This window comes from Streptomyces sp. NPDC001770, from assembly GCF_053596135.1.
In genome coordinates this window covers 57,672-220,407 of the sequence record NZ_JBSFFN010000008.1, presented here as the reverse complement: position 1 = coordinate 220,407, position 162,736 = coordinate 57,672, and the positions used below count along the sequence as shown (strand labels likewise).

The following is a 162,736-nucleotide window of genomic DNA, read 5'->3' as shown; positions in this document are numbered from 1 at the left end:
GAAACATCTCAGTACCCTCAGGAAGAGAAAACAACCGTGATTCCGGGAGTAGTGGCGAGCGAAACTGGATCAGGCCCCGCATCGTCGTCCGACGCCCCTCGGTGGTCTGCGGACGTCGTCTCGGGGAGCAGCCTCCGGAAGCCGCCCCGGGAACCGGCCCCTGACTCCGACGCTCCGGAACCGGCTTCTGAGTCCGGCGCTCCGAAAACGGGCCCCAGGGGTCCGTCGCTCTGAAATCCGCCTCCGGGACGCGCGGATGCGGGGCACCGGAGACCGTGATTCGCTGGCCAGGTGCCCTCCAGTCCCTCCCCACGCTCTTCACCGCCGGGGGCCGACCAGGTGCCCGCTCCCCACGGAAGCGGGCTCCTCCGGCGGCAGCCTTGGCTGGACCGGGCACTGCTGGTGATCCTCGGACGGCCCCGGCGCCGGCTCGGCTGGCTGTTGCCGCTCGTCCTGCTCGTGGTCGTCTGCTTCGCCGACTGGAACACCTCGGGCGATTTCCGGGTGCTGTCCTGGCTCGTGGTGGTCCCGGTCGTGGCCGCCGCCCTCTGCCCAGTCGGCACCACCGCCCTGTTCGCGGTCGCCGCCGTGGCCGCGTACGGCGTGATCGACCAGGCGTGGGAGCACGAGTTCCGCGCGGGGCTGCCCGACTTCATCCTGGTCTCCATGGGCGGCCTGCTCGCCGTCGCGGCCGCCTGGCTCCGCCGCCGGGGCGAGCGGCGCTCGCTCTCCGTCCGGAACGTCGCGGACACCACCCGGGCCACCGTGATCCGGCCGCTCCCGCCCAGCTGGGGCGGGCTGCTGCATGCGCACATCTACCTGCCCGCCGACGCGGAGGCACGGCTCGGCGGCGACTTCTACGACATCCAGCCCAGCCCCTGGGGTACCCGCGCGCTGCTCGGTGACGTCCAGGGCAAGGGCCTCGGAGCCGTGGCGGTGGCCGCCAACCTGCTGGGCACCTTCAGGGAGGCCGGGTTCCACCAGCCCGACCTCCGGGTGGTGGGCGAGCGCATGGAAGTCCGGATGGAGCGCAACCGGCTGTACGAGCAGGCCATGGGCTACAAGGACGGCGACCGGTTCGCCACCGCCGTACTGCTGGACTTCCCGCCGCCCGGTTCTCCCGGCGGGTACGTCGACGTCATCAACTTCGGGCACGATCCGCCCTTCGCCGTCAGCGCGCGCGGGGTACGCCGGCTGGAGGCCGGCAGCGGCAGGCTCCCGCTCGGCCTCAACGAGCTGGCCCCGGCGTCGGAGCGGTCCACCGGACCGCACCGGGTGCGCCTCGCGGAGGACGAGACCTTGCTGCTCACCACGGACGGGGTGACCGAGGCCCGTGACCGGGCGGGCGACTTCTTCCCGCTGGCCGAGGCGCTGGAAGCCGCCGTGGCACGGGACCCGCAGCTCGCCGAGTCGCCGTACCGCCTGGTCAGGGCCGTACGGGACCGGATGCTGGGGCACGTCTACGGACGGCTCCAGGACGACACCACGATCTTCGCCGTACGCATCGCGCCGCCGTCCGCGGGACCGGTCCAGCCGACGCTGTCCGTCACCCGGTGGACGGAGATCTCCCCGACCGCCACCGCCCTGCCCGGCCGCCAGGGCTCCGCCCAACCACCCCGCTGACGACGCCCCGGCACGGGAACCCGCTGGGGCGACCCGTGGGCGGCTCGGGCTCAGCGCGGGACGAGCGTCGTGGCGAGCCGCAGGGCGCCCAGCAGCTCGGCGCGGGTGCCGAGCCCGGCGGGCAGGACGCGCAGCCCTGTCGCGATGGCCGGCTGGGCGTGCCGGCGGATCGCGGTGGTGATGCCTTCGACAAGCGCCCCGGTGGAGGCGCCCAGCTCCCCGCCCACGATCAGCGCAGACGGGTTGAGCAGGTTGCAGAACGCGGCGAGGACGCCGCCGAGCGTCCGGCCCGCGCCGTCCAGGATGCGGTCGGTCACGGGGTCGTCGACCTGCGGAAGGAAGCGCGGCCCGGACACCACCCCGGGGTGGGTGTGGGCGATCTGCGCCGCGAGCGCGGAGACCGACACCACGGTCTCCAGGCAGCCCCGGTTGCCGCAGCGGCACATCTCGGTGTGCCCCGGCAGCTGCGTGTGCCCGATCTCGCCCGCGTACCCCTGCGACCCCCGGTACGGCAGCCCGCCGACGACGATCCCCGCCCCGATGCCGTGCGACACCTTGACGTAGAGAAAGTCGCTGTAGCAGCGGCCGGCTCCGAGGTGCAGTTCGCCGTACGCGCCGAGAAGGGCGTCGTTCTCGGCGTGCACGGGCACTCCGAGGCGTTGTTCGAGCTCCTTGCGGGGAGCGAGCCCCACCCAGCTCGACAGGATGGTGGGGGAGCGGACGAGCCCCGATCCGGTGTCGAGCGGGCCGGGTACACCCGCGACGACGGCACCGAGCCGGTCCGTACCGAACGCTCCGCACAGTCCGTCGAGCATCCCCGCCGCACGGTCGATCGCCTCGACGGCCCGCAGGTCGACGTCGAGCTCCACCCGGTCCTCTGCGACGGGACGGCCGAGGGAGTCGCCCAGGGCGACGTTGATGTGGTTGTGGCCGAAGTCGATGGCCGCCACGGGGGCATCCCCGTGGCGGGGTACGACGCGGAGCACCGCCGCGGGCCGGCCGCTGCCGGAGCCCGGTCCGCCGCCCTCGGCCTGCGTCTCGGTGACGCGTTCGTCGGCGAGCAGCCGGGTCACCGCGTGGTTGACGGTGCTCCGGGACAGTCCGCTGAGTTCGACGATCCGGGCGCGGGTCAGATGGCCCGCCGTCTGGATGTGCCGGAAGACGTCCTCGCGGGTCCGGTCCCGGGGCGAAGAGCCTGCTGGCGTCTGAGGCATGCGCAGATCCTAAGGTTGGGCCTCCCGTCCGAGGCGGGTGTGCGACGGCTTCCGTTCACCCTCAAGTACCGCTGCCCGTAACGGAACAGACCCGCACGGGCATCACCGGCGAGTGCGGTGCCGACAACCTGTGAACCGGGTTCGCGGTGCATGAAGTTTCGTGCGGAGCGGTTCGGCGCCCTCCTCAACGGGTGTCTCCGGAACCGGTTCCAGGTCCGGACAGCTCTCAACAACCCTTCTGACGTGCCCTTATAGCAGGCCGTTCGCCCCCTGTCACGGGGTCTGACAGCCGGCGACCCCCCTCCACCATTCAACCAATCACGAGTCAAAAAACTCACGAAACTCACGATGTTTCTGCCATTGACCACAGAAAAAGCCGCTCTTAGGGTCGGCTCAGCTCACGCCGAGCGGACGATCCTTCCGCAGACCTCCGGGGCTGGAGGTTTGCCCGTCCGGCATGAACCTCCTATCTGGACAATGCGGTTGAGAGAGGACTTACTGACATGTACACCACAGGTCTGCCCAGAGGTGTCCGCCGCGGCAGGGCCGTCGCGATCGCCGCCGCCACCGCGGTCGTCGCCGGCATCGTCTTCACCGGAGTGCCCGCGGCCACCGCGGCCACCTCCGACCCCAACCCCGCCGCCCTGGAGCTGAAGAACGCGGCGCTGTCGCGGGAAGCCGCCACCCAGGGCATGGTCCTCCTCGAAAACCACGACCACGCGCTCCCGATCGCCAAGAAGGGCAACGTCGCGCTCTTCGGCGTCGGCGCCTACAAGACCGTCAAGGGCGGTACGGGCTCGGGCAACGTCAACAACCGGTACACGATCTCCGCCCGCCAGGGTCTGACCGACGCCGGTTACCAGGTCACCACGAGCGACGCCTACTGGTCCGCGATGACCCAGGCGTACGACACCAAGTACCCGGCCGCCGCTACGGGCAGCACCTTCGGATCGACCGTCGACTACGCCTCCGTCGAGCAGCCGCTGACCGCCGCCAACGTGGCGCCCTCGGCCGCCACCGACACCGCGGTCTTCGTCGTGGCGCGCAACTCCGGCGAAGGCTCGGACCGCTCCTCCGGCAAGGGCGACTACCAGCTCACCGACATCGAGCGCGCCAACCTGAAGCTCCTCGGCCAGACGTACAAGCGCGTCGTCGTGGTACTCAACACCGGCGGCATCGTCGACACCTCGTTCTTCCAGGAGATCAACAGCGAGGTCAAGGGCGCTCCCGGCGGCCAGGCGCTCGACGCGCTGCTGCTGATGAGCCAGGCCGGCCAGGAGAGCGGAGCCGCCCTCACCGAGGTGCTGAACGGCACGGTCACCCCGTCGGGCAAGCTCACCGACACGTGGGCCTCGCAGTACGCGTACTACCCGGCGTCCGCCACGTTCGGGAAGAACGACAACGACCCGCTCACGGAGCAGTACACCGAGGGCATCTACGTCGGTTACCGCTACTTCGACTCGCTCTACAAGAAGATCGACCCCGCCGACCCGTCGAGCGTCGTCAACTACGCGTTCGGCTACGGCCAGTCGTACACCGACTTCGACATCGAGGCGCAGCAGGTCAAGGCCGACGCCAAGACCGTGAAGGTCACCGCGAAGGTCACCAACACCGGCCGCACCTACTCCGGCAAGGAGGTCGTCCAGGTCTACGTGTCGGCCCCGCAGACCGGGCTCGACAAGGCGTACCAGCAGCTCACCGGCTACGCGAAGACCGACAACCTCGCCCCTGGCCAGTCCCAGACGGTGACGATCAGCTTCGACACCACCTCGCTCGCCTCCTACGACGAGTCCCGCGCGGCCTACGTCCTGGGCGCCGGCGACTACGTCGTGCGCGTCGGCAACTCATCCCGGAACACGCACGTCGCGGCCCGCCTGAACCTCGCGAAGTCCGTGATCACCGAGCAGGACCACACCGAACTGAACGACCAGAAGCCCGCCACCGAGCTCACCAGCTCCACGGCTGACTTCTACACCTACCCGGGTGAGAAGTCGGAGATCGCGCGGTCCGGCCGGATCAAGCTGAATCCGTCCTCGTTCCGTACGGAGAACAAGGCGTCGCCGTACCAGCAGAACGTCCCGGTCGACTCCTCCTCCCCGTACTACGCGCTCGACGGCGACAAGATCTCCTCGACCACGGTCTACCTCGACCCGAAGCAGAAGAACTGGGAGGGCACCGGCTCGGCGTACGCCCCGAAGACCGGTGAGCAGGTCAAGCACGTGTCCACGAACACGGCGACCACCCTGTACGACGTCGCCAAGGGCAAGGCGACCATGGAGCAGTTCGTCGCCGGCCTGAGCGTGTCCCAGCTCGCCGACATAGTCGAGGGCTCCAGCGCCGCGGGCACCACGCTCACCGCCAAGGGCGCCGCCGGTTACACCACGCCGAACTACGAGAAGCTCGGCATCCCGGGCATGGCGCTCTCGGACGGCCCCGCCGGCCTCCGCCTCACGCAGCAGATCGGCACCGGCGACACCGCCACCTACCAGTTCGGCACCGCCTGGCCCGTCGGCACCCTGCTCGCCCAGAGCTGGGACCGCGGCCTGGTCGCCGAAGTCGGTACGGCCGTCGGTGAGGAGATGCAGGAGTACGGTGTCCAGCTCTGGCTCGCGCCGGGCATGAACATCCACCGCGACCCGCTCAACGGACGCAACTTCGAGTACTACTCGGAGGACCCGCTGGTCTCCGGCCTGACCGCCGCGGCCACCACCGAGGGCGTCCAGTCCATCCCCGGCGTGGGCGTGACGATCAAGCACTTCGCCGAGAACTCGCAGGAGACCAACCGCACCACCAGCAACTCGGTGATCGGTGAGCGCACGCTCCGCGAGATCGAGCTGAAGGGCTTCGAGATCGCGGTCAAGGCCGCCCAGCCGATGTCGGTGATGAGCTCCTACAACAAGATCAACGGCACCTGGACGGCGAGCAACTACGACCTCCTCACCGACCTGCTGCGCGGCGAGTGGGGCTACAAGGGCACGGTCATGTCGGACTGGGGCGGCAGCCACGGCTCGCTGACCTCGATGTACGCGGGCAACGACCTCATCGAGCCCGGCGGCAACCCGGCCGAGGTCATCAACGCCATCAAGCAGGTGGCGCCGACCACCGACATCACGGGCCTGCCCGTGTACAACCGGACCGTCACCACCACCCGCACCTCGTACACCTGGCAGTTCGGTGGCTTCACCCCGTCGGCCACCGGCGGCACGACCCTGAGCACCACCGTCGACGCCAGGACCGACCTGTCGAAGACCCCGCTCTCCGGCGAGACCGTCCGGGACGCGTACAACAACCAGGTGTTCACCGCGAACGCCAAGTACGCCTCGGTCGACGCCGCGTACAAGGCGGTCGCCGCCCTGCTCGACCCGAGCGCCGCCGGGCTGACCGCCGCCCAGAAGGCCGGCATCAGCCTGACCGGCGTCCAGCACGCCACCGCCGGTGACGACAGCAGCCCGGTGGTCGCCTACACCGTGGCGGTCAAGGGCGACTACCCCGCCCAGGGCTACCCGCTGCGCCTCGGCGACCTCCAGCGCAGCGCCATCCGCGTCCTCACCACCGCCGCGCAGAGCTCGGCGTTCGAGGAGCTCGCCGGTCTGAACGGCGTGAAGGGCATCAAGGTCGGCCCGTACACCTCGCAGTTCAAGAACCTGGAGCCCGCGGTCACCGTCGGCCTGGGCAAGGTCTCCAAGGCCTCTCCCTCCGGCAACGGCCACGGCTCGGACGGCAGCGGCCACGGCTCGGACGGCAAGGGCCACGACCACGGCCGCGGCAAGGGCCACTCGGGACACTGACCCCACCGGGGTTCTGGTCCGCGGGAGACACCTGACCCCCGGGCGGCGGCCCGCACCGCTGCCGCCGTCCGCACCCGGCCCCCCTTTCCACCCGGGCGCCCCCGGTCTGCTTCCCCGCAGGCCGGGGGCGCCCCTGCGTCCAGGACCGCCGGATCCGTCGGGCTCCCCCGCCTCGCGCGGGGGAGCCCCGGCCGTTCCAATCCCTCTGCCCGGCACGGCACGCCCGACTACGATGGGTCAGTCAGCTGGGCGCTCCGGGGGGAAGAGGTCTGCGATGGCGCACGACGACGCGGTGGCGACCGCATGGCGCTTACACGCCTCGCTCGCCGACTGGATCGGCAGGATCGATGCCAAGGCATCGTTCGCCCTGACCATCGAGTCGGCTGTCCTCGCGGGAGTGGGGGCCTCCGCCGGTACGCACCACGGTGTCGGCGACCTGTCCGGCTGGTGGGCTGTGACAGCACTCTGGATCGGAGTGGCCGCACTGGCGCTCGCCGCGCTCGCGGCCGTGTCGGCGGTCGTGCCGAGAGCGGGAACGCGGCGCATGGAGTCGCCGGGACCCGACGACTACCTCTTCTACGGCCACATACGCCGTTGGACCCCTCACGATCTGGCCGAACACCTGTCACGGGCCGATCCGCTGTCCGCGCTGACCAACCAGCTGGTGATCATGAGCGACATAGCCTGGGTCAAGCACCGCAGGGTGCAGCACTCGCTGGCTCTGGCCGTGTCCGGGGTGGTCTTCCTCGCTCTCGCCGTGATCACAGGCTGAGCATGACGCACGGTGCGGTTGTCTCGTCCCCGGAGGGCCGGCGGCCTGCCGGAGAGTCCTTCTGGTCGCGGTTGGACGACGCGGCCAGGGAACGCCTCATCGACGCCGGCCACACGCGCAGGTATCCGGTGAGCGCACACCTGCTGAGGCAGGACGCCCCCTCCGACCACGTCCTGGTGCTGCGCAGCGGCTGCGTGAAGGTGTACGCGGAGACCGACACGGGCTACCGGGTCGTCCTGGCGCTGCGCAACAGCGGCGACCTGCTCGGTGAGCAGGCCGCCCTGGACCGCCGGCCTCGCTCGGCGTCGATAAGCGCGCTGATGGACGCCGAGGCACTGATCATTCCCGCCAGCAGGTTCAGCACCCTCCTGCGCACCCTGCCCACGGTGGCCTACGGGGTGCAGCAGGTCCTGTCCGGGCGCCTGCGCGAAGCCGACCGCCAGCGAGCCGCGATCGGCTCCGTACCGGTCGAAGCGCGCCTGGCCGCCCTGGTGCTCGACCTGGCCGAGCGCTACGGCAGGCGCACTGCCGAGGGAAAGATCCGGATCGATCTGCCACTGTCCCAGGACGATCTGGCAGGGCTGGTGCTCAGCTCGCGGCGGACGATCAGCAGGATTCTGGAGGAATGGCGCCGCGAGAAGCTGCTCACCACCGGGCGCCAGGCGATGGAGCTGGCCGCGCTGTCGGCCCTGCGCCATCGTGCCGGAGCCCCGGCGGCCGCGAGGAGCCGGTCGGCCTGGCCGGAGGAGAACAGCCCGCGCCAGCCGGGCGACCGGGCCGCGCCCCACACCTCGTACCCGGAGTAGGGTCCGCGCATCACACCTCGTCCCACGCGTAGCTGGTCAGCCCGTACTCGGCGGCGATGTCGTTCCACACCCCGACGAACGCCTTCTTGGCCGAGGTGGCCCGCTCGCTCGCGACAGCGGCGTCCTGAAACTCCGAAGCCTCCGCCGTGCTGTCGGGCAGACAACCGCCGGACAGGTTCTCCGCCCAGAGCTGGTAGGCGTCGTCGGCCTCCGCCGACGCGGACCAGGCACTCCGCAGATCCGCCAAGGCCTCCTCACCGCCGGTCAGCCCGTCGGCATTCAGGGATTCCAGCCGGCCGAGCAGATCACGGCGCGCGTCCGCGGCCTGCTGGAAGACATCGGCGGCGGCCGAGAGCGACTCGCACCGCTGCACGGACGCGACCGCGTCGCCGACTCCACCGCGCGTGCCTGCGTTCGCCCGCAACAGCTCGTCGACCGCGGAGGCCTGTTCCTCCGCCTCGGATTCCGAGTCGCCCGCCGCGGACTCTCCGTCGTTCTCCGTCTCCGGCGCACGGTCGGAGGAGCTCGAACCCGAACCGCCGTCGTGGCCGGATCCCGCCTTCTCGACAAGGAAGGCCACGGCGATCAGGGCGAGCACGACGAGGACCACTGTCGTGATCGTCTTCCAGGCCGGATTCCCCCGCCGAGGTGCCGGCTGAGCAGTCCAGGGACCAGCACCGGGCTGCGGCATGTGCCCGGTGCCCGACGCGGTCGGCTGGGCAGGTGGCGGGTTCCGCGGCCGGCCCGGCGGCGGACTCTGCCCCGACGACGGTGAGCGGGGCGGCCGGTTCGGCTTTCGGACGGCCGGGGAGTCCTGCCGCGGCCGGGCGATCGCCCGCTCCAGCGCGCCTCCCCACTCCTTCATGGTCGGACGCACCGCGGCATCCGCCGAGGTGCCCCGGGCAGCCAGGTTCATCAACTCGGGTGCGACCAGGCCCACCTGCGTCGTGTCGGTTCCCTCCTGCTCCCCCAGGAACAGCCGGATCACCAGCAAGGTGAACTTGTAGCGGTCGCTCTGCACCGTCGCCAACGGCTCCCCGATTGGCACGTTCCATCCCGCGGTCTCCGCCTGCCCCAGCACACTGCGTCCCCGCAGCCGCATGGCGTCGCAGTCGATGAAGAAGCAGGCCGGACGCGGCGACAGACTGAACAGGAGGTTGTTGGCGGACAGGTCTCCCACCGCCACGTCCAGATCATGAAGGCGGTCGAGCAGATCCGCGAGGTCCTTGAGCAGCAGCAGACGCTGCCGGACGCCGATGGTGATGCCGATCCGTTCGATGTACTGCTGCTCGTTCAGCAGGAACTGGAAGCCTGCTACACGCCGTTCGCCCGGCGCTGTCGCCAGCTCCACCAGGAACGCGTCCGGCACCTGGCGCATCAAGAAGCCACGCGGCCGGCCCGAGTCCTCGACGATCGCAGCCGGCCACGCGCTGTGTTCGGCCAGCCAGCGGCCCGTCGAGCGATCGAGCGACGGCAGGAAGTCGACCATTTTCTGCAAGGCGGTGAAGTCGGCCTCCCGCAGCGAAGCGGGCGAATACTCCTTGTAGGCGATGGGCCACAAGTTGTTGATCTTCCGCTCCTTGATGGCCCACACCTCCCCCTGGCCGCCCTGGCCGAGGGGGTGGTCCTTCACCAGCGTGTGCAGATCCACCCGCGGAGCCCGCCCGGTCACCGGCCTGCCTCCCGCAGCAGGTGTTTCGGCCAGACGGCGAGCAGGGTGCGGTCGTCGTCGAAGGTCTCCCGGGAGAAATCCAGCAGATGGGCGAGTCCGCGGGCGGGAGGGGGAGTGCGCAGATGCCGGAGGAAGAGCGCCCCGACACTGCCCGTCCCGTCCCCCAGCGCGTCGCCGAAGCCGTCGGTCCCGACGAGAAGCACGGACGCGGGACCCAGCACGGCCTTCTGGACGAGCAGCGGCGTCGGGACCCGGGGCAGTGGGGTCACGGCGGAGGACAGCACTTCGGCCCCGTGCGAGTCCTTGGTCGTCAGCAGCCGCTCGTAGGATCCCCGGCCTCCGTCGAGCAACCACGCTCCGGAGTCGCCCACTTGGACGAGGGTGACCGCCGGGACACCGTATCCGTCCACCTGGACCATGCCGGTCACCAGGGTGGTCGCGTACTTCCGCTCGGCCTCCGCGCTGTAAGCCCCCTCGGGTTCCCTCCCGCCTGCCGCACGGGCGACGAGTTGCCAGGCGGCCGTCCGCACCACGTGCGGCCAGTCCAGCGCGGACGCACCGGAATCGAGCTGCTTCAGTATCTCGTTGACCGCACCCCGGCAGGCCAGGGCCGAGCCGATGGAGGACTGTTCGGCCGAGGAGACGCCGTCGGCAACGGCGAACACCACGTTCTGGGTGGGTCCGTGCACCGCGACTGCCACATCGTCCTCGCGCGGCCTGCCTTCGTAGCGGTGCGCGTACCCGCGCACGGACGCCAGCCGTACCGTCACCCCGTCCGTCGACCACCCGTCGTGGACGGTGTCCGGACGGTAGGACGGCGTCACGGGCGGCTTCGGCTCGAACGCGTAGCCGGGCTCTCCCACCGGGATCACGGCCCACTCCGGATCGGGGTACGACCCCGGCGGCGCCGCCCGAACGGGAGTGGGCGGCCTGGCGTCCGGTGACACCACCGGCGGACGTACCACCGCCGGAGGCAGGGCGGGAACCCTGGCGGGAGAGTCCGACGGCGCCGGGAGACGCGGCGTGGGCCGGACCGCAGAGCGGGAGGACAGGTGCTGCACGGCCGGTGGCCGTGCGGTCGGGGAACCAGGCTGTTCGAAGTCCCCGCGCCAGCCGTCCGAGCGCTCGTACTCGTCGATTCCGGCATCCCTGCCCGGCCGGCCGGGCGAGTCCGGGCCGGTCATGTCAGACCTCGTCAATCGCCATGTGGAAGCCCTCGGGCCTCGTGACGATCAGCTCGGCTTCGCCGTTCGCCACGCTTCGGCCGGTCTGCACCATGCTCTTCGTCAGCGCGATGAAGAAGGACGAGATCGCCTTGCCGAGGTCGGCACCCGGCACCGACACCAGGGCGAACTCCCTTTTGGTCGCCACTTCCAGCATCATTCCGGGGGCGGCCTGGCCTATCCCGCACGCGACGACGTTCGGCGCCGCGGGAGTGACGGCCCGGTCGGTCAGCCGGGCGTGCGGCGTCTTCCAGTCCTCCCCGGAGTTGGGCATCCCGTCGCTGAGGAAGAACACGGCCGGGCGGAGGACCTTGTACCCCTCCGACTTCAACCGGGACACGTCGTGGGGCAGCCGGTTCAGCAGGGCGTTGAACACCGCCTCGTAGCTGGTGGTTCCCCGCGTGGCCAGCTCCGGGAGCTGGTTCTCCCGGCGCAGATCGGCAAGTTCAACCCGGGTCACGACGTCGTCGGAGAAACCCAGCACGGTGAAGCGGACCTTGGCGGCGGCCATCGGTTCGCCGAGCAGGGTGTGGTGCAGCGACTGGAGCCCCTGGTTGAGTTCGCCAAGGTGCTTGGTCATCGAGCCGGACTCGTCGGCGAGTACGTAGACAGGCAGCAGAGAGCCACGGTTTTCGGACACTGCGGTGATTCCTTCTTGTCGGAGGGGGACGGACCGGACGCGGATCCCGGGCTGCGGGGGATCACCCCGCGGAGCGCGCCGGAATCAAGCCCGCCGGGCACTCGGTGACCAGGTCGGGACGGCCGGCGACGACCCCCCGGCCCAGGTGCAGCAGGGTGTTCTGCAGGAGGACGGAGAACTGCGCCGCCTGGTCCGGTACGGGCACGCCGGGCGCGGCGACGAAAGCGAGCTCCGGGCTGGAAGCGATCCTCAGCACGGTGCGCGCCTCGGCCGAACCCAGCCCACAGGCGACGACCGTGGGGGCGTAGCGGTGTGCCCCGAGGATCTGCTGCGCGTCCGGCCATCGGGCGTGGTCCTGCGGCGGGGCAGTGGTCACCAGGAAGACGACCGGCCGGTGCACGCGTCCACCGGCGCGCTTGAGCTGGTCGACATCGCCTGGCAGGAGGTCGACCAGCCCCTCGAAGGCGGCGGTCAGGTGCAGTTCGCCGCCGGCGGACAGGTGGGGTACGTCGGTGCCCCACTCGACCCGGGTCAGCGGCAGGCGCATGTCGGGCCGATCCGCGTACCCGATCACCGACAACCGCACCCCGGCGGCCACGTCGGGGCTCTGGGTCAACGCGGTGTGCAGCGACCGCAGCGCGTCGTTCAGCCCGGCGGTGAACGGCGCCGCCGACTGCGAAGCGTCGAGCACCACGTAGACCGGCATCGTCGCCCCGGTCGCGGCGGGCGCGGACGAGGGGCCCGCCGCCGTCCCCGCGGCCGGGCCGCCCCACATCACGGGGGCCGTCGGCGCGGGCCCCAGCGCGGGCGGCGGCGCCGCCTGCAGGCCGAGCGACTGGAGCGCACCGGACGCCTGACCGCCCAGCAGCGACATCAGGTCGGGGGCGCGGAACAGGTCCTTCTCGACCATGAACTTGAGCATCTCGTCGTGCCGCTGATTTCCCAGCGCCCATCGCGCGGCCTGGGTGGCCTCCCATTCGAGGCGCAGCCGCGCCGCGCCTTCGGTGTCATCGGGGTGTTTCGTCAGGTGCTGCATGATCAGGCCGTCGATGTCCCAGCCCGTACGGGACAGTGCCTCGGCACGCAGCTTGTCGCGTGCCAGTGAGGCGTTGAGTCCGGCGTCCTCCACCGCCTCGTCGGACGCGGCTTGCGCCATCCGCTTGTCGTGCTCCCGCTGCCCCAGCTCACTCTCCCGGCGGTACCGGGCCAGCGCCTCGATGTACTTTCTGGCCTCCTCGTCGGGCTCGATGTGCACCCGGCACAGGTAGATCGTCAGCCCCTCGGGGAGCCGGACCGGCTGCAGGAAGGCCCGGTTGATCTCCGCCTCGGCCCGGTCCGCCTCGTCGATGGCGAAACGGCGCACGGTGGTCCGGACGAGGTGGGTGATGTGTCCGTAGATGATGGGCAGCGCGTCGGGGATGTTCCTGCGGACCACCTCCTCCGGGTCGTGGACCCGGAAACCCACGTCCAGCCGGGCTTCGAAGCGGTGTGCCTGGTCGCTGCAGGGAAGCGGGGTACTGACCATCGCCGCCTGACGGCGGTGGTCGCCGACGTCCACCGCCAGCCGGGTCCCGCCCCAGTTGAGCACCTTCTCCCAGATCGTCGGGGTGGCTCGCGTGCTGACGGTGTAACTGCCGTCCGCGGCCACGTGCACGATCGCCACGTTGCGGTGGTCGTCCCACCACTGCCGGTGTTTGTTCTTCGGCACGGAGTCCACGCTGAAGGTCAGCGGCAGATTCGACGGCATGTCATTCCCTCTCTCGGTCGAGCACTCTGGTCACGGCCCACGCGGTGACCGGAAGCGGCGCGAGTTCGTCACGGTCGGTCCACTCGGCGGCGTACTGGCGGATGATGTGGCCGGAGCGCGCGTCCCCGCGAACGACGGCACCCAGCATGCTCATGAGGGTGTCCCGCAGCCGGCTGTCCGCCTCGGCGAGCGTCGCCCAGGTCCGCAGCGTCCGCTGTGCCTGCGTGTGGGAGTCCGGGTGCGCCAGCGCCTCGCGCCACAGCAGCACCATCGGCTCGCGCACCTCGGCCCGAACCTCTCTCAGGAAGAGCAGAGCGGGCCAGCCGTCGTAACCGTCGAACTCCGGTTCCTTGCTGTCCACGACCAAGGCGGTCGCGATCGTGAGGAAGGCCGGCAGGCAGGTGGGCCGGGACTGTGTCTGCGCCATGCCCGCGCACAGGGCGCCGAGCACCAGCGGCGCCGTGTGGTAGTCCTGCGCGACGAGATCGGTGTAGCCGTCGCCGATCGCCGTCGCGACCGACGCGACGTCCACCGTCGACAGCCGGGCCAGCCGGGCGATGTTCTCCCGTACTCCCGCCGTCGCCGACGTCAGCCCGTACATCCGCGCGGCCGTCGCCTGGCCGAGCGGTAGCTGCCGGTCGGAGAACCACCCCGCGGCCAGCGCTTCGATCTTCGGACGCAGCTCGGGGTCACGGATACCGGTGGCCAGCGCGTATCCGACCGCCTCACGCAACCGGGCGTCCGTGTGGAAGGCCCACTTCTCCAGGACCTTGCGGCTGAGGTAGGGGAAGGAGGGGGGCAGCAGCCCGCCCAGAGCCACCGCGGCGTACACCCGTACCTCGTCCGAGCCCTCCGTGATCAGCTCTCCGAGCCAGCCCAGGAGCACGTCCTGGATCGGATACCCGGACCACGCGTGGGCGATGACCTGGCGCGGGTACTCCGGGTCCTGGTACTCCAGGCAGCCGCGCGCTGTGGGTGTGTCGATCCGCCGGGCACGCAGCCGGGCCAGCAGTTTCCGCGTCGGCAGGGCCAGCGGGTCGAAGACGGTCAGCGGCGCGTAGCGGCCCGCTCCTTCCTTCGCGACGGCGGGCGAGCGAACGGAGTCGAGCCGGCGTACCAGCCTCCGGGCGGCCTCGTCGATCTCCTCCTGGGGCAGACCGTTGAGTACCGCCAGCGCGAGCGAGAAGCAGCGCACGAAGGGGTCGGTCAGGCCGTCTGCCCAGATCTCGAAGGTCTCGACGCCCCTACGTGCCATACGAGTCCGGATCCGGCCCAGCTCCGGATCGCCGGACCAGTACTCGTCGTGCAGGAAGGTGGCGAGGTCCGAGGCGCTCCGGCAGGTCGCGTTGGCGTCGAGGTGCTCGTCGATCAGCGCCGCCACCTCGGCGTCGGCGAGGATGCGCTCCGCCTCCGGCACTCCGAAGCGCCAGCGCAGATAGCGTCTGACGATCCCGAGGTGCGCGGGAGGCCGGACCAGATCCACCACCCCGGACAACAGTTCGCTGTCGGACACGTCGGTGTCGGTGAGGGTGACGACCATGACCGCACCCGCGTCCAGCAGCGCGGTCTGCAGCCGTTCGTAGATCTCGCCGCGCAGGTTCGCCGCGTCGACCGGCCGGTCCAGAAGGAAGCCCGCTCCCGGTTCGATTCCGATGCCGTTGCCGGCTCCGGCCGGTGCGTCGAGCCGGTCGACCAGCGAGGCGAAGTCCACACGGCTGTCGAGGTGGTAGACGGGTCCGCGACACGGCAGCAGCAACCGTACGGCGGTGGCGGTCTTGCCCAGGCCGTCGGCGCCGCGCAGCACGACGATGCTCTGCCTGGCCAGCTCCGAGCGGGCCTCCTCGTAGCCCGGCGCCTCCTCGTACGCGTGCCGGGCCCGGTCGCGCAGCACGGGGGACAAGGGCCGCAGACGCTCGCGGCCACCGCCCACCACCAGGACGTACTTGTCCCGGCCCACGACGTCGCCGTCCACGTTCGCGTAGGCGCCGCGCAGGTGCCCGTGGCGCTGCGACCCCTCACCGAGCCGACCGGAAGGTGCCGCGCCGTCGTCCCCCCTTCCGGTCCGGTCCTCGCTCTGCGTGCCGGTGCCGGTGATGCCCGCGGGGGGAGCCGTACCGCCCGCGGAGGAGCCGCCGGGTTCGCCGGCCGTACCGCCCGGAGCGGTGGGACCCGTGGACGGAGATGCGGCCGGGGCGGGTGCGGGAGCGGCCCCCACCGCTCCCGCACCCGCACCGGCGCCCCCCGTCGGTGTTGGCACTGTCACCAGCGGACCGTTCCCTGCTGGTGGATGACCTTGTCGCGGCCCACCACGTCGCCTCGGACGACGCCGACTTGGATGGCACTCGCGCCGACTGCCCCGTCCGGCCGCGCCCCGGCGTCGGCGGCCCCGTCGCCCCGCCCGGGGCTCGTCGGCGGCGAGGCGGGGGCCGGAGGGGGAGCCGGGCTCGGAAAGGTCAGCCCGGGAGGCGCGCTGAAGCCCGGCACCATGACCCAGCTCTCCACCGCCTCACCGTGCTTCGTGGTGAAGCGGAGGGGGAGGTAGGCGGCCGGGTCGATGCCGCGCGGCGCGTGCCGTACGACGCCCTCGTACACCTGGCCCGAGACCACGAAGGCCAGACAGGCCGTACCGGCGGCACGCAGGGTCTCCCTCAGCGGCTCCGCGTCCACCAGCCGGAACGTGGTATTCACCGCGTCACCGGACCACCCGCGTGCGTCGCGGGCGACCAGCCCCTGGTGCAGCGCGAGCCGCATCCGCAGGGAGTGCGCGGCACTGTAGATCCGGGCCTTCTCCCGCAGCCCGTCGTCGAGCGCGCGGACCAGCGGTCCCGCCAGCTTCACCGGCGGGACGGTGGGCGCCACCAGCATCAGGATTCCGTCCCCCCGGTCCTCGGTGACGACATCCCCCAGGTCGATGCCCGCCTGGGCGAAGGCACTTTCCAACACCTCGTACATGGCATTCCGCAGAGACCGCTGAATGGGGTCGGGCCTGGTGCTGAAACTCTCCAGGTCCAACACCAAGATCCAGTGATGCAGCGCTTCGGACGTCATGGAATCCCTCCCCGGCCACCGGTCGAATCCCGGTACCCATGTCCTATGGCACGGGTAGGCATCCGTCTACGCCATATGGCGCAGACCCGGTTCCGGATGGCGGGGCGGCGGATGACGGGGCGGACGCCCCGGGAACGTACGGGGGAGGGAACCACATGGTGGGCGTACGCAACCCGCGATGCCGCCCGCGCGCCCGCCCGCCCGCGCCGCGAGGACGGCCGGATTCCGGAAACCGATGGCGACATGGCCGCGACCGGCGCCACCCGGCGTCGCCGCACAGCGCGATGTGGCCGCCGCGGCGGACCGCGACCGCGTCGGGCCGGCGCATCGGCGTGGACGGGGACGGTGCGGTCCGGTGATGGGCTCACGCACCGCCGGCGGCGACGCTTCGTACCGGTGGAGCCCGACGGGACGGTGCGGCCATTCCTCGTCGGTGCGGCCGGGCTCCGGCTGTACGGCCCCGGCTCGCGGGCGCGGCCGCTGGAGAGGAGGGCCCGAAGGCCACCGACGAGGAGCTGATCGACACCGGAGAGCGCTGCGGGCAGGTCTTCGGGATGCCGGTCCGGATGCCGGCCACTGGGCAGCCCCCGGCCCCGGCCCCCGGGCAAACCGCACAAAAAAGCCCCTGGCCTGCGTTTCCACAGGTCAGGGGCCATTCGGGAAGGTGGAGCCTAGGAGATTCGAACTCCTGACATCTGCCTTGCAAAGGCAGCGCTCTACCAACTGAGCTAAGGCCCCGAACAACACACGCCACCACCCGCCATCCGCACGTGGAGCGCCCGTCGCAGACCAGAGTACCGGGTCCCGGCGGGATTCCCGCAAAGAGATGGGGACTCCCGGGGGACGACCACTCTCCGTAAGATGTCCGACTAGGTTCGCAGCAGCGAAGGGGAGGCGTGATGGACGCAGCGCAGCAAGAGGCAACCGCAAGAGCCAGGGAACTCCAGCGCAGTTGGTACGGGGAGCCGCTCGGCGCGCTCTTCCGCCGGCTGATCGATGATCTTGGCCTGAACCAGGCCCGGCTCGCGGCTGTACTCGGGCTGTCCGCGCCCATGCTGTCCCAGTTGATGAGCGGGCAGCGGGCCAAGATCGGCAACCCCGCGGTGGTCCAGCGCGTCCAGGCGCTCCAGGAACTCGCGGTCCAGGTCGCGGACGGCAGCGTCAGCGCGGGCGAGGCCGCCGACCGGATGGACGAGGTCAAGAAGTCCCAAGGAGGATCGGTTCTGTCCAGCACCGGCCAGGCCACTGCCAACGGCGGAGCACCCACCGTCCGCCGTGTCGTCCGCGAGATCCAGTCGCTGCTGCGCTCGGTATCGGCGGCCGGGGACATCATCGAAGCAGCCGACTCCCTCGCCCCGACCCACCCCGAACTGGCAGAGTTCCTCCGGGTGTACGGCGCGGGTCGCACCGCGGACGCCGTCGCGCACTACGAGGGGCACCAGAACTAGGGTCGCGACCGGCTCACCGGGAGCAGCACAGGCACCAGTACCGGCCACACGCCGCACAGCGGTGCCGGGGCGCGCTCGCCGCCCCGGCACCCGGGTGCGTCCGGCTGCACCCCGAGTTCCGGCACCCGGCACCATCCGGCACAGGACTGGAGCGGACAGAGCGCAATGGGTGAGGTATTCGCCGGCCGGTACGAACTGGTCGATCCGATCGGACGCGGCGGTGTGGGCGCCGTCTGGCGCGCCTGGGACCACCGGCGCCGCAGGTACGTCGCGGCCAAGGTGCTCCAGCAGAGCGACGCGCACACACTGCTCCGCTTCGTGCGCGAGCAGGCGCTGCGCATCGAGCATCCCCATGTCCTCGCACCGGCCAGCTGGGCCGCCGACGACGACAAGGTCCTGTTCACCATGGACCTGGTCAGCGGCGGTTCACTGGCCCATGTCATAGGCGACTACGGCCCGTTGCCGCCGCACTTCGTCTGCCTGCTGCTCGACCAGCTGCTCTCGGGGCTGTCGACCGTGCACACCGAAGGCGTGGTGCACCGCGACATCAAGCCCGCCAACATCCTGCTGGAGTCCACCGGTTCGGGGCGTCCGCACCTCAGGCTGTCGGACTTCGGCATCTCGATGCGCAAGGGCGAACCCCGGCTCACCGAGACCAACTACGTGGTGGGCACTCCGGGTTACTTCGCGCCGGAACAGATGATGGGCGCCGAGCCGGACTTCCCCGCCGACCTCTTCGCGGTGGGACTGGTCGCCCTGTACCTCCTCCAGGGCCGGAAACCCGACTCACGGGCGCTCATCGAGCACTTCGCCGCCCGCGGCACCCCCGGCGCCCCGCAGGGCATTCCCGAGCCCCTCTGGCAGGTGCTCGCCGGGCTGCTCCAGCCGGACCCGCAGGCCCGGTTCCGTACCGCGACCGGTGCGCGCAAGGCCCTCGCCGCGGCGGTGGAGATGCTGCCCGAGCCCCCGGCCGGCGAGGAACCGGTGGAGGTGTTCGACCAGATCGGCCCCCTGCCGGACGGATTCGGCCCGGACGGCCCGCTCAACAGCACGCTCGGCAACGCGTACGGCGGCCCCTCTCCCGCCGGCCAACTCCCGCGCCAGGAAACCCCGGTGTCCATGTCGGAGACCGGTAGCTTCCATCTGGCCCCGCCGCCCGTCCCGTCGTCGTGGCCCGCCGCCCCGGCGCCCTCCCCGGCCACCGCCGCCACGGCCGCCGGGCACCCCGGCCCCGCCCCGACACGCGGCTACACCGCGCCTCACGGGCACCCCGCGGGCCCGTCCCCCGCTCCGACGCCCACCGCGCACCCGCAGCCCGCACCGACGGCCCCCGCGGCCCGTACGCCCCGACCGGGGCCGTCCCCGAAGGTGGCGGTCCCGGTCCTGGTGGTCGCGCTGCTCTGTTTCGCCGTCGGCATCTGGGCGCTCACCCAGGCCTGAACGGAGCCGGGTTCACCGTCCGCGGCCCGTCCGCCGGGGCCCGGCCGCTCCCGCCGCCGGACCTGCGGCTACCAGGCCTGCGGCGGCCCTCCGTACGGCGCGGGCCGCCCGGCCGCCTCGGCCGCCGCCGTCCCCGCCCGGCGGCGGGCCAGCAGCGTCCAGACGCCGAGACCCAGCACCAGCACCGTCCCGGCGCCGATCCCGGTCACCCCGACCAGCCGCATGGTCGCGCTCCTCGCCGCCTGCGGCTCGCTCTGTCCGCTCCGCGCCATGTCCCGGTCGCTGTCGCTGACGCCGAAGATCCCCGCGTCACCGGCGTACGGAGAGGGCTGCGCCTCGTTCTCCACCTGGACCGTCAGCGTCAGTTTGATCGGGCCGGAGCCGTACTCCTCCGCCACCTTGGGGCTCAGCCCGACCGCCACGTAGTACCAGCCGGCGAACCGCATGCCGGAGACACCGGGCGCCGAGGCGTAGCGGTTGCTCCAGCCGACCGGGGGAAGCGGATCGAGGGAGACGGATGCGGGACGCCCCGAGTACGAGAGGACCTCGCCCTCCACATGACCGCGGGCGGGGTTCGCCAGCGAGAGCGAGAGGGCGTTGCCGAGGAAGGTGGTCGAGGCGTTGTTGTTGCTGAGCTCGGCCGTGACGTGGAGCTGCTGCCCCCAGTCGACCGGTATCCGGTAGAAGCGGGTCTGGCCGGGCGAGACGGAGTCCTTCCACTCACCCGGTTCCAGCCCGGTCGCGTCGTTGAAGCCGGTGCCGCCGGACCGGGCGGCGCGGGGCGCCGACGTGGGGAGCGGGGCGGGCGGCTCGGATGCGAACTCCGAGGGCGCGGTGGTGGGCTGGGAGCCGGCCGCCTTCAACGTGGGCTCGATGTCCTGGCGGATCTCCAGGTCCCACGCCCCGGGGGAGGAGGTCTCCTTGCTCTTCCGCTCGATCAGGACGTCGTACGCGCCCGCCTCCTGGCAGTACGAGCTCCCCTCCTCGACGGTCCGGACCGCGTACGCGGACAGCGGACGGGCGAACTCCGCCGATCCGACCAGGGCGTCGTCCGAACCGCACTGCGAGTCGTTGTGGTCGCGGAGGGACACGGTGATCCCGTCGCCGTAGGCGACTGCCTCGTCCGGCGACCTGGGCACCGCGACCGCCGAGACGTACGTGTCCGAGGCGGCGTCCAGATTCACCCGGTAGTAGAGCTTCTCACCGGGCTCGATCGAGCTCCGGTAGACCGAACCTGCCTCCAGGGACGGTGCGTCGGCGTTCTCCACCGTCCCGGTCACCCGCTTCGCGCCCGGATCGAAGGCGTACGGGACCGGGCCGGCCGCGTACGCCGGCCCGGACAGCGCCACCACCGCGCACATCGCGGCGAAGGCCGCCGACGCCACCCGGCCGCCCCTGCCGATCTGCCTGTTCACGCGCTCCCCCTCGTCGTCCCGGCGACCGCCCGCGCCCCGGCCCGTACCCCGCACAGAACCGCGCCCGGCGCCACCGGAGCTTCCGCCCCTGCGGCGGTCACGGTGCGCGTCCATCCTGCCCCGGGGGCCCCGCCGCTGTCTGCGGCCACAGCGGATCGGTGCGACCGGTGCTGTCTCCCGGGACGTACCGCGTGGTGGGGGCACTGGGCCCGGACAGCACGAAGCCCCGGCCGCTCGGGCGGCCGGGGCTTCTCAGGGACTGCGTCGTCTCACACGCCCGAACCTGCGGGCACGGAGTCGGTCGCCTCCGTCCACAGATCCTGCTCGGCGCGATCCGCCTGGATCTGGCGGTACACGAGGAGCCCGCCGATGGCGGCCAGTGCGACCAGGAGAAGCTTCTTCACCGCGCGACCTCGTCTTTCCTAGGTTCTAAGGGACTTCTGCCGCCCGACTATACACACCGGCCGATACCGATCGGTGACCTGCCCGGACCCCCACCGCAGGCCCCTCCCCGGGCGGTCGGCGGGTCCGTCGGACCCCTCGGGCCACCCCCCGGAGAACTTCCGGAAGACCCCCCGGAGAGGTCCCGGAGAGGTCCCGGAGCGTTCCACCAGCCCGGTTGCACCATACGAGTGGTGTTCATCAGAAGATCGGCGCACCGGTGGCGTCGGTCCCAGAAATACGCTTGCACATCCACATCATCAGAAAGGTAAGCAAACCGGACCACCTGAAAGTGAGGGGCCATGAGCGCCTTCAAGGTCAAGAACCTCTGGACAGCCTTCATCACCGCCTTCTTCGCCCTCCTCGCCTCCCTCGGCCTCGCCGCGGCGAACGCCTCGGCCACGGAGCAGCAGCCGACGCACACGACCCAGGAGCAGACGGGTGCGACCGCGGCAACCGCGACCACCCCGTCGGTGCGATGGACCCTTCCGCGTGACCGGGCACTGCCACCCACGATGAAGCAGCGCATCCGCGCCGAGGCGCACGGCTCCTCACCCGCCACCAGGCACCTGCCCGCCGACACCGCGAACGCCCCCGGAACCGAAGCCGCCCGCACCAACTACGCGGCCACGGAAGGCGAGTCCCCTCTCCCCCCGCCCTGATCGGCCCCGCACCACCCCAGACTTCAGGCCCCCGGCCCGGTACCCACCGGCCGGGGGCCTTCCCGTGCGCCCGGTGCCCCGGACACCCTGCGGGACCCGGCGCCGCAGCCACGAGGACGGCCGGAGCTGAGTAGCCGTGCTCATGCGCGTCCCCTGCCACCCGAGCACGCTGGAGGGCGTACGGCAGGCAGGCTCGGCAAGCGAAGGGGTGGAGTGCAGTGGGACAGGGTCGACCGTCGGCCGGCCAACAGGCCGGCGTCAGCGTGGTTCTCTTCGTCCTCGACCTGATGGTCATCGGCTGGCTGCTGTTCCGCTACGGAATGACCGGGTGGGCCGACTCCTACAACGACGGCAACCCGCCCGACGCCCCCCACGAGGCCGTGCGCGCGACGTGGATCCTGTTCGGCGCCGCCATCGTCACGGGTGGCGGCTTCCACCTCCTGCGCTGGCGTACGTGCGGCACCGTGCAGCTGCTCGTCCTCGGCGCCGGAGCGGCCCTGCTCGCCAGCCTGGCCGCCGGCGGGTAGCACCCGAACCCACACCACGTCCTGCCGTGCGCCAGGAAGCCCGTACGCGCGGCGGTCGAGGGTGCATGCGTCTGCGGCGGTACCGGCTGGTTCGACGTCCGCTCCGAGCCGGGCGGCCCGGCGTCAGTCGTCTCCCGGAACCGCCCTGCGCACAACCCCGAGGGGCGCACTCCTCACCCGCCGGGAGGCTCCGCATGACGGACGGCCCTCCCCGGCACCCGGCAGCGAGAAGCCCCGGCCGGCAGACCAGAAGCCGGGACATGTTCGCCGTACCCCCGGAAGAACCAATCCTCAGGCCCGATCCGGCCACATACGCCGAAGGCCCCCCACCGTTTCCGGTGGGGGGCCTTCGTACTGGTGGGGCTAACAGGATTTGAACCTGTGGCCTCATCCTTATCAGGTCGGTCATCAAGGGCTACCGACTCGGACGATCGGGTTGCAGCCCCCGGTAGTCCCCGCCTGAAGTGCAAGCGTGGCCGCTGTTGTACGTCCTTGTTGATGTCCAGCGCTGATGTCAACTCTCTTAGATCAGCTTGACACGGGTTCATTGTGGTCTCTATCAGCGAAATCTGCACGCCGCTACGTGGCAGCAGGCATCCTGATGAGGGCAGGCAGCAGAGCAGCAGGAGGCGGCCATGGAACCGTACGTAGTCGCCTTGATCGCGGTCGTGGGGACGCTATCCGGAGCCGTTGTCGGCTACCTCCTCCAGCGGCGACAGGCCCGAGAACAGCGAACATGGCAGAAGACAGACTTGGACCGCCAAGAAACCCTGGCCCTAGTCCAATCAACATCAGCTACGTTCGACCAGCGTGAAGCCCTCCTCTGGCAGGAACGCCGAGCCCTCTACATCCGCTTTCTCGCACACATTGATGACTGGGTCGAGGTTCTCCGCGACCTTAGAGACCTCGGTGGTTTTCCGGCTACGCCAGGCATCCAGACATCAGACGATGCACGTCAGGCTTCTCCGCTCGCCGCTGCCCAGCTGGATGCCGCCCGAGGCTTCAAGCGTTGTGATGTTGAGATGACGGTTCTGGCCGGTACACCCGTCCTCTCGATGATGGGCGAACTGCGAACCAAGGTCTATGAAGCAGCGCAAGAGGCGTTGACCGGAGGCGACAAGCTAGCCGAAGTAGCAGAGCAACGAGGGCATCTGGTTCGGGCCATGCGCTTCGAGCTCACCACTTCCTTCGTGGGTGATCGGCACTCGGCGCACAGGCCGACACGAGCCGAGTAGGACTCCCGCTTCCCGCTCCACCCACCACTCACCCCGGCTCCCATCCCGTCCGCCTTCGACCCACACACCGTGGAGCGGTCGTGGTTCAGGGCGTCAAGGTGGAGCGCGCCACTGTACGAACGACCTTGACGCCCTGGGCCGCGACTGCTCGGCTCTGCCTGGGTCGGAGGCGGTCGGGATGGGGGCCACCACGACGCTCACCACGCTCCGGCCGGCACCCGCGAACGGCGCCCCTCCCATCCCGGAGTCTGAGCGCCCCCGCCGGAGGCATGTCTTGAAGCCGCGGGCTCCGGTCTCGGCTCATCCCACCCGGCCTATCCACTGCGGGCGCGCGTCGGCGGCGGCGCGCCGAGCGGGCCGGAGGCAGGAGCGCGGGCGCGGCCAGAGCCGGGAGCGCGCCCGGCGGAGCGGAGCGCAGCCGGGGGCCTTGATGAGGTAGAGAAACCTGTTACAGCCCGGGGGCGTCAGGCGTCGAAGTCGTACTCCAGGACATAGGCGGCCGCGTCCAAGACCATCTCGTTGACCTCGACGGGGCTGCCGTCTTCCGCGAAGGCGGTTCGGCAGATGAGCACCACGGGAGTGCCGGCGGGAAGGCTCAACCGCGACGACTCTACGGGGAGGGGCATACGCGATCGGATCTCTTCGCGGAAGTGGACCGGCTTGTGCCCCAGTTCGGCTAGCCGGGCGTAGATCCCTCCTGGACCCGTGTCCACCTCGGTGATAGCTGAGCCCTCAACCAGGGAGTTCGGAAGATACGACGTAGCCAGCAGGACCGGCTTTCCGTCCAGGACGAACCTCCGACTCCTGATGCAGGCAGCCTCCCCATCCCCCAGGTCCAGCACCCTCGCCGCATTCTCTGAAGCCGCCCCGATGCTTACCTCAACCTGATCCACAACAAGGTTCCGGTCACCGAGATCGGCTTCCCAGATGGAGCGCCCTCCACCCCACTGCTCGCGTGCCAGCCGTTGAATTCCGCGACGCCTCAACGGCTGGAAGGCGCGAACAAAGACGCCAGCCCCTTTGCGGGCCTCGGCCAAGCCTTCGCTCTTGAGCACCCCCAAAGCCTGACGGGCCGTCATGCGCGCGACTCCGTGTTGCGCCATGAGGTCGTTCTCTCCGGGCAGACGGTCTCCCGGCCCGAACGCACCCGACTGGATCTGCGCCTTCAGTTCGTTGGCGATCCGCTGGTACTTGGGCTCGGGACGGCTACCTTCCGTGGGCATTCGTCGCTTCCTCTCCTCTCTAGACACCTTAGGACCGCAAGGCACTCGCGCGCGACCTCCAGGCAAGCTCCGCCAGTCGACTGGCGCTCCGCACCAGGGGTTTTCCGCAGCCGCGTAAGGCGACTCGCGCTACTCCTACCCGAGAGCTGCCCATCAATCTGAGCCAACCGAAGCAAGGACGTTGACATCTCTATACATCTCTAGTTCTCTAGAGATGTCACTTCGTGTGGTCGTGACAGGCAGAGAGCGGCGCTCCTACCGCCAAGCAGCGCGCCGCTCTCCATCCCCTGAGGGAGCTCTCATCATGCCTGCAACGCTCTTAGCTACGCGTCCCAGTCCGGATACCTCCGCTGAGCGTCTCTTGCCCACGGTCTTGCGGATGACGGGCGCTGAACGGGCGGTCGCGCTGTACGCCTCCGACATGCCCAAGGGTTTTTCCTGGTCGAGGGGCGTCACGCCTCAGGTGCTCGCCTGGGTTGCGCAGGGCGTCGGCCGGCTCGGCTTCGAAGACGTGTACCGCTCCGGCATGGAGTCGCAGTACTACCGGGTTCTGCGTCTGCACGGTCCGGTCCCGGCAGAGACACGGCGCTGGTTCCGGGGCCGTTTCCCCGACCGTGCGCGGCTGGACTGTGTCGAGCAGACCAACGCCATGCTCACTTTCCGCTTGGGCCAGCACGAACCGATGTCCGGGTACGTCGGGGACGACACCTTCCGGGTCTACCGCGCCTACGGCGACGACGTGGACGAGGTGGGCGTGTGACCGCCTTCCCCGATGACGCCCTGCACGCGGCTGAGTGGGCGGACGAGAGGCATACCGAGCAGATCGGCATGTACCTCGACGCTCACGACGTCCGCCCCTACACCCGGTTCTTCACCGTGGTCGATGACGCCCACTACGCCGAGGAAGACGCCAAGGTGCGGGGCCTCTACCCGCCCATCGGGCACGGCTACCCGGCGGAGGACACCCGGTGACCTCCTTCCCCGTCGCCCCGGAGGCCGTTGCCGGTTCTGCGGCCTCCCTGGGCACCGACCCCCTGACCCTCGCCGACCTCTTACGGGTTGCCAACGCCCCCGGCTTCGAGCGGTGGCAGGAACAGGTGCGCCGTACGGGTGGCTGCTCGGACCCGATCCACCTGGAAGGCATGACCACCACCCGCGACACCCGGACCGGGCAGGTGCTCTACTCCTACAGCACCCAAGGCGAACCCGGTGATCGCCTCCGCGTCGCCTGCGGGAACCGGCGGGCCTCCCGGTGCCCCTCGTGCGCCTGGACGTATGCGGGGGACACCTTCCACCTGATCCGCGCCGGGCTCTCCGGCGACATCGCCAAAGGCACCCCGCTCACGGTGCGGACGCACCCGAAGGTGTTCGCCACGCTGACGGCTCCGTCGTTCGGCCCGGTCCACAACCGGCCCACCCGCGGTGTCTGCCGGTGCGGCACCGACCACCCCGAAGACTCCCCGCTCCTGGGCACGGCCCTCAACCCCGCCACCTACGACTACGCGGGGGCGGTGCTGTGGAACAACCACGCCGGGGACCTGTGGCGGCGGTTCACGATCTACCTGCGCCGTGAGGTCGCCGCCCGCGCCGGCCTCTCCCAGAAAACCGCGGCAGAGGTGTGCCGGGTCTCGTTCGGGAAAGTCGCCGAGTTCCAGAAACGCGGCGCCGTCCACTTCCACGCGATCGTCCGCCTCGACGGCCCCGACGGAGCCGACACCACCCCACCCCCGTGGGCCAGCACCGTGCTCCTGGCGGACGCGATCCAGGCGGCTGCGGCCCGCGTGAGCGTCCCCGTCCCGCCCTCCGGCACCCAACCCGCCCGGACCCTCCGTTGGGGGGCTCAGGTGGACGTGAGGCCGATCGGCGCGGACAACGCGAACGACGACCTCACCGAACAGGCGGTCGCCGCGTACGTCGCGAAGTACGCCACCAAAGCGGCCGAGACGACCGGCACCGTGGACCGGCGCATCGGCGAACTCGCCGAACTCGACAAGCTCCCCGACCTCCCCGACCACGCCCGGCGCCTCATCGAAGCCTGCTTCGACCTCGACGCCTCGTACCCGGACCGCAAGCTCTGGCAGTGGGCCCACATGCTCGGCTTCCGCGGCCACTTCTCCACCAAGTCCCGCGCCTACTCCACCACCCTCGGCGCCCTGCGCCAGATCCGCGCCGACTACCGCGCACGCCAAGAACGCCACGCCCGGGGCATGCCCGACCCGGACGACGCCCCGGAGGGCTCCACACTCACCCTCGCCCACTGGGCCTACGCCGGACACGGCCACACCCCCGGCGAATCCTGGCTCGCCGCCACCATCCACCGCGACATCCACACCAACCGCACCACCGCCCGCGAAGCACTCAACGAACTCGAAGCAGACGACATGGGGGGATGGGATGTCTGACGAACTGCTGACGGTGCCTGAGGTCATGGCCCGGCTCAAGGTCGGCCGGACCACGGTCTACGACCTGATCCGTACGCGTCGTCTGCCTTCGCTGACGATCGGCAGCAGCCGTCGTATCCCGGCTGATGGCCTGCGTGCGTTCCTCGCATCCCGCCTTGAGGAGGCAGCCTGATGGCGAAGCGTCGGCCCAATGGTGGGGGCACCATCACCAAGCGGAAGGACGGGCGGTACCAGGGCGCTGCCTACGTCACCAACACGGACGGGCACCGGGTTCGGAAGTTCGTCTACGGCGTGAGCTACGACGAGGCGGCCGAGAAGCTGAGCAAGCTCCAGGAGCAGGAGCGCAACGGCGTCCCGGTGCCCTCGCGGACCTGGTCTCTCGGGGAGTGGCTGGCCTACTGGTTGGAACACATCGTGAAGCCGAACCGGGAGAACAACACCTACGTGAAGTACGAGTCCAAGGTGCGGCTCTACCTCGTCCCGCACCTCGGCAAGAAGCCTCTGGTCCGGCTGACCCCGGCGCAGCTTCGCTCGTTCATGGCCGAGCTGAAGCGCACCGAGGTTCCGCCGGCCGCGCGCTTCGAGGTGCTGCGGGTCCTCCGGAACGCCTTGAACCGCGCCGTACGGGAAGAGCTGCTGACGCGGAACGTTGCCGAGCTGGTGGACATGCCGAAGGTGACCAAGAAGGAGGCCAAGCCGTGGAACGCCCGCGAGGCCATCACCTTCCTGCGGTCGGCTCGGGCGCACCGGCTCTACGCGGCCTGCGTCCTGGTGCTCGTCCTCGGCCTGCGTCGCAGCGAAGTGCTGGGACTTCGCTGGCAGGACATCGATTTCGATCAGCGCCAGTTCACGCCGCTCAAACAGGTCCAGCGGGTCAAGGGCATCGGTCTGGTGCTCAAGGACCTCAAGACAGAGTCCTCGCACGCCGTGCTGCCGCTTCCAGAGTTCTGCGCTCGCGCGCTGGAGGAGCGCCGAGAGCTTCAGGAGCTGGAACGGAAGATCGTGGGCGACGGCTGGAGTCAGAAGCCGGACGAGGATCTGATCTTCTCGTCGGAGCGAGGCGGGCTGATCGACCCGGTGGGCTTCTCCAGGAGCTTCGACGCGCTCGTGAAGCGGTCCGGGGTCCGCCGGATCACGGTGCGGCTCGCCCGGCACACCTGCGGCACCCTGCTGGCGTTCCTGAAGGTGCATCCCAAGGTCGCCCAAGCGATCCTTCGGCACAGCCAGATCAGCATGACCATGGACGTGTACACCCATGTGGTGGGCGACGGGGAGCGGGAAGCCGTGACGATGCTCGCCGAACTTCTGGAAGACCCGTTGATCGGCTGATGTCAGCCGGAGATGTCAAAGGCCCCCCACCGTTTCCGGTGGGGGGCCTTCGTACTGGTGGGGCTAACAGGATTTGAACCTGTGGCCTCATCCTTATCAGGGATGCGCTCTAACCAACTGAGCTATAGCCCCGCCGCGCTGCTGCGCTGACTTCTGAAGATTAGCGCACGTCGGGGCCAGTCCCAAAATCGATAGCCCGCGGGCTACTCGTCCTCGGCCAGCGTGAGCTCCACGCCGCCCACGAAACCCGCCGACAGGTTGTAGATGAAGGCGCCCAGCGTCGCCAGCGCGGTGGCCAGCACCACGTCGATCACCGCGATGACCGACGTGAAGATGAGGACGCGCGGCAGCGAGAGGAACGACTGCAGATCGAAGCCGTTGCTCTCGTTGGAACCCGTCGCCTCACTGATCGTGCCGCCCACGGTGGAGAAGACGCCCATGGCGTCCATCACCATCCACAGGACCGCGGCCGCGACCACGGTGCAGATGCCGAGAGCGATGGAGAGCAGGAAGCTCACCTTCATCACCGACCAGGGGTCGGCCTTCGACACACGCAGCCGTGCCTTACGGGTACGCGGAGTGGTCCGCGCCCCCGTCCGCGGCAGACGTACGCCCTGCCCGCCGGTGGCCTGTCGGCCACCCGCCGGCGATTCGTACGCCTGCGGCGGGTGGTAGGGACCCGCCGTTCCTTGCGCGGGCTCCCGCTCCCCGGGCAGCGGCCCGTTCGCGTAGCCCTCGTACTGGGGCTGCGGGCCCCGAGTGTCCGTCACAGTGCCCCCTTGGGAGTCCGTGGCAGGGCCACGGGCACCGTTCGCTCCGTCTCCAGAAGCGGCCGAATCGGCGCCCGTGGCTCCACTCACGCTCTACTCCTCGTGCTCCCCGGTCGAGGGCTCCGTGCCCTCGACAGTGCCCTCGGTCAGAACCTCGACCGATGCCTCGTCCGAACCGTCCGCCTCGGAGGTCCCATCGACCTCTTCCGCCTCACGGCCGGCCTCGGCGTTGCGCGCGATGCCGACGACGGCATCACGCTTGCCCAGATTGATCAGTTGGACGCCCATGGTGTCACGGCCCGTCTCCCTGACTTCATTGACTCGCGTGCGAATCACACCACCGCCGAGGGTGATGGCGAGGATCTCGTCCGTCTCCTCCACCACCAGGGCCCCCACGAGCGACCCGCGGTCCTCGACGATCTTGGCGGCCTTGATGCCGAGGCCGCCACGACCCTGGACGCGGTACTCGTCGACGGGGGTGCGCTTCGCGTACCCGCCGTCGGTCGCGGTGAAGACGAACGTACCGGGCCTGACCACGTTCATCGAGAGGAGCTCGTCCCCTTCGCGGAAGCTCATCCCCTTCACGCCCGAAGTGGCGCGGCCCATCGGGCGCAGCGCGTCGTCCGTCGCGGTGAACCGGATCGACTGGGCCTTCTTGCTGATCAGCAGCAGGTCGTCCTCGGCCGACACCAGCTCGGCGCCGATCAGCTCGTCGTCGCTGCCGTCCCCGGTCTCCCGCAGGTTGATCGCGATGACACCGCCGGAACGCGGCGAGTCGTAGTCCTTGAGCGCCGTCTTCTTCACCAGGCCGCCCTTGGTGGCCAGGATCAGGTAGGGCGCCGCCTCGTAGTCGCGGATCGCGAGGATCTGGGCGATCCGCTCGTCCGGCTGGAAGGCCAGCAGGTTCGCCACGTGCTGGCCGCGCGCGTCCCGGCCGGCGTCCGGGAGCTCGTACGCCTTCGCGCGGTAGACCCGGCCCTTGTTCGTGAAGAACAGCAGCCAGTGGTGGGTCGTCGACACGAAGAAGTGGTCGACGATGTCGTCTTCCTTGAGCTTCGTGCCGCGCACGCCCTTGCCGCCGCGCTTCTGCGAGCGGTAGTCGTCCGTCTTCGTGCGCTTCACATAGCCGCCACGCGAGATCGTGACGACGATGTCCTCCTCCTGGATCAGGTCCTCGATGGACATGTCCCCGTCGAAGGGCACCAGCTTGGAACGCCGGTCGTCGCCGAACTTCTCGACGATCGCCGCCAGTTCCTCACTGACGATCTGCCGCTGCCGCTCGGGCGAGGCCAGAATCGCGTTGTACTCGTTGATCTTCGCCTGGAGCTCGTCGTGCTCGGCGGTGATCTTCTGGTGCTCCAGCGCGGCCAGCCGGCGCAGCTGCATCTCCAGGATCGCGTTCGCCTGGATCTCGTCGATCTCCAGGAGGCCCATCAGGCCCTCCCGCGCGATCTCCACGGTCTGACTGCGCCGGATGAGGGCGATGACCTCGTCGATGGCGTCCAGGGCCTTCAGGAGGCCACGCAGGATGTGCGCCCGCTCCTCCGCCTTGCGCAGCCGGAAGCGGGTGCGCCGGACGATGACCTCGATCTGGTGCGTCACCCAGTGGCGGATGAACGCGTCGATCGAGAGGGTGCGCGGCACGCCGTCGACGAGCGCCAGCATGTTGGCGCCGAAGTTCGTCTGGAGGTCGGTGTGCTTGTACAGGTTGTTCAGCACGACCTTGGCGACCGCGTCGCGCTTGAGCACGACGACCAGGCGCTGACCGGTCCGCGACGAGGTCTCGTCGCGGACGTCCGCGATCCCGCCGATCTTGCCGTCCTTGACCAGGTCGGCGATCTTCTGCGCGAGGTTGTCCGGGTTGGTCTGGTACGGAAGCTCCGTGACGACCAGGCACTGCCGGTTCTGGATCTCCTCGACCGCGACGACCGCGCGCATCGTGATGGAGCCGCGACCGGTGCGGTACGCCTCCTCGATGCCCTTGCGGCCCACGACCAGGGCGCCGGTCGGGAAGTCCGGGCCCTTGATGCGCTCGATCAGCGCGTCCAGGAGCTCCTCGTGCGAGGCCTCCGGGTGCTCCAGGTACCACTGGGCGCCCGCCGCGACCTCGCGGAGGTTGTGCGGCGGGATGTTGGTGGCCATGCCGACGGCGATGCCGGCGGAGCCGTTGACGAGCAGGTTCGGGAAGCGCGCCGGCAGGACCGTCGGCTCCTGGTTCCGTCCGTCGTAGTTGTCCTGGAAGTCGACGGTCTCCTCGTCGATGTCCCGGACCATCTCCATGGACAGCGGCATCATCTTGCACTCGGTGTACCGCATGGCGGCGGCCGGGTCGTTGCCCGGGGAACCGAAGTTGCCGTTGGAGTCCACCAGTGGCATGCGCATCGACCAGTGCTGCGCGAGGCGCACCAGGGCGTCGTAGATCGAGGAGTCGCCGTGCGGGTGGTACGTACCCATGACGTCACCGACGACGCGGGCGCACTTGTAGAAGCCCTTCTCGGGGCGGTACCCGCCGTCGTACATCGCGTACAGCACCCGGCGGTGGACGGGCTTGAGGCCGTCCCGTACGTCGGGGAGCGCACGCGAGACGATGACGGACATCGCGTAGTCGAGGTAGGAGCGCTGCATCTCCGTCTCGAGCCCCACGGGCTCGACACGCATGCCCACACCGGCCACGACGGGCTGTTCTTCCGGTGTCACAGGGGTGTTCTCGTCGGCCATTGCTGGTCAAAGTCCTTTCGAGCGGCGGCTTGCTTGTACGGCCGACTCAGATGTCGAGGAAGCGGACGTCCTTGGCATTGCGCTGGATGAACGAGCGCCGTGCCTCGACGTCCTCACCCATCAGCACCGAGAAGAGGTCGTCGGCCTGCGCCGCGTCGTCGAGGGTGACCTGGCCGAGCACCCGGTGGTCGATGTCCATCGTGGTGACGCGCAGCTCCTCGGCGTTCATCTCGCCGAGACCCTTGAAGCGCTGGATCGAGTCTTCCTTGATCCGCTTGCCGTTCTGCTTGCCGAGCGCCACCAGGGCGTCCCGCTCGCGGTCCGAGTACGCGTACTCGAAGTCGTCCCGGCCCCACTTGATCTTGTAGAGCGGCGGGCGCGAGAGGTAGACGTGACCGGCCTCGACCAGCGGGCGCATGAAGCGGAAGAGGAACGTCAGCAGCAGGGTGTTGATGTGCTGGCCGTCGACGTCGGCGTCCGCCATCAAAATGATCTTGTGATAGCGGAGCTTCTCGATGTCGAAGTCCTCGTGGACCCCGGTGCCGAACGCCGAGATCAGCGCCTGGACCTCGGTGTTCTGGAGGATCTTGTCGATCCGGGCCTTCTCGACGTTCAGGATCTTGCCCCGGATCGGCAGGATCGCCTGGTACATCGGGTTACGGCCCGACTTCGCCGAACCACCGGCGGAGTCACCCTCGACGATGAAGATCTCGCACTTGGTGGGATCGTTCGACTGGCAGTCGGAGAGCTTGCCCGGCAGCGACGCCGACTCCAGCAGACCCTTGCGGCGGGTCAGGTCACGCGCCTTGCGGGCCGCCACACGGGCGGTCGAGGCGGCGATGCCCTTGCGGATGATGTCGGCGGCTTCGTTCGGGTTCCGGTCGAACCAGTCGGTGAGCTGCTCGTGGACGACCTTCTGCACGAAGGTCTTCGCCTCCGTGTTGCCCAGCTTGGTCTTCGTCTGGCCCTCGAACTGCGGCTCGCCCAGCTTCACCGAGATGATCGCGGTGAGACCCTCGCGGACGTCCTCACCGGTGAGGTTGTCGTCCTTCTCGCGGAGCAGCTTCTTGTCGCGCGCGTACCGGTTGACCAGCGAGGTCAGCGCGGCGCGGAAGCCCTCTTCGTGGGTACCGCCCTCGTGCGTGTGGATCGTGTTCGCGAAGGAGTACACGCCCTCGGTGTACTGCGTGTTCCACTGCATCGCGATCTCGGCCGAGAGGAGTCGCTCCTTGTCCTCGGCCTCGATGTCGATCACCGACTGGTGGATCAGGTCGCCCTTGCGCGAGTTCAGGTACTTCACGAAGTCGACGATGCCGCCCTCGTAGTGGTACGTGACCGTGCGCGCCGGCGGCTCCTCCGCGGTCGCGGTGGCCTCGGCCTCGTCGGCACCCACGGTCGCCTTCGCCGACTCGCGCTCGTCGGTGAGCTTGAGCGTGAGGCCCTTGTTGAGGAACGCCATCTCCTGGAAGCGGCGCGCGAGGGTCTCGAAGGAGTACTCGGTGGTGTCGAAGATGTCACCGTCGGCCCAGAAGCTGACCGAGGTACCGGTCTCCTCGGTGGCCTCGTGCTTCGCCAGGGGCGCCGTCGGCACACCCAGCTTGTAGTCCTGCGTCCAGCGGTGGCCGTCGGTCTTCACCTCGACGGCGACACGGGTGGAGAGGGCGTTGACGACGGAGACGCCGACGCCGTGCAGACCGCCGGAGACGGCGTAACCGCCGCCGCCGAACTTGCCGCCCGCGTGCAGGACCGTCAGGACGACCTCGACGGCGGGCTTGCCCTCGGACGGCACGATGCCCACCGGGATGCCGCGGCCGTTGTCGACGACCCGGACGCCGCCGTCGGCGAGGATCGTGACGTCGATCGTGTCGGCGTGCCCGGCGAGAGCCTCGTCGACGGAGTTGTCGACGACTTCCTGCACCAGGTGGTGGAGTCCACGCTCACCGGTCGAACCGATGTACATGCCAGGTCGCTTGCGGACCGCGTCCAGTCCTTCGAGGACGGTGATCGCGCTGGCGTCGTACGAGGCGGTGACCTCGCCGTGTTCGCCGGCTGTGGACGGGTTGTTCTCGTTGGGGTTGCCGGAATCGGCCACGAAGCGCCCTTTCTGGCACAGCACAGGCCGTTCTCCGGCAGGCGGGAGCGGCTGCGTCGTTCGGCTGGTAATCGACGACACCCGCTCAGTAGCGGGATTGTTCATCAGTCTACCGCTAGCGCCGACCCGAATGGGGGTTTGGCGGTACCTGAGTCCGCATGTGCCGCCCTCAACCAGCGGCTGACGACTCCCCATATTCAGGACGGGGCTCTGAGAGGCTCACACGGGCATTGAGCGCTTCTGCCTGTCAACCCTCCGCTACGGTGAGGGACACCCGCTCGGCCCCCGGAGGTTTCAACCCCCGCACAACGGCACAAGCCGGAAGCCCCCGAGGTCACCGGGGCCGCGCGGACGGTACGGCCCCCGGGCAGCGCGAAAGGCCCGCCGACGGTGCGACGGGTGTGGCCGATTCTGGATGGCGGGCCGAGAAAGCGCAGCTCACAGGGGGCGGCGGCGGGGGTTCGTCCCGCTGGTTGACTGCGGCCGGTCAGCCGTACGTGTCGCCGGGACCGGTCGAACCGGGCGCGCGCAGCCGCCCGTACGAGCGCTGCGGGCCGCCGGGCCCCAGCACCTTGATCATGCGGACCGTGCCCTGCCCGAGATCGGCGTTGAGCCGTGCCACCAGCTGGGGCGCGAGCAGCCGCAGCTGCGTCGCCCAGGCGGTCGAACTGCACTGGACGGTCAGCACCCGGGCCTCGGGGGCCTCGTCGTACTTGAGGGGCACGCAGTGTTTGGCCAGATCCTCGCCCACGATCTGCGGCCAGCGGCCCATCACCCCGCCCACCGCGGCGGGCGTCTCCCAGCCGCGTTCCGTGATCAGCCGGTTGATCGCCGAACCGAGCGCCAGCGGGTCCCTGCCGTCCGACCGCGCCCCGGAGCGCAGACCGCCACCGCGCCTGGCCTGTTTACGCTGCTGGGCGGCGGCGCCCCGCGCCGCGGCCTGCTCCTTCGCGGCCCGCAGCGCCACCCGGGCCAGGTCCACCCCGGACGGCTCGGGCGCCTTGCCGGCCGACGGCTCCTTGGCCCCGGACACCTGGCCACCGGCCGGACGCTCCTCTGCCGCGGCGCCCTCGGAAGCACCCGGCGCGCGGTCCCCGGAGGCGCTCACAGCCGGGTCACCTCGCCGGCCGCGACCGCGTACCGGGTGCCCGTGAGCACTCCTGGCACATCGTCGTCGACCGCGGCCGTCACCAGCACCTGCTCGGCCGGGGCCACCAGCTCCGCGAGGCGCTCGCGGCGCCGCGCGTCCAGCTCGGCGAAGACGTCGTCGAGGACCAGCACCGGCTCGTTGCCCTCGGCCCGCAGCAGCTCGTACGAGGCCAGCCGCAGCGCCAGCGCGTACGACCAGGACTCCCCGTGGCTCGCGTACCCCTTCGCCGGCATCCCGCGCAGGCCCAGCAGCAGATCGTCCCGGTGCGGGCCGACGAGAGTCACCCCCCGCTCGATCTCCTGCTTCCGTACGCCAGCGAGCGCGGCCAGCAGCTGTTCGTACAGCTCCTCACGGGTCCGCCCCGGGTTCTCGCCCACCGACCCGCGGTACTCCAGGCCCACCGGACCGCCGCCCGGGGCGACGTCGCCGTACGCCTTGTCGGTGAGCGGCTGGAGCACGGCGACCAGATCCAGCCGGTGCGCGAGCAGCTCGGCACCGACCTGGGCCAGGTGCTGGTCCCAGATGTCGAGCGTGGACATGTCCGTGGAACGGCCACCGTGGCGGCGGGCCATCGCGGCGGACTTCAGCAGGGTGTTCCGCTGCTTCAGCACCCGGTCGTAGTCGGAGCGGACCCCTGCCATCCGGGGGGAGCGGGCGGTGACCAGCTCGTCCAGGAAGCGGCGGCGCTCACCCGGGTCTCCCTTGACCAGGGCCAGATCCTCGGGGGCGAACAGCACGGTCCGCAGGATGCCCACCACGTCCCGCGGCCTGACCTGCGAGGACCGGTTGATCCGGGCACGGTTGGCGCGTCCGGGGTTGAGCTCCAGCTCGATCAGCTGGGAGCGCTCGCCCTGGGTCACCGCGGCCCGGACGACGGCCCGCTCGGCGCCCATGCGCACCAGGGGGGCGTCCGAGGAGACCCGGTGGCTGCCGAGGGTGGCGAGATAGCCGACCGCCTCGACGAGGTTGGTCTTGCCCTGTCCGTTGGCCCCCACGAACACGGTGACGCCCGGGTCGAGAGGTACCTCGACCCGGGCGTACGAGCGGAAGTCGGCCAGCGAGAGATGCGTGACGTGCATGGTCGCGGGCCTTCCGTCCGTCCTGCTGTGCGTGCGTACTACTTCTTGTTCTCCACCGCGTGGCCACCGAACTGGTTGCGCAGCGCGGCGATCATCTTCATCTGCGGCGAGTCGTCCTGGCGCGAGGCGAAGCGCGCGAAGAGCGACGCGGTGATCGCGGGCAGCGGCACCGAGTTGTCGATCGCGGCCTCGACCGTCCAGCGGCCCTCGCCCGAGTCGGCGGCGTAGCCGCGCAGGCCGTCGAGGTGCTCGTCGTCGTCCAGGGCGTTGACCGCGAGGTCGAGCAGCCAGGAACGGATGACGGTGCCTTCCTGCCAGGAGCGGAAGACCTCGCGCACGTCGGTGACGGAGTCGACCTTCTCCAGGAGCTCCCAGCCCTCGGCGTAGGCCTGCATCATGGCGTACTCGATGCCGTTGTGGACCATCTTCGCGAAGTGGCCGGCGCCGACCTTGCCCGCGTGGACGGAGCCGAACTCGCCCTCCGGCTTCAGCGCGTCGAAGACGGGCTTCACCTTCTCGACGTCCTCGGGCTTGCCGCCGTACATCAGGGCGTAGCCGTTCTCCAGGCCCCAGACACCGCCGGAGACGCCGCAGTCGACGAAGCCGATGCCCTTGATACCCAGCTCGACGGCGTGCTTCTCGTCGTCGGTCCAGCGGCTGTTTCCACCGTCGACGACGATGTCGCCGGGCTGGAGCAGCTCCGCCAGCTCGTCGATGGTGGACTGCGTCGCGGCGCCGGCCGGGACCATGACCCAGACGACACGCGGGCCCTTCAGCTTGCCCACAAGCTCTTCGAGGCTGTGGACATCGGCGACGTCCGGGTTCCGGTCGTAACCGATGACGGTGTGGCCTGCGCGGCGGATGCGCTCGCGCATGTTGCCGCCCATCTTGCCGAGGCCGACGAGACCGAGCTCCATCAGAGATTCCTTAAGCGTTGTGCCGATACGTTCCCATGTCCGAGCCTACGCCCGGCACCGGAACACGGAGCGGCGGGCAAGCTCAGCGCCGAGCCTGCCCGCCGGATCCCTTGTCGTGGGTACGGGTACCGATCAGCGTCAGCCGGAGAGGCGGACCGGCATGATCAGGTACTTGTACGCGTCGTCCGCCTCGGCGTCGACGGCCGGACGGCCGCTGAGCAGGGCGGGCTTCGTGGACGTGGTGAACGAGAGCTGGGCGACCGGGGAGTCGATGGCGCTCAGCCCGTCCAGCAGGAAGGTCGGGTTGAAGGCGATCGAGATGTCGTCGCCCTCCAGCACCGCGTCGACGCGCTCCACAGCCTGTGCGTCGTCGGAGGAACCGGCCTCCAGGATGAGCACGCCCTGCTCGAAGCTGAGCCGCACCGGGGTGTTCCGCTCGGCGACGAGGGCCACACGCTTGACGGCCTCGACGAACGGAGCGGTCTCGATCACGGCGACGGAGTTGAACTCGGTCGGGAAGAGCGTGCGGTACTTCGGCAGGTCGCCTTCGAGCAGACGGGTGGTCGTACGGCGGCCGGCGCCCTCGAAACCGATCAGGCCCTCGCCCGCACCGGCGCCGGAGAGCGCCAGGGTGACCGTGTCGCCGCTGGTGAGCGCCTTGGCGGTGTCCAGGAGCGTCTTGGCAGGCACGAGGGCCACGGCGGACGCGTCCGGGTTCTCCGGCTTCCACTGGAACTCGCGGACGGCGAAGCGGTAGCGGTCGGTCGAGGCCAGCGTGACGGTCTCGCCCTCGATCTCGATACGCACACCGGTGAGCACCGGGAGGGTGTCGTCGCGGCCGGCGGCGATGGCTACCTGGGCGGCGGCGGAGGCGAAGACCTCGCCGGGCACCGTGCCGGTCGCGGTCGGCATCTGCGGCAGCGCCGGGTACTCCTCCACAGGCAGTGTGTGGAGGGTGAAGCGCGAGGAGCCGCAGACCACGGTGGCACGCACACCGTCGGTGGAGATCTCCACCGGGCGGTTGGGCAGCGCGCGGCAGATGTCGGCGAGCAGGCGGCCGGAGACCAGGACCGTGCCGTCCTCCTCGATCTCCGCGTCGACGGAGACCTTCGCCGAGACCTCGTAGTCGAAGCTGGAGAAGCTGAGGGCACCGTCCTCGGCCTTCAGCAGAAGGCCCGCGAGGACGGGCGCCGGCGGACGGGCCGGGAGGCTGCGGGCCACCCAGGCCACCGCCTCCGCGAGTACATCGCGCTCCACCCGGATCTTCACCGGAACCGCCTCCTGCTGTTGCTCGCTCGCCCTGCTGGCCTTCGTCGTCGATCGGGGTCCGCCGGCCGGGGGGCCGGTGAGGACGCCGGGGTCCAGTCTGACGTACGGCACCGACACTCGTCGCTGCTCGGGGTCAAGTCGCCCGAGGCGGTCCGAGAGCTCAGCGGGCCAAGTTGTGCACAGCCCCCACTTCGAAGCTGATTCCTGGCTAACTCTGGGAGGTAGTAGTAGTAGGCCCTGTGGAAACGGTGGATAACGTCGTTTGCGCAGGTCAGAGCCGATTTTTTGTCCACCGCACCTGTGGGCGCAGTCCGTGGATAACCAGGCACTTCTGTGGACACACGAAAGTTCTGCACACCCGATGCACAGGGCGGAGGTACTTCTCCCCAGGGCCGTCCCCAGCTTTACCCCGGTTCCCCACAGCCCAATCGACCACCTTGGTGTGACGCCTTTCACTCTCGGCAGTGAGGAGGGGTGTCGTGTTGCCGAACAGTGGACAGAGGTGTGGAGAAGAGGGTTCCTCCTGGGGACAAGAGAGCTGATCCTGTGAGTTGGTGGTGGACAACCCGGATGAGTCCCTGTGGACAGATTTTTTGTCCACAGGCTGTGGATCACGGTTGACCACAAATCCCCAGGCGGTTGACCTGGCCTGATGGAGTATCGACAGCCGACCCTGTGGACGCAATCTGGACAACTTCCCGGTCCCCAGGCTGTGGAGGGAAGATTTCCGGCACATCTGTGGAGAAGCACCGTGTCCGCTCTTCTGTGACCTTCTGTTCGAACAGCGACAAGCCCCGTGAGCGGCTGGAACGAGGGCTCCGCGGGCCGCCGAGAACCTGAATCGCCTCCGTGGACGCTTGCGACAGGACGCTTCCTGGAGCGTTCTCGCGAGCTCCGGCAGGAACGGGGAGAGGACATCTGCCTGTCGCCGGCGGCGTGTCGTGGAGGCCGCGGGTGCACCGCGGGCGGCTCGGAGGAGGTGCGGGGACCGCTCCGGAACCACTCCACAGACGCCCCGGAAACTGCTCCGCAGACGCCTCGGGACCCGCTCCGCAGACGTTCGTGGAGCGCTTCCACCGATCACGGAGCGATGGAAGCGCCCCCGGGAACGGCGGAAGTGCCCCCAGGAACGACGGAAGCGCCCCCAGGAACGACGGAAGGCGCCCCGCCGGCCCGTGAAAAGGCCTGGCGGGGCGCCTCGTTGTCCACTCCCTGTGGGCGGAGTACGCCGACGCGGGTGCCCGTGCGCCGCTCGCTCGCCGAACGGGACCGGCGGGGTGTCAGCCGTTCTTGATGCGGTTGGTGAGCTCGGTGACCTGGTTGTAGATGGAGCGGCGCTCCGCCATCAGCGCGCGGATCTTGCGGTCCGCGTGCATGACCGTGGTGTGGTCGCGGCCGCCGAACTGAGCGCCGATCTTCGGCAGCGAGAGATCCGTCAGTTCGCGGCAGAGGTACATGGCGATCTGCCGGGCGGTCACCAGCACGCGGCTGCGCGACGATCCGCAGAGGTCCTCGACCGTCAGCCCGAAGTAGTCGGCGGTGGCCGCCATGATCGCGGGAGCGGTGATCTCCGGCGCCGAGTCCTCCCCACCGGGGATCAGGTCCTTCAGCACGATCTCGGTCAGACCAAGGTCCACCGGCTGCCGGTTCAGGCTCGCGAACGCCGTCACCCGGATCAGCGCGCCCTCCAGTTCACGGATGTTCCGCGAGATCCGGGACGCGATGAACTCCAGCACCTCCGGCGGGGCGTTCAGCTGCTCCTGCACCGCCTTCTTGCGCAGGATCGCGATCCGCGTCTCCAGTTCGGGCGGCTGCACATCGGTAGTGAGGCCCCACTCGAACCGGTTCCGCAGCCGGTCCTCCAGCGTCACCAGCTGCTTGGGCGGCCGGTCCGAGGAGAGCACGATCTGCTTGTTCGCGTTGTGCAGCGTGTTGAAGGTGTGGAAGAACTCCTCCTGCGTCGACTCCTTGCTCGCCAGGAACTGGATGTCGTCGACGAGCAGGATGTCCACGTCGCGGTAGCGCTTGCGGAAGGTGTCGCCCTTGCCGTCGCGGATCGAGTTGATGAACTCGTTGGTGAACTCCTCGGAGCTCACGTACCGCACCCGGGTCCCCGGGTAGAGGCTCCGCGCGTAGTGCCCGATGGCGTGCAGCAGGTGGGTCTTGCCGAGGCCGGACTCCCCGTAGATGAAGAGCGGGTTGTACGCCTTCGCCGGCGCCTCGGCCACCGCCACCGCCGCCGCGTGCGCGAACCGGTTGGACGCGCCGATGACGAAGGTGTCGAAGAGGTACTTGGGGTTCAGCCGTGCGTGCGGCTCGCCCGGACCGGGCGCCGGGGACGGCTGCGAACCGGGACCCGGCATCCCGCCGGCCCGCCCCGGACGGTGCTGCTGGTCCTGGAGGTCGTGCCGCTCGGGCCGCTGGGACTCGTACCCCTGACGCTCCGGGGGCTGCGGCCGGTAGTCGTGCGAGGGCTGCTGCGGACGCCCGGTGCCGTACGGCTCGCGCCACTGGTCGGCCTGCTCGCGGTCCTGGTAGCCGCCGTGCCGCGGCTGCTGCCAGGAGAGGTCCTCCTGGGTACGCGGCCAGGCGCCCGGCTCGGGGCGCTGCTGGTACTCCGGGTACGCGGGGCGGGCGGTCGGCATCCCGTCGTCCTGCGGGCGGTGACCGTACGTGTCGTACGGGTCGCCGTGCTGCTGCTCGTCATGGGGCGGGTTCGCGTACCGGTGGTTCTGCCGGCCCTGCTGGGTCTGGTGCAGGGGCGGCGCCGGAGGGGTCGGCGGCTCACCCGCCGAATCGTCGACCGTGATCGCGATCCGGATCGTCCGGCCGCACTCGCGGGTCAGCGTCTCGCTGATGAGCGGCGCGAGCCGGCCCTCGAGGACCCGCTTGCCCCACTCGTTCGGTACGGCGAGCAGCGCGGTGTCGGCGACCAGCGCGAGCGGCTGGCAGCGCTCGATCCACTGCTTGTCCTTCGGCTCGATGCCCTGCTGGCCCTCACCGAGGAGATGTTCCAGCACGCGTGGCCACACTGCGGCAAGATCGGCAGGTACGTCAGCCACAAGGCACGCTCTCTCGCATGTCCCACGAAAATGTGTTTCCCGGGACGGAATGGGTCGGGTCGGGTCGGGCCCGGCAGGGGGGAACGAAAAGAAACCGGAGTTCAGCCACGGTAGTCACGGCGACCCGCCCGGTTCAAGTTGTTGTCCACAGCCTGTGCATAGCGGGGGGTCGCTCGTGGTGAGTTTGACCGGATGGCGTAGCCGCGCGTACCGTGACCAGGTCGAGTTGTCGATGGCTGCTGCCGCCTGCCTCCGATGGGCAAAGATCACGATCTGTGATTGTGAAGCGGTGCACTAAGGCGTTTACGCGAGTTCCTCGTGGGCGCACGGTGACAGCCAGGCGATGTCCCGCCATCACCCGATTTATTCTGGAGCCCCCGAGTGAGCAAGCGCACCTTCCAGCCGAACAACCGTCGTCGCGCCAAGACCCACGGCTTCCGGCTGCGTATGCGTACCCGTGCCGGCCGCGCGATTCTCGCGAACCGCCGTGGCAAGGGTCGCAGCAGCCTGTCCGCCTGATCATCCACAGGTCATGACGTGCTGCCTACCGAGAATCGGCTGAGGCGGCGCGAGGACTTCGCGACCGCGGTACGACGAGGACGCAGGGCTGGTCGCCCTCTGCTCGTCGTCCATCTACGCAGCGGTACTACGGACCCGCACGTGTCGGGGGAGACCCCTCCCCCACCGCGTGCGGGTTTCGTCGTCAGCAAAGCCGTGGGTGGTGCGGTCGTCCGCACCGCTGTGAAGCGTCGGCTGCGCCACCTGGTTCGAGACCGGCTGGCTCAGCTGCCCCCCGGTAGCCTGGTTGTGGTGCGCGCGTTGCCCGGTTCGGGTGACGCCGACCACGCTCAGCTGACCCGAGACCTGGATGCCGCCCTCGCGCGGCTGCTGGGAGGGGGCGCGCGATGAAGTACCCGCTGCTGGCTCTCATCAAGCTGTACCAATGGACGATCAGCCCACTGCTGGGCCCTGTCTGCCGCTACTACCCGTCGTGCTCGCACTACGGGTTCACGGCGATAGACCGGCACGGGGCGATCAAGGGAACAGCGCTGACCGCCTGGCGCATTCTGCGATGCAATCCGTGGTCGCCGGGCGGTGTGGACCATGTCCCGCCGCGCAAGCGTCCGCGCTGGCACGAACTGCTGCGCAACGCGCTGCGCGGTGACAAGGGCGGGGACTCCGCCACTGATGTGCCCCCCGGGGGCGCGACGACCGCGACAGCAGCGGCAGCCGTGACACCGGGTCCGGCCACAGAGACCTCGCCCAAAGCTCAAGGAGCCTGATTAGTGGACACGATTGCCAGTCTGTTCAGCTTTATCACCACACCCGTCTCATGGGTGATCGTCCAGTTCCACAAGGTGTACGGGGCGATCTTCGGTGCAGACACGGGCTGGGCCTGGGGCCTGTCCATCGTGTCCCTCGTGATCCTGATCCGCATCTGCCTGGTCCCGCTCTTCGTGAAGCAGATCAAGTCGACGCGGAACATGCAGGTGCTCCAGCCGAAGATGAAGGCGATCCAGGAGCGCTACAAGAACGACAAGCAGCGTCAGTCCGAAGAGATGATGAAGCTGTACAAGGAGACGGGTACCAACCCGCTCTCCTCGTGCCTTCCGATTCTGGCGCAGTCCCCGTTCTTCTTCGCCCTTTACCACGTGCTCGCGGCCATCGCCAACGGCAAGACGATCGGCGTCATCGACCAGCCGCTGCTCGACAGCGCGCGGCAGGCCCACATCTTCGGCGCCCCGCTCGCGGCGAAGTTCATGAACAGCTCCGCCGAGGTGCAGGCGCTCGGCGCCTCGCTCGTCGACGTCCGGGTCGTCACCGCGGTCATGATCATCATGATGTCGGCATCGCAGTTCTTCACCCAGCGCCAGCTGATGACGAAGAACGTCGACCTCTCGGTGAAGACCCCGTACATGCAGCAGCAGAAGATGCTGATGTACGTCTTCCCGCTGATCTTCGCGGTGATGGGCATCAACTTCCCCGTCGGTGTCCTCGTCTACTGGCTGACCACCAACGTCTGGACCATGGGTCAGCAGATGTACGTGATCAACCAGAACCCGACGCCGGGCAGCAAGGCCCAGGACCAGTACCTCGGACGCCTGCTGAAGAGCATCACCCAGCACGGCGAGGTACGCGGCCGGACGCGTCGGAACACCGTCAAGCGCATCTTCGCCAAGGGCTCGGAGCGCAACGACATCGAGCGCAAGTTCATCAATGGACTCTCCAAGCTGGGCCTTGCCGCCCAGGAGGACGGGACCGTGGCGAAGAGCGAGTCGTCCGTGGCCGAGGCCGAGGGCGCCACTCAGCGCCGGCACCAGCCCAAGCGGCAGAGCAAGGCGCAGAGGACGGCCACCGTCGGTCAGACCGAAGCGGCCAAGGAGCCGGACTCCGGTGACACCTCGAAGGCCAAGACCTCGCTCCAGAAGCAGGACGACCAGTCGAAGCCGGCGGGCAAGCCCGCGTCGGGCTCCTCACGCCAGGCAAAGTCCGGACCGCGCAAGGGCCCGCAGCGGCCCAAGCACCCGTCCAAGAAGTAAGGGAGTCCATCCGTGTCGGAAGGCACCATCTCCACGGCCGCTGAGGGCAGCGACACCTTGACCCGCCTCGAGCAGGAGGGCGAGATCGCGGCCGACTACCTTGAGGGCCTCCTCGACATCGCCGATCTCGACGGCGACATCGACATGGACGTCGAGGCGGACCGGGCCGCGGTCTCGATCATCAGCGAATCGGCGCGTGAACTGCAGAAGCTGGTGGGCCGCGACGGTGAGGTGCTGGAGGCGCTCCAGGAGCTGACCAGGCTCGCGGTACACCGGGAGACCGGTGACCGCAGTCGCCTGATGCTGGACATCGCGGGCTTCCGGGCCAAGAAGCGCGAGGTCCTGGCGGCGCTCGGCGCGAAGGCCGCGGACGAGGTCAAGAGCTCCGGTGAGCCGGTGCGGCTGGAGCCGATGACGCCGTTCGAGCGCAAGGTCGTGCACGACGCGATCGCGGCGGCCGGTCTGCGGAGCGAGTCCGAGGGCGAGGAGCCCCAGCGCTTCGTCGTCGTCCTGCCGGCCTGACCGGAACGTGTTCTGTCGGCCCCGTCTGTTCGCAGGCGGGGCCGATCTTTGTCAGCCTGATAGTCAGCCATCCACAGTGCGGTAGTGCGGTAGGGAAGGACGGTCCCCGTGACGGAGGAAGCAGCGCTCCCTCAGGCACCTGAGGCGGCCCAGGCGGTTTTCGGTGAGTTCTTCCCGGAGGCCGTCCGGTACGCGGAGCTGCTCGCGGACGCGGGTGTCAAGCGTGGACTGATCGGTCCGCGTGAGGTCCCACGTCTGTGGGAGCGGCACCTGCTCAACTGCGCCGTGCTCTCCGAGGTGGTCCCGCGGGACGTCACGGTGTGCGACGTGGGCTCCGGGGCGGGGCTGCCGGGAATCCCGCTGGCCCTGGTGCGTCCTGACCTCAAGATCACACTCCTGGAACCGCTGCTCCGGAGGACGAACTTCCTCCAGGAGGTCGTGGAGCTGCTCGGCCTGGATCATGTGACGGTCGTCCGGGGCCGGGCCGAGGAGGTGCTGGGGAAGCTTCAGCCGGTCCACGTCGTCACGGCACGGGCAGTCGCACCGCTGGACCGCCTCGCCGGCTGGGGCGTGCCGCTGCTGCGGCCGTACGGCGAGATGCTGGCGCTCAAGGGCGACACCGCGGAAGAGGAGATCAACGGTGCGCGCGCCGCGCTGAGCAAGCTGGGCGTGGTGGAGACCGAGGTGCTGCACGCCGGGTCGGGTGTGGTCGACCCCACGACGACGGTGGTCCGGGTGGTCGTGGGCGAGAGCCCGGGCGGTGTGAGGTTCGCCGCAAAGAGGGCCAAGGCGGCCCGGGTGGGGCGGACGCGCCGTCGGCGCTGACCCGCCCTCCACGGACGGGACGGGGGCGTGGCCGACGAGGAACCCCACCGGGGTTCGGTCCGCCGGCTTGCTGAGCGATGCTCCACAGAAGTAGCCCTGACCTCACTACGCGGAGTGTCGGTGCTGGGTAGTTGCCCCGCAGAGGCATCGTGTTTCACGTGAAACGTCGCTCTCTGTTGCAGGGAATCATCGGCCGTGGCCGTGCGGCTGCCACGCCACGGGACCGCAACCCCGATCGAGCTACCAAGTTGTCCACATCGGTGGAGCCATCCACAGAACAGCGGGCCTCGCTGGTTCACAACCCCGAAAGCATGGCAGGCTCTGTTCATTGCGAGCTTGAAGTCGAGGAGAGTGAATCCTTGCGGTCCGACGCCAACATCGCGGGACCGATGACCGATCCGGTCCCCGGTCCCCGAACCGAATCCCTGGGGGACGGTGTTTCACGTGAAACACCGCCGCCGATGGATGACACCCCTATTGGCCGCGCGGCCCAGCTGGCGGTGGAGGCCCTGGGCCGTGCCGGCGAGGGACTGCCACGCCCCGACCGGACGCGCGTCATGGTGGTCGCCAACCAGAAGGGTGGTGTGGGCAAGACGACGTCGACCGTCAATCTTGCCGCCTCGCTCGCTCTGCACGGCGCCCGCGTTCTGGTGATCGACCTTGATCCGCAGGGAAACGCCTCGACGGCTCTGGGGATCGACCACCATGCCGAGGTCCCCTCGGTCTACGACGTACTGGTGGAGAGCATGCCGCTCTCCGAAGTCGTGCAGCCCGTCCCGGACGTCGAAGGTCTCTTCTGTGCCCCCGCCACCATCGACCTCGCCGGTGCGGAGATCGAGCTGGTCTCCCTGGTGGCGCGCGAGAGCCGGCTCCAGCGCGCCATCCAGGCGTACGAGCAGCCGCTCGACTACATCCTCATCGACTGCCCGCCCTCCCTGGGCCTGCTGACGGTCAATGCGATGGTTGCCGGAGCCGAGGTGCTGATCCCCATTCAGTGCGAGTACTACGCACTGGAGGGTCTGGGGCAGCTGCTGCGGAACGTTGAACTGGTGCGTGGTCATCTCAACCCTGACCTCCATGTGTCCACGATCCTGCTCACCATGTACGACGGCAGGACTCGTCTCGCGTCCCAGGTCGCGGAGGAGGTGCGCAGCCACTTCGGCAAGGAGGTGCTGCGGACGAGCATTCCGAGGTCCGTACGCATCTCGGAGGCGCCGAGCTACGGACAGACCGTGCTGACGTACGATCCGGGATCGAGCGGGTCGCTGTCGTATCTCGAAGCGGCGCGTGAGATTGCGCTGCGGGGCGTCGGAGTGCGGTACGAACCCCAGCCCGCCCACGTGGGCAGTCAGAGCACCCAGCGGAGCATTTCGGAGGGCATCCAGTGAGTGACCGTCGTCGAGGGCTGGGACGTGGCCTCGCTGCGCTGATCCCGGCAGCTCCCACGGAGAAGCAGGTCGCACCCCAGGGGCCCGGCCAGGTGCTGGCTGCCGAGCGGGGAGTGCCGGCCGCGAAGCTGTCCGCTCTTCCGAACGGACCTCTGGTGCCCGAGCCGAAGTCGCCGGAACCGCCGGTGGAGCAGTCGGAGCCCGGCACGGTCGGCGCGTACTTCGCCGAACTGCTGCCGGAGTCCATCCGTCCCAACCCTCAGCAGCCTCGCGAGGTGTTCGACGAGGAGGCGCTCAGCGAGCTGGTCACCTCGATCAAGGAGGTGGGTCTCCTCCAGCCCGTCGTGGTGCGCCAGGTCGGGCCCGACGAGTACGAGCTCATCATGGGTGAGCGGCGCCTGCGGGCCAGCCGGGAGGCAGGCCTGGAGCGGATCCCCGCGATCGTCCGGGCGACGGAGGACGACAAGCTCCTGCTGGACGCCCTCCTCGAGAACCTGCACCGGGCTCAGCTCAACCCGCTGGAGGAGGCCGCCGCCTACTCCCAGCTGCTGAAGGAGTTCAACTGCACCCAGGAGCAGCTGGCTGACCGGATCGGACGCTCGCGACCCCAGGTCTCCAACACGCTGCGCCTGCTGCGCCTGCCGCTCTCCGTGCGGAGCAGGGTGGCGGCCGGAGTTCTCTCGGCAGGCCATGCGCGCGCGCTGCTCTCGCTGGAGGACCCCCAGGAGCAGGAGGATCTCTCCCGCCGCATCGTGCGCGAAGGGCTCTCGGTGCGTTCGACCGAGGAGATCGTCAAGGTCATGGAGTCGAAGAGCTCCCGTTCCGCGAAGCCGAAGGGGCCGAGGGCGGGCAGCCTGGTCTCACCCGCGCTGAGTGATCTGGCGTCACGGCTCTCGGACCGCTTCGAGACCCGGGTAAAGGTCGACCTCGGCCAGAAGAAGGGGAAGATCGTCGTCGAGTTCGCCTCGATGGAGGATCTCAACCGCATTCTCGGCAGCCTCGCGCCGGGTGAGGGACGCGTGCTGGAGAGCGGCACCTCCGTGAAGCCGGCCGAGGACGAAGCGGCGGGTTGACGGTTCCGGTAGTACGAGCAAAGGACGGGTCCTGTTCCGGCAGCGGAACAGGACCCGTCCTTTGCTCGTTCCCGGGTAGGCGCCTCCTGCCCGCGTCGATACGATGCGATCTGGTAGGGCGCATCTCCCGGGATCCAAGGAAGTGAGGGATCGCCTTCATGGGGCGTCGGCTCGTACCGCTCACCCTGGACAACCTTCCGGATCTTCCCCAGCGCTGTCGGTCGTGTGTGTTCTGGGAGTTGGACCCCGTCAGGGCGGAAGCCGCGATCAAGGCGGGCGAGTCGGAGACGGCGAAGGAATCCTGGCTCTCCGCAGTCCTCCTGGAGTGGGGCTCCTGCGGTCGCCTGGTCCACGTCGACGAGGTGCCGGTGGGCTACGTGCTCTACGCTCCGCCGGCCTACGTACCGCGTTCCATCGCCTTTCCCACCAGCCCGGTCTCACCGGACGCGGTGCAGCTGATCACCGGGTGGATCGACCCCGCGTACCAGCGACAGGGGCTCGGAAGAGTCATGGTGCAGACGGTGGCGAAGGACCTGCTGCAACGGGGCTTCAAAGCGATCGAAGCCTTTGGCGAAGCGCGGTGGAAGGAACCCGCGTGTCTCCTCCCCGCGGATCACCTTCTGGCGGTGGGCTTCAAGACGGTCCGGCCGCATCCCGTCCATCCGCGTCTCCGACTGGATCTGCGGACGACGCTCTCCTGGCGGGAAGACGTCGAGCTGGCCTTGGACCGGCTGCTCGGGGTGGTGCAGAAGGAACCCGTGCTCCGGCCGCTCTGACGGCCGAGTGTTACCGCGGACCATCAGGACAGAGCGTCTGGACAGGGCGCCGGGCACCGCGGAGCGGGCACAGCAGAACGGGCCGGCCTCTTGATGAGGCCGACCCGTTTCACGTGAAACATGCTCCGTGCGCTGCTGGGCGTGCGCACAGCAGCGGGGTGATGCTTACTTCGCGACGATGAAGTCTTCGAGGTCGCGGATGATCGCGGCCTTGGGCTTGGCGCCGACGATGGTCTTGGCGACCTCGCCACCCTGGTAGACGTTGAGCGTCGGAATGGACATCACGCCGTACTTCGCAGCGGTTTCCGGGTTTTCGTCGATGTTGAGCTTCACGATCTCGATCTCGTCGTGCTCAGCCGCGATGGCCTCCAGGGAGGGGGCGATCTGGCGGCACGGGCCGCACCAGGCGGCCCAGAAGTCCACGAGAACGGGCTTGCCGCTCTTGAGAACCTCTTCCTCGAAAGTAGCGTCGGTAACGTTCTTCAGCGCGCCGGCCACGGCGGCCTCCTTAACTACAGGGTGGGGGTGTGGGTGGAGCAGTTCAGACGGCCGGGGTCTTCTCCGGCTCGGCGAGCTTCTCGTCCGCCAGGGCGGCCAGGAAGCGTTCGGCGTCGAGAGCGGCCGAGCACCCGGTGCCGGCCGCGGTGATGGCCTGACGGTAGGTGTGGTCGACGACGTCGCCGGCACCGAAGACGCCCGTGAGGTTGGTGCGGGTCGAGGGGGCCTGGACCTTGAGGTAGCCCTCCTCGTCGAGGTCGAGCTGACCCTTGAAGAGCTCGGTCCGCGGGTCGTGGCCGACAGCAATGAAGAGGCCGGTGACCGCCAGCTCGGAGGTCTCTCCGGTCTTGGTGTTGCGCAGAGTCAGACTGGAAAGCTTCTGCTCGCCGTGGACCCCGGCGACCTCGCTGTCCCAGGCGAACTTGATCTTCGGGTCGGCGAAGGCACGCTCCTGCATCGCCTTGGAGGCGCGGAGCGTGTCACGGCGGTGGACGATGGTGACCGACTTCGCGAAGCGCGAGAGGAAGGTCGCCTCCTCCATTGCGGTGTCGCCGCCGCCGATCACCGCGATGTCCTGGTCCTTGAAGAAGAACCCGTCGCAGGTGGCGCACCAGGAGACGCCGCGCCCGGAGAGGGCGTCCTCGTTCGGCAGACCGAGCTTCCGGTGCTGGGACCCGGTGGTCACGATGACCGCCTTGGCGCGGTGGACCGTACCCGCTGTGTCGGTGACCGTCTTGATCTCACCGGTCAGATCCACGGCGACCACGTCGTCCGGAACCAGCTCCGCGCCGAAGCGCTCGGCCTGGGCGCGCATGTTGTCCATGAGGTCGGGACCCATGATGCCGTCCTGGAACCCGGGGAAGTTCTCCACGTCGGTGGTGTTCATCAGCGCACCACCGGCGGTGACGGCACCCTCGAAGACCAGGGGCTTCAGCGAGGCGCGAGCGGTGTAGAGGGCGGCCGTGTATCCAGCCGGCCCCGAGCCGATGATGATCACATTACGGACGTCGCTCACGGGTGTCTTCCTCGTCTCTGCGGTCTGCCTGCTTGTCTGAGGGGGTCGGTTCAACGACTCTCACCCCACCCAACGGATCCTACGGGGCGTGCATTCCCGATCCTTCCCGCGTGGCGCGGGGCACATCGGGGTCAGGCGCGGGGGTAGGCGTGGGTGAACAGCAGCGAGCCCGTGCCCGAGGGGTCGGAGGCGGTGCACCCGGCATCGACGAGGTAGGCGGTGACCAGGGAACCGTCCGTGGGGTGCGGCAGCACTACGAGGTACGTGACGGCCCCCCGGTAGATCCCTGTCTCCACCGCGAGGGCGGAGGCGGTACGGCCGAGCGCCCGCTGGACGCAGACGGGAACGGACGGCGCCTGCAGCGGACGCTCGATCGTGGGCATGCCGGAGGGGCCTGCATCCTGCGGGGCGCTGTCGGCGTCCTCGGTCCGCTGGAGGGCGGAGGGTCCGTTCAGGAGGCCGCGCACCTGTTCCGGGAGCGTGGCCGTGGTGAACTCGACGGCGGATGACGTCGCTGCCTCCGTGCTGCCCTCCGGCGGCGCGGACGCAGCCATGGCCCCGGAGTCCGCTTTGTCGGACGAAGCTCCGGCCGTCACTCCTGCCGTCTGGAACACGAGGGTGCCCATGCCCAGAATCGCGGCGCCGAACACGGTCCCGAGGACGATGCGGCGGCGCCGGGTAGATCGGCGCCGGCCCGGGCCTGTGGCGGCGCCGGAGGAGCCGTTGGCGGAACGGGGCGTCGGCGCCCTGCGCTTCGGCGGTGTCCCGGCAACTGCGTCGGCAGGGTGCTCTGCGGTGTTCTCCGCAATGTGCGCTGTCGGCCGCCCCGCGGTCTGCGATGCCCTTTCACGGGCCGCTGCTTCCCCCGTCCCCATCTCACTGTCCGCTGTTTCACCCGTCGATGTTTCACGTGAAACATCGACGCTCCACGAGGGGGCGACCTCAGGGGTGCGGGTGTCGAGAAGTGTCTCGGCGGCGAGAGCCGCGTCGATGCGGGCCGTGACGTCGGCCGGCATGGGGGAAGGCTCCGGCACTGAGCCGAGCAGAGACCTGATCTCCTCCAGCGAGGAGCGCACGTCCTCGCAGAGCGCACAGATGAGGAGATGACGCCGGACTTCCGTGGCCCGGGCGAGGGGGAGGGCACCTTCGTCGAAGTCGGAGATCTCGGTGACGTCCGGGTGCCGAGTCGTATCGGTGGTGAATGTCATGGGTGTCCGCCTCCGCCCTGCGCTGCGGCAGGATCATGCGCTCCTGCGTCCCTCGGCGCCGACGCCCGTGGGACGAATGGACCTTGTGATCGGTTCCGCTCGGAACCCGGCGGGCCCTTGCTCGTCCGCGGTGGGTCCTCCGGGTCCCGCCCGCGCAGATGATTCAGCAGCGGCAGGAGCCGGGCCCGTCCCCGGGCGCAGCGACTCTTCACCGTCCCGGTCGGGACTTCGAGGATCACGGCCGCCTCCGCGACGGGATACCCCTGCATGTCCACGAGGACCAGTGCGGCGCGCTGCTCGGGAGGGAGCGTCGCGAGCGCGGCCAGCAACTCGCGATGGAGATCATGACGCTCGGCGGGTGCCTCGGCCGACTCGTGCGGTTCCAGCAACTGATCGAGGTGGTCGGCGGTGTCCACCGGCGAGGTCCTGCGGGAGGCTGCCTTGCGGGCCCGGTCGAGGCAGGCGTTCACGGTGATCCGGTGCAGCCAGGTGGTGACGGCGGACTGCCCCCGGAACGTGTGGGCGGAGCGGAACGCGGACACGAGGGCGTCCTGGACCGCGTCCGCCGCTTCCTCCCGGTCTCCGAGCGTCCGCAGCGCCACGGCCCACAGACGGTCCCGGTGGCGCCGCACCAGCTCACCGAAGGCCTCCGGTACGCCCGCCACGTGCTGTGCCAGTAGCTCCTGGTCACTGGTGTCGACGAATCTGGCGTCGTCCAACGGTGAGCTCCCCCGCCCCTTGCGTCCGTCAGCTGGTGACCTTGATCTCGGAGACCTTGCCCCGGTAATCCTTCCCGCTGCCGGGCAGCTCGGTGAGCCAGACGAGAAGGTACCGCGCCTGGACGGGGTTCCCGGGCTTGAGCGTCACGTCCGTCCCCGAGCCCTCGGCCACCTTGGTGAAGCCGTCGGGCATGGAGGGCGGGGACGCGTCCTTCGCGGTGCGCAGCTCGACCGAGGTGGTGCCGTCGAGGAAGGAGACGTCCACGGAACCGACCTGCTGCACCTTGCCGAGGTCGAGAACCATGCCGACGCCTGTCTTGAGGGCGCCGAACTTGGCGGTGTAGTAGCTCTGGGTGGACCAGTAGGTGCTGGGGTCACCGTCGTAGGCGTTCTTTATCGTCTCGGGCTTCTCGCCCCCGTCGGTGCCGAGAGGGTCGTAGTCCGTGGCTCCCAAGATGGTGATCGGCTTGCCCGTGACGAGGACGTTCTTGTCGGTGCTGCCGCTGTCCGTCGTCCGAGTGGTGTCGGTCTCCTCGGTCTTGTTGTTGTCCAGCAGCGTCTCGGCGAGCTGCCAGCTGCCGAGCCCCAGCGCGGCGATGAGCAGGGCGGAGACGGCCCACTTCAAAGCCCTGCCGGTGCGGCTCTGGAGCGGAGCCGGAGGCGCGGCCATGACCGGCGCCGCCTGCGCCGGACGGGCCGACGGACGTCCGTACGTCCCCTGCTGGTAAGTGGTCCGCTGGTACTCGGGCGGAGCGGTGAAGGTCGGCTCGGGCGGCAGAATGCGCGGCATCGCGGCGACCGCCTTGGCCAGCTCGTCCGGGGTGGTGCAGGGCGGCTCCTGCCGTGAGGCGGTGGCGCCGTCGTTGGCGAGCGCACGCATGGCGAGCTCGGAGAGGCCGCGGTGGACTCCCGCCCTGACCTGGTCGGGGGCGATGAGCCCCATTCCCTTGGGCAGGCCCACGAGCCCGTATGCGTCGCTCTCGTAGGGCCACCGCTGCGTGAGCGCCGCGTACAGCAGGGCGCCGATCGCCTCGGTGTCCGTGCGCAGCGGACGCTCGGCCGTGATGCCCCGCAGGGCGGCGTCCACGGCGAGGCCGCGGATGCGGTACTGCCCCGTGGAGCTGCGCAGGACGGCGCCGGGGGTCAGGCGCAGGTGGGCCAGCCCCTCGCGGTGCGCCGCCGCCATGGCCTGGGAGAGCTGGCCGACGAGCTGGAACGCGTCGTGCGCCTCCATCGGGCCCGCGGCGAGCAGCGCGGTGAGTTCGACGGCGTCCGGGAGCCATTCGTGGACGACGTAGACGAAGTCGCCCTCTTCCACGGCGTCCAGCACCTGGACGAAGCGCGGGTCGCCGAGCAGCGCGGACGAGCGTGCTGCCGCCAGCACCGGCCGGGCGCGGGGATGGTTCGCCGTGAGCAGGTGGACGCCCACCGCGCGCCGCAGCTTCTCGTCCACCGCTCGCCAGCTGCTGAAACCATCCAGCCGGGTGACGCACTCTTCGAGTCGATAGCGATTGGCCAGCTTGTGGCCGCTGTGCAGATCGGGCGCCGGCGGCTCCGCAGGGGAGCCGGCGTCCTTGTCGTCCACGCCGGCGGGGCTCGCGCCCTCCGCGCTCTTGGCTTCAGCCGTCCCGTCGGTCGTGGCCTCGTCCGCCTTGGCGGCCAGCGGCTCGTCGCCGCTGTTGTCGGCCACGTCGACGGCAGCCGTGCTACGTTCCGCCACCGTCGTTCCTGCCTCCCCATCCGTTGCGCGATGCCAGCCAGCTCTGCTCACAGTCACGCCAATTGTGCCCACACTCCGGCGCTATGCACGACACGCGGAGACCGGCGATGGTTGTGTGCTGCGGCGCCCGTTCAGCGGCCGAGCCGTCCCCGGACCATACCCATCAGGCCGTTCACCTCTTCGATCCGCATCTTCTTGGCCGCTCCGAAGAAGATGCCGAGCAGGAGCAGACCGCCGCAGATCAGTGCGGCGACCGAACCGAGTACGCCTTCGCCGAGAAGTTCGAGCAGGGCGACCCCTACGACGCCCCCGACCAGTGCGGCAGGGACGGCCGCCATGCAGAGGCGGGCGTAGGTGCGGACGACGCGGGCGCCGTCCAGATCGCCGCCGAGCCGCTTGCGCAGCCTGCGCCAGGCGATTCCGACCCCGACCGCGTAGGCGAGGCCGTAGGACGCCGCCATGCCGACCACCGCCCAGCGGGCCGGGAGGACGACGTAGCAGAGGGCCGACGCGGCGGCGTTGACGGCCGCCACGATGACCGTGTTGTAGAAGGGGGTGCGGGTGTCCTCGTAGGCGTAGAAGCCGCGCAGTACGACGTACTGCACCGAGTACGGGATGAGGCCGAGGGCGAAGGCCATCAGGATGAAGCCCATCGACCGGGAGGACTCGGACCCGCTGGACCCGTAGAGCAGGGTGCACATCGGCAGGCCGAGCGCGAGGAAGCCGAAGGACACGGGCACGATGGCGACGGCGGAGTTCCGCAGTCCCTGGGAGATGTCGTCGCGGACCGCGCCGGGGTCGTTGTCGTGCGCGGCCCGGGCGATGCGGGGCAGCAGGGCGGCCATCACGGAGACGGTGATGATGGCCTGCGGCATGCCCCAGATGAGCTGGGCGTTGGAGTACGCCAGGAAACCGGTGCCTTCCCGGCCGGAGAGCTTCCCGGCCGAGGTGGCGAGCTGGGTGACGACCAGGACGCCCGCCTGGTTGGCGAGGACGAAGAGCACGGTCCACTTGGCCAGCTTGATCGTCTTGCCGAGGCCGTGGCCCTTCCAGTCGAAGCGCGGCCGGAAGCGGAATCCCGCCTCCCGCAGGTACGGGATCATCGCCAGGGCCTGCACGGTGAGGCCGAGCAGGGTGCCGACGCCCAGCAGCCGCACGCCGTCGGGCGGGATGGTCTCGACGCCCATCCGGGATTCGGCCGAAGTGCCGTAGACCCAGATGAAGAGACCGAACGTGGCGATCATGACGATGTTGTTGAGGACCGGGGTCCACATCATCGCGCCGAACTTGCCGCGCGCGTTCAGGATCTGCCCCATCACGACGTGCACGCCCATGAAGAAGATCGTCGGCAGGCAGTAGCGCGCGAAGGTGACGGCCACGCTGTTGGCGGCGGGGTCCCTGGCGATGGGGAGCGACATCAGCTTGATGAGCAGCGGCGCGGCGAACACCGCCGCGGCCACGATCACGCCGAGCGCGACCATCACCAGGGTGAGCAGGCGGTTGGCGTACGCCTCGCCGCCGTCCTCGTCCTCCTTCATGGAGCGGACCAGCTGGGGGACGAACACGGAGTTCAGACCGCCGCCGACGGTGAGGATGTAGATCATCGTCGGCAGGGTGTAGGCGATGGTGAAGCTGTCGCCGAGCAGGACGGTGCCGAGGGCCGCGGTGATGACCAGGCTCCGGACGAAGCCGGTGAGCCGGGAGACGAGCGTTCCGGCGGCCATCAGGGCACTGGACTTGAGCAGCCCCGAAGCCCGTCCGCCGGACTTCTGCGGCGCGGGTGCCTTGGCGGGCTCGGGTTCGGGCGTGCCGGCGTGCCGGCCGCCGCCGGAGCCCTCCTGGTCCCGGAAGAGGTGGGCGAAGGCGTCCGGCTCGACGTCGTCGTCCGAAGCGCGGGTGACGAGGTCGTCGACGCCCACGAACTGGGTCGTCAGGGCGTCTTCGCCGTAGGGAAGGTGCCGGGAGGGCCCTGCGGGCTCCGGTGCGGGCGTCTGGGCCCAGAGCCGGGGGTCCGGGGGGTACTGGGACGCGGGAGGCTGCTGGTAGAGCGGCTGCGGCTCCTGGTACGTGCCCGGGGGCGGCGGTGGGTGGGAAGCCCGGTCGTACAGGGCCTCGCCGACCGGGTCCTGGGCGGCGAGGTCGCGCGCCCGGTAGGGGTCGTGGTCGTAGGCGTGCTGGAGGTACGGGTCGGCCGGGGTCATCCCGTCCGGTCCCGTCTCCGGGGGCACACGGTCGGCGCCCGTCCCGCCCGCGCCATGCACGCGGTCACCGTCGTACGGCGCGTTCATCGAAACCCCACCTCATCGTCCCCGGCCGACCGGCCTCGACAGACATCGCTCAACGGTCCACTTTCTCACCCGTCCCGGAAGGGTCCCCGCTTTCCGGCCCGGTGTCCGGTGTCGGGTCACTCGGCTGCTCGGGTTCGCCGCCGCCGCCTTCCGACGTGTCGCTTGCGACGGCGCGCTTCCGGTGGTTGTACATCCTCACACCCGCGAGGACCAGCAGCAGCAGGCCGCCGGCGATCACCAGCAGCACGGTCGGCGTCAGTTCGGAGACCTTCACCGTGAAGGTCATCTCGTCGCCGTACGGCGTCCCGTCCTGAGTGAAGAGGCGCGCCCTGACCTGCACCTGGCCATTGACGTTGGCGTCCGCGTCGAACTTCACCGACTGGCTGTGCCCGCCCGCGATCGCCACCGGCTTCTGCGCGACCGCGCCGCCGTCGTTGAGCTTGAGACGGGTGGCGTTGTCCGAGGTCAGCCGGAGCACCAGGTGGTCGACCCCCTGCACCAGCTGGTTCTGCACGGTGACGGGGATCGTAGCGCTCCGGCCGGAGAGCGTGACGTCCGACTTCGCGATCAGGTTCACCTGGCCGACCAGCCCCTGGAGGTACGTGCGTACCGCGTCACGGTACTGCTGGGCCTCCAGCGGCTTTCCCCGCCAGGAGGTCGACATCGAGCGGTTGATCGCGTTGCCGAACGGGGTCACCACCCGCTCCGGCTGGGTCAGGATGACCTGGAAGCTGTTCAGCGAGTCCTGGATGGCCCTGATGTCCTGGAACGCCTGGGTGGGCAGTTCCTGGCTGCGCAGCTTCTTCGGGTACGCGGACGCGCTGGGCACCCGGGTGGTCGCCCCGGCGTCCGGCTTGACCTCGGAGGCGCCCACCAGATCCAGGGAATCCGTCCAGCGGCCGTCTTCCAGCGTCCGGAGGGCCCTCGCCATGGTCTGCGCCTGTGCGGCGGTGGGCATCCGCTGGGGAGCCACCACGATGCTGCGCTCCTTCTCCTCGTCCTGCTTGGTGAATGCCAGGGTCTGGGAGAGGAAGTTCTGGACCGCGAGCGTGGAGCGTTCGCCCCCCGTCATGTCACCGCCGAAGGCAGTCGAGAGCCGGTAGTCGGCCACGACCGCGTTCGTACCGCCGCCGATGGGCCGGGCAGCCGTGGGGGTGTACAGCAGACCGCCGGTCTCCTTCAGGCTGTCGCTGCGCGCGATCACGTTGTGGGCCCCGGCCGAGGTGGCCACATCGACGATCGACGGATCGACGGCGCCGTCCACGGGCCAGGCGAAGTCGGTGGTCGGCGTGGTGTGCAGGACCGTCTCGACCGTGGTCGTCGCCGCTTCGGTGGCGGTCTGCAGATGGCTGAGGGTGCCCGAGACGTTCTTGCCCCGGTGCGCGATGGACGCGAGGTCGGGGTCGGCGAACGGAAGGGCGACGACCTTGCCGCCGTTCACCGCCTTCTGCAGGGCGTCGAGCCACTTCTTCGCGACCGCCTGGTTGGTTCCCGGGACCGTGGTGTCGCCGGACTCGACCTGGTAGGTCCCTGCCATCGCGTCGACGCTCGCCAGCAGATCCGGATCGATCACCCAGGTCACCGGGAGCCCGTTGCCCAGGGAGACGAGCTGTTCGAGCCGACCGCCTGGCCGCAGCTCGGCGGCGAGGTCGTCGTCCTGGAAGACGGGGGTCTGCTGCTCGTCCGAAGCGGTCTCGGCCGTGATGTGCGCGGAGGCGATCAGTGGCCAGAGGAAGGTGAGCTTGGACTTGGAGTCGCTCTCCTCGGGCTGCCAGGGCAGGAAGGTGCGCTGGATACCGAGGACCCGCTCGTAGGAGCTGGCGGACGTCTGCCCGGTCAGGGAGACGGCCAGCTGGTAGACACCGGCGGAGTCCAGCGGCAGCTTGTCGACCGGGACGGAGATCGAGAAGTCCTGGCTGACGCCCTTGCGGAGGGAGGACACCCGCACGGTGTACGGGGCGCCGAGCGGTTCCGCGTCGACGCCCGGCAGATATCCGGTCCGCTTGGCGTTCGCGTCGATCGAGGAACGTCCCGAGAGCCTCGGACCGACCCGGAGGTCCACCTCGGCGTCCTTGATCGTCTCCTTGCCCTTGTTGGTCAGGGTGCCGGAGACGACCAGCGTGTCCCCTTCCACCGGTGCGCTGGGAGCGAGCGAGTTCAGCGCCACGTCGACCGTGCTGGAGATAGCGGCGGCCTTCTCCACCGGGCCGGCAAGGGGAGTCGATGCCGCCGGACCGGCGAGCAGACCGGTCAGCAAGGGCACCCCCAGCAACACGGACGCTGTACGTCTCATCCACCGGCGAGCAGGAGAGGGATGTGTCCCCTGAGAGTCTGCCGCCTCGGCCACGCGTGTACCCGTCCCTCGTCGTCGTCAGCTGGGGTGTCGATCGCTGTCGGTTCTGCGTCCCCGCATGGTAACGAGGTGCGCTGTGGCGGAGTGCTCCGGACCGCCTCTCATGATCGGCAGAGTCTCGCAGGGCTCCTGGAAACGATGACGCCCGGGCCGGTCGGGGCACGTACCCTTTTCTGTTGTGCCGAACGCCAACGAAGACAAGACCAGCGCCCTGAGCCAGGCGGAGCCCCGTGCGGTCAGCGAACTGCTGCGGGTGTCCCCTGTCGCCGACGACCTCGCCCACCGTTTCGAGGAAGCGGGGTTCTCTCTCGCCCTGGTCGGCGGCTCGGTCCGGGACGCGCTGCTCGGACGGCTCGGGAACGACCTCGACTTCACCACCGACGCACGGCCGGAGGACGTTCTCAAGATCGTCCGCCCCTGGGCCGACTCGGTCTGGGAGATCGGCATCGCGTTCGGCACGGTGGGCTCGCAGAAGGACGGCTACCAGGTCGAGGTCACGACCTATCGTTCGGAGGCGTACGACCGCACCTCCCGGAAGCCCGAGGTCTCGTACGGGGACTCCATCGAGGAAGACCTGGTCCGCCGCGACTTCACCGTCAACGCGATGGCCGTCGCCCTGCCGCGGAAGGAATTCATCGACCCGCACGACGGGATGAAGGACCTCGCGGACCGGGTTCTGCGTACCCCGGGAACCCCGGAGGCGTCCTTCTCCGACGACCCGCTCCGCATGCTGCGGGCCGCACGGTTCGCCGCGCAGCTCGACTTCGAGGTGGCCCCCGAGGTCATCGCGGCCATGAAGGAGATGGCGGCCCGCATCGAGATCGTCTCGGCCGAGCGCATCCGGGAGGAGCTGAACAAGCTGCTCCTCTCCGAGCACCCCCGCAAGGGGCTGGGGCTGCTGGTCGACACGGGACTGGCCCAGTACGTGCTGCCGGAACTGCCGGCGCTCCGGCTGGAGAGTGACGAGCATCACCGCCACAAGGACGTCTACGAGCACTCCCTGACCGTGCTGGAGCAGGCGATCGACCTGGAGAAGGACGGCCCGGACCTCGTCCTGCGGCTCTCCGCGCTGCTCCACGACATCGGCAAGCCCCGGACCCGGCGCTTCGAGAAGGACGGCCGCGTCTCCTTCCACCACCACGAGGTGGTCGGCGCCAAGATGGTCAAGAAGCGTCTGACGGAGCTGAAGTACTCCAACGACATGGTCAAGGACGTCTCCCGGCTGGTCGAGCTCCACCTGCGCTTCCACGGCTACGGCGACGGCGAGTGGACCGATTCGGCCGTGCGCCGGTACGTGCGCGATGCGGGACCCCTGCTGGAACGGCTCCACAAGCTCACCCGTTCGGACTGCACGACCAGGAACAAGCGCAAGGCGAACGCTCTCTCGCGGACGTACGACGCGCTGGAGGAGCGCATCGCGCTGCTCCAGGAGCAGGAGGAGCTGGACTCCATCCGCCCCGACCTGGACGGAAACGCGATCATGCGGATTCTCGACATCGGCCCGGGGCCCGTCATCGGCCAGGCGTACGCGTTCTTGCTGGAACTGCGTCTGGAGAACGGGCCGATGGGCGAGGAGGCCGCCGCTGCCGCTCTCACCGAGTGGTGGCAGGCGCGGAACTGAGTCTCCGGTTCTCCCGCGCGCTCGTGTTTCACGTGAAACACGACCGCGCGGTGGTGGTTGCGGGCGGTCGTGTTTCACGTGAAACACCGGCGCGCCCGGCAGGTCATGAGGCGGTGGCCGTGCTCCGCCACCGGAACATCGCCACGGCGACGCCCGCGTAGAGGACGGCCACTCCGGCCACCACGGAGACGGACCGTCCGTCGGCCGGCAGGGCGAGTGCGGAGGTGGCTGCCGCGCTCACGAACGCCACGTTGAACAGCACGTCGTAGAGGGAGAAGACCCGCCCCCGGTAGGCGTCGGCCACCGACGTCTGGACCACCGTGTCCGTCGCGATCTTGGATCCCTGCGTCGCCACGCCGAGCACGAACGCCGCGACCATCATCGGCACCGGAGCGAACGACAGGCCCAGGGCGGGTTCCAGGACGGCCGCGCTCCCCGCGCAGACGACGACCCATCCGTACCGGCCGAACCGGTTCACGGCCCAGGGCGTCACGACGGCGGCTACGAAGAAGCCCGCCCCGGAGATTCCCAGCGCCAGACCGAGCAGCGCCAGACCCTCGGACTCGTCGTCCGACCAGGCGTAGCGGCAGAGCATGAGCACCATGACGGTCAGGGCGCCGTAGCAGAAGCGGAGCACTGTCATGGCGACCAGCGCCCGGCCCGCGTCCCGGCGCTCCACCAGGTGCCGCATCCCGGCGACGAGCCCTCGCGCGGTGATTCCCAGCGCCGCCCGCAGGTGTATCGCGCTCTCTTGGGCGTCAGGGCCCAGCAGTGTGCGGGGCAGGGTCAGGGAGGCCAGGGCCGAGAACAGGTAGAGCAGGGCGCCCAGCAGGACCACTGCGGCGTCCGAGTCGTCGGCCAGCAGGCGTACGGCGAAGGCGAGTCCGCCGCCGGCCGTGGCCGCCAGTGTGCCTGCTGTCGGGGAGAGCGAGTTGGCGAGCACCAGTCGGTCCTCGTCGACGACGCGCGGCAGGGCGGCGGAGAGCCCGGCGAGGACGAAGCGGTTGACCGCCGTGACGCAGAGCGCTGACGCGTAGAAGAGCCACTCGGGCACCGAGCCGAGAATGAGCAGCGCGGTGCAGCAGGCGAGGACCGCTCTGAGCAGGTTCCCGTGGAGGAAGACCTGGCGGCGCGGCCAGCGGTCGAGCAGCACACCGGCGAACGGGCCGACCAGGGAGTAGGGGAGGAGCAGGACCGCCATGGCGGAGGCGATGGCGCCGGCCGAGGCCTGCCTCTCGGGTGAGAAGACGACGTGCGCGGCCAGCGCGACCTGGTAGACGCCGTCTGCCGCCTGCGAGAGGAGTCGTACGGCAAGGAGGCGACGGAAGTTCCGAAGGCGCAGGAGTATCCGCAGATCACGCGCGACAGCCATGTGAGCAAGGGTCACATACGTCGAAGGTCCCCGAGCGCGTGGGCTCGGGGACCTTCGACGTCAGACCTGCGTGGAGGCGTTGCCGCTCCCGTGCGGGGCGATGCTGTCAGCCGTGGGGCTGGATCAGCGCTCGACCTCGCCGGCGATGAACTTCTCGACGTTCTCGCGGGCCTCGTCGTCGAAGTACTGGACCGGCGGGGACTTCATGAAGTACGAGGAAGCGGAGAGGATCGGGCCACCGATGCCCCGGTCCAGAGCGATCTTCGCGGCGCGGACGGCGTCGATGATGACACCGGCCGAGTTCGGGGAGTCCCACACCTCGAGCTTGTACTCGAGGTTCAGCGGGACGTCGCCGAAGGCGCGGCCTTCGAGGCGGACGTAGGCCCACTTGCGGTCGTCCAGCCACGCCACGTAGTCCGACGGACCGATGTGGACGTTGTCGGCGCCGAGCTCGCGGTCACGGATCTGCGAGGTGACGGCCTGCGTCTTCGAGATCTTCTTGGACTCCAGGCGCTCACGCTCGAGCATGTTCTTGAAGTCCATGTTGCCGCCGACGTTCAGCTGCATCGTGCGGTCCAGGATGACGCCCCGGTCCTCGAAGAGCTTCGCCATCACGCGGTGCGTGATGGTCGCGCCGACCTGCGACTTGATGTCGTCGCCGACGATCGGGACGCCGGCCTCGGTGAACTTGTCCGCCCACTCCTTGGTGCCGGCGATGAAGACCGGGAGGGCGTTGACGAACGCGACCTTGGCGTCGATGGCGCACTGGGCGTAGAACTTCGCCGCGACCTCGGAACCGACGGGGAGGTAGCAGACGAGAACGTCGACCTGCTTGTCCTTGAGGACCTGGACGATGTCCACGGGGGCCTCGGCGGACTCCTCGATCGTCTGGCGGTAGTACTTGCCCAGACCGTCGTGGGTGTGGCCGCGCTGGACGGTGATGCCGGTGGTGGGCACGTCCGCGATCTTGATGGTGTTGTTCTCGCTGGCACCGATGGCGTCCGCGAGGTCGAGGCCGACCTTCTTCGCGTCGACGTCGAAGGCGGCGACGAACTCGACGTCGCTGACGTGGTAGTCGCCGAACTGGACGTGCATCAGGCCGGGCACCTTGCCGGCCGGATCGGCGTCCTTGTAGAACTCGACGCCCTGCACCAGCGAGGCGGCGCAGTTGCCCACGCCGACGATGGCTACGCGAACCGAACCCATTCCGGTTGCTCCCTGTGTGTAATGGTGGTCCTGACGGCTCCCGCGATGCGCGGAAGCTCCATCAGGCGGTGTCATCGGACGGATCCGGCGGGGTGTCAGCCCGGCGCCGGGGCAGGCCGCCCGTTTCCTCTGCGGTGTCCTGCTGAGAGGAGCCCTCGGGGCCGGACCGTCGCCGGTCCCGTCCCGAACGCTCGCTCTCGATGAGCTCGTTCAGCCAGCGCACTTCGCGCTCCACGGATTCCATGCCGTGCCGCTGCAGCTCAAGTGTGTAGTCGTCAAGTCGTTCCCGGGTGCGGGCGAGAGAGGCGCGCATCTTCTCCAGGCGCTCCTCCAGCCGGCTGCGCCGGCCCTCCAGGACGCGCATCCGCACATCACGTTCCGTCTGGCCGAAGAAGGCGAAGCGAGCCGCGAAGTGCTCGTCCTCCCAGGCGTCCGGGCCGGTGTGCGAGAGCAGCTCCTCGAAGTGCTCCTTGCCCTCCGCCGTCAACCGGTACACGATCTTCGCCCTGCGTCCCGCCAGTGAAGAGGCGGGCGTCGCGAGATCGGCCGGGGCGGTGCTCGGCTCCTCGATCAACCAGCCACTGGCGACCAGCGTCTTGAGGCAGGGATAGAGGGTGCCGTAGCTGAAGGCGCGGAAGATGCCTAGCGAGGTGTTGAGGCGTTTGCGCAGCTCATAGCCGTGCATCGGGGACTCGCGGAGCAGTCCGAGGACGGCGAATTCGAGGATGCCGGAGCGTCTGCTCATCTTCGCCTCCTCCGTTGCCGTGTGGTCCCGTAGTGCGCGGGTCAGGTGCTTATGCCGCCCTGATGTATCGACTCGATACATCTGCACGATAGATCGGTCCGCAGGGTTCGACAAGGGCTGCCTTAGTGAACGGCGTCACATCACCAATTCGTAGCAAGCGACTTGCGTCATTTGGGGTGAACTTCGGCCCTAGATGGGTTTTGACCGTGCGTAGTCTGTCCGGCATGCAGATCACCGGGAACCGCGAGGCGCCGCAGGGCGTCAGACATCGCGGACTGCCGGATGTACTGCGGATGTGCCTTCCGCAGGGCCTGTCCGCAATTCGGGGGGACCGGATCTCAACTGCCGCTTCCAGGCGCTCTCGCCTGCCCGAGGAGTAGTCGTTCGATGAGCGAGCACCGTCGCAAAACGCCTCAACCGCAAGACGGGGGGCGTGCCGCGGCCCGACGAGCCGCGCCGCAGTCAGCAGGACGCCGCGCAGCGCCTTCACCCAGGGTGACGCAAGAGTCACCCTCGGGGCCGTACGCCGAGGAACGTCCGCCGGGCGGTCGCGCCGAAGCGCGTCGTGCCGCTCAGCGCGGCGGCCGGCGGCGCGGGGCCGAGGGCCCCGGTTCCGGGGGACCCGGCGGCGGGGGAGGTGGCCGACGTCGCGGCGGGGGCTCCGAAGGCCCGGGGCGGGGCCGGGGCGAGGGTGGACCCGGCAAGAAGCGGATCATCGACTACCCGCGCTACGGCAAGTACGGGTTCCGCCGCTGGGTTCCCTCGTGGAAGCTGGTCTCGGGACTCTGTCTGAGCTTCCTCGGACTCCTGATGGGCGTCGCGGGCGTCTCGTACGCGCTGGTGCAGATGCCGGAGGTCAGCAAGGCGGCCAAGGCGCAGAACAACGTCTACTACTGGTCCGACGGCTCGCAGATGGTCGCGACCGGTGGTGAGGTGAACCGCCAGGAGATCAGCTACGCGCAGATCCCGGCCGCCATGCGCTACGCGGTGATCTCGGCCGAGAACAAGTCGTTCGAGAAGGACCACGGCATCGACCCGATGGGTATCGCCCGCGCCCTCTTCAACATGGCCAAGGGCGGTGAGACCCAGGGCGGGTCCACGATCACCCAGCAGTTCGTGAAGAACTCGATGCTGACCCAGGAACAGACGATCAGCCGCAAGTTCAAGGAACTGTTCATCACGCTGAAGGTCGGCAGCAAGATGGACAAGGACGACGTCATGAAGGGGTACCTCAACGTCTCCTACTACGGCCGGGGGGCCTCGGGGCTCCAGGCCGCGGCGCGTACCTACTACGGCAAGGACGCCACCGAGCTGAACCCGAGCGAGTGCGCCTTCCTGGCCACCTTGCTCAAGGGCGCCAGCTACTACGACCCGGCCGGTGCCCCCGAGGTGGACCCGGTGCAGGCCACCGCCGAGAAGAACCTGGTCCGCGCCAAGAAGCGCTGGACCTGGATTCTCGACGAGGAGGTCAAGGACGGCCACCTCTCCGCGGCGGAGCGGGCCAAGTACACCGAGTTCCCCATGCCGGTCGCGCCGAAGAAGAGCGCGCAGCTCAGCGGCCAGACGGGCTACCTGGTCGACCTCGCCAAGAGCTACGTCCTGGACAACGTCAAGGGGCTCACCTCCGACGCCCTCGCCCAGGGCGGCTTCGAGATCCACACGACCTTCGACAAGAAGAAGGTCCAGCAGCTCAACACCGCCGTCAAGCGGGTCTACGACGAGAACATCGACCCCAAGAAGCGTCCGGAGTACGACACCAACGTGCAGTTCGGCGGTGCGTCGGTGGATACCGCCACCGGGGCCATCATCGCCATCTACGGCGGCCAGGACGCCACCAAGCACTACACCAACAACGCCAACCCCACGGGTGCGCAGGTCGGTTCGACGTTCAAGCCGTTCGTGCTCGCCGCCGCCATGGAGTACGGCAAGCGAGACCCCGAGGGGGGCGAGGTCCAGAGTGAGTCCGAGCGCACTCCGGTCTCGCCGAAGAGCATCTACAACGGCGACAACGAGCTCAAGATCAACGACTGGACGGGTAAGCCCTGGGAGAACGAGGAGGGCAAACAGTGGCTCCAGACCAACGACGACCACACCTCCTACGGTGACGTCGACCTGCGGTACGCCATGCAGGAGTCGATCAACTCCCCCTTCGTCCAGCTCGGCATGGACGTCGGTACGGACAAGGTGAAGGACGTCGCGATGGCGGCGGGCCTGCGCGACGACGACTACATGGCCGACTCCCACGTTCCGTCGTTCTCGATCGGAACGTCCTCCCCCAGCGCGATCCGGATGGCGGCCTCGTACGCCACGTTCGCCACCAGCGGCAAGCAGAACGAGCCCTTCTCGGTCACGGAGGTCAAGCAGGGCGGTGAGGTCGTCTTCCGGCACGAGAAGAAGACCAAGACCGCCTTCGACTCCGCCGTCGCCGACAACGTCACCGACGTGCTGAAGAACGTCGTCGAGCACGGCACGGGCACCTCCGCCCAGCTTCCCGGCCGGGAAGTGGCGGGCAAGACGGGCACCACGGACGAGAACAAGTCGGCCTGGTTCGTCGGGTACACCCCGCAGATCTCCACCGCCGTCAGCATGTTCCGGATGGACGACAACGAGAAGCACAAGGACCGCGCCTTCCAGAAGATGTTCGGCACCGGTGGAAAGGAGAAGATCCACGGTGCGTCGTTCCCCGCGCAGGTCTGGCACGACTACATGGTCGGTGCGGTGAAGGGCACGAAGGCCGAGGAGTTCCCCACACCCGAACCCATCGGCGAGAAGGTCTACGGCGGCGGCGCGAGCCCCAGCCCGACCCCCTCGCCGACGCCCAGCGCGTCGCCCACGCCGTCCGAGGAGCCGTCCGAGGAGCCGACTCCGACGACCGCGCCGCCCACCACTCCGACGCCGACCGAGACCTGCAAGACCTGGGGCTGGAGCACCTGTCTTCCGGACGGGACCAACGCCGGAGCGGCGGCCGGCACGGACACGGCCGGAGCAGCGGCCGGCAACGACACCGACGGCACGACGGCCGGCACCGATCCCACCGCGACGCCCACCGAGGAAGCCGACGACGTAGGAGACATCTTCGGTTCGAGCCGGGGCAACGGCAACGGCAACGGATAGCCGAACTGCCGGCTCCCGATCAGCGCCGTCTCCGAGGGCCGTCCGCACCTGGCGAGGTGCGGGCGGCCCTCCGCCGTGTCCGGCGGTCCCCCGCGTCCCGCACAGCCCCGTACGGCAGGATGTGGCGCATGCCAAGCGCAGAAGAGACCAGCGAGGACCAGGAGCGGGCCGTCGCACCCACGCGACGGGACGAGATCGCCGCTGCGGGCAGCGAGTTGATCGGCGGACCGGCGGGCCGGTTCGCACGATTCGGCGCCGGAGGGCTGACGGCCGTGCGCGTGGTCGCCCTGGTGGCGATCGGCATGTTCGCGCTCGGCATGGTGCAGAAGCTCCCCTGCTACAACTGGGCCTGGTTCAGGGGTGCCAGTTCGCAGTACACGCACGCCTGCTACTCCGACATCCCCCACCTGTTCGTCGGACGGGGCTTCGCGGACGGGTTGCTGCCGTACTTCGACCGGCTCGGCGGCGACATGCAGTACCTCGAATACCCGGTCCTGACCGGGCTGTTCATGCAGGTCGCCTCCTGGCTCACGCTCACCCCGGACAGCGACCCGATGATGCAGCGCGAGCAGATGTACTGGCTCGTCAACGCCGGCCTGCTGATGATCTGCGCGGCCGTGGCGGTCGTGTGCGTCGCGCGCACCCATCGCCGCCGCCCCTGGGACGGGCTGCTGGTCGCCCTGGCGCCCGCCTTCGCGCTCACCGCCACGATCAACTGGGACTTGCTGGCCGTCGCCCTGACCGCCGCCGCGATGCTCATGTGGTCGCGCGGGCGTGCGGTGGCGTTCGGTGTCCTGATCGGCCTGGCGACGGCGGCCAAGCTGTACCCCGTACTGCTGCTCGGACCGCTGCTGCTGCTCTGCTGGCGCGCGGGGAAGTGGCGGCCGTTCCTCGTCGCGGCCTTCTCGGCCGCGGCGGCCTGGCTGGTGGTGAACCTGCCGGTGATGGTGTACGCCCCCGAGGGGTGGAAGAAGTTCTACACGTTCAGCCAGGAGCGCTCCGTCGACTTCGGGTCGTTCTGGCTGGTCCTCTCGCAGCGCATCGAACGGCCCATCGAGGTCTCCGTGGTCAACACGGCCTCGGTGGTGCTGATGGGGCTCTGCTGCCTCGGCATCGCGGCGCTGGCGCTCGCGGGGCGGCACCGGCCGAGGTTCGCCCAGCTCGCTTTCCTCGTGGTGGCGGCCTTCGTCCTGACGAACAAGGTCTACTCACCGCAGTACGTGCTCTGGCTCATCCCGCTCGCCGCGCTGGCGCGTCCCCGCTGGCGGGACTTCCTGATCTGGCAGGCGTGCGAGGTGCTGTACTTCCTCGGGATCTGGATGTACCTCGCGTACACGAGCAGCGGGGACAAGCACCAGGGGCTGCCGCAGGACGGCTACCAGCTCGCGGTCGTCCTGCACCTGCTCGGCACGCTCTACCTCGTCGCCCTGGTCGTACGGGACATCGTGCGGCCGGACCGGGACATGGTGCGGCAGGACGGTGCGGACGACCCTTCGGGTGGTGTGCTCGACGGGGCGCCGGACGTGTTCGTACTGGCCCCCATGGGCACCCGGGAGTCCGACGAGGAGGAGTTCTGGGGCGAGCCGGCGGGCTGGGGAGAGGTGCGCGGCGGCGGGGCCGGCGACTGACGCCGGCCGGCCCCGCCCCGGGGTTCCGTCAGCGCTCGACGAGACGGTCGAACTGCGTGGTGGTGTGGCGCAGATGGGCCACGAGCTCGTCGCCGACCCGCGGCTCCTGCGCGTCCGACGGCACGAACAGGATCGACACCTGCATGTGCGGCGGTTCGGCGAACCAGCGCTGCTTGCCCGACCAGACGAACGGCGACAGGTTGCGGTTGACCGTGGCCAGCCCGGCCCGGGCTACGCCCTTGGCGCGCGGCATCACGCCGTGCAGGGCCTTGGGGGCCTCGAGGCCGACCCCGTGCGACGTACCGCCGGCGACGACCACCAGCCAGCCGTCCGACGCGGCCTTGCCCTGCCGGTAGCCGAACCGGTCGCCCTTGACGACGGGGGTCACGTCCAGCACGGCACCGCGGTACTCGGTGGCCTCGTGGTCGCCGAGCCAGAGCCGGGTGCCGATGCGGGCACGGAAGCGGGTCTGCGGGAACTGCTGCTGCAGCCGGGCCAGCTCCGCCGCCTTGAGGTGGCTGACGAACATGGTGTGCAGCGGCAGCCGGGCGTTGCGCAGCCGGTCCATCCAGCCGATGACCTCCTCCACCGCGTCCGAACCGTCGGTGCGGTCCAGCGGGAGGTGCAGCGCGAAGCCCTCGAGGCGTACGTCCTCTATGGCGGCGTGGAGCTGCCCCAGCTCCTCCTCCTTGACCCCGTGTCGCTTCATCGAGCTCATGCACTCGATGACGACCCGGGCGCCGACGAGTCCGTGCACCCCGTCCACGGAGGAGACCGAGCGGATCACGCGGTCGGGCAGCGGGACCGGCTCCTCGCCCCGCCGGAACGGAGTGAGGACGAGCAGGTCCCCGCTGAACCAGTCCTTGATCCGGGCGGCCTCGTAGGTCGTCCCGACCGCCAGCATGTCCGAGCCGAAGCGGATGGCCTCGTCGGCCAGGCGCTCGTGGCCGAAGCCGTAACCGTTGCCCTTGCAGACCGGCACGAGCCCCGGGAACTGATCGATCACGGACTTCTGGTGCGCCCGCCAGCGCGCGGTGTCGACGTAGAGGGAGAGCGCCATGGCCGGCCCGGAACCTTTCTGGTGGCTGCGGTGTGTCTCAGATCGCAGAACGTACGGAGGGATCCAACGGAGCGAACGGGCCCGGTCGTTCGCCGGACCCGTCGCGTCAGCGCCGCGACATGTAGATGTCGAGCGCCTTGTGCAGGAGCTTGTTGAGCGGGAAGTCCCACTCGCCGACGTACTCGACGGCTTCTCCGCCGGTGCCGACCTTGAACTGGATCAGACCGAAGAGGTGGTCGGTCTCGTCGAGGGAGTCGCTGATGCCGCGCAGGTCGTAGACGGTCGCGCCCATCGCGTACGAGTCGCGCAGCATGCGCCACTGCATGGCGTTGGAGGGCCGGACCTCGCGTCCGATGTTGTCGGAGGCGCCGTAGGAGTACCAGACGTGTCCGCCGACGACGAGCATGGTCGCGGCCGAGAGGTTGACCCCGTTGTGGCGGGCGAAGTACAGCCGCATCCGGTTGGGGTCCTCGGAGTTGAGGACGGACCACATGCGCTGGAAGTACGAGAGGGGGCGCGGGCGGAAGTGGTCGCGCACGGCCGTGATCTCGTACAGCCGCTGCCACTCGGCGAGATCCTCGTAACCGCCCTGGACGACCTCGACACCGGCCTTGTCGGCCTTCTTGATGTTGCGGCGCCACAGCTGGTTGAAGCCCTTGAGGACGTCCTCCAGGGAGCGGTTCGCCAGCGGCACCTGGAAGACGAAGCGCGGCTGCACGTCACCGAAGCCGGCGCCGCCGTCCTCGCCCTGCTGCCAGCCCATCTTGCGCAGCCGGTCCGCGACCTCGAACGCCCGCGGCTCGATGACCGTCGCCTCGACGTCCCGCAGGCGCTTCACGTCCGGGTCCTGGATGCCGGCCTTGATGGCGGTGGAGTCCCAGCGGCGGATGACGACCGGCGGGCCCATCTTCACCGAGAAGGCACCCTGCTGCTTGAGGTGGGCGAGCATCGGCTGGAGCCACTCGTCCAGGTTGGGCGCGTACCAGTTGATGACCGGGCCCTCGGGGAGGTACGCGAGGTACCGCTTGATCTTGGGGAGCTGTCGGTACAGCACCAGCCCGGCGCCGACGATCTGACCGGTCCTGTCGAACCAGCCGAGGCTCTCCGACCGCCACTCCGTCTTCACGTCAGCCCACGCCGGGACCTGGCAGTGACTGGCCGCGGGCAGGCTCTGGATGTACGCCAGATGCTGCTCGCGGCTGATGGTCCTCAGGGTCAGGCTCATGCGGGGCGCTCCTCGGCAGGTGTGTCCCCATCGGTCAGGGGCTCCGGCTCTCGCGCCGAAGCCTACTGTGAGCGGGGAGCGCCCGTTCTGGCCCGTACGGCACTTGGCCGCGAGCCGGTGCCGCGAGGGCCCCGGCGGGGGTTGCCGCAGGGGCCCTGAAGGGAACGCGGTGGACCGGCCGGGGCCGGGAACGCGGTGGTCAGCTGATCACGCCGCCGAACAGCCCTCCATGGGCCATTCCGAGGTAGAAGCCCACCGCGGAGGAGCCGATCCCCATGATCAGGGCGAACCGCTCCCAGGTCGTCCTGGAGATCCACAACCCGTAGCCGCCGACCAGGATGCCGACGAGCCCCGCCCACGAGCTGAGCAGGTGCAGGTTGTGGAACATGGCCGTCACGAAGGCGAGGACGCCGAGAACCCCGGTCACCACCATCAGGGTGTCCTGGAGCGGATGGGGCCTGCCGTCCGTGGCGAAGAGGGAGCCGGTGGGGCGGTTCCGCGGGCGGGTGTGCGCTACCTGGGCCATGAAGTGCCTCCTGCCGAAGGGACGGCGCGCTGAGACGCCGCTCACATCCGATATATACAGATTGCGCATCCTTGGCCCAGGATTTCAACCCGGGGGTCCATGGCAGGTAGTCTGTACGGTCTGCACCGGTGTCTGCCTTGAGCCTGCCCGGCGGCCCTCCCTCTGAGGAGCCCGCCGAGTCCGCTGTTTCACCCGACGGACACCGATGCGTACGCATCACGACCCTCCTGCCACGGAACGACCGTGGCCGCTGAGTCCAAAGGAGGTGGGTTCCACATGCGTCACTACGAGGTGATGGTCATCCTCGACCCCGATCTGGAGGAGCGCGCTGTCTCTCCCCTGATCGAGAACTTCCTCTCCGTCGTCCGCGAGGGCAACGGAAAGGTTGAGAAGGTCGACACCTGGGGCCGTCGTCGGCTCGCTTACGAGATCAAGAAGAAGCCCGAGGGCATCTACTCGGTCCTCGACCTGCAGGCCGAGCCTGCGGTCGTCAAGGAGCTCGACCGCCAGATGAACCTGAACGAGTCGGTCCTCCGGACCAAGGTCCTCCGTCCCGAGACCCACTGAGCATCTAGCTCAGCGGTCATCGGGTTCGAGTAGCAGCAAGCAGCAAGCAATCCCCGCCGAGAGGTTCATCCATGGCAGGCGAGACCGTCATCACGGTCGTCGGCAATCTCGTCGACGACCCCGAGCTGCGCTTCACCTCGTCCGGTGCGGCGGTCGCGAAGTTCCGTGTCGCGTCCACACCCCGCATCTTCGATCGGCAGACCAATGAGTGGAAGGACGGCGAAGGCCTGTTCCTCACCTGCTCGGTCTGGCGTCAGGCGGCGGAGAACGTCGCGGAGTCGCTTCAGCGAGGCATGCGCGTCATTGTGCAGGGCCGGCTGAAGCAGCGGTCCTACGAGGACCGTGAGGGCGTCAAGCGCACGGTCTACGAGCTGGATGTCGACGAAGTCGGCCCCAGCCTGAAGAGCGCCACGGCCAAGGTCACCAAGACCGCAGGTCGCGGTGGCCAGGGCGGCGGCCAGGGTGGATACGGCGGCGGCCAGCAGGGTGGCGGCAACTGGGGCGGCGGTCCCAGTGGCGGTGGCCAGCAGGGCGGCGGCGGCGCTCCCGACGCCGACCCGTGGGCAACCGGCGCACCCTCCGGCGGCCAGCAGGGCGGGGGCCAGGGCGGCTGGGGCGGAAGCTCCGGCGGTTCCAGCGGCGGCGGCTACTCGGACGAGCCTCCTTTCTAGGTCCGGCTCGTACCCCCACTTCTTGATCACACAGGAGAAACACCATGGCGAAGCCGCCTGTGCGCAAGCCTAAGAAGAAGGTCTGCGCGTTCTGCAAGGACAAGACCCAGTACGTGGACTACAAGGACACGAACATGCTGCGGAAGTTCATTTCCGACCGTGGCAAGATCCGTGCCCGCCGCGTTACCGGTAACTGCACGCAGCACCAGCGTGACGTCGCCACGGCAGTCAAGAACAGCCGTGAGATGGCGCTGCTGCCCTACACGTCCACCGCGCGATAAGGGAAGGGTGACGCAAACATGAAGATCATCCTCACCCACGAGGTCACTGGCCTCGGTGCCGCCGGCGACGTCGTCGACGTCAAGGACGGATACGCTCGCAACTACCTGGTCCCGCGTGGCTTTGCCATCCGCTGGACCAAGGGCGGCGAGAAGGACGTGGCGCAGATCCGCCGCGCCCGCAAGATCCACGAGATCGCGACGATCGAGCAGGCCAACGAGATCAAGGCCAAGCTCGAGGCCGTGAAGGTTCGTCTGGCTGTTCGCTCCGGCGACGCCGGCCGCCTCTTCGGCTCCGTCACCCCGGCCGACGTCGCCTCGGCGATCAAGGCTGCCGGTGGCCCGGAGGTCGACAAGCGTCGTGTCGAGTTCGGTTCGCCGATCAAGACCCTTGGCGGACACCAGGTGTCCGTGCGCCTGCACCCTGAGGTTGCGGCGCAGCTCGGCGTCGAGGTTGTCGCTGCCTGAGGCAGTGCTCGTACGAGTTAGGTGAAGGGCCGTACCCCGCGGGGTACGGCCCTTCGTCGTTCACCTGAAGCCGTTTCACCTGCAGCCGTGTCGCGTGAAGCCGTTCCGCGTGCAGTGGCTTCACGTGTAGTCGTTTCACGTGAAACATCAGCTTCTGGGGAAGGTCCTGCTGTTTCACGTGAAACATGGCCTTTCGCCTACGAGTCCCTGACCTCTTGAGCGGTCATCCAGGCCCGAGCTCCTGCTTCCTCGGGCCGGATCAGCGGGTGGCGCCGGTGACGACCCAGCGTCCCGAGCGTGCGCGCAGCCAGAGAGTGATCAGCCGGACGGCCATCATCAGGTCCATGGCCCACCAGAGTGCGGTGAGCCCGCCGCCGAGGGTGGGGATCAGCAGGGCGACCGGGGCGAAGACGGCCAGGGTGACGAGCATGGCCAGCGCCAGATAGCGCCCGTCCCCGGCGCCCATGAGTACGCCGTCCAGGATGAAGACCACGCCGGCGATCGGCTGGGAGACCGCCACCACCAGCAGTGCCGGCAGGAGGGTGTTGCGTACGGATGGGTCACTGGTGAAGAGCGGGATGAAAAGGGGCCGGGCGAGCACGATGAGCGCGCCGAGCACCACCCCTGCGGCGAGGCCCCACTCCACCATCCGGCGGCACGCCTCGCGTGCGCCCTTCGCGTCGTCGGCGCCGAGATACCGACCGATGATCGCCTGGCCGGCGATGGCGATGGCGTCCAGGGCGAAGGCGGTCAGGGTCCAGAGCGAGAGGACGATCTGGTGAGCCGCGATGTCCACGTCACCGAGGCGGGCGGCGACCGCGGTGGCGATGACCAGAACCGCGCGCAGCGAAAGCGTACGGATCAGAAGTGGGACCCCCGCCTGGGCGCTCGCGCGGATGCCCGCCATGTCGGGGCGGAGCGACGCCTTGTGCCGTCGGGCTCCCCGGGCGACCACGGTGAGGTAGGCGGCGGCCATGGAGAGCTGCGCGATCACGGTGCCCCAGGCGGATCCTGCGATACCGAGTCCGGCGCCGTAGACCAAGGCCGCGTTGAGGATCGCGTTGGCGGAGAAGCCGCCGATGGCGACGTAGAGCGGGGTGCGGGTGTCCTGGAGTCCGCGCAGCACCCCGGTTGCTGCCAGCACGACGAGCATGGCCGGTATCCCGAGCGCCGAGATGCGGAGGTAGGTGGTCGCGTATGGGGCCGCCGTCGAGGAAGCGCCGAAGACATCGACGATCCATGGCGCGGTGGGGAGAACGGCGGCGACCACCAGGACGCCGAGGAGCAGGGCGAGCCAGATGCCGTCCATGCCCTGTCGGATCGCGGAGGCGAGATCGCCCGCACCGAGGCGGCGGGCGACAGCGGCGGTGGTGGCGTAGGCGAGGAAGACGAAGACGCTGACGGCGGTCGACAGCAGAGCGGCGGACACCCCGAGCCCGGCCAGTTGCCGGGTGCCGAGGTGGCCCACGATCGCGCTGTCCACCATGAGGAAGAGGGGTTCGGCCACGAGTGCGCCGAAGGCGGGCACGGCGAGCGCGATGATCTCTCGGTCGTGCCGTCGTCGACCGGGTGCTGTTGTCGCGGGGGCCTTGGTCATGAGAGCCAATCCAATCTTCCACAGGTAATACATGCAAGCCCTTTGTGATCCTTACTTTTGCAGGGCCTGTGCGCTGGGCCACGCGCTGTTCGCGATGATCTTGAGCGATGCGGGAAAGTTTTTCTCCCCCACAGTCGGTGGACAGCAAAAGGGCAGGTCAGAGGTGTGTGCACGCCGATGCTATGAGTTTGTCCACAGTGCTGTCCCCTGCTCCGTGCACAGGAACGGCGGACTTCTCCACAGCATCTGGTCGGTCGTCCACATGCCCTGTGGATAACCAGATTGGCTGACGGTGCTGAGCGGCCTACCGTGGACCGTCGCCCGTACTCCGACCGTGCCCGCGATCGCGTTGAAATCGAAGCGCCGGAAGCGGAGTCGGGTGTCCTGTTTGTCGGTGCCGTGCCGTAAGAAAGAGTGGCATGGCTAGGTCCGCGAAGCGGACGGGAGGAGGTGGCCCGGTGAGCATTCCGGAGCCTTTGGACGAGCCCTGGGCCGACGTCGGTCCCAGTGACCGGCTGCCTGTCTCCCGCCAGCGTCGTGGCGATCGCGGTGAGCGCGGCGGACGGGACGACCAGCACGACCGGGGCCGTGACAGCGGCTGGGACGGAGGCTCGCCGGGGTTCGAGCGGGTTCCCCCGCAGGACCTGGATGCCGAGCAGTCGGTGCTCGGCGGCATGCTGCTCTCCAAGGACGCCATCGCGGAGGTCGTGGAGGTCATCAAGGGGCACGACTTCTACCGCCCCGCCCACGAGACCGTCTTCACGGCCATTCTCGATCTCTACGCCAAGGGTGAGCCGGCCGACCCGATCACGGTCGCCGCCGAGCTGGTCCGGCGCGGCGAGATCACCAAGGTCGGCGGCGCTCCGTACCTCCACACCCTCGTCCAGTCGGTGCCGACCGCGGCGAACGCCTCGTACTACGCCGAGATCGTCCATGAGCGTGCCGTCCTGCGCCGTCTGGTCGAAGCGGGTACGAAGATCACACAGATGGGGTATGCGGCCGACGGGGACGTCGACGAGATCGTCAACTCCGCCCAGGCCGAGATCTACGCCGTCACCGAGCAGCGCACCAGCGAGGACTATCTGCCGCTCGGCGACATCATGGAGGGGGCGCTCGACGAGATCGAGGCGATCGGTTCCCGCAGCGGCGAGATGACCGGTGTCCCGACCGGGTTCACGGATCTCGACGCGCTGACCAACGGTCTCCACCCCGGCCAGATGATCGTCATCGCCGCCCGCCCCGCCATGGGCAAGTCGACCCTGGCGCTGGACTTCGCCCGGGCCTGCTCGATCAAGGGCAACCTTCCGAGCGTGATCTTCTCCCTGGAAATGGGGCGGAACGAGATCGCGATGCGTCTGCTCTCGGCGGAGGCACGGGTGGCCCTGCACCACATGCGTTCGGGCACGATGACGGACGAGGACTGGACGCGACTGGCCCGGCGGATGCCGGACGTGTCGGCTGCCCCGCTGTACATCGACGACTCGCCCAACCTCTCCATGATGGAGATCCGGGCGAAGTGCCGTCGTCTGAAGCAGCGCAACGACCTGAAGCTCGTGGTCATCGACTACCTCCAGCTGATGCAGTCCGGTGGTGCGAAGCGCGCCGAGAGCCGCCAGCAGGAGGTCTCGGACATGTCCCGTAACCTCAAGCTCCTCGCTAAGGAGCTGGAGCTCCCGGTGATCGCGCTCTCCCAGCTGAACCGAGGGCCCGAGCAGCGGACGGACAAGAAGCCGATGGTCTCCGACCTCCGTGAGTCCGGCTCCATCGAGCAGGACGCCGACATGGTCATCCTGCTGCACCGTGAGGACGCGTACGAGAAGGAATCGCCCCGCGCCGGCGAGGCGGACCTGATCGTCGCCAAGCACCGTAACGGTCCGACCGCGACGATCACGGTGGCCTTCCAGGGCCACTACTCCCGCTTCGTGGACATGGCGCAGACCTGATCCGACGCTGTCGGGATCTCTTCACGCGGGGACCGCTGCACCTTCCCCGTACGGGCTGATCATGGTGTTGAAGAAGCCGTCCGAGGGCCTGTCCAGGTAGGCCGGCAGGTTCTCCAGGAAGGCGCGCGGCGGAGGTGTCGCGTTGCGGCGGTCGAGGTCTTCCTGGGAGCGCCAGACCTCGTAGAGGAAGAAGCGGCCGTCCTCGTGCTCATGCAGGTGGTACTGCAGGTTGCCGGGTTCCTGCCTGGTGGGTGCCACGAAGGAGAGGAGGATGCGCCGGACCTCGTCCGCGCGTTCCGGCCGGGGCCGGAGGAATCCGCAGAGGGCGATGGGGTGAGCCGTGTTCGTCATGTTCGTCATGGACGCGACACTAGGATCTCTCATCCGTGTGAGGTTCAAGCGGTAGTGAGGAGCGTCACATGAGGATCGGTGAGCTGTCCGGGGTGACGGGTACCTCCGTCCGCCTGCTCCGCTACTACGAGGAGCAGGGTCTCCTGGAGTCCCACCGCCTCGCGAGCGGCCACCGCCGTTACGAGGACGGCGCCCCCGTCGTGGTCCGCCGCATCCGCTCGTTCCTGGACGCCGGCCTGCCGACCCGGGTCATCCGGGATCTGCTGCCGTGCGTCGGTGGGGATGGCACGGTCGACGACTGCAGGCTGGAGACTCTCCAGGACCACCTCCGAGGTCTGGACGACCGGATCTCCGCCCTGTCGGAGGTGCGTACGTCGCTGACCGGGCTCATCACCGCCACCCAGGCCCGCAAGGGTTCGTCCGCGCCCTGACCGTGTACGCGCCCTGACCGGCGTGCCGGCCCGGGGGCTTCGGCACGGAACGGAGTCGCGGTGTGGCGCTGTTCTCGACCATTCTTCGTTCCATGACGTCATCGAACGAAGAACTGCTGCCGGCCACCCGCCGGGCCCTGCTGCACCGCACCGCCACCGCCCAGCGGGAGGGGCGTACTCCCTCGGTGGTGGCCGGAGTACTCCGGGACGGGCGGATCGGGTGGAGTGGGGGGCGCAGTTGTGTCGACGGACATGAGCCCGGCAGTGACACGCAGTACCGGATCGGCTCGATCACCAAGACCTTCACCGCCGTCCTGGTGCTCCGGCTGAGGGACGAGGGACTGCTCGATCTGGACGATCAGGTGGAGAAGCACCTGCCGGGCTCGGGGGTCGGAGGCGTGAGCATCCGTCAGCTTCTCGGTCATGGCGCCGGACTCACCGCCGAGACCCCGTCCCCGTGGTGGGAGCGGACGCCCGGCGACACCCGCCCGGACCTGGCCGCCGTCCTCGGCGATCAGCCCTTCCGCCACCCGGCCGGTCTTCGCCACCACTACTCGAACCCTGGCTACACCGTGCTCGGTTCCCTCGTCGAGGCCGTACGCGGAGACGACTGGGAGTCGCTGCTGCGGCGCGAGATCCTGGAGCCGCTGGGAATGCGGCGTACAGGCGTGAGTCCCCAGGCTCCTCATGCGGGCGGCTGGGCCGTGCACCCGTGGGCCGACGTGATGCTGCCCGAGCCGAGCCACGATCTGGGGCTGATGGCCCCGGCCGGGCAGCTCTGGTCGACCGTGGAGGACCTCCTCACCTTTGCGGGCTTCCTCGCCGAGGGGGACAACCGGGTCCTGAGCGCCGCCTCGGTCCGCGAGATGCGGGCTCCCTCGGTGCCGCTCGAAAGCGGCGACTGGACGGGTACGTACGGGCTCGGGCTCCAGGTCGTCCGCCGGGACGGGCGCACCCTGTTCGGGCACTCCGGCTCGTTGCCCGGCTTCCTGGCCTGTCTCTGGGTGTGCGCGGAGGACGACGTGGCCGCCGTCGTGCTCACCAACGCGACCTCGGGGCCGCCCATCACCGAGGTGGCCCAGGACCTCGTGCGGATCGTCGCGGAGGCGGAGCCCCGCATCCCGGAGCCCTGGCGCCCCCTGCCCGAGGCCGACCAGGAGCTGCTGGCCCTGACCGGACCCTGGTACTGGGGCACCCAGCGGTACGTGGTGAAGCTACTCGACGACCGCTGTCTGGAGCTGGCTCCGCTGGCGGGGACCGGCCGGGGTACGAAGCTCCGGGCCGAGCCGGACGGCAGTTGGACCGGACTCGGCGGGTACCACGCGGGGGAGCGGCTGCGGACCGTACGGAACGACGACGGGTCGGTGGCCCATCTGGACCTGGGTTCCTTCATCTTCACCCGTGAGCCGTACGACCCGGCGGCGGCCATCCCCGGGGGCGTGGACCCGGAGGGCTGGCGGGGGCTGGCTCGCTGAGAGCCGCATCCGGTCCCTTCGGTCCGGTGTTTCACGTGAAACACCGGACCGGAGAGGCTGTGGCGAACGCCGTCTCAGAGGGCGAGCTTGAAGCCCACGTGGCTCGGGGTGAAGCCGAGGCGTTCGTAGAAGCGGTGCGCGTCCGTACGGGTCGCGTCGGAGGTCAGCTGGACCAACTGGCATTCCTGGCGCCGGGATTCGTCCACGGCCCACTGGATCAACCGGGTGCCGAGCCCGTTGCCGCGTTCCTCGCTGTGCACCCGGACCCCTTCGATGACGGAACGGGTGGCGCCCCGCCGCGACAGGCCGGGGATGATGGTGAGTTGGGCCGTGCCCACCACCCGGTCGCCCTGTACGGCGACCATCAGATGCTGGTTCGTGTCGTCCGCGAGCCGGCGGTATGCCTTCTCGTACGGTGAGAGGTCGTCGGGCGACTCGCGCTGCGCGCCCAGGGGATCGTTGGCGAGCATCGAGACGATGGCCGGGACGTCGGCCAAGGTCGCGGGCCGTATCAGCAGTTCCGTCATGATCGGCACCCTACGCAGCGCGCGCCGTGGCTTCCCGTCCGGGCGGTACTCCCGCTCCGCCGGGGAGTGTCTACGCCGGGACCTTGAGCCCCTCGACCGCCCTGACGAGCGGCGCCAGTCCGGGGTGCTCGGCCGCTTCGTCCAGGGCGGTCCGCAGGGCGGTGTCGTTGGTGGGCCGGGCCTCGGTGAGCAGAGTGAGTCCTGCTTCCGTCACGTCGGTGTAGATGCCCCGGCGGTCCGTGTCGCAGAGGTACCGGGTGAGCAGTCCCCTGTCCTCCAGGCGGGTCACCAGACGCGTGGTGGCGCTCTGGCTCAGCACGACCGCGTCGGCCACCTGCTTCATCTGGAGATGGCCGCCCGGGCCCTGGTGCTGCCGGCTCAGGACGTCCAGAAGCGAGTACTCGCGGACGCTGAGGTCGTGACCGGCCTGCAGGGCCCGTTCGATGTGGGCCTCGATCCTTCCGTGCAGCAGGGAAAGAGCGCACCAGCCCTGAGACAGGGCGGTCAGGGCGGGGTCCGTGGCGGTCATCTTCTCTCCTCCGTGCGGGAGCTGCTTGCCTCCAGGATAGGGGACGCGTGCAATAGCCCGCGCTTGCAATTAATGGGCGTCTGCAATTATTGTCGACGCTTGTAAGGCGCAGATGCAATCTTCAGGAGAGGTGAACCCATGCCGCTAGCGCTTCTCGCCCTCGCCATCGGGGCTTTCGGAATCGGGACCACCGAGTTCGTGATCATGGGGTTGCTCCCCGAGGTGGCCGCGGACTTCCAGGTGTCCATCCCGACCGCGGGCTTCCTGGTCACGGGGTACGCGCTCGGTGTGGTCGTGGGTGCCCCGCTCATGACGCTGCTGGGCACCAAGGTCAGCCGCAAGCGCATGCTGATGCTGCTGATGGGCCTCTTCATCATCGGTAACGTCGTGTCGGCCCTGGCCCCGGTCTTCGGCGTCATGATCGTCGGACGCGTGATCGCCTCGCTCGCCCACGGAGCCTTCTTCGGCATCGGATCGGTCGTCGCGGCCGATCTGGTGGCCCCGCAGAAGAAGGCCGGTGCCATTGCCATGATGTTCACCGGACTCACCGTCGCCAACGTGGTCGGTGTTCCGCTGGGTACGTACATCGGTCAGACCGCCGGCTGGCGCATCACCTTCCTCGTGGTCGCGGCCCTCGGGGTGCTCGGCCTGCTCGGCGTGGCGAAGCTCGTACCGGAACAGCCCCGTCCCGAAGGCGTGCGGCTCCGCCATGAGCTGGCGGCCTTCCGGAACGTGCAGGTCCTGCTGGCCATGGCCATGACCGTCCTGGGATTCGGCGGCGTCTTCGCAGCCATCACCTACATCACCCCGATGATGACCGGGATCGCCGGCTTCGCGCCGTCCTCGGTCACCTGGCTGCTGGTCCTCTTCGGGATCGGCATGGTGGTCGGCAACCTGCTGGGCGGGAAGTTCGCGGACCGGCATCTCATGCCGATGCTCTTCGTCACGCTCGGGGCGCTCGCGGTCGTGCTGGCCCTGTTCACCGTGACCGCGCACAACAAGGTTGCCGCAGCCGTCACCGTCGTCCTCATCGGTGCCCTGGGGTTCGCCACCGTGCCGCCCCTGCAGAAGCGGGTGCTGGATCAGGCGTCGGGTGCTCCGACCTTGGCCTCGGCTGTCAACATCGGTGCCTTCAACCTCGGCAACGCGCTCTCCGCCTGGCTCGGCGGCATGGTGATCGCGGCCGGCTTCAGCTACACCGCACCCAACTGGGTCGGCGCCGCACTCGCGGGAGCCGCCCTGATCCTCGCCGTGGTCTCCAGCGTCCTGGAGCGCCGCCAGGCACGGGACGGCCGGATCGTCGCCTCCCGCACCCCCGCACCGGCCGCCGCGACCACGGCCCGGTCCTGACTCACCCCCCCCGGGCGGTCCCCACGGCCGCCCGCCCCTCCCCACCACCCACACGGATCACGCAGGAGTACGCCATGAGCACCACCACCCGCACCGCTGTCGCGCCGCTCACCATCGAGGACGCGGAGGCCCTGATCGAGGCGGTCCGTACCGCCGCCGAGGCGGCCGGCGTCGCCGGCGCCGTCACCGTGCTCGACGCGGGCGGGCACCTGCTCGCCTTCCGCCGGGACGACCGCGCCGTTCTCATCGCGGGCGAGACCAGCACCCGCAAGGCCTACACCGCTCTGCAGCTGAACTCCCCCACGGCCGACCTCGTGGACGCCGTCCAGCCCGGCGGAATCTTCCACTCGCTCACCACCGCGCTCGACCGCCCGCTGCTCTTCATCGCGGGCGGCGTGCCGGTCCACCGCGACGGTCAGCTGATCGGTGCCGTGGGTGTCGGCGGCGGTGCCCCCGATCAGGACCACACGTTCGCCACCGGTGCCGTCGCCTCGCTGGTCTGACGGTTCTCCCAGGCGCCCGGGTTCGCCCGGGCGCCCAGGTAGGTTCCCCCGGACCGGGCTCGCTCCGACGCCCCGCTGCCCGTACGGCCGCGGGGTGTGCCACTGTCCTGCGGGCGCCCGAAGGACGGCTGTCGGCGCCCGCAGGGCGGCGGCCGCGGCGTCAGCCGGTCGCGACCGTCAGCGGTGCGAACCTGCGGCTCCAGTCGCCGGGCACGTCCTGGCACCCCCTGGTCATCACCGCCGTACGGGAGACGGCCGGCAAGCCGTGTTCGGCGAGCCAGCCACGCAGCTCGGTGTGGCGGGTGTCGATCTCTGCCCGCAGCACGAGGTCCGTCTCCGAAGCGAGCGAGGCCACCAGTGCCTTCGCGGTGTCCGTGTCCGGCGCGACGAGCGGCCCGATCACATGGCTCCCGTCGCTCGGCCAGAGCGCGGCGAACCCCACCAGCTCACCCGCCCGCTCGGCGACCCGGAAGTGATCCGAGAAGGCAGGGAGCCGCGCGAGCATCTGGGTCCGCTCGGCACCGAAGGCCGAGGCGTCGAGCGCCATGATCGCAGGGAGATCCCGGGCCGTCGCCCGACGCGTCGTCGGGGTGGACGAGCCGCCCGCCCCTTCGGAGGCCCGCACCGGGACGTCCTCCGGCAGGAACCGCCCGACGGACCGCTCCACACTCCCCACGACGGCGAAGCCGAACCCTTCGTAGAGGGCCCGCCCCTGATCCGTCGCGAAGAGGGTCAGCGGAGTCTCTCCGTGTTCCGTGAGGACGTGCAGGAGCAGACGACGGCCCAAGCCCTGCCGCGCGAAACGCTCGGCGACGAGCATCATGCCGAGCGCCGCGTGGGACGGCCGGTAGGAGGTCACCACGCAGGCGGCCGCCAGCCCTTTCCCCGCGGGGTCGTCGATGCCGTACCCCGTACCCGCCCCGAGGAGCAGGCCCCACCGGTGTTCGTCCCGGGGCCAGCCCCGGTCCTCGCTGAGATCGGCACAGGCGAGCAGGTCGCCCCTGGTGAGGTGCCGGATGGGCAGGTCGTCGGGCAGGCCGTGCCGGATGCTGGGCATGGGAGCCAGGCTCTCCGACACCGAGGCGGCCCGTCCACCGTTTTGTCGCTTTCTTCGCCAAGGTTTTCCGCGCCTGTTCCGGGTGGCTCGCCGTCCGTACGCCTTCCGGCGTACCGGCCGGGCGCCGGTGCCGGAATATACGGGTCCCGTGGACCGCCGCCGCCGCAGTCCGTGACCCGTGTTTCACGTGAAACATGCACCCGGCCACGCCGCCGGCAGTGAGTCGTACCGGAATTCCCGTTATGCGTCCGTCGTGCCGAAGGATCCGGCAGACTGCGGACCGGGGAGCCGCGAACCGTGTCGGGCCAGTCAGACGACCGAGAGACAGTTCGAGGCGAGGCACAGTCATGGACGCTCCGATCAGTAATCCGGCTGCTGGATCTCCGCAGCCGCCCGCCGCACCCCCGCCGCTCCGCTCGTGGCGGACCGCCGGTTCCCCACGCCCCACCCCTCCTCCCCAGGACGGCACTCCGTCGGCCGACGCGGTACTGATCCGTCGGAATCTGGCGGAGATCGGCCCGAGTGCCGACCGGGCCACCGCGCACTTCTACGCGGTGCTCTTCCTGCACCACCCCGAACTGCGCGAGATGTTCCCCGCCGCCATGGACGTGCAGCGGGAGCGGATTTTCCGCGCTCTGCTGACCGCCGCCGACCGCTTCGACGACGGGTGGCACTGACCGCGCACCTCTCGGAGCTGGGGAGGGGGCACCGCCGGTACGGCACGCACCCCACGCACTACCCCGCCCTTGGGGAAGCCCTGCTGGCCGCTCTGCGCCGCCACGCCCCTGTCACCTGGGACGCCGAGAGCGAGGCCGCCTGGGTACGGGCCTACACGGTCATCGCGCAGATCATGATCGACGCGGCGGCCGAGGAGGAACAGCGGTCCCCGGCCTGGTGGCAGGGAGAGGTCGTCGCGCACGAGCGGAGAACCCCGGACATCGCGGTGATCACCGTGCGCCCCGACCGCGCCTACCCCTACCTCGCCGGGCAGTACACGGCGGTGGAGACGCCCTGGTGGCCGCGGGTCTGGAGACCGTACTCCTTCGCCTCCGCGCCGCGCCCCGACGGCCTGCTCACCTTCCACGTCAGGGCGGTCCAGGCCGGCTGGGTCTCCCGGGCCCTGGTCCACCGGGCGGAGCCGGGGGACGTGCTGCGGCTCGGTGCCCCGGCGGGGACGATGACGGTCGACCACACCACCCACACCGCCCTGCTCTGTCTCGGCGGCGGTACCGGCATGGCGCCCGTCAGAGCGCTGGTGGAGGACGTCGCCGAACACGGCGACCGACGACGCGTCGACATCTTCTGCGGGGCCCGCAGTGAGCGCGACCTCTACGACCTCGACGCCATGCTGCGGCTCCAGCGGACCTACCCCTGGCTCGCCGTGCACCCCGTGGTCGCCGGTGGCCCGACCCGTGGCCGGCCAGGCGAGATTCCGGAGGCGGTACGGGAGACGGGTCCGTGGAACGAACGGGATGCCTATCTGGCGGGTCCGCCCGGCATGATCCGCAGCGGGGTGCGGGCCCTGCGGGACGCGGGCGTCCCGGCGGAGCGCATCCACCACGATCCGGTCGAGGAGCCGGTGCCGCTCGGCTCGGCCTGAATCAGCCCAGGTCGGGCGCGTGCATGGCCCGTACGCCCTCGATGTTGCCGTCCAGGTAGTGGCGGAGGGAGAGGGGGACGAGGTGCACGGCGGCGATCCCTACCCGGCTGAAGGGGATCCGGACGATCTCGTACTCCCCGCTGGGGGCCTCGATCTCGGGGCCGTGGCGTTTCGAGAGGTCCATCGAGGCCAGTCGGCAGACGAAGAAGTGCTGGACCTTCACCCCCGCCGCCCCGCCGTCCGCGATGTGCTCGACGGTGTCGACGAAACAGGGCACCACGTCGACGATCTTGGCGCCCAACTCCTCGTCGATCTCGCGGTGCAGGGCGTCGACGACGGTCGCGTCCTCGGGTTCGACCCCGCCTCCGGGCGTCACCCAGTAGGGGTCCACCCCCGGCTTGGTCCGCTTGATCAGGACGAGCTGGTCGCCGTCGAGCAGGACGGCGCGTGCGGTGCGCTTGACCACAGGGCGTTCGGTCATGGCAAGAGAGTGGCCCGCCGGCACCCTTCTGAAACTCCCGGCGGCCCGTTGCCCGGAGGTCGGGCGGCAGCATCCGCCCGACGCCCGGACGCCCGCACGGTCCCGGGAGCCATCGCGCCCGCGCGCTCCCGGAGATCGAAAGGCTCCGGTGCGTACGAAGGCCTCCCTCCGCGCGCTCCCGGAGCCCGGACCGGCCGCCGCGTCCCGCCGTCGGCGTGACGGCTCGGCCCGTACGACCAGCCGGTCAGCGGGTGGCCGCGTCCAAGGCCTGCGCCACGTCGGCGAGCAGGTCCTCCGGGTCCTCGGCGCCGACCGAGAAGCGGACGAAGCCCTCGGACACCGCGTCGCCGCCCCAGCGCCCGCGCCGCTCCGCGGTGGACCGCAGACCGCCGAAGCTCGTGGCGTCGTCGACCAGCCGCAGTGCCTCCAGGAAGCGCTCGGCGGTCTCCCGGTCGGCCAGCTCGAACGAGACCACGGAGCCGAAGCGCCGCATCTGCCGCACGGCGACGGGGTACGAGGGGTCGGAGGGGAGCCCCGGGTAGCGCAGCCCGGTCACTTCGGACCGCTTGGTGAGCGCCTCGGCCAGGGTCAGCGCGGTGGCGCACTGGCGCTCGATGCGCAGCTGGAGCGTGGCGAGCGAGCGGTGCGCGAGCCAGGCCTCCATGGGGCCGGGGATCGCGCCGACCACCTTGCGCCAGCGGCGAACACCCGCGGCGAGGCCGGCGTCCCGGCAGGTCACGTGGCCGAGCAGGATGTCACCGTGGCCGGTCATGCCCTTGGTGTCGCTGGCCACCGCGAAGTCGGCGCCCAGCTCCAGGGGCCGCTGGCCGATCGGGGTGGCGAGGGTGTTGTCGACGGCCACCAGGGTGCCGCCCGCGTGGGCCGCCTCGACCAGCTTGCGGACGTCGCAGACGTCGAGGCCCGGGTTGGACGGGGTTTCGATCCAGAGCAGCTTGGCGCCTTCGAGGGCGGCCAGCTGGGCGTCGCCGCCGGTGGGCGCGGTGCGGACCTCCACGCCGTACGCCTCCAGCTGCTCCCGTACGAGCGGCAGCGCCTGATAGCCGTCGTTCGGCAGGACGACGACGTCGCCGGCACGGGTCTGGGAGAACAGGACGGCCGAGATCGCGGCCATGCCGGAGGCGAAGACGGTCGTCACGACCTCCTCCCCCGGCGCCTCCAGCTCACCTATGGCCTTCTCCAGGTGCGTCCACGTCGGGTTGGTCTCCCGGCCGTAGGTGTACGGCCCGACCGGCTCTCCCGAGAGGTGGAAGTGCGCGGCGAAGACCGGTCCCGGAAGGGTGGGCTCGTACTGCTGCGGTTCGGGGAGACCCGCCCGTACCGCCCGCGTTCCGTCACCGATGCTGCTCATGCTGCGCTCCTTTGCTTCCTTCCCGGGCCGTCGCCGGTGCTTGTACGCACTTTCTCAGCCCGGGAGCGAAGTCCGTCGGTGTGTCTCAGTCCTCGTCGGGGAGGACGACGTGCAGGGCCCAGGAGACGACGGAGACGATCAGGCCGCCCAGTACGGCAGTCCAGAAGCCGTCCACGTGGAAGCTCAGGTCGGCAGCTCCGGCCAGCGACGAAGTCAGTTTCAGCATGAGGGCGTTGACGACCAGGGTGATCAGACCCAGGGTGAGGATGAAGAGCGGCAGCGTGAGGAGCTTGACGACCGGCTTGACGAGGAAGTTGACCAGGCCGAAGAGGAGCGCGACCAGGACGAGGGTGAGGACCTTCCGGCCGGTGCCCGTACCGGTCAGCGTGATGTCCTGGAGCAGCCAGATGGCCACGGCCAGAGCGGCCGCGTTGGCGGTCGTCTTGACTACGAAATTCTTCATGTGTCTGATCGTGGCAGACACCGAGCACGGGGTACACCGTCCGTACGGGAACCCCGGACGACGACGAGGGGCGCACCGTTATGAAGGCATTCAGGCTCGACGAGCTGGAAGCGGAACGAGCCGCCAACGACGGCGCCTACCTGCAGTTCATCCGCGAGCGGAACATGTCGGTGGGGCTGTACGCGCTGGACGCCGGGGCTCTCGACCCGCAGAGCCCGCACGGTCAGGACGAGGTCTACCTCGTCGTCAGCGGGCGTGCGTCGATCACGGTCGGCATGGAGACGACCCAGGTGGGCCGGGGAAGCGTCGTCTACGTGCCGGCCGGTGTGGCCCACAAGTTCCACCACATCACCGAGGACCTGCGCGTCATGGTCGTCTTCTCCCCGCCGGAGGCCTGAGTCCCGAGCCCCGAGCCGTGCCCCGGTCAGCGGTCGCCCCCCCCCGGGTCCTGCCGGTGATCCGGACGGAAGGCCCTAGGGGATCGATCAGGGGAGTCCGGGGGATGCGGACCGTCCGTCGCCCCCCTCGCCGCTCTAGCATCGGTGTCGGTAACCGGGAGGCCGGGGGCCGGACCGGGAACCCCCGGTCCGGCGGGACTGGGACACGAGAGACGAGGTACGGACGATGGCGGTCCGGGAGATATTCGCGGGTATGCCCTGGTGGGTGAAGTGGATCGCGGTGCCGGTGATCGCGATCGCCGTGTTCGGCGGTCTGATCGCCAGCGTGGTGACCTTCGTGGTCACCCTGCTCTTCAAGCTGCTGCTGTTCGTCATCCTCGTCGGCGGTCTGATCTTCGTCGTACGGAAGTTCCTCTCGTCCTCTTCGGACTCCCGGCGCGACTGGTAGGCGCGATCCGGCGATCCGGCGATCCGGCGGACCGGCGGACCGGGTGCCGGCACCTCCCGGCCCATCGCCCGCCGAGGAGGCTGCACCGCAGCGATGATCACAGCGCGTTGATCATGGCGTGTTGATCACGGAGAGTGGCGCGGATTAGCCCGGCAGAGCTAAGCGAGGTCCGAAACCGCCCCACGAATGGCCCCTGCGGCTACAGTGACGGTTCGCTGCCGCCGCCCGGGAAAGTAACTGTCCGTCACCATCCTGACCAATGGTTCCGCGACAGTCGAGTGTGTGCCCGGGCTCGCGGCACGCCCGTGGGGGCGGCCTCCACGGGAGGGCTGACCGCCCGTCACCATGCCTGGGGGTGACCGTGACCACGGCATCGACCACCACTGTCCCGACGTTGATCGGTTCGGTCCAGCGGGCCCTGAGACTGCTGGAGGCGGTGGGCGCCCATCAGGACGGCGCTCCCGCCAAGCAGCTCGCGCGGGAAGCGGGGCTGCCGCTGCCGACGACCTATCACCTGCTGCGCACCCTGGCCCATGAGGGCTACCTCCGGCGGGAGAACGGTGTCTTCGTCCTCGGCGCCGCCGCCGAGCGGATGTCCGGCCGTGCGGCCGAGGAGAGCAGGCGCGGCCGGCTCAACGACTCCCTCGCGCGCTGGTGCGACGAGCTGGGTGCCCCGGTGTACTGCGCCGTCTACCGCGAGGGCGAGATCGAGCTGGTCGCCGTGGCGGACTCCGCCGAGACACCCGCCGTGGACGAGTGGGCCCCCTTCGGCGAGACCGGGCACGCCCACGCGCTGGGGCAGTGTCTGCTCGGACAGCTCGACGAGAAGGCGCGGGAGGACCATCTGCTCCGCCATCCGGTGCGTCCACTGACCCGTTACTCAGTGCGAGATCGCCCGGTCCTACTTGAGCGATTGCGTTCGATGGAGCGTATGAAACCTGTCATTGAGCGACAGGAGTACGCACTCGGAACGGTCTGCGCCGCCATCCCCATCACCGCAGGTTCGGCCGTCGCCGCGATGGCCATTTCTCTACCCCTGGACCGCCAGGACCAGTTGCTCCCCGCAGTCGAACAACTACGTGGTGAAGTGGCTCGGCTCTTGCGTTCGTTCGTGTTCTCTATCAGTATCTGAAAAATCACTCCTTGTGATCTGCTATCGCGTGCACCACGATGGCGTCAATAGGGCCATGGGGGATCATTCCTGGCCAGATTCATCTACTGCGGGGTTGAACGATGCGCGAGTCGGTTCAAGCAGAGGTCATGATGAGTTTCCTCGTCTCGGAGGAGCTCTCGTTCCGTATTCCGGTGGAGCTCCGTTACGAGGTGAGTGATCCGTACGCGATCCGTATGACCTTCCACCTGCCGGGTGATGCCCCGGTCACCTGGGCTTTTGGCCGCGAGCTCCTGCTCGACGGCCTCAACAGCCCCAGCGGCGACGGTGATGTGCATATCGGTCCCACCGAGCCCGAGGGGCTCTGCGACGTGCACATCCGGCTCCAGGTCGGGGCGGACCGGGCACTGTTCCGGGCCGGCACGGCGCCACTCGTGGCGTTTCTCGACCGGACGGACAAGCTGGTGCCACTGGGGCAGGAGCACACGCAGGGTGACTTCGACGGCAACCTCGAAGAAGCGCTCGGAAGGATCCTCGCCGAGGAGCAGAACGCGGGCTGACAGCTGTCAGCCCGCTGCCTTTTGGGGCCTCAGGCGCCCTCCCGCGCTCACTTCTTGCGGCGGCGGCCCCTCCCGGTCCGTACGGGTGCAGGAGCTCCGGCTTCCGCGCCGAGCCCTGTGCGGTCCGCGGACACCACCAGAGCGGCGAGCGCCGTCGTGACGGGCACCGAGGCGACCAGTCCGATCGAGCCGACGAGTGTACGGACGATCTCCTCGGCCACCAGCTCGCTGTTGGCGACCGTGCCCACACTGCTCTGCGCGATGGAGAACAGCAGCAGCAGGGGCAGCGCCGCGCCCGCGTACGCGAGCACCAGGGTGTTGACCACCGAGGCGATGTGGTCGCGTCCGATCCTGATGCCCGCTCGGTAGAGCCCGCGCGCCCCCATGGCCGGGTTGGCCTGGTGCAGCTCCCACACGGACGACGTCTGGGTGACCGTCACGTCGTCCAGGACCCCGAGCGAACCGATGATGACACCGGCCAGGAGCAGACCGCTCATGTCGATGTCCGGGTAGAGGCCGTGGATCAGGCCGGTGTTGTCGTCGGTGTTGCCGGTCAGCCCCGCCCAGTCGATGAAGACCGAGCCCAGCAGCCCGATCAGCACCAGCGAGATCAGCGTGCCGATCACCGCCACCGAGGTCCGCGCGGTCACTCCGTGGCAGGTGTACAGCGCGATGAGCATGATCGCACTCGCCCCGACCACCGCCACCAGCAGAGGGTTGGACCCCTGCAGGATCGCCGGGAGGATGAACAGGGTCAGCACGGCGAAGGAGACGGCGAGCGCCACGAGCGCCATCACCCCGCGCAGCCGCCCCACCACCACGACGGCGACGGCGAAGATTCCGGCCAGCAGCGCCATCGGCAGCTTCCGGTCCACGTCGGTGACCGAGTACTGCAGGTCGTGCGGGGCGTCCGGCGCGTACGCGAGGACCACCCCCTGACCCTCACTCAGCCGGCGTGATGCCTCCGGCTGGATGATCTCGGCGAAGGTGCGACCCTTGTCCTTGCCGCTGGTCACCTCGATGGTGGCCTTCTTGCAGTCGCCGTCGTCCTCGGTCGCCGCACCCGGCCCGGAGCCCGTCGACGTACCACCCGTGGCGGGTACTTGGGCGGCGTTGACGTCCGCGCAGTTCACCCGCTCCACCTTCACCACCTCTCCCTGCTCGGTCTGCCGGTCGAAGCCCACACCGGTGCGCTCGTGCGCGGGGGTGCCGCCGGGCCAGAGCACCGCCAGGCCGACGACCACCGCCGCGGCGAAGGGGATCAGCACGCATGCGATGACCTTGCGCAGATGGGTCGAGACGGGTGCCGCGGGGCCATGGCTGTGCGTATGGCCGTGTGAGGGGTCCTGAGGTTCGGGATGGTCCTGGGAGGAGGTCACCGGGCGATCATCGCAAGAACGGGGGAGGCCCCCTGGTCAGCACGGCCGGGCGGACGCTAGCGTGGTGGCACCTTTGCACACGCGGGAGCTCGGAGCACCGGGCTGAGAGGGCGCTGACCTCGTGAATCCTCACGGGACACGCTGCGCCGACCGCTGAACCTGTTACCGGGTAATGCCGGCGTAGGGAGTAGGTCTCATGACCACATCGGACACACGCACGCCTGCCTCCACGACGCACGAGAGCGTCGGGGCGGGCACGTCCATCGGCTGGCACAAGGGTTACGTCGAGGGCTCGCGCCCCGGCGTCCGGGTGCCGGTCCGTCAGGTGCACCTGACCAACGGCAAGGACGTGACGCTCTACGACACGTCCGGCCCGTACACCGATCCCGCCGTCACCACCGACGTCCGCCGCGGCCTGGCCTCCGTGCGCGGCGACTGGATCGAGGGCCGGGGGGACACCGAGGAGTACGAGGGGCGCCCGGTCCGTCCGGAGGACGACGGCCGCTCGCCCGCCTCGCGCGACGGACTGCGCAACCTCGACGCGCTCTTCCCCGGCGGCGCCCGCGCCCCCCGGCGCAGCCGCGACGGACGACCCGTCACCCAGCTCGCGTACGCCCGCCGGGGGGAGATCACCCCGGAGATGGAGTACGTCGCGATCCGCGAGAACGTCGGCCCCGAGGTCGTACGGGAGGAGATCGCCGCCGGCCGGGCGGTGCTGCCGGCCAATGTGAACCACCCGGAGATCGAGCCGATGATCATCGGCAAGCGGTTCCTGGTGAAGGTGAACGCCAACATCGGCAACTCGGCCGTCACCTCCTCCATCGAGGAGGAGGTGGACAAGATGACCTGGGCGACGCGGTGGGGCGCCGACACGGTCATGGACCTGTCCACCGGTCGCAACATCCACACCACCCGTGAGTGGGTGCTCCGCAACTCCCCCGTGCCCATCGGTACCGTCCCGCTCTACCAGGCCCTCGAGAAGGTCGACGGCCGGGCGGAGGAGCTGACCTGGGAGATCTACAAGGACACCGTCATCGAGCAGGCCGAGCAGGGCGTGGACTACATGACGGTGCACGCCGGCGTGCGCCTGCCGTACGTCCCGCTCACGGCACGCCGCAAGACCGGCATCGTCTCCCGGGGCGGCTCGATCATGGCGGCCTGGTGCCTCGCGCACCACAAGGAGTCGTTCCTCTACGAGAACTTCGAGGAGCTCTGCGAACTCCTGGCGACGTACGACGTGACGTACTCGCTCGGGGACGGACTGCGACCCGGTTCCATCGCCGACGCCAACGACGAGGCGCAGTTCGCCGAACTGCGCACCCTCGGGGAGCTCAACACGATCGCCAAGCGGTACGGCGTGCAGACGATGATCGAGGGCCCGGGGCACGTCCCGATGCACAAGATCAAGGAGAACATCGACCTCCAGCAGGAGATCTGCGAGGAGGCGCCGTTCTACACCCTCGGCCCGCTGACCACCGACGTCGCGCCGGCGTACGACCACATCACTTCCGGGATCGGCGCGGCGATGATCGCCTGGTGGGGCACGGCGATGCTCTGCTACGTGACGCCCAAGGAGCACCTGGGGCTGCCCGACCGGGACGACGTGAAGACCGGGGTCATCACCTACAAGATCGCGGCCCACGCCGCAGACCTGGCCAAGGGGCACCCGGGCGCGCAGGAGTGGGACGACGCGCTGTCGGACGCCCGGTTCGAGTTCCGCTGGGAGGACCAGTTCAACCTGGCACTCGACCCGGACACGGCCCGCGCGTTCCACGACGAGACGCTGCCCGCGGAACCGGCCAAGACGGCGCACTTCTGCTCGATGTGCGGGCCGAAGTTCTGCTCGATGAAGATCAGCCGGAGCATCACCGAGCAGTTCGCGCCGGATCTGGCGCCGACCGCCTCCGAGGAGGAGATCGAGGCGGGGATGCTGGCGAAGTCGAAGGAGTTCGCGGCCTCAGGCGGGCGGGTCTACCTGCCGCTGGCCGACTGAGCGGACCACGGCGGGCGGGCGGCGTCGGCCCTCACGGGGCCGGTGCCGCCCGGGGCGGCAGAGGCGCGGGTGCCGGGGGCCGGCCTCAGGATGCGGAGCCGTCCCGGTCCGGACCGCCGAAGCCCGGACCCTCGAAGCCCGGACCCTCGAAGCCCGGACCGTCGAAGTCCGGGCTGCTGAAATCGGGGCTGCTGAAGTCGGGGCTGGTGAAGGACGGCCGGGGGCTCTGGCGCGATCCGTCCTGGGGGGTCGAGAAGTCCGGGCTGCTGTACCCGATCTTGGGGATGCGGTTCGGTGACGGCCGGGGGGTGCGGGCGGCCGGCGCGGCGGTCGGGTCGTCCAGCGCGTCGCGGAGGAACGGGAGTATGCCGCGTTCCAGCAGGGCGTGGCGCCAGGCCTCCCTGGCCCGGGAGACCTCCTCCGGTACGTCCTCGTCCTCCTCCGGGCCGGCGTCCGGATCGTCGGTGCCGTTGCGCACCGCCGTGACCAGCAGGCCGACGGCGGCGACGAGGATCGCCAGCGTGGTGAGCGCCGCGAAGAGCCAGCCCGCGGTGACCATCGGGCCGGCGATGGCCAGTGATGAGCTCACCGCCTGGAGGAGATAGCCGACCACCAGGAAGATCACCGCCGCGGAGCCGGCGAGGAGCGGAGCGAGCACGGTGACGACCGCGCCGACCCCCACGCTCTCGCCGGTCGCTCCCGGCGGGACGCGCACCTCGTCGGGGTCCTGGTCGGCGTCGCCGGTGGGGACGCGGAGCTCCCCCCGGGCCTTCACGTAGTGCTCGTACTCGGTGGCGGCGGCCGCGGTGATCAGCGCGGTGGCGCTCAGCGCCATGGTCCGCAACTGCTCCCGGTTGAGCCGCTCGCCGACTCCGTCCAGATCCGGCCGCTCGTGCGCGTGGCGCAGCGCGTCGCCGAGGATCCGCTCGTACTCGGGCCCGTCTTCGGCCAGCAGGTGCGGAGCGCTTGTCATCTGCATCCCCCGATGCTCCGTGGCGCCCGACCACCCGCACATGACGGGGCATTCCGGACGAAACGGAGGAGAGCCTGCTACTGATACGCCGATGGTAGAGCGCCCAGGGCGAGGGGTGACAGGTTGTTTCCGGAAAAAGGCCCGCCGACCGCGAACGATCAGGTCGACGGAGCCCTACCCGGTGGACCGTCAGTCATGCAGGGGGAGTTGGGCGACCAGTAGCTTTCCGGCCATGGTCACGCCGCCGTCCATGGCGATGGCCAGCCCGTCCGCGTAGACATGCGGTCCGTGCACCACCGGACCCGCGTTGTTCTCGCCGTCCTCCGACCCGACCTCGCCCAGCAGGTACGGAATGGGGCTGTGGCCGTGGACGACCCGCCGGCCGCCGTACGCGGCCATCAGCTCGCGTACGGCCTGCGCGCCGCCGTCGTCCCGGAACGCGAACCGCTTGGTGAGCTTGCGGAACAGGTCCCAGCACTCGTCCGCGTCGTTACGGGTGAGGATGGCGTGGACCGTGTCGTTGACGTCCTCGATGGTCGCCCCGTAGTCGAGGTAGGCCGTCGTGTCGGAGTGCATCAGCAGATGCCCGTCCTCCTCCACGACCGCGTCCAGCCGGGACATCCACTGCAGGTGGACGTCGCGCAGCCGCTCCATGTCCTGCTTCTGGCCGCCGTTGAGCAGCCAGGCGGCCTGGAAGGTGGCGGTGCCCGCCCCGGAGTTCACCGGGGTGTCCGCGAACCGCTTCGCGCCGATGAGCAGCAGCTCGTGGTTGCCCATCAGCGCCTTGCAGTAGCCGCCCGCGGCGGCGGCCTCGGCCGAGAGCTGCATGACCAGATCGATGACCCCGATGCCGTCGGGGCCCCGGTCCGTGAAGTCGCCGAGGAACCAGAGCCGGGCGTTGCCCGCCGACCAGTTGCCGTTGACGTCGATGAGGCCCTGGTCGGCGAGGGCGGCCTTCAGTTCGTCGAGGTAGCCGTGCACGTCGCCGACGACGTAGAGCGGGCCGAGCCCGTCCGCCCCGCCCGGGCCGGTGTCCGGTACGGCGCCCACGACGGGCACCCCGGCCGGGGTGATCACGGGCAGGTCGCGCTCGGTCGGCGTGTAGCCCTCCGGCACGCCGTCGTCCGGCAGCACGTTGCCGGGGTGCACGCCGCCGTCAGGCAGCACGTTGCCGGGGTGCGCCTGGCCGGGGTGTACGTCGCCGGGAGGCGGAAGCGCACCCTCCGGATGCGGCTCCCCCCCGGGCATGGGCGTTCGCGCGTACGGCGGTACGCGGAAGTCGCGCAACGTCGCCGTACGCACCACGGGTTCCTGACCGGCCCCCTGAGTCATCGACCCCTCCACCACCGTCGCGCCGCCGTACACCTGACGGGCCCTGCCTGGTAGAGGTGGTCCGCGGTGTCGTGCGCCCATCATAGGAACGCGGATCGCCCCGTGTGACGCACCAGGGGCGGTGAATCCGGGCGGGTGCGCCGTTCACCTGTCCATTGGTCCGGATTAATCCGTTCAGTCCCTGCTCGGAGAGCGTGGCGCGCTGACCGTCGTGCGGGGCGGCCGGCGCTGCGAGGAGGTCCGGACGATGAGCTCGGTCGGTATCACCTGCTCGACGGGACCGTCGTGTTCGACGCCCTCGATCGCGTCGATGAGGAGCTGCACCACCGCGGTGCCGATACGGCGCGGTTTCAGCGAGAGCGTGGTGATGGGCGGCTCGGTGGTGGCGTAGACCGTGGACTCGCTGCAGCAGACCAGCAGCAGGTCGTCGGGGACGCGCAGGCCGTACCGGCGGGCCGCCGCGAGCAGGTCGGTGCCGTTGGGGTCGAAGAGGCCGTAGACGGCGTCCGGCCGGTCCGGGCGGGCGAGCAGCCGGTCGGCGGCGACCGCCCCGGCGCACGGGTCGTGGGCCGGATAGGACTCGTACACCGGATCCTGGCCCACGCGCTCGCACCAGTGCAGGTAGGCGGTGGTGGAGAGCCGGGTGTACGTGTCGGTCGTGGTGCCGGTGAGCAGCCCGATCCGGCGGGCGCCGGCCGCTGCGAGATGGTCGAGGAGGTCGAGCACGGCCGCGCGGTGGTCGTTGTCGACCCAGGCGGTGACCGGCAGTGATCCGGCGGGCCGTCCGTCGGAGACCACCGGCAGGCCCTGGCGGACGAGTTCGGTGACCACCGGGTCCTGGTCGGAGGGGTCGATCACCACGGTGCCGTCCAGGGCCACGTTGGACCACACGTCGTGGCGCGAGGTGGCGGGCAGGATCACGAGGGCGTACCCCCGGGCGAGCGCGGCCGAGGTCGCGGCCCTCGCCATCTCCGCGAAGTACGCGAACTCGGTGAAGGTGAAAGGTTCATCCCCGTACGTGGTCACGGTCAGGCCGATCAGGCCCGACTTGCCCGTGCGGAGCGTGCGGGCCGCGGCCGAGGGGCGGTAGCCCAGGCGCTCTGCGACCTCGCGGACATGGCGGCGGGTGGCGTCCGGGAGCCTGCCCTTGCCGTTGAGCGCGTCGGAGACGGTCGTGATCGAGACCCCCGCGGCGGCGGCCACGTCGCGGATACCCGCGCGTCCTGGCCGGCCGCTGCGCCGGGGGGTCTCCGTCCGGCTCACCTGGTGCTTCCCTGCTGCTGTCATGGCGAGCCGATAGTAGGGCTCAGGAGCCCACGAGGGCCGGGCGCATATGCAACTGTTGACAGACACGTTTCTGCAAGGTCATTGGGGAATGATTGCCTTGCAAAACAAGGGAGTTGGCGGCTACCTGCCGGATGTGTCATGTATCCATCGGGCTGAGCCTGCTGACGGAAGGGTGGCGGGAGGAGCCCTCAACTCACCACTTCGAGGGACGCGCGCTACGGCGCGAGCCACCGGCGTGCAACGAAACGCGCGTGCGCCCCCTGGTGGGAAGGCATGTGGAGAGGTGCATGAGGCGCACGGGAAGTGGCGCGTCGAGAGGACCGTTGGCGGGCCTCGCGGACGGTCCACCGCCGGGTGCCGTGGACGAGCTCCTCGGAGGGGCCCGCGCGCGGGTCGCTCCGGGCGGCCCCTCATAAGGTGTGACGCATCTGTGCGTCGTTCTGTGCGTCGATGGTCGAGGAGGACCTGTGGTGAGCGAGAAGAGCCCCAAGCTGCGCCCCGAGCTGGATGGCGTCCCCGCCTATGTGCCGGGCAGGGCGGCCTCCCAGGACGGGCCGGTCGCCTTCAAGCTGTCCTCCAACGAGAACCCCTATCCGCCGCTGCCCGGGGTGCTGGAATCCGCGCTGGCGGCCGCCTCGGAGCTCAACCGCTACCCGGACATGTCCTGCGCGGGCCTGATGGACGAGCTGGCCGACCGGTTCGGCGTGCCCCTGGAGCACCTCGCCACCGGCACCGGATCGGTGGGCGTGGCGCAACAGTTGCTTCAGGCCACGTCCGGCCCCGGCGACGAGGTGATCTACGCCTGGCGCTCCTTCGAGGCGTACCCGATCATCACGCAGATCAGCGGGGCGACCTCGGTGAAGGTGCCGCTGACCGACGGGGACGTGCACGACCTGGACGCGATGGCGGACGCCGTCACGGACCGGACGCGGCTGATCTTCGTCTGCAACCCCAACAACCCGACCGGGACGGTGGTGCGCCGGGCCGAGCTGGAGCGGTTCCTCGACCGGGTGCCCTCCGACGTGCTGGTGGTACTCGACGAGGCGTACAAGGAGTTCGTCCGTGACGCCGACGTCCCGGACGGACTGGAGATCTACCGCGACCGGCCCAACGTCGCGGTGCTGCGCACCTTCTCGAAGGCGTACGGGCTGGCCGGACTGCGGGTCGGGTTCGCGGTGGCGCACGAACCGGTGGCGGCGGCCCTGCGCAAGACGGCCGTGCCCTTCGGTGTGAGCCGGATCGCCCAGGACGCGGCGATCGCCTCGCTGCGGGCCGAGGACGAACTGCTGGGGCGGGTGGGCTCGCTGGTGGCCGAGCGGAACCGGGTGCACGCCGGGCTGCTCGCGCAGGGCTGGACGGTGCCGGAGAGCCAGGCCAACTTCGTCTGGCTGCGGCTCGGAGAACGTACGGCTGACTTCGCCGCCTTCTGCGAGCGGGCGGGTGTGGTCGTGCGGCCGTTCGCCGGTGAGGGCGTACGGGTCACGATCGGCGAGGACGAGGCCAACGACCTCTTCCTGAAGGCGGCCGAGGCGTTCCGCGAGCAGCTGTAGCGCGGCTCGCGCCGGGTGGCTCGCGTGGCCCGCACGGCGCACGTCGTTGCGCGGCCTCGGGTACCCGTGCGCCGCGCGCTCCGTAAGCGGCCTCCCGTACCCGTGGCCCCTGTCCTCCGGAACTCCGCGAGGGCGGGGGCCACGCGTGTACGGGGGAGTGGGGGGGGGCGTTCGCGGGGCGGGGCGTGAACGGGATCCCGCCGCTCCCGCCCCGCTGCCGGCCCTTGTCCGGAAAGCGCCGGTGCGCCGGTTCCGCCCGGCGCCGGGCGGGCAGCTTCAGAGTGACGGGTCCCTCGGCCGCCGTTCCTCGGGGCCGTCGCTCTCAGGGGACCCCCCCCCGTTCGAAGATCCGGAAGCACGTGCGCCATACTCTTGCTTGTGAATGTGAACGCGTTCACAAGCGCACCCGCTTGATCCCGTAATGGGAGGGATCAAACGGGCGAACCGCGGCTGTCACTACGGCGACGTAAGGAGACGACGACGTGGAACTTGCTCTGGCGCCCGAGACGATGGCGCGCTGGCAGTTCGGCATTACGACCGTCTACCACTTCCTCTTCGTCCCCATGACGATCTCCCTCGCCGCGCTGACGGCGGGGCTGCAGACGGCATGGGTCCGGACCAACAAGGAGAAGTACCTCAAGGCCACCAAGTTCTGGGGCAAGCTCTTCCTGATCAACATCGCGATGGGTGTCGTCACCGGCATCGTCCAGGAGTTCCAGTTCGGCATGAACTGGTCCGACTACTCGCGGTTCGTCGGTGACGTCTTCGGTGCACCGCTCGCCTTCGAGGCGCTGATCGCCTTCTTCTTCGAGTCCACCTTCATCGGGCTCTGGATCTTCGGCTGGGACAAGCTGCCCCGGAAGATCCACCTGGCCTGCATCTGGATGGTCTCGCTCGGCACGATCCTCTCCGCGTACTTCATCCTGGCGGCCAACTCCTGGATGCAGCACCCGGTCGGCTACCGCATGAACGAGAAGCGCGGTCGCGCCGAGCTCACCGACTTCTGGCAGGTGCTGACGCAGAACACCGCGCTCGCCCAGTTCTTCCACACCATCACGGCCGCCTTCCTCGTCGGCGGTGCCTTCATGGTCGGGATCGCCGCCTTCCACCTGGCGCGGAAGAAGCACATCCCGGTCATGCGGACCTCGCTGCGGCTGGGGCTCGTCACCGTGGTCGTCGCGGGCCTGCTGACCTCCGTCAGCGGCGACGTGCTCGGCAAGGTGATGTTCAAGCAGCAGCCGATGAAGATGGCGGCCGCCGAGGCGCTCTGGGAGGGGCAGCAAGGCGCGCCGTTCTCGATCTTCGCGGTGGGCGACGTCTCCGAGGGCCGCAACGACGTGGAGATCTCGGTCCCCGGGGTGCTCTCCTTCCTGGCCGACGACACCTTCACGTCGTACATCCCGGGCATCAACGAGCTGAACCAGCAGATGCAGGAGAAGTACGGGCCCGGGGACTACCGGCCCAACATCCCGGTCGCCTTCTGGGGCTTCCGCTGGATGATCGGCTTCGGGATGGCCTCCTTCGGTCTCGGCATCCTCGGACTCTGGCTGACCCGGAAGAAGTTCATGCTGCCTCCGGGGATGCGGACCGGCGAGGACGAGGTGCCGCATCTGGTCCTCTTCAAGAACAAGGCCCTCAGCCCGAAGCTCACCAAGCTGTACTGGATGGTCGCGCTCTGGACCCTGCTCTTCCCGCTGATCGCCAACTCCTGGGGCTGGATCTTCACCGAGACCGGGCGGCAGCCCTGGGTCGTCTTCGGGGTCCTCAAGACCAAGGACGCCGTCTCCCCCGGGGTCGCGCAGGGTGAGGTCATCGCCTCCCTGATCGCCTTCACCCTGATCTACGCGATCCTCGCGGTGGTCGAGGTCAAGCTGCTCGTGAAGTACATCAAGGCCGGCCCTCCGGAGCTCAGCGACGACGACCTCAACCCGCCCGCCACGATCGGCGGTCACGACTCCGCCGACGCCGACCGGCCGATGGCCTTCTCGTACTGAGAGGAAGGAGCGGAACGATGGAACTCCACGACGTCTGGTTCGTCCTCATCGCCGTCCTCTGGACCGGCTACTTCTTCCTGGAGGGCTTCGACTTCGGCATCGGGGTCCTGACCAAGGCGCTGGCCCGCGACCGCAAGGAGCGGCGGGTCCTGATCAACACGATCGGGCCCGTCTGGGACGGCAACGAGGTCTGGCTGCTCAGCGCCGGAGGCGCCACCTTCGCGGCCTTCCCCGACTGGTACGCCACCCTCTTCTCCGGCTTCTACCTGCCACTGCTGGTGATCCTGCTCTGCCTGATCCTGCGGGGCGTCGCCTTCGAGTACCGGGCGAAGCGACCGGAGGAGCGCTGGCAGACCAACTGGGAACACGCGATCTTCTGGACCTCGCTGATCCCCGCCGTCCTCTGGGGCGTGGCCTTCGGCAACATCGTGCGTGGCGTCAAGATCGACGCGCACATGGAGTACGTGGGCGGGTTCTGGGACCTCCTCAACCCGTTCGCGCTGCTCGGCGGGGCGGTGACCCTCACCCTCTTCACCTTCCACGGCGCGGTGTTCGCGGCGCTGAAGACGGTCGGGGAGATCCGCGTACGGGCCAGGGCGTTCGCCCTGCGGCTGGGGTTCCTCACCGCGGTCCTGGCACTGGGCTTCCTGATCTGGACGCAGGCGCACACCGGAGACGGCTGGTCGCTGCTCGCGACGGTCGTCGCCGTCCTGGCCCTGGCCGGCGCGATCGCGGCCATCGCGGCGGGGCGTGAGGGCTGGTCGTTCGCGCTCTCGGGCCTCACCATCACCGCCACCGTGGCGATGCTCTTCCTGGCGCTCTTCCCGGACGTCATGCCGTCCTCGCTGAACAGCGCGTGGAGCCTCACCGTCACCAACGCCTCGTCCACGCCCTACACGCTCACGATCATGACCTGGTGCGCCGGGATCGCCACGCCCCTGGTCCTGCTCTACCAGAGCTGGACGTACTGGGTGTTCCGCAAGCGCATAGGCACCCAGCACATCGCCGACGCGCACTGAGCGCTCGCGCCGTGTCCGATCACAGGGGATGTTTCACGTGAAACCGATCGATCCGCGTCTCTTCCGGTACGCCCGCGCCACCCGCTTCTTCCTCGTCGCCGTGGTGGCCCTGGGCGCCGTGGGTGCGGTGCTGGTCATCGCCCAGGCGATGCTGGTGGCCGAGATCGTGGTCGGCGGGTTCGAGGACGGGCTGAGCGTCTCCGGTCTCCGGACGCCCCTGATCCTGCTGGCCGCCGTCGCGGCGGGCCGGGCGCTGGTCGCCTGGCTCACCGAGCTCGCGGCGTACCGGGCGAGTGCGGCGGTCAAGTCCGAGCTGCGCGGCCGGCTCCTGGAGCGGGCCGCGCAGCTCGGCCCCGCGTGGCTGGACGGGCAGCGCACCGGATCGCTCGTCGCCCTCGCCACCCGGGGCGTCGACGCGCTCGACGACTACTTCTCGCGCTATCTCCCGCAGCTCGGCCTCGCGGTGGTGGTGCCCGTCGCCGTCCTCGCGCGCATCGTCACCGAGGACTGGGTGTCGGCCGCGATCATCGTGGTCACACTGCCGCTCATCCCCGCCTTCATGATGCTGATCGGCTGGGCCACCCAGTCCCGGATGGACCGGCAGTGGAGGCTGCTCTCGCGGCTCTCCGGCCACTTCCTGGACGTGGTCGCCGGGCTGCCCACGCTCAAGGTCTTCGGCCGGGCCAAGGCCCAGGCCGAGTCGATCCGCAGGATCACCTCGGAGTACCGGCTGGCGACCGTACGGACCCTGCGGATCGCGTTCCTCTCCTCCTTCGCGCTGGAGCTGCTGGCGACCCTCTCGGTGGCCCTGGTGGCCGTCACCATCGGCATGCGGCTGGTCCACGGCGAACTCGACCTGTACATCGGCCTGCTGGTGCTGATTCTCGCCCCCGAGGCGTATCTGCCGATCCGCCAGGTCGGCGCGCAGTTCCACGCGGCGGCGGAAGGGCTGTCGGCCGCGGAGGAGATCTTCGCGGTGCTGGAGACCGAGCTCCCGGCGGTCGGTACGGCGGACGTGCCGGAGTCGCTCCGTATCGAGCTGTCCGGGGTGACCGTCCGGCACCCCGGCCGGACCGAGCCCTCGCCGGCCGGTGCCTCGCTGGTGGTCGCACCGGGGGAGACCGTCGCCCTGGTCGGCCCGAGCGGGGCCGGCAAGTCCACGCTGCTCGACGTGGTCCTCGGGTTCACGGCGCCGGACGAGGGGACCGTACGGGTCGGGGGCGTGGATCTCGCCACCCTCTCTCCCGAACGCTGGCGCGAGCGCATCGCCTGGGTCCCGCAGCGCCCGGCCCTCTTCGCCGGAACCGTCGCGGAGAACGTGCGGCTGGCCCGTCCGGACGCCGACGACGCCGCCGTGACCGCCGCCCTGCGGGAAGCGGGCGCCCACGGGTTCGTCAGCGCGCTGCCGGAGGGGGAGCGGACCCTCCTCGGAGAGGACGGCGCCGGGCTCTCCGCCGGGCAGCGCCAGCGTCTCGCCCTGGCCCGCGCCTTCCTCGCCGACCGGCCGGTGCTGCTGCTCGACGAGCCGACCGCGAGCCTGGACGGCGGGACGGAGGCGGGCATCGTGGACGCCGTGCGGCGGCTGGCCGAGGGCCGTACCGTCCTGCTGGTCGCCCACCGCCCCGCGCTGCTGCCGTTGGCCGACCGGGTCGTGACGCTGGAGCCGGCCGCGGCCGGACCGGAGACCGGGCGGGCGAAGGCGCCCCGACAGGCCGCTCCGGACCCCGTGCGACCGACCGCCCCGGCGGGGGAGGCCCCGGCGGAGCTGCGGGAGACCGCCGCCGGTACGGGCAAGGTGCTCGCGCGGATCCGCGAGGCGGCGGGCGCCCGGCGCGGGCGCCTCGCCCTCGCCCTGCTGCTGGGCAGTCTCGCGCTCGGCTCCTCGGTGGGGCTGATGGCGGTCTCCGGCTGGCTGATATCCCGCGCCTCCGAACAGCCCCCGGTCCTCTACCTCATGGTCGCCGTCACGGCGACCCGCGCCTTCGGCATCGGCCGCGCCTTCTTCCGCTACGCCGAACGCCTCGTCTCCCACGACACCGTGCTCCAGCTCCTCGCCGAGCTGCGGGTCGCCGTCTACCGGGGCCTTGAGCGCATCGCGCCCGCCGGACTGCGCACCACCCGCCGGGGCGACCTGCTCACCCGGCTGGTGGCCGACGTCGACGAGCTCCAGGACTACTGGCTCCGCTGGCTGCTCCCCGCCGGTACCGCCGTGGTCGTCGGCGCGGCCTCCGCCGGTTTCCTCGGGATGCTCCTCCCGGAGGCGGGCGCGGTCCTCGCCGTCGGCCTGCTCCTCGCCGGAGCGGGCGTGCCGCTGGTCAGCGGTGCGGTCGCCCGCCGGGCGGAACGCCGGCTCGCACCCGCCCGCGCCGATCTCGCCGTCCGGGTCACCGACCTCCTCGGCGGCACCGCCGAACTGACCGTCGCCGGCGCCCTGCCCTCGCGTACCACGCGGGTACGGGAGGCGGACGGGGTCCTCACCCGGATCGCCGCCCGCGCCGCCTCCGCCTCGGCCCTGGGCGGCGGCCTCACCTCGCTCCTCTGCGGGCTGACCGTGGTCGCCTCCGCGCTGGTGGCGCTGCCCGCCGTGCAGAGCGGCCGGCTCGGCGGCCTGGAACTCGCGGTCGTCCTGCTCACCCCGCTCGCCGCCTTCGAGGCGGTGAACGGGATGCCGCTCGCCGTGCGGTACCGACGGCGCGCCCGCCGGAGCGCGGAGCGGGTGTACGAGGTGCTGGACGCCCCCGTACCGGTACGCGAACCCGACGCGCCCGCCCCGGCCCCCACCACCCCGTTCCCGCTGGAGGTACGGGGACTGACGGCCCGCTACCCGGGCGCGGACCGGCCCGCCCTGGACGCGGTCGACCTGACCCTGGAGCAGGGTCGCCGGATCGCGGTCGTGGGCCCGTCCGGCTCCGGCAAGACCACCCTCGCGCAGGTCCTGCTCCGCTTCCTGGACGCGGAGAGCGGCACCTACCGGCTCGGGGGCACGGACGCCCCGGCGCTCGACGGCGACACGGTCCGGACGTACGTCGGGCTCTGCGCCCAGGACGCGCACGTCTTCGACAGCTCGGTGCGGGAGAACCTGCGGCTCGCCCGCACCGACGCCACCGAGGAGGACCTGCGGGACGCGCTCGCCGGGGCGCGGCTGCTCGACTGGACCGACTCGCTGCCGGACGGCCTCGACACCCTGGTGGGCGAACACGGCGCCCGGCTCTCCGGCGGTCAGCGGCAGCGCCTCGCGCTCGCCCGCGCCCTCCTCGCCGACTTCCCCGTCCTCGTCCTCGACGAGCCCGCCGAGCACCTCGACATCGCCACCGCCGACGCCCTGACCGAGGACCTGCTCGACGTCACCCGGGGACGTACCACCGTGCTCATCACCCACCGCCTGGCGGGCCTCGACGCGGTGGACGAGATCGTGGTGCTGGACGGCGGCCGGGTGGTCCAGCGCGGCGCGTACGCCGGGCTCGCCGCAGCCGACGGACCGCTGCGCCGGATGCTGGAGCGCGAACGCGCGGCCGACCTGCGCGCGGTCCGCCCGCCGCGGCCGGCCCGGATGGCCCACGTCTGAGACGACGCGCCGGGGCCGGACTGCCGCACCTGGAGAACCGGGCAATCCCGACTTTCCGTGCGCGAGGTCCCTCCGTACGCTCGACGCATGGCAGAGCGGCAGGGGAACCAGGGCGCGGCGGGCCGGGGCGGGGCGGGCGGGCCGAGCCGGAACGCGTGGGACCCGGAGGCCCTCGAAGCCGCCGCCCGGGCCGCCAGCGATCTGGGGGGCCTCTCCCCCGAGCTGACCGCCCGCGTGCCGCAGCTGCTGGAGGCCATGCGGTCGGTCGGTACCGGGCTGGAGCTGCACTCCACGCTCGACCGCATCTGCGAGACCGCCGCCGAACTGGCCCATGCCCGGTACGCGGCGATCGGCGTCGTGGACGAGTCCGCCGAGGGGCTCCTCGACTTCGTCACCCACGGCATGCCGGACGAGGCGGCGCGCACGATCGGGCGGCCCCCCAGCGGGCAGCGGGGACTTCTCGGGGCGCTCATCCACGACCCCGCTCCGGTGGTGCTGACCGACCTGACCACCGATCCGCGCTACGCCGGATTCCCGCCGGGCCATCCCCCGATGCGCACCTTCCTGGGCGTCCCCATCAGCGTCCGGGGGCAGATCTTCGGCAACCTGTACCTCGCGGAGAAGCACCACGGCGGCACGTTCAACGACTACGACCTGCACATGGTCCGGGTACTCGCCACCGAGGCGGGCATCGCCATCGGCAACGCCCGCCTCTACGAGGCCGCCCGCCGGCGCGAACGGTGGATCGACGGATCGGTCGCGGTCACCACGGCGCTGCTCGCCGGCGGGGACGCGGACGACGCCCTGAGCGTCGTCGCCGAACAGGCCCGCAGGCTCGCCGACTCGGCCGCCGGTGCCGTGCTGCTGCCGGTCGGAAAGGACGGGGCCGACGGGCTGGAGGTCGTCGCGGTCGCCTCCGACAACCCGTCCACCTCGCTGGGCGTGATCATCGGCCCGGAGAGCCCGGTGGTCTCCGCGCTGCTGGCCGGGGAGCCCGTTTTCATCGACGACGCCGCCACCGACCCGCGCCTGATCAGCCGCGCGTCGGAGCGGTACGGCCCGAACATGCTGCTGCCGATGCGCAGCGGCGGCCGGATGCTCGGCGCCCTGTCCATGCCCCGGGCGCAGGGACAGCGCCCGTTCAGCGAGGCGGAACGGACCCTCGCCGCGCAGTTCGCCGCGCAGGCCGCGCTCGCCCTGATGATGGCGGAGGCGCAGCGCGACCGGGAGCGGCTGGCGGTCTACGAGGACCGGGACCGGATCGCCCGGGACCTCCACGACCTGGTCATCCAGCGGCTGTACGCCACCGGGATGATGCTGGAGAGCGCCCAGCGCCGGTCGGCGTTGCCGGAGGTACGGGAGGGCATCGGCCGGGCCGTGGACGAGCTGGACACCACCATCCAGGAGATCCGCACCGCCATCTTCGCCCTCCAGCAGGAGCCGGCCGAGGCCCCGTCCGGACTGCGCGTCCGGGTGCTCCGGGAGCTCAACATGGCGGCTGTGCCCCTCGGCTTCACGCCCGCGCACCGCTTTCTCGGGGCGATCGACACCCTGGTGAGCGAGTCCACCGGGAAGAACCTGATCGCCGCCCTCCGCGAGGCCCTCTCCAACGCCTTCCGGCACGCCCAGGCCTCGGTGATCGACGTGGTCGTCGATGCCACGGCCACCCTGCCGGACGGGCGGGACGCCGTCCGGCTGACCGTCTCCGACGACGGGGTCGGCATCCCGGAGGGCGGCCGTCGGAGCGGGCTGCGCAACCTGGCCCGCCGGGCGGAGTCGCTGGGCGGGGCGAGCTGGTTCGGCCCGGGACTCGGGGAGGGCGGCGGCGGTACGTCGGTGACCTGGGAGGCCCCGCTCTGAGGGGGCCCGGGGGAGGTGCCCGGGGAAGGTGCCCGGTGCCCGGGGGACTCGGCCGGGGCGTACGGGTCCAGTGACCAGGCTTCAGCGACCTGGGCCTCGGTGACCTGAGCTTCAACGACCTGGCCCCCGTGACCTGGGCTTCGGTGATCGGGGCCTCAGTGATCAGGCTTCAGTGACCAGGGCTTCAGCGCGTGGCGAGGAGGCGTTCGAGGACGACCGCCACACCGTCCTCCTCGTTGGTGAGTGTCCGTCCCGACGCGGCGGAGACCGCGGCCGGGTGGGCGTTGGCCATCGCGTACGAGGTACCGGCCCAGTTCAGCATCTCGACGTCGTTCGGCATGTCCCCGAAGGCGACGACCTCCTCGGGGAGCACCCCGCGCTCCGCGCAGTACTCCGCGAGCGTGCGGGCCTTGGAGACGCCCGCCCCGCCGGCCTCCAGCAGGGCGGAGGGGCTGGAGCGGGTGAAGGACACCCGGTCCCCGGCAGCCTCGCGGGCCAGGGCGAGGAACGCGTCGGGGGCGATCGCGGTGTGGTGGGCCAGGAGCTTCAGCACCGGGGCGCCCGTGCACGGTGTCCGCCCGTCCAGCAGCTTCTCGACGGGGGCGACCACCGCCCCGGGGTCCTGTCGGAACGGCGGGTAGAGCGGTTCGTGGTGGAAGCCGGTGGTGAACTCCACCGCGAACGTGGTGCCGGGCGCCGCGGCCCGTACCCGGTGTGCGACGTCGAGCGCCTCCGCCCGGCCGAGCGGGTGGACCTTGATCAGCCGCCCGCCGGCGCTCAGGTCGACCACCGCGGCACCGTTCGCGCAGATCGCCGTCCCGTGCCCGGGCAGGTGGGACACCACCGCGTCCATCCAGCGGGGCGGGCGCCCGGTGACGAAGAGGACGTGCACGCCCGCCCGTTCGGCCGCCGTGAGCGCGGCGATCGTGCGCGCCGACAAGGTCTTGTCGTCGCGCAGCAAGGTGCCGTCCAGATCGGTGGCTATCAGCCGGGGCACGGCTACAGGCGGTGCTTCGGTAGGCGTGGTCACCGGTCCATTCTCCCGCATTTGGCGCACGGGCGTGCGGGAGGGCGCACATATGAGAGTCTCGCGCCTCTGAACTGGGGGATAGGCCTATGGCATATGCCGGGGTCGACGGAGGGCGATCTTGGAGGCCTGGGAGGGGCTTGAGCAGGCAGGGGCGGCGCTGTAGCGGGTTTTCGGCCACCGGACCGACGGCGGTGCGGTGGTGCGTCGGGGGTGGTCGAGGCGTGGGGCGACCGGGTGGCCTCGACCCGGTGGGGCCGGGGCGGGGGACGTAGGCTCGGTCCATGAGTCTGCGCCTGAGCACCGTGATCCTTCCCGTCGACCGCTGGCACGAGGGGGGCCGTGCGAAGTGGCAGCGGGCCGAAGAGCTCGGTTTCCACGCCGCCTACACCTACGACCACCTGTCCTGGCGTTCGTTCCGGGAGCAGACCTGGTTCGGGGCGCTCCCGACGCTGACGGCGGCGGCCGTCGTCACCGGGACCATGCGCCTCGGCACCCTCGTGACCTCGCCGAACTTCCGCCACCCGGTGACGCTGGCCAAGGAACTGATCTCGCTCGACGACGTCTCGGGCGGCCGGGTCACCCTCGGGATCGGGGCGGGCGGCAACGGCTTCGACGCCACGGCGCTCGGGCAGGAGCCGTGGACGCCGCGTGAGCGGGCCGACCGTTTCGGCGAGTTCGTACCGCTGCTGGACCGGCTGCTCACCGAAGGCGCGGTCTCGCAGCAGGGCACCTTCTACACGGCGGAGGAGGCCCGGAACATCCCCGGCTGCGTCCAGTCGCCCCGGCTGCCCTTCGCCGTCGCCGCGACCGGGCCACGTGGGCTGAGGCTGGCCGCCCGGTACGGCCAGGCGTGGGTGACCACGGGCGACCCGAAGCTGTTCGAGGACGGTACGCCCGAGCAGTCGGTCGAGGCGCTGCGCGGCCAGATCGAGAAGCTCGGCAAGGCGTGCTCGGAGAGCGGGCGGGACGTCGCGGAGCTGGACAAGATCCTGCTCACCGCGTTCACCCCGGACCGCAACCGCCCGCTGGAGTCGGTGGACGCCTTCGTGGACTTCGCCGGCCGCCACCAGGAGCTGGGCTTCACCGAGCTGGTCGTCCACTGGCCGGTCCCGGACTCGGACTTCGCCACCGACCCGGCCGTCTTCGAGCGGATCGCCACCGAGGCCCTCGCCCAGCTGGGCTGACCGGGAGAGGGCGTACGGGAGCCGTCGTACGGGAGCCGTCGTACGGGTGCCGCCGTGCGGTGCTGCGGAGGGCGACGGCCACGGCTCCCGAGCCCTGGCATGTCCTGCGGGTGGGCGGTTCTGCGCCCCTCGCCCTGCCCCCTTCACCGCTTGCCCTGCCCCCTTCGCCCCCGCCCTTCAGCCCTGGAAGCGCAGGTACTCCGGGGGGACGGAATCCGCCAGCCACACCCCGTTGGCGCTGACACGGAAGACGTGACCGGCGCGGTGCATCGCCGCCGCGTCCACGGAGAGCACCACGGGTCTGCCCCGCCTCGCCCCGACCCGGGTGGCGGTCTCCCGATCGGGCGAGAGATGGACGTGGTGGCGGGCCATCGGGCGCAGCCCCTCGGTCCGGATCGCTGCCAGGGACCGGGCCACCGTGCCGTGGTAGAGGAACGGCGGCGGCTCGGCCGGAGGCAGGTCCAGGTCGACGGCGACGGTATGGCCCTGGTTGGCGCGCAGCCGATCCCCCTCCAGGGTGAAGCGCCGCTTGTCGTTCACCGCCACCACGTGTTCGAGTTCGGCCCGGGTGATCGGGAAGTGGTGACGGGCCGCGGCTTCCAGCAACTCCGCGACATCCACCCATCCGTTCGGGTCGAGTGCCAGTCCGATGCGTTCCGGCTGATGCCGCAAGTGCTTGGAGAGGTACTTCGACACCTTCACGGTGCGTCTGTCGTCCATCCCGCCAGAGTGCCCGGCCCCTTCCGCCGGTGCATCCGGATTTTTCCGAGCGCCGGAAAACTGATGAGTCCGTTTGTGTTTGATCCACAAGCAACTTGACTTATCCACAGGGTATTTGGCGAATCTGTGGACAACGCGCTTGCAAAATAGGCAATTTAGCCAACTAAATAAATAAATGGGCGAGATGTCCTACTTGCGAGCTAAGGGGTATTTTTATGAGGCCAGTTCTGGGCTGCCCGCCAGTGCGCACCGTCGGAGAACGACCACGCACCGCGCGGCACAACCCACTTGGGCCCCGGGAGGAACCGTTCCTTCCGTCCCTCATGCGGGAGGAATGCCTCCGGCGCGCCCGCAGCGCGGACGGTGCCGGGCCCAGCTCCACCACGGTGAACAGCTCATAGGCTGAACGCCGTTCTGTCCACAGGGTGCCCTCCGCACCTGGGGAAAGCCGCGCCCCGCCTCCGCGGAGTCCGCCACCATTCCTTCCGGAGACAGGGCCGCCCAGAGCGAGCGAGCCCTTCCGCCCGGTGCCCGTCGTGCGAGACGCGTCCCGGCGATCACCGCCCCGGAACGCGCGGAACTCGCGCCCGTCGCAGACCGAATGACCCACCTGGACGCCAAGTCCGCCACCGCTCAGACCCGTAGACCGCGCCCACGGCCTGTGGTCGCCAGGCCCGGCGCCCGACTGACCCAAGAGGCGAGGCACCCGACTCGGCTCCGCTCAGGGGCGTTTGCGGAGCGCCCCCGTACCGCCCCGGAGCAGTCGGCGGATGCCCTCCGGCCGTCCGGGGACCACCACGAGGGCCCGGTCGTGGACCACCGCCTCCAGGACGGCCTCGGCCACCTGCTCCGGCGTACGGCCGCGAGCACGGCGCGACCGCGCGACGACCCCCGCGTCGACTCCCGCGGCTGCCGCGTCCCTTGTGGAGGCGCCGGACGTGATACCCGCTCCCGTGCCCGTCCCGTCTTCGCCGGGCCCGTTGTCGACCGCCCCCGGCCGTACCGCGCTCACCGAGACCGTGCGGGGGGCCAGTTCGGCCCGCAGGCCCTGGCTGAGGGCCAGGACGACCGCCTGTGCCGTGCCGTACGTGGAGATGCCCGGGGCGCGGGGAACCGGGCCGGGGATGCTCGGGAGCACGTTGACGATGTGGCCGCCCTGCCCGCGCTCGGCCATCCGCCCGCCGAACACCCGGCAGCTGTGGACGACCCCCAGGAACCCCGCGTCGAGGAGACCCCGCCACTCCTCGGACGCGGTCTCCAGGAAAGGCCCGGAGGGCGCCGTACCCGCGAGGTTGACCAGGACGTCGACGGTGCCGTACTCAGCCGCCACCTTCGCGCCGAGCTTCTCCATCGCCTGCTCGTCGCCCAGGTCGGCGGTCTCCGCCCAGGCGGCCGGCGCCCCGACGAGCAGTGCCGTCTCCGCCGTACGGGCGGCGCCCGCCGCGTCCCGGTCCACGGCCACCACTCGCGCCCCGGCCTCGGCGAACGCCAGGGCGGTGGCGCGTCCTATCCCGTCGGCCGCGCCCGTCACCAGCACCAACTGGCCGGCGAACCGGTCCGCGTACCGGCCGGTCCCCGCCGGGTCCGTCACCGGCGTAAGGGCGACCTGCGCCGAGGGCTCGTTGGCCGCCACGAACTCCGATATCCAGGAGACGAGTTGGTCGGGCCGGGTGCGCGGGACCCAGTGCTGGGCGGGCAGCCGGCGCCGGACCAGGCGCGGAGCCCATCGTTCCAGGTCGTCGTAGAGGTACTCCGAAAGGAAGGCGTCACCGGTCGGGGTGATCAGCTGCACCGGTACGTGCGCGTACGCGTCCGGGCGCGGCCTGCGCAGCCGGGTACGGACGTTGTCGCGGTAGAGCCAGGCGCCGTGGGCCGCGTCCCGGGGCAGCGAGGCGGTGGGGTAGTCGCCCGCGGGCACTTTCTCCAGGCGCTCCAGGATGCGCGGCCACCGGCGCCCCAGCGGCCCGCGCCAGGCGAGTTCGGGCAGGACCGGGGTGTGCAGGAGGTAGACGTACCAGGACTTGGCGCCCTGTCCGGCGAGCTGGACCACCCGCCGGGGGGTGGGGCGGCTCATCCGGCTCTGGATCCAGTGGCCGAAGTGGTCCAGCGACGGCCCGGACATCGAGGTGAAGGAGGCGATCCGGCCCTTGGTCCGCTCGACCGTGGCGAACTCCCAGGACTGCACCGAACCCCAGTCGTGGCCCACCAGATGCACCGGCCGGCCAGGGCTCACCTCGTCCAGCACGGCGAGGAAGTCGTCGGTCAGCTTCTCCAGCGTGAACCCGCCGCGCAGCGGCTTCGGCGCGCTCGAACGGCCGTGGCCGCGTACGTCGTAGAGCACCACGTGCCACTGCTCGGCCAGCGCCGGAGCCACCCGCGACCACACCTCCTTGCTGTCCGGATAGCCGTGCACCAGCACCACGGTGGGCAGATCCGGATTGCCCAGCTCGGCCACGCAGAGCTCGATGCCGCCCGTGCGTACCCAGCGCTCGCGCGCTCCCGGCAGTTGCATCCCGCCACCTCTCCTCGGTCGGGCGCCGCTCGTGCGCCACCCGTCTTCCTCGGCCCCGGCTGTCCGAACCCGGCTGTCCGAACCCGGCTGTCCGAACGCGGCGTCCGGACAGCACACTTGGCGAGCTGTACGCGCCAGTAACGTGACACTGAAGAATGTGACCAGGCGCGCCGAAGGGTCAAGAGGGGCGCCCTGGCTGTGGACAACCGTCTGTGGAGAACCGGTACGCACAGAGGATCATCAGCCCACCGCACCGCACCGCATCCCACGCCGGCCGTCGCAGCACACGCCGAGCCTCGTCGGCAGCCCCCGCCCGTCGGCCCGGGTCACTCCTCCGCCCGACTCCCCTACGGGTCCCTACAACTCAAGTGTGACGTGTATGCGACCGTCAGGGCTGACGACCGGAGGTGCCCGCGCCACTACCGTCGGCGGAGTGACTGTGATCGCACTGAACGCCTTGAGCAAGCGGTACCCCCGGGTGACCGCTCTTGACCGGCTCTCCTTGGACATCGGACCGGGTGTGACCGGGCTGGTGGGTGCCAACGGGGCGGGCAAATCCACCCTGATCAAGATCCTGCTGGGACTCTCGCCCGCCACCGAGGGCTCCGCCTCCGTGCTCGGGCTGGACGTCGCCACGCACGGTGCCGCGATCCGGGAGCGGGTCGGGTACATGCCGGAGCACGACTGCCTGCCGCCGGACGTCTCGGCGACCGAGTTCGTCGTCCACATGGCGCGGATGTCCGGTCTGCCGCCGACGGCGGCCCGGGAACGCACCGCCGACACCCTGCGCCACGTCGGTCTCTACGAGGAGCGTTACCGCCCCATCGGGGGTTACTCGACCGGCATGAAGCAGCGCGTGAAGCTGGCCCAGGCGCTGGTCCACGACCCGCGGCTGGTGCTGCTCGACGAACCGACGAACGGCCTCGACCCGGTCGGCCGCGACGAGATGCTCGGGCTCATCCGACGGGTGCACACCGACTTCGGCATCTCCGTGCTCGTCACCTCGCACCTGCTGGGCGAGCTGGAGCGCACCTGCGACCACGTCGTCGTCATCGACGGCGGCACGTTGCTCCGGTCCAGCTCCACCAGCGAGTTCACGCAGACCACCACCACCCTCGCGGTCGAGGTCACCGACAGCGACACCCACCCGGACGGCACCGACGCGCTGCGCCGGGAGCTTCTCGGGGCCGGTGTGAAGCTGATCGGGGACGACGGCGTCGACACCGGCGGTCTGCCGGGAGCCGGTCACATCCTGCTCGTCGAGGCGACCGGTGAGGAGACGTACGACCTGGTGCGCGACAGCGTGGCAGGCCTCGGCCTCGGGCTCGTCCGCATGGAGCAGCGCCGCCACCACATCGCCGAGGTCTTCCGCGCGGGCGAGAACGCCCAGCCGGCCCCGGCGGTCGTCGCGGCGGCGTCCGGCCCGGCCCCCGGAGCCGTACCGCAGGCCCCGTCCCCGGTCCCGGCGCCCGGGTCCGTCCACCAGGTTCCGGCTTCCGGAGCCGTACAGCAGAAGGGGAGCGGTCCCGATGAGCACTGAGACCAGGGCCGGAGGTGCGCTGCCCGGCGACGCCTCCCGCATCCACGACATCGGCTACCGCTCCTACGACGGCCCGAGGCTGGGGCGCGCCTACGCCCGCCGGTCGCTCTACGTCCAGTCCCTCAAGGGCGCGTTCGGGCTCGGGCGTTCCGCCCGGTCCAAGGTGCTGCCGCTGCTGATGCTCGCGGTGATGTGCCTGGTCGCGGCGATCATCGTGGCCGTGTCGATGGCCGCGCCCGGCGCCACGAAACTGGTCGTGAAGTACACCTCGTACGCGATCTATCTCCAGGCCGTCATCGGGCTGTTCGTGGCCTCCCAGGCCCCGCAGAGCGTCTCGCGGGACCTGCGGTTCCGGACGGTTCCGCTGTACTTCTCGCGGCCGATCGAGCACGCCGACTACGTCCTGGCGAAGCTGGCGGCGATGGCGTCCGCCGTCTTCGTGCTCACCGGGACGCCGCTGCTCATCCTCTACGTGGGCTCGCTGCTCGCGAAATTCGACTTCGGCGACCAGACCGGCTGGTTCGCCCAGGGACTGGTGTCGGTGGCCCTGCTCTCCGTGCTGTTCGCCGCGCTCGCGCTGGTGGTGGCCGCGGTGACCCCGCGCCGGGGCTTCGGCGTGGCGGCGGTGATCGCCGTACTGACCATCACGTACGGAGCCGTCTCCACGATCCAGGCCATCGCCTACTCGACCGGGACCGAGGGAGCCGTCGCCTGGTTCGGGCTGTTCTCGCCGATCACGCTGATCGACGGGGTGCAGACCGCGTTCCTCGGCGCCTCCTCCGCCTTCCCCGGCGGGGAGGGCCCGGGGGCCGCGCTGGGCGTGGTCTATCTGTTCGTCGTCCTCGCGCTCATCGCCGGCTCGTACGCCGCCCTGCTGCGCCGCTACCGGAGGGTCGGGCTGTGACCACCATCGAGATCGACCACGCCTCGCGCTGGTTCGGGAACGTCGTCGCTGTCAACGACGTGAGTATGACGATCGGCCCGGGGGTCACCGGGCTGCTCGGTCCCAACGGCGCGGGCAAGTCCACGCTGATCAACCTGATGGCCGGATTTCTCGCCCCCTCCACGGGGACGGTCACCCTCGACGGGCGCCCGATCTGGCGCAACGAGTCGGTCTACCAGGAGATCGGCATCGTTCCCGAGCGGGAGGGCATGTACGACTTCCTGACCGGCCGCGAGTTCGTCGTCGCCAACGCCGAACTGCACGGTCTGGGCGCGGCGCAGGCGGCGCGCGCGCTGGCCACGGTGGAGATGGAGTACGCGCAGGACCGCAAGATCCAGACGTACAGCAAGGGCATGCGCCAGCGCGTGAAGATGGCTTCGGCGCTCGTCCACGACCCTTCGGTTCTGCTGCTGGACGAACCGTTCAACGGCATGGACCCCCGCCAGCGGATGCAGCTGATGGATCTGCTGCGGCGGATGGGCGGGGAGGGGCGCACCGTGCTCTTCTCCTCCCACATCCTCGAAGAGGTCGAGCAGCTCGCCTCGCACATCGAGGTGATCGTGGCCGGCCGGCACGCGGCCTCCGGCGACTTCCGGCGGATCCGCCGGCTGATGACGGACCGCCCGCACCGCTATCTCGTGCGCTCCAGCGACGACCGCGCGCTTGCGGCGGCCCTGATCGCCGACCCGTCGACGGCCGGGATCGAGGTCGACCACCAGGAGGGCGCGCTGCTGATCCAGGCGGTCGATTTCGGCCGTTTCACCACCCTGTTGCCGCGAGTGGCGCAGGAGCGCGGTATCCGGCTGCTGGCCGTCTCGCCGTCCGACGAGTCCCTCGAATCGGTCTTCTCGTACCTCGTATCGGCCTGAGTAGTGGCCTGAAAGGAGCTGTGAAGCGTCATGTACGACCCCACAGTCGCCCGGCTCACCTACCGGGCCCTGCTCGGCCGGCGCCGGGCCGCCATCCTGTTCGTCCTGCCCGCGCTGCTGATCGCGATCGCGCTGGCGGTACGGATCCTGGCGGGAGCCGACGACCAGATCACCTCCGACGTCCTCGGCGGCTTCGCCCTGGCCGTGATGGTCCCGCTGATCGGTGTCATCGCGGGCACCGGGGCCATCGGCCCCGAGATCGACGACGGTTCGATCGTCTATCTGCTGGCCAAGCCGGTGAAGCGCCCCACGATCATCTTCACCAAGCTGATCGTCGCCATCGCCGTCACGATGGTCTTCTCCGCGCTGCCCACTCTGATCGCCGGGCTCATCCTCAACGGCAACGGCCAGCAGATCGCGGTGGCGTACACCGTCGGGGCTCTGGTCGCCTCGATCGCGTACAGCGCGCTCTTCCTGCTGCTCGGTACGGTCAGCCGGCACGCGGTCGTGCTCGGCCTGGTCTACGCGCTGGTGTGGGAGGCCCTCTTCGGCAGCCAGGTGCCCGGCGCGCGCACGCTGAGCGTGCAGCAGTGGGCGCTCGCCGTCGCCCAGAGGACCGGAGCGGAGGGGGCGATCACCGCCGAGGTCCAACTCCCGCTCGCCACCGTGCTGCTGGTCGTGGTGACCGTCGGCGCCACCTGGTACGCGGGCCAGAAACTGCGCACGCTCAAGCTGGCCGGCGAGGAGTGAGGCCCGAGGCCGTCTCGTGAGGCGGCCCCGCACACGGCAACCCCCGTCCGGCGGACGGGGGTTGCCGTGTCCTCCGGCCCCGTCGGCGAGGCCGTTCCGGAAGGCCGCCCCCGTGCGCGACCGGTGCCGCCCGCGTGACCGCGGATGTGCCGGTTCGTTGGGCCGGATGCGTGGAGGCAACTGGAATCCGTGACGACGACGCGTACGTGAAGCAGAGGAATGCCGGCCCCGGTGCGTGAGCACCGGCGGAAGCCGGCCATCGAGCAAGTGGCACCCGTGAGCGACCTCCGCCCCTGAAGCCCGGGGAGAGGGCCGTCCCTCGCTGTTCCCTGCGTACCGAAGGCATGCTCATGACCACGGAAGTCGCCCTGCTCGAATCCCGCGCGCTGCGCGTCGAGCGGATGGTGCGCGTCGACATCCTCGACAAGGTGAAGAGCCTTGTCATGCTCCCGGACGGAATTCACGTTCGCACAGAGGACGTCGCGCGCTACTTCGAAGTATCCACAGGCTCGGTACGAAGGCTCACCGATCGCCATCAAACCGAGTTCGCCGACAATGGCCTGCGCACACTGCGCGGCTCTGATCTGCAGTCCTTCCATAGCGACATGATGTCGCTATGGAAGGGTGACGGAGAGGAAAGTTATCCACAGGCTCCCCTCCAGCTGCGCCTCTACACGCGCCGCACGGTCCTCAACGTCGCCATGCTTCTTCGCGAAAGCGACATCGCCCGCTGCGTGCGCACGTACCTCCTCGACGCCGAGACCGACCTTCGGGAGTGATACGACTCGCTCGACTTCCGGGTCACCCGTATCGAGAGCTGCCTCGCCGGGGTCGGCTCCGCACTCCAGGAGCTGGGGCCGGTCCTGTGCCGCATGTCGGAGCGGTTCGACAGCCTGGACCGGAAGCTGGGAGCGACCCATGAGGTCGTCGGCGCGATGAGCGTCCGGCTGACCGACGTCGCGCACGACGTGCGGCGGGTCGATGCCCGGCTGGGCGGCGTGGCGCACCGGCTGAAGGAGCTGCGGCCCGAAGCGTAACGGGGCGGACGCACGACTGCCCGCGGCCTTCGCGGGCCGCGGGCAGTCGGTCGTACGGGGACGACGTCGTTGGGAGACGACGGCGGGCGGCGTTACCGCGTTCCGCCGGCGAGGAGTTCCTCCAGGACCACCGCGATGCCGTCGTCGTCGTTGGAGGCGGTGACCTCGTGCGCCACGGCCTTGAGCTCGTCGTGCGCGTTGGCCATGGCCACGCCGTGCCGCGCCCAGCCGAACATCGGGATGTCGTTGGGCATGTCGCCGAAGGCGATGGTGTCCGCCGCCTTCACGCCGAGCCGGCGTGCGGCGAGCGAGAGGCCCGTCGCCTTGCTGAGGCCGAGAGGGAGGATCTCCACGACCCCGGGGCCCGCCATCACGATGTTGACGAGGCTGCCCACGACCGCCCGTGCGGCGGCGGTGAGCCGGTCGTCGTCGAGCTCCGGGTGCTGGATGTAGACCTTGTTCAGCGGCGCGGTCCACATCTCGTTCGCGTCCTCGACGTGGACCACCGGTATCCGGCCCTCGTGGGCCCGGTAACCGGGACCGACCAGGACCTCGCCGTCCAGCCCGTCGCGGCTCGCCGCGAGGAGCAGCGGGCCCACCTCCGCCTCGATCTTGGACAGCGCGAGCCCGGCCAGCTGCCGGTCCAGCGTGAGCGAGGTGAGCAGCTTGTGCTCGCCAGCGTGGTAGACCTGCGCGCCCTGGCCGCAGACGGCGATGCCGTCGTAGTCCAGATCGTCCAGTATCTGCCGCGTCCACGGCACCGCCCGGCCGGTGACGACGATGTGCGCGGCACCCGCCTCGGTGGCGGCGGCCAGCGCTTCGCGCGTCCGCACGGAGACCGTGTCGTCGCCGCGGAGCAGTGTGCCGTCGAGATCGGTGGCGACGAGCTTGAAGGGGAAGGTCACTTGGCGACCGGCTCCAGGACCTCGCGCCCGCCGAGGTACGGACGGAGCATCTCGGGCACGCGCACGGAGCCGTCCGCGAGCTGGTGGTTCTCCAGGATCGCCACGATCGTGCGCGGTACGGCGCAGAGCGTGCCGTTCAGGGTGGCCAGCGGCTGGACCTTCTTGCCGTCCCGCATGCGCACCGACAGGCGGCGGGCCTGGAAGCTGTCGCAGTTGGAGGCGGAGGTCAGCTCGCGGTACTTGCCCTGGGTGGGGATCCACGCCTCGCAGTCGAACTTCCGCGAGGCCGAGGCCCCGAGGTCACCGGTGGCCACGTCGATCACCTGGAAGGGCAGCTCCAGGCCGGTCAGCCACTGCTTCTCCCACTCCAGCAGCCGGCGGTGCTCGGCCTCGGCGTCGGAGGGGTCGACGTACGAGAACATCTCGACCTTGTCGAACTGGTGGACCCGGAAGATGCCCCGGGTGTCCTTGCCGTACGTGCCGGCCTCGCGGCGGAAGCAGGGCGAGAAGCCGGCGTACCGCAGGGGCAGCTTGTCGGCGTCGATGATCTCGTCCATGTGGTACGCGGCGAGGGGGACCTCGGAGGTGCCGACCAGGTAGAAGTCGTCCTTCTCCAGGTGGTAGACGTTCTCGGCGGCCTGGCCGAGGAAGCCGGTGCCCTCCATGGCGCGCGGGCGGACCAGCGCGGGGGTGAGCATGGGGATGAAACCGGCCTCGGTCGCCTGCGCGATGGCCGCGTTGACGAGGGCGAGCTCCAGCAGGGCGCCGATGCCCGTCAGGTAGTAGAAGCGCGAACCGGAGACCTTGGCACCGCGCTCCATGTCGATGGCGCCGAGCGCCTCGCCGAGCTCCAGGTGGTCCTTGGGCTCGAAGCCCTCGGCGCCGAAGTCGCGGATGGTGCCGTGCGTCTCCAGGACGACGAAGTCCTCTTCGCCGCCGACCGGCACGTCCTCCTGGACGATGTTGCCGAGCTGCAGCAGCAGGCGCTTGGCCTCCGCGTCCGCCTCGTTCTGCGCGGCGTCGGCGGCACGGACGTCGGCCTTGAGCTGGTCGGCGCGGGTCAGCAGCTCCGTCCGCTCCTCGGGGGAGGCCTTGGGGATCAGCTTGCCGAGCGACTTCTGCTCGGAGCGGAGTTCGTCGAAGCGGACGCCGGACGACCTGCGCAGCTCGTCGGCGGAGAGCAGGGCGTCGACGAGCGCGACGTCCTCTCCACGGGCGCGCTGGGAGGCGCGAACACGGTCGGGGTCCTCACGGAGCAGGCGAAGGTCAATCACCCCACCAGGCTACCGGTGGGACTTCGGCTACTCGAATCGATAGTGACAAGCGTGTCACTATGCCCGAATTGCCGTGAATGGTATCTCTGGTGGGAATCCCGGATTCCGCGAGGGAGGCGGACCGGGGGCCGGGCGGGAGGCGCGTCCGGCGGTATTCGTCCGGTCGAGCGAACGCGGGTGCGGCGAAGAATCCGCGGAGAGATCCTGGGGTGTGCCTGAGCGGAGGGGGCGAGAGGGCGGAAGTGCTGGGGGTCGCGTCAATCGAGGTGGGCTCATAGCCCCGAATCGGGCAGAAAGCCGCTCCGGTCTTGACGTACCGCCCTGTTCTGACGGGGAGTTGGGGGTGAGCGCTGCCCGGAGTTGTCCACAGGGTGGGCCAGTTCGGATTAGTTATCCACAGGCTGTGTGGAAAAACTGTGGATGCACGAAGTTGGTCATTGAGGAGGGGGTTCGGCAGGCCTCCGGCTCATGGATTCATCGTTCAAACCGCCTTTCGGGCACTCATTCGAGTGGTCATTCGTCATTCTGTGTCGTTGATCAAGGTAATTGGGCCGAACGGGCTAGATGAGGATCATGGGGAGTCCTGGGAGGCTTCGCGACCCCATGGGGTCACCTGGGGTGATTTGTCGATGATTCGTCGATGATGCCGAACGTCGGTGTCGACTTGTCCCCAGGTTCCATCCGCGTCCTGTGGATAACTCTGTGGGTAAACCACCATCGGTGGATGCGCCCGCGCAGATGTGCAGGTCGCGCCCGTCCTTCCGCCCGTCAGACGCGCCCGTCCTGGCTGCGTGCGAGCCAGTCCGAGGCGGCGGCGAAGTCCGGGTCCGAGGTGCCCACGCGCAGCGGGGCCACGTCCTCCGGGCCCGCTCCGGCCCGGGGGTAGGAGCCGAGGAAGCGCAGGTTCGGGCAGATGCGCTTCAGACCCATCAGCGCCTCGCCCACCCGCCGGTCCGAGATGTGTCCCTCCGCGTCCACCGCGAAGCAGTAGTCGCCGATGCCCTTGCCGGTCGGGCGGGACTGGATCAGCATCAGGTTCACCCCGCGCACCGCGAACTCCTGGAGCAGTTCGAGCAGGGCGCCCGGACGGTCCTCGCCGAGCCAGAGGACCACGGAGGTCTTGTCGGCGCCGGTCGGCGCGGCGGGCCGGGCGGGGCGGCCGACGAGGACGAAACGGGTCTGCGCGTTCACCGCGTCGTGGATCTCGGTGGCGAGCGGTACGAGCCCGTAGGTCGCCGCCGCGAACTCCCCGGCGAAGGCGGCGTCGTACCGTCCGTCCCGGACCAGCCGGGCACCGTCCGCGTTGGAGGCGGCCGACTCCCACACGGCCTGCGGGAGGTGGGCGGCCAGCCAGTTGCGTACCTGCGGCTGCGCGGCCGGGTGCGCGGTGACGGACTTGATGTCCTCCAGCCGGGTGCCCGGCCGCACCAGCAGCGCGAACGAGATGGAGAGAAGCACCTCGCGGTAGATCATCAGCGGCGCGCCCACCGCCAGTTCGTCGAGGGTCGCGGTGATCCCGCCCTCGACCGAGTTCTCGATCGGTACGAGGGCGGCGGCGGCCTCCCCGTTCCGTACCGCGTCCAGCGCCGCCGGTACGGAGACCATGGGGGCGAGTTCGCGGGTGGCGGCTTCCGGGAGCGTACGGAGCGCCACCTCGGTGAAGGTGCCCTCGGGGCCGAGATAGGCGTAACGCGTGGCGGACATACGGTCACTCTAGGCGGTGCCCGCGAGGGTTCGGCCGGGTCTTCCGCCGGTACCCCGGGCGGGGCGGTCAGGACTCCAGCAGCCGCTGTCCCACGTACTCCCCCTCCGCGGCGCCGCCCGGCACCGCGAAGACCCCGCTCGCCTCGTGCCGGATGAACGGCGAGAGCGCGTCCCCCCGGTCGAGCTTGCGCTGGACCGGCACGAAGCCGCGGAACGGGTCCGCCTGCCAGCACACGAAGAGCAGTCCCGCGTCCGGTGTCCCGTCCGGGTCGATGCCGTCGTGGTACGAGAACGGGCGCCGCAGCATCGCCGCCCCGCCGTTCTTCCCGGGCGAGGAGATCCGGGCGTGGGCGTTGGACGGGATCGCCGGCCTGCCGTCCGCGCCGAGCTTGTCCAGGTCCATCGCGGTGGTCTCGTCGCCGCCGCTGAGCGGGGCGCCCGTGTCCTTGCGCCGGCCGATGACCCGCTCCTGGTGTGCGACGGAGAGCTTCTCCCAGTCGTCGAGCAGCATCCGGATGCGGCGGACGACCGCGTACGAACCGCCCGCGAGCCAGTCCTGCGCCGGGTCGGCGGCGGAGTGGGGCGCGGGCACGAAGATCCGGGTGTCGAAGTCGCCGTCGGCGGGCTTGGGGTTGTTGGTCCCGTCCAGCTGGCCCATCAGGTTGCGGGCCGTCATGGGGCGGGCGGTCGCACCCGGCGTGCGGTTGAAGCCGTTCATCTGCCAGCGCACCCGCGCCGCCGCCCCGGCGGCCCGCTGGACCGCGCGGAGCGCGTGGAAGGCGACGAGCGCGTCGTCGGCGCCGATCTGGACCCAGAGGTCGCCGTTCGACCTCCCTGGGTCGAGGTGGTCGGAGGAGAACGCGGGCAGCGGGTCGAGCCCGGCCGGCCGCCGCTCCTCCAGCCCGGTCCGGTCGAAGAAGGTGCGGCCGAAGCCGAAGGTGAGCGTCAGCGACGACGGCCCGGCGTCCAGCGCGATCCCGGTGTCGCCGGACCCGCCGGACCCGGCCGCGCGGCCCGCCATCAGCTCCTCGGCCAGCACCGACCAGCGCCGCATCAGTGCGGCCGCCTCGGTACGTCCGGCGCCGGCCGCGAGGTCGAAGGCGACGAGATGCCCACGGGCCTGGAGCGGAGTGGTGATTCCGGGTTGATGTTTCCCGTGAAACATCGCCTCGGTCGCGCCGATCGAGGCGAGCGCCGCAGGCGCCTCGGGGCGCGTCGCGGCGTACCCGGTGGCCCCACCCGTCGCGCCCAGCACCAGCCCGGCGGCACCGGCCGCCCCGGCGCCCCCGAGCAGCTTCCGCCGGGAGACCCCGCCCGGGTCACCGCTGGAGGAGGCGCCCTCGGTGGAACCCCGGGAGGTGCTCCCGGCGTCCGCCCCGGCACGCTCCCGGGGACTCTGCACGTTCGTGTTCCGCTTGCTCACGCCGGTCAGCCGATCTTCACGTTCTTGGTGACGGTGGTCTCGTCGATGTCCGAGGTACGGACGGTGACCGCGAGCTTCCACTCGCCCGCCATCGGGATCTGTACGCCGCTCGCGGCCCAGTGGCCCTCGGCGAGCCGGTCGGGGACGACCGGCAGGGGGCCGATGTCCTTCGTCTCCAGCGTCAGCGCCATCCGTACCTCGGGTACGTCCAGCGCCGTGCCCTTGTCGTCCGCTATCCACAGGTGCACGTCGTTGGAGCCGGTACGGCCGGGGTCCATGTCCAGCTGGACCGTGCCCTTGCCGTGGGGGCCGCCGGTGTCGAAGGGCAGGCTCACGGTGACTGGTTGGGTGACGGCCGGGGCGGCGACGGTGTTGGTGCGCGACGCCTCCTCCTCCGTACGGCCCGGTTCGGTCGAGGAGAGGATGGTGGTGACGGCCAGCAGGACGACGGCGATGCCGGTCTCGACGAGAACCGAGCGGCGCAGCCCGGAGCGGCCGGGGTCGGCGTCGCGGGCCTTCCGCTCCTTCGTCGCCGTCAGCGCGGCCCGCTGGCGCGCGAGTTGGGCGGCCCGCTCGGCGTCCGCGACAGGCTCCGTGACGGGGGTGGCGACAGGTTCCGTGACGGAGTCCGTGGCAGGGGCCGTGACGGGGGCCGTACCGGCGGCCGCGACCGGCACCAGACCGGCCTCCGCCTCCACCGACTCGGCCTCCACGGGCGCGGACTCCGCCGGCGCCGCCTGCTCCGGCACCGCCACCGGCTCCCCGCCCGTCAGCCGGCCGGTCCAGCGCCGGGAGATCCAGGCGACGCCCACGAGAACCGCGACCAGTCCGACCTTGACCAGCAGAAGCCGGCCGTAGGTGGTCCCGGTCAGCGCGGACCAGGAGCCGACCTGGCGCCAGGACTGGTAGAGCCCCGTCGCGGCGAGCACCACCACGCTGCAGAACGCTGCCCGGGAGAACCGGCGTACGGCAGCGGCGGGCAGCTCGGGGACGCGGTACAGGGCGGTCAGCAGGGCCGCCAGACCGCCCAGCCAGGCCGCGACCGCCAGCAGATGCGCCATGTCGACCGGCATGGCGATGCCCGCCTGGAGACCGACGGAGGCGTGTTCGGCGAGCGACCAGGTGCCCGCGATGCCGGTGGCGACGACCGCACCGCCGAGCGAGAGGCCGAAGGTGAGGTCCTTGCGCTCCTTCTCGTCCTCGCGCCGGGGGTACGTACCGAACAGCACGGCGACGAAGAGCGCGGAGGCGCCCAGCAGGAGCAGCCGGGAGACCAGCGCGGCACCCGGCTTGGTGTCCAGCGACGCCTGGAGGCCGGAGAGGTCGAAGGCGTCGGAGAGCTTCCCGCTGCCGGTGTACGGGTACCGCAGCACCAGCATCACCAGGGTGGAGGCGGTGAGGGTGAGCCAGCCTGCGAGCACGAGCCGTTGCAGCGGGCGGGCCGAGGCGCCGCCCCGCCAGCACCCGAGGACGAACGCGGAGCCGCCCGCGAGCAGGATGAAACCGGCGTACGCGGCGTAGCGCGCGATGCCGTAGAGGGTGCCCACCGGTCCGCCGCCCGCTGCCTGGGCGGGCAGTGCGACGGTGGTGGTGGACGGTGCCCCGATGGAGAAGGTGAAGGCCCCCGAGACCGGGTGGCTGTCGGCGGAGACCGCCTGCCAGGCCACCGTGTAGGTGCCGTCGGGGAGCCCGGTGTGGAGGGTGACGGCGTACCGGGCGGCCTTGCCGTCGCCCACCGCGCGGGGGCCGCCGGTGTCGGCCCGCTTGCCGGACGGGTCGAGCACCCGGATCGCGTCGTCGCTCAGCGAGACGGACTCGGAGAAGGAGAGGGTGACGTCTCGGGGTGCGGCGTCGACCACCGCCCCGTCCTGCGGGTCGCTTCCCGTGAGGGCGGCGTGCGCGGACGCGGGGGACGCGCCCGCCAGCATCAGGCCGAGGAGCAGGCCGATCAGCGTGGCGAGGAGCGCGGACGCGGTGAGCGGCCGGCCTGTGGGGAAAGGCCGGACACGACCTGCGCGCGGGGCGGTGGCTGTCATGGTGGATCAGTCCCTCACTGCTTCGCCGGGTTGTAGGTCGTCTCCTCGACGGGAAGCTCGACCGTGATCGGGCCGGTCTTCTCGAAGTGCAGTTCCACGGAGATTTTCTGCCCCCGCTTCGGCTGCCGCTTGAGTTCGCTGAACATGATGTGGCTGCCGCCGCGTTCGAGGTCCAGCTCGCCGCGCGCGGGTACCTCGAAGGACGAGACCATCCGCATGACCTGGCCCTCGGTCTCGTGGATCGTGACGTGGTCGGAGATCGGGCTGGTCACGGAGGTCAGCCGGTCGGTGGCCCCGCCCTTGTTCTCCACGACGAGGAACGCCGCCGCCATGTCGCTGACGGGCTGCGGCATGAAGGCCCCGACGACCTTCAGCTCGGGGGAGCCTCCGGCGGAGCACCCCGCGAGGGTCAGCCCCGTGACGAGGGCCAGTCCGCCGGCGAGGGCCGCCCGGCCTGTCACGGGTTCGCCCCCTCGATGAGCTTGGGGAGGTCCGCGGTGTAGTCGTCGGCGGTGGTGTCCTCGCTGTAGATGACGTACCCGGCGTCCGTCTTCGGGGAGAACGCCATGACCTGGGCGCCGTGCATGGAGACGACGGTGCCGTCCTTCTCCGTCGTCGCGGGGTCGATGCCGATGCCCATCGACCTGGCGCCCGCCTGGATGGTCTTGAAGTCGCCGGTGAGGCCGATGAAGTCGGGGTCCTGGGCCTTGAGCCAGGAGCCCAGCGAGGCCGGGGTGTCCCGCTCGGGGTCGGTGGTGATGAAGACGACCTTGAGCTCGGCCTGCTCGGCGGCGGGCAGCGCGCGCTTGGCGAGCGCGATGTTGCTCATGGTCAGCGGGCAGACGTCGGGGCAGTTGGTGTAGCCGTAGTAGATGAGCGTCGGCTTGCCCTTGGTCTCCTTGCGGAGGTCGTACGTCTTGCCGTGGGTGTCCGTCAGGACGAGGTCCGGCTTGGTGAACGGCTGGTCGAGGACGGTGGCGGCCTTGGTGGTGGTGGGCGTGGAGACGTCGGCCACCGGCTTGGCGGCGGAGTCGTCGTTCGAGCCGCAGGCGGTCAGGGCCAGTGCCGCCGCCGCGGCGAATGCCACGGCCGACGCCAGTTTCTTGGTGCGCATGGAGGATGTGTTCCTGGTCTGTGGTGCGGTGGGTGGCCCGGGCGTTCCGGGGACCGGGCCGGGCGCGTGTGCACCCGGCCCGGCCCGGCACGTCCGGGACGTGAGGCCTGGTCGGGTCAGACGGTACGACGGCGGGCGAGGACGCCGAAGGCGACGCCCGCGATGCCGATGACGATGCCGACCACGCCCAGGACCCGCGCGGTGCTGTCGCTCGACGAGCCGGAGTCCTCGGCGGCCTCGGTGGTGTGCCCGGCGGCGTCGGACGCGGCGTCGGTGCTCTTGTCGTCGGCGGAGGCGGAGGCGGAGCCGGACGCGGTGGCGCCGTGGGTGTCGGCCGCGGCGTCGGTCAGGGTCAGGACCGGCGCCGGGTTCTCGGGCTCCTCACCGCTCGCCGGGGTCGCCTCGATCCAGCGGACGATCTCCTTGTTGCTGTACGTCTGGAGCGCCTTGAAGACGAGCTGGTCGGCGTCCTCGGGGAGCTGGCCCACCGAGAGCGGGAACTGCTGGAAGTACCCGGGCTTGATCGCGCCGGAGGAGTCGGCGGTCCAGGTGACCTTGGAGACGGCCTCGGTCACCTTCTTGCCGTGGACGTCGAGCGGCTTGGCGAGCGTGGCCTTGGTGACGTCGATCTTCCAGCCCGGCACGGCCTGCGGGCTGACCGAGGAGAGCGGGTGGTCGGTGGGGAAGCTGACCTCGAGCTTCACCGTCGAGGCGTTGTCGCGCTCGTTGGGGACCTTGAAGTTGATGGTGGCGTAACCGCCCTTGGCCGCCTCGCCCTGGGGCTGCACGCTGACGTGCGCGGAGGCGGGACCGGCGAGCAGCAGAACGGTGGTCGCGGCGATGCCGCCCGCGACGGCGATACGGGAAACGTTCATGTCAGTGATCACTCCACGGAGCGCAGAAGGTGGTCCGGCGCGCGGGTGCGCGACGGCATCGCGACACCTCCGTCCCCCGTCCGTCGCACGGCCGAGCCGTCGTACGGCGGCCGTACGGCACGAGGGAGGATGTCGCGTCAGGCTGCGAGGGCGTACGCGGCGGGAGGCCCGCGCCTGATCACCAGATGCTGGAGCGGATCGCCGGTGGCCGGGACCGGGGCGTCCACCGGGGTACGGGCCGGGCGCGGCCCGGCCGTCGGAGCGCCCGTAAGGCCCGCGCTCAGCACCCGTACGAGCGCGAGCGCGGCCCGCAGGGAGCGCAGCCGCGCGGCGGCGGCCAGTTCACGGCCGCTGTGCGCGGAGAGCCGCGCCACATCGAACAGCGCGATCTCGCCCCTGCGGAGCAGCCAGCCCGTGACGAGCGCGGCCAGCAGGTGGCCGAGGAACATCGGCAGCCCGGGCAGCAGCCCCATCACGCCGCCCGACGCGGCGGAAGCCGCGAGGTGGACGTGGGCGCCGGTCACGGTCGCCGGGTCGACGCCCGCCTCCGTGACGATGCGGTGGGCCTGGGCGACGCTGATCGAACCGGGGGTGTCCCCGCAGACCAGTGAGGCGGCGAACCGGACGAGCGACGGGTCCCCGGAGACCGGGGCCGCGGAGGCGGGGGCCGTGCCCATGGCGGCGGCCGTCATGGGGTGGGCGAGCCCGAAGAGCGTGTGCAGCGCGAGCTGTCCGCCGGCCAGGACCGCCGCGATCGACGGCAGCGAGCGCTCGCGTCCGGCGAGCGGGGCCACCACCACCAGCACGAGGAGGAACCCGCAGAGCAGCGCCCACCAGGGCACGGCCGAGGCGGAAGCGGAGGCGATGGCATGTCCCGCCGCGGACAGCACGACGCAGACCGCGGCGAACACCGAGGCCCTCAGGAGCCGCAGACCGGCTCCCGCGCGTGTGACGGACCGTGCGTCAGGCGTAGACATGGCCGGGCCATCATCGCACTGCGCCCCCGCCCGTGGGGCGGCAGGTCCGGAAGGTCTTCTTCCCTACGGTTCGGGGTGCGTTGTACGGGAAGTGGAACGGTTGCGCGGGATGCAGAACGTGACGGGTGTGACAGTCGTTGTAGCTGGTGACAGAGGTGCCCCGGGCTCGTGGGTCCGGACATACACCGGCAAGCGGAATATTCGCGTCCGCCGAATGAGGGCCATCACGGCAGAACCGTGCTTACGGGGTGTCCTTCACGGCAATACGTATCGGTATGTCGAGCCGCAGCCAGGAGGCTGGAGCATGAGCATGTGGTGGTCACTCCATTTGCGGCGCGAAGCCGCGAGCGTTCCGCTCGCCCGTCGATTTCTCCTCGGCAGCATGGAGACGGCGGGAGTGGATCCGGACATCTCGTACGACCTGTCGGTGGCGCTCACCGAGGCCTGTGCCAACGCCGTGGAGCACGGCGGGGACCCTGCCGCCGACCAGGGCGACCACGGGGGCACCGGCCCCGGCCGTGCCGGTACGGGCCGGCGCGCGGGCGCCTGCGGTCAGTACCGCGTCACCGCGTACCTGGACGGCGAGACGTGCCGCATCGAGGTCGCGGACTCCGGACCGGGCTTTCCCACCCGGCGAACCCTTCGTCCCGCAGTACCCGCAGTACCCGCGGTACATCCTTCCGATACCGGCGGCGCGGCGGCGAAGCCGGACTGCGCCACCGACCCCTGGGACGTGGCCGAGAGCGGCCGTGGCCTCGGACTCATCGAACAGCTCGCCGACCACGTCCACATCGGCAACCGGCCGGGACGCGGCACCGTGGTGAGCTTCGACAAGATCCTGAAATGGCGCGAGGGCGCGCTGCTCATGGTCTCCTGAGCGGCGCGCCCCCGGCGCGGGTTCCGTGCGGTGGGCGTCAGCCCTTGAGGCCGGCGATCCAGGTCTCGACATCGCCGGAGCTGCGCGGCAGCTTGTCGGAGAGGTTCCGGTTGCCGTCCTCGGTGACGAGGATGTCGTCCTCGATCCGGACGCCGATGCCGCGGTACTCCTCCGGCACCGTCAGGTCGTCGGCCTGGAAGTACAGACCCGGCTCGACCGTCAGGCACATGCCCGGCTCCAGCGTGCCGTTGACGTACGTCTCGGTGCGCGCGGCGGCGCAGTCGTGGACATCCATGCCGAGCATGTGGCCGGTCCCGTGCAGGGTCCAGCGCCGCTGGAGGCCCAGCTCCAGGACCTTCTCGACGGTGAGGTCCCCGAGCAGGCCCCACGCGACGAGGTGCTCGGCGAGCACGCGCTGCGCGGCGTCATGGAAGTCGCGGAAGTCGGCACCCGGCTTCACGGCGGCGATGCCCGCCTCCTGCGCCGCGTACACCGCGTCGTAGATCTTGCGCTGGAGCGGCGAGAACGTGCCGTTGACCGGCAGGGTCCGCGTCACGTCGGCGGTGTAGAGGTCGTTGGTCTCCACGCCGGCGTCGAGCAGCAGCAGCTCGCCGGAGCGGACGGCGCCGTCGTTGCGGACCCAGTGCAGGGTGGTGGCGTGCGGGCCGGCGGCGCAGATGGAGCCGTAGCCGATGTCGTTGCCCTCGACGCGGGCGCGCAGGAAGAACGTGCCCTCGATGTAACGCTCGCTCGTCGCCTCGGCCTTGTCGAGCACCTTCACGACGTCCTCGAAGCCGCGTGCGGTGATGTCGCACGCCTTCTGGAGCTCGGCGATCTCGAAGGCGTCCTTCACCAGGCGTGCCTCGGAGAGGTACACCCTCAGTTCCTCGTCGCGCTCGGCGGTGACCTTGTCGGTCAGGGCCGCCTCGATGCCGGCGTCGTAACCCCGGACGGCGCGGACCGGGCCGGTGGCCTCCTTCAGGGCGGCGGCGAGCTCGCGGACGTCCTTCGCCGGGATGCCCAGCACCTGCTCGGCCTCGGTGAGGGAGTGGCGGCGGCCGACCCACAGCTCACCCTGGCCGTCGAGCCAGAACTCGCCGTTCTCGCGGTCGGAGCGCGGCAGCAGGTAGACGGTCGCGTCGTGGCCGCTCCCGTCGGTCTCCGGCTCCAGGACGAGGACGCCGTCCTGGGTCTGGTCGCCGGTGAGGTAGGCGTACTCGGAGGCGGCGCGGAACGCGTACTCCGTGTCGTTGGCGCGGGTCTTCAGGTTGCCCGCGGGGACGACGAGGCGCTCGCCCGGGAAGCGCGCGGAGAGCGCGGCGCGGCGGTCGGCGGTGTGGGCGGCCTGCGGCAGCGGCGCGAGGCCGTGCAGCTCGGTGTCGGCCCAGCCCGACTTCATGTTGTCGGCGAGCTCGTCGGAGACGGCCGGGTACAGGCCGTTCTTCCGGGTCTTGATCGGCTCGGTCTCTTCGGCCGCTTCGGTCGCTTCGATTTCCGGGGTCTCCGGGGTGCGCTCGTCGGACACGATTTGTCTCTCCTTGCTACGACACTGGGCCCCACCATCGTACGGGCGTACGGAAGGGGGCCCAGGGCCGAAGGGCCTCTTACCGAACGGGTGCGCGTACGCCTCGCGCGGATCCCCGGAGAGCGGGGCTGATCTGCGCGGATGCCAGAAATGGACTCACCGCCTCCGGATGTGGGTCCCTGGATGCGGTCCCTCGTGCCGGGCGGTCAGTCGAAGCGCACCGCGAGGAGGACCACGTCGTCCGTGCGGTCCGCGGGGGCGCTGCCGTCGCCGGGCAGCAGGGTGCGCAGCACGTGGTCGGCGACCGCCTCCGGGTCGTGGCGGGCGGTCCGGGGCACTCCGGCGGCGGCGGCGTGCAGCCGCGAGAACGCCCGGTCCATCGAGTCGCCGGTGCGGCGCAGCAGCCCGTCGGTGTAGAGAAGAACGGTTTCTCCTGATTCAGGGGTGAACTCCACGCTCGGCGCCTCCCAGCAGGCCAGCATGCCGAGCGGGGCGGAGACGGTGGTCTCGACGAACTCGGTGCGCCGGTCGCCGACCACGAGCGGCGGGGCGTGCCCGGCACCGGCCAGCACGATCCGGCGCAGCGCCGGCTCGCAGTAGGCGAAGAGCGCGGTCGCCGTGCGGGCGGGCTCGGTGAACCGGAGCAGCAGTTCCAGGTCGGAGAGGACGGCGACGGGGTCCTCGCCCTCCATGACGGCGTACGCGCGCAGTCCCGAGCGGAGCCGTCCCATGGTGGCCATCGCGCCGGGGCCGGAGCCGCCGGCGGAGCCAACGGAGAGGCCGAGCGCGCCGTCCGGGAGCGGCAGGGCGTCGTACCAGTCGCCGCCGCCGTCCGGTGCGGGGCGGTGGCGGGCGGCCAGCCGCACGCCGGGGATGCGCGGGAGCCGGGCCGGCAGGAGTTCCTCGGCGACGACCGCGAGGTCGGACCGGGCGCGTTCGAGTTCGAGGAGGCGGGCCAGGTGCTCGGCGGCGTACCGCCCGTACAGCCCGACCAGGTGCTGCTGCCGCTCCAGGGGCTCGGCCGGCTCGTCGTAGAACCAGACGGCCGCGCCGAGCAGGACGCCGGACCGGGCGGCGAGGGGGAGGGCGTAGCTGGCGGCGTAGCCGAGCCGTTCGGCGACCTCGCGGTGCCGGGGGTCGAGGTCCGCTTCGGCGAAGAGGTCCGGGCTGCTCACCGGGGCGGTCGTGGCGGGCGATCCGTCGAGGATCCGGCCGTGCGGGGTGGCGCCGCGCGGGACGGTCTCGAGGGCGCCGAGGTCGGCGTGGCCGAGGCCCAGGCCGATGGTGGTGCGTGGGGCGCGGCCGTCTGCGGGTTCGAGGACCAGAATGCCGCGGCGCGCGCCGACGAGGGCGGCTCCGGCGCTCAGCAGCTCCGGGAGCGCGCCGTCGAGCGTGTGCGTCACGGCGAGGCGCTCGGTGAGCTCGTGGAGGGTGGTGAGATCCGAGACCCATCCGGCCAGCCGGTCCTGGAGGAAGGCGCCCGGTGCGGGCGGCACGGCGGTCAGCGGCTCCGGAGTGTGCGTTGAAACCGGAACTGTTGGATTGATTCCAGCCACTTTTGGCAGGTGTCGGGCGCTCATGGCCTCCGGCTTTCCGACCGGCGAGTTCCGTCGAATAGCATCGCAAACCCCCCTGTCATTCTGCGCCACTATCAAGGCATCCACATGTACACGTACAAGTAAGGCGATGTCCAGCATTGTCCTTGCGAGACTCCTGGTGTCCACGTGATACTTAAGTTGGCCGAAAAATGAAGCAGGCGACAGGCATTTGCGGTCGACTGGACGAGCTCGACGGGCAGTGCCCTCCGGGGTGTTGTGCGAGGTGGAGCGTCATTCCGGTCGTGCGGGGTACGTAATCGTTGAAGCGCGGGGCAGTTGGGTCCGCCCCGGAACCCGGCGGCGGGAGCGGACGTCCTTGTCCGTGACGCCCCGCCCAGGAGCGGCGGAACCTCGCTCGGGCGGCACGTGCGAGGTGTGCCTCTTCCTCGTACCGCCGCGGCCGGGGCGCCGCACGACGTGGCCCGGCTCTCGACAGCGCGACTCCGCAAGGCCGTTCGACTCAGGCTCGGTCCGGTTCGACCCGTCTTCGCTCCACCGCGCTCGGCCCGGCTCCGTCCGGCGCCCCACGCGTCCGTGAAGCGGCCCGATGAGCACGCATGCGCAGTCACGCACGCACGGTTGTCCACGCACAGTGATGCACGCAGCAACGATGTACGCAGTGTTCTGCGCAGTGATCCGCCCGGCTGATCCGCGCAGTTGATCTACGCGGTTGATCCACGCAGTGGTTTACGCAGTGTTTTACGCACAGTCAGAGTCACCGACGCGAAGCAGTGCGATGCGCGGGTGGTGACGTGGACCTCGGCGTTCAACGGAAAGGAACGAGCGCTCATGCGCGAGATCCCCGGAAGGCGACGCGGGAACCTGTTCCGGCGCGGGGACGGCACCGCCCGGCTCGACGCGGCGCTGACCTGCGCCACCGGCTGGCAGTGGCCCGTACTCCCCGGTGTGGGGCTGTCCGCGGCCCGGAGCGGTTGCGCCTGCCCCGACCCCGAGTGCGTGGTACCCGGCGCACACCCCTTCGATCCCGGACTGCTCGCGGCGACCACGGACGCCCGGATGGTGCGCTGGTGGTGGACCGGGCGCCCTGCCGCACCGGTACTGCTGGCCACCGGCGGCCGGGCGCCGTGCGCGGTGAGCCTGCCGGCGGAGAGCGGCGCGCAGGCGCTCGCGGTGCTGGACGCGCGGGGTCTGCGGCTCGGGCCGGTGATCGCGACGCCGACCCGGTGGGCACTGCTGGTCCGCCCGTACACCCTGGAGCGCCTGGGCGAGCTGCTGCATGCCCAGGCGTGGGTGCCCAGTTCGCTGCGCTTCCACGGGGAGGGCGGCTACCTGGTGGTGCCGCCCGCGGGGAAGGGGGACGGCCCGGTGCGCTGGGAGCGGGCCCCGCTGACGAAGCGCGCGGCGCCCTGGCTGCCGGACGTGGGGACGGTCCTGGACGCGCTGGTGGAGGCCAGTACGGGTGCCCCGGGCGGCGGGAGCCGGCTCGCCTACTGACGGCAGGCGCCCGAGGGGGCGTGCGCCGTTCCGTACGAGTGCGAATACCGGGCGATCCGGCCATTTCGCGACTTTCCCGATGGGGAGTTCTGGCCGTCCCCTGCGCAGAGCGTCACGCAGAGCATCGCGCGGGTGCATTCCCGCAGGGCTTCGGAAGCGGGGAATTCAGGGTCGGGAAGGGAGGGGTGAGGTGCATACGAATCAATGACCGGATTTCGAACCTGACCGCCTTTCTGGAATGTCTTCCTCCTTTCGTTCCTGAGTATCTGTCGAATAAGAAATGCGACGTCGGACTTGCGTCCGTATCCGGTCCCTCCGCGCGCTGACCGGGAGGTCCGGGCGCTCCCGAGTTCCACAGGGGGCGCACAGCGGGAGCACAACTGTCCCGCGCGGTACCCGGGATGAGTTGCCGTCCGCTGCGGGGGACGGGGGGTGTGGCGGAGTACGTGCACGGGTGCGGGCGGCAAACGCCCGGCCGACGGGGCGGGTTGAGGCGTGGTCACCCCGTGGGGGCGGGGTGTCGCGCGGCGCCGGGAGGTCGTTGTGCGGGAGCCGGGGCGGCCGTCGTACGGGAGGCCGGGCGGCAGGCGCGCGGGGTGGCGGGCCGCTCACGGCTTCGCCGCGGGCCGGGCCGTACCCGGAATTGAGACGCCCGATCGCTGGCGACGGGGGATGCACCAGCGACCGGGCTTTCAGAACCGTAACAAGAGATCTGCCGTTCGCAAATTCGATCTCGCCTATGAGGGCGGGGATTTACTCGTCGGCACGTCCTGTTGTGACGCGAGTCACCGATCGGGCCCGCGGTCCGTCACTGTCAGCTGAGCGTCACTTGGCGGTTGGTGAGGCCGCCGCGCGCCCGTCGCTCCTCGGCGGTCAGCGGGGCGTCGGAAGCCAGCGCCTCGGAGAGCCGCCCGGCGAACTCGGCCGCCGGCTTCTCGCACTCCTCGGCGGTCATGGCGCTCGGCAGGTCCCACACCGGGACGACGAGACCGTGCGCACGGAACGAACCGACCAGCCGGGTCCCCTCGCCGAGCGAGGAGGTGCCGGCGGCGTGCAGCCGGGCGAGCGCGTCGAGGAGCTTCTCCTCGGGGTGCGGCATGACCCAGCGCAGGTGGTTCTTCTCCGGGGTCTCGCACCAGTACGCGGCGTCGACGGAGGAGAGCAGCGAGGTCGGGATCGCGGCGTCGTTGGCGCGCTCCAGGGAGGCGGTCACCTCGGCCGTGGCGTTCTCCGCGTCCGGCACCCAGAACTCGAAGCCCGAGTGGACGACGGGCTCGAACGGCGCGTCGGCGTCGAGCAGGTCCTGCAGGCGCGGACCGTCCGCGGCGACCCGGCGGGCGGCGATCGGCGTGCCGGGCGCGGCCTCCAGCGCCTGCTGGAGGGCGTCGGCCAGGCCGCGGCTCAGGTCACCGGAGGAGGTGTCGTTCTGGAGGGCGAGCAGGATGGAGCCGTCGTCGCGGCGCAGCGCCGGCCAGGCCATCGGCAGCACGGTCGCGAGCGTGACGGACGGGACGCCCTCGGGCAGTCCGTGCTTCAGCGTCAGCGGGACGGTCGCGGCGGGCACCAGCTCGCGCAGCGCGACCCAGTCGCACTCCCCGGGCAGTCCCTCGAACGGGCGCTGGACCAGCTCGGTCACCGCGTGCGCGGCGGTGCGTCCGTGACACGCCTTGTACCGGCGTCCCGAACCGCAGGGGCAGGGCTCGCGGGCCCCGACGACGGGGATCTCCCCGTCCTTCACCTGCGGCTTCGCGGCCTTGGTCGTCTGAGGGCGCTTCTTGGCCATGGTCGGCATTCTCCCGGTTGCGACGGTGCGGTCTGAGAGTCTGTCGGGTGGCCTTCGACCGGGTGGCGGACGCGGTCCGGTGCGTGCGATTCCAAGGCGTCGGGATGGCCCTGCAGCGGAGCTACCAGGGCATTCCGGCAACGCGGGAAGCATGCGTGCCAGGGCGTGGCCGCCCGGTCAGAGGTCATCCGACAGCCTCTGAGGCGCGAGCCTAGTGCCTTCCGCGCTGCGGACCGGACCGCCGGCCGACGCCTCCCCGCCCCTCGTGGTGCGGGAAGCCGGTGCGGGGTTCCGGTACGTGGTTCGGTTGCCCGGCTCTGCCGCCGGTGCGTGCGCCCGGCCATGTCGTACGGACCTGTCGTGCGGCCCGTTGGGCGGCTTCCGGACGTACGGCTCTCTCGGGAGGTCAGGCGGTCAGGCCGTCGAGGTCCAGCCCCTCGAAACCCTCGAATCCCGGCAGTGTCGGGAACCCCGAGAAACCGTCGAGGCCGTCGAGCCCTGCCAGTCCGTCGAACCGTTCCTCCGCCGCCACCAGGGCCCAGACCGTGACCTCGCCCGGGGCGTCGTCCCTGACGCCCCACTTCTCGGAGAGGGCACTGATGATGTTCAGCCCGCGTCCGCCCCGGGCCGTCACCGAGGGGGTGGAGGGGATGGGCCGTGTCGGCCCGCCTCCGTCCGTGACCTCCACGGTCAGGCCGCCCCGGCGGTCCACGTGCCACGCGGCGCGGACGTCGCCGTCACCGACGTCCACGTGCTGCCCCAGCGGCCTGCCGTGCCGGCAGGCGTTGCTGAGGAGTTCGGAAAGGATCAGGACCGCGTCGTCGACGACCGTGTCCGAGACCCCGTTGTCCCGTAGTTGTGCGCGCATACGGTGCCGCGCCTGCCTCACGCCCGCAGGGCCGTGAGGAACGGCCATGCTCGACGACGTGGGCACTTCTTGTGCCACCACCAACGTCACCCCCGAGACCTCCTTTGCCCCACGCCACGAAGGGGATGCCCTTCTGAGCTGCGCCGGAAACCGGTCAAAGCATCTCTGGTGACGCACTCGTAACGGGCCTGCACGCATCGAATGCGCCGGTGCACTCCCTGTGACGGGTTTGGGGAGAGGTGGTTACGGGCGCCCGAGCTGCGAAAGAACCCTTTTCGGTCGATTGGTGATGATCGCCTGGACCCCCAGCTCCGCGCAGAGGGCCACGTCCTCCGGCTCGTTGACGGTCCAGACGTGCACCTGGTGCCCGGCCCGGTGCAGCCTGCGGACGTAGTCGGGATGGTTGCGTACGATCCGCATCCCCGGCCCGGCGATCCGCGTGCCGACGGGCAGCCGCCCGTCCCTCAGGCGGGGGGTGAGGAACTGCATCAGGTAGACGGTGGGCAGGGTGGGGGCCGCGGTGCGGACCCGGTGCAGGGACCGGGCGGAGAAGCTCATGACCCGGACCGGCGAGGGGCCTTCGGCCGGCGGGGCGTCGAGGCCGAACTCCTTGAGCAGGCGCAGCAGCCGCTCCTCGACCTGCCCGGCCCACCGGGTCGGGTGCTTGGTCTCGATGGCGAGCTGGACCGGCCGGCCTGCCGTCCGTACCTCGGTGACCAGTTCCAGCAGGCGTTCCAGGGTGAGTACGGAGGTGAGCTCGCCGGGCACCGGGTCCCAGTCGGGGGACTCCTCGCGGTCCTTCCAGGAGCCGAAGTCGAGCGCGGCGAGCTCCGAGAGTTCGAGTGCGGAGACCGCGCCCCGTCCGTTGGAGGTGCGGTTGACCCGCCGGTCGTGCACGCAGACGAGCTGTCCGTCGGCGGTGAGCCGGACATCGCACTCCAGCGCGTCCGCGCCGTCCTCGATGGCCTTCCGGTACGCGGCCAGGGTGTGTTCGGGGGCGTCGTCGGAGGCCCCTCGATGGGCCACGACCTGGATGGGAGACGGGCTGGAGAGCCGGTGTGCGTCGGTCACCGCGTCATGGTGCCACCGCGACGCGACGGCTGTGCGTTCCTTGTACCAGGAGTGTCGTTTTGTCTGATGTAAAGATTGGCGTGCGGATGCACAGGTCCTGTTTACAGTGGCCTGACGTGTTCTGGGCAAAGCTTGGGCCCAGACACTGCAGAGCGGATCTCTTGCCGAACGCCGAGTGGAACCGAGGAGTAAAGAGCTGTGAGCACCGAGAACGAGGGCCACGAGGGCGCCGCGGTCCCCGCCGTACCGCCCGCTCCGTCAGTACCTCCCGTGCCGGCCTCCGCTCCTGAGGACCCCCGCCGGGAGGCACCCCCGGCGCCCGAGGCCCCGGCGACGGCGCATCAGGAAGACCCGGCTCCGGCAGCGCAGGGCTCGGCCGAGCCTGCCGCGCACGCCGAGCAGCCCCAGGAACCGCCGTACGCGGACGGCCGGGCCGACGACACCTCCCCGTCGGCCGAGCCCGCCGGACCGTACGGCACCACTCCCGCACCGGCAGCCCCGGCCGAGCCCTCCCCGGCTCCGGAGCAGCCGACCGCGGTGCGGCCGGTGGTCGGGCCGGCGCACGCCCCGGCTCCGGAGCAGCCGCAGGCTCCGGCGCATGCCCCGGCGGCCGACGCGACGCAGCCCCTCCCGCCGCACACCCCGGCGCCGCACACGCCTCCGCCCGCCTACCCGGCGCCCCAGGCCGCCCCGGCGTACCCCGCGACGCACACCGCCGCGCCCGCCGGTTCGTGGCCGCCCCCGGCCCCGCCGGCCGTCCCGGCGTACGCCGGTGGCGGCGACGGCGGTCATGGCGGCGAGGTCTGGGGCGCCTCCGCCGGGCAGGCCCCCAAGGGCTCCGGCAAGCGCCGGGCGAGCGGGCTCGTCGCCCTGGTCGCCGCGACGGCGCTCGTCGCCGGCGGCATCGGCGGCGCACTCGGCTTCTGGGCCGCCGACAGCAACGACAGCGGCTCCTCCGGTTCGACGACGATCAGCGCCGCCGACACCCCCAAGGCGCTCAAGCGCGCCGACGGCACGGTGGCGGGCGTGGCCGCCAAGTCCCTCCCCAGCGTGGTCACGATCGACGCCCAGAACGGCGACGGCGAGGGCGGCACGGGCACCGGCTTCGTCTACGACAAGGAAGGCCACATCCTCACGAACAACCACGTGGTGGCCTCCGCGGCGGAGAACGGCCAGCTCACCGCGACCTTCTCCAACGGCAAGAAGTACGAGGCCGAGGTCGTCGGCCGAGCCGAGGGCTACGACGTCGCCGTCATCAAGCTGAAGAACGCCCCGTCCGGCCTGAACCCGCTGGCCCTCGGCAACTCCGACAACGTGGCGGTCGGCGACTCGACCATCGCGATCGGCGCCCCCTTCGGCCTGTCGAACACGGTCACCACCGGCATCATCAGCGCGAAGAACCGCCCGGTCGCCTCCAGCGACGGTTCCGCCTCCAGCAGCAGCTCCTACATGAGCGCCCTGCAGACCGACGCCTCGATCAACCCGGGCAACTCCGGCGGCCCGCTGCTCGACGCCACCGGGGCGGTCATCGGCATCAACTCCGCCATCCAGTCGACCGGCAGCTCGTCCGGCCAGACCCAGGCCGGCTCCATCGGCCTCGGCTTCGCCATCCCGATCAACCAGGCGAAGAACGTCGCCGAGCAGCTCATCAAGACCGGCCAGCCCGTCTACCCGGTCATCGGGGCGACGGTCACCATGTCGGAGAACGGCGACGGCGCGGTCATCTCCGACCAGGGCTCCGGCAGCACCTCCGCCGTCGCCGCGGGCGGCCCCGCCGCCAAGGCGGGCCTGAAGGCGGGCGACGTCATCACCAAGTTCAACGACACCCCCGTCGACAGCGGCCCGACCCTCATCGGCGAGATCTGGACCCACAAGCCGGGCGACCGGGTCACGCTGACGTACGAGCGCGACGGCAAGGAGTCCACCGTCGAACTCACCCTGGGCGAGCGCAAGGGCGACAGCTGACCGGCTAGGCTGTAGGCCGTTCCCCGGCGGCGACCCCGTCGCTCCGGGGACCGGGGTGGGTTGCCCGAGCGGCCTAAGGGAACGGTCTTGAAAACCGTCGTGGCAGCGATGTCACCGTGGGTTCAAATCCCACACCCACCGCGCGGATCGAAGGCCCCCGACCGGGTACACCGGACGGGGGCCTTCGTCGTCCCCGCCCGCCGTCGGCGACCGGGGTTCCCCTCGCGCTCCCGCTGCCGGCCACGAGAGGGGCGCGGGGCTCTGCCGACCCGGCGCCGGACTTCAGCGCGGAGGCCGAGTCCGAAAGACGCGAACAGCGGAACGAAGCCCGGCACGTCGAAGACCGCGCGCACTGCGGGAGCCGGGTGGCGGAACACGGCACGACCACCCGGACGCCACTCCCCGCGGACGCCCCCGAACCGGAGCCGCTTCAGGCGAACACCTGCGCGGCGACCCAGGCCAGGATCTCCGCGACGAGTGCGACCAGGAGCCACCAGCGCGGGATCGCGGGCACGCGCACGTATGCCCGCGCCCTCCTCCGTACCGGTACCGGGGGGCCCTCGTCCCTCCCCGCGGCCACCAGCCGGTTCTGCCGGTCGTTGAGTTCGAGCTCGACCTTCTGGACCCGCCTCAACGCCTGCTCGTAGTAGGTCATCTCCAGCGGGGTCACACCGCAGGCCTTCAGGAGTTGTGTGACGTGGTCCAGGGACGGCAGACGGCCGTATCCGTTCTTGTTGGGCCGCGTGATGTCGCTTATCGTGCTGGCCGGAATGTGCGAGCTCTTGCTGAGCTCGCGGAAGGACTTTCCGGAGAGCGCGATCGCACGACGCAGCTCCCTTATGAACTCCCCTGGCAGCGCGACGAGTTCGAGCTCCGGGCGTCGGGGCCGCACGCCGCCCGGGGACGGCACGGCTTCGGCGCGCCGTGCCGCCTTCTCCGCCCGGTCCGGCAGATCTGCCGGACCGTCTTCCAGGATCTCCGCCAGCACCATGAGGAGTTCCTGCCGAAGGGACTCGACGTGCGTTTTCGGAGCGCCGAGTTGCCTCATCAGGCGGACGAAGGTGTGGTCGCCGATCACCTTTTCGCCGCTGACGATACGCGTGCCCGCCAGCGGTGACCGCGCGGACTGCTCGTATCCCACGTCCCAGAGGAAGGCGGCGAGCCTCTTGCACCAGGCCCGGTGGAGGGAGGACTTGGCGCGAGTGCCCGCGAAGGCCAGGTTGTGCTGCCAGTTCCTGCGCGTGGTCGGGAATTCCGGCTTCTCCCCCGAGTCCGGGATCGCGGGAGCGGCGATCTCGTGCACCCGCGGCTCGGGAACCCGCAGGCTGAGCTCCACCTCCTGCCGCTGCCGGCACCAGGACTGCACGTCACCGCCGCACGCCTTGACGTAGGCGGTCGTGACCGCCTCGGTCGGAAGCCGACTGCCTGAGGCCGCCTGCGACAGCGTCGTCGAGGAGAGACCGGCGAGCCGGCCCATGGCCCGGTAGTTCAGACCCGCGGCCCGGCGGAGGGCCCGCAGGCCCTCCGCGAAGGTGCGGAGAGCCGGGGGCGCGCCGGGGGAGACCGGTGCCTCAGGCCGTCCCACGCCCGGTCCCCTCGTCCGGGCCGTCGGCCGACGGCCGTCGGGGCGACCGCGGGCCCCCGGCAGGGGGACGTTCTCCCGGGGGCCGCGGGCCCTCGACAGGGTCCGGGACGGTCCCGGCGGGCGTTCGCTCGCGCGGGAAGTCCTGGAGACGCTGCGGAGGATGGACCACCGCCACGGCGGCGGCCATGAGCCCGCCCACCGCGCCGATCGCCGCGCCCACGGGCAGGCCCAGGGCGACCAGCAGGCAGATCACCCCGCAGATCCCGCCCAGCACCACCATGATCATGAAGATCGATCGCCAGGACGGCGTGTGCCGCCCCGCGTCGCTGTTCCTCGGAGGCATCGTCGCTCTCGTTTCGGCCTGCCGGCAGGGGATCGCCCGCAAGATCCATAAGTGTCGGTGCGCCCGCTTCTCCGAAAGGGGAGGGCGGGCGCCATGACGTGCGGCCCCAGGGCCTCCGTCGCACCAGTCCCGGGCGGGCTCCGACTGCAATCGAAAGACACCGCCGCTTCGATTTAAGCGCAATTCTGATCGGGTGCTGCATCATGCTCGTTCTTCTTACCGACGGGTAATGGGAAAGGGAACCCGGGGCTCCGGTTTGAATACCTATAAAGGGGGTGAATCGGGCTTCATTTTTTTGATGACGTCATGGAAGTTGTCGTCTCAACAAATTGCGATCTTCCTGTCATGGCCCATCGCGGGAGGAGTGTTGTCGTGGCAGGTCAGGCCGTTGATGGGGGGTTGATCGCATTGTTTTTGATTGTCCGCACATTCCCGGCGTCATACGAACCGGTGACTCCGGCTGTACGAACAACATCGCCAGAGGTCAGACTCCAGCCAGTAGGTCGGTTGTTCCTCTCCTGTGGAGGGGGGCTGCATCTATGAGTTCGGTCGCCAGTCCGAATGCATTTCCAACTGAATGACCTGGGGTGTCGCTGCAACGGCACCCGGAAGAGCGGCAAGGGGCGGCCCTCCGGGGCCGCCCCTTGTGCGTGCGTATTCACTCACTTTCACTTGTTCACAAGCTTCTCGATTGATCACGCCGTGCGGGCCGGGGTGGGGCCTTCGAAACAAAGGCTTCCGTGTGGCCCATCTCACATGGATGTGTGGGGGGTGCCATGCCCGAGCGACTGACCAGCCAGACCGGGGGCCTTGGATCCAGTGGGTATATCCGCGCAGCACCCACACACCCCTCACTTCTGCGCCCTCTTCACCGCCGAACGGCCGGGCGCTGCGGCCAATGTCGAGAGAGTGGTGCGCGCGGACGGGATCGTGCGCCCGCGCGCACCCGCGGGACACCCGAGGCCGGCTACCGCCTGCGGCCCCCGAGCCGCCGGAGGGCGAGCGCCCCGAGACCCGCGAGGACGATGAAGGTGATGACGATGACGATCACTTCGCCGGGGCGCAGTGCTGCCAGCATGTCGGTCTCCTCTGCTGCCGGTGGGCAGTCGTCCGCCGCGCGGCCGTGTGCCGCACGGCGTGGAGGACGACCGTCGCATCCCGCCGTGCCCGGGGGAGCCGAAGCGGGAAGCCTTGAGGAGCTTCTGAGCTTGGGCCTACCGGCGTGGGCTGCCGGGTTCTAGGATTCCGGCGGGGCGGAGCCGTAGCGCAGAGGTCGTCGCGCGCGGTCTCCAAAACCGTGAGGACGCCGGTTCGAATCCGGCCGGCTCCGCCTCTCCGGTCCGTAGCGGCCGCAAGCTCCCCGCCGGCGCGTGGCTACGGCGGCCCCGACCCTGTGAGCCAGTACGCGCCGTACACCGCCGAGGCGCCGGTCAGAGCGGTGAGGACGGCCCAGGTGAGGGCCGGGCGGCACCTCGTGAGGACGACGGCGAGGGGGATCAGCAGGGGGAACGCGGGGAGGAGCAGGCGGGGTTTGGAGCCGAAGTAGCCCGAGGCGCCGACGGCGAGCAGGGTGACGAGGGCCGAGTAGGCGATCAGCGGCGGGGGCTGGAGCTGCCTCGCGCCGATGTGGTGGGGCCAGTAGGCCAGGACCAGCAGGGCGGCGAGGGCGAGTACGGCGAGTGCGGCGGAGCCGCCGGTCAGGAAGCGGGCGAAGGCCCAGCCGCCGTCGAAGCCGTTGCCCCACTCGTCCTGTACGTCGAGGTAGCCCAGCAGGTGGCCGCGCCGGGCGCCCACCCAGAGGATGTACGCGGCGGCGCCCACCGGCGCGATCAGGCAGCCGAGAACGGCCCGCAGCCGGCTCCGGGCCGTGCCGGTCCCGTTGCGGTGGTGGAGCCAGACCGCCAGGAGCAGGGCCGCGGTGACGGCGAGTCCGACCGGGCGGGTCAGGCCCGCGAGGCTCGCCAGGACGCCCGCGGTCGCCCACCTCTCGCGGAGCACGCACAGGAGCCCCCAGGCGGCGAGGGCGGTGAAGAGCGCTTCGCTGTATGCCATCGACTGGACGATGCCGACCGGTACGGCCGCCCACAGCACCACGCAGACGACCCCGGCCCGGTCACCGTAGGAGTGGCGCACCACGAGGAAGACCGCCCAGGCCGCGAGGGCCGAGGCGAGGGCCGAGACCAGCAGTCCGGCGGTGGGCAGGCTCAGGCCCGTCACCGCGCGGATCGACCGCTCCAGCCAGGGGAGCAGGGGGAAGAAGGCCGTACTCGACAGGGAGCGGCCGTCCGGCGCGTTCAGGGTGAAGGCGTAGCCGTGCTCGGCGACCCGGGCGTACCAGAGGGAGTCCCAGCGCTCCGACAGCAGCACGCGGGGGCTCTTGCCCGTCGAGTCGGCACGTACGGCCAGGGCGGCGAGGCCGAGCGCCCGTACGCAGAGGAAGAGGGCGACGGCGAGGAGCGCGTACCGGCCTGAGCCGGTGGGCCGGCGCGGGGCGCGTTCCGCCGTCCTGATGTCGCCGTGCTCCCGGGCGGTGGGTGCTGCGGCGGACATGGCGGGCCGATCTCTGCGGGGCGGGGCGGGGCGTACGTGACGCGGTCCGCGTCCACCGGTCCTGCCGGCTGCGGAGACCGGAGAGAACCCTAACGCTCCCCGGCCGGCCGGGCCCTTCCGGTCCCCGCGGACGGCCCCGAGCCCCTCCGGCGGTCTCAGGCCGCCTCGGAGCGGCCCGCCGCCAGCCGGGCGGCGGAGGCGAGGGTGGCGCGGGCCTCGCGGGCGGTCAGGCCGGCGCTCACGGCCGCCTCGGCGAGGGCGGGGGCGAGGGCGTCGCCGAAGCCGTGTTCGTACGCGCGGCAGGCGGCCCAGAACAGCCGGGTGTTGCGCTGTCCGGAGCGGGCGGCGAGCACGAAGTGGACCAGCCCTTCGCCGTGTTCGGGATCGCGTGGCCCACGGGCTCCGGGCCCGTCTCCCGGCCCGTCTCCGGCCCCGGTCCCGCCCCGGGTGCCGCGCGCCCGGCGGGCCGGAGTCAGCAGGCGGAGCAGGGTGCGCGGGCACGGAGCCGGCGGGAGGTGGGCGGTACCGGGGGCGAGTCGGTAGGTGCCGTGCGGGGTGACCGAGCCCGGGCCGATGAGGTAGCCGCCGGTGCCCCGGACGTCGACGCCGGGGGCGAGCCGGCTCGCCGAGCCGGTCACGGCGACCTCCGGGGGCACGGTCAGCCAGAGGTGCCGGCCGCCGCCCGGGGTGAGCACGGTGAGGGTCGGCGGGAGGGCGAAGAGGTGCTGGAGGGCGAGCTGGCGCAGCGCCCCGTCCGACCGCCCGCCCGCACCCGTGGCCGTAACCGCGCCCGTACGGGCGGCCGGGGCGCGGTTGTCGTCCCCGTCCAGGTCGATGCCGATCAGGCGGTGCGGGCCCTGTCCGCAGGCGATGCCGTACCCGGCGGCGTGCGGGGCCGCCGCGAAGAGGGCGCGGACGGCCGCCGGGTCGGTGGTCGCGTCGTGCACCCCGTGACCGGGCCGCCCGCACAGGCCGGTGCAGGTGGTGCGCGCGGTGCTGCCCCGGTGCGGCGAAGGCAGTGCGGGGAGCCGGGCGGCGGTGAGCGGGATGACGGGGAGCCCCCGCTCCGCGGCGTTCAGCGCGTGGGCCAGGGCCAGGGTGGCGAGCTGCCGGTCGGTGGGGGCCATGAACTCATGTTCGTACAAGCGTTCGAAGAAGGCAACGGGATTGAGGGTGACCCCGGGCACCCCTCGCCCCGTCTCGCTGGTGGGCCGGGCCGCTTCCGTGCCGCCCTCTCCGGAATCGGTTGGTGCAAGGGGATTGACCGCTGGAAAAGGCGGGCTTTAGGTTTCCAGAAAATTGCGGGGACATCTTCGAAATGTTTCGACTCGGCGCAAGGCTCTCGAGTGGCTCGATGTCGGAATTCCTCGTATTCAGGCGCCTTGGTTCGATAAGGGAGGGATCGGTGAGCTGCGGAATCCTGGTACCGGACGCCCAGGTTCGCGCTGCTCACGGCTGTGACCTGCGAGCTCTCCCTCATGTCCGTGGCGGCGACTCTTTTCTCGAAACTTTTATCGGAGGTCATTCGTGGAATCACAGATTCCGGGCCCGCAGATTCCGGACTCGCAGGAGGACCCCCGTCTCTCCGGTGCCCTGGACACGCCTGCGCCGGGCCGTGCCGGCCGCAGGTCCGTACTCGCCCTCGGCCTCGGACTGAGCGCCCTCGCGTCCCCGCTCCTCTCGCTCGGCGGGGCGGCGCCCGCCCTGGCGGCGCCTCTCGGCGCCCCGGGAGCAGGCGGGACGAAGGGCGTGGGCGGGGCGCGGGGCCGGGCCACCGACTCCGGCGCGTACATCTCGTTCACCCCGGTGTCCGGCGGCTTCACCCTGGTGAAGTCGGGCCACGTGGTTCCCCTCGTCGTCAGCGGCGCGGACTACGTGGGTGTCATCCGGGCCGTCGGCGACCTGCAGTCCGACATCGAGCGGGTCACCGGGGTGCGCCCGGCCGTGGTGCGGAAGGCGGGGGCCGGGCAGCGGGAGATCGCGATCGTCGGCACCATCGGGCGCAGCCCGCTGATCGACGCGCTCGTGACCTCGGGCAGGCTCGACGTGAGCGGGATCGCGGGCAAGTGGGAGACCTCCCTCCAGACGGTCGTCGAGCGGCCGATGCCCGGCGTGGACCGGGCGTTCGTGATCGCCGGCAGCGACCAGCGCGGCACGATCTTCGGCGCGTACGACGTCTCCCGGGGCATCGGGGTCTCCCCCTGGTACTGGTGGGACGACGTGGCGCCGGTCCACCGCGACCAGATCCACGTCCGTCCCGGCCGCCACACCCAGGGCACCCCCTCGGTGAAGTACCGCGGCATCTTCATCAACGACGAGAACCCCTCGCTCGGCACCTGGGCGCCCAAGTTCTTCGGTCCCGGCAAGGCGGCCGGGTTCGAGGGCGGGCTCAACGCCGGCTTCTACGCCCGGATCTTCGAGGTGCTGCTCCGCCTCAAGGCCAACTACCTCTGGCCGGCGGTCTGGGGGCGGGCCTTCGCCGAGGACGACCCGCTGAACCACGCCACCGCGACGGCGTACGGGATCGTCATGGGCACCTCGCACGAGGCCCCCATGATGCGCGGCATCGAGGAGTGGAACCGGCACGCGGTGGCCGCCGTGCGCGACAGTGCGGGCAACATCACCACCCCCGGCCACGACCCCTACGGCGGTACCGGCGAGTGGTCCTACCGGCGCAACTCCGAAGCGCTGAAGGCGTACTGGGCCGACGGCATCCGCCGCATGAAGGATCAGGACTTCGAGGGCGTGGTCACCCTCGGCATGCGCGGCAACGGCGACACCAGCCTGCCGGACGGCGACGGCATCGAGCTGATGAGCGAGATCATCGCGAGCCAGCGTGCCATCATCGCCGACATCACCGGCGACGAGAAGTCCGTCCCGCAGGTGTGGACCCTCTACAAGGAGGTGCAGCGCTACTGGGACCGGGGGCTGCGCGTCCCCGACGACGTCACCGTGGTGCTCACCGACGACAACTGGGGCAACATCCGCAAGCTGCCCCAGCTCGCCACCGACGACCGCACGGGCGGCTACGGCCTCTACTACCACTTCGACTACGTGGGCGTCGGCCGCAACTACAAGTGGGTGGACACCACGTCGCTGCCGAACATGTGGGACCAGCTCAACCAGTCCTACACGTACGGCAACCGGAACCTGTGGGTCACCAACGTCGGTGACCTCAAGGGCAACGAGCTCTCCACACAGTTCTTCATGGAGTACGCCTGGAGCCCGGCACGCTGGGACCTCGACAACCTCCCGGAGTGGGAACTCGGCTACGCCCGGCAGCACTTCGGAGAGCGGCAGGCCGAGCGGATCGCCGAGGTGCTCTCCGAGTACGCGCACCTCCAGCAGATCCGCAAGCCGGAGCTGCTGAACCGTCGCATCACCCTCGACCCCGCCAAGAACCCGGCCACCGACGCCTCGGCGATCGTCTACGACGACAGGGCGACCCCGTTCAGCCTGGTGGACCACCGCGAGCTGGAGTGGGTGACCGAGCGCTGGCGGGCCCTCGCGGCGAAGGCCCGCGAGGTCGGCGAGCGCCTGCCCGCATCCTCGCAGGACGCCTGGTTCGAGCTCGTCGGGTACGAGGTCGAGGCCACCGCGAACGTCTACGAACTGCGTGAGGCGCAGTTCACCAACCTCTTCTACGCGGACCAGGGACGGGCCCTGACCAACGAGCTGGCCGCGAGGGCCGAGGCCCGCCTCGCGGACGACTTCGCCCTGGCGAGGAGGTTCAACACCCGGGTGGCGGGCGGCAAGTGGGACGGCTTCCAGACCCAGCCGCACATCGGGTACGGAGACGTCGACCGCTACGGCCCGAACGCCCCGTGGCAGCAGCCAGAGCTGAACAACGTGGCGCTCGCCGACGAGATCTACCCGGCGGTGAAGCGCATCGAGCTGCCCCGGGCGGCCGGGATGGGCGTGGCCGTCGAGGGCAGCGAGGACTGGTGGCCGGGCGGTGGCGGGGGCGAGGCGGTGCTGCCGGTGTTCTCCCCGTACGGCAACGGCCCCGACCCGTACCTCGACGTGTTCAACCGGGGGCAGGCGCCGTTCGACTACCGGATCACCACCGGGCAGTCCTGGCTGATGGTGGACCGGCCGCGCGGGCGGGTCACCACCCAGACCCGGGTCACCCTGCGGGTCGACTGGAAGCGCGCGCCGCAGGGCGTCACCCGGATACCGGTGACGGTGAGCGGTCCCGGCGGGGCGAGCGTCGTCGTGACCGCCGTCGTCGACCGGCCCAGGACACCGAAGTCGGGCCTCAAGGGGTTCGTGGAGGCCGGCGGGTACGTGTCGATGGAGGCCGAGCACTACAGCCGCGCGGTCGGCAGCGGGTCGGTCGGCTGGCGCCACCTGCCCGACGTCGGCCGTACGGCGGGCGGCATGGAGCCCTTCCCGGTGACGGCGGCCCGGCAGTCGGCCGGCCGGGGGCCCCGGCTCGAGTACACGCTGAGCCTCTTCACCACCGGACCGGTCACCGTCTGGGCGTACCTCTCGCCGAGGAACAACCCGCTCTCGGGCGACGGCCTGAAGTACGCGGTCTCCTTCGACGACGAGGTACCGGCCACGGTGAACGTCACGGCGGTCACCGGCGGCGACGACGGCACCATGAACGTCCAGTGGGCGCGCGCCACGTCCGACAACGTCAACCGCACCGCCACCCGGCACGTCATCACCCGGCCGGGAGAGCACGTGCTGAAGTTCTGGATGATCGACCCGACCGTCGTGGTCCAGAAGCTGGTGGTCGACACCGGCGGCCTGCGCCCGGTCTACCTCGGCCCGCCGGAGAGCCTGCGGCTCGGCTGACCCGGGATCGGAGGCCCCGCGGGAACGACCCGCGGATCCCGGCGGGTCCGCGGCCGGCCCGCGCGACGGCACCCCGGTGCGTCGCGCGGGCCGTTCCCGTCCGGAGGTGGCCGCGTACCGGCCGGGGGACGCGTAACGGGGCCACCGGAGGCGCGTCCCGGCCGTCAGGGGCGCGTCCCGGCCGCCGGAGGCGCGGACGCGAGGCCGGAGGCGCGTACGCAGGGCCGGAGGCGCGGACGCAGGGCCGGGGGCGCGGGGCGCGTTCGACCCCGAACCCGGCCCGTGCGCCCTCCACCCCCAGGAGGTGGACGCCTCCCGGCGCCTACAACCTGAGGGGGACGAGCCTTCGGGACCTGGGGCCGATCCGTCGCCCGGCCTTCGCTCCTAGGTTGGAGAGATGACCACGCCAGTCTGCGCGGGCGCCCTCAGGCACCCCGCTGCCGCCGCCGGACACACCCCGCCCTACCCGTCGTTCTCCTCGTACGTCCGGGCGCGCGGGCCCGTCCTGCTGCGCACCGCCCGCTCGCTCACCGCGAATCCGAGCGACGCCGAGGACCTGCTCCAGACCGCGCTGGCCAAGACCTATGCGGCCTGGGAGCGGATAGAGGACCACGGGGCGCTGGACGGATACGTCCGCCGGGCCCTGGTGAACACGCGTACCTCGCAGTGGCGCAAGCGCAAGGTCGACGAGTACGCCTGCGACGAACTGCCCGAGCCGGAGACCGCCCCGGCCCCCGACCCCGCCGAACACCAGTCGCTCCACGACGCGATGTGGCGTGCCGTGCTGAAGCTGCCCGACCGGCAGCGGGCCATGGTCGTCCTGCGGTACTACGAGGATCTCAGCGAGGTCCAGACCGCGGAGGTGCTCGAGGTGTCCGTGGGTACCGTGAAGAGCGCCGTCTCCCGTGCGCTCCGCAAGCTCCGCGAGGACCCGGAGCTGACCCCCGCGCGCTGATCCCGCACATCCGTCACCACGCCGTCCCGCCGGGGCGCGTACCGATTGGAATGCTCCGGAGTAGTGACATACCGCGCGGTATGTGCGCAGAATCAGCGGAACCTTACTGCCGCGTAGCGCCTCCGGGAGGACGCCGTGCTGAGCACCATGCAGGACGTACCGCTGACTGTCACCCGCATCCTGACCCATGGGATGACGATTCATGGGAAGTCGCAGGTCACGACCTGGACCGGCGAACCCGAGCCGCACCGGATCAGTTTCGCCGGGATCGGCGCCCGCGCGATCCGGCTCGCCAACGCCCTCCGCGACGAACTGGGCATCGACGGAGACCAGAGGGTAGCGACCCTCATGTGGAACAACTCGGTCCATGTCGAGGCGTACCTGGCGATTCCGGCCATGGGTGCCGTGCTCCACACCCTCAATCTGCGGCTCCCCGCCGAGCAGCTCATCTGGGTCGTCAACCACGCGGACGACAAGGTGGTGATTGTCAACGGCTCGGTGCTGCCGCTTCTCGCGCCGCTCCTGCCCCACCTGCCGTCCGTGGAACACGTGGTCGTCGCCGGTCCCGGCGACCTGTCCCTGCTCGACGGGGCGGCACCGCGTGTCCACGACTACGAGGAGCTCCTCGCGGGCCGTCCGGACACCTTCGACTGGCCCGAGATCGACGAACGCCAGGCCGCCGCCATGTGTTACACCTCCGGCACCACGGGGGACCCCAAGGGTGTCGTCTACTCGCACCGTTCGATCTATCTGCACTCGATGCAGGTCAACGCGACCGAGTCGATGGGCCTGACGGACGCCGACACCACCTTGGCGGTCGTTCCGCAGTTTCATGTGAACTCATGGGGTCTGCCCCATGCGGCCTTCATGTCCGGTGTGAACATGTTGATGCCGGACCGTTTCCTCCAGCCGGCCCCTCTCGCCGAGATGATCGAGAAGGAGCGCCCGACCCACGCGGCCGCGGTCCCCACCATCTGGCAGGGCCTGCTCGCGGAGGTCACCGCCAGGCCGCGCGACCTCACCTCGATGACCCGCGTCACCATCGGCGGCGCCGCCTGCCCGCCCTCGCTGATGGAGGCGTACGACAAGCTGGGCGTCCGCCTCTGCCACGCCTGGGGTATGACGGAGACCTCGCCGCTCGGCACCATGGCCAACCCGCCAGCCGGGCTGACCCCCGAGGAGGAGTGGCCGTACCGCGTCACCCAGGGCCGCTTCCCGGCCGGTGTGGAGGGGCGGTTGGTCGGCCCGGGCGGCGAACACCTGCCCTGGGACAACGAGTCGGCCGGTGAGCTGGAGGTACGGGGACCCTGGATCGCCGGCGCGTACTACGGCGGTTCTGACGGCGAACACCTGCGCCCCGAGGACAAGTTCAGCGAGGACGGCTGGCTGAAGACCGGTGACGTCGGCGTGATCAGCCCCGACGGGTTCCTCACCCTCACCGACCGGGCCAAGGACGTCATCAAGTCGGGCGGTGAGTGGATCTCCAGCGTGGAGCTGGAGAACGCGATCATGGCCCACCCCGAGGTGGCCGAGGCCGCCGTGGTCGCCGTACCCGACGTGAAGTGGGGCGAGCGCCCGCTGGCCACGGTCGTCCTCAAGGAGGGCGCCACCGTCGGCTTCGACGGCCTCAAGGACTTCCTCGCCGAGTCCGGCGTCGCCAGGTGGCAGCTCCCGGAGCGGTGGACGGTCATCGCGGCGGTACCGAAGACGAGCGTCGGGAAGTTCGACAAGAAGGTGATCCGCAGGCAGCACGCGGACGGCGAACTGGACGTCACGGTCGTCTGACCCGTCGCGTCCGACCTACCGCGTCCGAACCGCCGTGCCGGACCGGTCGCGCCGGGCGGTACGCCGGAGGGGGCGGTACGGATTTCCGTACCGCCCCCTCCGACGTCAGCTCAGTTGGTCCCTATCTTCGCCAGCAGATCGACGATCCTGGACTGCACCTCGTCGCTGGTGGAGCGTTCGGCCAGGAAGAGCGCGGTCTCGCCGGAAGCGAGCAGCGACAGCTCGGGACCGTCCAGTCCGGCCGAGGTGTAGACGACCAGCGGGGTGTGGTTCAGGCGCCCGTTGGCCCGCAGCCAGTCGATGATCCCGGCCCGCCGGCGACGTACCTGCATCAGGTCCATCACCACCAGGTTCGGCCGCATCCGCGCGGCCAGGTCGACCGCCTCGCTGTCGGTCGCCGCCCGGACGGCCTGCATGCCCCGCCGCTCCAGGGTCTGCGCGAGGGCCGTCGCGATCTCCTCGCGCTCCTCGATGACGAGCACCCGGGGCGGGTGCTGCTCGCTGTCGCGCGGCGCGAGCGCCTTGAGGAGGACGGCCGGGTCGGCGCCGTACGCCGCCTCCCGGCTCGCCTGGCCCAGCCCCGCCGTGACCAGCACCGGCACCTCGGCCGCCACCGCCGCCTGGCGCAGCGACTGGAGGGCGGTACGCGTGATGGGTCCGGTCAGCGGGTCCACGAAGAGCGCGGCGGGGAACGCGGCGATCTGCGCGTCCACCTCCTCGCGCGAGTGCACGATCACCGGCCGGTAGCCCCGGTCGCTGAGCGCCGCTTGCGTCGAGACGTCGGGAGCGGGCCAGACCAGCAGCCGCCGGGGGTTGTCCAGCGGCTCCGGAGGCAGCTCGTCGTCGACCGGCACGGGCTGGGGACGGTTGGCGATCTCGACCGCACCGCCCGGACCGTCCAGCGGCTCCGGCCCCTCGGCGCCCTCGTCCGGCGCTCCTATGGCGTACGAACGGCCCTCGGCGACCTGCGCCATGAGCTGCCCGGAGGCCGAGGCGGTGGCGCCGGGCTGCGCGTTCTGCGGCTTCTGGAGACCCGCGCCGGGCCGTGCGGGCTGCGGGGCCGGAATCTGCGGAGGACCCTGCGGCCGGTCTGCGGGAGCCGGAGCCTCCGAGCCCGGGGGCGCCGACAGCTTGCGGCGCCGGCCGGCCCCGCCGAGCGTCTGGTTCTGCTGGTGCCCCAGGTGCTGGACGAGCGGTACGCCCTGGCCCAGCGTCCGCACGCTGAACGCCCGGCCCTGGGTGTCCGAACCGCCGGGCATCGGCATCTCGGCCGGCAGCGGCTGCCGACGGGCCGCGGGCACGGCGGAGGGCGGCACCGGGGTGCTGCCGGTCGCGTGCGCCGTGGGCCCGTCACCGGACACCGGCCCGGGAGCCGCTGCCGGAGCCGCGGGCGCCGCCGGAGTCGCGGGCCCTGCAGGCGCGGTGGCCGGTACGGCGGTGCGGGCGCGCGCCGCGTACGCGAGGGCGGGCTCCGGCGCCGCGTCGACGACCTCGTCCTCGGCCTCGTTGTCGGGGTGTCCGTGGTCCGCCGCCCGGGCGGCCGGGTCCGGGCCGCCGACCCGGTCCGTCGAGTCGACCCGCGACCAGTTCTCCGGCGAACCCGCCGCCTCGGCGGGACGGGCCCGGCGCCGGCCGGACGGGGAGGCGGACACCGGGTGCGGCTGCAACGGGGTGTGGTCCTCGTCCGGACCCATGGCGGTGGCGTCGTGCCGGTCCGGTACCGCCCCGGGCTCGGCGGGCCGGTCCGCGTCGGCGGGCGGCAGCGCGAACGGGGTGCGCGGCCCCGCGTTCTCGGCGGCCAGCCGCTCCTGCGCGGCGGCCAGCGCACGCCGGGCGCGACGTCCTGCGGGCTGGAGCTCCGGCGCGAGCGCCTCGGGCTGCGGGATGCCCTCGTCGTGGACCACGGGCGACCGCACCGGCAGCGCCGGACGCCCCTGCTGTGCTGCTGCCGGCCGGCCCTGTGCGCCCGGTGCCTGCTGTCCCGGTCCCTGCGGAGCTGCCGGAACACCCTGCGGAGGCACGGTCTGCCCGCGCTGCGGACGGCCCGCGCCCTGGGCACCCTCCGCCGCCGTCACGACCGAGCCCTCCGAAGGGCCGCCACCGGCCGCCGGGAGCGCGAGAGCCTGCCCGGCACCGCGCGGACGCGCCTGCGCGGGCACCGGCTGCTGCGCGGGACCCGCCTGGGCCGGAACGGGGACCGGCTGCTGCTGGGGACCGCCCTGCGCCGGTACCGGTACCGACTGTACGGACTCTGGGGCGCCCGCCGACCGCGCCGGGACCGGAGCGGTCTCCGCCGGGCTGGGACGGCCGCGCCTGCGGCCCGAACCCTCGCTCGGCCGGGGCACGAGTGCCTCCTGAGCCTGCTCCTCCACCGCCGCGGGACCCCGCCGCGCCCGCCGCCGCCCGGTCGGACCGGCGCCGCCGGTCTCGTCCGGCGCGCCCGCAGGAGCACTCGAGACCCCCTCTTCGGGGGAACCCGCCACCGGCACCGCGCCCTCGGCGCCCGCGAGGCTCTCCGGCCCCTCCGGGCTCAGTGCGCTCTCCAGGAACGCGTCCGTCGACGACCTGCGGGCCCTGCGCCGGCCACCGCTGACGACGGCGGGAGCGCCGACGGCCTCGAAGCCCGCGACCTCCTGCTGCGCGGCCTGCTCCGGCACGGCGCCCTGCTGCGGAGACTGCTGGGGCTGCTGCTGGACCGTGCCGGAACCCGAGCCCAGCGGTACTTCGAGCACGTACGCGCTGCCCGCCATGCCGGGCATCTCGTGGGTCTGGAGCACCCCGCCGTGCGCCCGCACGATCCCGCGCACGATCGGCGTGTGCACCGGGTCGCCGCCGGCGAACGGGCCGCGCACCTCGATCCGTACGACGTCCCCGCGCTGTGCCGCGGCCACCACGACGGTCGAGTCCAGGTAGCCGCCGCCGGGGGCGATCCGGGTCTTGCCGGTGGAGTCGATTCCGGCCACGTCCGCGACCAGGTGGGCCAGGGCGGTCGCCAGCCGGCGCGCGTCGACCTCGGCCTCGATCGGCGGGGCGTGCACCGCGAACTGCGCGCGCCCCGGTCCGATCAGCTCGACCGCGCCGTCGATGCCCGCCGTCACGACCGCGTCGATCGGCGCCGGAGCCTTGTCGAGCGTCTCCGTGCCGAAGTCCAGGCGCTGGTAGCCCAGGACGTTGTCGACGAGCGTGGTCATCCGGGCGTACCCGGCGGCCAGGTGGTGCAGGATCTGGTTGGCCTCCGGCCAGAGCTGTCCGGCGGGGTCGGAGGCGAGCGTGGCGAGTTCGCCCCGCAGCTCCTCCAGCGGCCCGCGCAGCGACTCGCCGAGAACGGCCGTCAGCTGCGTGTGCTGCGCCCCGAGCAGGGCGATGTGGTCGGCCTGCTCCTCCAGCTCGGAGGCGTACCGCTCGGTGCGGTCGGCCAGTTCGGAGGCGTGGCTCTCGGTGAGACCGGAGACCTCGGTGGTGTGGCTCTCCGTGAGCTCCGTGACGGCGGCGGTGTGGCTCTCGGTCAGCTCCGCGACCTCGGCCGTGTGCTTCTCCGTCAGGGCCGCGATCTCGGCGGCGTGCTTCTCGGCCAGCTCCGCGACCTCGGTCGTGTGCTGCTCGGTCAGCTCCTCGTACGGCCTGCGGTCGGTGAACGTCATCACCGCGCCGACCAGCTGGTCCCCGTCGCGTACCGGAGCGGTCGTCAGGTCCACCGGGACCCGGGCACCGCTCTTGGACCAGAGCACCTGCCCGCGCACCCGGTGCTTGCGCCCGGAGCGCAGGGTGTCGGCGAGCGGCGACTCCTCGTACGGGAACGGCTCGCCCTCCGCACGCGAGTGCAGGATCAGCGGGTGCAGCTCCTTGCCGCCCAGGTCGCTGGCGCGGAAGCCGAGGATCTGCGCGGCGGCCGGGTTGACCAGGACGACCCTGCCGTCGGTGTCCGTACCGACCACGCCCTCGGAGGCGGCCCGCAGGATCATCTCGGTCTGCCGCTGCGAACGGGCCAGCTCGGCCTCGGTGTCGACGGTGCCGGAGAGGTCCCGCACGACGAGCATCAGCAGCTCGTCGCCGGTGAACGAGGAGGTCGGGAAGTCGTTGTAGGCCGCCTGACCGCTGTCGAGGCTCGCGCTGGTGACCTCGACGGGGAACTCCTGGCCGTCCGTCCGGCGGGCGATCATCCGCGTCGGCTTGGTCCGGCCCCGGGAGTCCGCCGAGTCCGGCCGGCGCATCGAGCCGGGGATCAGCCGCGAGTCGAACTCGGCGAGCAGGTCGAGGAGTCCACGGCCCACCAGGCCGGTACCGGGCGACTCGAACATTTCGAGCGCGATGGTGTTGGCGTTGACGACCGTGCCGTTGGCGTTGACGAGCAGCAGCCCGTCAGGGAGGGCGTCGAGTATGGCTGCGAGGCGAGCAGTGCCTCGGGATGGCCTGCTGCTCACGACGCGCTTCCTCCCTGTTTACCGCACCTTGCCGGCCCGGGTCCCCATCTTGCCCCTCGGGCCACAGGCTGTCACGGGAGGAGTCTACGGGCACCGGAGCGGGCAGGAACGGTGGATGAGGGGGAGCTCTCATCGAGCTTCTGTACAACCGGTGCACACCGGAAGCCCCCAAACACCCCAACGCGCCCCGTACGTACGGCTCCGGAGGTTTGGGCGGAGCCGTACGCCGGGAGCCCGCGAGAGGGCTCGGCGACTGCGAGAAGGCCCGGTAAAAGGCCCATTCGGCCTACTGACCGGGCACTCGGGGCCCGTATGTGCTTCCGATGTGGGTCAGCTGTGCGTCCGGTCGGGCTCCCGCCCGTTCTGTCGGCCGGTCTCCCGTTCGGGGTGCCGGCCGGGGTTCCCGAACGGAATGCCGGCCGGACTACTGGCCGGTGGCCGGGAGCAGCGGCCGCAGGGCGTTCCAGCGGGCGATCTCGCAGCCGTTCCTGCGGTTCACCGTCGTGTCCACCGGGCGTCCGCGCCAGGTGCCGGTGATCCGGGCGGTGGCCGGTCCGCCGTACATCTGGGTGCACATCGCGTCCTTGTCGACCGGCCGGAACAGGTCCTCGCCCGCTCCCTCCGCCTCCGCGAGCCGGTCGCAGGATGCCTGCGCCTCCGGGTGGTCGCCCCCGCCCCGCGTGCCCGACCGGGTGCCGGCGGCGGGCGCGCACGTCAGTTCGTACGAACCGTCCCGGACGAGGCGCCCCGAGGAGTCGGCGGAGCTCGTCGTCCCCGAGTCGGTGTTCCCGGAGTCCTGGACCGTCACCGTGAGCCGGGTGGTGGCGTCGGCCTCGGCCCCGGTGTCCCCCTTGGCTCCGCCGGTGGTGGGTGCCGGAAGCGTGACGGGCGCCGGAAGGGTGGTGGGGCCGGTGGTGGTGGGGCCGGTGGTGTCCCCCGGCAGGTCGCTGTTGTTGCGGCCGGGGAGGGCGGGGACGTCCGTGTCCCGCGGCCCACGGGCCTCCGCCGGCCCGGCGCCCTTGCGCGCGGGGCGGAGCATCCCGCTGTACGGGGAACCGGCGGGCCCCGGCGAGGCGACCGGGCCCGCCTGCTCGGACACGGGGAGCGGCCCCGACCCCTCGATGGGTACGGGCAGCGGCCCGACGGCTGCGGCGAAGGGGGCGGCGGCGGACAGCGCGGCGATCGAGACGACGGCGGTGAGGGCGAGACGGCGCAGCATTGCGGGACTCCTGGTCCTGGGGCACGGGTACGGGTACGGGTGGCGGCGGGCAGCGGCTGACCCATCTCGTGTCCCTGGATCACGTCGGCCCTTCCTGGTGTCCCTAACGTCCCTCCCGCCCCGACGTTGCGCGATCCGACGGGGCCGCACGGAGCAAGCAGGAGTGCCCGCCCGGGCGTACGGGGGAGCGGGCGGGGGCGTACGAGGGGGAGTGGGCGGGGCGTACGAGGGGAGGGGGGGGCGGCGAACACCGGCCCGGTGCACGAACGCGCCGGACCTTCCCCGAATCGGGGGCGTATGTCCTTTGCCCTCGCGCCCACCTGGCTAGTACGGTGGGCCGCGATTGGTGACACCGCACTCGTCTGTGTCATCATCTGCACGCACCACTCGCGCTTGCGCGAGGTGTGCTGGAGGCGTCGCCTAGTCCGGTCTATGGCGCCGCACTGCTAATGCGGTTTGGGTTTTAAAACCCATCGAGGGTTCAAATCCCTCCGCCTCCGCCCCATCCGAAGCCCCGTGCCCCTGGCGCGGGGCTTCGGCCGTTCCTGGGGGCGGCGGTCCGGGGAGTCCGGGTCGGGTCCGGCCGTCCGGTCCGGGTCCGATCGCGGTCCGCTCGGGTCCGCTCGGGCTGGCTCGGGTTCGCGGTGCCGGCCGTACGCGGGCCGCCGCCGTCTCCGTGGCGTCCGTCGTGCGCGGGTCACCGACCGCACTCGACGGCCGGACGCCGACCGTTCCCGGTCGTGATCGTGACGGGCCCGGGCCCGGATCGTGGCGGCTCCCCGCCCCGGAGGCCCGTTCGGACGGTTTCTGCCCGCCGAAGCGGCGGGAGGGCGGGTGCGGGAGCGGGGCCGGAACGGTCCTGATTCGCCCTCTGGGGGCGTTTCCGCAGGTCAGAGGGGGTTTGGCTAACGGATTTCGCGTCCCGGCGCGGTTCATGTAATGTTGTTCTCGCAACGCCGACCGGGAAGAAAAAAGACCGGAACGCCAAGCACTCGTAGCTTAACGGATAGAGCATCTGACTACGGATCAGAAGGTTGCAGGTTCGAATCCTGCCGAGTGCACAACAGGCCAGAGGCCCTCAGGAGAAATCCTGAGGGCCTCTGTCGTATGCCATGGCGGGTGTTGGTGGTGGATCCGTCCCGGCCCGCTGGAGCTGCCGGCTCTGCGGCTGCTGGAGAAGCGGGGCGGCACGGCGGCATACCGTGGCGGTGTGGCAACCGAAGACCTTGGCCGGACTCTGCGCCGCTTGCGACGCCTGGCCTCTCTGACCCAAGAAGAGTTGGCCGAGCGGTCCAGTGTGTCTGTGGACGTGATCCGTCAGCTGGAGCAGCGACGCAAGCACTCAGCCCGCCTCCCCACGTTGCACGCGTTGGCGAACGGCCTCGGTGTGGAGCTGACGACGCTTCTCGGTGACCCGCCTGCGGTCGCTGCTTCCGGTGAGAACGACGGGCCGCGGTTCGTCGCGGTACGCCGCGCCATCATGCCGGCGCTCTGGGGTCCGGAGCCCGAGCCGCCGGGACCGGACTTCTCGCTGGACCGGCTGCGCGAGCGGATCGCGGAGGGCTGGTCGCGGTACCACGCCGCCGAGTTCGACGCGGTGATGGACGCGCTGCCGGGCCTGCTCGCGGAGGCGCGCTCGGCCACGGTTCCGGGCCCGGGCGGCGGCGACTGCGGGGCCGGATTTGCAGCCCTGGGGAAGGCACTTCAGCTCGCCGGCCACGTATCCGTACGGATGGGCAAGACGGACCTTGCCCTGACGAGCCTGGAGCGGGCGACGGCCGCTGCGAGGCAGTCCTCCGACCCGTTGCTTCTCCCCATGATCGTCAACTCCGTCGCGTGGACCTATCAGCGGCAGGGGCGTCTGGAGGACGCGTTGAGCATCGCCGTCCGTGCCGCCGACGACCTGTCGGACGCCGGTCGTACCGATACGGCCGACGGCCTCAAGGTGTGGGGCGCGCTGACCATGAGTGGGGCCACCTCGGCCGCGCGGAGCGGCGACTACGAGCGCGCCGCCGACATGATGGAGAAGGCGGAGAGGGAGGCGTCGCGGGTCTCGAAACTGCCGGACGGCGGCGACAACCGCATGGTCAGTGTCTTCGGCCCGTCTTCGGTCCGGATCGAACGTGTCCGGCTCGCGGTCCAGTACGGGCACCCGCAGGACGCTCTGGCGCTCGCCAAGGGCATGCGGATGAGCGAGGACATCCCGCCGTCCTGGCGGACCTGGCTGCTGTTGGACGTGGCCCGGGCCCACACGGACGTCGGGGACGCTTCCGGGGCGGTGAAGACCCTGGAGTCCCTGAGGAGGATGGCTCCGACGTGGATGCGACACCACACCTTGGCCGTGGCCATCGTGCGTGACCTGTGGGTACTGCCCAACCACCCGCCGGGGTTGCGGCCGTTGGCGGAGTTTCTGGGGATCGACGCTTAGAGCCCCTCGTTTGGATCATGCCGGGCTCGCGTGCCGGGTGCCGCACCTCGCGGCGTTGTCGTCGGTCGCCCACGCTCCGCATCGACTCCCTCCTCCGCCTGGCGATGCACGGCACCCGTCCCCGCTCCCTGACCCCGGCCTGATCCAAACGAAAGGCCCTAGCGTGCCGAAAGTGGGACGTTGCGCCCCTGTTGACGTTCCCGACATGTCGCTTTCATGGGGTGCGAACAGCGCCCTGGCGACCGTACGAACGGTCCCGGGCTCGGCCGATCCGAGAGCAGACCGACATGCCGCAACCCACGACTCGGGCCCGTTCGACCGGGCACCCCGGTTACAGCGGGACCCTGCCGCGCGAGCCCCGGAGCGCTGCCATCGCGCGCCGCCTCACGAGTGCCGCCCTTTCCTGCTGGGGATTGGAGGAGATGGCCGACGACTGCGCTCTGGTGGTGACGGAGCTGGTGGCCAACGCGGTGCGGCACGCCCGGAGAGGGGCCATCCGCGTCGTGGTGGAACGTACTGCCGTGCGGACGGTTCGTGTGGCCGTCGCGGACTTCTCCCGTGCCCTTCCACTGTTGTGTGAGTCTGAGGAGGCGGCGGAGGAAGGACGGGGCCTGCTTCTCGTGGCGGCGTTGGCGACCGGCTGGGGCACGGACGAGCGGCGCTGGGGCAAGAATGTGTGGGCGGACCTGGGGGAGCCGCAGTGACCGCCGAGGAGGCCCCTGCACGCAGCATGGCTCGCGCTCATTTATCGCAGCTGGTCGACATGTTCGGCAGTGACGGTTGCCTGAGGGTCAGCACGATCGCCGAGGGATCTGCACGGGGTCCGGTGCCGGGCTTCGCCCCCGACGGTCACGGGGAGCCGGAGGGCGACGAGCGGACCTGACGTGCCGTGGGCGGACGAGCCGCGTGCATCGGCGGCCGCCGCCTACCACCGTCGCCGGAATCCGGATTCAGGGTGCTGTGTCCTCCCATTACGATCACCGGTCATGGACACCAGGGGTGGGGCAGCATCACAGCCGGAGGCGGAGCGGGGTACGGCCGCCGTCGCCGAGTTCGTCTACCGGCTGACGGCCGATGACTTCGAGCAGGCGCTTCGCGGGCGGGCACGGTGGTCGTGGGCGGGGAGGGTCCAAGTGCTGCTGTTGCCGGTGGTGACAACCGTGGCCTTCACCGTTTTCTCGTTCTTGAGGGGCAGCTCGCTGCCGGTGGCGATCGTCACGACGGTGGTTGCCGACGTGGCGGTGATCTGGGGCACCTTGCGAGGTCTGCGTTCCACGGCCCGCCGGATAGCCAGTGTGATGGAACCGTACGGGGAGTGCCGCACGGTGGCCGACGAGAGCGGCACGGTCAGTACCGGCGAGCGGGGGGCGTTCAGCATGGAGTGGAGCGTGTACCGGGAGTACCTGGAGACTCCCGGGCTCTTCGTGGTGCTGGGCGGCGACCGGGCGACCGGGATCGGGGTGCTGCCCAAGCGGGGTGCCCAGGACCCGGCGGACGTGGACCGGCTCCGGGAGATCCTGGACCGGAATCTGAAGCGGCTCCAGCGACTTCCGAAGAGCCCTGACACGGACGGGCCGTGGCGCCGGTAGGACGTGGCGCCACGGCCCGTCGGGTGCCCGGCGGCGGTCAGGACTCGGCCGGTACGGGCGGTACGGGCTGCCCGCCCGGTACCGGCGTCGCGTCCGTGACCGGCGCGGCGGCCTGGCGGACCACCGGCCGGCGCCGCGACGGCAGGCCGAGGGTGGGGTTGGCGACGCCCCAGGCGGCGCCCTTGCAGACGAGCTCCTTGTAGAAGGCGGCGAGCCGGCCGGTCAGGGCGGCGCTGACGGCGCGGTCGTCGGCGGTGACGTACTGGATGAGGCCCTCCTTGCGGCCCAGCGAGATGCACTGGTTGAAGTAGCGGACCGAGGGCTCCGGGAGCTTGTCCCCGGTCAGGCGGGCGGCGATGGTGTCGGCGGCCTGCCAGGCGGTGGGGACGCCCGAGGCGCAGGACATGCGGAGCGGTTTGTCTCCGGGGCCCATGGCGAGGGCGGCGTCGCCGATGGCGTAGACGTCGGGGTGAGAGACCGAGCGCAGGGTCCTGTCGACCACGATCTGGCCGCTGCCGGTGACCTCCAGGGTGGTGGCCTTCGCGATCGGGTGGACCGTGAAGCCGGCGGTCCACACGGTGACGGCGGCGGGGACGGCGGTGCCGTCGGCGGTGACCACGTGGCCGGCCGCCACCTCGTCGACGGTGGTGTGTCCGCGCACGGTGATGCCGAGCCTGTCGGTCACCTTCCGCAGGTGGCCGCGGCCCTTGGGGGAGAGCCAGTCGCCGAGTTCACCGCGTACGGCGAGGGTGACGTCGAGGTCGGGGCGGGCCTCGGCGATTTCGGTGGCGGCCTCCACGCCGGTGAGACCGCCGCCGACGACGACCACGGGCTGCCCGGCGCCGAGGGCGGCCAGCCGCTCGCGGAGCCGGAGGGCGCCCGGGCGGCCGGTGATGTCGTGGGCGTACTCCGCGGTGCCGGGGACGCCGTGGGTGTTCCAGCCACTGCCGAGGGCGTACACCAGGGTGTCGTAGGCCAGTTCCTCGGTCCCGGCAGCGGCTGGAGCGGCGTCCGGGGCGGCGTCCGGGGCGGTGACGGTGACGGTCCTGCGGTCGGCGTCGACGGCGGTGACCCTGCCGAGCCTGAGTGCCACGCCGGTGCCGGCGAACATCTCGGCGAAGGGCCGGGGCCTGAGCTCCTGGCCGACCGCCAGCTGGTGGAGCCGGACCCGCTCGACGAAGTCGGACTCGGCGTTGACGAGGGTGATGTCGACGTCCTCGCTCCGCAGCCGCTTGGCGAGGCGCCCCGCGGCGATGGCGCCGGTGTATCCGGCCCCGAGGACGATGATGCGGTGCTTGCGGAGGGTGTGGTCCTTCATTTCCTTGGCTCCCTGTCTCGCGTCCTGTCCCGCGCGGTTCGCCTCTCGGCGCGGTTCGCCTCTTGAACCGGGCAGCCCGGCGATTCCTGACAGGGATGCGATGTGAAGCAGGTCACATGGCGTGGAGGTGTTGTCAGAACGGGCGGACCAGGGGTTCGCCGTGCTCGCCGGCGGCCGCCCACCGCTCGGTCGCGCGGACCAGCTTGTCCGGGTTGACCTGGCTGCGGAACGCGGCGATGCCCTCGGCGGTGATCTCCATGCAGACGATCCCGATGACCCGGCCGTCGAGGACCGCCACCAGGGCGGGCCTGTTGTTGGCGGTCGAGGCGTAGAACCCGGGGGAACCGCCGGCGAGCTTGCGCTTGGCCCGGCTGGGCTTGAAGAGGCCCCGCATGAACTTCGCGACCGCGAGGGCACCCTCGAACGCCGAGGCGCGGGCCGGGACCTTGCCGCCGCCGTCGCCGACCGCGATGGCGTCGCCGGTGAGGAGCGCCACGAGGGGTTCGGTGCGGCCACTGGTGGCGGCGGCGAGGAACTCGTGGACGATCCGCCGGGCGGCGGCCTCGTCGATCTCGGCGCGGGACCTGCCGTCCGCGACGTGCTTCTTCGCGCGGTGGAAGAGCTGCTGGCAGGAGGCCTCGGTGATGTCGAGGATCTCCGCGATCCTGCGGTGCGGGTAGTCGAACGCCTCCCGCAGCACGTACACCACACGCTCGTTGGGGGAGAGGCGTTCCATGAGGGCGAGCACCGCGTACGAGACGGACTCGCGCTGCTCCACGGTGTCGGCGGGGCCGAGCATCGGGTCCCCGGCGAGCAGCGGTTCGGGCAGCCACTGGCCGACGTACGTCTCGCGGCGGGCGCGGGCCGAGGTCAGCTGGTTGAGGCACAGGTTGGTGAGGACCTTCGTCAGCCAGGCCTCGGGGACCTCGACGCGGCCGATGTCGGCGGCCTGCCAGCGCAGGAAGGTGTCCTGTACGGCGTCCTCGGCGTCGCTCGCGGAGCCGAGGAGGCGGTAGGCGATGGCTTCCAGGCGCGGTCGGGAGGCTTCGAACCGGTCCACGTCGTCCATGGTCAGTGCCATGGCCGGGATTCTAGTGCTGTCGGGGTGTGGGGTCCTGGCGGATCGGCGGATTGGCGGATCGGCGGATCAGCGGGACTTCGCGCTGTGCCGGGCGACCCGTGCCCGGTTGCCGCAGGCGGGGCCGCACCACTGCTGTCCCTTGCGCAGTGCGGAGAAGAACAGGACGCAGCTCGGGGCCGGACAGCGGCGGAGCAGCAGTCCGCGGGGGGAGCTCAGCAGCCGCACCGCGGACGCGCACACCTGGGCGGTGACCTTCTCCAGGGTGGTCGACTCCTCCGGCCATACGAGGCGGGGGCCGCCGGCGGGCCAGGCCAGCTCCGCCCTGTGCAGGGTGCGGGCGGCCGTGGTGACCAGGCCGAGG

127 protein-coding genes, 6 tRNA genes and 3 pseudogenes (1 of these 136 running past the window's edge) are annotated in these 162,736 nt (G+C 70.6%); 65 read left to right on the top strand and 71 right to left on the bottom strand.

Going from position 1 to position 162,736, the window contains the following annotated elements; genetic code table 11:
- Positions 1 to 339: 339 nt before the first annotated feature.
- A complete protein-coding gene (locus ACWCSV_RS10460) occupies positions 340 to 1,623 on the top strand; it encodes a PP2C family protein-serine/threonine phosphatase (protein ID WP_451140495.1) in 1,284 nt (427 codons plus the stop codon).
- 50 nt (positions 1,624 to 1,673) lie between these two features.
- Here the strand turns inward: ACWCSV_RS10460 and ACWCSV_RS10455 are convergent, their stop codons facing one another.
- Positions 1,674 to 2,837, bottom strand: coding sequence for an ROK family protein (locus ACWCSV_RS10455; protein WP_451140493.1), 1,164 nt, complete (start codon positions 2,835 to 2,837; stop codon positions 1,674 to 1,676).
- Positions 2,838 to 3,340: 503 nt separating this feature from the next.
- On the opposite strand from ACWCSV_RS10455, the gene ACWCSV_RS10450 reads away from it, so the two are divergent.
- The 3 genes from ACWCSV_RS10450 (at position 3,341) to ACWCSV_RS10440 (ending at position 8,203) form a co-directional block, all read left to right on the top strand.
- On the top strand, positions 3,341 to 6,625 hold the full coding sequence (locus tag ACWCSV_RS10450) for a glycoside hydrolase family 3 protein (protein ID WP_451140491.1): 3,285 nt from the start codon (positions 3,341 to 3,343) through the stop codon (positions 6,623 to 6,625).
- 274 nt (positions 6,626 to 6,899) lie between these two features.
- Positions 6,900 to 7,397: a Pycsar system effector family protein gene (locus tag ACWCSV_RS10445; protein WP_451140489.1), complete on the top strand. Its 498-nt coding sequence runs from the start codon at positions 6,900 to 6,902 to the stop codon at positions 7,395 to 7,397.
- A 2-nt stretch (positions 7,398 to 7,399) separates the two neighbouring features.
- Positions 7,400 to 8,203: a Crp/Fnr family transcriptional regulator gene (locus ACWCSV_RS10440; protein ID WP_451140487.1), complete on the top strand. Its 804-nt coding sequence runs from the start codon at positions 7,400 to 7,402 to the stop codon at positions 8,201 to 8,203.
- A gap of 10 nt (positions 8,204 to 8,213) precedes the next feature.
- Here ACWCSV_RS10440 and ACWCSV_RS10435 read toward each other — a convergent pair whose 3' ends face one another.
- The 7 genes from ACWCSV_RS10435 to ACWCSV_RS10405 form a co-directional block, all read right to left on the bottom strand.
- The gene (locus ACWCSV_RS10435; RefSeq protein WP_451140485.1) at positions 8,214 to 9,854 is read right to left on the bottom strand and encodes a hypothetical protein; all 1,641 of its coding nucleotides are present in this window, start codon (positions 9,852 to 9,854) and stop codon (positions 8,214 to 8,216) included.
- A gap of 17 nt (positions 9,855 to 9,871) precedes the next feature.
- Positions 9,872 to 10,747, bottom strand: a complete 876-nt coding sequence (locus ACWCSV_RS10430; protein ID WP_451140483.1) for a protein phosphatase 2C domain-containing protein — start codon at positions 10,745 to 10,747, stop codon at positions 9,872 to 9,874.
- A gap of 313 nt (positions 10,748 to 11,060) precedes the next feature.
- Complete coding sequence (locus ACWCSV_RS10425; protein WP_451140481.1) at positions 11,061 to 11,738, bottom strand: vWA domain-containing protein; 678 nt, start codon at positions 11,736 to 11,738, stop codon at positions 11,061 to 11,063.
- A gap of 61 nt (positions 11,739 to 11,799) precedes the next feature.
- Positions 11,800 to 13,485 (bottom strand): vWA domain-containing protein, encoded by a 1,686-nt coding sequence (locus ACWCSV_RS10420; RefSeq protein ID WP_451140479.1) that lies wholly within the window; start codon positions 13,483 to 13,485, stop codon positions 11,800 to 11,802.
- A 1-nt stretch (position 13,486) separates the two neighbouring features.
- On the bottom strand, positions 13,487 to 15,748 hold the full coding sequence (locus ACWCSV_RS10415; protein ID WP_451140477.1) for a hypothetical protein: 2,262 nt from the start codon (positions 15,746 to 15,748) through the stop codon (positions 13,487 to 13,489).
- Positions 15,745 to 16,437 carry a hypothetical protein gene (locus ACWCSV_RS10410; RefSeq protein WP_451140475.1) on the bottom strand — a complete coding sequence of 231 codons (693 nt, stop codon included), beginning with the start codon at positions 16,435 to 16,437 and terminating at the stop codon, positions 15,745 to 15,747. The genes ACWCSV_RS10415 and ACWCSV_RS10410 overlap by 4 nt, the downstream gene beginning before the upstream one ends.
- Positions 16,438 to 17,198: 761 nt before the next feature.
- Positions 17,199 to 17,271 (bottom strand) — tRNA-Ala (locus ACWCSV_RS10405).
- Positions 17,272 to 17,432: 161 nt separating this feature from the next.
- Between ACWCSV_RS10405 and ACWCSV_RS10400 the strand changes: the two genes are divergently transcribed.
- Complete coding sequence (locus ACWCSV_RS10400) at positions 17,433 to 17,981, top strand: helix-turn-helix domain-containing protein (RefSeq protein WP_451140473.1); 549 nt, start codon at positions 17,433 to 17,435, stop codon at positions 17,979 to 17,981.
- Between the two features lie 165 nt (positions 17,982 to 18,146).
- Positions 18,147 to 19,421 (top strand): serine/threonine-protein kinase, encoded by a 1,275-nt coding sequence (locus ACWCSV_RS10395; protein WP_451140471.1) that lies wholly within the window; start codon positions 18,147 to 18,149, stop codon positions 19,419 to 19,421.
- 68 nt (positions 19,422 to 19,489) lie between these two features.
- Here ACWCSV_RS10395 and ACWCSV_RS10390 read toward each other — a convergent pair whose 3' ends face one another.
- Positions 19,490 to 20,836: a hypothetical protein gene (locus tag ACWCSV_RS10390; RefSeq protein ID WP_451140469.1), complete on the bottom strand. Its 1,347-nt coding sequence runs from the start codon at positions 20,834 to 20,836 to the stop codon at positions 19,490 to 19,492.
- Positions 20,837 to 21,105: 269 nt separating this feature from the next.
- Positions 21,106 to 21,240: a DLW-39 family protein gene (locus ACWCSV_RS10385; protein ID WP_003958712.1), complete on the bottom strand. Its 135-nt coding sequence runs from the start codon at positions 21,238 to 21,240 to the stop codon at positions 21,106 to 21,108.
- Between the two features lie 339 nt (positions 21,241 to 21,579).
- Between ACWCSV_RS10385 and ACWCSV_RS10380 the strand changes: the two genes are divergently transcribed.
- From ACWCSV_RS10380 to ACWCSV_RS10370, 3 genes are all read left to right on the top strand, one after another.
- On the top strand, positions 21,580 to 21,939 hold the full coding sequence (locus ACWCSV_RS10380; RefSeq protein WP_451140467.1) for a DUF6344 domain-containing protein: 360 nt from the start codon (positions 21,580 to 21,582) through the stop codon (positions 21,937 to 21,939).
- Between the two features lie 218 nt (positions 21,940 to 22,157).
- Positions 22,158 to 22,466, top strand: a complete 309-nt coding sequence (locus tag ACWCSV_RS10375; RefSeq protein ID WP_451140465.1) for a DUF6234 family protein — start codon at positions 22,158 to 22,160, stop codon at positions 22,464 to 22,466.
- A 635-nt stretch (positions 22,467 to 23,101) separates the two neighbouring features.
- Positions 23,102 to 23,701 carry a hypothetical protein gene (locus tag ACWCSV_RS10370; protein WP_451140463.1) on the top strand — a complete coding sequence of 200 codons (600 nt, stop codon included), beginning with the start codon at positions 23,102 to 23,104 and terminating at the stop codon, positions 23,699 to 23,701.
- Positions 23,702 to 24,165: 464 nt separating this feature from the next.
- Here ACWCSV_RS10370 and ACWCSV_RS10365 read toward each other — a convergent pair whose 3' ends face one another.
- Entirely contained in the window at positions 24,166 to 24,924 is a 759-nt protein-coding gene (locus ACWCSV_RS10365) for a GntR family transcriptional regulator (protein ID WP_451140461.1), read from the bottom strand.
- A gap of 379 nt (positions 24,925 to 25,303) precedes the next feature.
- On the opposite strand from ACWCSV_RS10365, the gene ACWCSV_RS10360 reads away from it, so the two are divergent.
- Genes ACWCSV_RS10360 through ACWCSV_RS10340 form a run of 5 tightly spaced genes read left to right on the top strand, consistent with a single transcriptional unit; the run spans position 25,304 to position 28,655 of the window.
- Positions 25,304 to 25,684, top strand: a complete 381-nt coding sequence (locus ACWCSV_RS10360) for a hypothetical protein (RefSeq protein ID WP_451140459.1) — start codon at positions 25,304 to 25,306, stop codon at positions 25,682 to 25,684.
- A complete protein-coding gene (locus ACWCSV_RS10355; protein ID WP_451140457.1) occupies positions 25,681 to 25,896 on the top strand; it encodes a hypothetical protein in 216 nt (71 codons plus the stop codon). The genes ACWCSV_RS10360 and ACWCSV_RS10355 overlap by 4 nt, the downstream gene beginning before the upstream one ends.
- Positions 25,893 to 27,326 carry a replication initiator protein RepSA gene (repSA, locus tag ACWCSV_RS10350; RefSeq protein ID WP_451140455.1) on the top strand — a complete coding sequence of 478 codons (1,434 nt, stop codon included), beginning with the start codon at positions 25,893 to 25,895 and terminating at the stop codon, positions 27,324 to 27,326. The genes ACWCSV_RS10355 and repSA overlap by 4 nt, the downstream gene beginning before the upstream one ends.
- The gene (locus tag ACWCSV_RS10345) at positions 27,319 to 27,498 is read left to right on the top strand and encodes a helix-turn-helix domain-containing protein (RefSeq protein WP_030120440.1); all 180 of its coding nucleotides are present in this window, start codon (positions 27,319 to 27,321) and stop codon (positions 27,496 to 27,498) included. The genes repSA and ACWCSV_RS10345 overlap by 8 nt, the downstream gene beginning before the upstream one ends.
- On the top strand, positions 27,498 to 28,655 hold the full coding sequence (locus ACWCSV_RS10340; RefSeq protein WP_451140453.1) for a tyrosine-type recombinase/integrase: 1,158 nt from the start codon (positions 27,498 to 27,500) through the stop codon (positions 28,653 to 28,655). Before ACWCSV_RS10345 ends, ACWCSV_RS10340 begins: the two co-directional genes overlap by 1 nt.
- Positions 28,656 to 28,710: 55 nt before the next feature.
- Here ACWCSV_RS10340 and ACWCSV_RS10335 read toward each other — a convergent pair.
- The 9 genes from ACWCSV_RS10335 to dnaA form a co-directional block, all read right to left on the bottom strand.
- Positions 28,711 to 28,787: transfer RNA gene (locus ACWCSV_RS10335), tRNA-Ile, on the bottom strand.
- A gap of 71 nt (positions 28,788 to 28,858) precedes the next feature.
- Complete coding sequence (locus ACWCSV_RS10330) at positions 28,859 to 29,425, bottom strand: DUF3566 domain-containing protein (RefSeq protein ID WP_266706619.1); 567 nt, start codon at positions 29,423 to 29,425, stop codon at positions 28,859 to 28,861.
- 93 nt (positions 29,426 to 29,518) lie between these two features.
- On the bottom strand, positions 29,519 to 32,143 hold the full coding sequence (gene gyrA, locus ACWCSV_RS10325) for a DNA gyrase subunit A (RefSeq protein WP_451140450.1): 2,625 nt from the start codon (positions 32,141 to 32,143) through the stop codon (positions 29,519 to 29,521).
- A 46-nt stretch (positions 32,144 to 32,189) separates the two neighbouring features.
- Positions 32,190 to 34,259 carry a DNA topoisomerase (ATP-hydrolyzing) subunit B gene (gene gyrB, locus ACWCSV_RS10320; RefSeq protein WP_451140448.1) on the bottom strand — a complete coding sequence of 690 codons (2,070 nt, stop codon included), beginning with the start codon at positions 34,257 to 34,259 and terminating at the stop codon, positions 32,190 to 32,192.
- 463 nt (positions 34,260 to 34,722) lie between these two features.
- The gene (locus ACWCSV_RS10315; protein ID WP_451140525.1) at positions 34,723 to 35,268 is read right to left on the bottom strand and encodes a DUF721 domain-containing protein; all 546 of its coding nucleotides are present in this window, start codon (positions 35,266 to 35,268) and stop codon (positions 34,723 to 34,725) included.
- A 71-nt stretch (positions 35,269 to 35,339) separates the two neighbouring features.
- Complete coding sequence (gene recF / locus ACWCSV_RS10310) at positions 35,340 to 36,464, bottom strand: DNA replication/repair protein RecF (protein WP_451140446.1); 1,125 nt, start codon at positions 36,462 to 36,464, stop codon at positions 35,340 to 35,342.
- Between the two features lie 38 nt (positions 36,465 to 36,502).
- Positions 36,503 to 37,381: a phosphogluconate dehydrogenase (NAD(+)-dependent, decarboxylating) gene (gnd, locus tag ACWCSV_RS10305; RefSeq protein WP_451140444.1), complete on the bottom strand. Its 879-nt coding sequence runs from the start codon at positions 37,379 to 37,381 to the stop codon at positions 36,503 to 36,505.
- Positions 37,382 to 37,519: 138 nt separating this feature from the next.
- Positions 37,520 to 38,650 (bottom strand): DNA polymerase III subunit beta, encoded by a 1,131-nt coding sequence (dnaN, locus tag ACWCSV_RS10300; RefSeq protein ID WP_451140523.1) that lies wholly within the window; start codon positions 38,648 to 38,650, stop codon positions 37,520 to 37,522.
- Positions 38,651 to 39,930: 1,280 nt separating this feature from the next.
- Complete coding sequence (gene dnaA / locus ACWCSV_RS10295; RefSeq protein WP_451140442.1) at positions 39,931 to 41,712, bottom strand: chromosomal replication initiator protein DnaA; 1,782 nt, start codon at positions 41,710 to 41,712, stop codon at positions 39,931 to 39,933.
- 381 nt (positions 41,713 to 42,093) lie between these two features.
- On the opposite strand from dnaA, the gene rpmH reads away from it, so the two are divergent.
- The 9 genes from rpmH to ACWCSV_RS10250 all read left to right on the top strand — a co-directional run bounded on the left by rpmH (position 42,094) and on the right by ACWCSV_RS10250 (position 48,836).
- Positions 42,094 to 42,231, top strand: coding sequence for a 50S ribosomal protein L34 (gene rpmH, locus ACWCSV_RS10290; protein WP_003967884.1), 138 nt, complete (start codon positions 42,094 to 42,096; stop codon positions 42,229 to 42,231).
- 18 nt (positions 42,232 to 42,249) lie between these two features.
- Positions 42,250 to 42,621 (top strand): ribonuclease P protein component, encoded by a 372-nt coding sequence (rnpA, locus tag ACWCSV_RS10285; protein WP_327176815.1) that lies wholly within the window; start codon positions 42,250 to 42,252, stop codon positions 42,619 to 42,621.
- A complete protein-coding gene (gene yidD / locus ACWCSV_RS10280) occupies positions 42,618 to 42,995 on the top strand; it encodes a membrane protein insertion efficiency factor YidD (RefSeq protein ID WP_451140440.1) in 378 nt (125 codons plus the stop codon). The genes rnpA and yidD overlap by 4 nt, the downstream gene beginning before the upstream one ends.
- Positions 42,996 to 42,998: 3 nt before the next feature.
- Positions 42,999 to 44,252, top strand: coding sequence for a membrane protein insertase YidC (gene yidC, locus ACWCSV_RS10275; RefSeq protein WP_451140438.1), 1,254 nt, complete (start codon positions 42,999 to 43,001; stop codon positions 44,250 to 44,252).
- 12 nt (positions 44,253 to 44,264) lie between these two features.
- Positions 44,265 to 44,774, top strand: a complete 510-nt coding sequence (locus ACWCSV_RS10270) for a Jag family protein (RefSeq protein WP_266706608.1) — start codon at positions 44,265 to 44,267, stop codon at positions 44,772 to 44,774.
- 108 nt (positions 44,775 to 44,882) lie between these two features.
- Positions 44,883 to 45,599 (top strand): 16S rRNA (guanine(527)-N(7))-methyltransferase RsmG, encoded by a 717-nt coding sequence (gene rsmG / locus ACWCSV_RS10265; protein WP_451140436.1) that lies wholly within the window; start codon positions 44,883 to 44,885, stop codon positions 45,597 to 45,599.
- A 311-nt stretch (positions 45,600 to 45,910) separates the two neighbouring features.
- Complete coding sequence (locus ACWCSV_RS10260) at positions 45,911 to 46,987, top strand: ParA family protein (protein ID WP_451140521.1); 1,077 nt, start codon at positions 45,911 to 45,913, stop codon at positions 46,985 to 46,987.
- Positions 46,984 to 48,060: a ParB/RepB/Spo0J family partition protein gene (locus tag ACWCSV_RS10255; protein ID WP_451140434.1), complete on the top strand. Its 1,077-nt coding sequence runs from the start codon at positions 46,984 to 46,986 to the stop codon at positions 48,058 to 48,060. Before ACWCSV_RS10260 ends, ACWCSV_RS10255 begins: the two co-directional genes overlap by 4 nt.
- A gap of 158 nt (positions 48,061 to 48,218) precedes the next feature.
- Positions 48,219 to 48,836, top strand: coding sequence for a GNAT family N-acetyltransferase (locus ACWCSV_RS10250; RefSeq protein WP_451140432.1), 618 nt, complete (start codon positions 48,219 to 48,221; stop codon positions 48,834 to 48,836).
- Positions 48,837 to 49,001: 165 nt separating this feature from the next.
- Here ACWCSV_RS10250 and trxA read toward each other — a convergent pair whose 3' ends face one another.
- The 7 genes from trxA to ACWCSV_RS10215 all read right to left on the bottom strand — a co-directional run bounded on the left by trxA (position 49,002) and on the right by ACWCSV_RS10215 (position 58,631).
- A complete protein-coding gene (gene trxA / locus ACWCSV_RS10245) occupies positions 49,002 to 49,334 on the bottom strand; it encodes a thioredoxin (protein WP_327176808.1) in 333 nt (110 codons plus the stop codon).
- A 43-nt stretch (positions 49,335 to 49,377) separates the two neighbouring features.
- Complete coding sequence (trxB, locus tag ACWCSV_RS10240) at positions 49,378 to 50,349, bottom strand: thioredoxin-disulfide reductase (protein WP_451140430.1); 972 nt, start codon at positions 50,347 to 50,349, stop codon at positions 49,378 to 49,380.
- A gap of 131 nt (positions 50,350 to 50,480) precedes the next feature.
- A complete protein-coding gene (locus ACWCSV_RS10235; RefSeq protein ID WP_451140428.1) occupies positions 50,481 to 51,557 on the bottom strand; it encodes a hypothetical protein in 1,077 nt (358 codons plus the stop codon).
- On the bottom strand, positions 51,554 to 52,276 hold the full coding sequence (gene sigM, locus ACWCSV_RS10230) for an RNA polymerase sigma factor SigM (RefSeq protein ID WP_451140427.1): 723 nt from the start codon (positions 52,274 to 52,276) through the stop codon (positions 51,554 to 51,556). Before sigM ends, ACWCSV_RS10235 begins: the two co-directional genes overlap by 4 nt.
- A gap of 28 nt (positions 52,277 to 52,304) precedes the next feature.
- Positions 52,305 to 53,996 (bottom strand): protein kinase family protein, encoded by a 1,692-nt coding sequence (locus ACWCSV_RS10225; protein ID WP_451140425.1) that lies wholly within the window; start codon positions 53,994 to 53,996, stop codon positions 52,305 to 52,307.
- 131 nt (positions 53,997 to 54,127) lie between these two features.
- A complete protein-coding gene (gene murJ, locus ACWCSV_RS10220; protein ID WP_451140423.1) occupies positions 54,128 to 56,284 on the bottom strand; it encodes a murein biosynthesis integral membrane protein MurJ in 2,157 nt (718 codons plus the stop codon).
- A 49-nt stretch (positions 56,285 to 56,333) separates the two neighbouring features.
- Entirely contained in the window at positions 56,334 to 58,631 is a 2,298-nt protein-coding gene (locus ACWCSV_RS10215) for a DUF6049 family protein (protein ID WP_451140421.1), read from the bottom strand.
- A 184-nt stretch (positions 58,632 to 58,815) separates the two neighbouring features.
- Between ACWCSV_RS10215 and ACWCSV_RS10210 the strand changes: the two genes are divergently transcribed.
- Positions 58,816 to 60,258, top strand: a complete 1,443-nt coding sequence (locus ACWCSV_RS10210; RefSeq protein ID WP_451140419.1) for a CCA tRNA nucleotidyltransferase — start codon at positions 58,816 to 58,818, stop codon at positions 60,256 to 60,258.
- 103 nt (positions 60,259 to 60,361) lie between these two features.
- Here ACWCSV_RS10210 and ACWCSV_RS10205 read toward each other — a convergent pair whose 3' ends face one another.
- From ACWCSV_RS10205 to ACWCSV_RS10195, 3 genes are all read right to left on the bottom strand, one after another.
- Complete coding sequence (locus ACWCSV_RS10205; RefSeq protein WP_451140417.1) at positions 60,362 to 61,630, bottom strand: MFS transporter; 1,269 nt, start codon at positions 61,628 to 61,630, stop codon at positions 60,362 to 60,364.
- Positions 61,631 to 61,753: 123 nt separating this feature from the next.
- Entirely contained in the window at positions 61,754 to 62,836 is a 1,083-nt protein-coding gene (locus ACWCSV_RS10200; protein WP_451140415.1) for an inositol-3-phosphate synthase, read from the bottom strand.
- Positions 62,837 to 62,897: 61 nt separating this feature from the next.
- Positions 62,898 to 63,581, bottom strand: a complete 684-nt coding sequence (locus ACWCSV_RS10195; protein WP_451140413.1) for a PadR family transcriptional regulator — start codon at positions 63,579 to 63,581, stop codon at positions 62,898 to 62,900.
- Positions 63,582 to 63,968: 387 nt separating this feature from the next.
- Between ACWCSV_RS10195 and ACWCSV_RS10190 the strand changes: the two genes are divergently transcribed.
- Together ACWCSV_RS10190 and ACWCSV_RS10185 are read left to right on the top strand one after the other, a co-directional pair.
- Complete coding sequence (locus tag ACWCSV_RS10190; RefSeq protein ID WP_451140411.1) at positions 63,969 to 66,695, top strand: transglycosylase domain-containing protein; 2,727 nt, start codon at positions 63,969 to 63,971, stop codon at positions 66,693 to 66,695.
- 128 nt (positions 66,696 to 66,823) lie between these two features.
- Positions 66,824 to 68,323, top strand: a complete 1,500-nt coding sequence (locus ACWCSV_RS10185) for a glycosyltransferase family 87 protein (RefSeq protein ID WP_451140410.1) — start codon at positions 66,824 to 66,826, stop codon at positions 68,321 to 68,323.
- 28 nt (positions 68,324 to 68,351) lie between these two features.
- On the opposite strand, the gene ACWCSV_RS10180 is transcribed toward ACWCSV_RS10185, so the two are convergent.
- The 3 genes from ACWCSV_RS10180 to ACWCSV_RS10170 form a co-directional block, all read right to left on the bottom strand.
- Positions 68,352 to 69,383, bottom strand: coding sequence for an alanine racemase (locus tag ACWCSV_RS10180; RefSeq protein WP_390964081.1), 1,032 nt, complete (start codon positions 69,381 to 69,383; stop codon positions 68,352 to 68,354).
- A 106-nt stretch (positions 69,384 to 69,489) separates the two neighbouring features.
- On the bottom strand, positions 69,490 to 70,608 hold the full coding sequence (locus ACWCSV_RS10175; protein WP_451140409.1) for a lipid II:glycine glycyltransferase FemX: 1,119 nt from the start codon (positions 70,606 to 70,608) through the stop codon (positions 69,490 to 69,492).
- Positions 70,609 to 70,807: 199 nt separating this feature from the next.
- Positions 70,808 to 71,134 carry a hypothetical protein gene (locus ACWCSV_RS10170; RefSeq protein ID WP_451140408.1) on the bottom strand — a complete coding sequence of 109 codons (327 nt, stop codon included), beginning with the start codon at positions 71,132 to 71,134 and terminating at the stop codon, positions 70,808 to 70,810.
- 276 nt (positions 71,135 to 71,410) lie between these two features.
- Between ACWCSV_RS10170 and rpsF the strand changes: the two genes are divergently transcribed.
- From rpsF to rplI, 4 genes are all read left to right on the top strand, one after another.
- Positions 71,411 to 71,701 (top strand): 30S ribosomal protein S6, encoded by a 291-nt coding sequence (gene rpsF, locus ACWCSV_RS10165; RefSeq protein WP_266706588.1) that lies wholly within the window; start codon positions 71,411 to 71,413, stop codon positions 71,699 to 71,701.
- Between the two features lie 71 nt (positions 71,702 to 71,772).
- Positions 71,773 to 72,372, top strand: a complete 600-nt coding sequence (locus ACWCSV_RS10160) for a single-stranded DNA-binding protein (RefSeq protein ID WP_451140406.1) — start codon at positions 71,773 to 71,775, stop codon at positions 72,370 to 72,372.
- 44 nt (positions 72,373 to 72,416) lie between these two features.
- The gene (rpsR, locus tag ACWCSV_RS10155) at positions 72,417 to 72,653 is read left to right on the top strand and encodes a 30S ribosomal protein S18 (RefSeq protein ID WP_003967857.1); all 237 of its coding nucleotides are present in this window, start codon (positions 72,417 to 72,419) and stop codon (positions 72,651 to 72,653) included.
- A gap of 18 nt (positions 72,654 to 72,671) precedes the next feature.
- A complete protein-coding gene (gene rplI / locus ACWCSV_RS10150; protein ID WP_451140404.1) occupies positions 72,672 to 73,118 on the top strand; it encodes a 50S ribosomal protein L9 in 447 nt (148 codons plus the stop codon).
- 259 nt (positions 73,119 to 73,377) lie between these two features.
- Here rplI and ACWCSV_RS10145 read toward each other — a convergent pair whose 3' ends face one another.
- The gene (locus ACWCSV_RS10145) at positions 73,378 to 74,715 is read right to left on the bottom strand and encodes an MATE family efflux transporter (protein ID WP_451140402.1); all 1,338 of its coding nucleotides are present in this window, start codon (positions 74,713 to 74,715) and stop codon (positions 73,378 to 73,380) included.
- A gap of 476 nt (positions 74,716 to 75,191) precedes the next feature.
- On the opposite strand from ACWCSV_RS10145, the gene dnaB reads away from it, so the two are divergent.
- On the top strand, positions 75,192 to 76,658 hold the full coding sequence (gene dnaB / locus ACWCSV_RS10140; protein ID WP_451140519.1) for a replicative DNA helicase: 1,467 nt from the start codon (positions 75,192 to 75,194) through the stop codon (positions 76,656 to 76,658).
- A gap of 21 nt (positions 76,659 to 76,679) precedes the next feature.
- On the opposite strand, the gene ACWCSV_RS10135 is transcribed toward dnaB, so the two are convergent.
- Complete coding sequence (locus tag ACWCSV_RS10135) at positions 76,680 to 77,018, bottom strand: putative quinol monooxygenase (protein WP_451140400.1); 339 nt, start codon at positions 77,016 to 77,018, stop codon at positions 76,680 to 76,682.
- 59 nt (positions 77,019 to 77,077) lie between these two features.
- Here ACWCSV_RS10135 and ACWCSV_RS10130 point away from each other — a divergent pair, with 59 nt between their 5' ends.
- Both ACWCSV_RS10130 and ACWCSV_RS10125 read left to right on the top strand, forming a co-directional pair.
- A complete protein-coding gene (locus ACWCSV_RS10130; RefSeq protein WP_451140398.1) occupies positions 77,078 to 77,440 on the top strand; it encodes a MerR family transcriptional regulator in 363 nt (120 codons plus the stop codon).
- Between the two features lie 92 nt (positions 77,441 to 77,532).
- Positions 77,533 to 78,915: a serine hydrolase domain-containing protein gene (locus ACWCSV_RS10125; RefSeq protein ID WP_451140396.1), complete on the top strand. Its 1,383-nt coding sequence runs from the start codon at positions 77,533 to 77,535 to the stop codon at positions 78,913 to 78,915.
- 74 nt (positions 78,916 to 78,989) lie between these two features.
- Here ACWCSV_RS10125 and ACWCSV_RS10120 read toward each other — a convergent pair whose 3' ends face one another.
- A complete protein-coding gene (locus tag ACWCSV_RS10120; RefSeq protein WP_451140394.1) occupies positions 78,990 to 79,442 on the bottom strand; it encodes an N-acetyltransferase family protein in 453 nt (150 codons plus the stop codon).
- A 70-nt stretch (positions 79,443 to 79,512) separates the two neighbouring features.
- Entirely contained in the window at positions 79,513 to 79,971 is a 459-nt protein-coding gene (locus ACWCSV_RS10115) for a MarR family winged helix-turn-helix transcriptional regulator (RefSeq protein ID WP_451140392.1), read from the bottom strand.
- A 138-nt stretch (positions 79,972 to 80,109) separates the two neighbouring features.
- Between ACWCSV_RS10115 and ACWCSV_RS10110 the strand changes: the two genes are divergently transcribed.
- Positions 80,110 to 81,321 carry an MFS transporter gene (locus ACWCSV_RS10110; RefSeq protein WP_451140390.1) on the top strand — a complete coding sequence of 404 codons (1,212 nt, stop codon included), beginning with the start codon at positions 80,110 to 80,112 and terminating at the stop codon, positions 81,319 to 81,321.
- A gap of 74 nt (positions 81,322 to 81,395) precedes the next feature.
- Complete coding sequence (locus ACWCSV_RS10105) at positions 81,396 to 81,824, top strand: GlcG/HbpS family heme-binding protein (RefSeq protein ID WP_451140388.1); 429 nt, start codon at positions 81,396 to 81,398, stop codon at positions 81,822 to 81,824.
- A gap of 160 nt (positions 81,825 to 81,984) precedes the next feature.
- Here the strand turns inward: ACWCSV_RS10105 and ACWCSV_RS10100 are convergent, their stop codons facing one another.
- The gene (locus tag ACWCSV_RS10100; RefSeq protein ID WP_451140386.1) at positions 81,985 to 82,881 is read right to left on the bottom strand and encodes a GNAT family N-acetyltransferase; all 897 of its coding nucleotides are present in this window, start codon (positions 82,879 to 82,881) and stop codon (positions 81,985 to 81,987) included.
- Between the two features lie 242 nt (positions 82,882 to 83,123).
- Here ACWCSV_RS10100 and ACWCSV_RS10095 point away from each other — a divergent pair.
- Positions 83,124 to 84,481, top strand: a pseudogene (locus ACWCSV_RS10095) (globin domain-containing protein).
- 1 nt (position 84,482) lies between these two features.
- On the opposite strand, the gene ACWCSV_RS10090 reads toward ACWCSV_RS10095, so the two are convergent.
- The 3 genes from ACWCSV_RS10090 to ACWCSV_RS10080 form a co-directional block, all read right to left on the bottom strand.
- Positions 84,483 to 84,962, bottom strand: coding sequence for an NUDIX domain-containing protein (locus tag ACWCSV_RS10090; RefSeq protein WP_451140384.1), 480 nt, complete (start codon positions 84,960 to 84,962; stop codon positions 84,483 to 84,485).
- 244 nt (positions 84,963 to 85,206) lie between these two features.
- The gene (locus ACWCSV_RS10085) at positions 85,207 to 86,331 is read right to left on the bottom strand and encodes a cystathionine gamma-lyase (protein ID WP_451140382.1); all 1,125 of its coding nucleotides are present in this window, start codon (positions 86,329 to 86,331) and stop codon (positions 85,207 to 85,209) included.
- Positions 86,332 to 86,416: 85 nt separating this feature from the next.
- Positions 86,417 to 86,794: a phage holin family protein gene (locus ACWCSV_RS10080; RefSeq protein ID WP_451140380.1), complete on the bottom strand. Its 378-nt coding sequence runs from the start codon at positions 86,792 to 86,794 to the stop codon at positions 86,417 to 86,419.
- A gap of 80 nt (positions 86,795 to 86,874) precedes the next feature.
- Between ACWCSV_RS10080 and ACWCSV_RS10075 the strand changes: the two genes are divergently transcribed.
- From ACWCSV_RS10075 to ACWCSV_RS10060, 4 genes are all read left to right on the top strand, one after another.
- Positions 86,875 to 87,192 carry a cupin domain-containing protein gene (locus ACWCSV_RS10075; RefSeq protein ID WP_451140378.1) on the top strand — a complete coding sequence of 106 codons (318 nt, stop codon included), beginning with the start codon at positions 86,875 to 86,877 and terminating at the stop codon, positions 87,190 to 87,192.
- A gap of 226 nt (positions 87,193 to 87,418) precedes the next feature.
- On the top strand, positions 87,419 to 87,640 hold the full coding sequence (locus tag ACWCSV_RS10070; protein ID WP_451140376.1) for a DUF5326 family protein: 222 nt from the start codon (positions 87,419 to 87,421) through the stop codon (positions 87,638 to 87,640).
- A gap of 361 nt (positions 87,641 to 88,001) precedes the next feature.
- Positions 88,002 to 88,772 (top strand): IclR family transcriptional regulator, encoded by a 771-nt coding sequence (locus ACWCSV_RS10065; protein ID WP_451140374.1) that lies wholly within the window; start codon positions 88,002 to 88,004, stop codon positions 88,770 to 88,772.
- A 101-nt stretch (positions 88,773 to 88,873) separates the two neighbouring features.
- On the top strand, positions 88,874 to 89,311 hold the full coding sequence (locus tag ACWCSV_RS10060) for an SsgA family sporulation/cell division regulator (protein WP_266706557.1): 438 nt from the start codon (positions 88,874 to 88,876) through the stop codon (positions 89,309 to 89,311).
- A 47-nt stretch (positions 89,312 to 89,358) separates the two neighbouring features.
- Here ACWCSV_RS10060 and ACWCSV_RS10055 read toward each other — a convergent pair whose 3' ends face one another.
- Positions 89,359 to 90,690: a YibE/F family protein gene (locus ACWCSV_RS10055; RefSeq protein WP_451140372.1), complete on the bottom strand. Its 1,332-nt coding sequence runs from the start codon at positions 90,688 to 90,690 to the stop codon at positions 89,359 to 89,361.
- Between the two features lie 196 nt (positions 90,691 to 90,886).
- Here ACWCSV_RS10055 and thiC point away from each other — a divergent pair, with 196 nt between their 5' ends.
- The gene (gene thiC, locus ACWCSV_RS10050) at positions 90,887 to 92,683 is read left to right on the top strand and encodes a phosphomethylpyrimidine synthase ThiC (RefSeq protein ID WP_451140370.1); all 1,797 of its coding nucleotides are present in this window, start codon (positions 90,887 to 90,889) and stop codon (positions 92,681 to 92,683) included.
- 166 nt (positions 92,684 to 92,849) lie between these two features.
- On the opposite strand, the pseudogene ACWCSV_RS10045 reads toward thiC, so the two are convergent.
- The 3 genes and pseudogenes from ACWCSV_RS10045 to ACWCSV_RS10035 all read right to left on the bottom strand — a co-directional run.
- A pseudogene (locus tag ACWCSV_RS10045) lies at positions 92,850 to 93,662 on the bottom strand (hypothetical protein); the annotation flags it as partial.
- A 183-nt stretch (positions 93,663 to 93,845) separates the two neighbouring features.
- A complete protein-coding gene (locus ACWCSV_RS10040) occupies positions 93,846 to 95,003 on the bottom strand; it encodes a metallophosphoesterase (RefSeq protein WP_451140517.1) in 1,158 nt (385 codons plus the stop codon).
- 159 nt (positions 95,004 to 95,162) lie between these two features.
- Positions 95,163 to 96,275: a LacI family DNA-binding transcriptional regulator gene (locus ACWCSV_RS10035; protein ID WP_327176775.1), complete on the bottom strand. Its 1,113-nt coding sequence runs from the start codon at positions 96,273 to 96,275 to the stop codon at positions 95,163 to 95,165.
- A 470-nt stretch (positions 96,276 to 96,745) separates the two neighbouring features.
- On the opposite strand from ACWCSV_RS10035, the gene hisC reads away from it, so the two are divergent.
- The 5 genes from hisC (at position 96,746) to ACWCSV_RS10010 (ending at position 106,263) form a co-directional block, all read left to right on the top strand.
- A complete protein-coding gene (gene hisC, locus ACWCSV_RS10030) occupies positions 96,746 to 97,825 on the top strand; it encodes a histidinol-phosphate transaminase (RefSeq protein ID WP_451140368.1) in 1,080 nt (359 codons plus the stop codon).
- Between the two features lie 482 nt (positions 97,826 to 98,307).
- Positions 98,308 to 99,819, top strand: coding sequence for a cytochrome ubiquinol oxidase subunit I (locus ACWCSV_RS10025; protein ID WP_451140366.1), 1,512 nt, complete (start codon positions 98,308 to 98,310; stop codon positions 99,817 to 99,819).
- A 17-nt stretch (positions 99,820 to 99,836) separates the two neighbouring features.
- Positions 99,837 to 100,838 carry a cytochrome d ubiquinol oxidase subunit II gene (gene cydB, locus ACWCSV_RS10020; RefSeq protein WP_451140364.1) on the top strand — a complete coding sequence of 334 codons (1,002 nt, stop codon included), beginning with the start codon at positions 99,837 to 99,839 and terminating at the stop codon, positions 100,836 to 100,838.
- A gap of 37 nt (positions 100,839 to 100,875) precedes the next feature.
- Complete coding sequence (cydD, locus tag ACWCSV_RS10015; protein WP_451140362.1) at positions 100,876 to 104,403, top strand: thiol reductant ABC exporter subunit CydD; 3,528 nt, start codon at positions 100,876 to 100,878, stop codon at positions 104,401 to 104,403.
- Between the two features lie 87 nt (positions 104,404 to 104,490).
- Entirely contained in the window at positions 104,491 to 106,263 is a 1,773-nt protein-coding gene (locus ACWCSV_RS10010; RefSeq protein WP_451140360.1) for a GAF domain-containing sensor histidine kinase, read from the top strand.
- A 184-nt stretch (positions 106,264 to 106,447) separates the two neighbouring features.
- On the opposite strand, the gene ACWCSV_RS10005 is transcribed toward ACWCSV_RS10010, so the two are convergent.
- Positions 106,448 to 107,311 (bottom strand): Cof-type HAD-IIB family hydrolase, encoded by an 864-nt coding sequence (locus ACWCSV_RS10005; protein WP_451140358.1) that lies wholly within the window; start codon positions 107,309 to 107,311, stop codon positions 106,448 to 106,450.
- Between the two features lie 263 nt (positions 107,312 to 107,574).
- Here ACWCSV_RS10005 and ACWCSV_RS10000 point away from each other — a divergent pair, with 263 nt between their 5' ends.
- Positions 107,575 to 108,477: an LLM class flavin-dependent oxidoreductase gene (locus tag ACWCSV_RS10000; RefSeq protein ID WP_451140356.1), complete on the top strand. Its 903-nt coding sequence runs from the start codon at positions 107,575 to 107,577 to the stop codon at positions 108,475 to 108,477.
- Between the two features lie 177 nt (positions 108,478 to 108,654).
- Here ACWCSV_RS10000 and ACWCSV_RS09995 read toward each other — a convergent pair whose 3' ends face one another.
- Positions 108,655 to 109,197 carry an RNA 2'-phosphotransferase gene (locus ACWCSV_RS09995; protein WP_451140354.1) on the bottom strand — a complete coding sequence of 181 codons (543 nt, stop codon included), beginning with the start codon at positions 109,195 to 109,197 and terminating at the stop codon, positions 108,655 to 108,657.
- A 721-nt stretch (positions 109,198 to 109,918) separates the two neighbouring features.
- Positions 109,919 to 111,709, bottom strand: coding sequence for an SDR family oxidoreductase (locus ACWCSV_RS09990; RefSeq protein ID WP_451140352.1), 1,791 nt, complete (start codon positions 111,707 to 111,709; stop codon positions 109,919 to 109,921).
- A gap of 478 nt (positions 111,710 to 112,187) precedes the next feature.
- On the opposite strand from ACWCSV_RS09990, the gene ACWCSV_RS09985 reads away from it, so the two are divergent.
- The 5 genes and pseudogenes from ACWCSV_RS09985 to ACWCSV_RS09965 all read left to right on the top strand — a co-directional run bounded on the left by ACWCSV_RS09985 (position 112,188) and on the right by ACWCSV_RS09965 (position 116,848).
- Positions 112,188 to 113,249, top strand: a complete 1,062-nt coding sequence (locus tag ACWCSV_RS09985) for an ABC transporter ATP-binding protein (RefSeq protein WP_451140515.1) — start codon at positions 112,188 to 112,190, stop codon at positions 113,247 to 113,249.
- Positions 113,239 to 114,153, top strand: a complete 915-nt coding sequence (locus tag ACWCSV_RS09980) for an ABC transporter permease (protein WP_451140350.1) — start codon at positions 113,239 to 113,241, stop codon at positions 114,151 to 114,153. The genes ACWCSV_RS09985 and ACWCSV_RS09980 overlap by 11 nt, the downstream gene beginning before the upstream one ends.
- The gene (locus ACWCSV_RS09975; RefSeq protein WP_450770228.1) at positions 114,150 to 115,061 is read left to right on the top strand and encodes an ABC transporter ATP-binding protein; all 912 of its coding nucleotides are present in this window, start codon (positions 114,150 to 114,152) and stop codon (positions 115,059 to 115,061) included. The genes ACWCSV_RS09980 and ACWCSV_RS09975 overlap by 4 nt, the downstream gene beginning before the upstream one ends.
- Positions 115,062 to 115,091: 30 nt before the next feature.
- Positions 115,092 to 115,811, top strand: a complete 720-nt coding sequence (locus tag ACWCSV_RS09970) for an ABC transporter permease (RefSeq protein ID WP_451140348.1) — start codon at positions 115,092 to 115,094, stop codon at positions 115,809 to 115,811.
- A 350-nt stretch (positions 115,812 to 116,161) separates the two neighbouring features.
- A pseudogene (locus tag ACWCSV_RS09965) lies at positions 116,162 to 116,848 on the top strand (hypothetical protein).
- A gap of 92 nt (positions 116,849 to 116,940) precedes the next feature.
- Here the strand turns inward: ACWCSV_RS09965 and ACWCSV_RS09960 are convergent.
- From ACWCSV_RS09960 to ACWCSV_RS09920, 9 genes are all read right to left on the bottom strand, one after another.
- Positions 116,941 to 117,753, bottom strand: coding sequence for an HAD family hydrolase (locus ACWCSV_RS09960; RefSeq protein ID WP_451140346.1), 813 nt, complete (start codon positions 117,751 to 117,753; stop codon positions 116,941 to 116,943).
- Entirely contained in the window at positions 117,750 to 119,027 is a 1,278-nt protein-coding gene (gene serS / locus ACWCSV_RS09955; protein WP_451140344.1) for a serine--tRNA ligase, read from the bottom strand. The genes ACWCSV_RS09960 and serS overlap by 4 nt, the downstream gene beginning before the upstream one ends.
- A 768-nt stretch (positions 119,028 to 119,795) precedes the next feature.
- Positions 119,796 to 120,731 carry a prephenate dehydratase gene (gene pheA / locus ACWCSV_RS09950; protein WP_451140342.1) on the bottom strand — a complete coding sequence of 312 codons (936 nt, stop codon included), beginning with the start codon at positions 120,729 to 120,731 and terminating at the stop codon, positions 119,796 to 119,798.
- Between the two features lie 67 nt (positions 120,732 to 120,798).
- Positions 120,799 to 122,025 carry an iron uptake transporter deferrochelatase/peroxidase subunit gene (gene efeB / locus ACWCSV_RS09945; RefSeq protein WP_451140513.1) on the bottom strand — a complete coding sequence of 409 codons (1,227 nt, stop codon included), beginning with the start codon at positions 122,023 to 122,025 and terminating at the stop codon, positions 120,799 to 120,801.
- A gap of 134 nt (positions 122,026 to 122,159) precedes the next feature.
- A complete protein-coding gene (locus ACWCSV_RS09940) occupies positions 122,160 to 124,190 on the bottom strand; it encodes a copper resistance CopC/CopD family protein (RefSeq protein ID WP_451140340.1) in 2,031 nt (676 codons plus the stop codon).
- A gap of 14 nt (positions 124,191 to 124,204) precedes the next feature.
- Positions 124,205 to 124,651: a copper chaperone PCu(A)C gene (locus ACWCSV_RS09935; protein WP_451140338.1), complete on the bottom strand. Its 447-nt coding sequence runs from the start codon at positions 124,649 to 124,651 to the stop codon at positions 124,205 to 124,207.
- Positions 124,648 to 125,304 (bottom strand): SCO family protein, encoded by a 657-nt coding sequence (locus ACWCSV_RS09930; protein WP_451140336.1) that lies wholly within the window; start codon positions 125,302 to 125,304, stop codon positions 124,648 to 124,650. The genes ACWCSV_RS09935 and ACWCSV_RS09930 overlap by 4 nt, the downstream gene beginning before the upstream one ends.
- Positions 125,305 to 125,420: 116 nt before the next feature.
- On the bottom strand, positions 125,421 to 126,179 hold the full coding sequence (locus tag ACWCSV_RS09925) for a YcnI family copper-binding membrane protein (RefSeq protein ID WP_451140334.1): 759 nt from the start codon (positions 126,177 to 126,179) through the stop codon (positions 125,421 to 125,423).
- Between the two features lie 137 nt (positions 126,180 to 126,316).
- Positions 126,317 to 127,156, bottom strand: a complete 840-nt coding sequence (locus ACWCSV_RS09920) for a hypothetical protein (RefSeq protein WP_451140332.1) — start codon at positions 127,154 to 127,156, stop codon at positions 126,317 to 126,319.
- A gap of 304 nt (positions 127,157 to 127,460) precedes the next feature.
- On the opposite strand from ACWCSV_RS09920, the gene ACWCSV_RS09915 reads away from it, so the two are divergent.
- A complete protein-coding gene (locus ACWCSV_RS09915) occupies positions 127,461 to 128,033 on the top strand; it encodes an ATP-binding protein (RefSeq protein ID WP_451140330.1) in 573 nt (190 codons plus the stop codon).
- 37 nt (positions 128,034 to 128,070) lie between these two features.
- Here the strand turns inward: ACWCSV_RS09915 and ACWCSV_RS09910 are convergent, their stop codons facing one another.
- Both ACWCSV_RS09910 and ACWCSV_RS09905 read right to left on the bottom strand, forming a co-directional pair.
- Positions 128,071 to 129,558, bottom strand: coding sequence for an aminopeptidase P family protein (locus ACWCSV_RS09910; protein ID WP_451140328.1), 1,488 nt, complete (start codon positions 129,556 to 129,558; stop codon positions 128,071 to 128,073).
- Positions 129,559 to 129,764: 206 nt separating this feature from the next.
- A complete protein-coding gene (locus ACWCSV_RS09905; protein ID WP_451140326.1) occupies positions 129,765 to 131,255 on the bottom strand; it encodes a PP2C family protein-serine/threonine phosphatase in 1,491 nt (496 codons plus the stop codon).
- 690 nt (positions 131,256 to 131,945) lie between these two features.
- Between ACWCSV_RS09905 and ACWCSV_RS09900 the strand changes: the two genes are divergently transcribed.
- Positions 131,946 to 132,611 (top strand): bifunctional DNA primase/polymerase, encoded by a 666-nt coding sequence (locus tag ACWCSV_RS09900; RefSeq protein ID WP_451140324.1) that lies wholly within the window; start codon positions 131,946 to 131,948, stop codon positions 132,609 to 132,611.
- Between the two features lie 814 nt (positions 132,612 to 133,425).
- Here the strand turns inward: ACWCSV_RS09900 and ACWCSV_RS09895 are convergent.
- The 3 genes from ACWCSV_RS09895 to ACWCSV_RS09885 all read right to left on the bottom strand — a co-directional run bounded on the left by ACWCSV_RS09895 (position 133,426) and on the right by ACWCSV_RS09885 (position 136,333).
- Entirely contained in the window at positions 133,426 to 134,394 is a 969-nt protein-coding gene (locus ACWCSV_RS09895) for a DUF5926 family protein (protein ID WP_451140322.1), read from the bottom strand.
- 406 nt (positions 134,395 to 134,800) lie between these two features.
- Positions 134,801 to 135,439, bottom strand: coding sequence for an ATP-binding protein (locus ACWCSV_RS09890; RefSeq protein ID WP_451140320.1), 639 nt, complete (start codon positions 135,437 to 135,439; stop codon positions 134,801 to 134,803).
- Positions 135,440 to 135,505: 66 nt separating this feature from the next.
- Positions 135,506 to 136,333, bottom strand: coding sequence for a glycerophosphodiester phosphodiesterase (locus ACWCSV_RS09885; RefSeq protein WP_451140318.1), 828 nt, complete (start codon positions 136,331 to 136,333; stop codon positions 135,506 to 135,508).
- Between the two features lie 198 nt (positions 136,334 to 136,531).
- Here ACWCSV_RS09885 and ACWCSV_RS09880 point away from each other — a divergent pair, with 198 nt between their 5' ends.
- Positions 136,532 to 138,298, top strand: coding sequence for a S1C family serine protease (locus ACWCSV_RS09880; RefSeq protein ID WP_451140316.1), 1,767 nt, complete (start codon positions 136,532 to 136,534; stop codon positions 138,296 to 138,298).
- A gap of 54 nt (positions 138,299 to 138,352) precedes the next feature.
- Positions 138,353 to 138,439, top strand: a tRNA-Ser gene (locus ACWCSV_RS09875).
- Positions 138,440 to 138,728: 289 nt separating this feature from the next.
- On the opposite strand, the gene ACWCSV_RS09870 is transcribed toward ACWCSV_RS09875, so the two are convergent.
- Both ACWCSV_RS09870 and ACWCSV_RS09865 read right to left on the bottom strand, forming a co-directional pair.
- A complete protein-coding gene (locus ACWCSV_RS09870; RefSeq protein WP_451140314.1) occupies positions 138,729 to 139,883 on the bottom strand; it encodes a helix-turn-helix transcriptional regulator in 1,155 nt (384 codons plus the stop codon).
- Positions 139,870 to 140,226, bottom strand: a complete 357-nt coding sequence (locus tag ACWCSV_RS09865) for a hypothetical protein (protein WP_451140312.1) — start codon at positions 140,224 to 140,226, stop codon at positions 139,870 to 139,872. The genes ACWCSV_RS09870 and ACWCSV_RS09865 overlap by 14 nt, the downstream gene beginning before the upstream one ends.
- 1,255 nt (positions 140,227 to 141,481) lie before the next feature.
- Here ACWCSV_RS09865 and ACWCSV_RS09860 point away from each other — a divergent pair.
- Positions 141,482 to 141,556, top strand: a tRNA-Trp gene (locus ACWCSV_RS09860).
- Positions 141,557 to 141,600: 44 nt separating this feature from the next.
- On the opposite strand, the gene ACWCSV_RS09855 is transcribed toward ACWCSV_RS09860, so the two are convergent.
- On the bottom strand, positions 141,601 to 142,776 hold the full coding sequence (locus ACWCSV_RS09855; RefSeq protein WP_451140310.1) for a glycosyltransferase family 39 protein: 1,176 nt from the start codon (positions 142,774 to 142,776) through the stop codon (positions 141,601 to 141,603).
- A 155-nt stretch (positions 142,777 to 142,931) separates the two neighbouring features.
- Entirely contained in the window at positions 142,932 to 143,903 is a 972-nt protein-coding gene (locus ACWCSV_RS09850; RefSeq protein ID WP_451140308.1) for a bifunctional DNA primase/polymerase, read from the bottom strand.
- A gap of 400 nt (positions 143,904 to 144,303) precedes the next feature.
- Here ACWCSV_RS09850 and ACWCSV_RS09845 point away from each other — a divergent pair, with 400 nt between their 5' ends.
- From ACWCSV_RS09845 to ACWCSV_RS09835, 3 genes are all read left to right on the top strand, one after another.
- A complete protein-coding gene (locus ACWCSV_RS09845; RefSeq protein WP_451140306.1) occupies positions 144,304 to 147,579 on the top strand; it encodes a glycosyl hydrolase 115 family protein in 3,276 nt (1,091 codons plus the stop codon).
- Positions 147,580 to 147,976: 397 nt separating this feature from the next.
- Entirely contained in the window at positions 147,977 to 148,534 is a 558-nt protein-coding gene (locus ACWCSV_RS09840; RefSeq protein ID WP_451140304.1) for a SigE family RNA polymerase sigma factor, read from the top strand.
- A 135-nt stretch (positions 148,535 to 148,669) separates the two neighbouring features.
- Positions 148,670 to 150,319: a long-chain fatty acid--CoA ligase gene (locus tag ACWCSV_RS09835; RefSeq protein WP_451140302.1), complete on the top strand. Its 1,650-nt coding sequence runs from the start codon at positions 148,670 to 148,672 to the stop codon at positions 150,317 to 150,319.
- Positions 150,320 to 150,429: 110 nt separating this feature from the next.
- Here the strand turns inward: ACWCSV_RS09835 and ACWCSV_RS09830 are convergent, their stop codons facing one another.
- The gene (locus tag ACWCSV_RS09830; RefSeq protein ID WP_451140300.1) at positions 150,430 to 154,740 is read right to left on the bottom strand and encodes a PAS domain-containing protein; all 4,311 of its coding nucleotides are present in this window, start codon (positions 154,738 to 154,740) and stop codon (positions 150,430 to 150,432) included.
- Between the two features lie 424 nt (positions 154,741 to 155,164).
- Positions 155,165 to 155,959 (bottom strand): SSI family serine proteinase inhibitor, encoded by a 795-nt coding sequence (locus ACWCSV_RS09825; protein ID WP_451140298.1) that lies wholly within the window; start codon positions 155,957 to 155,959, stop codon positions 155,165 to 155,167.
- Between the two features lie 409 nt (positions 155,960 to 156,368).
- On the opposite strand from ACWCSV_RS09825, the gene ACWCSV_RS09820 reads away from it, so the two are divergent.
- The 5 genes from ACWCSV_RS09820 (at position 156,369) to ACWCSV_RS09800 (ending at position 159,976) form a co-directional block, all read left to right on the top strand.
- Positions 156,369 to 156,459 (top strand) — tRNA-Ser (locus tag ACWCSV_RS09820).
- Between the two features lie 488 nt (positions 156,460 to 156,947).
- A tRNA-Arg gene (locus tag ACWCSV_RS09815) sits at positions 156,948 to 157,020 on the top strand.
- Positions 157,021 to 157,169: 149 nt separating this feature from the next.
- Entirely contained in the window at positions 157,170 to 158,387 is a 1,218-nt protein-coding gene (locus ACWCSV_RS09810) for a helix-turn-helix domain-containing protein (protein ID WP_451140296.1), read from the top strand.
- A 287-nt stretch (positions 158,388 to 158,674) separates the two neighbouring features.
- Positions 158,675 to 159,091: an ATP-binding protein gene (locus tag ACWCSV_RS09805; RefSeq protein ID WP_451140294.1), complete on the top strand. Its 417-nt coding sequence runs from the start codon at positions 158,675 to 158,677 to the stop codon at positions 159,089 to 159,091.
- Positions 159,092 to 159,373: 282 nt separating this feature from the next.
- Complete coding sequence (locus ACWCSV_RS09800) at positions 159,374 to 159,976, top strand: YcxB family protein (RefSeq protein WP_451140292.1); 603 nt, start codon at positions 159,374 to 159,376, stop codon at positions 159,974 to 159,976.
- Positions 159,977 to 160,013: 37 nt separating this feature from the next.
- On the opposite strand, the gene ACWCSV_RS09795 is transcribed toward ACWCSV_RS09800, so the two are convergent.
- The 3 genes from ACWCSV_RS09795 to ACWCSV_RS09785 form a co-directional block, all read right to left on the bottom strand.
- Positions 160,014 to 161,294: an NAD(P)/FAD-dependent oxidoreductase gene (locus tag ACWCSV_RS09795; protein WP_451140290.1), complete on the bottom strand. Its 1,281-nt coding sequence runs from the start codon at positions 161,292 to 161,294 to the stop codon at positions 160,014 to 160,016.
- Positions 161,295 to 161,427: 133 nt separating this feature from the next.
- Complete coding sequence (gene sigJ, locus ACWCSV_RS09790) at positions 161,428 to 162,375, bottom strand: RNA polymerase sigma factor SigJ (protein WP_451140288.1); 948 nt, start codon at positions 162,373 to 162,375, stop codon at positions 161,428 to 161,430.
- A 66-nt stretch (positions 162,376 to 162,441) separates the two neighbouring features.
- Positions 162,442 to 162,736, bottom strand: the 3' portion of a protein-coding gene (locus tag ACWCSV_RS09785; protein WP_451140286.1) for a CGNR zinc finger domain-containing protein. Its footprint extends 230 nt past the window's final position; 295 of the gene's 525 nt are visible here — the last part of the coding sequence; the start codon falls outside the window, past its right edge; the stop codon is at positions 162,442 to 162,444.

What these genes read in the sequence shown, in the direction of transcription:
- ACWCSV_RS10455 (WP_451140493.1), bottom strand. Translation starts at nt 2,837, where the DNA reads ATGCCTCAGACGCCAGCAGGCTCTTCGCCCCGGGACCGGACCCGCGAG.
- ACWCSV_RS10450 (WP_451140491.1), top strand. Translation starts at nt 3,341, where the DNA reads ATGTACACCACAGGTCTGCCCAGAGGTGTCCGCCGCGGCAGGGCCGTC.
- ACWCSV_RS10445 (WP_451140489.1), top strand. Translation starts at nt 6,900, where the DNA reads ATGGCGCACGACGACGCGGTGGCGACCGCATGGCGCTTACACGCCTCG.
- ACWCSV_RS10440 (WP_451140487.1), top strand. Translation starts at nt 7,400, where the DNA reads ATGACGCACGGTGCGGTTGTCTCGTCCCCGGAGGGCCGGCGGCCTGCC.
- ACWCSV_RS10420 (WP_451140479.1), bottom strand. Translation starts at nt 13,485, where the DNA reads ATGCCGTCGAATCTGCCGCTGACCTTCAGCGTGGACTCCGTGCCGAAG.
- ACWCSV_RS10410 (WP_451140475.1), bottom strand. Translation starts at nt 16,437, where the DNA reads ATGTACGAGGTGTTGGAAAGTGCCTTCGCCCAGGCGGGCATCGACCTG.
- ACWCSV_RS10400 (WP_451140473.1), top strand. Translation starts at nt 17,433, where the DNA reads ATGGACGCAGCGCAGCAAGAGGCAACCGCAAGAGCCAGGGAACTCCAG.
- ACWCSV_RS10395 (WP_451140471.1), top strand. Translation starts at nt 18,147, where the DNA reads ATGGGTGAGGTATTCGCCGGCCGGTACGAACTGGTCGATCCGATCGGA.
- ACWCSV_RS10380 (WP_451140467.1), top strand. Translation starts at nt 21,580, where the DNA reads ATGAGCGCCTTCAAGGTCAAGAACCTCTGGACAGCCTTCATCACCGCC.
- ACWCSV_RS10370 (WP_451140463.1), top strand. Translation starts at nt 23,102, where the DNA reads ATGGAACCGTACGTAGTCGCCTTGATCGCGGTCGTGGGGACGCTATCC.
- ACWCSV_RS10365 (WP_451140461.1), bottom strand. Translation starts at nt 24,924, where the DNA reads ATGCCCACGGAAGGTAGCCGTCCCGAGCCCAAGTACCAGCGGATCGCC.
- ACWCSV_RS10360 (WP_451140459.1), top strand. Translation starts at nt 25,304, where the DNA reads ATGACGGGCGCTGAACGGGCGGTCGCGCTGTACGCCTCCGACATGCCC.
- ACWCSV_RS10345 (WP_030120440.1), top strand. Translation starts at nt 27,319, where the DNA reads ATGTCTGACGAACTGCTGACGGTGCCTGAGGTCATGGCCCGGCTCAAG.
- ACWCSV_RS10340 (WP_451140453.1), top strand. Translation starts at nt 27,498, where the DNA reads ATGGCGAAGCGTCGGCCCAATGGTGGGGGCACCATCACCAAGCGGAAG.
- gyrA (WP_451140450.1), bottom strand. Translation starts at nt 32,143, where the DNA reads ATGGCCGACGAGAACACCCCTGTGACACCGGAAGAACAGCCCGTCGTG.
- recF (WP_451140446.1), bottom strand. Translation starts at nt 36,464, where the DNA reads ATGCACGTCACGCATCTCTCGCTGGCCGACTTCCGCTCGTACGCCCGG.
- gnd (WP_451140444.1), bottom strand. Translation starts at nt 37,381, where the DNA reads ATGGAGCTCGGTCTCGTCGGCCTCGGCAAGATGGGCGGCAACATGCGC.
- yidD (WP_451140440.1), top strand. Translation starts at nt 42,618, where the DNA reads ATGAAGTACCCGCTGCTGGCTCTCATCAAGCTGTACCAATGGACGATC.
- ACWCSV_RS10260 (WP_451140521.1), top strand. Translation starts at nt 45,911, where the DNA reads ATGGCAGGCTCTGTTCATTGCGAGCTTGAAGTCGAGGAGAGTGAATCC.
- ACWCSV_RS10250 (WP_451140432.1), top strand. Translation starts at nt 48,219, where the DNA reads ATGGGGCGTCGGCTCGTACCGCTCACCCTGGACAACCTTCCGGATCTT.
- ACWCSV_RS10235 (WP_451140428.1), bottom strand. Translation starts at nt 51,557, where the DNA reads ATGACATTCACCACCGATACGACTCGGCACCCGGACGTCACCGAGATC.
- murJ (WP_451140423.1), bottom strand. Translation starts at nt 56,284, where the DNA reads ATGAACGCGCCGTACGACGGTGACCGCGTGCATGGCGCGGGCGGGACG.
- ACWCSV_RS10205 (WP_451140417.1), bottom strand. Translation starts at nt 61,630, where the DNA reads ATGGCTGTCGCGCGTGATCTGCGGATACTCCTGCGCCTTCGGAACTTC.
- ACWCSV_RS10200 (WP_451140415.1), bottom strand. Translation starts at nt 62,836, where the DNA reads ATGGGTTCGGTTCGCGTAGCCATCGTCGGCGTGGGCAACTGCGCCGCC.
- ACWCSV_RS10195 (WP_451140413.1), bottom strand. Translation starts at nt 63,581, where the DNA reads ATGAGCAGACGCTCCGGCATCCTCGAATTCGCCGTCCTCGGACTGCTC.
- ACWCSV_RS10190 (WP_451140411.1), top strand. Translation starts at nt 63,969, where the DNA reads ATGAGCGAGCACCGTCGCAAAACGCCTCAACCGCAAGACGGGGGGCGT.
- ACWCSV_RS10185 (WP_451140410.1), top strand. Translation starts at nt 66,824, where the DNA reads ATGCCAAGCGCAGAAGAGACCAGCGAGGACCAGGAGCGGGCCGTCGCA.
- ACWCSV_RS10180 (WP_390964081.1), bottom strand. Translation starts at nt 69,383, where the DNA reads ATGGCGCTCTCCCTCTACGTCGACACCGCGCGCTGGCGGGCGCACCAG.
- ACWCSV_RS10175 (WP_451140409.1), bottom strand. Translation starts at nt 70,608, where the DNA reads ATGAGCCTGACCCTGAGGACCATCAGCCGCGAGCAGCATCTGGCGTAC.
- ACWCSV_RS10170 (WP_451140408.1), bottom strand. Translation starts at nt 71,134, where the DNA reads ATGGCCCAGGTAGCGCACACCCGCCCGCGGAACCGCCCCACCGGCTCC.
- rpsF (WP_266706588.1), top strand. Translation starts at nt 71,411, where the DNA reads ATGCGTCACTACGAGGTGATGGTCATCCTCGACCCCGATCTGGAGGAG.
- ACWCSV_RS10160 (WP_451140406.1), top strand. Translation starts at nt 71,773, where the DNA reads ATGGCAGGCGAGACCGTCATCACGGTCGTCGGCAATCTCGTCGACGAC.
- rpsR (WP_003967857.1), top strand. Translation starts at nt 72,417, where the DNA reads ATGGCGAAGCCGCCTGTGCGCAAGCCTAAGAAGAAGGTCTGCGCGTTC.
- rplI (WP_451140404.1), top strand. Translation starts at nt 72,672, where the DNA reads ATGAAGATCATCCTCACCCACGAGGTCACTGGCCTCGGTGCCGCCGGC.
- ACWCSV_RS10145 (WP_451140402.1), bottom strand. Translation starts at nt 74,715, where the DNA reads ATGACCAAGGCCCCCGCGACAACAGCACCCGGTCGACGACGGCACGAC.
- ACWCSV_RS10135 (WP_451140400.1), bottom strand. Translation starts at nt 77,018, where the DNA reads ATGACGAACATGACGAACACGGCTCACCCCATCGCCCTCTGCGGATTC.
- ACWCSV_RS10130 (WP_451140398.1), top strand. Translation starts at nt 77,078, where the DNA reads ATGAGGATCGGTGAGCTGTCCGGGGTGACGGGTACCTCCGTCCGCCTG.
- ACWCSV_RS10125 (WP_451140396.1), top strand. Translation starts at nt 77,533, where the DNA reads ATGACGTCATCGAACGAAGAACTGCTGCCGGCCACCCGCCGGGCCCTG.
- ACWCSV_RS10120 (WP_451140394.1), bottom strand. Translation starts at nt 79,442, where the DNA reads ATGACGGAACTGCTGATACGGCCCGCGACCTTGGCCGACGTCCCGGCC.
- ACWCSV_RS10115 (WP_451140392.1), bottom strand. Translation starts at nt 79,971, where the DNA reads ATGACCGCCACGGACCCCGCCCTGACCGCCCTGTCTCAGGGCTGGTGC.
- ACWCSV_RS10110 (WP_451140390.1), top strand. Translation starts at nt 80,110, where the DNA reads ATGCCGCTAGCGCTTCTCGCCCTCGCCATCGGGGCTTTCGGAATCGGG.
- ACWCSV_RS10105 (WP_451140388.1), top strand. Translation starts at nt 81,396, where the DNA reads ATGAGCACCACCACCCGCACCGCTGTCGCGCCGCTCACCATCGAGGAC.
- ACWCSV_RS10100 (WP_451140386.1), bottom strand. Translation starts at nt 82,881, where the DNA reads ATGCCCAGCATCCGGCACGGCCTGCCCGACGACCTGCCCATCCGGCAC.
- ACWCSV_RS10090 (WP_451140384.1), bottom strand. Translation starts at nt 84,962, where the DNA reads ATGACCGAACGCCCTGTGGTCAAGCGCACCGCACGCGCCGTCCTGCTC.
- ACWCSV_RS10085 (WP_451140382.1), bottom strand. Translation starts at nt 86,331, where the DNA reads ATGAGCAGCATCGGTGACGGAACGCGGGCGGTACGGGCGGGTCTCCCC.
- ACWCSV_RS10080 (WP_451140380.1), bottom strand. Translation starts at nt 86,794, where the DNA reads ATGAAGAATTTCGTAGTCAAGACGACCGCCAACGCGGCCGCTCTGGCC.
- ACWCSV_RS10075 (WP_451140378.1), top strand. Translation starts at nt 86,875, where the DNA reads ATGAAGGCATTCAGGCTCGACGAGCTGGAAGCGGAACGAGCCGCCAAC.
- ACWCSV_RS10070 (WP_451140376.1), top strand. Translation starts at nt 87,419, where the DNA reads ATGGCGGTCCGGGAGATATTCGCGGGTATGCCCTGGTGGGTGAAGTGG.
- ACWCSV_RS10060 (WP_266706557.1), top strand. Translation starts at nt 88,874, where the DNA reads ATGCGCGAGTCGGTTCAAGCAGAGGTCATGATGAGTTTCCTCGTCTCG.
- thiC (WP_451140370.1), top strand. Translation starts at nt 90,887, where the DNA reads ATGACCACATCGGACACACGCACGCCTGCCTCCACGACGCACGAGAGC.
- ACWCSV_RS10035 (WP_327176775.1), bottom strand. Translation starts at nt 96,275, where the DNA reads ATGACAGCAGCAGGGAAGCACCAGGTGAGCCGGACGGAGACCCCCCGG.
- cydB (WP_451140364.1), top strand. Translation starts at nt 99,837, where the DNA reads ATGGAACTCCACGACGTCTGGTTCGTCCTCATCGCCGTCCTCTGGACC.
- ACWCSV_RS10010 (WP_451140360.1), top strand. Translation starts at nt 104,491, where the DNA reads ATGGCAGAGCGGCAGGGGAACCAGGGCGCGGCGGGCCGGGGCGGGGCG.
- ACWCSV_RS10005 (WP_451140358.1), bottom strand. Translation starts at nt 107,311, where the DNA reads ATGCGGGAGAATGGACCGGTGACCACGCCTACCGAAGCACCGCCTGTA.
- ACWCSV_RS10000 (WP_451140356.1), top strand. Translation starts at nt 107,575, where the DNA reads ATGAGTCTGCGCCTGAGCACCGTGATCCTTCCCGTCGACCGCTGGCAC.
- ACWCSV_RS09995 (WP_451140354.1), bottom strand. Translation starts at nt 109,197, where the DNA reads ATGGACGACAGACGCACCGTGAAGGTGTCGAAGTACCTCTCCAAGCAC.
- ACWCSV_RS09990 (WP_451140352.1), bottom strand. Translation starts at nt 111,709, where the DNA reads ATGCAACTGCCGGGAGCGCGCGAGCGCTGGGTACGCACGGGCGGCATC.
- ACWCSV_RS09980 (WP_451140350.1), top strand. Translation starts at nt 113,239, where the DNA reads ATGAGCACTGAGACCAGGGCCGGAGGTGCGCTGCCCGGCGACGCCTCC.
- ACWCSV_RS09970 (WP_451140348.1), top strand. Translation starts at nt 115,092, where the DNA reads ATGTACGACCCCACAGTCGCCCGGCTCACCTACCGGGCCCTGCTCGGC.
- pheA (WP_451140342.1), bottom strand. Translation starts at nt 120,731, where the DNA reads ATGTCCGCCACGCGTTACGCCTATCTCGGCCCCGAGGGCACCTTCACC.
- ACWCSV_RS09940 (WP_451140340.1), bottom strand. Translation starts at nt 124,190, where the DNA reads ATGACAGCCACCGCCCCGCGCGCAGGTCGTGTCCGGCCTTTCCCCACA.
- ACWCSV_RS09930 (WP_451140336.1), bottom strand. Translation starts at nt 125,304, where the DNA reads ATGCGCACCAAGAAACTGGCGTCGGCCGTGGCATTCGCCGCGGCGGCG.
- ACWCSV_RS09925 (WP_451140334.1), bottom strand. Translation starts at nt 126,179, where the DNA reads ATGAACGTTTCCCGTATCGCCGTCGCGGGCGGCATCGCCGCGACCACC.
- ACWCSV_RS09920 (WP_451140332.1), bottom strand. Translation starts at nt 127,156, where the DNA reads ATGTCTACGCCTGACGCACGGTCCGTCACACGCGCGGGAGCCGGTCTG.
- ACWCSV_RS09915 (WP_451140330.1), top strand. Translation starts at nt 127,461, where the DNA reads ATGAGCATGTGGTGGTCACTCCATTTGCGGCGCGAAGCCGCGAGCGTT.
- ACWCSV_RS09905 (WP_451140326.1), bottom strand. Translation starts at nt 131,255, where the DNA reads ATGCTGGACATCGCCTTACTTGTACGTGTACATGTGGATGCCTTGATA.
- ACWCSV_RS09900 (WP_451140324.1), top strand. Translation starts at nt 131,946, where the DNA reads ATGCGCGAGATCCCCGGAAGGCGACGCGGGAACCTGTTCCGGCGCGGG.
- ACWCSV_RS09895 (WP_451140322.1), bottom strand. Translation starts at nt 134,394, where the DNA reads ATGGCCAAGAAGCGCCCTCAGACGACCAAGGCCGCGAAGCCGCAGGTG.
- ACWCSV_RS09865 (WP_451140312.1), bottom strand. Translation starts at nt 140,226, where the DNA reads ATGCCTCCGAGGAACAGCGACGCGGGGCGGCACACGCCGTCCTGGCGA.
- ACWCSV_RS09855 (WP_451140310.1), bottom strand. Translation starts at nt 142,776, where the DNA reads ATGTCCGCCGCAGCACCCACCGCCCGGGAGCACGGCGACATCAGGACG.
- ACWCSV_RS09850 (WP_451140308.1), bottom strand. Translation starts at nt 143,903, where the DNA reads ATGGCCCCCACCGACCGGCAGCTCGCCACCCTGGCCCTGGCCCACGCG.
- ACWCSV_RS09840 (WP_451140304.1), top strand. Translation starts at nt 147,977, where the DNA reads ATGACCACGCCAGTCTGCGCGGGCGCCCTCAGGCACCCCGCTGCCGCC.
- ACWCSV_RS09825 (WP_451140298.1), bottom strand. Translation starts at nt 155,959, where the DNA reads ATGCTGCGCCGTCTCGCCCTCACCGCCGTCGTCTCGATCGCCGCGCTG.
- ACWCSV_RS09805 (WP_451140294.1), top strand. Translation starts at nt 158,675, where the DNA reads ATGCCGCAACCCACGACTCGGGCCCGTTCGACCGGGCACCCCGGTTAC.
- ACWCSV_RS09800 (WP_451140292.1), top strand. Translation starts at nt 159,374, where the DNA reads ATGGACACCAGGGGTGGGGCAGCATCACAGCCGGAGGCGGAGCGGGGT.
- ACWCSV_RS09795 (WP_451140290.1), bottom strand. Translation starts at nt 161,294, where the DNA reads ATGAAGGACCACACCCTCCGCAAGCACCGCATCATCGTCCTCGGGGCC.
- sigJ (WP_451140288.1), bottom strand. Translation starts at nt 162,375, where the DNA reads ATGGCACTGACCATGGACGACGTGGACCGGTTCGAAGCCTCCCGACCG.